This window comes from Leisingera sp. ANG49, assembly GCF_059694505.1.
The window spans coordinates 891526-1111057 of sequence record NZ_JCATZN010000001.1 but is presented as its reverse complement, the minus strand read 5'-3'; the positions used below and the strand labels follow the sequence as shown (position 1 = coordinate 1111057).

General features: G+C 63.7%; 222 protein-coding genes, 2 tRNA genes, 1 other RNA gene, 1 pseudogene and 1 riboswitch (2 of these 227 running past the window's edge). Of the genes and pseudogenes, 129 read left to right on the top strand and 97 right to left on the bottom strand.

Translation table 11 applies throughout. The features are described from left to right. The 6 genes from AC58NV_RS05535 to AC58NV_RS05510 all read right to left on the bottom strand — a co-directional run. A protein-coding gene (locus AC58NV_RS05535) for a cysteine hydrolase family protein (RefSeq protein WP_497226218.1) crosses the window boundary here: on the bottom strand, positions 1-446 show its 5' portion. Its footprint begins 184 nt before the window's first position; the window shows 446 of its 630 coding nt (coding positions 1-446); it begins with the start codon at positions 444-446; the stop codon falls past the left edge of the window. Between the two features lie 67 nt (positions 447-513). After that, complete coding sequence (locus AC58NV_RS05530; protein ID WP_497226217.1) at positions 514-696, bottom strand: hypothetical protein; 183 nt, start codon at positions 694-696, stop codon at positions 514-516. 20 nt (positions 697-716) lie between these two features. Continuing rightward, complete coding sequence (locus AC58NV_RS05525; protein ID WP_497226216.1) at positions 717-1298, bottom strand: ABC transporter permease; 582 nt, start codon at positions 1296-1298, stop codon at positions 717-719. A gap of 4 nt (positions 1299-1302) precedes the next feature. Then, on the bottom strand, positions 1303-1992 hold the full coding sequence (locus AC58NV_RS05520) for an ABC transporter permease (protein ID WP_497226215.1): 690 nt from the start codon (positions 1990-1992) through the stop codon (positions 1303-1305). An 85-nt stretch (positions 1993-2077) separates the two neighbouring features. Next, on the bottom strand, positions 2078-2848 hold the full coding sequence (locus tag AC58NV_RS05515) for a transporter substrate-binding domain-containing protein (protein ID WP_497226214.1): 771 nt from the start codon (positions 2846-2848) through the stop codon (positions 2078-2080). Between the two features lie 47 nt (positions 2849-2895). Then, positions 2896-3690 carry an ABC transporter ATP-binding protein gene (locus AC58NV_RS05510; protein WP_497226213.1) on the bottom strand — a complete coding sequence of 265 codons (795 nt, stop codon included), beginning with the start codon at positions 3688-3690 and terminating at the stop codon, positions 2896-2898. 113 nt (positions 3691-3803) lie between these two features. On the opposite strand from AC58NV_RS05510, the gene AC58NV_RS05505 reads away from it, so the two are divergent. Then, positions 3804-4703 (top strand): LysR family transcriptional regulator, encoded by a 900-nt coding sequence (locus tag AC58NV_RS05505; RefSeq protein WP_497226212.1) that lies wholly within the window; start codon positions 3804-3806, stop codon positions 4701-4703. 266 nt (positions 4704-4969) lie between these two features. Here AC58NV_RS05505 and AC58NV_RS05500 read toward each other — a convergent pair whose 3' ends face one another. Beyond that, positions 4970-5902: a LysR family transcriptional regulator gene (locus AC58NV_RS05500; protein WP_497226211.1), complete on the bottom strand. Its 933-nt coding sequence runs from the start codon at positions 5900-5902 to the stop codon at positions 4970-4972. 106 nt (positions 5903-6008) lie between these two features. Between AC58NV_RS05500 and AC58NV_RS05495 the strand changes: the two genes are divergently transcribed. The 3 genes from AC58NV_RS05495 to AC58NV_RS05485 all read left to right on the top strand — a co-directional run bounded on the left by AC58NV_RS05495 (position 6009) and on the right by AC58NV_RS05485 (position 9770). Further along, complete coding sequence (locus tag AC58NV_RS05495; protein WP_497226210.1) at positions 6009-7211, top strand: MFS transporter; 1203 nt, start codon at positions 6009-6011, stop codon at positions 7209-7211. Between the two features lie 646 nt (positions 7212-7857). Beyond that, entirely contained in the window at positions 7858-8685 is an 828-nt protein-coding gene (locus AC58NV_RS05490; RefSeq protein WP_497226209.1) for an alpha/beta hydrolase, read from the top strand. Positions 8686-9101: 416 nt separating this feature from the next. Beyond that, the gene (locus AC58NV_RS05485; protein WP_497226208.1) at positions 9102-9770 is read left to right on the top strand and encodes a methyltransferase; all 669 of its coding nucleotides are present in this window, start codon (positions 9102-9104) and stop codon (positions 9768-9770) included. Positions 9771-9795: 25 nt separating this feature from the next. On the opposite strand, the gene AC58NV_RS05480 is transcribed toward AC58NV_RS05485, so the two are convergent. Beyond that, the gene (locus AC58NV_RS05480) at positions 9796-10059 is read right to left on the bottom strand and encodes a DUF1127 domain-containing protein (protein ID WP_497226207.1); all 264 of its coding nucleotides are present in this window, start codon (positions 10057-10059) and stop codon (positions 9796-9798) included. 164 nt (positions 10060-10223) lie between these two features. On the opposite strand from AC58NV_RS05480, the gene AC58NV_RS05475 reads away from it, so the two are divergent. Beyond that, positions 10224-10955, top strand: coding sequence for a winged helix-turn-helix transcriptional regulator (locus AC58NV_RS05475; RefSeq protein WP_497226206.1), 732 nt, complete (start codon positions 10224-10226; stop codon positions 10953-10955). A gap of 334 nt (positions 10956-11289) precedes the next feature. On the opposite strand, the gene AC58NV_RS05470 is transcribed toward AC58NV_RS05475, so the two are convergent. Further along, complete coding sequence (locus AC58NV_RS05470) at positions 11290-12120, bottom strand: helix-turn-helix domain-containing protein (protein ID WP_497226205.1); 831 nt, start codon at positions 12118-12120, stop codon at positions 11290-11292. 118 nt (positions 12121-12238) lie between these two features. Between AC58NV_RS05470 and AC58NV_RS05465 the strand changes: the two genes are divergently transcribed. Both AC58NV_RS05465 and AC58NV_RS05460 read left to right on the top strand, forming a co-directional pair. Then, positions 12239-13183, top strand: a complete 945-nt coding sequence (locus AC58NV_RS05465; protein ID WP_497226204.1) for an NAD(P)/FAD-dependent oxidoreductase — start codon at positions 12239-12241, stop codon at positions 13181-13183. Beyond that, on the top strand, positions 13161-13799 hold the full coding sequence (locus AC58NV_RS05460) for a hypothetical protein (RefSeq protein ID WP_497226203.1): 639 nt from the start codon (positions 13161-13163) through the stop codon (positions 13797-13799). Before AC58NV_RS05465 ends, AC58NV_RS05460 begins: the two co-directional genes overlap by 23 nt. A 224-nt stretch (positions 13800-14023) precedes the next feature. On the opposite strand, the gene AC58NV_RS05455 is transcribed toward AC58NV_RS05460, so the two are convergent. Continuing rightward, positions 14024-14932 (bottom strand): LysR family transcriptional regulator, encoded by a 909-nt coding sequence (locus tag AC58NV_RS05455; protein ID WP_497226202.1) that lies wholly within the window; start codon positions 14930-14932, stop codon positions 14024-14026. 126 nt (positions 14933-15058) lie between these two features. Between AC58NV_RS05455 and bla the strand changes: the two genes are divergently transcribed. Beyond that, positions 15059-15940 carry a class A beta-lactamase gene (bla, locus tag AC58NV_RS05450; protein WP_497226201.1) on the top strand — a complete coding sequence of 294 codons (882 nt, stop codon included), beginning with the start codon at positions 15059-15061 and terminating at the stop codon, positions 15938-15940. A 516-nt stretch (positions 15941-16456) separates the two neighbouring features. Here the strand turns inward: bla and AC58NV_RS05445 are convergent. Genes AC58NV_RS05445 through AC58NV_RS05435 form a run of 3 tightly spaced genes read right to left on the bottom strand, consistent with a single transcriptional unit; the run spans position 16457 to position 18784 of the window. Beyond that, positions 16457-16834 (bottom strand): nuclear transport factor 2 family protein, encoded by a 378-nt coding sequence (locus tag AC58NV_RS05445; protein ID WP_497226200.1) that lies wholly within the window; start codon positions 16832-16834, stop codon positions 16457-16459. Continuing rightward, positions 16818-17813: a DMT family transporter gene (locus AC58NV_RS05440; protein ID WP_497226199.1), complete on the bottom strand. Its 996-nt coding sequence runs from the start codon at positions 17811-17813 to the stop codon at positions 16818-16820. Before AC58NV_RS05440 ends, AC58NV_RS05445 begins: the two co-directional genes overlap by 17 nt. Next, the gene (locus tag AC58NV_RS05435; RefSeq protein WP_497226198.1) at positions 17813-18784 is read right to left on the bottom strand and encodes a glutathione S-transferase family protein; all 972 of its coding nucleotides are present in this window, start codon (positions 18782-18784) and stop codon (positions 17813-17815) included. The genes AC58NV_RS05440 and AC58NV_RS05435 overlap by 1 nt, the downstream gene beginning before the upstream one ends. A gap of 90 nt (positions 18785-18874) precedes the next feature. Here AC58NV_RS05435 and AC58NV_RS05430 point away from each other — a divergent pair, with 90 nt between their 5' ends. Beyond that, the gene (locus AC58NV_RS05430; RefSeq protein WP_497226197.1) at positions 18875-19807 is read left to right on the top strand and encodes a LysR family transcriptional regulator; all 933 of its coding nucleotides are present in this window, start codon (positions 18875-18877) and stop codon (positions 19805-19807) included. 768 nt (positions 19808-20575) lie between these two features. Here the strand turns inward: AC58NV_RS05430 and AC58NV_RS05425 are convergent. The 5 genes from AC58NV_RS05425 to AC58NV_RS05405 all read right to left on the bottom strand — a co-directional run bounded on the left by AC58NV_RS05425 (position 20576) and on the right by AC58NV_RS05405 (position 24578). Further along, a complete protein-coding gene (locus tag AC58NV_RS05425; protein WP_497226196.1) occupies positions 20576-22282 on the bottom strand; it encodes an FAD-binding oxidoreductase in 1707 nt (568 codons plus the stop codon). Between the two features lie 184 nt (positions 22283-22466). Continuing rightward, positions 22467-23171: an SDR family NAD(P)-dependent oxidoreductase gene (locus AC58NV_RS05420; RefSeq protein ID WP_497226195.1), complete on the bottom strand. Its 705-nt coding sequence runs from the start codon at positions 23169-23171 to the stop codon at positions 22467-22469. A 104-nt stretch (positions 23172-23275) separates the two neighbouring features. Next, positions 23276-23686, bottom strand: a complete 411-nt coding sequence (locus AC58NV_RS05415) for a VOC family protein (protein WP_497226194.1) — start codon at positions 23684-23686, stop codon at positions 23276-23278. 61 nt (positions 23687-23747) lie between these two features. Beyond that, positions 23748-24233, bottom strand: a complete 486-nt coding sequence (locus AC58NV_RS05410) for a YHS domain-containing (seleno)protein (RefSeq protein WP_497226193.1) — start codon at positions 24231-24233, stop codon at positions 23748-23750. A gap of 87 nt (positions 24234-24320) precedes the next feature. Next, positions 24321-24578, bottom strand: coding sequence for a hypothetical protein (locus AC58NV_RS05405; RefSeq protein WP_497226192.1), 258 nt, complete (start codon positions 24576-24578; stop codon positions 24321-24323). Between the two features lie 210 nt (positions 24579-24788). Here AC58NV_RS05405 and AC58NV_RS05400 point away from each other — a divergent pair, with 210 nt between their 5' ends. Beyond that, positions 24789-25646 (top strand): helix-turn-helix domain-containing protein, encoded by an 858-nt coding sequence (locus tag AC58NV_RS05400; protein ID WP_226428755.1) that lies wholly within the window; start codon positions 24789-24791, stop codon positions 25644-25646. Between the two features lie 755 nt (positions 25647-26401). Here AC58NV_RS05400 and AC58NV_RS05395 read toward each other — a convergent pair. After that, positions 26402-27058: a GntR family transcriptional regulator gene (locus tag AC58NV_RS05395; protein WP_497226191.1), complete on the bottom strand. Its 657-nt coding sequence runs from the start codon at positions 27056-27058 to the stop codon at positions 26402-26404. A gap of 168 nt (positions 27059-27226) precedes the next feature. On the opposite strand from AC58NV_RS05395, the gene AC58NV_RS05390 reads away from it, so the two are divergent. Further along, positions 27227-28669 (top strand): NCS1 family nucleobase:cation symporter-1, encoded by a 1443-nt coding sequence (locus AC58NV_RS05390; protein WP_222475076.1) that lies wholly within the window; start codon positions 27227-27229, stop codon positions 28667-28669. 513 nt (positions 28670-29182) lie between these two features. Here the strand turns inward: AC58NV_RS05390 and AC58NV_RS05385 are convergent. From AC58NV_RS05385 to AC58NV_RS05370, 4 genes are all read right to left on the bottom strand, one after another. Then, positions 29183-29815 carry a tyrosine-type recombinase/integrase gene (locus AC58NV_RS05385; RefSeq protein ID WP_497226190.1) on the bottom strand — a complete coding sequence of 211 codons (633 nt, stop codon included), beginning with the start codon at positions 29813-29815 and terminating at the stop codon, positions 29183-29185. Positions 29816-30478: 663 nt separating this feature from the next. Continuing rightward, positions 30479-31759, bottom strand: a complete 1281-nt coding sequence (locus tag AC58NV_RS05380; protein ID WP_497226189.1) for a TRAP transporter large permease — start codon at positions 31757-31759, stop codon at positions 30479-30481. Then, the gene (locus AC58NV_RS05375; RefSeq protein ID WP_497226188.1) at positions 31756-32319 is read right to left on the bottom strand and encodes a TRAP transporter small permease; all 564 of its coding nucleotides are present in this window, start codon (positions 32317-32319) and stop codon (positions 31756-31758) included. Before AC58NV_RS05375 ends, AC58NV_RS05380 begins: the two co-directional genes overlap by 4 nt. Before the next feature lie 58 nt (positions 32320-32377). Beyond that, entirely contained in the window at positions 32378-33358 is a 981-nt protein-coding gene (locus tag AC58NV_RS05370; RefSeq protein WP_497226187.1) for a TRAP transporter substrate-binding protein, read from the bottom strand. A gap of 245 nt (positions 33359-33603) precedes the next feature. Here AC58NV_RS05370 and AC58NV_RS05365 point away from each other — a divergent pair, with 245 nt between their 5' ends. Genes AC58NV_RS05365 through AC58NV_RS05345 form a run of 5 tightly spaced genes read left to right on the top strand, consistent with a single transcriptional unit; the run spans position 33604 to position 38927 of the window. Beyond that, positions 33604-34779 (top strand): L-rhamnonate dehydratase, encoded by a 1176-nt coding sequence (locus AC58NV_RS05365; protein WP_370002177.1) that lies wholly within the window; start codon positions 33604-33606, stop codon positions 34777-34779. Beyond that, on the top strand, positions 34776-35687 hold the full coding sequence (locus AC58NV_RS05360) for a dihydrodipicolinate synthase family protein (protein WP_497226186.1): 912 nt from the start codon (positions 34776-34778) through the stop codon (positions 35685-35687). Before AC58NV_RS05365 ends, AC58NV_RS05360 begins: the two co-directional genes overlap by 4 nt. A 1-nt stretch (position 35688) precedes the next feature. After that, a complete protein-coding gene (locus AC58NV_RS05355; protein ID WP_497226185.1) occupies positions 35689-36384 on the top strand; it encodes a GntR family transcriptional regulator in 696 nt (231 codons plus the stop codon). Between the two features lie 27 nt (positions 36385-36411). Next, positions 36412-37419 carry a 4-hydroxythreonine-4-phosphate dehydrogenase PdxA gene (locus tag AC58NV_RS05350; RefSeq protein ID WP_497226184.1) on the top strand — a complete coding sequence of 336 codons (1008 nt, stop codon included), beginning with the start codon at positions 36412-36414 and terminating at the stop codon, positions 37417-37419. Next, positions 37416-38927: an aldehyde dehydrogenase (NADP(+)) gene (locus tag AC58NV_RS05345; protein ID WP_497226183.1), complete on the top strand. Its 1512-nt coding sequence runs from the start codon at positions 37416-37418 to the stop codon at positions 38925-38927. The genes AC58NV_RS05350 and AC58NV_RS05345 overlap by 4 nt, the downstream gene beginning before the upstream one ends. 1814 nt (positions 38928-40741) lie before the next feature. On the opposite strand, the gene AC58NV_RS05340 is transcribed toward AC58NV_RS05345, so the two are convergent. The 4 genes from AC58NV_RS05340 to AC58NV_RS05325 all read right to left on the bottom strand — a co-directional run bounded on the left by AC58NV_RS05340 (position 40742) and on the right by AC58NV_RS05325 (position 45332). Next, positions 40742-41695 (bottom strand): BMP family protein, encoded by a 954-nt coding sequence (locus AC58NV_RS05340; RefSeq protein ID WP_497226182.1) that lies wholly within the window; start codon positions 41693-41695, stop codon positions 40742-40744. A gap of 89 nt (positions 41696-41784) precedes the next feature. Beyond that, a complete protein-coding gene (locus AC58NV_RS05335; protein WP_366663391.1) occupies positions 41785-42717 on the bottom strand; it encodes an ABC transporter permease in 933 nt (310 codons plus the stop codon). A 3-nt stretch (positions 42718-42720) separates the two neighbouring features. Next, positions 42721-43806 (bottom strand): ABC transporter permease, encoded by a 1086-nt coding sequence (locus AC58NV_RS05330; protein ID WP_497226181.1) that lies wholly within the window; start codon positions 43804-43806, stop codon positions 42721-42723. After that, entirely contained in the window at positions 43803-45332 is a 1530-nt protein-coding gene (locus tag AC58NV_RS05325) for an ABC transporter ATP-binding protein (protein WP_497226180.1), read from the bottom strand. The genes AC58NV_RS05330 and AC58NV_RS05325 overlap by 4 nt, the downstream gene beginning before the upstream one ends. Positions 45333-45495: 163 nt before the next feature. Here AC58NV_RS05325 and gcvA point away from each other — a divergent pair, with 163 nt between their 5' ends. The 6 genes from gcvA to AC58NV_RS05295 all read left to right on the top strand — a co-directional run bounded on the left by gcvA (position 45496) and on the right by AC58NV_RS05295 (position 51630). Continuing rightward, complete coding sequence (gene gcvA, locus AC58NV_RS05320; RefSeq protein WP_497226179.1) at positions 45496-46422, top strand: transcriptional regulator GcvA; 927 nt, start codon at positions 45496-45498, stop codon at positions 46420-46422. Between the two features lie 97 nt (positions 46423-46519). Next, positions 46520-47203, top strand: coding sequence for a DUF1989 domain-containing protein (locus tag AC58NV_RS05315; protein WP_497226178.1), 684 nt, complete (start codon positions 46520-46522; stop codon positions 47201-47203). Continuing rightward, entirely contained in the window at positions 47193-48701 is a 1509-nt protein-coding gene (locus AC58NV_RS05310) for an amidohydrolase family protein (protein ID WP_497226177.1), read from the top strand. Before AC58NV_RS05315 ends, AC58NV_RS05310 begins: the two co-directional genes overlap by 11 nt. Positions 48702-48719: 18 nt before the next feature. Beyond that, a complete protein-coding gene (locus AC58NV_RS05305) occupies positions 48720-49607 on the top strand; it encodes a polysaccharide deacetylase family protein (protein ID WP_259958133.1) in 888 nt (295 codons plus the stop codon). Further along, positions 49604-50875, top strand: a complete 1272-nt coding sequence (locus AC58NV_RS05300; RefSeq protein WP_497226176.1) for an amidase family protein — start codon at positions 49604-49606, stop codon at positions 50873-50875. The genes AC58NV_RS05305 and AC58NV_RS05300 overlap by 4 nt, the downstream gene beginning before the upstream one ends. Before the next feature lie 95 nt (positions 50876-50970). Then, the gene (locus AC58NV_RS05295; protein WP_497226175.1) at positions 50971-51630 is read left to right on the top strand and encodes an FMN-dependent NADH-azoreductase; all 660 of its coding nucleotides are present in this window, start codon (positions 50971-50973) and stop codon (positions 51628-51630) included. 380 nt (positions 51631-52010) lie between these two features. On the opposite strand, the gene AC58NV_RS05290 is transcribed toward AC58NV_RS05295, so the two are convergent. Then, positions 52011-52787, bottom strand: a complete 777-nt coding sequence (locus tag AC58NV_RS05290) for a methyltransferase domain-containing protein (RefSeq protein WP_497226174.1) — start codon at positions 52785-52787, stop codon at positions 52011-52013. A 139-nt stretch (positions 52788-52926) separates the two neighbouring features. Between AC58NV_RS05290 and rpiA the strand changes: the two genes are divergently transcribed. From rpiA to AC58NV_RS05260, 6 genes are all read left to right on the top strand, one after another. Further along, positions 52927-53715, top strand: coding sequence for a ribose-5-phosphate isomerase RpiA (gene rpiA, locus AC58NV_RS05285; RefSeq protein ID WP_497226173.1), 789 nt, complete (start codon positions 52927-52929; stop codon positions 53713-53715). Between the two features lie 192 nt (positions 53716-53907). After that, positions 53908-55263, top strand: a complete 1356-nt coding sequence (gor, locus tag AC58NV_RS05280) for a glutathione-disulfide reductase (RefSeq protein WP_497226172.1) — start codon at positions 53908-53910, stop codon at positions 55261-55263. 67 nt (positions 55264-55330) lie between these two features. Beyond that, positions 55331-56470, top strand: coding sequence for an FtsH protease activity modulator HflK (gene hflK, locus AC58NV_RS05275; protein ID WP_497226171.1), 1140 nt, complete (start codon positions 55331-55333; stop codon positions 56468-56470). After that, positions 56470-57351: a protease modulator HflC gene (gene hflC / locus AC58NV_RS05270; RefSeq protein ID WP_497226170.1), complete on the top strand. Its 882-nt coding sequence runs from the start codon at positions 56470-56472 to the stop codon at positions 57349-57351. The genes hflK and hflC overlap by 1 nt, the downstream gene beginning before the upstream one ends. After that, positions 57351-57545, top strand: coding sequence for a DUF2065 domain-containing protein (locus AC58NV_RS05265; RefSeq protein WP_366663009.1), 195 nt, complete (start codon positions 57351-57353; stop codon positions 57543-57545). The genes hflC and AC58NV_RS05265 overlap by 1 nt, the downstream gene beginning before the upstream one ends. A 243-nt stretch (positions 57546-57788) precedes the next feature. After that, a complete protein-coding gene (locus AC58NV_RS05260; RefSeq protein WP_497226169.1) occupies positions 57789-59276 on the top strand; it encodes a Do family serine endopeptidase in 1488 nt (495 codons plus the stop codon). A gap of 76 nt (positions 59277-59352) precedes the next feature. Here AC58NV_RS05260 and AC58NV_RS05255 read toward each other — a convergent pair whose 3' ends face one another. The 4 genes from AC58NV_RS05255 to AC58NV_RS05240 form a co-directional block, all read right to left on the bottom strand. Then, positions 59353-59865 carry a class I SAM-dependent methyltransferase gene (locus tag AC58NV_RS05255; RefSeq protein WP_497226168.1) on the bottom strand — a complete coding sequence of 171 codons (513 nt, stop codon included), beginning with the start codon at positions 59863-59865 and terminating at the stop codon, positions 59353-59355. Between the two features lie 358 nt (positions 59866-60223). Next, positions 60224-60892, bottom strand: coding sequence for a Crp/Fnr family transcriptional regulator (locus AC58NV_RS05250; RefSeq protein ID WP_497226167.1), 669 nt, complete (start codon positions 60890-60892; stop codon positions 60224-60226). A gap of 88 nt (positions 60893-60980) precedes the next feature. Beyond that, on the bottom strand, positions 60981-61520 hold the full coding sequence (locus tag AC58NV_RS05245) for a peptidoglycan-binding domain-containing protein (RefSeq protein ID WP_497226166.1): 540 nt from the start codon (positions 61518-61520) through the stop codon (positions 60981-60983). 71 nt (positions 61521-61591) lie between these two features. Then, positions 61592-62038: an OB-fold nucleic acid binding domain-containing protein gene (locus AC58NV_RS05240; protein ID WP_497226165.1), complete on the bottom strand. Its 447-nt coding sequence runs from the start codon at positions 62036-62038 to the stop codon at positions 61592-61594. A 165-nt stretch (positions 62039-62203) separates the two neighbouring features. Between AC58NV_RS05240 and AC58NV_RS05235 the strand changes: the two genes are divergently transcribed. From AC58NV_RS05235 to AC58NV_RS05225, 3 genes are all read left to right on the top strand, one after another. After that, the gene (locus AC58NV_RS05235; RefSeq protein ID WP_039187507.1) at positions 62204-62527 is read left to right on the top strand and encodes a 2Fe-2S iron-sulfur cluster-binding protein; all 324 of its coding nucleotides are present in this window, start codon (positions 62204-62206) and stop codon (positions 62525-62527) included. A gap of 32 nt (positions 62528-62559) precedes the next feature. Further along, on the top strand, positions 62560-63333 hold the full coding sequence (locus AC58NV_RS05230; protein ID WP_497226164.1) for an FG-GAP repeat domain-containing protein: 774 nt from the start codon (positions 62560-62562) through the stop codon (positions 63331-63333). A 241-nt stretch (positions 63334-63574) separates the two neighbouring features. After that, a complete protein-coding gene (locus AC58NV_RS05225; RefSeq protein ID WP_497226163.1) occupies positions 63575-65299 on the top strand; it encodes a DUF1217 domain-containing protein in 1725 nt (574 codons plus the stop codon). A 244-nt stretch (positions 65300-65543) separates the two neighbouring features. On the opposite strand, the gene AC58NV_RS05220 is transcribed toward AC58NV_RS05225, so the two are convergent. Then, positions 65544-66029 (bottom strand): GNAT family N-acetyltransferase, encoded by a 486-nt coding sequence (locus AC58NV_RS05220; RefSeq protein ID WP_497226162.1) that lies wholly within the window; start codon positions 66027-66029, stop codon positions 65544-65546. A gap of 255 nt (positions 66030-66284) precedes the next feature. Then, positions 66285-67550 carry a phosphoribosylamine--glycine ligase gene (gene purD, locus AC58NV_RS05215; protein ID WP_497226161.1) on the bottom strand — a complete coding sequence of 422 codons (1266 nt, stop codon included), beginning with the start codon at positions 67548-67550 and terminating at the stop codon, positions 66285-66287. A 135-nt stretch (positions 67551-67685) separates the two neighbouring features. On the opposite strand from purD, the gene xseA reads away from it, so the two are divergent. Next, positions 67686-69200: an exodeoxyribonuclease VII large subunit gene (gene xseA, locus AC58NV_RS05210; RefSeq protein ID WP_497226160.1), complete on the top strand. Its 1515-nt coding sequence runs from the start codon at positions 67686-67688 to the stop codon at positions 69198-69200. A 41-nt stretch (positions 69201-69241) separates the two neighbouring features. On the opposite strand, the gene AC58NV_RS05205 is transcribed toward xseA, so the two are convergent. Further along, on the bottom strand, positions 69242-69637 hold the full coding sequence (locus AC58NV_RS05205; protein ID WP_497226159.1) for a hypothetical protein: 396 nt from the start codon (positions 69635-69637) through the stop codon (positions 69242-69244). A gap of 131 nt (positions 69638-69768) precedes the next feature. Between AC58NV_RS05205 and AC58NV_RS05200 the strand changes: the two genes are divergently transcribed. The 4 genes from AC58NV_RS05200 to AC58NV_RS05185 all read left to right on the top strand — a co-directional run bounded on the left by AC58NV_RS05200 (position 69769) and on the right by AC58NV_RS05185 (position 73340). After that, a complete protein-coding gene (locus AC58NV_RS05200) occupies positions 69769-70410 on the top strand; it encodes a lysoplasmalogenase family protein (protein WP_497226158.1) in 642 nt (213 codons plus the stop codon). Between the two features lie 77 nt (positions 70411-70487). After that, a complete protein-coding gene (gene ftsY, locus AC58NV_RS05195) occupies positions 70488-71672 on the top strand; it encodes a signal recognition particle-docking protein FtsY (protein ID WP_497226157.1) in 1185 nt (394 codons plus the stop codon). A gap of 123 nt (positions 71673-71795) precedes the next feature. Next, complete coding sequence (locus AC58NV_RS05190; protein WP_497226156.1) at positions 71796-72698, top strand: DMT family transporter; 903 nt, start codon at positions 71796-71798, stop codon at positions 72696-72698. Between the two features lie 30 nt (positions 72699-72728). Further along, complete coding sequence (locus AC58NV_RS05185) at positions 72729-73340, top strand: inner membrane-spanning protein YciB (RefSeq protein WP_497226155.1); 612 nt, start codon at positions 72729-72731, stop codon at positions 73338-73340. 146 nt (positions 73341-73486) lie between these two features. Here AC58NV_RS05185 and AC58NV_RS05180 read toward each other — a convergent pair whose 3' ends face one another. After that, a complete protein-coding gene (locus AC58NV_RS05180) occupies positions 73487-74170 on the bottom strand; it encodes a glutathione S-transferase N-terminal domain-containing protein (protein ID WP_497226154.1) in 684 nt (227 codons plus the stop codon). Positions 74171-74305: 135 nt separating this feature from the next. Continuing rightward, positions 74306-74384, top strand: a riboswitch (SAM riboswitch). Between the two features lie 61 nt (positions 74385-74445). On the opposite strand from AC58NV_RS05180, the gene metZ reads away from it, so the two are divergent. Further along, on the top strand, positions 74446-75636 hold the full coding sequence (gene metZ / locus AC58NV_RS05175; RefSeq protein ID WP_497226153.1) for an O-succinylhomoserine sulfhydrylase: 1191 nt from the start codon (positions 74446-74448) through the stop codon (positions 75634-75636). A 96-nt stretch (positions 75637-75732) separates the two neighbouring features. Here the strand turns inward: metZ and AC58NV_RS05170 are convergent, their stop codons facing one another. Further along, positions 75733-76983, bottom strand: coding sequence for a M24 family metallopeptidase (locus AC58NV_RS05170; RefSeq protein ID WP_497226152.1), 1251 nt, complete (start codon positions 76981-76983; stop codon positions 75733-75735). Continuing rightward, positions 76980-77768 (bottom strand): HalD/BesD family halogenase, encoded by a 789-nt coding sequence (locus tag AC58NV_RS05165; RefSeq protein WP_497226151.1) that lies wholly within the window; start codon positions 77766-77768, stop codon positions 76980-76982. Before AC58NV_RS05165 ends, AC58NV_RS05170 begins: the two co-directional genes overlap by 4 nt. Before the next feature lie 109 nt (positions 77769-77877). Between AC58NV_RS05165 and AC58NV_RS05160 the strand changes: the two genes are divergently transcribed. The 7 genes from AC58NV_RS05160 to AC58NV_RS05130 all read left to right on the top strand — a co-directional run bounded on the left by AC58NV_RS05160 (position 77878) and on the right by AC58NV_RS05130 (position 86906). After that, the gene (locus AC58NV_RS05160) at positions 77878-78732 is read left to right on the top strand and encodes a LysR substrate-binding domain-containing protein (protein WP_497226150.1); all 855 of its coding nucleotides are present in this window, start codon (positions 77878-77880) and stop codon (positions 78730-78732) included. Between the two features lie 110 nt (positions 78733-78842). Then, complete coding sequence (folE2, locus tag AC58NV_RS05155) at positions 78843-79946, top strand: GTP cyclohydrolase FolE2 (protein ID WP_497226149.1); 1104 nt, start codon at positions 78843-78845, stop codon at positions 79944-79946. Between the two features lie 303 nt (positions 79947-80249). Continuing rightward, a complete protein-coding gene (locus AC58NV_RS05150) occupies positions 80250-81119 on the top strand; it encodes a hypothetical protein (protein WP_497226148.1) in 870 nt (289 codons plus the stop codon). 47 nt (positions 81120-81166) lie between these two features. Beyond that, entirely contained in the window at positions 81167-82615 is a 1449-nt protein-coding gene (locus AC58NV_RS05145) for a TrkH family potassium uptake protein (protein ID WP_366663034.1), read from the top strand. 207 nt (positions 82616-82822) lie between these two features. Then, the gene (locus tag AC58NV_RS05140; RefSeq protein WP_497226147.1) at positions 82823-84061 is read left to right on the top strand and encodes an aspartate kinase; all 1239 of its coding nucleotides are present in this window, start codon (positions 82823-82825) and stop codon (positions 84059-84061) included. A gap of 271 nt (positions 84062-84332) precedes the next feature. Beyond that, entirely contained in the window at positions 84333-86573 is a 2241-nt protein-coding gene (gene ptsP, locus AC58NV_RS05135) for a phosphoenolpyruvate--protein phosphotransferase (RefSeq protein WP_497226146.1), read from the top strand. 144 nt (positions 86574-86717) lie between these two features. Then, positions 86718-86906 (top strand): hypothetical protein, encoded by a 189-nt coding sequence (locus AC58NV_RS05130; protein ID WP_497226145.1) that lies wholly within the window; start codon positions 86718-86720, stop codon positions 86904-86906. Between the two features lie 461 nt (positions 86907-87367). Here AC58NV_RS05130 and AC58NV_RS05125 read toward each other — a convergent pair. The 3 genes from AC58NV_RS05125 to AC58NV_RS05115 all read right to left on the bottom strand — a co-directional run bounded on the left by AC58NV_RS05125 (position 87368) and on the right by AC58NV_RS05115 (position 89948). Continuing rightward, a tRNA-Cys gene (locus AC58NV_RS05125) sits at positions 87368-87441 on the bottom strand. A 434-nt stretch (positions 87442-87875) separates the two neighbouring features. Then, on the bottom strand, positions 87876-89159 hold the full coding sequence (locus AC58NV_RS05120; protein ID WP_497226144.1) for a hypothetical protein: 1284 nt from the start codon (positions 89157-89159) through the stop codon (positions 87876-87878). A 75-nt stretch (positions 89160-89234) separates the two neighbouring features. After that, complete coding sequence (locus AC58NV_RS05115; RefSeq protein ID WP_497226143.1) at positions 89235-89948, bottom strand: CbiX/SirB N-terminal domain-containing protein; 714 nt, start codon at positions 89946-89948, stop codon at positions 89235-89237. Between the two features lie 174 nt (positions 89949-90122). On the opposite strand from AC58NV_RS05115, the gene AC58NV_RS05110 reads away from it, so the two are divergent. The 4 genes from AC58NV_RS05110 (at position 90123) to AC58NV_RS05095 (ending at position 95333) form a co-directional block, all read left to right on the top strand. Then, positions 90123-90196 (top strand) — tRNA-Gly (locus AC58NV_RS05110). A gap of 166 nt (positions 90197-90362) precedes the next feature. Beyond that, a complete protein-coding gene (locus AC58NV_RS05105; protein WP_497226142.1) occupies positions 90363-92162 on the top strand; it encodes an ABC transporter transmembrane domain-containing protein in 1800 nt (599 codons plus the stop codon). A gap of 234 nt (positions 92163-92396) precedes the next feature. Further along, on the top strand, positions 92397-94286 hold the full coding sequence (locus AC58NV_RS05100) for an acyl-CoA synthetase (RefSeq protein ID WP_497226141.1): 1890 nt from the start codon (positions 92397-92399) through the stop codon (positions 94284-94286). A gap of 120 nt (positions 94287-94406) precedes the next feature. After that, positions 94407-95333: an alpha/beta hydrolase gene (locus AC58NV_RS05095; RefSeq protein WP_497226140.1), complete on the top strand. Its 927-nt coding sequence runs from the start codon at positions 94407-94409 to the stop codon at positions 95331-95333. A 6-nt stretch (positions 95334-95339) separates the two neighbouring features. Here the strand turns inward: AC58NV_RS05095 and AC58NV_RS05090 are convergent, their stop codons facing one another. The 9 genes from AC58NV_RS05090 to dtd all read right to left on the bottom strand — a co-directional run bounded on the left by AC58NV_RS05090 (position 95340) and on the right by dtd (position 104495). After that, positions 95340-95897 (bottom strand): DUF4453 domain-containing protein, encoded by a 558-nt coding sequence (locus AC58NV_RS05090; protein WP_497226139.1) that lies wholly within the window; start codon positions 95895-95897, stop codon positions 95340-95342. 65 nt (positions 95898-95962) lie between these two features. Continuing rightward, positions 95963-96799, bottom strand: coding sequence for an alkaline phosphatase family protein (locus tag AC58NV_RS05085; RefSeq protein WP_366663517.1), 837 nt, complete (start codon positions 96797-96799; stop codon positions 95963-95965). Positions 96800-96943: 144 nt separating this feature from the next. Beyond that, positions 96944-97768, bottom strand: coding sequence for a DUF2182 domain-containing protein (locus tag AC58NV_RS05080; protein WP_497226138.1), 825 nt, complete (start codon positions 97766-97768; stop codon positions 96944-96946). Between the two features lie 6 nt (positions 97769-97774). Next, the gene (locus tag AC58NV_RS05075; RefSeq protein WP_497226137.1) at positions 97775-98416 is read right to left on the bottom strand and encodes a DUF1326 domain-containing protein; all 642 of its coding nucleotides are present in this window, start codon (positions 98414-98416) and stop codon (positions 97775-97777) included. A 216-nt stretch (positions 98417-98632) separates the two neighbouring features. Then, positions 98633-100270, bottom strand: coding sequence for an ABC transporter ATP-binding protein (locus tag AC58NV_RS05070; RefSeq protein WP_497226136.1), 1638 nt, complete (start codon positions 100268-100270; stop codon positions 98633-98635). Further along, a complete protein-coding gene (locus tag AC58NV_RS05065) occupies positions 100267-101082 on the bottom strand; it encodes an ABC transporter permease (protein WP_271908593.1) in 816 nt (271 codons plus the stop codon). The genes AC58NV_RS05070 and AC58NV_RS05065 overlap by 4 nt, the downstream gene beginning before the upstream one ends. Further along, complete coding sequence (locus AC58NV_RS05060; protein WP_366663521.1) at positions 101079-102035, bottom strand: ABC transporter permease; 957 nt, start codon at positions 102033-102035, stop codon at positions 101079-101081. The genes AC58NV_RS05065 and AC58NV_RS05060 overlap by 4 nt, the downstream gene beginning before the upstream one ends. Before the next feature lies 1 nt (position 102036). Further along, a complete protein-coding gene (locus AC58NV_RS05055; protein WP_497226135.1) occupies positions 102037-103620 on the bottom strand; it encodes an ABC transporter substrate-binding protein in 1584 nt (527 codons plus the stop codon). A 428-nt stretch (positions 103621-104048) separates the two neighbouring features. Then, positions 104049-104495 (bottom strand): D-aminoacyl-tRNA deacylase, encoded by a 447-nt coding sequence (gene dtd, locus AC58NV_RS05050; RefSeq protein WP_497226134.1) that lies wholly within the window; start codon positions 104493-104495, stop codon positions 104049-104051. A 197-nt stretch (positions 104496-104692) separates the two neighbouring features. On the opposite strand from dtd, the gene AC58NV_RS05045 reads away from it, so the two are divergent. Continuing rightward, the gene (locus tag AC58NV_RS05045; protein ID WP_497226133.1) at positions 104693-105112 is read left to right on the top strand and encodes an Hsp20/alpha crystallin family protein; all 420 of its coding nucleotides are present in this window, start codon (positions 104693-104695) and stop codon (positions 105110-105112) included. A gap of 106 nt (positions 105113-105218) precedes the next feature. Here the strand turns inward: AC58NV_RS05045 and AC58NV_RS05040 are convergent, their stop codons facing one another. The 6 genes from AC58NV_RS05040 to AC58NV_RS05015 all read right to left on the bottom strand — a co-directional run bounded on the left by AC58NV_RS05040 (position 105219) and on the right by AC58NV_RS05015 (position 111864). Then, positions 105219-106340 (bottom strand): TFIIB-type zinc finger domain-containing protein, encoded by a 1122-nt coding sequence (locus AC58NV_RS05040; RefSeq protein ID WP_497226397.1) that lies wholly within the window; start codon positions 106338-106340, stop codon positions 105219-105221. Positions 106341-106419: 79 nt separating this feature from the next. Next, positions 106420-107601: an SPFH domain-containing protein gene (locus tag AC58NV_RS05035; protein WP_497226132.1), complete on the bottom strand. Its 1182-nt coding sequence runs from the start codon at positions 107599-107601 to the stop codon at positions 106420-106422. A gap of 26 nt (positions 107602-107627) precedes the next feature. Continuing rightward, positions 107628-108542 (bottom strand): DUF2927 domain-containing protein, encoded by a 915-nt coding sequence (locus AC58NV_RS05030; RefSeq protein ID WP_497226396.1) that lies wholly within the window; start codon positions 108540-108542, stop codon positions 107628-107630. A 32-nt stretch (positions 108543-108574) separates the two neighbouring features. Further along, positions 108575-109765: a toxic anion resistance protein gene (locus AC58NV_RS05025; RefSeq protein WP_497226131.1), complete on the bottom strand. Its 1191-nt coding sequence runs from the start codon at positions 109763-109765 to the stop codon at positions 108575-108577. A gap of 18 nt (positions 109766-109783) precedes the next feature. Further along, the gene (locus AC58NV_RS05020; protein ID WP_497226130.1) at positions 109784-110677 is read right to left on the bottom strand and encodes a 5-bromo-4-chloroindolyl phosphate hydrolysis family protein; all 894 of its coding nucleotides are present in this window, start codon (positions 110675-110677) and stop codon (positions 109784-109786) included. A gap of 173 nt (positions 110678-110850) precedes the next feature. Then, complete coding sequence (locus AC58NV_RS05015) at positions 110851-111864, bottom strand: pseudouridine synthase (RefSeq protein ID WP_497226129.1); 1014 nt, start codon at positions 111862-111864, stop codon at positions 110851-110853. Between the two features lie 61 nt (positions 111865-111925). On the opposite strand from AC58NV_RS05015, the gene AC58NV_RS05010 reads away from it, so the two are divergent. The 4 genes from AC58NV_RS05010 (at position 111926) to AC58NV_RS04995 (ending at position 113982) form a co-directional block, all read left to right on the top strand. Then, positions 111926-112375 (top strand): nucleoside deaminase, encoded by a 450-nt coding sequence (locus AC58NV_RS05010; RefSeq protein ID WP_497226128.1) that lies wholly within the window; start codon positions 111926-111928, stop codon positions 112373-112375. 90 nt (positions 112376-112465) lie between these two features. Further along, positions 112466-113047 (top strand): TetR/AcrR family transcriptional regulator, encoded by a 582-nt coding sequence (locus tag AC58NV_RS05005; RefSeq protein ID WP_497226127.1) that lies wholly within the window; start codon positions 112466-112468, stop codon positions 113045-113047. 21 nt (positions 113048-113068) lie between these two features. After that, on the top strand, positions 113069-113362 hold the full coding sequence (locus AC58NV_RS05000; RefSeq protein ID WP_497226126.1) for a YciI family protein: 294 nt from the start codon (positions 113069-113071) through the stop codon (positions 113360-113362). Further along, positions 113359-113982 carry a DNA-3-methyladenine glycosylase I gene (locus AC58NV_RS04995; RefSeq protein ID WP_497226125.1) on the top strand — a complete coding sequence of 208 codons (624 nt, stop codon included), beginning with the start codon at positions 113359-113361 and terminating at the stop codon, positions 113980-113982. Before AC58NV_RS05000 ends, AC58NV_RS04995 begins: the two co-directional genes overlap by 4 nt. 105 nt (positions 113983-114087) lie before the next feature. On the opposite strand, the gene AC58NV_RS04990 is transcribed toward AC58NV_RS04995, so the two are convergent. Beyond that, complete coding sequence (locus AC58NV_RS04990) at positions 114088-114780, bottom strand: metal-dependent hydrolase (RefSeq protein ID WP_497226124.1); 693 nt, start codon at positions 114778-114780, stop codon at positions 114088-114090. A gap of 175 nt (positions 114781-114955) precedes the next feature. Between AC58NV_RS04990 and gatC the strand changes: the two genes are divergently transcribed. The 5 genes from gatC to rnpB all read left to right on the top strand — a co-directional run bounded on the left by gatC (position 114956) and on the right by rnpB (position 118694). Next, complete coding sequence (gene gatC / locus AC58NV_RS04985; protein WP_039149048.1) at positions 114956-115243, top strand: Asp-tRNA(Asn)/Glu-tRNA(Gln) amidotransferase subunit GatC; 288 nt, start codon at positions 114956-114958, stop codon at positions 115241-115243. Positions 115244-115248: 5 nt separating this feature from the next. After that, on the top strand, positions 115249-116736 hold the full coding sequence (gene gatA, locus AC58NV_RS04980; protein WP_497226123.1) for an Asp-tRNA(Asn)/Glu-tRNA(Gln) amidotransferase subunit GatA: 1488 nt from the start codon (positions 115249-115251) through the stop codon (positions 116734-116736). Positions 116737-116776: 40 nt separating this feature from the next. Continuing rightward, the gene (locus AC58NV_RS04975) at positions 116777-117556 is read left to right on the top strand and encodes a hypothetical protein (protein ID WP_366661947.1); all 780 of its coding nucleotides are present in this window, start codon (positions 116777-116779) and stop codon (positions 117554-117556) included. Then, the gene (locus AC58NV_RS04970) at positions 117556-118218 is read left to right on the top strand and encodes an N-acetylmuramoyl-L-alanine amidase (RefSeq protein ID WP_497226122.1); all 663 of its coding nucleotides are present in this window, start codon (positions 117556-117558) and stop codon (positions 118216-118218) included. The genes AC58NV_RS04975 and AC58NV_RS04970 overlap by 1 nt, the downstream gene beginning before the upstream one ends. A 66-nt stretch (positions 118219-118284) precedes the next feature. Beyond that, positions 118285-118694: RNase P RNA component class A (gene rnpB, locus AC58NV_RS04965), an RNA gene on the top strand. A gap of 98 nt (positions 118695-118792) precedes the next feature. Here rnpB and AC58NV_RS04960 read toward each other — a convergent pair. After that, positions 118793-119596, bottom strand: a pseudogene (locus AC58NV_RS04960) (adenylate/guanylate cyclase domain-containing protein); the annotation flags it as partial. Between the two features lie 924 nt (positions 119597-120520). Here AC58NV_RS04960 and rpmG point away from each other — a divergent pair. Further along, on the top strand, positions 120521-120688 hold the full coding sequence (gene rpmG, locus AC58NV_RS04955; RefSeq protein WP_008554190.1) for a 50S ribosomal protein L33: 168 nt from the start codon (positions 120521-120523) through the stop codon (positions 120686-120688). A 216-nt stretch (positions 120689-120904) separates the two neighbouring features. Next, complete coding sequence (locus tag AC58NV_RS04950; RefSeq protein ID WP_497226121.1) at positions 120905-121294, top strand: hypothetical protein; 390 nt, start codon at positions 120905-120907, stop codon at positions 121292-121294. 2 nt (positions 121295-121296) lie between these two features. On the opposite strand, the gene AC58NV_RS04945 is transcribed toward AC58NV_RS04950, so the two are convergent. The 3 genes from AC58NV_RS04945 to AC58NV_RS04935 form a co-directional block, all read right to left on the bottom strand. Then, on the bottom strand, positions 121297-121770 hold the full coding sequence (locus AC58NV_RS04945; protein WP_497226120.1) for a GNAT family N-acetyltransferase: 474 nt from the start codon (positions 121768-121770) through the stop codon (positions 121297-121299). Between the two features lie 85 nt (positions 121771-121855). Then, positions 121856-122632 carry a Bax inhibitor-1/YccA family protein gene (locus tag AC58NV_RS04940; protein WP_019295727.1) on the bottom strand — a complete coding sequence of 259 codons (777 nt, stop codon included), beginning with the start codon at positions 122630-122632 and terminating at the stop codon, positions 121856-121858. A 197-nt stretch (positions 122633-122829) separates the two neighbouring features. Next, positions 122830-123051, bottom strand: coding sequence for a DUF1127 domain-containing protein (locus tag AC58NV_RS04935; protein ID WP_497226119.1), 222 nt, complete (start codon positions 123049-123051; stop codon positions 122830-122832). Positions 123052-123176: 125 nt separating this feature from the next. Here AC58NV_RS04935 and AC58NV_RS04930 point away from each other — a divergent pair, with 125 nt between their 5' ends. Next, positions 123177-124058, top strand: a complete 882-nt coding sequence (locus tag AC58NV_RS04930) for a LysR family transcriptional regulator (protein ID WP_497226118.1) — start codon at positions 123177-123179, stop codon at positions 124056-124058. Between the two features lie 222 nt (positions 124059-124280). Here AC58NV_RS04930 and AC58NV_RS04925 read toward each other — a convergent pair whose 3' ends face one another. Beyond that, positions 124281-125246, bottom strand: coding sequence for an NADPH:quinone oxidoreductase family protein (locus AC58NV_RS04925; protein WP_497226117.1), 966 nt, complete (start codon positions 125244-125246; stop codon positions 124281-124283). Positions 125247-125595: 349 nt separating this feature from the next. Between AC58NV_RS04925 and AC58NV_RS04920 the strand changes: the two genes are divergently transcribed. The 3 genes from AC58NV_RS04920 to AC58NV_RS04910 all read left to right on the top strand — a co-directional run bounded on the left by AC58NV_RS04920 (position 125596) and on the right by AC58NV_RS04910 (position 128325). Beyond that, complete coding sequence (locus tag AC58NV_RS04920) at positions 125596-125967, top strand: helix-turn-helix domain-containing protein (protein ID WP_019295723.1); 372 nt, start codon at positions 125596-125598, stop codon at positions 125965-125967. A 114-nt stretch (positions 125968-126081) separates the two neighbouring features. Further along, positions 126082-126873, top strand: a complete 792-nt coding sequence (gene hisN, locus AC58NV_RS04915; RefSeq protein ID WP_497226116.1) for a histidinol-phosphatase — start codon at positions 126082-126084, stop codon at positions 126871-126873. A gap of 117 nt (positions 126874-126990) precedes the next feature. After that, positions 126991-128325, top strand: a complete 1335-nt coding sequence (locus AC58NV_RS04910) for an 8-oxoguanine deaminase (protein ID WP_497226115.1) — start codon at positions 126991-126993, stop codon at positions 128323-128325. A 64-nt stretch (positions 128326-128389) separates the two neighbouring features. Here AC58NV_RS04910 and guaD read toward each other — a convergent pair whose 3' ends face one another. Beyond that, complete coding sequence (gene guaD / locus AC58NV_RS04905) at positions 128390-129676, bottom strand: guanine deaminase (protein ID WP_497226114.1); 1287 nt, start codon at positions 129674-129676, stop codon at positions 128390-128392. 142 nt (positions 129677-129818) lie between these two features. On the opposite strand from guaD, the gene mgtE reads away from it, so the two are divergent. Both mgtE and AC58NV_RS04895 read left to right on the top strand, forming a co-directional pair. After that, entirely contained in the window at positions 129819-131207 is a 1389-nt protein-coding gene (gene mgtE, locus AC58NV_RS04900; RefSeq protein ID WP_497226113.1) for a magnesium transporter, read from the top strand. A gap of 9 nt (positions 131208-131216) precedes the next feature. Next, positions 131217-131774 carry a 5-formyltetrahydrofolate cyclo-ligase gene (locus AC58NV_RS04895; RefSeq protein WP_497226112.1) on the top strand — a complete coding sequence of 186 codons (558 nt, stop codon included), beginning with the start codon at positions 131217-131219 and terminating at the stop codon, positions 131772-131774. Here AC58NV_RS04895 and AC58NV_RS04890 read toward each other — a convergent pair. Then, complete coding sequence (locus tag AC58NV_RS04890) at positions 131771-132658, bottom strand: LysR family transcriptional regulator (protein ID WP_497226111.1); 888 nt, start codon at positions 132656-132658, stop codon at positions 131771-131773. The two genes, AC58NV_RS04895 and AC58NV_RS04890, sit on opposite strands and share 4 nt — an antisense overlap. Positions 132659-132767: 109 nt before the next feature. On the opposite strand from AC58NV_RS04890, the gene AC58NV_RS04885 reads away from it, so the two are divergent. The 4 genes from AC58NV_RS04885 to AC58NV_RS04870 all read left to right on the top strand — a co-directional run bounded on the left by AC58NV_RS04885 (position 132768) and on the right by AC58NV_RS04870 (position 136387). Then, positions 132768-133265, top strand: a complete 498-nt coding sequence (locus AC58NV_RS04885; RefSeq protein WP_497226110.1) for a lactoylglutathione lyase family protein — start codon at positions 132768-132770, stop codon at positions 133263-133265. Between the two features lie 74 nt (positions 133266-133339). Continuing rightward, entirely contained in the window at positions 133340-134152 is an 813-nt protein-coding gene (locus AC58NV_RS04880) for a TIGR00282 family metallophosphoesterase (RefSeq protein ID WP_366661962.1), read from the top strand. A gap of 213 nt (positions 134153-134365) precedes the next feature. Continuing rightward, positions 134366-136144 (top strand): SLC13 family permease, encoded by a 1779-nt coding sequence (locus AC58NV_RS04875; RefSeq protein ID WP_366661963.1) that lies wholly within the window; start codon positions 134366-134368, stop codon positions 136142-136144. A gap of 117 nt (positions 136145-136261) precedes the next feature. Continuing rightward, complete coding sequence (locus AC58NV_RS04870; protein WP_366661964.1) at positions 136262-136387, top strand: hypothetical protein; 126 nt, start codon at positions 136262-136264, stop codon at positions 136385-136387. A gap of 22 nt (positions 136388-136409) precedes the next feature. Here AC58NV_RS04870 and AC58NV_RS04865 read toward each other — a convergent pair whose 3' ends face one another. Then, entirely contained in the window at positions 136410-138185 is a 1776-nt protein-coding gene (locus AC58NV_RS04865; RefSeq protein ID WP_497226109.1) for an SLC13 family permease, read from the bottom strand. Positions 138186-138306: 121 nt separating this feature from the next. On the opposite strand from AC58NV_RS04865, the gene AC58NV_RS04860 reads away from it, so the two are divergent. Together AC58NV_RS04860 and AC58NV_RS04855 are read left to right on the top strand one after the other, a co-directional pair. Continuing rightward, complete coding sequence (locus AC58NV_RS04860; RefSeq protein WP_366661966.1) at positions 138307-139047, top strand: YebC/PmpR family DNA-binding transcriptional regulator; 741 nt, start codon at positions 138307-138309, stop codon at positions 139045-139047. Between the two features lie 67 nt (positions 139048-139114). Then, a complete protein-coding gene (locus AC58NV_RS04855) occupies positions 139115-139609 on the top strand; it encodes a GNAT family N-acetyltransferase (protein WP_497226108.1) in 495 nt (164 codons plus the stop codon). A gap of 26 nt (positions 139610-139635) precedes the next feature. Here the strand turns inward: AC58NV_RS04855 and AC58NV_RS04850 are convergent, their stop codons facing one another. From AC58NV_RS04850 to AC58NV_RS04840, 3 genes are read right to left on the bottom strand one after another with little or no spacing between them, the layout of a single operon-like run. Then, a complete protein-coding gene (locus AC58NV_RS04850; protein WP_497226107.1) occupies positions 139636-140484 on the bottom strand; it encodes a COG3904 family protein in 849 nt (282 codons plus the stop codon). 13 nt (positions 140485-140497) lie between these two features. Further along, positions 140498-141190, bottom strand: a complete 693-nt coding sequence (locus tag AC58NV_RS04845) for a nitroreductase family protein (RefSeq protein ID WP_497226106.1) — start codon at positions 141188-141190, stop codon at positions 140498-140500. Positions 141191-141206: 16 nt separating this feature from the next. Beyond that, entirely contained in the window at positions 141207-142091 is an 885-nt protein-coding gene (locus AC58NV_RS04840) for a LysR family transcriptional regulator ArgP (protein WP_497226105.1), read from the bottom strand. Positions 142092-142180: 89 nt separating this feature from the next. Here AC58NV_RS04840 and AC58NV_RS04835 point away from each other — a divergent pair, with 89 nt between their 5' ends. The 4 genes from AC58NV_RS04835 (at position 142181) to AC58NV_RS04820 (ending at position 145922) form a co-directional block, all read left to right on the top strand. Beyond that, entirely contained in the window at positions 142181-142783 is a 603-nt protein-coding gene (locus AC58NV_RS04835) for a LysE/ArgO family amino acid transporter (protein WP_497226104.1), read from the top strand. Positions 142784-142867: 84 nt separating this feature from the next. Beyond that, the gene (locus AC58NV_RS04830) at positions 142868-143800 is read left to right on the top strand and encodes a pirin family protein (protein ID WP_497226103.1); all 933 of its coding nucleotides are present in this window, start codon (positions 142868-142870) and stop codon (positions 143798-143800) included. A 94-nt stretch (positions 143801-143894) separates the two neighbouring features. Then, entirely contained in the window at positions 143895-144815 is a 921-nt protein-coding gene (locus AC58NV_RS04825) for a DMT family transporter (RefSeq protein WP_497226102.1), read from the top strand. A gap of 66 nt (positions 144816-144881) precedes the next feature. Then, positions 144882-145922, top strand: coding sequence for a DUF1036 domain-containing protein (locus AC58NV_RS04820; protein ID WP_497226101.1), 1041 nt, complete (start codon positions 144882-144884; stop codon positions 145920-145922). 15 nt (positions 145923-145937) lie between these two features. On the opposite strand, the gene betI is transcribed toward AC58NV_RS04820, so the two are convergent. Continuing rightward, positions 145938-146513, bottom strand: a complete 576-nt coding sequence (gene betI, locus AC58NV_RS04815) for a choline-binding transcriptional repressor BetI (RefSeq protein ID WP_366661975.1) — start codon at positions 146511-146513, stop codon at positions 145938-145940. A gap of 159 nt (positions 146514-146672) precedes the next feature. Here betI and AC58NV_RS04810 point away from each other — a divergent pair, with 159 nt between their 5' ends. The 5 genes from AC58NV_RS04810 (at position 146673) to AC58NV_RS04790 (ending at position 152372) form a co-directional block, all read left to right on the top strand. After that, positions 146673-147881: a BCCT family transporter gene (locus tag AC58NV_RS04810; RefSeq protein WP_497226100.1), complete on the top strand. Its 1209-nt coding sequence runs from the start codon at positions 146673-146675 to the stop codon at positions 147879-147881. Between the two features lie 294 nt (positions 147882-148175). Continuing rightward, complete coding sequence (gene betB, locus AC58NV_RS04805; RefSeq protein WP_497226099.1) at positions 148176-149633, top strand: betaine-aldehyde dehydrogenase; 1458 nt, start codon at positions 148176-148178, stop codon at positions 149631-149633. 107 nt (positions 149634-149740) lie between these two features. Then, positions 149741-151396: a choline dehydrogenase gene (gene betA / locus AC58NV_RS04800; protein ID WP_497226098.1), complete on the top strand. Its 1656-nt coding sequence runs from the start codon at positions 149741-149743 to the stop codon at positions 151394-151396. A gap of 173 nt (positions 151397-151569) precedes the next feature. Then, complete coding sequence (locus AC58NV_RS04795) at positions 151570-151809, top strand: HP1242/YdcH family protein (protein WP_366661979.1); 240 nt, start codon at positions 151570-151572, stop codon at positions 151807-151809. Positions 151810-152111: 302 nt separating this feature from the next. Beyond that, entirely contained in the window at positions 152112-152372 is a 261-nt protein-coding gene (locus AC58NV_RS04790) for a hypothetical protein (protein WP_497226097.1), read from the top strand. A gap of 31 nt (positions 152373-152403) precedes the next feature. On the opposite strand, the gene AC58NV_RS04785 is transcribed toward AC58NV_RS04790, so the two are convergent. After that, entirely contained in the window at positions 152404-153792 is a 1389-nt protein-coding gene (locus AC58NV_RS04785; protein ID WP_497226096.1) for a helix-turn-helix domain-containing protein, read from the bottom strand. Between the two features lie 75 nt (positions 153793-153867). Continuing rightward, positions 153868-155079, bottom strand: a complete 1212-nt coding sequence (locus tag AC58NV_RS04780) for a multidrug effflux MFS transporter (RefSeq protein WP_497226095.1) — start codon at positions 155077-155079, stop codon at positions 153868-153870. Between the two features lie 261 nt (positions 155080-155340). Between AC58NV_RS04780 and AC58NV_RS04775 the strand changes: the two genes are divergently transcribed. From AC58NV_RS04775 to AC58NV_RS04735, 9 genes are all read left to right on the top strand, one after another. Further along, positions 155341-156873, top strand: coding sequence for an acyl-CoA carboxylase subunit beta (locus AC58NV_RS04775; protein WP_497226094.1), 1533 nt, complete (start codon positions 155341-155343; stop codon positions 156871-156873). Beyond that, positions 156843-157577, top strand: coding sequence for a hypothetical protein (locus AC58NV_RS04770; protein ID WP_497226093.1), 735 nt, complete (start codon positions 156843-156845; stop codon positions 157575-157577). The genes AC58NV_RS04775 and AC58NV_RS04770 overlap by 31 nt, the downstream gene beginning before the upstream one ends. Further along, entirely contained in the window at positions 157574-158002 is a 429-nt protein-coding gene (locus AC58NV_RS04765; RefSeq protein ID WP_497226092.1) for a hypothetical protein, read from the top strand. Before AC58NV_RS04770 ends, AC58NV_RS04765 begins: the two co-directional genes overlap by 4 nt. Before the next feature lie 98 nt (positions 158003-158100). Next, positions 158101-158493 (top strand): DUF6497 family protein, encoded by a 393-nt coding sequence (locus tag AC58NV_RS04760; RefSeq protein WP_497226395.1) that lies wholly within the window; start codon positions 158101-158103, stop codon positions 158491-158493. A 214-nt stretch (positions 158494-158707) separates the two neighbouring features. Next, a complete protein-coding gene (locus AC58NV_RS04755; protein ID WP_302480791.1) occupies positions 158708-158842 on the top strand; it encodes a hypothetical protein in 135 nt (44 codons plus the stop codon). 69 nt (positions 158843-158911) lie between these two features. Continuing rightward, on the top strand, positions 158912-159256 hold the full coding sequence (locus tag AC58NV_RS04750; RefSeq protein ID WP_366661986.1) for a hypothetical protein: 345 nt from the start codon (positions 158912-158914) through the stop codon (positions 159254-159256). 472 nt (positions 159257-159728) lie between these two features. Next, a complete protein-coding gene (locus AC58NV_RS04745; protein WP_029204763.1) occupies positions 159729-159932 on the top strand; it encodes a hypothetical protein in 204 nt (67 codons plus the stop codon). A gap of 128 nt (positions 159933-160060) precedes the next feature. Next, the gene (locus AC58NV_RS04740) at positions 160061-162106 is read left to right on the top strand and encodes an acetyl-CoA carboxylase biotin carboxylase subunit (protein WP_497226091.1); all 2046 of its coding nucleotides are present in this window, start codon (positions 160061-160063) and stop codon (positions 162104-162106) included. Positions 162107-162253: 147 nt separating this feature from the next. After that, positions 162254-162757: a hypothetical protein gene (locus tag AC58NV_RS04735; RefSeq protein WP_497226090.1), complete on the top strand. Its 504-nt coding sequence runs from the start codon at positions 162254-162256 to the stop codon at positions 162755-162757. A gap of 157 nt (positions 162758-162914) precedes the next feature. On the opposite strand, the gene AC58NV_RS04730 is transcribed toward AC58NV_RS04735, so the two are convergent. Beyond that, positions 162915-163349, bottom strand: coding sequence for a DUF4174 domain-containing protein (locus AC58NV_RS04730; protein ID WP_039148939.1), 435 nt, complete (start codon positions 163347-163349; stop codon positions 162915-162917). 177 nt (positions 163350-163526) lie between these two features. Between AC58NV_RS04730 and AC58NV_RS04725 the strand changes: the two genes are divergently transcribed. The 3 genes from AC58NV_RS04725 to AC58NV_RS04715 all read left to right on the top strand — a co-directional run bounded on the left by AC58NV_RS04725 (position 163527) and on the right by AC58NV_RS04715 (position 167339). Beyond that, the gene (locus tag AC58NV_RS04725; protein WP_497226089.1) at positions 163527-164459 is read left to right on the top strand and encodes a hypothetical protein; all 933 of its coding nucleotides are present in this window, start codon (positions 163527-163529) and stop codon (positions 164457-164459) included. Then, entirely contained in the window at positions 164425-166554 is a 2130-nt protein-coding gene (gene scpA / locus AC58NV_RS04720; RefSeq protein WP_497226088.1) for a methylmalonyl-CoA mutase, read from the top strand. Before AC58NV_RS04725 ends, scpA begins: the two co-directional genes overlap by 35 nt. 296 nt (positions 166555-166850) lie before the next feature. Further along, a complete protein-coding gene (locus tag AC58NV_RS04715; protein ID WP_497226087.1) occupies positions 166851-167339 on the top strand; it encodes an MAPEG family protein in 489 nt (162 codons plus the stop codon). Positions 167340-167367: 28 nt separating this feature from the next. Here the strand turns inward: AC58NV_RS04715 and AC58NV_RS04710 are convergent, their stop codons facing one another. Further along, entirely contained in the window at positions 167368-168186 is an 819-nt protein-coding gene (locus AC58NV_RS04710) for an alpha/beta fold hydrolase (protein ID WP_497226086.1), read from the bottom strand. Between the two features lie 93 nt (positions 168187-168279). On the opposite strand from AC58NV_RS04710, the gene AC58NV_RS04705 reads away from it, so the two are divergent. The 10 genes from AC58NV_RS04705 (at position 168280) to AC58NV_RS04660 (ending at position 174790) form a co-directional block, all read left to right on the top strand. Next, positions 168280-168549, top strand: coding sequence for an ArsR/SmtB family transcription factor (locus AC58NV_RS04705; RefSeq protein WP_497226085.1), 270 nt, complete (start codon positions 168280-168282; stop codon positions 168547-168549). Positions 168550-168633: 84 nt separating this feature from the next. Then, positions 168634-169242, top strand: a complete 609-nt coding sequence (locus AC58NV_RS04700; protein ID WP_497226084.1) for a VOC family protein — start codon at positions 168634-168636, stop codon at positions 169240-169242. Next, positions 169239-169760, top strand: a complete 522-nt coding sequence (locus tag AC58NV_RS04695) for a GNAT family N-acetyltransferase (protein ID WP_497226083.1) — start codon at positions 169239-169241, stop codon at positions 169758-169760. Before AC58NV_RS04700 ends, AC58NV_RS04695 begins: the two co-directional genes overlap by 4 nt. Positions 169761-169769: 9 nt before the next feature. After that, a complete protein-coding gene (locus AC58NV_RS04690; RefSeq protein ID WP_366661995.1) occupies positions 169770-170468 on the top strand; it encodes a TerB family tellurite resistance protein in 699 nt (232 codons plus the stop codon). After that, positions 170449-171444 (top strand): endonuclease/exonuclease/phosphatase family protein, encoded by a 996-nt coding sequence (locus AC58NV_RS04685; protein ID WP_497226082.1) that lies wholly within the window; start codon positions 170449-170451, stop codon positions 171442-171444. The genes AC58NV_RS04690 and AC58NV_RS04685 overlap by 20 nt, the downstream gene beginning before the upstream one ends. A 288-nt stretch (positions 171445-171732) precedes the next feature. After that, on the top strand, positions 171733-171990 hold the full coding sequence (locus tag AC58NV_RS04680; protein ID WP_366661997.1) for a YjhX family toxin: 258 nt from the start codon (positions 171733-171735) through the stop codon (positions 171988-171990). Positions 171991-172125: 135 nt separating this feature from the next. Continuing rightward, the gene (locus tag AC58NV_RS04675; protein WP_497226081.1) at positions 172126-172647 is read left to right on the top strand and encodes a GNAT family N-acetyltransferase; all 522 of its coding nucleotides are present in this window, start codon (positions 172126-172128) and stop codon (positions 172645-172647) included. Between the two features lie 329 nt (positions 172648-172976). Then, positions 172977-173171: a hypothetical protein gene (locus AC58NV_RS04670; protein WP_497226080.1), complete on the top strand. Its 195-nt coding sequence runs from the start codon at positions 172977-172979 to the stop codon at positions 173169-173171. Positions 173172-173179: 8 nt separating this feature from the next. Beyond that, positions 173180-174328 (top strand): Hint domain-containing protein, encoded by a 1149-nt coding sequence (locus AC58NV_RS04665; protein WP_497226079.1) that lies wholly within the window; start codon positions 173180-173182, stop codon positions 174326-174328. Between the two features lie 81 nt (positions 174329-174409). After that, complete coding sequence (locus AC58NV_RS04660) at positions 174410-174790, top strand: hypothetical protein (RefSeq protein WP_497226078.1); 381 nt, start codon at positions 174410-174412, stop codon at positions 174788-174790. A 33-nt stretch (positions 174791-174823) separates the two neighbouring features. Here the strand turns inward: AC58NV_RS04660 and AC58NV_RS04655 are convergent, their stop codons facing one another. Genes AC58NV_RS04655 through AC58NV_RS04645 form a run of 3 tightly spaced genes read right to left on the bottom strand, consistent with a single transcriptional unit; the run spans position 174824 to position 178266 of the window. Beyond that, entirely contained in the window at positions 174824-176428 is a 1605-nt protein-coding gene (locus tag AC58NV_RS04655; protein ID WP_497226077.1) for a Ppx/GppA family phosphatase, read from the bottom strand. 52 nt (positions 176429-176480) lie between these two features. After that, positions 176481-177188, bottom strand: coding sequence for an HdaA/DnaA family protein (locus tag AC58NV_RS04650; RefSeq protein ID WP_366662003.1), 708 nt, complete (start codon positions 177186-177188; stop codon positions 176481-176483). A 4-nt stretch (positions 177189-177192) separates the two neighbouring features. Further along, entirely contained in the window at positions 177193-178266 is a 1074-nt protein-coding gene (locus tag AC58NV_RS04645) for an AI-2E family transporter (protein ID WP_497226076.1), read from the bottom strand. Positions 178267-178644: 378 nt separating this feature from the next. Here AC58NV_RS04645 and AC58NV_RS04640 point away from each other — a divergent pair, with 378 nt between their 5' ends. The 3 genes from AC58NV_RS04640 (at position 178645) to AC58NV_RS04630 (ending at position 182753) form a co-directional block, all read left to right on the top strand. Beyond that, positions 178645-180246 (top strand): BCCT family transporter, encoded by a 1602-nt coding sequence (locus AC58NV_RS04640; RefSeq protein WP_497226075.1) that lies wholly within the window; start codon positions 178645-178647, stop codon positions 180244-180246. A gap of 417 nt (positions 180247-180663) precedes the next feature. Further along, positions 180664-182019, top strand: coding sequence for a proline--tRNA ligase (gene proS, locus AC58NV_RS04635; protein ID WP_039148897.1), 1356 nt, complete (start codon positions 180664-180666; stop codon positions 182017-182019). Between the two features lie 110 nt (positions 182020-182129). Then, complete coding sequence (locus tag AC58NV_RS04630; protein WP_497226074.1) at positions 182130-182753, top strand: GDSL-type esterase/lipase family protein; 624 nt, start codon at positions 182130-182132, stop codon at positions 182751-182753. 14 nt (positions 182754-182767) lie between these two features. Here the strand turns inward: AC58NV_RS04630 and AC58NV_RS04625 are convergent, their stop codons facing one another. Beyond that, positions 182768-183256 (bottom strand): HPP family protein, encoded by a 489-nt coding sequence (locus AC58NV_RS04625; protein ID WP_497226073.1) that lies wholly within the window; start codon positions 183254-183256, stop codon positions 182768-182770. Between the two features lie 290 nt (positions 183257-183546). On the opposite strand from AC58NV_RS04625, the gene AC58NV_RS04620 reads away from it, so the two are divergent. The 6 genes from AC58NV_RS04620 (at position 183547) to AC58NV_RS04595 (ending at position 187981) form a co-directional block, all read left to right on the top strand. Continuing rightward, complete coding sequence (locus AC58NV_RS04620; protein ID WP_497226072.1) at positions 183547-184833, top strand: lipoprotein-releasing ABC transporter permease subunit; 1287 nt, start codon at positions 183547-183549, stop codon at positions 184831-184833. Next, positions 184826-185509, top strand: coding sequence for an ABC transporter ATP-binding protein (locus AC58NV_RS04615; protein WP_497226071.1), 684 nt, complete (start codon positions 184826-184828; stop codon positions 185507-185509). The genes AC58NV_RS04620 and AC58NV_RS04615 overlap by 8 nt, the downstream gene beginning before the upstream one ends. Positions 185510-185793: 284 nt before the next feature. After that, positions 185794-186438, top strand: coding sequence for a hypothetical protein (locus tag AC58NV_RS04610; protein WP_497226070.1), 645 nt, complete (start codon positions 185794-185796; stop codon positions 186436-186438). Between the two features lie 127 nt (positions 186439-186565). Continuing rightward, positions 186566-186892 (top strand): bactofilin family protein, encoded by a 327-nt coding sequence (locus tag AC58NV_RS04605; RefSeq protein ID WP_497226069.1) that lies wholly within the window; start codon positions 186566-186568, stop codon positions 186890-186892. A gap of 42 nt (positions 186893-186934) precedes the next feature. Continuing rightward, a complete protein-coding gene (locus tag AC58NV_RS04600; protein ID WP_497226068.1) occupies positions 186935-187513 on the top strand; it encodes a dihydrofolate reductase family protein in 579 nt (192 codons plus the stop codon). A gap of 126 nt (positions 187514-187639) precedes the next feature. After that, positions 187640-187981 carry a zinc ribbon domain-containing protein YjdM gene (locus tag AC58NV_RS04595; RefSeq protein WP_497226394.1) on the top strand — a complete coding sequence of 114 codons (342 nt, stop codon included), beginning with the start codon at positions 187640-187642 and terminating at the stop codon, positions 187979-187981. A gap of 16 nt (positions 187982-187997) precedes the next feature. On the opposite strand, the gene AC58NV_RS04590 is transcribed toward AC58NV_RS04595, so the two are convergent. The 6 genes from AC58NV_RS04590 to parE all read right to left on the bottom strand — a co-directional run bounded on the left by AC58NV_RS04590 (position 187998) and on the right by parE (position 194223). Then, complete coding sequence (locus AC58NV_RS04590) at positions 187998-188432, bottom strand: DMT family transporter (RefSeq protein ID WP_497226067.1); 435 nt, start codon at positions 188430-188432, stop codon at positions 187998-188000. 91 nt (positions 188433-188523) lie between these two features. Beyond that, on the bottom strand, positions 188524-189204 hold the full coding sequence (locus AC58NV_RS04585; RefSeq protein ID WP_497226066.1) for a hypothetical protein: 681 nt from the start codon (positions 189202-189204) through the stop codon (positions 188524-188526). 14 nt (positions 189205-189218) lie between these two features. After that, positions 189219-189875: a DNA-3-methyladenine glycosylase I gene (locus tag AC58NV_RS04580; protein WP_497226065.1), complete on the bottom strand. Its 657-nt coding sequence runs from the start codon at positions 189873-189875 to the stop codon at positions 189219-189221. A 29-nt stretch (positions 189876-189904) separates the two neighbouring features. Then, positions 189905-190666, bottom strand: coding sequence for a hypothetical protein (locus AC58NV_RS04575; RefSeq protein WP_497226064.1), 762 nt, complete (start codon positions 190664-190666; stop codon positions 189905-189907). A gap of 865 nt (positions 190667-191531) precedes the next feature. Further along, entirely contained in the window at positions 191532-192155 is a 624-nt protein-coding gene (locus AC58NV_RS04570) for a hypothetical protein (RefSeq protein ID WP_497226063.1), read from the bottom strand. A 109-nt stretch (positions 192156-192264) separates the two neighbouring features. Continuing rightward, entirely contained in the window at positions 192265-194223 is a 1959-nt protein-coding gene (parE, locus tag AC58NV_RS04565) for a DNA topoisomerase IV subunit B (RefSeq protein WP_497226062.1), read from the bottom strand. Between the two features lie 313 nt (positions 194224-194536). On the opposite strand from parE, the gene AC58NV_RS04560 reads away from it, so the two are divergent. The 5 genes from AC58NV_RS04560 (at position 194537) to AC58NV_RS04540 (ending at position 199490) form a co-directional block, all read left to right on the top strand. Further along, positions 194537-195952 carry a pyridoxal phosphate-dependent decarboxylase family protein gene (locus AC58NV_RS04560; RefSeq protein ID WP_497226061.1) on the top strand — a complete coding sequence of 472 codons (1416 nt, stop codon included), beginning with the start codon at positions 194537-194539 and terminating at the stop codon, positions 195950-195952. 142 nt (positions 195953-196094) lie between these two features. Continuing rightward, complete coding sequence (locus AC58NV_RS04555; protein WP_497226060.1) at positions 196095-196703, top strand: carboxymuconolactone decarboxylase family protein; 609 nt, start codon at positions 196095-196097, stop codon at positions 196701-196703. Between the two features lie 234 nt (positions 196704-196937). Beyond that, complete coding sequence (gene ppk2, locus AC58NV_RS04550; protein WP_497226393.1) at positions 196938-197834, top strand: polyphosphate kinase 2; 897 nt, start codon at positions 196938-196940, stop codon at positions 197832-197834. Positions 197835-197896: 62 nt separating this feature from the next. Continuing rightward, positions 197897-198532 carry a DUF1007 family protein gene (locus AC58NV_RS04545; RefSeq protein ID WP_497226059.1) on the top strand — a complete coding sequence of 212 codons (636 nt, stop codon included), beginning with the start codon at positions 197897-197899 and terminating at the stop codon, positions 198530-198532. 1 nt (position 198533) lies between these two features. Next, a complete protein-coding gene (locus AC58NV_RS04540; RefSeq protein ID WP_497226058.1) occupies positions 198534-199490 on the top strand; it encodes a nickel/cobalt transporter in 957 nt (318 codons plus the stop codon). A gap of 3 nt (positions 199491-199493) precedes the next feature. On the opposite strand, the gene AC58NV_RS04535 is transcribed toward AC58NV_RS04540, so the two are convergent. Next, positions 199494-200144, bottom strand: coding sequence for a TIGR02453 family protein (locus AC58NV_RS04535; RefSeq protein ID WP_497226057.1), 651 nt, complete (start codon positions 200142-200144; stop codon positions 199494-199496). A gap of 111 nt (positions 200145-200255) precedes the next feature. Here AC58NV_RS04535 and AC58NV_RS04530 point away from each other — a divergent pair, with 111 nt between their 5' ends. Then, a complete protein-coding gene (locus tag AC58NV_RS04530; RefSeq protein ID WP_497226056.1) occupies positions 200256-201635 on the top strand; it encodes an MATE family efflux transporter in 1380 nt (459 codons plus the stop codon). Positions 201636-201651: 16 nt separating this feature from the next. On the opposite strand, the gene AC58NV_RS04525 is transcribed toward AC58NV_RS04530, so the two are convergent. After that, entirely contained in the window at positions 201652-202020 is a 369-nt protein-coding gene (locus AC58NV_RS04525; protein WP_497226055.1) for a DUF1428 domain-containing protein, read from the bottom strand. 174 nt (positions 202021-202194) lie between these two features. On the opposite strand from AC58NV_RS04525, the gene AC58NV_RS04520 reads away from it, so the two are divergent. Continuing rightward, a complete protein-coding gene (locus AC58NV_RS04520) occupies positions 202195-202641 on the top strand; it encodes a nucleoside deaminase (RefSeq protein WP_497226054.1) in 447 nt (148 codons plus the stop codon). A gap of 15 nt (positions 202642-202656) precedes the next feature. On the opposite strand, the gene AC58NV_RS04515 is transcribed toward AC58NV_RS04520, so the two are convergent. Next, positions 202657-203772: an adenylate/guanylate cyclase domain-containing protein gene (locus AC58NV_RS04515; protein ID WP_497226053.1), complete on the bottom strand. Its 1116-nt coding sequence runs from the start codon at positions 203770-203772 to the stop codon at positions 202657-202659. 385 nt (positions 203773-204157) lie between these two features. Between AC58NV_RS04515 and AC58NV_RS04510 the strand changes: the two genes are divergently transcribed. The 3 genes from AC58NV_RS04510 to AC58NV_RS04500 all read left to right on the top strand — a co-directional run bounded on the left by AC58NV_RS04510 (position 204158) and on the right by AC58NV_RS04500 (position 206543). After that, complete coding sequence (locus tag AC58NV_RS04510) at positions 204158-204406, top strand: EF-hand domain-containing protein (RefSeq protein ID WP_366662033.1); 249 nt, start codon at positions 204158-204160, stop codon at positions 204404-204406. Between the two features lie 285 nt (positions 204407-204691). Further along, positions 204692-205675 (top strand): NAD(P)H-binding protein, encoded by a 984-nt coding sequence (locus tag AC58NV_RS04505; RefSeq protein ID WP_497226052.1) that lies wholly within the window; start codon positions 204692-204694, stop codon positions 205673-205675. Positions 205676-205829: 154 nt separating this feature from the next. Further along, the gene (locus AC58NV_RS04500; protein ID WP_497226051.1) at positions 205830-206543 is read left to right on the top strand and encodes a hypothetical protein; all 714 of its coding nucleotides are present in this window, start codon (positions 205830-205832) and stop codon (positions 206541-206543) included. A 14-nt stretch (positions 206544-206557) separates the two neighbouring features. On the opposite strand, the gene AC58NV_RS04495 is transcribed toward AC58NV_RS04500, so the two are convergent. Continuing rightward, positions 206558-206971, bottom strand: a complete 414-nt coding sequence (locus AC58NV_RS04495; RefSeq protein ID WP_366662037.1) for a hypothetical protein — start codon at positions 206969-206971, stop codon at positions 206558-206560. A 13-nt stretch (positions 206972-206984) separates the two neighbouring features. After that, positions 206985-208187, bottom strand: a complete 1203-nt coding sequence (locus AC58NV_RS04490; RefSeq protein ID WP_497226050.1) for a pyridoxal phosphate-dependent aminotransferase — start codon at positions 208185-208187, stop codon at positions 206985-206987. A 97-nt stretch (positions 208188-208284) separates the two neighbouring features. Here AC58NV_RS04490 and AC58NV_RS04485 point away from each other — a divergent pair, with 97 nt between their 5' ends. From AC58NV_RS04485 to AC58NV_RS04475, 3 genes are all read left to right on the top strand, one after another. Continuing rightward, positions 208285-208701 carry a helix-turn-helix domain-containing protein gene (locus AC58NV_RS04485; protein WP_366662039.1) on the top strand — a complete coding sequence of 139 codons (417 nt, stop codon included), beginning with the start codon at positions 208285-208287 and terminating at the stop codon, positions 208699-208701. 9 nt (positions 208702-208710) lie between these two features. Continuing rightward, complete coding sequence (locus AC58NV_RS04480; protein ID WP_366662040.1) at positions 208711-208968, top strand: succinate dehydrogenase assembly factor 2; 258 nt, start codon at positions 208711-208713, stop codon at positions 208966-208968. Between the two features lie 76 nt (positions 208969-209044). Further along, positions 209045-209542 carry a MarR family winged helix-turn-helix transcriptional regulator gene (locus AC58NV_RS04475; RefSeq protein ID WP_366662041.1) on the top strand — a complete coding sequence of 166 codons (498 nt, stop codon included), beginning with the start codon at positions 209045-209047 and terminating at the stop codon, positions 209540-209542. Positions 209543-209965: 423 nt separating this feature from the next. Here AC58NV_RS04475 and AC58NV_RS04470 read toward each other — a convergent pair whose 3' ends face one another. The 3 genes from AC58NV_RS04470 to AC58NV_RS04460 form a co-directional block, all read right to left on the bottom strand. Continuing rightward, the gene (locus AC58NV_RS04470) at positions 209966-210394 is read right to left on the bottom strand and encodes a VOC family protein (protein WP_497226049.1); all 429 of its coding nucleotides are present in this window, start codon (positions 210392-210394) and stop codon (positions 209966-209968) included. 67 nt (positions 210395-210461) lie between these two features. Continuing rightward, the gene (locus tag AC58NV_RS04465) at positions 210462-211808 is read right to left on the bottom strand and encodes a surface lipoprotein assembly modifier (protein ID WP_497226048.1); all 1347 of its coding nucleotides are present in this window, start codon (positions 211806-211808) and stop codon (positions 210462-210464) included. Positions 211809-211843: 35 nt separating this feature from the next. Next, positions 211844-212881 (bottom strand): hypothetical protein, encoded by a 1038-nt coding sequence (locus tag AC58NV_RS04460; protein ID WP_497226047.1) that lies wholly within the window; start codon positions 212879-212881, stop codon positions 211844-211846. A gap of 250 nt (positions 212882-213131) precedes the next feature. Here AC58NV_RS04460 and AC58NV_RS04455 point away from each other — a divergent pair, with 250 nt between their 5' ends. Continuing rightward, entirely contained in the window at positions 213132-213965 is an 834-nt protein-coding gene (locus AC58NV_RS04455; RefSeq protein WP_497226046.1) for a thymidylate synthase, read from the top strand. An 18-nt stretch (positions 213966-213983) separates the two neighbouring features. Further along, positions 213984-214463, top strand: a complete 480-nt coding sequence (locus AC58NV_RS04450) for a dihydrofolate reductase (RefSeq protein ID WP_497226045.1) — start codon at positions 213984-213986, stop codon at positions 214461-214463. A gap of 56 nt (positions 214464-214519) precedes the next feature. Here the strand turns inward: AC58NV_RS04450 and AC58NV_RS04445 are convergent, their stop codons facing one another. Further along, positions 214520-214726, bottom strand: a complete 207-nt coding sequence (locus AC58NV_RS04445; protein WP_366662047.1) for a cold-shock protein — start codon at positions 214724-214726, stop codon at positions 214520-214522. A gap of 188 nt (positions 214727-214914) precedes the next feature. Between AC58NV_RS04445 and AC58NV_RS04440 the strand changes: the two genes are divergently transcribed. Both AC58NV_RS04440 and AC58NV_RS04435 read left to right on the top strand, forming a co-directional pair. Continuing rightward, positions 214915-215232, top strand: a complete 318-nt coding sequence (locus tag AC58NV_RS04440) for an ArsC/Spx/MgsR family protein (RefSeq protein WP_497226392.1) — start codon at positions 214915-214917, stop codon at positions 215230-215232. A 42-nt stretch (positions 215233-215274) separates the two neighbouring features. Beyond that, positions 215275-215643 (top strand): hypothetical protein, encoded by a 369-nt coding sequence (locus AC58NV_RS04435; protein ID WP_497226044.1) that lies wholly within the window; start codon positions 215275-215277, stop codon positions 215641-215643. 74 nt (positions 215644-215717) lie between these two features. Here AC58NV_RS04435 and AC58NV_RS04430 read toward each other — a convergent pair whose 3' ends face one another. From AC58NV_RS04430 to thrS, 5 genes are all read right to left on the bottom strand, one after another. After that, complete coding sequence (locus AC58NV_RS04430) at positions 215718-216281, bottom strand: DoxX family protein (protein WP_366662050.1); 564 nt, start codon at positions 216279-216281, stop codon at positions 215718-215720. 4 nt (positions 216282-216285) lie between these two features. Then, positions 216286-217041 (bottom strand): HvfC/BufC N-terminal domain-containing protein, encoded by a 756-nt coding sequence (locus AC58NV_RS04425; RefSeq protein ID WP_497226043.1) that lies wholly within the window; start codon positions 217039-217041, stop codon positions 216286-216288. Beyond that, positions 217038-217892 carry an MNIO family bufferin maturase gene (bufB, locus tag AC58NV_RS04420; RefSeq protein ID WP_497226042.1) on the bottom strand — a complete coding sequence of 285 codons (855 nt, stop codon included), beginning with the start codon at positions 217890-217892 and terminating at the stop codon, positions 217038-217040. Before bufB ends, AC58NV_RS04425 begins: the two co-directional genes overlap by 4 nt. Positions 217893-217960: 68 nt before the next feature. Beyond that, complete coding sequence (locus AC58NV_RS04415; protein WP_019295611.1) at positions 217961-218266, bottom strand: BufA1 family periplasmic bufferin-type metallophore; 306 nt, start codon at positions 218264-218266, stop codon at positions 217961-217963. A gap of 221 nt (positions 218267-218487) precedes the next feature. Then, a protein-coding gene (gene thrS / locus AC58NV_RS04410; RefSeq protein ID WP_497226041.1) for a threonine--tRNA ligase crosses the window boundary here: on the bottom strand, positions 218488-219532 show its 3' portion. The gene runs 902 nt beyond the window's last position; only the last 1045 of its 1947 coding nucleotides appear in the window; its start codon lies beyond the right edge, outside the window; the stop codon is at positions 218488-218490.

Genomic DNA, 219532 nt, shown 5'->3' with positions numbered 1-219532 from the left:
CAGACGTCGGTCAGCCCGCCGGTCAGGATCAGGGTTTCGGCTTTCAGGCCGCGCAGCAGGATCTCCAGATCGGTGCCGTAGAACGCAGAGTAACGCCGCTTGGAGATACGGTAGTCGTCGGGGCGCATGCCCAGTTCCTCTTCGGCAAAATCCGTGAGCGGATTGCTGTCAAGACAGTGGATCTCCTCGTCCCCGTCCAGCTCGCGGCCGAAGTCGATCAGATTGGCGCGGTGGATCTCCTGGATGAAAACAACTGGGATGTCCTTTTCGCGGGCCTTGTCGATCACCACTTTGGTGCGCGCCATGCGTTCCGCATAGTCAGGCATATGAGCAATGGAACGCTCGTCGTCGGGGATCGGAGCAAAGGTTGATTTCTGGATATCAATGACGATCACTGCAGCACGGCCTTCGATTAGCTCGCGTTTTTTAGAATATGCATTGGTCATCGGTGTACCTTTCGACATTTGTTTTGGGATGTGCCAGCGCGGGAGGGTCCGGCACGAGAAGGGAAATTCAAGCGGTGGCTTTGGCCTGATCTGAGGGGGTGGTCTCACGCGGACGCAAGTGGCGCAGGTTGCGTTTCTCGGCCATGCGGAAGGCAATGGAGATCAGGAAGACGATGCCCATGTAGAAGACCATCGCGGTGATGAAGCCCTCGTAAGCCAGATAGTAGCGCCCGTTCAGCCATCGGCCCACACCCAGAAGATCCTGAAGGGTCACGGTGCTGGCGATGACCGATCCATGCAGGGTGAGATCACTTCGTTGGAATAGGCCGGCAGCGCTCGGCGGAAGGCGCTCGGCAGCACCACCAGCCGCATCCGTGTAAAGGGGGACATGCCACAAGCCTTGGAAGCTTCGATCTCGCCCTCGGGGGTGGTTTCAATCGCGCCTTTCAGAAACTCTGTCGTGTAGGCGGCGGTGTTCAGAGTGAAGGCTATCAGCACGCACCACCATGGGTCGCTCAGGACGGGACCCCAAAGGAAGGAGTTGCGCACTGCTTCAAACTGGCCAAGGCCGAAGTAGAAAAGATAGGCCTGTACCAGCAGCGGCGTGCCGCGGAAAGCGTAGGTATAGCCCCAGATCGCCTGGCTCCACCCCGGCTTGCGGTAGGCGCGAGCAATGGCCATGGGAATTGCCAGGAGGCTGCCCAGGAACAGCGCCAGGAATGTCAGTTGCAGGGTGAGCAGCGCGCCCTCGAAGAATTTACCGAGGTTGTCATAGATCAGCAGGAAATCCAGCGGCGAGAGGTTCTCGCTGATGTGGCGGAGGTACTCAAGGAAGGTGCGTTCGGTTTCCATATCGTCAGGCCCTTTTCACGCCAGCGCTGTAGCGGCGGTCGACCCAGCGCAGCAGCAGATCGGAGATGCCGGTGACCACCAGGTAGATGACCAGCACCGCAATCATGAATGTGAACAGCTTGTGTGTGGAACGGCCCGCAGCAAAAGCGTTCCAGACCAGATCGTGCAGCCCGATCACCGACACCAGCGCGGTGGATTTGATAAGCACCAGCCAGTTGTTGGTGAAGCTCGGCAGAGCATAGCGCACCATCTGCGGCCAGGTGACCAGCCGGAAGATCTGGCGCGGGCTCATGCCCACCGACATCGCCGCTTCGATCTGCCCGCGCGGGATAGCAAGGATCGCGCCGCGGAAGGTTTCGGCCATATAGGCGCCGAAGATGAACCCCAGTGTCAGTACGCCCGCAATGAACTGGTTGACGTCCACATAGCCCCAGAGGCCGGTGATGCGTCCGATATCGTTCAGCATCACCTGGCCGCCGTAGAAAATCAGCATCATCAGCACCAGGTCCGGCACGCTGCGCACGAAGGTGGTGTAGGTATTGCCGGCCCGGCGGATGCCGCGGGACTGGGACAGCTTGGCAAAGGCGCCTGCCAGCCCGCAGATCACCGATAGGATCAGCGACAGAATAGCAAGCGAGACGGTGACACCGGCGCCTTCCAGAAGGATCTGCCGGTATTCGTAAATCAGCTGCATGTGCCTCTGTCCCTTGCGGTGTCAGTTGGAGAATGAAAGGGCGGCGGGGACGCGGATCCCCGCCGCCAAGGCGCATCCGGCGGGATCAGTTCCCGTAGATGTCGACGGGGAAGTACTTGTCGTTGATGGTCTTGTAGGTGCCGTCTGCACGGATTTCCTTGATTGCCGCGCTCAGCTCTGCCGCCAGCGGATCATCCTTGCGCACGGCAATGCCCACACCCTCGCCGAGGCAGGCCGGATCATCCAGGTCCTCACCGTAGAAGGAAAAGCCTTCGCCATGCGGTGTGTTCAAAAACCCGTCCAGTGCGCCCAGCGTGTTGTTGAGCTGCAAGTCCAGACGCCCGGCGGTAAGGTCGGCAAAGACATCTTCCTGGGTGTTGTAGAGCTTGATATCGGCATCGGGGAAATGCTTCTCGACATAGCACTGCAGCGTGGTGCCGCGCAGCACACCGATCTTCACGCCCTTGGTGCCTTCGGCGGTGAGCTCGAAGGACGCACCGTCCTTGGCGATGAAACGCGACGGGGTGTGGTAATACTTCTCCGAGAAGCTGACCTTCTTCTTGCGGTCCTCGGTGATCGACATGGAGGCGACGATGGCGTCGTATTTGTTGGCGATCAGCGCCGGGATCATGCCGTCCCATTCCTGCTCAACCAGCACGCATTCGCGCTCCAGCTGTTCACACAGCGCATAGGCCATGTCGATGTCGAAGCCGGAGAGTGTCCCATCGGCCTCTTTCTTGGAGAACGGTGCGTAGGCGCCTTCGACGCCAACGCGCAGCGCCTCGGCCATGGCAGTGCTGCCCATCAGGGTCATGGCTGCCGCAGTAGCGGCAAGGATAGTTTTCTTGAAAGTCATGCGGATGGTTCCCTGTTGCTTGTTGTGAAACTGCATGTCCGGCGCAGTCATTGCCGGGTATTGGAGAGGAAGTCGCTGAACCGTTCCGAATTCGGGTTACTGAACATCTGAGAGGGGTGGCCCTGCTCCTCGATCAGGCCCTGGTGCAGGAAGATCACCTTGTTGGACACATCCCGGGCAAACCCCATCTCATGCGTCACCACGACCATGGTGCGCCCCTCTTCGGCCAGCGAGCGGATCACCTTCAGCACCTCTCCCACCAGCTCAGGGTCAAGGGCCGAGGTCGGCTCGTCGAAGAGCATCACCTCGGGCTCCATCGCCAGTGCGCGGGCAATTGCCGCGCGCTGCTGCTGGCCACCGGAAATATGCGAGGGGTAGCAGTCTCGCCGCTCGTACATGCCGACGCGCTGCAGCATGGCTTCGGCCTTTTCGATGGCTTCGGCACGGGGCTGTTTCAGGACGTGGATCGGGGCAGCGATGACATTTTCCAAGATGGTCATGTGCGACCACAGGTTGAAGGATTGGAACACCATGGCCAGGCGCGACCGGATGCGCTCTACCTGCTTGGCGTCCGTCGGCTTGAACACGCCGTGCCGGTCAGTGCCCATCCTGATGTCCTCGCCATGCACGGTAATCGTGCCGACATTGGGAGTTTCCAAAAGGTTGATGCAACGCAGGAAAGTGCTTTTGCCCGACCCGGACGAGCCCAGCATGGAAATCACGTCGCCCTCGCGCGCCTCCAGCGAGACGCCTTTCAGAACTTCCAGCGCACCGTAGGACTTGTGGAGGTCCGTCACCCGAAGCGATAGGCCGGTATCCGGTTTTGCTTGCTGATCGGCCATGCGGCCCTCCGTTTTCCTCTGTGTGCCTTGCGTTCCAAAACGGTAGCGGCGGGCGGCAAATTCGAAAAACGGGTAAAACTTGCTCTCAGCGTCGGTTTTTTCTACGGTGACCCATGCTTGGTTCGCTCCGCCACTTGAACGCTCTGCGTGCCTTTGAGGCCGCCGCCCGCCAAAGTAGTTTTGCCAGGGCGGCCGCGGAGCTGAACGTGAGCCACAGTGTAATCAGTCAGCATATCAAGACCTTGGAGCAGTGGCTGGGCACGGAGTTGTTCCGCCGCCTCGGCAACCGGGTGGAATTGAGCGAGGACGGTCGCGCCTTGCTGCCGCAGGTCTCCAACGGGTTTCAGGTGCTGAACGACGCCTGCGACGGGATACTGCGCATGACTCGGAGCGGCACGCTGGTGGTCAGTGCGGAACCGGCGTTGGCCTCACTCTGGCTGCGCAAGCGGATCACGGAATTCTGCGAGGAGTATCCCAAGATCGACATTGATCTGCGCCCGGCGTGGCAGCCCCCGCAACTGGGTGAAGGTCATGCCGACGTTGTGATCCATTTCGAGACGCGGCAAGCGGCTGGCGAGGGGCAACAGCAAAGGTTGTTTCCGATCATCGGCTTTCCAGCTTGCACTCCCGAACTGCACAACCGGCTGCTGGATGACGGGCCTTGTGACTGGAACAGCGTGCCGCTGGTCCACGACAATGGCAGGGAGATCTGGCACAAGTGGTTTTCCGCGCATGAGCCGTCATCCCTGTGCTGGCAGGAAGGGCGGGTCTACTCTGACTTGTCACTCGCTATCGAAGCGGCTGTAGACGGTGAGGGAGTGGTTCTCGCGGACGAGGTTCTATGCGCCAAGGCCTTGCAGTCCGGAGCGCTGGTAAAGCTCGATCCGCGGCAGATCGAATGCGTCTGGTATACGGTCGCTTCGCCAAACAGCACACGTGAGGGAACAGCAGCTGACAGCTTCGTGTCATGGCTCGGAAGCGGTGTTCCGGTGATCGAGACACAGAAAGACTAAACTTTTAGTCCCAAAGCCGCCATAGGCGGGCAGGTCAGCGAACTCGCGCTGTCCACCCTTCGCGACCGATAGATGCTCGCTTGGCGCCAAATTCTTGCACCCGCAGCGAATATATGGAAGGTCCCGAGCCCTGTCATTGGCAGGTCAAAAAATGCTGCACTGAGCACAAATGTCCGATCTGGGGACGCTGCGCTACGACCTCGAACATGTCCGCCAATGGCTGATTTGGGCCGACCACTTCAGCCATGGACCTTCAATCCTTGTTGTTATCGCAGATCGAGACCTGTGCTTTGATCGTCCTCCCAGGGAGTGGTTGTGCTGAACTTTTCTCGCAGAATGTTAGCAAAATCACCGGCTCTTCGAGAGAGCGGCCGAACGTTAGGCCTCACGAGTTCAACCATGCGCGCGTCAATGCGATGGCCGTTCAGAACCGCCTCCAGAGAACCGTCACGGATTGCATCGATGCAGGCGTACTTGGGCTCCAGACAAACACCTAACCCGGCTTTTGCCGCCTCGATCAAAATCTCTCCGTTGTTGGCAGTAAAGTGTGGGGACAAGCGCACTTCGACGGTCCGGCCGTCCGGGCAGGTCATGCGCCAACGCGCTGGATCGCTCCCGGTCTTGTAGACGATAGCAGGCAACCCCCTCAGGTCTTCCGGTTTGCCGGGCCGCCCGTATTCATCCCAAAAAGCGGGGCTTGCGGTAATGACATATTGAACAGGAAAGAGAGGTTCAGAGGTAAGGGCAGGGTCATCTGCATGCCCGATGCGGATCGCAAAATCAAAGCCTTCCTCGACGATGTTGACCGCCCGGTCCCCCATGTCGATATCAAACTGAACGCCCGGGTGAGCCGCAGCATAGGCGTTTGCCAGCGGAGCAAGATGGCGCAGCCCGAATGCGGGCGGGCAGGCGATGCGGATTGGGCCCGAGACCGACCCTTCGAGGCAGGCAACTGCATTGTCGGCCTCTGTCAAATCCGACAGGAGGCGGAGGCAGCGGTCATAATACATGCGCCCTTCCTCGGTGGCTTTGACACCGCGGGTCGAGCGCTGCGTGAGCTTGACATCAAGCCGCGCCTCCATCTCATCAACCCTGCGGCTGACGGCCGAAACCGCCACCCCTTGCCGTGTTGCAGCAGCGGAAAACGAGCCGGTTTCTATGACCGCAACGAAAGCTTCAATCTCTGCGAAACGGTTCATTTGTTTTCCAATATTTCGGCAGGGTATGCCGAATTTATACATCTTATCTAAAATTTCAGAAAGGGTATGTTAGTGAAATTCAGCACGCCAGCCAAAGGAGCCGCCTGTGGCCCACTGCATCGCGCAACGTTCCCACTCCTACCCAATCGCCATGTTTTCTGTTCTGTGGCTGGTGGGCTGGACCTTGCGTGTCCCGGTGCTGGCGGCCCCGCCTTTGGCAACACGCATCGGCGATGCCTATGGATTGGACACGGCGGGCATTGGGGCGCTGACCATGCTGCCGGTGGTTGCCATCGCCTTTGGCGCGCTCCCGGCGGCGATGATCATTGCCCGGTTCGGGCTTAAAACCGCCATCACTGGCGGGCTTCTGCTGATGGCGGCAGCCTCCAGCGCGCGCGGCTATGCGCCCTCCAGCGCGGTGCTGTTTTCCGTTTCCGTTCTCATGGGGCTGGGCGTTGCCGTGTTCCAGACAGCTTTGCCTGCTGCCACGCGGGTCTGGACGCCAAGCCACGTAGCGCTTGGGAGCGCCATTTACTTAAATGGGATGATGGTCGGCGAGATGTCTGGCGCTGGATTGACGCTGCCTGTGCTGTTGCCGCTGGCCGCAGACGATTGGCGCGCGGCGCTGCTGCTCTGGTCCGTGCCGATTGTGCTGATTGCATTGGCGGCGGCACTTGTCCGGACGCCCGAAACTGAGAGTGATCCGCTCGAGAGTGCCGCCGACCAAAGGCCCCCGGCAGCATCGCTGCCACGCTGGAACGACCGCCATGTCTGGCGGTACGGGGCGCTTCTGGCCGGTTCGGTCGTGGCATTCTATGTCATCAATTCCTACGTCGGAGCCATCCTGCAGGATCGGGGCGAGATGGAAGCCCTGGCCGGCTTGCTCTTTGCCTACAACGCCACCCCGCTTCTGGCCTCAATTGCCGTTCTGGCGGTGCCGCGGTGGATCGGCAAACAGGGACCAATTGCAGCATCAGCCGTACTGTCCGTTGCGGGGCTCGCAGGGTTTGCCTTCCTGTCCGAATGGGCGTCTTGGGCGGCCGCGCTGCTCACCGGTTTTGCCGCGTCGGTTGAGTTGATCCTGCTGGTTTCACTGCCGGCGGTGATCGCCAAAGGGCATGCAGTCACCCGGCTGAGCGCGGGGATGACCCTGGTTGGCTACGGCATTGCATTTGCACTGCCGCTGATGGGAGGCTGGCTTGCCAAACGCCTGGATTGGCTGGAATTTGCGCTCATTCCGTCCTTGATATTCATGGTTGCAGTACTGTTTGTTGCTGGAAGAGAACGCGGTTATCCGAAGTATGAGTAAAGAATATTGGCGGTGCTCATTTGCCTGCAGGCCAGCCGCATCCAAGGATCGATTGGTCCGCAAACTGTGAGTTCACACATGATCTGACTTTGCGGTCACAACTATTGTCCGCTTTGACGGGTCGCAATGCAGCGGTGAAAGGCGATGTTCAACGGCAGCTAACGGCCACCCGTGCCGGCCAGGGCGGATTAGCTTTGACTGCTAGCTGCACCGCGGAGTCCGGCGGTTCGAGCCCAAAGTACTGGATGCTGCGTTTTGTATGGACGACGGCTTCGACGTCAGCGACACAGCAGCTCCGTTACTTCATGACGCAACCCGGAAAGCCAAAATGATGAACGGATTTCGGCTGAAATCAGTAAGGGAGGAATACAACTGCCTGACAAGAACACTTTGAACCGGCGGCGGTTCGGAAAGTTGGATCTTGGTGACCTGAGCCTCAAATATCCTCCACCTCGCGGAGAGTCCTTGGGTGCGGATTGGTGGCCTTACGCAGCCAGTTTGTCCATCATTGTTTTCTTTGCGCATTCTCTCGGCATCAGGCTGCCTGAACGCACTTGCGTTGCTTTCGCCGTCCGCGTGAATCTGGCAGACTTCCCGGGCATTTCGCGGGGCGTGAGATGAAGCTGTGTTGGACAGGCGAAAATTCTTGAGCACGGTCGTATTGATCGCGGCATTGCTGGGTGCGTGCTATGGCGCGGTGCTTCTCGTTGCATTCGCCTTTCAATCGCGGCTTGTCTTTTTTCCAAATGTGCCGTCCCGCGACCTCGGCCCCGGTCCGGACAGTATCGGGCTGGCCTACCAGCAACTGGAAATACCAACCGAAGACGGGGTCAGGCTCGTCGCGTGGTATGTACCGGTTTCCGAACCACGCGGCACTGTGCTGTTCTTTCATGGCAATGCCGGCAACATCTCGCACCGGCTCGAGTCCTTGCGCGTTTTCAACGAACTCGGCCTTGCCACCTTCATCTTTGACTACCGCGGCTACGGACAAAGCGAAGGTAAGGTTTCCGAAAACGGATTCTACCGCGATGCCGACGCGGTCTGGCGCCATCTTACCGAGGAGATGGAAATTCCGCCCGGCCAAATCGTGGTGTTCGGCCGTTCGTTGGGCGCTGCCGTTGCGGCGTATGTCGCAGGCCGGCAAGAGCCCGGGGCGCTCATCTTGGAAAGCGGTTTCGTGTCCGTTGCCGACCTTGGCGCCAAGATCTATCCTTGGCTTCCGGTACGATGGCTGGCGCGCATCCGTTTCCCGGCCACCAAATTCCTGCAATCTACGGTCTGTCCGGTCCTGATCATACACAGCCGCGACGACGAAATAGTCCCCTTCGAGCAGGGCGTGAAGCTCCACTCTGCCGCCCGCCAGCCCAAGGATTTTCTCATAATTCGGGGTGGGCACAATGACGGCTTTCTGGTGAGCAAAAGGCACTATCTTGAGGGTATCGACGCATTCATTGCCGCCTCACTCGGCCGCTGAACGCACATTGAACACAGCGAATATCAACTCGGTCTGCGTCTGCTTGCAATCGCTGAGCCGTATTTCTGCGCAGTGCACTAGCGGCAGGTTCTTCGGGCCGTCACGCTGAGCGCTGGACGACCCGCAGATATCAGGCACGGGCGGCGAGCGGCCCCGTGCGATTATCGCATCCGAGCCTGGCAGAAAGGCAGCTAAGGGCTCAAACTGCCCGCCCGTGCTCGCCGCAGAGAACGGCCGGAAGGGAGACAAACTAATGAATTTCCGGCACAAACATCCGCCATCGGGTGGCGTAAATTGCGCCTTGCAGTCCTGCCGGCATAAGCATTGCGAGCCAGCTTGAACCTGTCAGCCAACGGCTTGGCCGGTTGCCTGCTCAGGTTTGAACTGCGAGACTGGAAGTCCTGCAGGGTGAAGATATGAGCTTTGAAACCAGTAAACCTGAACCTCCGAGTCTCTGGTTTGGACAAGGTTTTCATTTTGCCTGTCTCGCAGGGCTACTCGCGGCCCTGTTCTCAATCTGGGCTGTAATCGGCCGGCCCTTTCCCGCCACCTTTTGGATCGCCGCCGGAGTCCCAGTGTTTCACCAAGTCTACACCTGGGTTGCATGGCGGCTTGAGCTGCAATCTTCCGCTACGAGCAAGACAATGGGGTTCGGAGGTTACCTCATCGTGTTTTTCCTGCTGTTTGGCGGCCGCTTCATCTCCTTGGCATTCCTGGCTTATCTGGACCGGGGCAGCCTCGGCCTCGCACCAGAACCCCGGATGCTGATCTCCAGCATTCTTCTCGTTCCCGGGCTTTACGCCATTTGCAGTGTAAAGCGGTATTTCGGGATGGCGAGAGCCGCAGGCGGCGACCATTTTGAGCAACGGTTTCGTGACATGCCGCTGGTGGAGGACGGCATCTTCCGCTTCACCAGAAATGGCATGTATCTTTATGCCTTCCTGCTGTTCTGGAGCATCGCCATTTGCCTCAACTCATTGACCGCACTTACTGTTGCAGCTTTCAGCCACGCCTATATCTGGGTTCATTTTCATGTGACCGAGAAGCCCGATATGAAGTTTCTATACGCTTCCAAACAGCTCTGACCAATCCCCAGTCTTTTCTGTACGATCACCAATTCGATGCACGCTGCCGGGCAATCTTTTTGAGTTTTTCAGCTGAATCGCGCGATAGGGGATAGTCCCCGATAGAAAATATGTCTTGTTCAGTCAGCCCTATGTCGCGCAAATTGCGCGCCGACAGGCCGCCCAGTTCCTTCCTGATCTTTAAGCGGTTACGGAACTCGACCGATACGCGCCAAATATAACTTATCAGACCAGAAACGATCGGGCTGAATGTTGCACGGTCGTGCTTATAGATATGCGTTAGTGCCATTGCCAATTCTCCCGTGAGTTTTGCTAATCAGAGATGATGCGGCAAGCTTGGCAGGACTGGGCTGCGAGCAGGTAGTGCAAGGCGTGAAGCAAAGGCGATACTGAATGTGAACTGGAGCGTGCCGCGGATTGCGGTGTAGTCTTGGTCGCGAGGAGACCAAGCTGATGCGAGGAAAACCCTACGGACTGATCTGCCCGATCTCAAAAGCCTGCGAAATACTGGAGCCACGCTGGACCATCCAGATTTTGACAGAGCTTTGGAACGGATCGACACGCTTAAACGAAATTCGCCGCTGCGTTGGGCATATTTCTCCGGGTCTTTTGTCCAAGCGTTTGAGAGAAATGGAAATTAGCGGTCTGGTCGAGCGTGTCGAAGATCGGGCGACCGGCCATATCGACCATATCCGGACTCAAAAGGCGATCGATCTGGAGCCGGCGCTCAATGCACTTGCCGTTTGGGCACAGCGCCATATCGAGGCCAATGCCATGCTTCGCGACGGCGACGCCTCGATGCTTATGTGGAGCTTGCGGCGTAAAGTGATGGCTGATGAAATGCCGCGCCGCCGTGTTGTGATCCGCTTTCATTTGAAAGATGCTAAACCGCCGATGGACAAGTACTGGATGCTGGTTCAGCCCGGCGCCGAAGTTGAATTGTGCATCGACGACCCAGGCTTCGATAACGATGTTTTTGGCGAGACGTCGGTTCGATCTCTGGGCGGCGTTTTTAGCGGGCGCACGACCTATGCCCGAGAAATCGAAAGCGGGGCACTATTCCTGTCAGGTGATGCCCGGCTGGCTCGAACGATCGACCGCTGGCTCGAGCGGTGCGAGTATGCCGGGGTCGATGGAGTTCTCACTTTCCCCTTGGAAACAGAAGTGGCTGAAGCCCAATTCTGACTTCATATCAACATCAGCTCAGTCCCGCGCGGTGCGAGTTTACATGACCAGCGATTTCGCAACCGCAGCGAATGGCAGGTTCGGCGGGCTGCATCGCAGCACGTCAAAGTGCAGTCGAGCGGCGGCTTAGGGCCGGTCGAGATGATGCGTGTCCTGCTGCACTCGCGAAGTTGTTCTCCCTGGCCGTAGTCGCTTTGGGCTCAAAGGGTGAGCTCGCTGCTTTAGGATTGAACGGCCGGTCCAGGTTGAGCCCGCTTTTACTGCAGTAGCGCCAATTCACGTGGTGCGAAGCAAGATCATCCTTCGCGCAAATATTTGCGACGGATCTCCGCTGCTATTTTGCCTGTCGCATCGTCTTGCGCCAGGCGGCAGGGGTGGTTCCATAGATTTTCCGGAACTGGCGGATGAAATGCGTTGTGTCCTGCCAACCGACGCGCGGTGCAATTTGGGCGGCTGTCAAATCGGTATGCTGCAGGAGCTGAGCTGCTTTTGCGACCCGGGCGGACGTGATCCAAGTCCCAACGGTAAAACCGGTCTCAGATTTAACGGTTGCCGCAACATGGGGGGCGGTTCGGCCCACGCTTGCGGCAACGTCACTCAACGATATTGGCGACAGGCTATGCAACTGAATGTAACGCAGTGCCTTGGCAACCAATGCTGATTTCTGCATGCCCTCCTGCGGCTTTGGGATGGCGCGTGTGATCTCGGCCAAAATCAGCGTGATAAGGCTGCGCTGCACCTCAGCGCTTTCGTCGGTTTGTTCCTTTGTCTCCGCCGCAAGGGTTTTGAACCAGGTCAGCAAACGCTGTTGAGCCGGATCGTCCAGCGCAATCACGGGTGCTGCGCCAAGCCTGACCTCGGCAAACGGGCGCATGACGGCCTGGGCTTCGTCAAATCCTAACCCTCCCGCCGAAAACCCCAGCAGCCAGTATTCCAGATCCTCGCCCGCCAGTGGAACATGCGGAACGCCAGCAGGAACAACCGTAACCGTCCCTGGCAGGGACAGGGCTTCATAGCGCTGCTCCATGGTGAACCAGCCGTCGCAAACCAGGATCAGCCCGTGTTCAGCATGGACGCAAACAGCGCCGGGTGATGTTTTCACCCCCGTTTCGTGGATGACAAAGCAGGGCGGATGCAGCGCAGTAGCGGAATTGTCCGTCGCCATGTGAAAACCCTGAAAACCATAAGATCAGCCGATAATACCCAAATCTGCGCTCTCCAGCAACGCAGGGGGGTAGCCTATCTAGCCGTCAATAGTATGGCACTGAGAACTGGAGACAGAAATGGCAGGCGTGTTTTACGACCTTATCATCATTGGCGGCGGCCCGGCCGGGCAATCAGCGGCTCTGGTAGCCGGACGAAGCCGGCTCAAAACCGCCTTTATCAACGCCGAGGCGCCCCGAAATTTCGTCACTACAGCCTCGCATGGCTTTCTGACACGGGACGGAGTGCATCCCAGCACGCTTCTGGAAGTATCCAAGGAGCAGCTCCGGAAGTACCCTTCCGTACGCTACATCGCAGACAAGGCAGTGGATGTGGCACAACTGGCTGGGGGCTTTTCCGCAACGACTTGGGGTGGTGAGACCCTGACCGGCTCACGCATGGTGATTGCAACGGGCTACAGTGACGATCTGGATCAACTGGCGCTGCCGGGCATCGAAATGGTGTACGGAAAGTCGGTCTACCCCTGCCCGTTTTGTGACGGCTTTGAGCATGCCGGTGAAGCCCTGGCGATCTTTGGACACGATGAGGTCGAGCATTTCGTACCGATGATGCGGCTTTGGTCCGACGATATGATCGTTTTCACCAATGGGCGGCCGTTGGACGCCACGGTGAAGGCTGATCTGATTGCCAAGGGTGTCCCGGTTGAGGAATGCAAAATTGAAGGCTTGCGATCCGTTGAAGGAATTCTCACACATGTCACACTGGAGGATGGCCGGGAAATAGCGCGGCAAAGCGGATTTGCCGTTGAGGATTTTTCCGCACCCGCCACCGATTTTGCAGAACGTCTGGGAGTATTGGCAAAAGGTGAGAATGACTGGGGGATGCCGGAACGGGCCGACTCTGCGGGAACAACAAATGTGCCTGGCTTACACGTGGTTGGGGATGCCCGGACCGGTTTCAGCGGTGTCGCGGCAGCGGTTGCAGAAGGCGGGTTCTGCGTAGAGATGATAGCCCATCAGATTGCCATGGACCTTTGGAACAATGGACCGGAAGCTGCAAGTTGAAACGGAAAACCCAAATCCTGTGGGACAAACAGGATCGTCTAAAGGCGACCGCTGGCGGTTGTTTCAGGCCGTCAGCGCTGCCGTTCCGGTGCGCAAGGTCCTCTATCCAGGCAGCTATGTCGATATTGCTCCGTCTTTTGTCTACGGCGATGTGACCTACGCAGATATGGACACTCGGGCAGAGGCGTTCTTTGCCGATGCCGAAGGGGTGGCGCAAATTATCTGTGATCATGGCGGTAACGTGAACGGGCGGGTCAGCTTCGTTTCAGGCGACTACAGGTCGCTGGCCTTACAGGAGCAGAGCTTTGACCTGCTGATCTCGCTCTATGCGGGGTTCATCTCGGAAGCCTGCGGTCATTTGCTGCGTATTGGCGGTGTGCTTCTGGCGAATTCCAGTCATGGAGATGCAGCGCTTGCAGGGCTGGATCCGAGATTTGAACTGGCTGCGGTCGTAACCACCGCAGGGGACCACTACCGTATTTCAGATAAGGAGCTGGACGCCTACATGGTGCCGAAAAAGCCGCAGTCGATCACCGTGGGAAAGATCAAGGCCTCTGGGCGCGGTATCGCCTATACAAGATCGCCTTTTGCCTATCTGTTCAAACGAACTTCTTGAAGGCGCCTCAGCTAAAGAAAATCTGCCAAAGCGATCACTCTCTGCTTGGCAGAAGTCGGGTAATAAAGGCTTCGTGCGGGCCCTTTACCGACAATCTTATACACCCTCTATTAGGGAGGGAGGGCACACGATCATTGGCCGGCTCCGAAGTGAGGCTTCAGAAAACCAACCGTTCGTGCATCGCGCGGCCTTGCCGGTCCATGAGTGGCGGCAATACTGAGTGCTCATGCTTCTCCCGATCCAGCAAGGGGCATCAGCTTTGGCTCTCCTGTGCGCTGCCCGGAGAGCCATCGGGAAAATGTGTTCATCGCCCGTGTTGCCGGGCGGTCTGACGGCCAGGCAAGATAGTAGCGCCCGGCGGAAAAGGTGACGCAGAATGGTTGCGCCAGGCGGCCTTGGGCTATGAAACTCTCGAACATGGCGACCGGCAGCAGCGCCGCACCTGCTCCCGAGGCGGCCAGTTCCGCGAGCGCTACCGAGCTGTCAAAGATCGGGCCCGTGACCGGCGGGCATGGTGCGCCTGCCGCTTCGAACCAGCCCGGCCACTCGGCGCTGCGGTAGCTGCGCAGAAGTGTCACCTGCGCGAGGTCCGTTGGATGCTGCAGGCGCGCCGCCAGCCGCGGCGCGCAGAGCGGCGCCAACGGAGCCTCCATCAGCGGGATTGCGTCATGTCCGGTCCAGCCGCCGGTGCCGAAGCGGATCGCCATGTCCAGTCCCTCGCGCAGGATTTCCACCCGGTTGTTGTTGGTCGAAATCCGCAGATCGATCTCCGGATGCGCCTGCCGGAACGCTTCCACCCGCGGCATCAGCCAGCCGAGCGCAAAGGTCGTGTTCACCCCGACCTTCAGCACCTCCACGTCGCGCTGCCCACCAAGTCGGCCGAGCACCCGCGCCATCGCGTCGAACCCGTGTTCGAGCACCGGGAACAGCCGTTGCCCCTCGTCGGTCGGCACCAGCCCCTGAGAGGTGCGCAGGAACAGGGTGACGCCCAGCAGATCCTCCAGCCGCGCGACCTGATGGCTGACCGCGGCCTGCGTCACGCGCAGTTCGACGGCGGCCTTGGTGAAACTGCCCTGCCGCATGGCAACCTCGAACACGCGCAGGGCGTTCAACGGCAGGTCGGGGCGATCCATGGCAATACCTCAGCTAATGGCAGGCGACAAGATTTGTCGTTTGTAGCGCTGGTTCAAGCTCAAATATACCAACCGCATGACATCATCTGATGTTGTCTTTGGCTCTTATCCCGAAAGGAACATCCCATGCGGTTCACCGCTTCCGTCCTGTCGCGCGCTGCGGCAGGGCTCGCTCTTGGCCTGTCTCTGGCCACCCTGTCCGCCGCCGAAACGCGCCTCGAGGCGCTGGCCGAAACCGTGTCGCAAGTTGAGCAGAGACTTGGCGGGCGCGTCGGTTTTTCGCTCAAAGAGGTTGGAGGGCAGACGGTCTGGTCTCACCGGGAGGATGAACGTTTCCTGATGAACAGCACCGTGAAGGCGCCGATCTGCGGGGCCGTGCTCGCGCAGCGCGATGCGGGGGCACTGGCTCTTTCCGACGCGCTGCCGGTGCGCGAGGCGGATCTGCAGTCCTACGCGCCGGTCGCAAAAGCGCGGGTTGGCGAGGATATGACGATCGGCGCGCTGTGCCTTGCCGCCATCGACATGAGCGACAACACTGCAACCAATATCCTGATCGACCGGCTTGGCGGGCCGCAGGCAGTTACGCAATTCTTCCGCAGCATTGGCGATCCGATCAGCCGTCTGGACCGGCGTGAGCCCGGCCTGAACACCTTCGCCCCCGGCGATCCGCGCGACACCACAACCCCGGCCGCGATGGCCGCCACGCTGGAAAAGCTGCTGCTGGGAGGTGCGCTGTCCCCGGCTTCGCGCGATCAGCTGGCGGACTGGATGAGCCATGGCAGCGTGACGGGCAACCTGCTGCGCGCTGACACGCCCGCGGACTGGCAAGTCTTCGACAAGTCCGGCAGCGGCAGCCACACGCGAAACATCATCGCAATGGTCACGCCCGACAAGGGTGCGCCGTGGATCATCACCATCTTTCTGTCGGACGCAGATGCGGATTTCGGCACGCGCAACGCGGCCCTGCAGGAACTTGGCAGTGCAGTCATGGCAGTCATCCGAGACTGAAGGAGCTCGGGCCAGAACGCGGAAAACCGGGCGTGGAGAAGCCGCGGGGCGCGGCAGGGCACAGCAGAGAAGCGGCAGGGCACAGCAGAGAAATTGTGCCGACTGAATGCCGGTACCCAGCCTAGCCGCCGACCGGTTCGGACCGCGGAGAGCCTCTGCCTGCCGCGCTTATTCTTGGAGCACTTCGCAACTTCTGCGAAAGGGAGGCAAGCGCAGCGAATGTTCAGAAAACCCCGGTCTTGGGCATTGCCTATGGAGACAGCGCCGCACTTTACCGGCAAGTTTGTTCCGGATCATACCTGCTGATCCTGCAGGAAAAGACACAGGCGGGAATACCCCCGCCTGTGTCCGCCTTCGTGCTTCCTGAGTTCCCCGGATTGGATACCAGCAGGTGCGGTCGTGTCTCTCAGGGCTGCCAGTCCTCTTCCAGATGGAAACATGCGTGCTATCAGAAACTGTAATGTGTTCCGGGCGACGCTCCGCCTTGAATGGCGGCCACGCGCTTGCGGACAAGGGTCACAGCTTTGAGATGTCCGCATAGACATTGTATTCGGCAATCTTGCCATCGCGAAGGCCCAGGCGCGTTGCGAAAGGAACCTTGTGCTCACTTTGATTCTTGCGGGTATAGTGAACAGATCCTTCGCAGAAAACAGTATCACCGCTTGACCATATGCCGGTGATTGTGTGGTTCATCGCGCTGATCGTGGTGAAAAAGGAGGCGTTGGCGCCCTCAACGGACTTGCGTCCCGTGATCGCGTCGAAATTGCCAAGCCGGAAGGTCACATCATCGGTCAGAAAGCTGGCGACCGTTTCAGCGTTCATCGCGTCGACTGCAGAATAGAGACCGTCGATCAGGACAGTATGGGCAGTGGTTTCTTTAGCTGTGATTTGCATTGGTGGTTCTCCTGGATTGAGGTTGAGAGGCGGACGAGGAAGCCGGGCATCTCTGGCGTTCGCGATTGGTCAGCCTGCGCCGGAGGCCGGCCGACAGGGTATGGCCATTGGTGATTGCAAGGCCGAGAAACAAGACGAGCAGGGAAAGCATCAGGAAAAGATGGATAGGCTCTCCGAAGGCAAGCGCGCCGAAGGCAATGCCGAACAGCGTTGCGAAGTATCCGACCTGCGCAAACCCGATACCATCGGTGCGGCGCTGGACTTCGAAGGTCAGAGCATAGCTGAGAGCGGTGATCAGCCCCGTGCCGGCGATAGCTGAAAACGTGCCTAGGCTTAGCGTGGCGGTTTCCAAGATGCCGCCCGAAACCAGCAGCAGAAGGCCGGTCAGCACCAGCTGCAACAAAAGTGTTCCGGCCGCCAACATCACCGGGTCGCCGCCGAGAGGGTAAGAGCGGCTGCGGAACACGTTGCCCATGGCCAAGAGCAGCGGAGCTGCAGCTGACAGGACGACCCAGAAAGGAGCAACGCCGGTCAGCTCAAATCCGCTTCCGGCGGCAAGGCTGATCCCCGCCAGGCCGATCAGGATTCCCACCAGCCGATGGACTGGCAGCATCCGGCGTTCTACGAGAGCGGTGATTGCAAAGGTAAAGACCGGCGAAAGCGTAACCAGTGCCGAGTAGAACCCCGCCGAAACGTGATCCAGAACGGTATAGCCGATCAGGGCAGGCCCGCTGACGCCGAGAACCCCGGCGCCAAGGTAGTAAGTCAGATGCCCGCGGCTCAGCGGCGGGCGCCTGCCAGTGGCCGCGGCTGCAGCTGACAAGGCAAGGCTTGCCACGAAGAGTTGCCAGAACAAAGCTGGAATTGAGCCGGTGCCTGCGATGGCCACGAACTTGGACAAAGTGAAACTGACCCCGACCAGCATCCCGATCGCAATGATCAAAGCTGTGGGCGGCAGAGATTTGACGAAGCCAGGCATCACGCTGACCCTTGGTGCGAGGGCATGTCCGCAAAAGGGCTGTCCGGTCCGATCGGGATGATGCCGGCCGGATTGATATGCCGGTGGCTTTGATAATAATGAGCACGGATATGTTGCAGATCGATGGTTTCGCGGACGCCGGGCAGGCCGCCGATATCGCAAAGATAGCGGGACAGAGCGGGGTAATCCGCAATCCGCTTTCGGTCTGTCTTGAAGTGCGTGACGTAGACCGGGTCAAACCGCACAAGTGTCGTAAAAAGTTTCAGATCGATGCCGGTGATCTCCTCCCCGGCCAGATAGCGGCGGTGCTCCAGTACTGTTTCGACGTCTTCCAGCGCCGCAAAAAGCTGTGCCACCGCGTCGTCATAGGCGGCTTGCGAGGCCGCAAAGCCGGCCCGGTAAACTCCGTTGCAAATCGGCGCATGGATCATCGCGGTCAGACGGCTGATTTCATCAGACAACGCGCTGGGATAGAGGTCAGTCCCGGTTGCGCCTACCCCGGCAAAGGCGGTGTTGAGAATCTGCAGAATACTTGCGGACTCGGTGCTGACAATCCTGCCGCTTTGCTTGTCCAGCAAAAGGGGCACGGTGACCGGCCCGGTAAAGTCCGGCGCGGCCCGCTGGTAGACCTCAAAAAGATAACGGTCACGCGGCACACCCGCAGTCTGCACGAAGCCTGGCTGGTCGATGACCCAGCCGTTCTCTGACATGACCGGATCCATCCATGTGACGCTGACCGCCTCCCGGAGGCCTTTGAACGTCAGCATCAGGTCGACGCTGTGGCACCAGGGGCAGGCCTTGGACAAGTACAGATGGTACCGGCCTGATACTGCAGGAAATGCTGCGCCGAGCTTGGCTTCGATCCAGGACTGGAACGCGCTTGGCATCCTCTGAAACTGCCCGTCGGCAGATGCAGGTTTGTCGCGAAGAATTCCATTGATTAGCATTTTGGACATGGCGGCCTCCGGCAATCTGACTGTCGGAAATGAACTATTTGGTTCCAGTTCTCACTTTAATCCGCTACCTGGGAAACTTTAGGGAGAGTAAAAGTTGACAATTGAATGAGCAGCATGATTGAGATTGGCGCCATTCCGGTGTTTGTTGCGGTCGCAGAATCCGGCGGATTTGCCGCCGCGGCCCGGCAGCTGGGGATCACAAAGTCCGCCGTCAGCAAGCGGATCGGCAACCTGGAAGCGCATCTGGGCATGCAGCTGTTTCACCGTTCGACGCGCAGCATGTCACTGACTGAGGCCGGTGAGATCTACCTGTCCCATGCGGTGCAAGCTCTTGGGTCGGCGAAAGAAGCGGAGGATGCCGTCACTGCCATGCGGGGGCAGCCCGTAGGCCGGCTCAGGGTCAACGCGCCGATGTCCTTCGGGTGGTTGCATATAGCGCCGTTGATCAAGGATTTTCTGGAGCGCCACCCCGGGATCACAATGGACTTGACCATGGATGACCGGGTTGCGGATTTGGTTGAAGCCGGGTTCGACATAGCTATCCGGGCGGGCACCCTGCCGGACTCTGCCCTGATTGCACGCAGGCTGGCGCCCATTCACAGTGTCCTTGCCGCGGCACCGGAGTACCTGTCTCGGGCAGGAACACCGCAGCATCCCGAAGACCTGCTGCGGCACAGCTGCCTGCATTACAGCTATTCACGCGACACGAGGGAGTGGATCCTTTGCGGTGCAGAGGGGGAAGTACGTGTTCGCACGAAAGAAAGACTGCGTGTCAACAACAGCGAGGCGCTATGTACTGCCCTGATAGACGGGCTGGGGATCGGACGCCTGCCAACCTTTGTGGCGGGCGCACATCTGGAAGCGGGCCGCCTGGTGCGGGTGCTTCCAGCCTACTCGCTGCCTGAGCAATCCTTATACGCGGTTTTCCCCGAGCGGCGTCACATGCCTGCAAAAGTCCGGGCATTTGCTGACTACCTGGCCGACCGGATCGGCCGGGAAAGGCCGTATTGGGACATCGAGGCTGGTCTGGGCGGATGATGCTTCACATCAGGTCAGTGAGCCGCTCGTGATCCTATAAACAACCTTGCGGCACCGCGTGAGTATTGATTTCTCCAGCAAGCCGCCGTTCCTGGCCATTCGGCAACCGGCAGCTATGTCAACGTGGCCCAGTCATTGGCCATTGAACAATCGCTGCGCTTTGCCTGAATGGCCGAGTTTCTCTCTGCCATGCGGCAGAAGCTTTTGACGGTGCAGCGGTTCGGCGCGATGGGTGCGTGTGCAGCAAGATTTTAGCACATCCGGATTGGGCTCATGCCGCAATTTCACCGCGCTGGGTGTGAATGGTTGATCTCCGAGACAGATGCCGTTCACCTAGTCGGGCTTGGACTAGCAGTGAGGCGGGACAAACCAGACTTATGCCGCCGCGGCGGATGCAGTTGCAGAAAGCATCAGAACTTTTTTGCGCCCACAGCAGCGGCCTTTCAGCGGTGCCGCAGGTTCCCCCAGACCAGACCTTCAGAGGCAGGCTGTAGGGCGCATTTCAAACCGCCATTCGTTGCAGCCGGCCTCTACAATCGACAAACCGGACAATGCAGACGTCCTATCTTCGTGCTGTAAGAGGCAGGCATTCCGCTGGAACGGCGAGGCCGCCGTCGTCCCGGAAGGAGTGCTTTTTTGAAGCATGCGCCAAGCGGCATGAGGTTCTGCCCCCAGTCTGCCCGAGGCCGCGCGGCCCATTTCGGGACCGGATCCAAGCCAGCAGGGAACAGCTGGCCGTGACGCCGGAGCCCTTGACCGGACGCTTTATCAACTGAGCATCTGCGGCCCAAATGACTCGACGTGGATTTGTTCCGCTGAGACGCCTAGCTGACCCAATCCTCTCTCGAGACCAGCCATGAAAGCCGGTGGCCCGCACAGGAAGTACTGGGCGTCGGCGCGATCCACCAGCGCCCCAATCACTTCAGGAGTAAGGCGGCCCTCGCTGTCGTAGTGCGTGCCGCGCTTGTCCTGGTTCCTTGGCCTGCTGTAGGCAAAATGCGTGTGGATATTGGGGTGCGCCGTGGCGAGGTTGCGCACCTCGCCGGCAAAGGGATGGTGACGGCCGTCGCGGACTGCGTGGATGAACCAAACCGGGCGGCCTCTGTCCTCCGCGGCAATGGCGTGCAGCAGGCTGATCATTGGCGTGATGCCCACCCCGGCACCGATCAGCACAACCGGGCATGTGCTGCACCGAAGAGTGAATATTCCGGCTGGCCTGCGGCTCTCGATGATTGTTCCTGGCTCGGCATGGTCGTGCAGATAGCGCGATACGAGACCCTTTGGTTCGCGTTTCACGGATATCCGGTATCGCGCATCGGCGGGTGCGCCCGAGAGCGAGTAAGTGCGCCTGGCGGGAGCGGGCGCATCTGGCAAGGCAATCTCGATCAGCAGGTGCTGCCCTGCATCGAATTGGTCGAGCGGCCCGCCGTCGCGTGCTTCGAACACGAAGGAAGTTACGTCGGCGCTTTCCCTGATCTTTTCAGACAGGCACAGCGACCGGACCGACTCCGCGTCGGCATCCCAGCGCAGCGCAATGGCGTTGCGGGTTTCGACAGCTTCACGGACACGTACGGTGATCAGGCGCCGGGCGCCGGGATAATCGGCGAGGTCTGCCGGATCCCATTCAATTGACGCTTCGCCTGTCACCTGCAGCAGGCTGCCGGTTTCGAATTCGACGAACAACAGGCCCACACGCGGGTCCAGGACGAGATTGCCAACCGTGTTGAAATGGTTGTTGCCGGCATAGTCGGGAAACCGCAGCGATCTGCCATCCAGCGTGCGCACGAAGCCCCGGTCGCCGCCCCGGTGCGAAGCATCCATGCCGAAGGCGGGGTTGCCGCCCTCGCCACGGTAGCCGCTGGCGATGAAAAAGGTGTCCGCAGAGTCGATCCAGACACGCTGCGCCTCTGTCAGCGAGGCGCAGCGCTTGGTTTTGCCGGGCTGGTTTGCCGGGGCCCGGCGCCATCGGCGTTCGCGAATGTACTGCGGGCAATTCCCGAACGACTGCGCGACGTCAACCGTAATCGCGCCCGCAGCGCCCCGGCCGATGCAGCCGTTCACGCGGTTGCGCCGCCGTGTTTCCAATTCGATCCCGAGGATGCCGATGTCCGCGCCAGGGACAAATGCGCCTGACAGGGCATCGCCGGGGTGCGGTTCCGAGGCCAGGACCATGCGGCGCGGGTCGGGCGAAGTCACAAACCCTTCCGGGCCATCGAGCAGCGTCGCCCAGGGACGGCCGGCGCGGTCTCTGGCAGCGGTAACGAGGAATGGCTGAGCCGTATGGAACTCACGGTGCTGCTCCGGCAGATAGCCGCGCACGACCTGACGGGCCCAGTCCTCGATATCACGGACGCCCAGCCTTTCCTGGACCGCCTGCTCACCGGCATGGAACGGAGACGGGGAGCCTTCGGCTTCTGCGCGTGAAGTCTCCGGGCTGCCGTTTGTGAATTTTGCGGTTTCTTCTGTCATGTTCATAGGAACCTCCATTCTTAAGGTTTCTGGTGCCGGAGGAGACGGCAGATCCGCCTTGGCGCCAAATTCCCAGCGGCAGCGGACATGTCTTGTGCCGCCCATCGTCCGGGGCGCTCCGGTGGCCCCGCCTTTCAGGTTCCTTCCGCGCGCGACTCCCGCGGCAAGCCGCTGCGAGGCGGCATGGCAATCACCAGCGTTCGCCGAACGGGCGGATCTCCACGTCGAACGACCAGGCTGAGCGGGGTTGCTGCGCCACATGCAGCACTTCGCCGGCAATGTCGGCGGGCTCGATGAAGAAGTCATCCGGCTTATCAGGATGGAACCTGTCCCGTGTCCACGGCACGTTGATGACAGCGTCGATGTTCAAGTAGGCAACGTGAATTCCCTTCGGGCCAAGATCGCGCGCCAAAGCTTGCGCCAGGTTGCGCTGAGCCGCCTTTGTCGGCGAGAACAGCGCATAACCCGGCCCCCCCCGAAAGGCTGCGGTGTTGCCGGTGACCATGATGGCGCCCTCGCCGCGGGTCAGCATGTCCGGGACCAAGGCGCGTGCCAGGTAGAGGAGAGCAGTGGTGTTGACGCGGAAGTTGCGCTCCATCTCTTCCGGGTCCCCCTCGTCGAACCGTTCGAACGTGGCCCGCACGGCATTGTGGACAAGGACGGAGGGTGGCCCCATCGTTTGCTTGACGGCCTCGCATGCCCTGACCAGCGCATCGAGATCTGACACGTCGCATGGGAAGGCCATGGCGCCGTCAAGCTCCCGTTCCAGCGCCTCCAGCCGCGATTTGCCGCGCGCCAGCATGGCAACGCGGTAGCCGGCTTTGGAGAAGCGCCGGGCGATGGCGGCGCCGGTTCCTTCGCCGACACCGGTAATCATAGCGATCGGTTTGGTCATCTATGCCTCCTGTTCAACCGTCCCGGACCGGGCGGTTGCATCGGTAAGAAAGGGTCCGGGAGGGGCGGCAAAGCGGCGCAGGATGGCCTGCGCCGCTTTGGGCATCATGCCGCCGGGGCAATCAGCTCCATCCGGATTCCGCCCGGGATCGCGCACATCATGTGCTGGGCCGGGCCGCCTAGCAGCGGCTCAGGCGGAAACTCAACTTCCACGCCGGCGGTGGCCGCCAGTGTCTCGTGCAGCGCGGCCAGCGCGGCACTGCCGTCAACAGTCAATGCGAGGTGGTGCAGCCCGATCACGTTCTTGCGGTCGAAGGGAACTGCAGTTGCCGGATCCTGCGCTTGCCAAAGCGTGATCATCGTGGTGCCGTCGCTCAGGAATACGGCAGGATAGTCCGGCAACTCGCCAACTTGGGCGAAGCCAAGTATGCCAGTGAAAAAGTCGCGGGTTTCGCCAAGATCGCGAACTGTCAGCCCAATGTGATGGGCTCCTTTTGTCAGTGCGTCAGAAGGCATTTCCATCTCCCTTTCAAAAGTTTGGATACAGGCCGTCTAAGGACCGCGGCATCGAACCGGATCAGAGTTCAGCCGCGGCAGCATGTCGGATACGCGGCCAGTTCTCAGCGGCGCGCGCAATGGTGCCGGCACGGTCCTCCTGATAGGCGCGCAGCACCTCTTCATTCAGGAATACATAGAGTTTGCCTTCGACGATCTCTGCATATTGGGGATCGCCGTCGAATTTCTTGCCCTTGGAAACGCCAAAGGTGCAAAAGCCGCCGTTCTGCGGCAGGTACGCCTTGGGATTGGCCTCGAAGGCATCCTTGTTGCCGGAAGAGGTGAAATAATAGGCCGCACCGTCATGGACTGCGGTGTAACGGGCGGAGCCTGCTGACTGGCTGCCAAGCTCGAGAAAGGCGACAGGATCCGTGCCGTGCAGTGCGAGCGGCGCGCCAGCCGCGGTCAACCCGGCAGAGACATTGTATTCATCGGCAGCAAAGGCGCTCTCGGAAAAGGCGGCAAAGCCAGCCAGCACGGCGGTGGCAATAGCAGTTTTGGGTCTCATGTCAGTCTCCTTGGTTGAGATGAGTGAAAGCGGCCGCTGGCGGGGCGGATTTCCCGCGTAGAGAGCTGCTGCCCTGCGTTGATGCGTTCAGGGGCGAACGGCGGCCTGCAAAAGGCGCAGTTCGGCGCGCAAGACAATGTCCGGCGCATCATTGCCGATCAGATACTCCAGCCTGCTGGCGCGGGTGAGCAGCAGTTGCAGATCCGGGGGAAGAAGCACGGTGTCTGCCAGGCCACGGCGGCGCAGGAGGTTTTTCATGGCTCTCGCGCCTCTCCGGCATCCCTGGATTTTCAGTGCAGGAGAGGTAAGAGTAGAATGTTGCTCCAGTTCAGAAGTACCAGTCATCGGACGTCTCCCATCTGCGTTTGCGCCAGGCCTGAGAAAGTGGCCAGGGGATGTCAGGAAGAATGCCAGACTAGCCGGCCCATCTCTTTCAGATTTGCACGTTTCACAATTCTGCAGACCGGCGGAATGCTCCGGCAAGGGCGTTCAGGAGAAGATCCAGCGAGTTTTTGCTACACTCGGCTTGAAGGTGTTTCTGGGGGAGGAGTTGCCTTGAAACAGCTGCTCGACATAACTGCGCCACCTCTCGGAGAGCTGCCGGTCTGGGGCAAGCGCATTGCGTTCGGAGATTTTTTTGTTGAGCTGGTGCCGGCCGGCAAAAGGCACTTCAACGTCCGCTTGCGTGACAGCTTTGCAAGTATCAGCTTCTCTGGCGATGAGGGGCAGAGCTCGCTCGCCGGCGGCCGGTTGAGGCATTATGACCGCCGGCCTTACGAGTATATTGTCGCGCCTCCATGCTTTCCCCTGCGCGGCACCTCGGAGTCTGCGCCGGAAGTGCTCGCGCTCATATTCAGTTTCGAAGCCTTGAGAACAGATCTGGCCGCCGCCTTGCAAATCCCGGAGGACCTCCTTGAACCTCGCGTCGTCATTGGCGGCCCCAAGCCGTTCACAACCGAACTCGCAAACCGCATCCGCCGGCACATCCTGGCAGATGACATATCCGGCGACTATTTGCGCGCGCTCTGTTTCGCGCTGATTGTGGAAATGCTGACCTTGCCGCCGGAGCAGCAACGCACCCGCCGCACTGATCTGCTTGATCAAAACATCTTGGACAAAGTTATTGAATACATTGATGGAAATCTCGAAACGGATTTGACAGTGGAGAAGCTGGCTAGGCTTTCCGGGGTGATGGCGCACCGGTTTGCCCGCGCATTCAAACAGAAAACGGGTGAAACGCCGCACAATTACGTCTTGTCGAGAAGGATTGAGCAAGCGCGCAGGCTGCTTAGTAAAACAAATGAGCCGATAGCCAGCATTGCTTATGCCACCGGGTTTTCATCGCAGAGCCACATGACGACCACTTTCCGCAGGCGCTTGGGTATCACGCCGGCACAATTTCGCGGCGCTTGAAGCCTAGCAGATGCAATTTGAGCCAAACGTTGGCAGCATCGCGCAAGAGCACAGACAGGGCCGCAATACCCGTGTCAGCAAGAGCCGCGCGCCTGCGGCGAAAGGCTGCCAGATCCCGGCTGTTTTTGTTCATGGCCCATAACTTTCTACACGCTGCCTGAATGGCCGGGTTTCCCCCTGCTATGCGGCGGTAGTTTTTGGGCTGCGCAGCGAGGCGACACCCTGCGTGCGTGCGCAGCAAGATTTTGACAGTTCCGCTTTGGGCTCACAGCCAGGTTTCGCCGTTTTCGGCGCAATAGTCGGTTCTTGCAGCGTGAAGGACGGCACGTCCAACCAAACGGCGGATAGTCAGAGGCTTGACCGGTACTGCCGACAACTGGTTCCGTTGCGCTTGTATAATGGTGCTTGCCACATACCCTATTCCAGCGGCCATAAATGTGTCCGCTGCGTAGGCCACCTACGCCTTGTGCCCATTGCGGTTGTTGATCGCCTGGCACCCCATCGAGTGTACAGCACGCCAGGAACGGAGCACGGCAGCCGTTCGTGGGGGCGCCAACGAAAGACCGCAGCCCCAAGGTCAGCAATGTGTGCATTTGCGATTGCGGCAAAAACGAGATTTTCTGTTGGAAATACACGCCGAAGATATGGTTGCTTCAACGGACACTTTCTCTGAGAGCACCTGGTGACGAACAAGACCGCAACAATCCTGTGATTTGGGGTAAGAAATGGATCTGCCGCGGGGAGGGTGCTGGACGTCAGGCAACACCCCACCAGCGCTTCGTCTGCTCGCAGTGGTACTGGATTGCTTCTTCAGCTGCAGTGCCGTCACGGCGCTGCAAGGCATCAATGACCGCAAGGTGCTCTTCCATTGCCGAGACGATGCGGAGCTGGAGAAACGGCCGTGCGTTCTGGATAATCGCGATGCGCATCCGGTTGGCATTGTAAGCTGCAGCCAGCTGGGAGTTTTCCAGCCCAGCAGCCAGATAGTCATGCAGCGACAAATCAACCTGGATCGCTTGCGGTGGCAGGTCACTGCCAGCATTGCCGCGGGCGGCGTCCAGCATTGCCTGATGCTGTTCCCGCAGTGGCGCAAGATCGTCGCAATTTCCGCCGGCCGCCCGGCGCCGCCCCCCCTCCTGATCCAGTACCATGCGGAAATCGAGGCATTCGCGGATCGTTACCGGATGCGCCTCCATCACTTGGATACCGCGTTTGGGCAGGGTAACTACCAGCCCCTGTGAACTGGCTTGCTTAACCGCTTCACGAACCGCGGACAAAGGGAGATCAAGTAGCGTCACCAGCTGCGACATCGACAGGAATTGCCCGGCCCGCAGCTGCCCGCTCCGCAAAGCAGCCCACAGGGCATCCTGGGCTTGATCCGCAAGAAGCTGGACATCCTGTGCTTTGTTCATGACCGCTCTCCCCCTTCATTGCCCGCAGATACCTTAAAGTCCTATCTGAAGTTTTTTATAGTCCACTTCGTAAGATACCTTCTAACATGTCAGTTGCAAGCTCAATTTCTTACGCGGCCAGGCGGTTGAACACCTGCCGCCCGCACACTGGGCTCAAGGGAGGAAAACATGACCGCAACTGATGAAATGCATGTCGTGCATGGGGGCACACTGAACCCCGAAGGCAATGCGCTGAACCCCGTTGGCAGCGACGAGAAAACCTGGGGCTGGTTCGCCATCTTCAATATTTGGGCAAACGATGTGCAGTCGCTGTTCGGCTATTCGCTGGTGGCGTCGCTGTTCATCTCCTATGGCGTTGGGGGCTGGACTGCCTTTGCAGCGCTGATCACAGCCGGGCTGTTCGTCATGTGGATGGTGAACCTGTCAGGTGCGGCAGGTGAGAAATACGGCATCCCCTATCCTGTCCTTGCACGGGCCAGCATGGGTACCGAGGGCGCCAAACTGCCAGCAGTGCTGCGGGCCACAGTGGCCGTGTTCTGGTACGGCGTGCAGGTCTATTTTGCCTCAACCGCGCTGGCGCTCCTGATCCGTTCGGTCACAGGTATAAGTGGCGGGACGGAAATTCTTGGCCTCACCGGTATCGATTGGCTGTCCTTCGTCATCGTCTGGGGCTTTCACATCGTGATCTTCTGGCGCGGTATGAGCTGGGTTGAGACTTTCCTGAATATCGCGGGCCCCTTCGTCTATCTGGTGATGATCGGCCTGGTCGTCGTGCTGTGGCAGCGTTCGGATGGGCAACTGCTGGAAGCCACCGCCACAATTTTCGCCAACCCCGAGGGCACTTTCTGGACCGAAGTCACAGGCTTCATTGCCATCGTCGGCACCATGGTCGCCTACTTTGCTGCAGTGATGATCAACTTCAGTGACTTCTCACGCTATGCCAAGGACAAGCCCGCCATGATCATGGGCAACCTGGCAGGGCTTCCGTTCAACATGATCCTGTTCTCGGCGCTGGCACTGCTGACCACCGGCGGCGCGGCCGTGGTGTTTGGTGAAGAGATCATCAACCCGACCGAGATCGTCGAGCGCACCGACAGCGTGCTGCTAGGCATCGTTGCTGCGATCACCTTCTTTGCCGCTACTGTCGGCATCAATCTGGTGGCGAACTTCATTCCCGCAGTGAACGGTATCGCCAATCTGGCGCCTGAGAAAATCAGCTTCCGAAAGGCTGGCCTCATCACATCCATCTTCGCCCTGGTGATCGGCGGTTTCTGGAACAGCTTCATTAGCCAGTTTGGCATCAGCGGCTTTGTCAACACATTGGGCGCAACGCTGGCGCCGGTCTTTGGCATCATGATCGTTGACTACTACCTGCTGCGCAAAGAGCAGCTGAAAGAAGATGACCTCTACAACATGGACGGCGGCATCTATCACTACGACAATGGCTGGAACCGGGCTGCGGTGAAAGCTTTCGGGCTAGCGGCGGTCTTCTCGGTCGCAACGGTCTGGGTTCCGTGGTTCGCCTTCCTGTCGGGCTACAGCTGGGTGATCGGTGCGGTCCTGGGCGGCGTGATCTACAACGCGCTAGTCAAGGGTCAGACGAAATCCTGACAGCCTCCAGAAAAAACCAACCGGTGGCGCTCAGCCGCCACCGGTGTCTTGTTTAAAAATTGATGTTGTTTCAAACCCTTAACCATCAACTTTCGATTTTGGACCGGAAGAACTGATTGGCCCCAAATTCCTCTACCAGGCGTTTCATTGTCTTCGTCGAATTGCGGATTCCCCCCCAATAGAAAGCTCAGCATCATTGCTCTAAGAGATCTGGGACCATTACTGCTCAATGCTGTCGTCCCTGACCATCCATGCTGCTCTCGCGGCGAAAGCCTGGAAGGTCCCGCATCCTGTAGATTGCCGCCTACGGCCTCGCTGCATACCGAACGAATGGCCGCTCGTCACGCCGCACGGCGTCTCTGAAAATGATGCGGTCGCGGCGATTTTTATGCTGCGAGCGCACGCAGTGAGAAATGGCAATAGCTGCCTCGGGCTCGAACCGTACCACTGCAGCGGTGCGACCGTAGGTCTGGTCTGGATTGGCGAACGGCAAGTGCCGCCCGCCAACATGGTTCAAATGTCGATTTGCTCGGCGATGCTCAACGCATCTTCAAGTTCGACACCAAGATATCTGACAGTGCTGTCAACCTTTGTGTGTCCGAGCAACAGTTGAACTGCTCTGAGATTTCCGGTTTTGCGGTAGATCTCCGCCGCCTTGGTCCGGCGCAGCGAATGGGTGCCGTAGCCGCTGGGTTCCAACCCAATCGCAGCCACCCAATCCCGCACAAGTCGGCCATATTGGCGGGTTGAGATATGTAGGCGGTCATGAAACCGGCTAGGAAACATGAAACGGCAGCCGATCATTTCCGGCGACTTGATCCATACGGTAATGGTATCCCGTGTGTTTTCAGAGAGTTCGAACTGAACGGGTCGCCGGGTTTTGCTCTGGATCACAGACACCCTCTCGCGAACGCGGTCATCTCTGACCAAATCGCTGACAGAAAGTTTCACCAAATCGCATCCGCGAAGCTTGCTATCAATCGCCACGTTGAACAGCGTGAGATCACGCAGATTCCTGGCCAATTCGAGCCGCGCGCGGATTGCCCACACTTGTTTCGGCAACAGCGGCCTTTTCTGGCCGACGACCCGGCCCTTGTTCCAGGCTTTTCGTTTCGGGGTGACCGCGGGAAGTTGGACTCTTGGCATATTGGGCCCTCCAATCCTCCCGCCAAGCCCAGACATCAGCACCGCGCTGACACCTGAATTTTACTATTTGGTTTGAATGACCGTTGTCCGATTGCTTGTTCTTCGGGAAACGTTACGGGTGCATTGGGCTGCTCTGAGCCCGGAGCGGGCATTGTGATTTTTTGATGCGCGCGCTCGCAGCGGAAGAAATGCTGCATGCGCTCGAAATCTGGCGCGTAACGCGGCGATGAAACCGGCCATTGATGCAGCGCGCAGCGAGGCAGGAACGGGCAACTCACAAGGAGCCGGACTTTCCGGACTTTCGCCCGTGCGGACTTTGCTTTCGCAGAAAATGCGCGCCAGCGCGACGTGGTTCTCGCGGTGAAACAGCATTCGTCGGCAGAGCGGTCATTAAAGCCAGTTTGAGGAGCGAAACTCAAATCGTCCCTTCACTGCGGCCAGGATCGATAATTGCAAAGCAGACGAAGTTTCTTTCGCTGTGAGTTGCCACAAAGGCGGCGACTCGGAAATGATCAAAGCCACTGAGAAGCTATGTTGCGGGCCATCCCCAAGTCCCGCCCCTTGCACTTCTGCTGATCGAAATTGCGTGCTTCCGTGCTGGCGCCAATGTGCTTGCACGCTTCCCCTCCCGGCCGGGCAAGCATGGCCGGGAGGGGAAGCCGATTAATCCAGATATCCGGTCAATGCGAGAGAAATCTCAGGCACATAGGTGACCAGCAGCAAGATCACTGCCAGCACGCCGATGAACGGCAGGTTCGTGCGCGAAGTTTCCCAGATGCCGGCCCTGGCAATCGAACAGGAAGTGATAAGCACTGAAGCTACCGGAGGCGTTTGCTGACCGATGGCAAGGTTTAGCGTCACCATGATGCCAAAGTGGATCGGGTCGATGCCGACCGCGTTGATCAGCGGCATCACTACCGGAACCACTAGGATGATCGCCGCGGCGCCGTGCAGGAACATGCCCAGAACCAGCAGCAGGAGGTTCAGCAGCGCCAGCACGATCAGCGGGTTGGTGGTGATCTCGGTGATCTCGGCCGCCAGTGTCTGCGGCACCTGCGCCTGGGTCAGGAACAACCCCAGCGCGGCCGAGGTGGAGACCAGCAGCATCACGATACCGGTCTGGCTGACGCCCTCGAGCATAGTCTTGCGCAGGCGCGAGACGTCCAGGTCGCGGTAGACGAACAGGCCGATGACCAGCGCCGCAAGCACCGCAAGGCCGGCGCCCTCGGTGGCCGTGACGAGACCCGAGAAGATGCCGCCCAGAATGATGACCGGCATGGTCAGCGCCCAGAAGGCTTCCTTGAAGGTCTTCCAGACATAGCCGAGGTCGAAGCCTTCGGCGCGGGGCAGGTCATAGCGCACCGCCAGCACCCAGGTGACCAGCATCAGAAGGAAGGCGCCCAAGAGTCCCGGTACCACGCCGGCCACGAACAGCTTGATCACCGAGGTTTCGGCGATGGCGCCATATAGGATCATCGGGATCGACGGCGGGATGATGATCGCCAGCGAGGCGGAGGAGGAGGTGATCGCCGCCGCCAGGGTACGCGAATAGCCACGCCGCTTCATCTCGGGGATAAGCACGGTGCCGGTGGCGGCCACATCGGCCACGGCAGAGCCGGAGATTTCGGCAAACACCATGGATACGCCGATGTTCACCATGCCCAGCCCGCCGCGGATGAAGCCGATCAGCGCGGTGACAAAGTTAATGAGCCGCAGCGAGATGCCAGAGGTGTTCATCAGGTTGCCTGCAAGGATGAACAGCGGGATCGCGATCAGTGGAAAAGAAGTGGAGCCGGAGTAGAGCTTTATCACCATGTCATTCAGCGCGCCCGGCCCGGTGGTGAGCAGGAAGCCCCCCATCGACACCACGCCGATGGCCACCGCGATCGGCACGTTGATGAGGATCAGCGTAATCAGGGCAACCGTGGTCAGGAGCAGGATCATTTCATGCTCTCCTTTTGGGCAAGCGCGGCGGTTTCAGCCTCGGCCTCGGCGATGGCCTGTTCGATTTCAGCATGTTCCGGGTCGATGCCCTCGGCGGCGGTGCGCAGGGCGCGGGGCAGGGTTAGCAAGGTGCCGAGGATCATGATGACCGAGGCCACCGGGATCACCGATTGCACGATGTCCAGCGTCATCCAGCGCAGCGACAGGAGCGAATCCCATTTCGCCACCGCCAGCACCGCGTTGCCGTACCAGGTAACGACGGCGAAATAGGTGATGACCAGAAGTTCCGAGAACAGCGCCAGTGCCACCGCCAGATGCCGCGGCAGTGCGGTGACGATGCCGGAGAACCCCATGTGCTGGCGCAGAAATACCGCATAGGCGGCGCCGAAATAGGTCAGCCAGGCCAGCAGCACGCTAGCGATTTCGTCGTACCAGGCGGGGGAGGCGCCCAGGTACCGCATGGTGGTCGCGTATACAACCGACACCGCCAGGATCACCAGCAGCAAAAGGCAAATCGTCTCGATGGCCCGTAGTAAAATGCGCTCGATCAGTGCGATCATGCCCACCTCCAGTCTTGTGAGTGCCCCGGCCGGGCGTGCCGGGCCGGGGCGGTTCATGTTACTTGGCCAGGTCCTGGGCGCGCTGCACCAGCGCGTCGCCGCCGGGAACCTGCGCTGCAAAGGCGTCGTAGATCGGCGCGGAGGCGGCGATGAAGGCGGATTTGTCGGCCTGGTTCACCTCGACGCCCGCGGCGCGGACTTTTTCGACCAGCTCGTTGTCGGCGGTCTCACCCTGTGCCAGCGACCAGTCCTGCACCGCGGCGGAGACCTCGGTGACGGCAGCCTGGACGTCTGCGGGCAGCTTGGACCAGGTGCCGGCGCCGGAGGTCAGATAGGTCGGCGAGTAGACGTGGCCGGTCAGGCTGAGGTAGCCCTGCACCTCCTGGAAGTTGGCGCCGACGATGTTGGTCAGCGGGTTTTCCTGGCCGTCCATGGTGCCAGTCTGCAGGGCGACGAAGACCTCGGAAAAGGACATCGGCGTGGGGTTGGCGCCCCATTCCTTGAACATCGATACCCGCCATTCAGACGAGGGCGTGCGGATCTTCAGCCCGTCCAGGTCGGCAGGGGTGTTGATAGGGCGCGCGCTGTTGGTGATCTGACGGAAGCCATTCTCCCAGGTCGACAGCACCTTGAGGCCCACCTTTTCGGCCAGCGGCGCCAGGTCGGACTGCACGATCTCGGCGTCGATCGCCTTGAGGTGGGCGCGGTCCTGCACCAGGAACGGCATGTCGAACAGGGCAAATTCCGGCGCCACGTTGGTCATGATCGAGGAAATCAGGGTGAAATCGACGGTGCCGAGACGCAGTTTCTGCATCAGCTCCTTTTCGTTGCCAAGCTGCGCATCGGCATAGAATTCGACCGTGTGCGCGTCACCCAGCCGGGTCTGCAGCTCCTCGGCAAAGCGGGCTGCGCTTTTGCCCTGAAGGCTGTTCGAGGCGGCACCGACGGCCACAACATAGGTGTCGGCCGCGGCGGGTACGGCAATGGTCAGGGTCGCGGCAGCGAGGCTCGCGCTCAGGGTCTTGCTCAGGGTTTTCATGATGTCTCCTCCGGTGTGTTTGGAACGTCCTGCCGCATCCGCGACGCCGTCTTGGGGTGTTTGTACAGGGCAGACGCATCTGGCGGAAAGCCGGGTTATGCGCTGCGCCGCCTCCTCCTCGTTTTTCGGCACTTTAGCATTTTGGCATTCCAAAACACCATTGCCATGTTAAAACAGAAGTCAACATGATTCGTGTCCCGGCCGGTGCCGGACACACCGCCAAGTGAGAGAAATGGGAGCCCTGAATGACCAAGATTAAATCCGTTCGAACCCGTGTCTGGAGCTGGAAGGGGCCGACCGTTCCGCCCGCCGGGAACTTCTGCACCAACGCCTCGGACGCCCTGTGGATCAAGGGCGATGCTATGGAGTCTTTCCGTTTTCACCAGTGGCTGACCTGCGAGGTGGAGACCGAAGACGGCACCATCGGCATCGGCAACGCGGCCCTGGCGCCAACGGTTGTGAAACAGGCGATTGATGACTGGTATGCGCCCCTGGTGATCGGCGAGGACCCGTTCGACTACGCCTATCTGTGGGAGAAGATGTACCGCCGCAGCCATGCCTGGGGCCGCAAGGGCATTGGCATGACCGCGATTTCCGCCATCGACATCGCGATCTGGGACCTGATGGGCAAGCTGACCGGCAAGCCGGTGTTCAAGCTTTTGGGTGGGCGCACCAAGGAAAAGATCCCGGTCTATTACTCCAAGCTCTACTCCGGCTCGGTTGAATCGATGCAGGCCGAGGCCGAAGAGGCGATGAAGAACGGCTACACCGGCTACAAGACCCGGTTCGGCTTTGGCCCCAAGGACGGCATGGCGGGCATGCGTGAGAACCTGAAACGGGTCGAGGCGCTGCGCGAGGTCATTGGCTATGACAAGGACCTGATGCTGGAATGCTACATGGGCTGGAACCTGGATTACGCCAAGCGGATGCTGCCCAAGCTGGCCAAGTATGAGCCGCGCTGGCTGGAGGAGCCGGTGATCGCCGATGATGTGGCGGGCTATGCCGAGCTGAACGCGATGAACATCGTGCCGATCTCGGGCGGCGAGCATGAATTCTCGGTCATCGGCTGCGCCGAGCTAGTCAATCGCAAGGCCGTAAGCGTGCTGCAGTATGACACCAACCGCGTCGGCGGCATCACCGCGGCGCAGAAGATCAACGCCATCGCCGAGGCCGCCCAGATCCCGGTGATCCCGCACGCCGGGCAGATGCACAACTATCACCTGACCATGGCCAATGTGAATTGCCCGATCGCCGAATACTTCCCGGTGTTCGACGTCGAGGTGGGCAATGAGCTGTTCTACTACATCTTCGAGGGCGACCCGGAGGCGGTGGACGGTTTCTTGCAGTTGGACGACGACAAGCCCGGCCTTGGCATCGAAATCACCGACAAACACCTGCACAACTTCGAGATCACAGAATGACCAAATATTCCGGCATCTGGCCCGTCGCTCCGACCCCGTTCAGCCCGGACGGCACGGTGGATTACGAGGGCATGAAACGCGTCATCGACTGCATGGTCGATCAGGGCAGCGATGGCATCTGCATCCTGGCCAACTTCTCCGAGCAGTTCCTGATCACTGACGAGGAGCGCCGCAAGCTGACCGAAGTGTCGCTAGCGCATATGGCAGGCCGGCTGCCTGTGATCGTCACCATCAGCCATTACGCCACCCAGATCGCGGTGGAGCGCGCGCAGCATGCCAAGGACCGCGGCGCGGCCATGGTGATGATGATGCCACCCTATCACGGCGCGCTGCTGAAGGGCTCGGCCGAGCAGACGTTCGAGCAGTTCGCCCGCGTGGGCGAGGTGGGCCTGCCGATCATGGTGCAGGATGCGCCTTTGTCGGGTGTTGATCTGCCGGTGCCGTTCTTGGTGCGGATGGCGCGCGAGATCGAGATGGTCAAGCTGTTCAAGATCGAATGCCCCCAGGCCGCGGCCAAGCTACGCGACCTGGCAGCCGCAGGCGGCGACGCGATCGAAGGCCCGTTCGACGGCGAAGAGGCGATCACCCTCTTGGCGGATCTGGAGGCGGGCGCGACCGGTGCCATGACCAGCGCGATGATCCCCGATCAGATCAAACCGGTGCTGGATCATTTCGCGGCCGGAGATCTGGATGCGGCCACCGCGGCCTATGCCAGGGTGCTGCCCGCGGTGAACCATGAAAACCGCCAATGCGGCTTCCGCTCGGCCAAGGCGGCGATGGTCGAGGGGGGCGTGATCGCTTCGGATTTCTGCCGCCACCCCATCGCGCCATTGCATTCGCAGACAAAGGAGGCTCTTTTCCGGTTGATCCGGCCGCTGGATCCGGTGGTGCTGAAATGGGGCAAATGACATGAGCAAGAAGGCTGAAATCTCGGACCTGGACACCAGTGAACTGGCCCTGGCGCGCCCGCGAGCCACGTTGGTCGAGATTGCGGCCGACAAGCTGCGCGAGCTGATCCTGCTGGAGAAGCTGCCCGCCGGGGCACATATCTCGGAGCGCGATCTGGCGGCGGCACTGGGCATCAGCCGCACGCCGCTGACCAAGGCGCTGACCATTCTGGAGCAGGACGGGCTGGTGGAGTATTCCGTCACCCGCCGCCCGCAGGTGGCCAACCCGCCGATCCGCGAGATCGAGGAGAACCTGGTCGTCATGGGGGCGCTGGAGGCGCTGGCGGGCGAGCTGGCCTGTGCCACCATCACTGAGGAGGAGATCGCCAAGGTGATCGACTGTCAGCAGCGGATGGAGGCCGAGGACGGCAGCCTGACACCGCTGGAATCCTTCCGGCTGGACATGGAGCTGCATGAAACCATCGTGCAGGCCAGCCGCAATGCGCCGCTCATCGATACCCATCAGAAATACAACGCGCGCCTGTGGCGGGCGCGTTTCCAGTCTTCGCAGCGCCAGTCGGGCCGTGAGCAGACCTTTGCCGAACACCGGGCAATCGTCGAGGCGCTGAGCCGGCGCGATGCGAAGACCACCTCCACAGCCCTGCGCCGCCATCTGGCTTCGGCTGTGACCAACATCAGAAATGCCCCGCGCGACTAGCGCCAGGGCCGACGAAACGGAGTAGACATGTCCCCAAGGATTGGACTCATTCCCGGTGACCCCAGCGGCATCGGGCCGGAACTGGTTGCCCGGCTGCTGGCCGACGACTGCATCGCGGAGGCCGATGTGCTGCTGATCGGCGACCGCCATGTGTTTGAACTGGGCCAGGCGCAGGCCGGGCTGCGTCATGAGATGACGGCAGTGGATGCCGCCGCTGCGGACTGGACCGCCTTCGACGGGCTCACGCTGCACGAGATGCAGACCATCAGCCCGGACGAGGTGGTGCTGGCCGAAAGCACCGAGGCCTCTGGCCGGTCCACCCTGCGGGTGCTGGATCAGGCGCTGGAGTTCGTGCAGCAGGGGGTAATCGATGCGATCGTCTTTGCACCCTTCAACAAGGCCTCGATGCATATGGCCGGGATCGGCCATTCGGACGAACTGCACTACATGGCCGAAAAGCTGGGCGTCAGCGGCTATATCTCCGAGCTGAACACGCTGGACGGCATGTGGACCAGCCGGGTGACCAGCCATATCGCGCTGAAGGACGTGGCCGATGCCATCGACGCGAAACGGATCGAGGAGGCCACCCATCTGATCGACCGCACCCTGCGCCGGGCCGGTTACGCGCGGCCGCGCATCGCGGTGGCGGCGCTGAACCCGCATGCGGGTGACGGCGGCAATTTCGGCCGCGAGGAGATCGACGTGATCGAACCGGCGGTGGCCCGCATGGCGGGTGGCCAGATGGCGGTGACCGGGCCGCTGCCTTCGGACACAGTGTTTCTGAAGGTGACCCGCGGCGAGATCGACGCCGTGGTGACCATGTACCACGACCAGGGCCAGATCGCGCTGAAGCTTCTGGGCTTTGACCGCGGCGTGACGGTACAGGGCGGGCTGCCGGTGCCGGTGACCACCCCGGCGCATGGCACCGCCTTTGACATCGCGGGCCGCGGCGAGGCGGATGTGGGCGCCACTCGCGCCGCCTTCGAGATCGCCTGCAGGATGGTCAGCAACTGGGAAAAGGAGAACGCGGCATGAGCTTTCAACCGCATGGTAAACATCTGATTGCGGGCGAGTGGGTCGCCAACAGCGAGACCCTCCAGTCGGAGCCAGCCAGCGGCCCGGCGCATGCCTTCAGCCGCGGCACCCCGGCGCTGGTGGAGCAGGCCTGCGAGGCGGCGGAGGAGGCGTTCTGGAGCTATGGCTACACAAGACGCGCCGACCGCGCCGCCTTTCTGAACGCCATCGCAGACGAAATCGAGGCCCGCGGCGAGGCGATCACCCAGATCGGTTGCCAGGAGACCGGTCTGCCGGAGGCGCGGCTGGAGGGCGAGCGTGGTCGCACCACCGGCCAGCTGCGGCTGTTTGCCCAGCATATCCTTGACGGTGCCTATCAGGACCGCCGCCATGATGAGGCGCTGCCCGACCGCCAGCCGCTGCCGCGCCCGGATCTGCGCATGGTGCAGCGCCCCATCGGCCCGGTTGCGGTGTTCGGCGCATCGAACTTCCCGCTGGCGTTTTCGACCGCGGGCGGCGACACCGCGGCGGCGCTGGCTGCGGGCTGCCCGGTGGTGGTCAAAGGGCACTCCGCCCATCCCGGCACCGGCGAGATCGTGGCCGAGGCCGTCCATGCGGCAGTGCAGACGTGCGGCATGCCTGCCGGGGTGTTCTCGCTGATCCAGGGCGGGCGGCGCGATGTTGGCCAGGCGCTAGTGCAGCATCCCTTCATCAAGGCGGTGGGGTTCACCGGCTCCTTGGCGGGCGGGCGGGCGCTGTTCGACCTCTGCGCGCAGCGCCCCGAGCCGATCCCGTTCTTTGGTGAACTGGGCAGCGTCAACCCGATGTTCGTGCTTCCCGAAGCCGCTGCCGTCCGCGGGGCCGAGATCGGCGCAGGCTGGGTGGCCTCGCTGACCATGGGGGCGGGGCAGTTCTGCACCAACCCCGGTGTTGCGGTGGTGGCGGAAGGACCTGCGGGCGATGCGCTGGTGCAGGCCGCCGCCGCGGCGCTGGAGCAGGCGCCGGAGCAGGTGATGCTGACCGACGGCATCGCGCAGGCCTACCGCGACGGCAAGGCGCGCTTTGACTCTGCGGGCGCGGTGCGTCCGGTGCTGGTTACTGACAGCGCGGGGCGCAGCGCGCGGCCCAACCTGTATGAAACCACCGCCGAGGCCTATCTGCGGGATCACACCCTGGGTGAAGAGGTCTTTGGCCCGCTGGGGCTGGTGGTCCGGGTGGCGGACACGGCGCAGATGGAAATTCTGGCGCGCGGGCTGGAGGGCCAGCTGACCGTGACCCTGCATATGGACGCGGGCGACACGGATGCGGCCCGTGCGCTGTTGCCGATCGCCGAACGCAAGGCCGGGCGGGTGCTGGTCAACGGTTTTCCCACCGGGGTCGAGGTGGCGGACAGCATGGTGCATGGCGGGCCTTACCCGGCCTCAACAAATTTCGGTGCAACCTCTGTCGGCACGCTTTCGATCCGGCGGTTTTTGCGCCCTGTCTGTTATCAGAACATGCCCGAGGCGCTGCTGCCAGAAGATCTCTGAACGCAATAATAGCCCGTGCGAGGCGGCACGGGCTATTCCATCCATAGGACGGATCTTTAAAAAGCCGTTGCTGAAACCCTGGCCGATGCGGCGGTCGGCATGGCTACCTGCCTGATCGGCGGCGATCACGTCCTGGCACCATCACTTTGTTGCCCCGAGCCCGATAGTCGTTGATACTTTGTTGGTGGCTACCGGTCGTGCAATGCGGAGCACGAAACTTCCGCCCATTAAATGTCAGCTTCCAAGTTTGCCACCCGGTTGGCTCGCGATTGCGGAGAATGCCGGCTGTCCGCCCGATCTTCTGGTGCCTTCGCAATTGCAGCTAGGATCGCGCGCCGGCGGGGAAAGGCAGGTTTGTCCGCCGACCTGTGAATTCACGGTTTTAGATTTACTGCGACCTACATGAACGGCTGCAATCTCCGCCGCGTTGCAAAAAAGATTCTCGCGGAGGTGCGGCATTTTTCGTGCTGCGTGCGCTCGCAGCACAAATTTGAGAGGTCCGGGTAGGGCTCGAAGCTGCCCAATGCCTGTGCAGCAGAGCCCTGGGTGCAGATCGAACGGAACCGACCATCTATTGATCGGGCCAAACCTTTGATTTTGCGTAGTCTCGATCAATGCGCGGTCGTTCGCAATTCAGAAGCCGAGGTTCGCTCCGCAGGCGGCGAAATCGTGGTCTGAGCCCACACCGGACCTGTCAAAATTGTGCTGCACAAGCAAAGTGGAGGGATTTTTCTGCGCTGGCATGAATAACCGGTCTGCGGTGCAGCGGAGAACTCGGCCATTCATGCAGGGTGCAGCGAAATTGGAGCCGGGAAAATACGCAGCGCAGACAAAGCGGACTTCTCAGATTTTGTTGAAACTGCAATTTCCTTGAAACGACTTTATTGTAGGGACAACTTTGTCATCAGCTTGTTGCACCGTCAGAGTTGCTGGAGGATTGTCCGGGTCAAATCCGATGGGATGAGGTCGAAAAAAATTCCGATGTATGGCTAGAGTATAAATGCCTCTAGCATCCATGTTACCGGCAACAGCAATGGCCGGTGAATGACTGTGGCCACGGAGTGGAACTAACCCTCTAATATTCAACTCATTGACTTTTTAGGCTATGTTGTCTCCGGTTTCCGTAAGAACGGCTTCCACCACATCACCTTCTGCGCTCTTCAGAGAGCAATTTATAACGGTTTTGGTTTGAGTACTTTGCTCCCCGGATGCAGGTGAAAAAGCAAGGCCAGCTAGTAAAAGCAGCAACGTCATTGGCAGATTTTGAAGAAGTCGAACTACCATCTACCCGCTCGTTTCATCACAGCTTTCCAAGCTAGCGTATGACCATATTCTGAAAATGCCCATCTTGGGCTCACTGCCGCCGAATGCCGGTGCCGCAATCACCTTGGCGCGCGCGCTCTGGACCCAGCCGTCGGTGAAGTGGGGTAAACTCTTGAGCTTCCAGGGTCTTGGCCGATGTGCTGCCGTTCGTCGCCCAGGAACAGACCTCCGCGTCGAAAGCGGCGAAAACTGTCTTCGAGCCCCAGTTTGACCGATGCTGCAATGTGCATGGATGCCTGGTCACAAATTTTGCAAGGATCGTGTTCATTGGCGTTTGCATGGTTGGATCTTAGGCAGTCCTGGATTTTTTCTTGGCGGGTATTGTCCAACTGAAAACCAGCAATAGAAAGCCTAGCGACTCCGGCGAAACCGGGGGTCACGCAGTCCCACGCGGTACAAGCGAAAGGCTTCAATCATTGATTTCTCCAACTAAGAAAAAGCCCCCAGACCTGGGGGCGAGAGTTAGAAGAGGAGCGATTATTAGGGGTGCATTATTGTGGATTTATAACCAAAGTGCCGGACTTCATGGCGTCGATCAGTTTGTTGACTTCATCCACAACGTCCACCGGGATATCTGGGTGGAACGACCCGATCCGCATGGCCAATTCATTGCCCATATCCGCCCGGTAGAGCGCACCTTCCAGTTTGCCAGCAGCTGCCAGTTCCAGGTAGGACCGCATGTTGCCTCGGACATCCAGAATAGCGGATTGCAGGATTTCCGGCCATTCGTTGATCGCATCACGATAGATGCCGATGCCATAGACGCCTTTTTCCTGAACGGCCTGCATGGAGCCCAGCGTCGCACTGTCCATTGTCGGCCAGACAACATCGGCGCCTTGGGAAATTTGGTTCAAGGCAGCTTCTTTGCCCTTGGCGATGTCATCCCAGTCGCCAGTCCAGGTAACCAGAACTCTGACCTCCGGATTGGCCGCTTTGGCACCCGCTTCGTAGCCGGCGACCGTGTCGTTCGTGAACTTGAACTGCTGCGCGGCAATGATGCCGATGGTGCCTGTGTCTGACATGGAGCCTGCAACGTAGCCCATCAGATAAGCGATTTGGCTGAAATAGAAATCCGCGTTGGCAATGTTGTCTTTGGTGCCCAGTCCGTTGTTCACCATAAACATGGTTTCCGGGAAGCGGGCTGCGACACGTTCCACTGCGTCCTGGAATTCTCCGCCGTGACCGATCACAAGGTCATATCCCCGGCGGGCGTAGTCGCTCAGGACTTCGATTTGTTCCGGCTGATGCACGCTTTCGGAAAAGGCGGCTTCAAAACCGAGCGCTTCACCTGCCTTGGTGAGACCTTCGAAACCGGCCTGGTTCCAGCCATTGTCAGAAATCGATCCGGGCATAACGATCGCAGCGCGCTCGATCCCGTCAGCGGCCGCAGGCCCGGCCAGCATCAGTGCCGCAAGCCCCGCCAATAGTTTGGATTTCAATTGCATTGTTGTTCTCCCATATTGGATATGTGTTGTCAGGGTGACGGGAGGGTCGCGACGTGAAAAACGATGGTTTCTCACGTCACGGCTGAGATTTATCGATGCTCCCGGTCGTAGGGCAGTCCGACGCTTGCAGGTGCGCTGGCCTTGGCGCCGAGGACCACGAGTGCGATGAGCGATGCGAGGTAAGGCAAGATCAGGAAGAGCTGATAGGGAATCTCTGGCGAGGTGAATTGCAGTTTGAACTGCACCGCATCACAGAAGCCGAAGAAAAGCGCCGCGCAGATCGCGCCGATGGGCGACCAACGTCCCAAGATGATTGCCGCAAGCGCAATGAAGCCTTTGCCCGCGCTCATGCCTTCCGCAAACACATAGACTTGCGACAAGACCAGATGCACCCCGGCCAGCGCCGCGAGGGCTCCGCTGACTGCAATCGCGAGATATTGCATGCGAAAGACAGGCACCCCGGCCAAGTCCGCGGCCTTCGGGTTTTCGCCAACGGCGCGCAGGTCCAGACCCTTGTGGGATTTCATCAGCCAGAACCAGGCTGCTATTGCCAATCCGATCAATAGGTAGAACAGCGGATCCTGGGAAAACAGGGACGGGCCAACGACGGGAAGATCTGACAAGAAGGGAATATCGATCTGCGAGAACCCGTTTACCCGCGCGCCTCCGGCCTGAGCCCCAAATATCTGACGGGACAGAAAAGCTGTGAGTCCGGCCAGCAGCAGGTTGAGCGCGATACCGCCAACCAGCTGGTTGATGCGCAGCCGGATCGACATATACCCAAGCAGCAGGCCAGAGATCAGGCCGCAAATGATCCCGCATCCGAGCCCGATCACGGCGGAGCCCGTTGCGAAAGAACCAGCAGCAGCGCCAAGCGCTCCGGCAAGGATCTGACCTTCGAGGCCGATGTTGTACAGCCCGCCACGTTCCGCGATCACCCCGCCAAGGGCAGCAAAAGCAATTGGCGTACCCAATCGGGCGGTTCCGGCAAGGACGTCGCCCAGCAAAACAAGATCAATCATAGCCTATGCCTCTTTCTTTTGGCGTTGTGTTTGGCGGCGCAGCCGCAGGTTTTTTGCCAGGAGTGTCAGAATGGATTTTGACCTGGTTCGCGGTGTCACGAGGGCGGCGGCGACAAGAACCACGACGAGCCCCTCGACCACTTCGATGACGGAACTGTCGACCCCGACGGCACGTTGCATCGTTCCCGCGCCGGCAGAGAGCCCGGCAAGGAACAGCGCGGTTAAAGGCGCGACAATTGGGTTAAGAGCCGCAAGGAAGGCGACGACAATTCCGTCATAGCCGTAGCCATCGCTAAACAGGTGGAACAGGCGGTACTTCAACCCGATCACCTCGATTGCGCCGGCCATGCCTGCAAGGCTGCCGCCAATCAACATGGCGCGGATGACGGTCTTTTTCTGGTCCACACCGGCATAGGCCGCAGCGCGCGCATTGCGCCCCACAAGGTCCAGCTGGAAACCCGATGGCGTGAAGCGCAGCCAGAAATACAAGATGACCGTCATGGCCAGCCCGAATACAAAGCCCACATGGGTATCAGATCGCGGCATCAGAATAGGCAGGCGATAGGCTTCTGAGACTTCCTCCGAATAAGGATATGGCGCGCCTTCGGCCAATAGCGGCCCGGCCACGGCGTAGCTGACGATGTGGATCGCAATGAAGTTCATCAGCAGCGTGACAATGACCTCATTCGTGCCCCGATAGGCTTTGAGATACGCAGGAATTGCCGCCCAGAACGCCCCGCCGGCGGCGGCGGCGAAAAATATCAGCGGCACGCCCAATAGACCGGGCAGATCGGGGATCGCCAAAGCAAAGACGGCGCCGAACAACCCGCCAATATAGATCTGTCCCTCGCCACCGATGTTGAACACACCGGCGCGCATCGGAATGATCACGGCCAGCCCCGCCAGAAGCATCGGCGAGGCTTTGACCAAAGTATTGGAGAAACCCCAGTAATTCAGGAAGGATTCCAGAAACAGAACCTTATAGGCCTCAAACGGGTTGTGCCCGTCCAGCAGGATCAGCACGCCGCCAACGCTCAGCGCTAAAAGCAAAGCAATCGCAATCCGGCGTTGCATGGTGAATCTGTTCATTGTACCCCCTCCGGCGCTGCAGTCATCAAGAGCCCGATGTCTTGAAGAGTTGTGTTTTCTGGATCGACAACACCCGTGATCCGGCCAAAGGCCATCACGGCGACGCGGTCAGAGATGTCGAGCACATGTTCAAGTTCAGTGGAGATATAGAGAACCCCCACGCCGCTTTGGGCGACGGCACGGATCTGGTTCTGAACAAATTCCGTTGCGCCGACATCAAGCCCTTTAGTCGGCTGTACGACGACCAAGAGATTGCGCGCCCGGGCCACTTCACGGGCCAGAACGATTTTTTGTTGATTGCCACCGGATAAAGCCGAGGCGTTCAATTTCGGGTCAGGGGGCCTAATGTCAAAAGCCGCGACCACGTCGCTTGCGATCTCGTGCATCGCGCGCCGGGAAATCAGACCGCCAGACATGAACCTGTCTTCGCCAATGGATCGAAAGGCCATATTTTCTTCGACACTGAGCGACAGAACCAAGCCCTCGGCATGGCGGTCCTCGGGCACGAAGCCTATGCCATCTGCAATGCGCGAAGCGATGGAGGCGCTTGATATCTCCGTGCCATTAAGGTGGATGGCGCCGCTGGTTTGCCTTTTGAGGCCGGTGATTACCTCGCTCAACTCCGTCTGGCCATTGCCGTCGATCCCGGCGATTCCAAGGATTTCGCCAGCCTTCACGGAGAGGGTCACATCTTGCAGGATTTCCGCGCCGCCTGGATCGGTCAGGCAGACATCAGAGACAACCAGAGCGTCCGGTGCTGAGCTGGTGTCGTTGCGCGCCTTTTTGGCCTTGGGCGTCTCGACCGCTTCGCCGGTCGGCTTTTCTCCCATCATAAGCGCTGACATATTGGCCATGGGCGTGGTCGCAACCGGAAGAACTCCCTCGACACGCCCATGGCGCATTATCATGACGCGATTGGCAATTTCGCGGATTTCATCGAGCTTGTGGCTGATGAAAAAGACAAGGCAGCCGTTGGCGACCAGCTTGCGCACCCCTTTGAGAAACGGCGCGACTTCGGTCGGGGCAAGAACGCTGGTGGGTTCATCCAGGATCAGGATCGATACATCGCGAAACAGCGCCTTAAGGATTTCCACCCTTTGCTTCATGCCCACAGGCATTTCCGTGACGCGGATGTCGAAATCGACGTTAAAGTCAAAGTCGCTGCAAAGCTGCCGAATGCGCGCCCGCGCTTCGGCACCCCTCTTTGTGCTGGGCAAGCCGATCAGAATGTTCTCTTCGGCGGTCATTGCGCCGACCAGGCTGAAATGCTGGTGGATCATGCCGATCCCATGCTCAATTGCTCTTGCTGGGCTGGTCACCGAAACAGGTGTTCCGCCCAGTTTGATTTCGCCGTTATCGGGCTGATACAGACCGATCAGAACGCTTGCGAACGTGGTTTTCCCCGCTCCGTTCTCGCCCAAAATCGCAATGCACTCGCCCTTCGAGGCCAGCAGATTGACGTTGTGCAATGCACGAACGGAGCCAAACGACTTGCCGATGCCGGTGACTTTCAAAAATGGATCCAAGACAACCTCCCAACTTTCACGCAAATTCAAGAGAGAATGCCCTATCTTCTCAAATTAGATGTTTTCACCTCACAGCTGAGAATTTCGCCCACATGTGAACTGGCAATCGGGTTAGAGTAGAGCGACGAAATAGCATCGCATCAGGAGAGCAAAGCCGCGCGTCATGGCGAAGATTCCGTCGTTGAAAAGCATTCAGGCCTTCGAAGCGGCCTGCCGGCATCTGAGTTTCAAGGATGCCGCCGATGAATTATGCGTCACTCCGACTGCCATTTCCCATCAGATCAAGTCGCTGGAGGATCAACTTGGGGTGCCCCTGTTCCACCGGCTGACCCGCGCCTTGAAACTGACGGAGGATGGGGCCAATTACGCGCCCCACATCATTGAGGCCTTCAAGAACATCGAAGCCGCCTCTCTCGCGCTGGAGGAAGACGACCTTGCGGGCACATTGACAATCTCAACAACCGGGTCTTTTGCCGCCAATTGGCTTAGCCCGCGGCTGCGAGGCTTTTACGAGAAATACCCGGAGATTTCGGTAAGGGTTCTGTCAAGCGATCAGCTGGTGGATTTCAAATCCAGCGATGTGGATGTGGCCATTCGGTATGGCTTTGGCGATTATGCTGACAGCAATGTGGCTTGGGTCTTGAATGACTGGGTGGCCCCTGTCTGCAGCGTGGAAAAGGCGAAGTCACTGAGTTCCCCCGAAGATCTTCTGAAGTCTCGTCTGATCGAATACCAATGGAGCGGGTTTTCCGATGCGGATCCGAGTTGGGAGCGCTGGATGGACGCGGCTGGCTTGCAGACTGGTGATGTCGAGCCCTATGTCACCTATTCCGAGGAACACATCTGCTTGCTGACGGCAAGCGATGGTCATGGTGTGGCCCTGGTCAGCCTTTTGGCCGCCGCGCGTTTTCTGGAACGCAATATGCTGGTCGCTCCCTTTGACACGGCATTGAAGAACAAGAGCTATTTTCTCGTCTGCCCGGAAACTTACGCCAATCGTGCACGCGTTCGTGTGTTCCGGGAATGGCTATTGGATCAAGCAGATGAGTTTCGCGACAGCGCCGTAGGTCAAAGGTTTTTTGAAGATTAGCGCGTCCGCAACGATCTAATCCGTCGCTTGAGTTTTTGTCATTTCTAAATTGCCGGGAAGCATGCGTTTCTGAACCCCTAATCAGGAGTTCTTGCGCATGCAAAGTTTTGACCCTTCCCAACCCGATGGTTTCAATCAAACACTGGACAGCACGGTCTCTGCCGACGGCGTCCCGGTCATTGCAGAACGGTATACAGTGCCAGCACGTTGCGGTGTCGCGGTGCGTTTGACAGCCGGGCAGACTTTGACCATCACCAATCCGACCGGCTGGCAAGTCTGCGATTTCTGGGCGTTCAATGCGGCAGAGCTGCATGAATATATGTCAATGCCGCATGTGCACACTGATCTTCTGTCTGTTTTCCCAAAGGTCGGCGACAGGTTGGTCAGCAATCTGCGCAATCCTCTTTTGACGCTGACCCAAGACACATCGCCGGGTGTTCATGACACAACGATCGCCGCTTGCGATGCCAACCGGTACAAGCAATTGGGCGTCACTGATTACCACGACAATTGCGCCGACAACTTGAGGCAGGCCTTGCTTGCTATCGGGAAAAAAGCACCGCATGTGCCAGCGCCCTTCAATCTGTGGATGAACGTCCCAGTTCACCCTGATGGCAGGCTTGCCTGGGCTGCGCCAGTGTCAAAGCCGGGGGACAGCATGACCTTCAAAGCTGAGATGCCAGTCTACGCCGTGATGTCGGCCTGCCCGCAGGATATCACTCCAGTCAACGGGGACGAAGGCAAGCCGAGCGCGCTGGAATTTGTTGTTCATGACGGCTGATGGCGGCGACATATTTTCCGCCCGCTGGATCATCGAAGATGCCTTTCACAGTCACAACGACTACGCGCTTTTTGTTCTAGACGGCAGAATAGCTGGCTTGGCGCCTCTGGCCGAATTAAAGTCACGTTATCCCGGCGCAAGGGTGCACTCGGACACAAACACTGCGATCCTGCCCGGGTTTGTGAATGCGCATCACCATTGCTATGGAGTGAACCTGATCAACCAAGGGATACGGGATGACCTGTTAGAGCCTTGGATTTTCGCCTCCGCTGGCGCAGCTGACGTTGCGCCGCGCCTCGCCACCGAATACGCGGCAATGCGCTTGCTGAAGAATGGGGTAACGGCTGTTGTGGATGCCTGCACCGCGGGTCAGACAGCGGCCATTTCCAAAGCGAAGATAAGGGACAAAATCGCCGTATATAATGGGCTTGGCCTGTCCTGTGCCATCGCGCCGGGCGAGAGGTGGCACAACCAGCTTGTGCATCCATACGGGCAAAGCCAGTCGTTTCTGACCACCTTGCCCGAGGTTCTGCGATGCAAACTGCAGCGCCAGCACGTTGCGCGCACACGTATTGAACCGGAAAGCTTTGTGCGGCTTCTGTCCCGGATGCATGGCGAATACAGGGCTTCTGAATGCGCTGACGTGTGGTTTGGCCCCACGGCACCGCATTGGACGGGCCAAGAGACCCTGCGCGACATCGCCAGGGAGGTTCGCGAAAGCGGCCAGCGCATTCACACCCATGCCGAGGAGTCTCGACTGCAACACCTGTCGGCTACAGCCTGGAGTTTTCAGGGTGCCATCGCAGAACTGGGCAAAGCTGGCCTGCTCTCTGACGGCTTATCCTTGGCGCATATGGTCTGGGCGGACGAAAAAGATCTGGCGCGAGTGGCCGAGTCACGCGCGCATATCGTGTGCAATCCCAGCTCCAACTTGCGGCTGCGGTCCGGCATTGCACTTGCGCCATTGATGAAGCGGATGGGCATTAACCTCGCACTGGGGATGGATGGGACCAGCCTGGCAGGCGATGACGATATGTTCGCCGAAATGCGTTTGGCGCAAAGCCTTTATTGGTCAAGTGATCGGGCGAACCCTAGCCTGACCGCGAAGGATGTTTTCGACATGGCCACTATGGGTGGCGCGCGTTTGATGGGTATGGATCACAGCATCGGAAGCCTGTCAGTCGGCAAACGCGCTGACTTTGTGGTCCTGCGCCTGGACCGTCTTGAAGGGCCCTGGTTGGACCCCGGCATCGATCCGGTTGAGCTGTTGGTCAGCTCGGCAAAATCCACGGATATCCAGAGCGTCTTCACCGGCGGACAACTGTCCGTTTCGCACGGCGAAGCTAAAAAGTGCGACGAAAGGAAAATTCTTCAAAACATCACCGACGGCATGCAGCGCGCCGCGGATCAAAGGCTGAGCGCAAGTGAATATGCCGCCGTCAAATCCGCATTGCAGCGCTGGTATGACGATTGGCTGACGAAAAACGCCCCGCAATAGTGACAGAGGAGCAAGACCATGCAGAAGAAAATTATCTGGCCGAACGGCGCGCGATGCGCCTGTGCGATCACCTTTGATATCGATGCGGACAGCCTGATCCATATCGCAAAGCCGGTCGACGGGCATGATCGCCTCTATCCGATCTCCATGGGGCGCTACGGGCCGACGGTTGCTATCCCTCGGATTCTGGAAACCTACAAACGTCTCGGGCTGAAACAGTCCTTCTTCGCCCCCGGATGGGTCGTGGAGCAATATCCAGATGCTATGCAAGCCATCCTGAAAGATGGTCATGAAATCGGCCATCATGGCTATTTGCACGAAGATCCAACAAACCATAGCGCGTCTGAACAAGCCTATTGGTTTGAACGCGCGCTGGAGTCGCATAAGCGGGTTCTGGGCAATGTGCCAAAAGGCTATCGCGCGCCGGTTTACAATGTGACGCAAGCCGTCATCGACCTGCTGAATAAGCATGAATTCGACTATGACAGTTCGCTGATGGCGGATGATGTGCCATATCTCATGCGATCCGGCGGGCGGACATTGGTCGAACTTCCATCGCATTGGGGGACCGACGACTGGCCGCAATTTGCCCATTTTGAGGAGATTGGCTACATGATGCCCGTCGCCGGGCCACGCGCCGGGCTGACCCCATTTTGGGAGGAATTCGAAGCCCAATACGAAGAAGGCGGCTTCTGGATTGGCATCTGGCATCCCTTCCTGACCGGGCGTTTGGCGCGGTGGCGGCAGGTGGAAGACTGGATGGAAACTATCTTGAACAGGGGTGACGTCTGGTTCGCCACTCTCGGAGAGATCGCGCAACACGTGCGCACGCAATATGAGGCAGACCGGCAAAGCGTACGGGTTGAAGAGCTGCCCTATTATCAGGCTCCGGTCCTGACGGCATGAATATCCTTCAACGGGCGCGCGACTTCCTGGCTTCGCTCGACGCGCAGCGCGAGGTATTCCTTGGCGTTGCGCCAGAAAGACTGTTGCAGGATGCCCGATCCGCCGCCGCGCGGCAGGCCGCAGGGAGGCTGCTTGGCCCGTTGGACGGCCAGTTTCTTGCGGTGAAGGCCAATATCGACGTGCAAGCGCTCCGAAGCCATGCGGGGTCTTTGGCCATCTGTCCTCAGCCAGCAGACAATGACGCCCCGATCGTGGCAAGGCTCCGTTCTGCGGGCGCGATCATTCTGGGCCATGTGAACATGTCGGAGTTCGCCTTCTCCGGGCTCGGAGTCAATCCGCATTTCGGCACCCCTCTGAATGCGTTGGATAGCACAATGGTGCCTGGAGGGTCCTCGAGCGGATCGGCGTCAGCCGTTGCCTTGGGCTTGGCCGACATCGCCTTGGGCACAGATACCTCCGGCTCCGTGCGCATTCCGGCCGCCTGTCAGGGCCTGGTTGGGTTTCGCCCAACTATGGACCGCTATGAAAGCGCCGGGATTTTACCTCTGGCGCCTTCTCTGGATACGCCAGGCTCACTCGCTTTGAACGTCAGTCAGATTTGCGCTGTGGATCGCGTTTTGTCGGATTGCAAAGAAACCGGGCACGCCTGTCGTCAAATTCTGTGCCTGAGGGAAGATGCCCTAGCGGGATTTACCCCGGAAATCAAAGCAATGTACGAACAGGCCCTGCAGCATTTGTCCGATCATGGCCTCGAATTGGAAAGGGTTGATATCCGAAGTTTCACTTGTGTCACGGAGATCTTCCAAACCTATGGAACGCTGGTGAGTGCCGAAGCCTTTCGTCTTCTGCCAAACCTGGTCGGAGACCAGCAGGCCAGACTGGACCCAAATGTGCAGGATCGCCTTGCTCAGGCGGCTTCAATCCTTGGCACTGATCTGCAGGCATTGCTGGAAATCCGGCGGGCCCTCATCCCGGACTTTGGCAGGGAACTGGCAGGGAAGATGCTGCTTTACCCGACATTGCCGTCGTACCCGCCGTCTGTTCAGGCCGTGACCCGCGATAAAGGGGTCTTTGCTCGGGAAAACGCTCTTATCCTGTCGGTATCGATGAAAGCCGCTTTCCTCAATGCCCCAACAATTTCCATTCCATTTGGAGAACGGAGACCGGGGAGCAGCCTATCCTTGAGCGGCGGCGCAAACAGGGACGCGGATGTACTTGCGACGGCGTCTCATCTGGAGAAGATTTTTTCAGCGATTAGAGATGGGTGAGGTCAGTTCACTCCATTCAGAATTCTCTTCATTTGTACCTGCGCGTCCCTGGCTTCACCTTTGAATGGATCATTGCAAACTGACTAGGTGACAAGATGACCACAATCCTGAGAATTGACGCCAGCGTACGCCGCACCGACAACCCTGTTGCAGCCTATAACTCCATTTCCCGCGCTTTGGCGGACAGTTTCGTGGAAGAATGGAAAACGGTTGATCCGGACGTCGAAATCATTCTGCGTGACGTCGGAATGACCCCGCCGGATTTCATTTCCAACGATTGGATCGCGTCCGTCTTCACAGCAGAAGAGGAACGCACTCCTGAACAGAGCGCTTTGGTCGGCTTGTCTGATACGCTGATTGACGAACTCGACCGCTCCGACATCCTGCTGATTTCGACGCCCATGTACAACTACGGCATGCCCGCAGCGCTGAAGGCTTGGTTTGATCAGATCATCCGGATCAACAAGACGTTTACGTTTGATTTGGCACGCGGCGACTTCCCTCTGGAACCGATCATGTCAGGCAAAACCCTGGTGCTGCTGACATCGGCTGGCGAATTCGGCTTTGAGGATGGTGGGATTCGCAATGACTCGGGTCACCTTTCTGCGCATATCAGCACATTGCGCAAGTACCTGGGCGCAGACCGCATGTTCGAAGCTGCGGCCGAGTATCAGGAATTCGCCGATGAGCGTCACAAAGCTTCGGTCGCCTCAGCTCAGGCCCAGGCACGTCACATTGCGCGTGAGCTTGCCTAACCGCTAGCCAGTTTATGGAAAGTAGAACCTGATGAAATGAACAGGTTCTACATTTCCAACTGGTCACAGCTCAAAGTGTGTGAGGCAGGTGGTTGTGTCCTGCGCCCTTACTTGAGTGATTCAAGTCGCTAAAGATACGAAACGGCAGCGAATGTAGTTGTAAACCTTCATTTCGGATTGGCAGACAGTTTAAACCAATTTCTTGAATCAACATCCCCGTATTCGAACTCCAGGTTCGAAAGCGGACTTTGCTATGCTGCGTTTTAACGGCAGGTTTGTCCGCCACAGCGGGCGTTCAGAAAAGCCGCAGCCAGCGGCCGGTTCGAGACAGGTTTGCTTGACTCGCTGGGCCGGCCGTTGCCCGGAGAGCAATAACCGGCTCAGAGGCGACGGGCGGTGCAGACGAAATGGGTGAGGGAGAAGAAGAAGCGGCCCTCCTGCGCCAGTTCCTCCTGCTCCTGTGCCCAGGCGGCGGCGTCGTCTGCGTCGGTGGCGCCGATCTCCACCGCATAGGCGCGGATCAGCCGGATCATCATCATCGCCAGCCCGTCCGGGCGCAGGCTGGTGTCGCAGATGGTCAGCGGATGCAGCGCCTCGCGCGCGAAGCCGCAATCGCGCAGTTCCTCCGGCAGCCGGGCGGGCATGGCGCGTTCGGCCATATGGGCGTCCCAGATCTCCAGGAACCGCTGCATCCGCGCGGCGTTGTCGCTGTGCCAGGCCAGCGTGTCCCAGTGGATGTCGCCGATCACCAGGCGGCCGCCCGGTTTCAGCACCTGATGCAGGGCCCGCAGCACCGGGCGGCGGCTGGTGATGTATTCGAACACCTGCACCGACACCGCCTTGTCGAAGCTTTCCGGCTCGAACGGCAGGCGGGCGGCATCGCTTTCGGTCAGGGTGGTGTTTGCGCGCCCCTGCAGCCGCTGGCTGGCAGCGGCCAGCATGTCGGGGCTAGCGTCCAGCCCAGTCACATGGCCGGCGGGGCCGACGGTGCGGGCCAGCTCCAGCGTCAAGAGCCCGTTGCCGCAGCCGAGATCCAGAATGCGGTCGCCGGGCTGCGGCTGCAGCGCATCGAAATTGGCCCGCCGCCGCCGGGAGATGTCGGCGCCCTGATAGGCGTCCTCCAGCACGCGGGTGGTCTCCTGGTCGAATTGCAGCATTATGTCCCTCCGTCAGGTTTAGAGGACTAGGGCGGAATGCCGGGATTTCCAGCCGGGCGGCGACGGGGGGCAAATGCCCCTCGCGCGTGAGCGGCTAACCGCCTATAACGGCCCGGCAAGCCATTCTTGGAGACCTGTGATGACCGGAGAGCTGTCCCCCATCGACAAGGCGAAATTCGTCGCGGCCAGGCGGGCGGCGGAGATGGTCGAGGATGGCATGCGGGTGGGGCTGGGCACCGGGTCCACCGCCGCCTGGCTGGTGCGCTGCCTGGGCGATCTGGTGAGCAAGGAGGGGCTGCGGATCACCGCGGTGCCGACCTCCAGCCGCACCGCGGCGCTGGCGCGGGACGTGGGCATCAACGTGGTGTCGCTGGACGAGGCCAAGTGGCTGGACATGACCATCGACGGCGCCGATGAGTTCGACCCGGACCTGAACCTGATCAAGGGCGGCGGCGGCGCCCATCTGCAGGAGAAGATCGTCGCCACCGCATCGGACCAGATGGTGGTGATTGCGGACGCCAGCAAGTCGGTGGAGACGCTGGGCGCCTTCCCGCTGCCGGTGGAGGTGCTGCCGTTCGGCTGGCAGAGCAGCCAGGCGCTGATCGAGGAGACGCTGGTGTCGTTGGATGTGATGGGGCGCAACTCCACCCTGCGGATGAACGGCGAGGCGCCGTTTGTGACGGATGAGGGGAACTACATCCTCGACCTGCATCTGAAGCGGATCGGCAACGCGCGGCAGCTGGCGCTGGTGCTGAACCAGATTCCGGGGGTGATCGAGAACGGGCTGTTCATCGACATCTGCGACACGGTGGTGATCGGCTATGGCGACGGTCGGGTCGAGGTGCGCGACATCAACGAGGGCACGGTCGAGAAGGACAAGCTGGACTTTGCCGAGGCCGACAACCTGTTCACCGATCTGATGGATTGAGTTCCGCCTGGCCGAAGGCGGGGCAGCGCCCGTCCTGCCCTCGGCGTGCTGAGTGGGACCTTTCGCCTCACAACCCTGTGCAAATCCAATGCAAAAGGTTGAATGCGGTGCAGGAACGCCCACTTGGGCATATGGCGTTTGGTGGTCCGTTATGGGATACACCTTCTCAAGAAATGCAAAGGGCGGAACTTCATGAGCTTTGATTACGATCTGTTTGTCATCGGCGGCGGCTCCGGCGGGGTGCGGGCGGCGCGCGTGGCGGCGCAGGAAGGCGCCAAGGTGGCGCTGGCCGAAGAGGACCGCTATGGCGGCACCTGCGTGATCCGCGGCTGCGTGCCGAAGAAGCTGATGGTGTTCGCGTCTGAATACTCCAGCATGGTCGAGGACGCGCAGGCCTATGGCTGGGACATCAAGGCCGGTGCCTTTAACTGGGATGCCTTCAAGGGCAAGCTGCATGGCGAGCTGGACCGGCTGGAAGGTATCTATCGCAACATCCTGAAGAACAACGGCGTCGAGAGCTTTGACAGCCGTGCCAAACTGGCCGATGCCCATACGGTGGAGCTGGCCGACGGCACCCGCAAGACCGCCAAGCACATCCTGATCGCGACCGGCGGCTGGCCGACGGTGCCGGAGTTTCCTGGCTCGGAGCTGGCGATCACTTCGAACGAGATGTTCCACCTGGACAAGCTGCCGGAAAGCCTGCTGATCGTCGGCGGCGGCTATATCGCCAGCGAGTTTGCGGGTATCATGAACGGGCTGGGCGTCAACACCACGCAGTTCTACCGCGGCGCGCAGATCCTGCGCGGTTTCGACGACGAGGCGCGCGGGCTGATCAGCGAGGAGATGTGCCAGGCGGGCATCGACGTGCATCTGGGCACCAACGTTCTGGAGATGCGCAAGGAAGGCGACAAGATCTGGGTCAAGTCGACCAACGGCCAGGAGCGGTTGTTCGACAAGGTGATGTATGCCACCGGCCGCCACCCCAATGCCGACAACCTCGGGCTGGAGGAGATCGGCGTGGAGCGCGGCCGCAAGGGCGAGATCATCGTGGATGAATACAGCCAGACCTCGGTGCCGTCGGTCTACGCGATTGGCGATGTGACCGACCGGGTGGCGCTGACGCCGGTGGCGATCCGCGAGGCGATGGCCTTTGTCGAGACAGTGTTCAAGGGCAACCCGACCAGCCCCGACCATGAGCTGATCCCGACCGCGATCTTCACCCAGCCGGAAATGGGCACCATCGGCCTGAGCGAGGAAGAGGCAAGCGAGCAGGAGCCGATCGAGGTTTATGCCACCTCCTTCAAACCGATGCAGCAGGCCTTTGCGGGCCGGGCGCAGCGGGTGCTTATGAAGCTGATCGTCTCGAAGGCCACCCGCAAGGTGCTGGGCTGCCATATCGTCGCACCTGGCGCGGGCGAGATGATCCAGATGGCGGGAATCGCCGTAAAAATGGGTGCAACCAAGGAAGATTTCGACCGCACGGTTGCGGTGCACCCGACAATGTCGGAAGAGTTGGTAACCCTGAAGACTCCGGTGCGCTCGACCTGAGCGGGCAAACCGGCAAGAATAGAACTCACATGCCCCCTTCGGGCGGCAGCAAACGGATAGGAGACATATGGCGGGCAATAGCGGTGGCCCATGGGGGGGCGGTGGCTCCTCCGGCGGCGGTGGCGGCAACCGGGGCAACAACGGCGGCGGGCGCAAGCCCGAGGATCCGCAGATCCCCGAAATCGATGAGCTGGTGAAGAAAGGCCAGGAACAGCTGCGCGTGCTGATGGGCGGGCGCGGCGGCTCCGGCGGCGGCCGCGGCGGGCGCGGCGGCCCGGGCGGCGGCGCGCCGCTGTTCACCAAGGGCACGGTGGGGCTGGCGGTCATCGCCGGCGCGGTGCTGTGGGGTTTTGCCAGCATCTATACCGTCAAGCCGGAAGAGCAGTCGGTGGAACTGTTCCTGGGCGAGTATTCCTCGACCGGGCAGCCGGGCCTGAACTTTGCGCCCTGGCCGCTGGTCACCAAGGAGGTGATCCCGGTGCGGGTGGAGCAGACCGAGAACATCGGTTCCGGCGCCCGCGGATCGGATGCCGGACTGATGCTGACCGGCGATGAGAACATCATCGACGTGGATTTCCAGGTGGTGTGGAACATCTCCGACCCGGCGCGGTTCCTGTTCAACCTGCGCGACCCGCGCTCGACCATCAACGCGGTGTCGGAATCGGCGATGCGCGAGATCATCGCCCAGTCCGAGCTGGCGCCGATCCTGAACCGAGACCGCGGCGCCATCACCGCCCGTCTGGAAGAGCTGATTCAATCGACGCTGGACAGCTACGACAGCGGCGTGAACATCGTCCGGGTGAACTTTGACGGCGCCGACCCGCCGGAGCCGGTGAAGGACGCCTTCCGCGAAGTGCAGTCCGCGGGCCAGGAGCGCGACCGGCTGGAGAAGCAGGCCGACGCCTATGCCAACCGCAAGCTGGCAGGCGCCCGCGGCCAGGCGGCGCAGACGCTGGAAGAGGCTGAGGCCTACCGCGCCCGCGTGGTGAACGAGGCCCAGGGTGAGGCGAGCCGCTTCAGCGCGGTTCTGGCGGAATACCAGAAAGCGCCGGAAGTGACCCGCAAGCGCCTGTACCTGGAAACCATGGAAGAGGTTTTGAGCCGGGTCGACAAGATCATCCTGGATGAGAACGCAGGCGGCGAAGGCCAGGGCGTCGTGCCCTATCTGCCGCTCAATGAGCTGCGCAAGCCGCAGGGGGGCAACTGATGCGGAAATCTACTCTTCTTCTGCCCATCCTGGTGGTTGCGGCGATTGCGGTGCTGTCGGCGATCTTCATCGTCGACGAGCGTGAAAAGGCGCTGGTGCTGCGCTTTGGCCGGGTGGTCGATGTCAAGGAAACCCCGGGCCTGGCGTTCAAGCTGCCGGTGATCGACAATGTGGTGCGCTATGACGACCGCATCCTGAGCCTGGAAGTCGGCCCGCTGGAGGTCACCCCGCTGGATGACCGTCGCCTGATCGTGGACGCCTTCGCCCGTTACCGGATCGCCAATGTGGAAACCTTCCGCCAGGCGGTCGGCGGCGGCGGCATCGGCGGTGCTGAGCTGCGGCTGGACAAGATCATGCGGGCGCAGACCCGCGAGGTGCTGGGCTCCGTCAGCTCAAACGACATCCTGTCCTCGGACCGTTTCGCGCTGATGCTGAGGATCCGCAACGGCGCCATCACCCAGGCGCGCCAGCTGGGCCTTGAGGTGATCGACGTGCGGCTGAAGCGCACCGACCTGCCGCAGGCCAACCTGGAAGCCACCTTTGCCCGGATGCGCGCCGAGCGCGAACGGGAAGCGGCGGACGAGATCGCCCGCGGTGAAGAGGCGGCGCAGCGTGTCCGCGCCCAGGCCGACCGGACCGAGGTCGAGCTGGTGTCGGAAGCCGAACGCGAGGCCGAGGTGATCCGCGGTGAGGCGGATGCCGAGCGCAACGCGATCTTTGCTTCGGCCTATGGCCGCGACGCCGAGTTCTTCGAGTTCTACCGCTCGCTGAACGCCTATGCGAATTCGCTGCTGGCGGGCAATTCCTCGATGGTGCTGTCGCCGGACAACGAGTTCTTCAACTACCTGAAGTCCTCGGACGGCAAGACAGCGACGCAGTAATGGGGTTCATCCTCCTGGCCCTCGGGCTGGTATTGATTGCAGAGGGGCTGGTGTACGCACTGGCCCCTTCGCTTGTGGAGCGGCTGCTGGAGATGCTGCGCGCCCTGACCGAGGAGCAGCGCCGCAATGCCGGGCTGGCGGCGCTGGCGCTGGGGCTGATCCTGGTCTGGCTGGCCTTCCATTTTGGGTTTTGAGCCGCGCTTTTCCCCTCAGATTTTCAGCGAATCCGTAAGCTTTCCCTGATAGGGTGGTCTCAGCAGGGCCTCCCCCGCCTTTGCCGGGTGAAAACCGGATCACAGCGGCTTTATTCCGTGCAACATTTGTTGCGGGACCGGGGAGAGTTCCTACATTGGGTCCATAAGACTCTGCCTGGCATCTGCGGTATTTGCGCCGACCCGGGCGGGGCAGAAGAATTGAATAAGACAAGGAGTAGATCCGTGCAGCCACAGGCAATTGCAATTTCCGGCCGGGCAAGCGGCAGCAGCGCGATGATACGGCTGGCCTGGCTTGCGGTGCTGGCCATGGCGGTCCTGCTGATGCAGGCGGCGGCCGCAATGGCCCGGCCCGAAAGCCTGGCCCCGCTGGCCGAACGGGTGAGCCCGGCGGTCGTCAACATCACCACCAGCACCGTTGTCGAAGGGCGCACCGGCCCGCAGGGAATCGTGCCGGAAGGCTCGCCGTTCGAGGATTTCTTCCGCGAGTTCCAGGACCGCAACGGCAATGGCACCCGGCCGCGCCGCTCCTCTGCGCTGGGCTCCGGGTTCGTGATCTCCGAGGACGGCTATATCGTCACCAACAACCACGTGATCGACGGCGCCGACGAGATCGAGATCGAGTTCTTCCCCGGCGAAGGCCAGCCCAAGGAGCTGCTGCCGGCCAAGGTGATCGGCACCGATCCCAACACCGACATTGCGCTCTTGAAGGTCGAGGCGCCGTCGCCGCTGAAATACGTCAAGTTCGGCGACAGCGACACCGCCCGGGTCGGCGACTGGGTGGTGGCGATGGGCAACCCGCTGGGGCAGGGGTTCTCGCTGTCCGCAGGCATCGTGTCGGCCCGCAACCGCGAGCTTTCGGGCTCTTATGACGACTACATCCAGACCGATGCGGCGATCAACCGGGGCAACTCCGGCGGGCCGCTGTTCAACATGGACGGCGATGTGGTCGGCGTGAACACCGCGATCCTGTCGCCCAACGGCGGCTCCATCGGCATCGGCTTCTCGATGGCCTCCAACGTGGTGGTCAAGGTGGTCGCGCAGCTGAAGGAATTCGGCGAGACCCGCCGCGGCTGGCTGGGTGTGAAGATCCAGGATGTGGACAGCGACCTGGCGGAGGCGATGGGCCTGGACAAGGCCCGCGGCGCGCTGGTCACTGACGTGCCGAACGGCCCGGCCAAGGATGCCGGTGTGCTGGCCGGCGACGTGATCGTCAGCTTTGACGGCGTCGACGTGAAGGACACCCGCGGCCTGGTGCGCCAGGTCGGCAATGCCGAGGTCGGCAAGACCGTGCGCGTGGTGGTCTACCGCGAAGGCAAGACCGAGACCCTGCGGGTGACCCTGGGCCGCCGTGAGGATGCTGAGCGCGGCCCCGCCAGCCAGGGCGGCGATGGCGATGCGCCGGGCAGCACCGAGAAAGAGCTGCTGGGCCTGTCGGTGGGCGTGCTGACCGACCAGCTGCGCAGCGAGCTGAACGTGGCGGAGGATGTCCAGGGGCTGGCGGTGCTGGCGGTGGATGAGACCTCCGAGGCCTGGGAAAAGGGCCTGCGCGCCGGTGACGTGATCACCGAGGCGGGCCAGCAGAAGGTGGCCTCGATCAGCGATCTGGAGGCGCGCGTCAGCGAGGCCAAGGAGGCCGGGCGCAAGTCGCTGCTGCTGCTGGTGCGCCGCGGCGGCGAGCCGCGCTTCGTGGCGCTGAACCTGTCCGAGTGATCCGGGGCGGGAGCTGCTGAAACACAAGCAAAGGCCGGGCCAGCGCCCGGCCTTTTGCATTGCTGCGGAGGGGGATTCAAACCCGCTGCATGAACAGCAGGCCGCGGCTGTCCTTTGCCGTGCGCCAGGCGGCATTCCGGGCGGCAAAGATCTGGCGGAAGTCCTCCAGATTGCGCGGCTCATCCGCAATCAGCACCCGGCCGCCGGGCCGCACATGCGGCAGGCAGCGGTCCAGCAGCGCCCGCCGCTGGGGCGCGGCCAGCATGTGCAGGGTGCGGTCGAACAGCAGGATGTCGAAGTCCTTGTCCGGCGTCCATGTGGTGAGATCGGCGGCGATGCCGGTGACATCAAGGTCTTCCCGCTGCGCGGCGGCCAGCATGTCCCGGATGCCGTGCGGGGAAATATCCAACCCTGTCACCCGGTGGCCCAGGCGGGCGATGAACAGCGCATCCCGGCCCTGGCCGCAGCCCGCATCCAGAACGTCCAGTCCTTGTGCGGTCAGCCGCTGGAAAAAGGCGGTGAAGGCGGGGGACGGCGCCCCCAGCGCGTCCGGGGTTTCGCGGTAGAGTCTGTCGTAGTCATAAGCCATGCGCGGCACCGTAGCGGCGGGGTCCGGGAATGGCTAAGTGAATATTCTTTGAACAAGAGGGGGGGCGGCGGAGGGAGCCAAGACTTTTTAAAAGTCTTGGCAAAGGTCTTCGGAGAGCTATTGCGCTTGCGCATGAGGGGCGGGCAGCTGTTTTCCGGGATTGTGCGGGACAGCTGATGCGCAAAAGGGGAAGAGCCATGCGCTGGCGGGTACATGGCTCTTGTTGGACAGGCGGCCATTGGGATGGAACGGATAATGGCCGTCTATGCAGGCGTTATGGCGCGGGGCGGCGCCGGGTTCTGTGACCGGGATTACAGAGAGCGGATTTTGTTGCGGAAAATTGCGCCGGGAGACGGGATCAGATCGAATCCGGCTCCGCCAGCACCGCCAGCTCGCCGCGGTCGAGGATCTGCACGCCGCCGCGGCTGATGCCCACGAGGCCGCTGCGCTTCCAGGCGGAGAGTGTCTTGGACACCGCCTCGCGGGTGGCGCCGACAAATTCCGCCAGCTCCGCCTGCGACAGCGCGATACGGCCGTCGCTGGTTTCAGGCGCGAGGTACAAGAGCTTGCGCGCCAGCCGCACCGGCATCGGCAGGAACACCTGCTCATTGAGCTGGGTGTTCATCCAGCGCATCCGCTGGCCGGCCAGCCGCAGCAGGTCGGCGGCCAGGTCGGGGTGCTGGCGGATCTGCGCCAGCACGTCGCCGCTGCGCAGCCGCAAGACCCGGCTGGGCTCTGCGGCGATGGCGGTGGCGGTGCGCTCGCCCGGGTCAAACAGGGTGATCTCGCCGAACACCGCGCCGGGGCGCATCATGTCGAGCGACAGCTTGCGGCCCGAGGCGGAGAGCACCGAGAACTCCAGCGCGCCTTCGGCAATCGCATAGAGCGCATCGCCTGCATCGCCCTGCTCGAACAGCACCTCGCCCTGGCGCAGGCGCACCTCGGTGGCCTGGCTCTCCAGCATCCGGCGCAGCGGGCCGGAGGCACCGGAGAGAAAGCCGGTGTCCGGCAGGCGGGTGGTCAGCATGGTGTGTGTCTCTTTGCGTCTGTTGCCCGGTGCGCGGACCTTAGCAGAGGGTTCGCCGGCTGGGAACCGGGCAGCTGAACCGCGCGGTTCAGCCCGCGACGGCAACCAGCCCCAGCCTGCGGGCGGAGGCCAGCGTCAGGGTGCCGCTGTCCAGCCCCAGCGGCGCCTGGTAGCGCTGCACGGCCTTGCGGGTGGCGGCGTCCATCTGGCCATGCACCGGGCCGCGGTAGAGGCCGCGCGCCGCCAGCGCCCGCTGGATGGTGCGGATGAAATCCGGGGTCATCATTTCGGGGCAGGGGATTTCGATCCACTGCTCCTGCCGCGGCGTGACGATCTCTTGCCGGGTTTCGGTGCGGAAGGTTGCGGGGCGGATCACCCGGCCGCTGGCGTCCTGCTGCGCCGGTTCGGCCAGCACCTGGCTGGTGACGGTTTCAATGACCGCAGGGGAGGTGTGCTTGCTCCAGCAGGTGCCGGGCGGCGCGCCGGGCGGGGCATAGCGGCCCTCGCGCGAAACTTGGCTGCCGGGGCTGCCGGGCTGCGGCTGGACGCAGGCGGGCAGCGCTGCCAGGGCTGCCAGCAGCAGGGCGGGTGCCAGGCGCCGGCGGGGGATCAGATTGGATGGCGTCATGCCCGGTTGCCTCTTGCCGGCACCTCAGTCTGTCCCCGTGGCGGGGCTGGGGCCGTTGCTTTGGCTGCAGCCTAGCCGAGTTCGGAGCCGTCCGCAAAGGCGGGATCGCCTGTCCGGCCTTGCTCCGCCAGCAGAAGGTCCAGCATCGGCGAAATATCCTCCACCTCTTCGGCGATCACATGGGTGACCGAATGCGCCCGCTGCAGCCGCCCGGTGACCCGCAGCATCCGTCCGGAGATCACCGCGCGGCGGAAGGCCTCGTAGATCTTGCGCCAGACGATCACGTTGACGATGCCGGTCTCGTCCTCGAGCGTGACGAAGATCACCCCCTTGGCGGTGCCGGGGCGCTGGCGCAGGATCACCAGGCCCGCGACGGTGATGCGGGCGTTCTCCGGCGGCTCCTGCAGCCGGTTGGCGGGCAGGCAATGGGGCGGGCGCGGCCAGGGCTGCGGGTTGGTTTGCGGGCTGAGCGCGGCCGCGGCGGCAACGGCGGCGCCGGCTGGAGCGGGGGCTGGCATGAGGAAAACGGCCCTGCGGTTGAGAAAATTTGAACGTGAACAAATATAGAACATTGAGGCGGAAAGTCCAGCAGCGGCAGGGCGGCGTCGCAATTGGGGGTGGCACCGGCGCGGGCGCTTGGCTACACAGTCGCGCAAGTACCGGAAAAGGGAAGAGAGCTGACAATGGCAAAGATCACTTACATCGAGCACAACGGCACCGAACATGTTGTGGATGTGGCCAGCGGGCTGACCGTGATGGAAGGCGCGCGCGACAACAACATTCCGGGCATCGAGGCCGATTGCGGCGGCGCCTGCGCCTGTTCGACCTGCCACGTCTACATCGCGCCGGACTGGGTCGAGAAGCTGCCGGCCAAGGACGACATGGAAGAGGACATGCTGGACTTCGCCTATGAGCCCGATCCGGCCCGCTCGCGCCTGACCTGCCAGATCAAGGTGAGCGACGCGCTGGACGGCCTGGTGGTGCATATGCCCGAAAAGCAGATCTGATGGCTGCGGGGGCGGCAGCGCGGCGTCTGCGGATGCGCGTCCGGCCCCGTTCCGTCCGCCGCGCCTGGATGGCGCTGTGCCTGGGGCTGGCCATGGCCGGCCCGGTTGCGCAGATGGCGCAGGCCGGGGTGATCTCGGCGGAATACGGCGATCCCACCACCCGCTACGGCCACGCCGTGCTGGGCGATGGGGTGGAATACGGCTCGCTGACGCTCACGGTTGCAAGCACCGCGGCGAGCGGGGCGTCTCTCAAGGCCGACTACCTGACATCTGATATTCAGATCCGCCTGCCGCTGGATCATGTGTTCGAGGACATTGCGCCGCGGCTGGCGGATGTGGACGGCGATGGCAGCCAGGAAGTGCTGGTGGTCGAAACCGATGTGGCGCAGGGCGCCCAGCTGGCCATATATGGCGCGCGCGGCGAGAAGATCGCCGAAACCCCGCATATCGGCACCCGCAACCGCTGGCTGGCACCTGTCGGCGCCGCGGATCTGGATGGCGACGGGTATGTGGAGATCGCCTATGTCGACCGGCCGCATCTGGCGAAAACCCTGCGCATCTGGCGGTTCCGGAAAGGCGCGCTGACAGAGGTGGCCAGCAAGGCCGGGCTGACCAACCACCGGATCGGTGAAGACTTCATCACCTCCGGCATCCGCGATTGCGGCCGGGGGGCGGAGCTGGTGATGGTGAGCGGCGACTGGCGCCGGATCATCGCGGTGCGGCTGCGCGGGGATGAAATCACCACGCGGGAGATTGGCGTCTTCGACCCCAATACAGGTCTGGAAGCGGCGCTGGCCTGCCGCTGAGTGCGGGCGGTTCAGCCTGCCTGTGCCGCGCGCCGCGCGGCGCCACGCCCAACTGCGGCGCCCAACGCCGGAAAGGCTCAAATCTGTGCTGCCCGGCGCCGCTGCTGCTTCTGTGTGCGGGCAGCCCTGAGCCCTGCCGCGCGGGCGTTTCCGAAATATTCACCACCCTTCGGTTAGCCTGCGGCAAACGGGAAATGCCCGGCGGCGCCGGCTGGGGCATGTTTTCACAGGAGACACGCGCGTGAGTTTTACACCCTATGTGTTCGGCACCGGGATCGCCGGCTGGACCTTCTTGCAGCGGACCCAGGCCCAGCAGCAGGAAGTGTTTGAAAAATCGCCTGTTCTGGACCGCCAGGTGCAGGATTTCACGCAGCGCATCACCAGCGTCCAGAGCTCGGAGGAGCTGCTGGACGACTACAATCTGCTGCAAGTGACCCTGGGCGCCTTTGGCCTGGACGAGGACATCAACAACCGCGCCTTCATCCAGAAGGTGCTGGATTCCGACCTGAGTGATTCCAAGTCCTTTGTGAACCGTCTCAATGACAGCCGCTATCTGGCGCTGGCCAAGACCTTTGGCTTCAACAGCCCGGACGGCCCGCAGCTGCCCAGTGCCAAGGGTGGCAGCGAATTTGCCGGCATCACCACCGCGGACGACCTGCTGTCCAACTCAGCACTGCTGAGCAAGGCATTGAGCAATGCCGGTCTGGAGGGCATGGAGAACAATCAGTTCTTTCTGCAGAAGGTGCTGGAATCGGACCTCAGCGACCCGGAGTCCTTTGCCAACAAGCTGACCGATACCCGGTTTGCCGATTTCGCCCGGCAGTTCGAATTCGGCAAGCCGCCGGAGTATGAAAACAGCATCCAGGCGCTGGTCTCGGAATTCAACCAGCATACCGAGGGGCTGGCCAGTGCTGACGACCTCCTGGAGGATGAGGAACTGCTGCAGGCGGTGATCGAGACCTTCGATCTGGAGCGCACCAGCACGGACTTCCTGCGGCGGGTGCTGAATTCGGACACTACCGATCCGGATTCCTTTGTGAACCAGCTGGAGGATACGCGGTACCTGAATGTCTCCCGCGCGTTCGGCTTCGGCTACCCGGACATCAACGCGATGACCGACCCGGATGAGCTGCTGCTGAACTCGGAGCTGCTGGCCGATGCGCTGGATACCTTCAACGTCAGCGACCGGGGTGAGGACTTTCTGCGCCAGATTCTGGAATCCGACCTGAGCGATCCGAGTTCCTTTGTAAACCAGCCGGAGAACCTAGCCTACTACGACTTTGCCGATGCGTTCCAGAACACCTGGCCGGATCATGTCAGCAAGATGCAGGTGTTCTCCGATGAGATCACCGACAAGCTGGACAGCATGACCGAGGCAAGGGACGTGGTCTTTGACCTCAACCTGTTCGAAGCCTCGCTGGACATTTTCGGGCTGAGCCACCGGGACAGCGATTTCAATGTCATGATCAAAACGCTGGATTCCGATCTGTCCTCGGAAATCTCCTATGCCAATCTGCACCATGACAACAACATGAAAGCAATGGCTTACGCCTTCTCTTTCAACAAGGGAGCGGAGGCGCAGGTTTATCCGGACGGCTTTGCCGAAGAGATCGCCGATCTCTACACCACCCGGCAGTTCGAGGTTGCCATCGGCGAGTCCGACCCCAACATGCGGCTGGCGCTGGCGTTCGAGCGCGAGCTGCAGGCGGTGGTGGACGAAGGCGGCAGCGAAAACGCCCATTGGTACAACATCATGGGATCGCCGCCGCTGCGCACCGTGTTCGAGACCGCGCTGGTGCTGCCCTCCAGCTTTGGCCAGCTGGATATCGAGCGCCAGCTGGTGGAGATGAAGGACCGGACCTTTGCCGCCTTCGGCACGACCCATCCGGCGGAATTGCTGGAGCCGGACATGCTGGATCAGTTCCGCAGGCGGTTCCTGCTGATGACGGATATCGGCGGTTTCTAAGGGGACGGCTGCAGGGGCTTGATCTGCGGTCTCGCGGTGCCGCCCTGATGGCCTGGCGCGGCTTTCCGGGGGGACCTGTTTCCGCTTCGTCCTGCTATTGAGGCTGCGTGGCAGGCAGGCTGTCCGGCCGGTTCAGCAGGGTTCGTCATGGGAGAGTGCGGGCTACCTGGATCGGCCCGAAGCCGGGCGGGAACTGTTCAGCAGCGGCCGGGCTGCCTTGCCTCCGGCAGCGCCAGCCCGCTGCTCAGCTGCGGGCCGGGCTGCCGGGCACAGGCTTTTCCATTGTCACCGAGGTTGGCCTGTCAAACCCCGGATGCGCGGTTTCCCCGGTCTTGCGGAATCCCATCCGGGCAAAGGCGGCGTGGTTTTCTGTCAGCTCGACCCGGGTCTGCAACCGCAGCAGCGGCAGGCCAATTGCCTCAGCACGGGTTGCGGCCAGTTCCACCAGCGCGCGGGCGAGCCCGGTGCCGCGATGGGTTTCGTCCACCGCCAGCTTGCCCAGATAGAGGCAATCGGGTCTGGGCGTCAGGAAGATGCAGGCCGCGGGCGGGGTGCCGATCCCCCAGATCTCGCCGTTGCGGCATTGGTCCTGCAGGGCGGCCAGCGTCAGAAGGTGCATGGAGGAGGGCGGATCGATGCGCCCCTCCATGCTGGCAAAGCTGCGCCGGATCAGGTCGAGCACGTCAACGAGGCTGGGGTCATCGGGCGCAAGCCGGCGGGGGGCGGTCATTGGCTATCCCCGTCAGCAGGCGGACCGGGCAATCGCGGCCGGCAGATGGCAGTTTTGCGCGTCATGGGGGTGTCCTTCCTGTCCGGCAGGATATCCCGCCGCTGCGGTGCGGGCAAATCCGGAGGAGGAGAAGATGCCTGCGCCTGCCAGAGCGCGGGCCGCCGGGCGCGGCAGCGCCCGGCCACGCCCAACTGTGAAGGGCAATCTGTGATTGGCCGGGAGCAGGCGGGAGCCGTCCCGGCAACAAGCCCGGGGTTACTTCAGCGCCCGCCAGCCGATGTCGCGGCGGAAGAAGCCCTGCGGCCAGTCGATCCCGTCCACCATCGCATAGGCGCGGTCGCGGGCTTCCTGCAGGGATTCGCCGCGGGCGGTCACGTTCAGCACCCGGCCGCCAACCGCCAGCACCTTGCCGTCCTGCGCCTTGGTGCCTGCATGGAACACCATGTTGCTGCTGTCCTCGGGCAGGGCGTCCAGGCCCTTGATCCCGGAGCCTTTTTCATACGAGCCAGGATACCCTTCAGCCGCCATCACCACGGTGATCGCGTGATCGTCCGCCCAGTTCACCTGCGCTTCGCCCAAGCGGCCCTCAGCCGCCGCGTGCATCAGGTCCAGTGCCTGCGCGCCGAGGCGCATCATCAGCACCTGGCATTCCGGGTCGCCGAAACGGACGTTGTATTCCACCAGGCGCGGCTGGCCGTCCTTGATCATCAGGCCCGCATACAGAACCCCCTGATAGGGCATGCCGCGTTCCGCCATCACCCGCATGGTGGGCTTCACGATCTCTTCCATCGCCTTCGCCTCGACCTCAGGTGACAGAACCGGGGCCGGGGAATACGCCCCCATGCCGCCGGTGTTGAGGCCGGTGTCGCCCTCGCCGACGCGTTTGTGGTCCTGGGCGGAGCCGATCGCCAGCACGTCCTCGCCATCCACCAGCACGAACAGGGAGGCCTCTTCGCCTTCCATGAATTCCTCGATCACCACCTCGGCGCCGGCACCGCCGAAGGCGCCGCCGAACATGTCGTCGACGGCGGCGAGGGCTTCCTCCTCCGTCATGGCGATGATCACGCCCTTGCCTGCCGCCAGCCCGTCAGCCTTGACCACGGTGGGCACGCCGTGCTGGCGCACATGCGCCTTTGCGGCCTCGGCATCGGTGAAATGGCCGTAGCCTGCGGTGGGGGCGTTTGCCGCGTCGCAGATTTCCTTGGTGAAGCTCTTGGAGGCTTCCAGCCGGGCGGCGGCCTCGGACGGGCCGAACACCAGGAGGCCGGCCTCGCGCAGACGGTCGGCCACGCCCGCGGCCAGCGGCGCCTCGGGGCCGACGATCACGAAGTCGATGGCGTTTTCCTCGGCGAACGCCGCCACTGTGCCGCCGTCCTCGATGTCAAACGACGCGCAATCGGCGATCTGGGCGATGCCGGCATTGCCCGGTGCCACGATCAGCTTGTCGCATTTAGGGTTCTGCATCACGGCCCAGGCCAGTGCATGTTCACGCCCGCCGCTGCCGAGGATAAGGATGTTCATTGGCGCATTCTCCGATCTGCCTGAGCCCTGTGGCCCGCGGGCCGCGACCCGGGGCTTGCCTTGCTTGCCGCGCGTTCTATGCTGCGCGCGACTTCAAAACAAGACCGGCCAAAGGCCGCAGGAGAGCAGCCCCCGATGTCCGACCTGTTTGACGACCCAGTCCCCTCTGACCGGCCCGGGCAGAACGCCCCGGAATTCACCGTTTCCGAGATTTCCGGCGAGGTGAAACGCACGCTGGAGGGCACCTTCGGGCGCATCCGGGTGCGCGGCGAAGTCGGGCGGGTGTTCAAGGCGCGCTCCGGGCATCTCTACTACGACATCAAGGATGACCGCTCGGTGCTGGCCTGCACGACGTGGAAGGGGCAGATCAGCGGCCTGTCGGTGGTGCCGGAGGAAGGGCTGGAGGTTGTTGTCACCGGCCGCCTGACCGCGTTCGGGGCGCAGTCCAAGTACAACATGAACGTCGATGAGGTCGCGGTTGCCGGCCAGGGCGCGCTGATGGCGCTCTTGGAAAAGCGCAAGAAGCAGCTGGAAGCGGAAGGCCTGTTTGCGCCAGAGCGCAAGAAGGCGCTGCCCTATCTGCCGCAGATCATCGGGGTGGTGACCTCGCCCTCGGGCGCGGTGATCCGCGATATCCTGCACCGCCTGCGCGACCGCTTCCCGCGCAAGGTGCTGGTCTGGCCAGTGGCGGTGCAGGGGAAAACTTGCGCGCCCGAGGTCGCCCGCGCCATCGAGGGCTTCAACCGGCTGACGCCGGGCGGCGCGCTGCCGCGGCCCGATCTGATCATCGTGGCCCGCGGCGGCGGCTCGATCGAGGATCTGTGGGGCTTCAACGAGGAGATCGTGGCCCGTGCCGCCGCCGCCTCGCAGATCCCGCTGATCTCTGCCGTCGGGCATGAGACGGATACAACGCTGATTGACTTCGTGTCCGACCGTCGCGCGCCGACCCCGACCGCGGCGGCGGAGCTTGCGGTGCCGGTGCGGCTGGAACTGATGGCGTGGAGTGAAAACCAGGGCGCGCGGCTGACCCGTGCTGCGGGCCAGGCGGTGCAGCTGCGGCGCCAGCGGCTGAACGATCTGGCCCGCGCGCTGCCTAAACCCGACACATTGCTGGAAACCCCGCGCCAGCGGCTGGACCGGATATCCGACCGGCTGCCCGGGGCGCTGATCAGCGGCGTGCAGCGGCGCCGGGTGCATCTGAGCGAAACCGCGGCGTCCTTGCGCCCGGCCACCCTGCGCCAGCTGGTGCAGGGGCGGCGCGACCGGCTGCAGAATCTGGCCTCGCGCCTGAGCCTGCGCCCGATCCAGCGGGAGATGGCAGCGCAGAAGGATGCGCTGACGCGGCTGTCGCAGCGGCTGGATACGGCGCAGGCCGCGCGCATCGACCGCCAGCGCCAGGCGCTGACGGCCACGGGGCGCCAGCTGGAGATCCTCAGCTACAAGGCGACGCTGGAGCGCGGCTATGCGGTGGTGCGCTCGGGAGAAGAGATCCTGACGACCAGAGCCGCCGCCGCCAAGGCAGACGCCCTGCAGATCGAATTTGCCGACGGCACGCTGGATCTGGAGGGCGGTGCGGCCGCGCAGGCGCCGAAGAAAGCTGCGCCGAAACCGCCGGCAGAGGGCGGTGGCAGCCAGGGCTCGCTGTTCTAGCTGCTGTATCGTCCTGAATTGGTGATGCGCTGGGGACTGTCTCAGGCGCCGACGTCGGGGCCGTAGCACATCATCTCTTCGCCGATGTCCTCGGCCTCGTAGAGCTCTGTCGAGGCCGGGTCGTCCTCGAACCGGGCGGTCAGGCCGCGGGGCGTCAGCTCGAAGGTCCAGCACTGCGGATCATCGCGGTTTTCGTAGATGAAACAGATCCGGCCTGCCTCCTCGTACCAGCGGCCTTCCTGGCATTTGCCATCGAGGAAGGACCAGATCACCCGGCGGTTGGGCAGGTAGCGTTCGACCCCGTACATGGCGCCGCCGAAGCCGTAGAACAGCGTGCGGCCCTGGGTGTAGCGGTCGAACTCGCTCGCGCTCAGCCTTTCGCCTGCCGCCAGCGGGGCGGGCAGGGCTGCCAACAGGAGAATCATCAATGTGCGCATGAAGCCATTGTGCCTCAGGACTGCCGTTTGCACCAAGCGTTGCATGCATCTGCCCGGCTCCCGCGGGGTCACCTTTGACCGCGCGCGGCCTGCGGGGACAGAGTGCGGGAAAGTAACAGGGGAGGCAGGCGATGACGGCGGAACTGATGCTTTGGGCGGGGGCCGGGGCCTGTGCGCTGATCTATCTGCTGATGGCTGCACAGCCGCCGGGCCTGCTGCGCAGCGTGCTGAAAACGGCATCGGTCGCTTTGCTGGCGCTGGCAGCGCTGCTGATGGGCGCGCCGGGGCTGCTGGCCGTGGCGCTGGGGCTTTGCGCGCTGGGCGATCTGTTCCTGTCGCGCGACGGCGAGGGGGCGTTCATGGCGGGCGTCGGTGCCTTTGCCGCCGGGCATCTGGCCTATGCGGTGCTGTTCCTGACGCGGGAGGCGAGCGACCCGGCGCGGCTGCTGCAGATGCCGGGGGCGGCCATTGCGGCGGCTCTGCTGCTGCTGGGACTGGGGATGGCGCGCTTTCTGGCGCCGCGGGCCAGGGTGCTGAAAGGGGCGGTGCTGGGGTACATCCCGATCATTCTTGGCATGGGGGCGGCAGCGCTGACGCTGCCGTTTGGCTCTTGGGTCTTCGCCGCCGCCGCAGCCTTCATGCTGTCGGACATGGTGCTGGCGGCGGAAACTTTTGTGCTGCCGGAAGATCACGCGCTGCGCCGGATCACGCCTTATGCGGTCTGGCCGCTGTATTGGGGGGCGCAAGCCGGGTTTCTGGCGGCATTTTCCTGATTTCCAAGGCGCGTTGCGCTTTGCACTCCGGCTTAATCCGCATTAGGTGGGGTGCAGACCCTTTTGCGGAGACCAAGATGGCGTTTTTCTCAAAGCTCAAGGAGCGGCTGTTCAAATCCTCCTCCAAGCTCGAGCAGGGGCTCGATGCGATTGTCGAGGAGGGCGCGGACAGCAGCGCGGCTGAGGCTGTAGAGGCCCTGGCAGAGTCCCCTGCGGTGACCCCGGAGCAGCCCGCCCCGGCACCGGTGCCGCAGCCGGACCCCGTTGCCGAGCCGGAGCCTGCGCCCGAACCGGAGCCCGCGCCTGCACCGCAGCCGGTGGCCGCACCCAAGCCCGCACCGGCACCGCAGCCCGCCCTTGAGCCGGAGAAGAAGTCGCCGGGTCTGCTGGGCCGCCTGATGGGCCGCACCACGGCGGCTGAGCCGCGCCGGGCGCTGGATGACGATATGCTGGAGCAGCTGGAAGAGCTGCTGATCGCTGCCGACATGGGGGTGGACACTGCCCTGCGCGTCACTGCCAACCTGGCCGAGGGGCGGATGGGCAAGAAGGTCTCCAGCCGCGAGCTCAAGGAGTTGCTGGCACAGGAAGTTGCGCGCATCATGGAGCCGGTGGCGAAGCCCCTGCCGATCTATGCCAAGCGCCCGCAGGTGGTGCTGGTTGTGGGGGTCAACGGCTCCGGCAAGACCACCACCATCGGCAAGCTGGCCAGCCAGTTCAAGGGCGCAGGCAAGAAAGTGGTGATTGCCGCGGGCGATACCTTCCGCGCCGCCGCAGTCGAACAGCTGCAGGTCTGGGGCGACCGGGCCGGGGTGCCGGTGCTGACCGCGCCCGAGGGCTCCGACCCGGCCTCGCTGGCGTTTGACGCCATGACCAAGGCCCAGGAAGAGGGCGCTGACCTTCTGATGATCGACACCGCGGGACGGCTGCAGAACCGCGCCGACCTGATGGAGGAGCTGGCCAAGATCGTCCGCGTCATCCGCAAGAAGGACGAGACCGCGCCGCACAATACCCTCTTGGTGCTGGACGCCACCACCGGCCAGAACGCGCTGAGCCAGGTCGGCACTTTCCAGCAGCTGGCGGATGTTTCCGGGCTGGTGATGACCAAGCTCGACGGCACCGCCAAGGGCGGCGTGCTGGTGGCGCTGGCGGACAAGTTCGGCCTGCCGATCCACGCCATCGGTGTGGGCGAGCAGATTGACGATCTGGCGCCCTTTGACCCGGAAGAATTTGCGGCAGCCCTGACCGGTCTGGAGAAATCCTGATCCGTCCTTCATCTGGCTAGAAATATCCCCGGGGGGCAGCCATTGTAGGTGCCATTGGTTCAAGCCCAATGGCCGCGGGGCAGGCGGCCCCCGGCGCTCCCATCCCGCGCAAAGGCATTTGATTTGAGCGATTGGCTGATCTCCCTGGAAGGCACCGAGGCCGGGCATCAGGCAGCGCTGTTTCTGGCCATCTGGGCGGCCTTCCTGCACGCGGTGTTCGGGGCACTGCAGAAAGGGCGGCATGATCCCTGGCTGTCGCGCGGGGCGATCGACTTTTCCTACTGCGTGATGGCGGCGCCGTTTGCGCTGTTCGTGGTGCCCTGGCCGGAGCCGCATATGTGGCTGATCTTCTTCGTCGCCTGGGTGATCCACGTCTTCTACAAGCTGTTCCAGGCGCTGGCCTATACCAAGGGCAGCTACACGGTGGTTTACCCGGTGGTACGCGGCACCGGGCCGCTGTTCACGGTCATTGGCTCCTTCTTTCTGTTCGGCGAGGTGTTCACTCCGGTGCAATGGCTGGGGGTGGCAGTGCTGCTGGCGGGGATCTTCGGCCTTGCAGGGTACAACTACCGCTACCTGACGGTGAACCGCGATACGCTGGGGATTGCGCTGGGGCTGGCGGTGGTGACCGGGTTGTTTGTGGCCGCTTACACCACATATGACGCTTATGGCATCCGGGCGACGGCGGATCCGTTCACCTTCCTGGCGTGGTTCTTCATGATCGACGGGCTGGTGTTTCCGGTGATTGCCTTCGCCCGCTGGCGGACAATGCCCGCGCCGCCCGCGCCGGGGCCGTTGATGGTGCGGGGCTTCTTTGGCGGTCTGGTCGCTTTTGCGTCCTTTGGCGCCATCATGCTGGCGACGCGGCTGGACAAGGTGGGGGAGGCAGCGGTGCTGCGCGAGACCTCCACCGTGTTTGCCGCCCTCATCGGCTGGCTGGTGCTGAAGGAAACGGTGGGGCCGCGGCGGATTGCCTTGATGGCTTTGATCGCCCTGGGCGCCGTGATAGTGGAAGTGGGCGGCTAAAGCCCGCGTGCAGAACTGACAGGAGGCCCCATGGCCGCAAAGAAGATCAACCCGACCCTGAAGATGGTGCTGGAACTGGGCCCCGTTGTCCTGTTCTTCATCGGCTATCTGAAGCTGAAGGATGAGGTGTTTCTGATCGGCGGCAGCGAATACAAGGGTTTCATCGTCATCACCGCGGCGTTCATCCCGCTGATGGTGGCCTCTACCCTGGCGTTGTGGAAGCTGACCGGCCATCTGTCGCGGATGCAGTTTGCGACGCTCATCCTGGTGGTGCTGTTCGGCGGCATGTCGGTGTGGTTCAACGATGACCGCTTCATCAAGATGAAGCCGACGATGCTGTATCTGCTGTTCGGCGGTTTGCTGGGTATCGGCCTCCTGCGCGGGCAAAGCTGGCTGAAGGTAGTGATGGAGGAACTGATGCCCTTGAAACAGGAGGGCTGGATGATCCTGACGCGTCGCCTGTGTGCGTTCTTCTTTGGCCTGGCGGTGGTGAATGAGCTGATTTGGCGCACGCAAAGCACCGAGACCTGGGTTTATTTCAAGACCTTCGGGCTGCCTGTGGCGATGTTTGCCTTCTTCATGTTCCAGGGTCGGCTGCTGCAGACATACGGAATCGAGGAAGAGGCCGGCCCGGCGGGGTAACCGTGGGCTGGCAGCGGCGGGCTCCCGCGCCTTTGCCCCTCAGTGAGATGAGGCGCAAAGCCTTGGGCCGGGCAGCCCGCCTGCGGCGTGCTGCGGTCCCGCTTCTTTCCGGTACCTTACACCCGCGCCGCAGGCGCCCTTTTCCATTACTTGCCAAATAATACCTGCTGCGCCCTGGTATCGGACCGGTCGGCGCGCAGGTCCGCGTGCAGCGCCCGGCCCGCCACAACGCCGGGGCGGGACCACATCAGATCGAGCCAGCGGGCCAGATGCGGCTTGTCGTCCAAAGTCTGCTGCTGGCCCTCCCACAGCGAGGCCCAGGGCCAAATCGCCATATCGGCAATCGTACAGTCCGCGCCCGCCGCATACTCATTCTCCGCCAGCTGCCGGTCCAGCACGCCGTAGAGACGGGCGGCCTCGCTGCGGTAGCGGTCCTTGGCATAGGGCAGATCCTCGGGCGCGTATTTCAGGAAGTGATGCGCCTGGCCCGCCATCGGGCCGACCCCGCCCATCTGCCACATCAGCCATTGATCCGCCTTGAGCCGGGCGCGCTCATCCTTGCCGTAGAACTGCCCGGTCTTGCGGGCGAGATACTGCAGGATGGCGCCGCTTTCGAACAGCGAGACCGGCGCGCCGCCCGGCCCGTCCGGGTCGATGATCGCGGGCATCTTGTTGCCGGGAGAGATCTTCAGGAAATCCGGCGCGAACTGATCGCCCTTGCCAATGTCGATCAGGGTGACCTCGTAAGGAAGCCCCATCTCTTCCAGGGCGATGGAGATTTTCCAGCCGTTCGGCGTGGGCCAGTAGAAGAGCCGGATAGGGTCTTGCATCTTGCGCCTCCGTCTATCAACCCGGCCACAGGAGCATGGGGGGCGCGGGCAGGCAAGGGGCAGCGGTGCTCACATCCGTGTGACGCGGAGGGACGCGGCGGCTTGACCGAATCCCGCAAGATGCGTAAAGCCCCTGCATCACATCGTGGCGATTTGTTACCGGATTGCGGGCCACGTTAAACAATCCCGCTAAAGAGGTCAGGACGTGAAGGACCCCCTTTCGCTTGGCCGAATGGGGGTTTTTTGTGCGCTATGGGCACGAGGAGACAGAAGAGATGAGCGACAACTGGAACAAGCGTACCACGCTGGTGCATGGCGGCACCCGCCGCAGCCAGTACAACGAAGTCAGCGAAGCCATTTTCCTGACCCAGGGCTTTGTCTACGACAGCGCTGAGCAGGCTGAGGCGCGGTTCATCGAGACCGGCCCGGATGAGTTCATCTATGCCCGCTACGGCAACCCGACCGTCGACATGTTCGAAAAGCGCATCGCGGCGCTGGAAGGGGCGGAGGATGCTTTTGCCACCGCCTCCGGCATGGCGGCTGTCAACGGCGCGCTGACCTCGCTGGTGAAGGCGGGCGATCACATCGTGTCGGCGAAGGCGCTGTTCGGTTCCTGCAATTATATCCTGGCGGATGTGCTGGGCCGCTTCGGGGTTGAGGTGACGTTCATCGACGGCACCGACCTGGAGGCCTGGAAGGCGGCGGTGCGCCCGGACACCAGGGCAGTGTTTTTCGAGAGCATGTCGAACCCGACGCTGGAGGTGATCGACATCAAGGCGGTTGCAGAGATTGCGCATTCCGTTGGTGCGACCGTGGTGGTGGATAACGTGTTCTCGACCCCGGTGTTCTCGGACGCCATCGCGCAGGGCGCCGATGTGGTGATCTACTCCGCGACCAAGCATATCGACGGCCAGGGCCGGGCGCTGGGCGGGGTGGTGCTTGGCACCAAGGAGTATATCCGCGGCACGCTGGAGCCCTATATGAAGCACACCGGCGGATCGCTTAGCCCGTTCAATGCCTGGGTGATGCTGAAGGGGCTGGAAACCATTTCGCTGCGGGTGAACGCGCAGGCCGAGACCGCGCTGAAGATCGCCGAAGCCCTGACCGGCCATCCGGTGCTGGAGCGCACCATTTACCCGGGGCTGAAGGACCACGCGCAGAACGCGCTGGTGCAGACTCAGCTGGGCGGCAAGGGCGGCACCGTCTTGTCGCTGGACCTGAAGGGCGGCAAGGAGGCGGCATTCAAGTTCCTGAACGCGATGACAATCCCGGTGATCTCCAACAACCTGGGCGATGCGAAATCCATCGCCACCCACCCGGCGACGACCACGCACCAGCGGCTGACAGACGAACTGAAGGACGAGCTGGGCATCACGCCGGGCCTGGTGCGCTTCTCGGTCGGGCTGGAGGATGCAGACGACCTGATCGCCGACCTCAAGGCGGCGCTGGAGGCCTCGCAGGCCTGATTCCGGGCGAGGTTTCATCTTTCCCGAAATACTCTCGGGGGTGAATTGAGCCGCAGGCTCAAGAGGGGGCAGACAGCCCCCTCTCTTTTTGCCGGGTCACATCTCCCAGGGAAAGCTGTCGAGCCGCACCGGGCCGTCGGCGGTGATAAGCACCTGGGTTTCCAGCTTGACCGACTCGGATCCCTTCTCGCCGATCAGGCTTTCGATGCAGATCACCATGTTCTCCTCGAACTGGCCGCCATGGGCGCTGTCGAAGTCCACATGCAGCGGCACCACCGGCCATTCATCGGCCATGCCCACGCCGTGCGCGGCAAGCGAGTAGCGGTAAGGCTGATAGGGGGTGGGGATCTGCCAGCTCTTGGCATTGAACTCCGCGAAACTCAGGCCGGGCTGCAAAAGCGCCGTGTTGTGCTCGATCTGCTCCCGCGCTGCCGCATACAGCCGCCTTTGCGTGCCGTTCATCGGCGCATAGCCGCAGGTCCAGCTGCGCGAGAGGTCGGCGCAATAGCCGTAGGGGCCGATCATGTCGGTATCAAAGGAGATCATCTCACCTGCGCGGCATTCTCGGGCGGAGCATTCCTTGTACCAGGGGTTGGTGTTGGGGCCGCAGGTGAGGAGCTTGGTTTCCAGCCATTCGCCGCCGGAGCGGGCATTTTCAAAGTGCAGATGCGCCCAGAGCTCCTGTTCGGTGACGCCCGGCACCGAGTGTTCGTAGATCCGGGCCATGCCGGCCTCGCAGACGCGGATGGTCCAGCGCATCAGTTCGATCTCGTCCGCCGATTTGATGGCACGGGCGGTCTCGGTGATCCGGCCGCCGTCGAGGATCTGGAGGCCGTGTTCCGACAGGGCATGGACGCCCTCGGGCTCCATCCGGTCGACCCCCAGCCGCATGTTGCCGCCGCCATATTGCTTGACCAGACCGGCGATTTCGGCAGCCCAGGGGACAAGGCGGTCCGTCGCTTTGTCGCCCGCGCACATGAACATCCAGCCGATGGCATTGCGGATCTCGTCGATGCCGGGCAGGCCGTCGTTCAGATGCTCGCAGCCCTTGAATTCGAACATGATGCCGGGGCCGCCGTTCAGGATCAGCGCGTAGCGGATCGGGTTGTGGGCGGTCCAGACCGACATGTTGGAGCAGTCAAACGCATAGCGGATGTTGACCGGATCATAGAGCAGGAGCCCCGCCACGTCCTGCCGCGCCATTTCATCGCGCAAGCGTTGCAGGCGGTAGGCGCGAGCGCGGTCCAGAACGTCCTGGCCCAGCGGCGATTTCAGCGGCTTGTCGGCCCCTTCTGCATTCAGGAAGGTGCGTTTTCTCTCGTCCTTGAAAACGGCCAGTTCGGTCATGACGCGCGGCCGTAGAAGCCGATGTTTTCCTCGTCCGAGAACCGCACGCCCGGGTTTTCGTAGAAAGTGAAAACGGCGATCACCCGCGTCTTGTCCCCTTTGACTGTGCCGACCCGGTGGGGGGAGTTTTTGCCGCGGAAAATGTTGAGGGTGCCGGGATCAAGGGTGATCGTGCGCATATTGGGGTCTTGGCCCGCCAGCAGCCGCTCGACGCCTTCGTAGTTCGGGTCGTCATCCGTGCGCAGTTCGGGGCTGTAGATGAACTCGCCGCCTTCCTCGGGCGCTTGCAGCAGCATGGTGGTGGTGAATTCGGAGCGGTCGAAATGCCAGTTCAGCGCCTGGCTTGCGCCGTAAGACATGATGTTCAGCCGCGCCAGCGGGTCGTCCATGGTGTAGAGCGCGGGCTTGTCCATGGTGGCGGCGAGGAATTCCGCAAAGGGCGGCCAATCATAGAGCCGCAGCACCGGCGAGCCCGGGAATTGGTCGGCACAGAGGGTGAAGTTCGAGGTCTCGACCTTTTGCAGCGCCGGGTGGTCCGGTGCCAGGCCGTCGACCGCGTCCTTGAAGTAGATGTTGTGCCAGCGCTTGTGGTGGAAGCTTTCGGTCTCGAACTTGCCCTTCAGCGCATCGGCGGCGCCCTGGGCGACCTCCGGTCTCATCAGCCCCTCAAGGCTGAACATGCCGTCTGCGGCCAGCTCAGCACGGCAGCGGTCCACCAGCGCCTGCCATTCCGGGGTGCCAGGGCGGTCGAGCGGGTAACGGTCGAGATCGAGAATATCGCGCATGGGGTGTTCCTTGGGGGCTTTCGTGTTTTCCCAAGCCTGCGCGCGGGGCGGGGATCTGACCACTATAAAATATCTTGGCGAGCATAAGATTTTCTTGCACTGTGCCGCCATGAAGCTGCCGCCCTTGAATGCCCTGCGCGCCTTTGAATGCGCTGCCCGCACCGGGAGCTTTTCGGCTGCCGGGGCAGAGTTGGGGGTCAGTTCTGCCGCGGTGTCGATGCAGGTGAAGAACCTGGAGGAGTGGCTGGGGCTGAAGCTGTTCACCCGCCGCGCCAATCAGGTGCGGCTCACCGATGCCGGTCGCGACTATTACCAGAAGGCGGCGATGTCATTGGCGGAGATTGCCAGTTTCACCGAGGCGCTGACCGAAAGCGGCACCCGGCGGCCGCTGGTGATCTCAGCCACGCCCGCGCTGGCACAGCTGTGGCTGCCGGAGCGGCTGAAGGCCTTTGCAGGCTTGCGGCCCGATGTGCCGGTGCGGCTGCGGATCGAGGACGACCGGATCGACCTGGAAGCGGAGGGCATTGATGCGCGGCTGACCTATGGCGGCGAGCATCCCGAGCACCGGACGCAGGCCCTGTTCACGGATCAGCTGGTGCCGGTTGGCATGGACCCGCAAACGGACCTCCGGACGGCGCCGCTGGTGGAAGTCAGCTGGGGCGAGACGATTTCCTCGGTGCCGGGCTGGCGGCAGTACTTTGTTCAGCACGGGATAGCGCGCGAGGATACGGCGGCGGCGTTGATCGGGCAATCGGTGCCCTCGGTGGTGGCGCTGGTGCAGGCGGGGCTGGGCATTGCGCTTTTGCCTGAGACGGTGGTGGGCGGGGAAATCCGTGCGGGCAGGCTGCACGGGCTGAAGGGACCGGCACTGGAAATGCCGCGGCCCTATGTGCTGGTCACCGCCCATTACAAGTCGCGCTCGCGCCGCTTGCGGACCCTTGCGGAGGTGCTGGGGGTCCGATAAGGCGCCGGTTCTGCCGCAAATGGCGGATCCGTTTTGAAAATTGCCGCGTAACAGTATATGAGGGTGGCCTGCCGCACCCTATATGGGCCGTATCACTGGGGGAAACGCCGATGAACATTCATAACCGCGACGCTGCTGAAGCGCCGGACCGCGAGGCCGCTGCCGCCGCGCTGGATGTGCTGCGGGCCTGGGCCGGCACCGTGTCTGAGACCGAGATTGCCGAGCTGGACCCGGCTGTGGCGCGGCTGCTGCCGGGCCGTGAGGTGGGCAACTACCCGGAGCTGTCGCGGCAGTACCCGGAGGATTTCAAATCCGACGAAACCTACCGCGCGACGCTGCCTGACCTGCAGAACGGGCCGACCAGCCTGATCCGCGGCGCGCAGGAGCAGATCCAGCATGTGGGGATTTCCAACTTCCGCCTGCCGATCCGCTTTCACACCCGCGACGATGGCGACCTGACGCTGGAGACCAGCGTGACCGGCACCGTGTCCCTGGATGCGGGCAAGAAGGGCATCAACATGTCCCGGATCATGCGCACCTTTTACAAGCACGCGGAGCGCACCTTCAGTTTCGAAGTGATGGCGAATGCGCTGGATGATTACCTGAGCGATCTGGACAGCCCGGATGCGCGCATCCAGATGCGGTTTTCCTTCCCGGCGCGGGTAAACAGCCTGCGCTCCGGCCTCAGCGGCTACCAGTACTACGACTTTGCGCTGGAGCTGGTGGACCACGACGGGGTGCGTGAGAAGATCATGCATCTGGACTATGTCTATTCCTCGACCTGCCCGTGCTCGCTGGAACTGTCCGAGCACGCTCGCCAGGCGCGCGGCCAGCTGGCGACGCCGCATTCGCAGCGCTCGGTGGCGCGGATTTCGGTGCAGTCGGTGCCGGGCAGCGAGTGCCTGTGGTTCGAGGACCTGATCGAGCTGTGCCGCAAGGCGGTGCCGACCGAAACCCAGGTGATGGTCAAGCGCGAGGACGAACAGGCCTTTGCCGAGCTCAATGCCGCCAACCCGATCTTTGTCGAGGATGCGGCACGGCTGTTCTGCGAGGCGCTGCAGGCGGATGCACGGATCGGCGACTTCCGGGTGGTCGCGAGCCACCAGGAAAGCCTGCACAGCCATGATGCAGTCAGCGTGCTGACCCAGGGGCCGCTGTTCAAGGCGATGAGCCTGGACCCGAAATTGTTCTCGACCCTGATCCACCAGGGCTAAGGCGCCTGGGCCTGCCCGAATTTCGGGCAGGTTTCCGCCGGGTCAGTCTTGAGGTGTGCGGCAATTTCTGCATTGCCGCATTTTTTATGCCGCAGTGCAGAGGTTCATGCTAGCGTCAATTCGAATCCCCCCGGCCGTCCTGCCGGGGGCGAGGGGAGCTTGCGCGCAGGTGTCTGCAATTGACGGCCCGTTTTCCGCTGCATCAGGCCCGGAGCACATCCGGCGCCCGCTCCCTGTTTTCTTTGCCCGGATGCTGCAGTGCTGTCCCGGGGCAAGTGCAGTGCAGGACTTTAGGAGTAACAAATGACGAGCTTTCACAAGATCCCCGGCCTGACGGTCAAGACGCATGAATGGGCGGCCTATGCAGCCGGGCTGCAGCTGAAGCTGTGGCGCCAGGCGGCAGAGGCCGCGCTGCAGGCGCCGCTGGAGCAGATGCGGCTGGCGCATTCGATGATGGAAGCCCAGCGGCGGCTGCTGCAGGCGGGTGTGCCTGCGGCGGCGGGGGATGCCGCTGCCGCACCGGAGCCAGCCCCGGCCGCGAAAGCCGCACCGGCGGCTGCGGACGCGGCCCTGGAAGCAGAAGCCGCAGCGGCGGCCCCGGCGGAGAAACCGGCGGCGGAAAAAGCCAAAGCCAAGAAGCCCGCAGCGCGCAAGACTGCGGCCCGCAAACCCGCTGCACGCAAGACAACTGCCCGCAAGGCGCCTGCGCGGAAACAAGCGGCGCCCAAAGCGGTGAAGCCCGTGGCCGACCCTGCCGGAACCAAGGCGGAGGCTGTCAAACCGGCAGTCTCCAAGGTGGAGCCGGTCAAGGAAACCGCCAAGGCGGCGCCGGTTAAACCGGAAGCAGCCAAGACCGAAGCTGCCAAGGAAACCGCGAAGGCTGCGCAGGCGCCGGCCGCTGCCAAGCCGGCAAACCGGAACGGAACAACTGCCAGGGAGAAGGCGGAGACGAAGCCAGCGGAGTTCCGCAGCGTCTCCGCCGCCCGCCGCGGTGAGGGGGCGCAGGCACCTGCAGCGAAGCCGGACACGGCCAGCACCCCGGCACCGGCGCCCGCAACCGCGTCCAAGGGGCAGGACGGGCAGGACGCAGCCGCCAAGCGCCCGCGCCAGCCCGCGGCGCCGCCGCAGATGCCGCAGCGCAACGCTTCGGGCCCCCGCGGCAGCGGCGAATAAAGCCGCCCACTTGACACCTGCCGCGCGGGGGGCCAACGCTGCGCCGCATGTTGGATCTCCGCCCGGTTGGGTATGTCATCGGCCTGCTGGTCGTCATTCTGGGAGCCATGATGGTGTTCCCGCTGCTGGTCGACCTCCTGGACGGCCGCGGCGAATGGCATGTGTTCCTGGAAAGCGCCGTCTTCACCATCCTGGTCGGCGGGCTGCTGTCCCTGAGCTGCGCCAACGGGGTGAAGGAGGGGCTGAGCATCCGCCAGACCTTCCTTCTGACCACGCTGGTCTGGGTGGCGCTGCCGCTGTTCGGGGCGGTGCCGCTGATGCTGGGAGAGACCGAACTGCGGTTTGTCGACGCCTTCTTCGAGGCGATGTCGGGGCTGACCACCACCGGCTCCACGGTGATTTCCGGTCTCGACAATCTGCCGCGCGGGCTGCTGTTGTGGCGCGGCATTCTGCAATGGGTCGGCGGCATCGGCATCATTGTTGTGGCGATGGTGTTCCTGCCCGAGCTGCGGGTCGGGGGGATGCAGATCTTTAAGTCGGAAAGCTTTGACACATTCGGGAAAATCCTGCCGCGGGCGCAGGCGATCGCCAAGCAGATCTCGCTGATCTACGTGTCTCTGACGATGGCCTGCATGCTGGTCTACATGATGATGGGGATGGGGCCGTTTGATGCGCTGGTGCATTCGATGACCACCATCGCCACCGGCGGCTTTGCCAATTACGATGCGTCGTTCGGGGCCTTTGCCGGGCCGGTGGAATATGCGGCCTCCGTCTTTATGATTTTGGCTGCGCTGCCGTTTGTCCGCTATGTGCAGCTGATCAACGGCCATGGCACGCCGCTGCTGCGCGACAGCCAGATCCGCGGCTTCATGATGACGCTGGGGCTGCTGGTCGCGGTGGCGGCGGCGGTGCTGTATTACGCGCGTCCGCATGGCGGCGAGGAGGCGCTGCGCTCGGCCCTGTTCAACATCACGTCGATCATGTCCGGCACCGGCTATGCCAGCGCGGACTACATGCAGTGGGGCAGCTTCCTGGTGATGATCTTCTTCTTCACCGGGCTGATCGGCGGCTGCGCGGGCTCCACCGCCTGTTCGGTGAAGATCTTCCGCTATCAGCTGCTGTTTGCCTCGATCAAGGTGCAGATCCAGCGCATCCGCTCGCCGCACGGGGTGTTCATCACCCGTTACGAAGGGCGGCCTGTGGATACCGAGGTGCTGAGCTCGGTGATCTCCTTTTTCATGTTCTTCGTGGTGACGCTGGGCTTTGTGGCCTGGGCGCTGGCGCTTACCGGGCTGGACTTCATAACCGCGGTATCCGGCGCGGCGACGGCAGTGGCCAATATCGGGCCGGGCCTGGGCGAGATTATCGGGCCTGCGGGCAATTTTTCGACCCTGAATGATCCGGCCAAATGGATCCTGAGCGCGGCGATGCTGATCGGGCGGCTGGAGCTGATGGCGGTGTATGCGATCCTGACCGTGCGGTTCTGGCGCTCCTGACCGGTGGCGGGCAAACTGCCCGCCTTGACCTTGGGCCGGTTTGGCAGAAGTTGCGCCTGCAGCGCCTTGTGGCGCTTTGCCGCGCTGGAAACCGCGCCGGGGCCGCAGCTTCCTTGCCCGGAAGGCCTGCGCGCACTTGCCCTTGGGGGGCGGCTCGCATATGAGGCACGGGACCGAAACCCGCAAGCGCAGGGAGACCCGTTCCATATGCCCGTACTTGTGATGAAATTCGGCGGCACGTCTGTCGCCAACCTGGACCGCATCCGCCGCGCCGCCAAACGCGTCGGCGTCGAAGTGGCCAAGGGCTATGACGTGATCGTCATCGTGTCGGCGATGTCCGGCAAGACCAACGAGCTGGTCGGCTGGGTCGGTGAGACCTCGCCGCTGTATGACGCGCGCGAGTATGATGCGGTGGTGTCATCGGGCGAGAACGTGACCGCGGGCCTGATGGCGCTGACGCTGCAGGAGATGGATATCCCGGCGCGCAGCTGGCAGGGCTGGCAGGTGCCGCTGATGACCACCTCTGCGCACAGCCAGGCCCGGATCGAGGAGATCCCGCCGGAAAACATCAACGCCAAGTTTGCCGAGGGCATGAAAGTGGCGGTTGTGGCGGGCTTCCAGGGCATCAGCCCCGAGGGCCGCATCACCACGCTGGGCCGCGGCGGTTCCGACACCACGGCGGTGGCTTTTGCCGCGGCGTTTGAGGCGGAGCGCTGCGATATCTACACCGACGTGGATGGCGTCTATACTACCGACCCGCGGATTTGCGGCAAGGCGCGCAAGCTGGACAAGATTGCGTTTGAGGAAATGCTGGAGCTGGCCTCGCTGGGGGCCAAGGTGCTGCAAACCCGCTCGGTTGAACTGGCAATGCGCTACAAGGTGAAGCTGCGCGTGTTGTCGAGTTTTGAGGAACAGTCCGACGAGGCCGGAACCCTGGTCTGCGACGAGGAGGAAATCATGGAATCCAATGTTGTAAACGGCGTTGCCTACTCCCGCGATGAGGCCAAGCTGACCGTGCAGTCTGTGGCCGACCGGCCCGGCATCGCGGCGACGATCTTCACCACGCTGTCCGATGCGGGCGTGAACGTCGATATGATCGTGCAGGACGTCTCCGAGGACGGCCGCACCGACATGACTTTCTCCTGCCCGACCGACCAGGTGGCCCGCGCCGAGAAAGCGCTGATGGCGATCAAAGAGCAGGGCGAGCTGAACTATGCCGAGCTGCTGGCCGACAAGGATGTGGCCAAGGTGTCGGTGGTGGGCATCGGCATGCGCTCGCAGTCCGGTGTGGCCGCCAAGATGTTCAAGGTGCTGTCGGATGAGGGCATCAACATCAAGGTGATCACCACCTCGGAGATCAAAATCTCGGTGCTGATCGACCGCAAGTACATGGAGCTGGCCGTACAGGCGCTGCATGACGCGTTCGAGCTGGAAAAAGCCCGCTAACCGCTTATCCAGCCGGAATTTTCTGGAACTTGCAAAGGCGCCGTTCAGGCGCCTTTGTCATGTGCGCCCTGCGGCGGGCGGTGTTCTGCCCAAGGCTGCGGCGGGATGCTTTGATTGCGGGCAATGCTGCAAAAACACTTGGACTTTTTCCGCCGGGGTGGGACAAGTGGGTGGAGGAGAGAGCACTGGCGTACTACTCTGGGCGGTGTCCGTTCCGGCAGAGCAATCAGGGCGGCAGTGTACAGGGAAGAAACCTCGGGAGAGGGTGAGAATGGCCGATACCACGGAATCCGAAAGCAGGAAGCTTCTGGGCCGCTTGCGCGAGGCGATGGCGAGTGATGATGCCGGCCAGGCGCGGCTCGACAAGATCACCCATCTGATCGCCGACAGCATGGGGACCGAGGTGTGCTCGGTCTATCTGTTCCGCGACGAGGAGACCCTGGAACTGTGCGCGACTCAGGGTTTGAACATCGAATCGGTGCACCAGACCCGGATGCGGATCGGCGAAGGCCTGGTCGGCCGGGTGGCGCGCTATGGCAAGGTTGTGAACACCCCGGATGCGCCCAACGCCAAGGGGTTCCGCTACATGCCGGAAACCGGCGAGGAGCGGTTTTCCTCCTTCCTGGGCGTGCCGGTGCAGCGGCTGGGCGAGATGCTGGGCGTTCTGGTGGTGCAGTCCAAGGAGGCGCGCGAGTTTTCCGCCGACGCGGTCTATGCGCTGGAAGTGGTGGCGATGGTGATCGCCGAGATGACCGAGCTGGGCGCCTTTGTCGGCGAGGGCGCGGCGCTGTCGCCGCTGCACCAGCAGGCGGTCCTGATCCACGGCACCTCAGCCCAGGAGGGCGCGGCAGAGGGCCTGGTCTGGCTGCATGAGCCGCGGGTGATCGTGACCAACCCGATTGCCGATGATCCGCAGCGCGAGCTGGAGCGGCTGAACGATGCGGTGGAGGAGCTGCGGGTCGGTGTCGACAAAATGCTAGAAGTGTCCCGCAACGGCGACAAGGAGCAGCTGCAAGTCCTTGAGGCCTATAGGATGTTTGCCAACTCCAAAGGCTGGATGCGGCGCATGGAAGAAGATATCGCCCGCGGCCTGAGCGCCGAGGCGGCGGTGGAAAAGGAGCAGTCCCAGGCCCGCACCCGGATGAGCCAGGTGCAGGATGCGTATCTGCGCGAACGGCTAAGCGATCTGGACGATCTGTCGAACCGGCTGCTGCGGATCCTGACCGGGCAGGGGGCGGATACCGGCGCGGAGCTGCCGGAAAACCCGATCCTGATTGCCCGCAACATCGGCCCCGGCGACCTGCTGGAATACGGCCGCAACCTGCGCGGTATCGTGCTGGAGGAGGGCTCTGTCGGCTCTCACGCGGCGATCGTGGCGCGGGCGCTGGCGATTCCGCTGGTGGTCAATGCCAAGCGGGTCACCACCGAGGCGCTGAACGGCGACCACATCATGGTGGATGGCGATCAGGGGGTGGTGCACCTGCGCCCGGATGACACGGTTGTCGGCGCTTTCCGCGACAAGATCGCGATGCATACCAAGGCGCAGGAGCGCTATGCCTCGATCCGCGACAAGCCGGCTGTCACCATCGACGGGCAGCGCATCAACATGGTGATGAACGCGGGACTGATGGCCGATCTGCCGTCGCTGGACGGCTCCGGCGCCGAGGGGGTCGGGCTGTTCCGGACCGAGCTGCAGTTCCTGGTGCGCAACCAGATGCCGAAGCGGTCGGAGCTGGTGGCGCTGTATAAGCGGGTGCTGGATGCCGCCCACGGCAAGCCGGTGGTGTTCCGCACGCTGGATATCGGCTCCGACAAGGTGCTGCCCTACATGAAGCCCACCGATGAGCCGAACCCGGCGCTGGGCTGGCGGGCGATCCGGGTGGGGCTGGACAAGCCCGGCGTGATGCGGATGCAGCTGCAGGCGCTGCTGCGCGCGGCCGAAGGGCGGCCGCTGTCGATCATGTTCCCCTTTGTCGCCCAGTTCGAGGAGTACCGTTCCGCCAGGGCGGAGGTAGAAAAGACCATCGAACGCGAGCGCATCCTGGGCCATGTGCTGCCGGCGGATCTGAAGATCGGCGCGATGCTGGAGACACCCTCGCTGGCCTACGCGCCGCAGAAGTTCTTTGACGAGGTGGCCTTCGTCTCGATTGGCGGCAATGACCTGAAGCAGTTCTTTTTTGCCGCCGACCGCGAGAATGAGCGGGTGCGCCGCCGCTATGACACGCTGAACGTGAGCTTCCTGAGCTTCATCGAGCGGATCGTGGAACGCTGCGCGATCTCCGGCACGCCGCTGAGCTTCTGCGGCGAGGACGCGGGCCGCCCGGTCGAGGCCGTCTGCCTGGCGGCGATGGGCATCCGCACGCTGTCGATGCGCCCGGCCTCAATCGGGCCGGTGAAATCGCTGCTGATGCGTGTGGACTTGGGCGAGCTGCGCAAGATCATCTCGGATGCCCGCCACCGCGGCGACCAGGCGGTGCGCCCGGCGGTGATGGAATACCTGCGCGGGCTGTAATCCCCGTCTGCCGGGGCGGGAATGCCTGGTATTCCCCAAGGCAGTCTTTGTCATGGGCAGCTAAGGTGCAGGTGATTTGCGTTCCGGCGGCGGATTCGGAACGCGCTTGGCATGCTTTTGTGAACCGGGAGATGCCACGGGCCGATGGCGATTGAGATGCAGCCCGAAGGTTGGACCGAGCTGCCGGCGCAAGAGACATTGGCCGAAGGCGCGGTGCCTGGCGCGCCGGACGCGTTGCCGCACGCCGAGGGAGGCAAGGTATTGAGAACCTCGCGGCGGAGTGTTCAATTGGAACGTTCTTTGTATCCGTTCTCCCAGAGTGATCGCGAATAGATCCAGATTGGGGGCAAGCCGACCTTTTCGAGCCAGACCTGGGCGCCTGGGACGCAAACACATGGCCGTTGTTGCTGCGGGCGAACTCGGGCATTCTGTGATGCAGGGGCAGACGGAAGAGCGCCTCCAGAATCTCTTCGGCCCCTTCCGGGTGCGGACCGCCGCCGCGAGCGCCTGACGCGTGTATTCATCCCCATATTTCAGCATCTTGTAGCTTCGGCCATTGCTGAACTTGTCGTGAACGAAGTCCATGCTCCAAAGGAGAGTTCGGTGCCTGGGCGTGAGCCGGATGACCGGGCAAAGTCCTGCGTTGGTGACGCACTATACTAAGAAAGTTCGACAGCATGTGAGGGCGCTGCAAGCGCAGCAACGGCGAACAGAACAAAAACAGAATGTTTAGACAAATGTTCAGACGCAGCATGTGCTGCACACTCTACATTGCCTAAGTCATTGATTTTGTTTGGAGGCGAGTACCGGAATCGAACCGGTGTACACGGATTTGCAATCCGCTGCGTCACCACTCCGCCAACTCGCCATCCGTGGTGTAAGGCGTGATTAATCACATGCCCGGCGCTGGCGCAAGAGGCCAAATGCCTTTGCCCCGGCCAAATTTGCTTTTCTTTCCGCAAGGCCAGCCATTGGCGGCAACCCGTGATCTTTCCGGGCATGGGCCGGAAGCAATGTACTGTTTGGCGGCAACGCTGTGGTGAAACGGCTGCGCGAAAAATACCTTCCAACGCACTCGCCCGCGGGAGAAGTTCCCAAAAACCGGTAGTGGCCGTGTCTTAGATGACTACTTGCCCGTTCAATTGAACGCGGTTGATGCTTAAGGCGTATCGGGGCGCCGCCGGCTTTTTTGCGGGAATTTCGCCCAACAAATGCCGGCGGCACCCCTCGGGTTCGCAGGGAATTCGGTTAAAGTCGCGCTGCGCAGCGGTGTGATCATACCGCATCTCATCCGGGAAAAGCCTAACCCAGGACGTCCCGCGCATTGGTGACGCGAATGTCATGATGCTGAAGGGCTTCCACCAGGTTGGGAATGCTCCGCCAGTCTTCGCGGAAAGCGGTGCGGCTGGGGCCGGGGTTTGCAACCGGATATTTCACCTCCCGGCCGAGCAGCAGGCGCCCGAGGTCCGGGCGCAGGTCGTGATCGGACAGGCTGGGCAGGTGCATGGAGCGCAGCGCGCGGGTGACGTTTGCGCCATGGTATGCGGACACGAAGAGGCTGTCGCAGATGCTGCGCAGGAAGCCCATGTGGGAGCCTTGCAGCACAGCGCCCCGGGCGACGACACCGTGGGCAGTGCTGCGGATGGCGTGTTTGGCGAAAAGCGCGTCTGCAATGGGGGCACAAGCCGGCAGTTTCTGGCACCCCATCCGGTAGGCGGACCGGAGCTTCTTGTAGAAGGTGCTGCGCGATGTCGAATAGAAGCGCCAGTTCGGGGCTAGATAGATGTCCCCGAGCTGGCCTTTCCAGAAAACCGCGTTTTGGTCGCAGGCTTTCGCGATGTCCCGAAGCGCAGCCGCCCATTTCCAGCTGCCGTGATGAACCTGACCCGCAGCCTCTGCAATCTCCCGCTGCTTCAGGTCCGGGTCTTCTGTATCCTCAAGCCGTCTCACCTCGATCCCGAGGCCGTTTTCCTCGGAGAATTGTCTGACCAGCTCGAAATTCGGCTCGGCGCTGTAGGCAACAACCGGGTTCGACCACTTCAGAAGCAGCAGATTCAGACTGTCTTTGCCGCCGCAGAGGATGATGTTCGTCTTGCCGGGGTTTGCTGCTTCGACCTGATCGGCATCTTCCTGCATCGCGGCGGCCAGGCGTTCCAGGAACCGCGTCTTGTCCCGTTCCAGGCCGGTGAAATGCACTGTCCCGGTGAGCCGCTCGACGCCCTTGATCGCAACGGGGTTGGGCCTGCAGACATCATTGAACCCGGAGGAAATGGCCCGGCAGAAAGCCGGATCAAGCTCAACTTCACCCATCAGCCTGGCGAGCCGGTAGACGGAAAATGAGTAATAGTTCCCGTATCTGTACAGAGGGTAGAAGGCGGATTCGATTTTCGGAGCCGCCTCTGAAAAAAATACCGATGCATCATGCTTCAGCCACAGATCGTGATCCGAAGTGTTGCCCAAGAAAAAATTCTTTATAGGTTGATCAAGCAAAGCAAAACAACTCTCTGGGTTGTATTTTCGCCTCCTTGGGTAGCCTATTGAAGCCGCTAAGTCGAAGACTTTCTTGATCGCCGCAGGTCCTGCCAATTCGGTGTTGCTCTGCCGAATTATGTGCCTGTGGCAGGTCCTGGCGCATCCAAAGGCCGCTGCACACCCGAAGCGTCACCCGCCGGCGCCTTGGTCCAGGCTTGCTGCGCGGATGGCTGCGGCAATGAGCGCCGGTGCGCCGGGCAGGGCGCCGGCCACGGGCAGCACAGTGCCGCCGTATACAGCGGCCTCCAGTGCTTCCGGAAGGTCCTGTTTCACATGGTCGCCGGCCTGGGCGAAGAAGGGCAGGCAGATGGACTGCGCAGGCAGGGGGGCTGCGGCGGTTTCAATCCGCGGGTCTTGTTCGACATAGCCCAGCGACAACGTGCAGCCCGGCAGAAGGGGGCTGAGCCTGGCGGTGAAATCCTCTGCCGCCTCAGCGGCGCGCGCGCCGCGGGCAGAACCATGGGCGGCCAGCAGCAGGTTCAGGGTTTCCAACGGCCAGCCCCGGTCTGCTGCCGTCTGCCGCACGGCGTTTGCGGCAAGGTCCGGCAGGCCGCTGTCCAGGCCGAACGGCGCGGCCATGCGGCAGGCGCGGCCCTCAAGGCGGGCGGGCAGCACCTTGCTGGTGAAATAGCCGCGCGACATGAAAAACGGATAGACCACGGCGCCCTCTTGTATCACCTCCTCCAGCCGGCCGGGTGCGGCGAGGGTGGCGGAACGGACGTCCCAGCCCGGCAGATGCGCCGCCACCGCCGCCGCAGTTGCAGCCAGATCCGCTTCTGCCGGGGCGGGGGCGGAGGGCTGGCCGTGGGCGGTGATGACTGCGGTTTGCGGATTTTGGGTCACGGCGGTCTTCCGGTGGTCTGAACAGGCGGCGGGGCGGGTGGATTGTGCTGTTATTTGGGGGGCTTGGCAGGGCTTTCGCAAGGGGTGCGTTGAATTTTCCGCCGCCGCAAAGGCAAACGAAAACAAGGTGGTTGACCTTCCCCGGCGCTTCACCTAAATCAGCAAATGTCCTGAGCGGGTATGGTGAAATGGTATCATAAGAGCCTTCCAAGCTTAAGGTGCGGGTTCGATTCCCGCTACCCGCTCCAGACTTTCCCAGCATGCCGGATTGATACCCTGTGACGCAGTGCGCGGCTGTTTTCATGTGCTTTTTGAAACTGCTCAGCGCTTGACGCGCCCGGCCTGCGGGGCCATGAACCTTGGCAATTATGCGGGCTTCGAGACCCGTGAGAGCAAAGTGCAGAAGGATCCGGAATGGCGCGGAGACAAGCGGCCCCGAATGCGGAGCAAGAGAGGGAGAAATCCCGGAAGATTGGCGTGCTGTCGGCTCTGTGGCCGTTCATGCGCCCCTACCGCCTGCTGATGCTGGCCGCCACTTGCGCGCTGGTGCTGACGGCGGCGCTGTCGTTGACGCTGCCCTTGGCGGTGCGCCGGGTGGTGGACAATTTCCGGGTCTCCGATTCCGACCTCTTGAACCTCTATTTCAGTGGCGCGCTGGTGATTGCCGCATTGCTGGCCGTGGGCACCGGCGTGCGCTATGCGCTGGTGACGCGGCTGGGCGAACGGGTGGTGGCCGATATCCGCAAGGCGGTGTTCGACCGGGTGATCGGCATGAGCCCGGAGTTCTATGAGCGCATCATGACCGGCGAGGTGCTGAGCCGGATCACCACCGACACCACGCTGATCCAGTCGGTGCTGGGATCGTCGGTGTCGATCGCGCTGCGCAACCTGCTGATCTTCCTGGGCGGCATGGTGCTGATGCTGCTGACTTCAGCGAAACTCACGATGATGGTGCTGCTGATCGTGCCGGCGGTGATCGTGCCGATCCTGGTGCTGGGCCGCCGCCTGCGCGCCATCAGCAAGGAGAACCAGGACTGGATCGCGGCCTCCTCCGGCAACGCGGGCGAGGCGCTGGGGGCGGTGCAGACGGTGCAGGCCTTCACTCATGAGACTGCCAGCCGCTCGAAGTTTGCCGAGCTGACGGAAACCTCCTATGACGTTTCCCGCCGCCGCATTCAGACCCGCGCCTATCTGACGGTGATCGTGATCTTCCTGGTGTTTTCCGGCATCGTGGGCGTCTTGTGGATGGGCGCCAATGACGTGCGCGCAGGCGTGATGTCCGAGGGCACGCTGATCCAGTTCGTGATCTATGCGGTGCTGGTGGCGGGCTCGGTTGCGGCGCTGTCTGAAATCTGGAGCGAGCTGCAGCGCGCTGCCGGTGCAACCGAACGGCTGGTGGAGCTGCTGAACGCCGAGGACACCGTGCTGGACCCGGTTGCGGCGCAGGTGCTGCCCGCGCCGGTCAAGGGCGAGATCGACTTTGATAATGTCTCCTTCCGCTACCCCGCGCGCCCGGATGTCTCGGCGCTGGAGGAGGTGTCGCTGATAGTGAAGCCGGGTGAAACGGTGGCCTTTGTCGGGCCGTCCGGCGCAGGCAAGACCACCATCATCCAGATGCTGCAGCGGTTCTATGATCCCAACCAGGGCGCGGTGAAGCTGGACGGCGTGGCGCTGACCCAGCTGCAGCGGGATGAGTTCCGCCGCCATATCGCACTGGTGCCGCAGGATCCGGTGATCTTTGCCGCTTCGGCCCGCGAGAACATCCGGTTCGGCCGCCCCGAGGCCACGGATGCCGAGGTGGAGGCTGCCGCTGCGGCCGCCGCCGCGCATGACTTCATCTCGAAACTGCCGGAAGGCTATGACAGCTTTGTCGGCGAACGCGGCGTGATGCTGTCGGGCGGCCAGAAACAGCGGATCGCGATTGCCCGCGCCATCCTGCGCGACGCGCCGGTGCTGCTGCTGGACGAGGCGACCTCGGCGCTGGATGCCGAAAGCGAACGCCTGGTGCAGGCCGCTGTGGACGAGCTGAGCCAGGGCCGCACCACGCTGATCGTGGCGCACCGGCTGGCCACCGTGAAAAAGGCCGACCGCATCGTGGTGATGGACCAGGGGCGGATCGTCGCCACCGGCACCCATGATGAGCTGGTGGCGCAGGGCGGGCTGTATGCGCGGCTGGCCAAGCTGCAGTTCACCGAAGGTTTGGCGGCGGAATAAGCGCATGCAAGCATGAAACATCAGGCGCCCCGGATCCTGTCCGGGGCGCTTTTTTGATGAAATTGTCCAAAAGCCGCGAATTGGCGCCACGTCACGCCCCAAGCTGCCTTGGCGTGACCCTGCCGCGGCGCTTGCGCAATCAGGCGATTGCAATAATCTGGGCAAAAAACAGAGACACACTCCGTGCACCGCCCGTACACCGGCTGTGCACCGGGTGGAACGGGGAGGAGAATTATGGGTTTTTCCGGAATCGCGGACCGCGATGCGCTGCAGAATGAAATGCCGTATGAGGCGCGGGACCTGCCGGCCACCTTGTACGGGCTGCTGTCGCGCACCGCGGACAAATACCCGAACAGCAAGGCGGTCAGCTATCAGATTTTCTCCGGGCCGCAGGACAAGGCGGAGACGCTGACCTGGAGCACGCTGAAAGAGCAGGTGAGCCAGGCGGCCAACATGTTCCGCGCCCTGGGGATCGGCGAGACGGACGTGGTGGCCTATGTGCTGCCCAACTGCAATGAGACGCTGGTGACCATGCTGGGCGGCGCGGTGGCGGGGATCGTGAACCCGATCAACCCGCTGCTGGAACCCGAACAGATCGCCTCCATCCTGCGGGAGACCAAGGCCAAGGTGGTGGTGACCCTGCGGCCCTTCCCGAAAACGGACGTGGCGCAGAAGGTGGCTGAGGCGGTGCGCCATGCACCGGGCGTGAACACGGTGCTGGAGGTGGATCTGAACCGCTATCTGACGCCGCCGAAATCCTGGATCGTGCCGCTGATCCGCCCCAAGATGGACACCCGCCCCAGCCATGCGGATTACCTGAGCTTCTCCAAGGAGATGGCGAAACAGCCCAAGACGCTGAATTTTGCCGACAGTGCGGGCGACCGGGTGGCGTGCTATTTCCACACCGGCGGCACCACCGGCATGCCCAAGGTGGCGCAGCACAAGTATTCGGGGCTGGTCTACAACGGCTGGCTGGGCAGCACGCTCTTGTTCACCGAAGAAGACAACATCATGTGCCCGCTGCCGCTGTTCCACGTCTTTGCGGTGCATGTGATCATGATGGCCGCCATCGCCTCCGGCGCGCATGTGGTGTTCCCGACGCCGCAGGGCTATCGGGGCGAAGGGGTTTTCGACAACTTCTGGAAGCTGATTGAGCGCTGGAAGATCACCTTTATCATCACCGTGCCCACCGCCGTGTCGGCGCTGATGCAGCGGGAGGTGAATGCCGATATCTCCACCGTGAAAACGGCCTTCTCCGGTTCTGCCCCAATGCCGATGGAGCTGTTCAAACGGTTCGAAAGCGCCTGCGGCGTCGCCATCGTCGAGGGCTACGGCCTGACCGAGGCCACCTGCCTGGTCTCCTGCAACCCGCCGGGCGGAGAGAAGAAGGTGGGGTCGGTCGGCATCCCGTTCCCCTATACGGACGTGCGGATCGTCAAGCAGACCAACAACGGGGCGCTGGAATGCGCGCGCGACGAAGTGGGGGAGATCTGCGTGTCGAACCCCGGGGTATTTGCGGGCAATACCTATACCGAAGCCGAAAAGAACGTGGACCTCTACTATCAGGAGAAGTACCTGCGCACCGGCGATCTGGGCCGGATCGACGAGGACGGCTATTTGTGGATCACCGGCCGCGCCAAGGATCTGATTATCCGCGGCGGCCACAACATCGACCCGGCAGAGATCGAGGAGGCGCTTCTGGGCCATGACGCGGTGGCCTTTGCCGGCGCGATCGGCCAGCCGGATGCGCATTCGGGCGAGCTGCCCTGCGCTTTTGTCGAACTGGTCGACGGTGCCAGCGTCAGCGACGCGGAGCTGCTGGAATACTGCAAGGTCCATGTGCATGAGCGGGCGGCAATCCCCAAGCATCTGACCGTGCTGGACGAGCTGCCGAAAACCGCGGTGGGCAAGGTGTTCAAGCCCGATCTGCGCAAGCTGGCCATCACCCGCGTCTACAATGGCGCGCTGGAACAGGCCGGGGTGGCGGCGCGCGTTGTCAGCGTGATCGACGACAAGAAGCGCGGGCTGGTGGCGCAGGTCGCGGCCAACGGCAGCACGGACGCGGACATCGACGGCGTGCTCAACAACTTCACTAGGCCGTGGGAGCCTGCCGCGGCAGCCTGACCCTGACGGGGCAGCGTGGGATAAAGGGCGCCCTTCGGGGCGCTTTTTCTTTCAGGCATTCCATTTGCGGGAAACTGTGCCTAGGCTCTCAGGACAACCGGCGTGCAGGGAGGCTCGCAGATGGATTACGAACGGCTGATCGACGAGGAGACCTGGGACTTCATCCAGAAGACCGGGGAGCTATATCCCGATGACGCCGTTGAGATGAGCATCGAAGAGCAGCGCCGGATCTACAACGCGATGGCGCGGGAGTTCCGGGTGCCGCGGCCGGATGTGGTGTCGGTTGAGGAGCTGTCGGCAAACGGGGTGCCGGTGCGGGTCTATACCGCGGGCGACCCGACCCGGACGGTGCTGTTCTGCCATGGCGGCGGTTTTGTCGTCGGGGGCCTGGACAGCCACGACGATGTCTGCGCCGAGATCTGCGCCCAGACCGGCTACCGGGTGGTGGCGGTGGATTACCGGCTGGCGCCGGAACACAAGCATCCGGCGGCCTTTGAGGATGCCTGGGTGGTGCTGGGCTGGGTCGAGGCCGGTTACGGCAAGGGCATTGTCCTGATGGGCGATAGCGCCGGTGCCAACCTCTGTGCTGCGGTGGCCCATCATGCGCGCGGCCGCAGCGAGTCCATTCTGGGACAGATGCTGATTTACGGCGCCTTCGGCGGCGATATGAACCAGGGCTCTTACATCGAACACGCCCAGGCACCCATGCTGACCCGCGAAGACGTGGTTTACTACATGGATATCCGCACCGATGGCGAGGCGCCGAAGGATGATCCGCTGTTTGCGCCCTTGGCAGACAGCGACTTTTCCGGCTTGCCGCCGACCGTGCTGGTGACCGCGGATTGCGATCCGGTCCGCGATGACTCGCACGAATACCGGGACCGGATTGTCGAGGCTGGTGGCAAGGCGCATTGGATCAATGAGCCCGGGCTGATCCACGGATACCTGCGCGCGCGTCATACTGTGGGCCGGGCGCGGGACAGTTTCGAGCGGATTTCGGTTGCGGTCGAGGCGCTGGGGCAGGGGGTCTGGCCCTATGACGACTAGGACCCGCTACCCGGCGTAATCCTGGCATTGTTCCTGAAATTGCGAGGTGTCCAGCCAGCCGCCGCTGGTGATCTGCCAGTCCGGGCCGGAAGTGGTGACATAGGTCCAGCTGCCCACCGGGAGGTGTGAGTAGCTCACATTGTCGCCAGGGTCGATCTGCCCGACCAGGGGCGCCTCTGGTCGGTGACCAGCGCGCAGGCCCGTGATAAGCCCAAGCCAGCCCAGGCAGGTGCTTTCGAACTCATCCCGCACTGGAAAATCCCACAGCTGATAGCGCAGGGACAGATCGTCGAGGTCCAGATGGGTCTGCTTGTTGTTCACCCGGCAGCCAAAGCGGCCCTCCATCTGCTTCACTTCAGCGACCAGGGTTTCCTCCTGCGGCGTCAGTGACACGGATTTGCCGGTGCAGTCCCCGTTGTCGAACACCGATTGCCCCAAGGGAGAGCCGAAGCAGTACCCGGCCCGGTCGATCACCGCGTTGCGGGTGAACCACAGGTCATGGCAGGCGTCGCTGGCCAGCGCCGGGGCAGCCAGCAGCGAAAATACGGCAACAAGGGATTTCATGGCAAATTCCTGACATCTGAAAACGGCGGCTGAGGGCCATCCTAGCACACAGCCGCCGCGTCAGGTCACTTCAGGAACGGCTCTGCCTTCATGGTTCCGGCAATCGGCGCGCCCAGCCGCTTGAGGATGGTGGGGGCCAGCTGGCGCTGGTCGATCACCTCGCCATGATCGGGGCCATCCGCCTCGCCGAAGTAGTAGAGCGCGGTTTCCTGCTGCAGCGGGCTGCGGCCGCCGTGGTGGCCGCGCTCGTCCTGGCCGTGGTCGGCGGTGACGATCACCTCGTAGCCCAGGTCGCGCCAGCGGGTGATGAAGGGGGCCAGCATCTCGTCCATCACGAAGCAGGCGTGGTCCATCTCCTGGCAGTCGTGGAAATAGCGGTGGCCCATGCTGTCCAGGGTGCAGGTGTGCAGCATGCCGTAGTCGAGGCCGAAGCGCAGGCAGAGGTTGGTCAGGGTGCCGAACAAGTCGACATCCGACGGGGTCATCTGGTTGTCCTTGCCGTAGCCGGTCATGGTGTGGAAGCGGCCGTGGTTGATGGTCTTGCTTTCCGGTTCGTCATATTCGATGTCGCGCACGTAATCGAACGGGTGGCGGTTGAAGAAAGAGGACCAGTAGCTGTGCGCCACCGCGCCGGTGACGCCGCCTGCCTCGCGGACCTGGCTGAACACGTCCTTTTCCTTGAGCCGGAACACGTTTGCGTTGCCGGTGCAGCCATGGATGGCGGGCGCGACGCCGGTGTGGATCGAGGCATAACAGCTGGCAGAAATCGACGGCAGCACCGCCCGCAGCTTCCAGACGCGGGCATCGCCGCTGTCGACCCAGCCTTCGAGGTTTCCGAACAGGCGGCGGAAGTTGCGCCAGGGTACACCGTCCAGAATGATGAGCAGGAGTTTGTTGTCCATTTGCCGAATCCTTTTGCCTTGCGGGGGCTTCGGTGCCTCATCTTCGTGGCAGATTCTTGAATTGCCATTCAAAAAACGGCGGATCGGCCGCAAACCGGCATTTTCGGACGGGCGTTGCAGATTTGCCGGGCAACGGCGGCGGTATCAGAACGCTGTGAGGAGCACATAGGCGCCTGCCAGGCAGAGCAGCGCACCGGCGGCAGAGGTGAAGAGCTTTGGATGAGGAAAGGTTTTTTCAGCCAGCACGAACAGTGCCAGCCCGGCAATCCAGTAGAGGTTCATGATACCGCCGGCGAACAGCAGCAGCATCAGGGCCCAGCAGCAGCCCAGGCAATAGGTACCGTGGTGGGCGCCCATCAGTACAGCACCAGCCAAGCCTGTGCGGTTATGCGCGGTCAAAAAATGAACCGGCATACGGCAATGGGAGAGGCAGGCGTGCTTGTAGGGGGTAAACTGATAGGCGCCCGCCGCCAGCAGCAACGCACCACCTAAGGCACGGCTGCTGAGCGACATCATGGGGCCGTTTGACAGGCCCATGGTTTCCAGCCACCACTGCAGAGCGGTGGCGATTGCAGAAAAGAAAGCCCAGGCCAGAAGGTAGCCGCTGAGGAACAGCAGGCTTAGCAGCGGCGCTTTGCCCGGTTGGGATCCAGCCTTCCTGATGGCGCTGAACAGCAGCAGCACCGGCGCGGCGCTGGGGGTCATCATGGCGATCATCATCACCCACCACATCAGGAAAATCAGCACGGCATAGCCCGCGGTCCAGGGCACGCCTGCGCCCATCGCCATCGGCTCGCCGATCGGGCCGGCCATCCGGGTCATCTCGACTGCGGTCATGTTCATGCCGGCCCCGAAGACGGTGTACAGCCCGCTCAGCAGCACGATGAAGGCCACAGCGCCCAGCACCACCGCCTGATCGTGGCGAGCCAGGCGCTCGGCTGTTCCGGTTATGTGCAGGGTGCGGGCCATAGCGGATCAGGCCGCGCGCTCAACGCCCTTGCCGGTCAGGTGCAGCTCGGCAACATGGGCGTGGGTTCCGCTGTTCTTTTCCAGGCTGATCGCAGATCCGGGGGTTTGGGTCGTGCCCCGGCAGACGGAGGCCTCGGAATATTCAAACCCGTTTGGCAGCTTGATTTGGACCGAATGCGGTGCGCCGGACACGATGTGCGCAATCGGTTCGACCCTGGTTTCGCCAATGCCGTCGGCCTTGCCATGGCCAATGCCGGTTTCCGCATCAAAACTCAGCGACACCGGTGCACTGAGCGTTTCGTGCCTAGTGGTGCACATGGCGTTGAAGACAAAGAACATTGTGGCAAATTCATCGGTGTCCTGGCCGGTCATGATCGCTTCGAGGGCGGACTTTTGCTCTGCCGTGGCGCGCTCGTCGATGATGATCTGCATCTCGCCATTGCCCTCGTGGATCGGGCCGGGCCATTTGTAGATTGCCGCGGCGCGCAGCCCGTCCAGTTTGGTGTCGCCGTAATGCCCGGTATCGATGCGGAACGTCAGCATCGCTTCGCAGGTGCCGTCATTGGGAAGCTGCGAGAATTGGCACGGGCATCCGGGAACGCAGTTGCAATTGGCTATCTCGAATCCGTGAATTGCCCAATCTGTCATGGCAGTTCCTCCCCGTTGCTGCAGTCAAACGAAACTGCCCGGTAATTTCGGGTTGGCTTGCCTCAAAGATCAGCCGCGCTCAGTGTTTTTTCTATTGTTTGCAGCTGGAGCCGCTGCATTCTCCCTGATCCTAATAAAATATCACAAAATCGTGTAAATATAAAAAGAAAAAGCCCCCGCTGGCAATCCGCGGGGGCTTTGCACCCTTTGGTGGAATCAGTTTCCGGCGCTTTCCATCTTGCGGTGGGCAATCACCTCTTCCAGCCAGCCGAGCTTCATCTCCGGCACCGAACTGAGCAGCAGATCGGTGTAATCGTCGAACGGCGGGCTCAGCACCTTGGACTTGCCGCCGTAGCGCTGCACCTTGCCCTGATACATCACTGCGATGTTGTCGGAGATGGCGCGCACAGTCGCCAGATCGTGGGTGATGAAGAGATAGGCCACATCCTCGATCTTCTGCAGATCCAAGAGCAGCTTCAGGATGCCGTCCGCCACCAGCGGATCGAGCGCCGAGGTGACCTCGTCGCAGATGATCATCTTGGGCTTGGCCGCCAGCGAGCGGGCGATGCAGACACGCTGCTTCTGGCCGCCGGACAGTTCCGCCGGATAGCGGTCCATGAACTTTTCGCCCAGCTCGATCTCGTCCAGCAGTTCGATGATCCGCTTCTTCTTCTCCGCGCCGCGCATGCCGAAGTAGAACTCCAGCGGGCGGCCGATTATGGTGCCGACGGTCTGGCGCGGGTTCATCGCCACGTCTGCCATCTGGTAGATCATCTGCAGCTCGCGAAGGTCCTCGCGGGTGCGGCCCTTGAGGTCAGGGGAGAGCTTGCGGCCGGCAAATTCGATCTCGCCCTCGCGCGGCGGCAGAAGGCCGGTGATCACGCGGGCGAGGGTGGATTTGCCGGAGCCGGATTCACCCACCACCGCAAGCGTCTGGCCGGGGTACAGATCGACGTTCACGTTGTGCAGCACGTCGAACTGGGTGCCCTTGTAGCGCGCGGTGATGTTGCGCACGCTCAGCACCGGCTCCTCGGTGGGGGCCTTTTCCTCATGCTCGATGGAGCGGACCGAGACCAGCGCCTTGGTGTACTCCTCCTGCGGGTTGTTGATGATCTGGTCGACATGGCCGTATTCGACGGTGTTGCCCATCCGCAGAACCATGATGTCGTCGCTCACCTGCGCCACCACCGCCAGGTCGTGGGTGATGTAGAGCGCGGCAACGCCGGTGTCGCGGATCGCCTCCTTGATCGCCATCAGCACGTCGATCTGGGTGGTCACGTCGAGCGCGGTTGTCGGCTCGTCGAACACCACCAGATCCGGTTCCGGGCACAGCGCCAGCGCGGTCATGCAGCGCTGCAGCTGGCCGCCCGACACCTGGTGCGGATAGCGTTCGCCGATATTGTCCGGATCCGGCAGGCCCAGTTTGGCAAACAGGGTGCGGGCGCGGTCCTCGGCTTCCTTGCGGGAGAACTTCTTCTGCTCCACCGCCGCCTCGACCACCTGATCCATGATCTTCTTGGCCGGGTTGAAGGAGGCCGCCGCCGATTGCGACACATAGGTCACCTCGGCGCCGCGCAGCTTGCGGATGCCCTTGTGGTTGCCCTTCAGGATGTCTCGGCCGTTGACCCAGACCTCGCCGCCGGTGATCTTCACGCCGCCGCGGCCATAGGCCATGGACGCGAGCCCGATGGTCGATTTGCCGGCACCGGATTCGCCGATCAGGCCCAGGACCTTGCCGGGCGCGAGGTCAAAGCTGACCCCGTGCACGATCTCGATGTCGCGGGGGCGTTCACCCGGCGGGTAGATGGTCGCGCCGATTTTCAGGTCGCGGACTTTCAACAGGGTATCGCTCATCCGCGGCCTCCTTTCAGCGATGTGGTCCGGTTCAGCACCCAGTCAGCCACCAGGTTGACCGAGATCGCCAGGGTGGCGATGGCAAAGGCCGGGATCAGGGCCGCCGGAATGCCGTAGACGATGCCTTCCTTGTTTTCCTTCACGATGCCGCCCCAGTCGGCCTCAGGAGGCTGTACGCCCAGGCCCAGGAAGGACAGGGTGGAGACGAACAGAACCGCAAAGATGAAGCGCAGGCCCATCTCCGCGATCAGCGGGGACAGTGCGTTGGGCAGGATCTCGCGGAAGATGATCCAGGCGGTTTTCTCGCCGCGCAGGCGGGCTGCCTCGACATAGTCCATGACCTCGATATCCACCGCAACGGCACGGGCCAGGCGGTAGACGCGGGTGGCATCCAGAAGGCCCATCACGATGATCAGCATCGGAATGGTCACCGGCGCAACCGACAGCACCACCAGCGCGAAGATCAGGGTCGGGATCGACATCACCAGGTCGACGAAACGCGACAGCGCCTGGTCGATCCAGCCGCCCATCACCGCGGCAAAGAAGCCGAGGACGGAACCCAGGGTGAAGGACAGCACGGTTGCAGCCGTTGCGATGAAGATGGTGGTGCGCCCGCCATAGATCATCCGGCTGAGGAGGTCGCGGCCGATGTTGTCGGTGCCCAGCAGATAGTCTGCGCTGGAGGGCTCCCACACATCGCCGACCACTTCACCGACGCCGTAGGGGGCCAGCAGCGGCGCAAAGATGGCGCCAAGGAAGTACAGGGCGGTGAAGAACAGCCCGATGAGTGCGGAAATGGGGATATTCTTCATTTCGGGTGCCTCAGGCGCGGGTTGCTCAGGATGGCGACGATATCGGCGATCATGTTGAGGCCGATATAGACGGCGGCAAAGATCAGGCCGCAGGCCTGCACCACAGGCACGTCACGCTTGGACACGTGGTCCACCAGATACTGGCCCATGCCGGGGTAGACGAAGACCACCTCGATCACCACGACGCCGACCACCAGATAGGCGAGGTTCAGCATCACCACGTTGACGATCGGTGCAATCGCATTGGGGAAGGCATGGCGGTAGATCACCTGAAAAGCGTTGAGGCCCTTCAGCTCGGCTGTTTCGATATAGGCCGACTGCATCACGTTGAGGATCGCGGCGCGGGTCATCCGCATCATGTGCGCCAGAACAACCAGCGTCAGCACGGCGATCGGCAGCGCGATGGCGTTCAGCTTCTCAAACAGGCTCATGTTGTCGTTGACCATGGCCACCGAGGGGAACCAGCGCAGCTGCACGGCGATGAAGTACATCAGCACGTAGCCGATCAGGAACTCGGGGATCGAGATCGAGGCCAGGGTAACGGCCGAGATCGTCTTGTCGGGCCAGCGGTCCTTGAACCGGACGGCCAGCAGGCCCAGGAAAATTGCCAGCGGAACCGCAACCACGGCAGCCCAGAAGGCGAGGAACAGGGTATTCCAGAAACGGCTGCTCAGAGCCTGGGCAATGTCCTGGCCGCTGGTCAGCGCGGTGCCAAGATCGCCCTGCATGGCGCCGAAGAGCCAGGCAAAATAGCGTTGTACAGGAGGATCGTTCACGCCCAGCTCAGCCCGCAGGTTGGCCAGTGCCTCCGGCGTTGCCGATTGCCCCAGAATCGATTGGGCAACATCGCCGGGCAGAACGATGGTGCCGGCGAAGATCACGATTGAGATGAGCAACAAAAGAAGGAGGCTCAGCGCAATGCGCTGAGCCAGGAGTTTTACGATCGGAGACATATTAGGCTTTGACCCACAGCTTGCTGGCCGCATAGCCGTTCATCAGAACCTGGCCCGGGATGCCTTCGACAAAGCCGTCGACCTTGTCGGTGGTCGCTTCGACGAAGTCGTTGAACATCGGGCAGATCAGGCCGCCCTCGTCACGCAGGATGGTCGACATGTCGGCATACATCTGCGTCCGCTTGGCAACGTCCAGCTCGCCGCGGGCGGCCACCAGCATCTGGTCGAACTGCTCGTTGTTGAAGCGGGTGTCGTTCCAGTCCGCGGTGGACAGGTAGGCGGTGGTGAACATCTGGTCCTGGGTCGGACGGCCGCCCCAGTAGCTGGTGCAGAACGGCTTGGCGTTCCAGACTTCCGACCAGTAGCCGTCGTTCGGCTCGCGCTTGACGTCCAGCTGGATGCCGGCGCTGGACAGCGACTGCTGGAACAGGGCGGAAGCATCCGGCGCGCCCGGGAAGGAGTTGTCCGAGGTGCGCAGCAGGATCGAGCCCTCGTGGCCTGCCTTCTTCAGGTGGTGCATCGCCTTGTCCGGGTCGAACTGGCGCTGTTCCAGTTCGGTGTACATCGGGTAGGAGGCGTTGATCGGGGTGTCATTACCCACGGTGCCGTAACCGTTCAGGATCTTGTCGACCATTTCCTGGCGGTTGATGCCGTATTTCAGCGCCATGCGCACGTCGTTGTTGTCGAACGGTGCGGTGTTGCAGTGCATGATGAACACATAGTGGCCGGCCGCGGAGGTCGAGTGCACGGTGATGTTCGGCGCGCGGTCCACCAGTTTCGCGGTGCGCGGCGGCACCCGGTCGATCACGTCCACCTGGCCGGACTGCAGCGCCGCGACGCGGGCGGTGTCGTCGTTGATGACGATGATTTCCACGGTGTCCGCGTTGCCCAGATCGCCCCAGTAGTTCGGGTTTTTCTCGGCCACGAAGCGCACGCCCATGTCGGCGGACTTGATGATGTAGGGGCCGGTGCCGATGGGCGCCGCCGGATCGTCATTGCCGCCGTTCGGCTGGATGATCAGGTGGTAGTCGGCCAGCAGGTAGGGCAGGTCGGCGTTCGGGCTGTCCAGTTCGAAGACAACGCTGTCGCCGTCCGCGCGCACGTCCTTGATGCCGCGCATGATGCCCAGGGCGCCGGACTTGGTGTCCTCGCCGCTGTGGCGCACCATGGTCTTGACCACGTCATCCGCGGTGACGTTCTGGCCGTTCGAGTAGGTCACGCCGGAGCGCAGCTTGAAGGTCCAGGTCTTGGCGTCGGCAGAGGCTTCATAGCTTTCGGCCAGTTTGCCCTCGATGCCGCCGTCGTCAGCCAGCTCAACCAGCGTTTCACCCCACAGGCGGGTGACCATCAGGCCAACGGTGTTGGTGACCAGCGCCGGGTCCAGGCTGTCGGTGGTGGAGCCGCCCTGCAGGCCGAGGCGGATGGTGCCGCCCTTCTGCGGGCCGGCCGCCTTGGCAGCGGTGGACAGCAGCAGGTTGGCGGACACTGCGGTAAAGCCCAGTGCGGCGGCCTTGCCCAGGAAGTCACGGCGCGACAGTTTTCCTGCCGCGGCCTGGGTGGCCAGATACTGCATATGTCGGTTCATTGAGTTCTCCCGATTGGTTGCGGTGCTGAGGCACCTGTTTTTTTGATTGGCGATTTAAGATTTGCGTATTTACCGCTAACTCGCAAGCGTTATTAGCGAAACGCGGGGGAAGCCTCCTGTGCGGGCCTGTGCCGTTCAAACTGAGGGTGTCGCCTTTTTCAAGTGAGGTGCCGTTTTTGCGGTTGGGGACCCCTGTAAAGCAAAAAAACTTTTGAAATGCGACAGGAAATATTGATGCGGAGGGCTGACGGTTTTTTTATGAATCTGGCCGGTCCGCCAGGCTGACCGGCCCGCCGTAGGGCAGAATCGGTGCTTTTTTGTCTAAAAACGCCCTCTGTGCCGCAAAGGGAATTGCCCGGCACGGCCGGCAGGCGCAGGGGGCGCAGTTCATTTGCGGCAGCGGCTCCGGCACACCTTCAATGGGCGGTTCAGGCCTGCTCCGTGTCCATCCAGATGGTCACGGGACCGTCGTTCAGCAGCCGCACTTTCATGTCGGCGCCAAAGCGTCCCTTTGCAGTTTTCAAACCCAGCGCGGCCAGCTGCTCTGCAAAATACTCGTAGAGCCGCTCGCCCTCGGCAGGGGCTGCAGCAGTAGAGAAGCCGGGCCGGTTGCCGCGCCTTGTGTCGGCCGCCAAGGTGAACTGGCTGACCACCAGCACGCTGCCGCCGGTATCCTGGACGGAGCGGTTCATCTTGCCTCTCTCGTCCTTGAAGATCCGGATCTTGGAGATCTTGGCGGCCAGCTGCTCTGCCTGAGCCTCGCTGTCGCCTGCCATGGCGCAGACCAGCACCAGCAGGCCCGGGCCGATTGCGCCGATCACCGCGCCGTCAACCGCGACCGAGGCCTCGCTGACCCGTTGAATAAGTGCCCGCATGTCTGCTCCCGTTCGTTGAAATGTCCCGGCTGTCCGGCCATCCGCCGGCCGGGTCGTGACAGCTCTAGCCCGTTTGCCGCACGGGGGCGAGACAGTCGGCAGAAATTTCCCGCCGCTGGCCCGGCTCTTGCGCCGGATCAAGGCAGTGCCGGCAGCCGGGAGGTACAATGGGACGCAACAAGAAAGGAGGCTGAATTATGGTAGAAAAAACCGAACATGGCGGCTTTTGGCCGTCGCTTTATGATCCTTTCCGCAGTTTCGGCGCGCGTCTTGCCGACTGGCTTACTCCGGCAACCGAGGCCTCCTCGGGCAAAGAGGCTTACGACATCGCCATGGAGCTTCCGGGCGTTTCGCTGGAGGACGTGGAGCTGACCGTGGACAACGGCGTGCTGACGATCCGCGGCGAGAAGAAGACGCAGTCCGAGAAGACGGGCGACACTTGGTACTTCAGCGAGCGCCAGTACGGTGCCTTCCGCCGTTCCTTCCGCCTGCCGGAGGATGCGGACGGGCAGGCGGCCTCGGCCCGGATGGAAGACGGCGTGCTGCACATTTCGGTGCCGAAACGGGCGCTGGAGCAGCCGGAGACCGCCCGCAGGATCGAAATCAGCAAGGGCTGACAGGGAGGCCGGCCAATAGGTTCCGGCTCAGAATCCGGGGAAAGGAACCGGCCGGTTCAGGAAGGGGGCGGCTGCGCCCCCTTCCGCTTTGTCACAGGCGCTACTGCTACTGCTGGCTGGCCAGCAGGGCGATGCCGACGCCGATCAGCAGTGCCAGCAGCACGGCAAAAGCGATTTTCCAGGCAGAATAGGGCCGTTCGCCCTGGACCCGTCCGGACTGGCCGTTGACCACAAAACGATAGGTCTTGCCGCGGTATTTGTAGGCGGCGAGCCACACCGGCAGCAGGATGTGCTTGAAGGTCACCTCTGACACTTTGGTGTCGATACGGGCGATCCGCTGGCGGTCGCCGCCGATGTCGAACCGCACGTCGCGCTCGATCACCCGGTCCATCTTCTGCCCGGCCTCGGCGAAACCTTCTTCGAGGCCGACCGTATAGGCCTCGGCCCGGAAGCCGGCCAGGTACTGCGGCTGGTAGGGCTCCAGCTGCGCCAGGTCCCAGGGTTCCAGCGCCTCTGTGTATTTCTTGGGCAGGCTTTTGGAGGCCAGCACCAGCACATCGTCAAAGAACCGCTGCACCCGGCCCGACACGGGCCTCCAGCGCACCTTGGCCACCTGCCGGGTCCGGGTCTTGCCGTCCTGCTGGAAGGTTTCGGTCACGTAATAGACGGTGCCGCGCTGGCCGGTGTAGCTGCTGCGGGTCTGGGCGTCATAGGTCCAGTAAGGCACATAGATACCCTGCATCCGCCGCCCCTTGCGGGCGTATTGCTTGAGGCCGTTGGGGGCAAACCAAAGGCCGCCCAGCCAGTCCGTCATCGCCTTGTGCGCGGCGCGTTCCTCCACTGCGAAGGGCAGCACGCCCTTGGGTTTGATATGCCGGTTCTCGCCAGTGCCGGTCACCACCGGTGTGGCGCAGAACGGGCATTCCTTGGCGTGGGTTTCCGGGTCGAATTCTACCTGCGCGGCGCAGTTCGGGCAGGTGGAGACGCGGGTGACTTCGATCTCCGCTTCCGGCAGCTGCTCAGCGACTGCCGCGCGGAAATCCAGCTCCTGCAGGGCGGTGCCTTTCCAGGGGCCGCTGCGGATGCTTTCGGTGTGGCCGCAATGGCCGCAGGTCAGCGTGCCGGAGGCGGGGTCATAGGTGTAATCGGCACCGCATTGCTCGCAGGGGAAGCGGTGGGTTTCTTCTTCGGCGGCGGGCACGGTTTCAGCGGGCGGCGGCGGGGGCATCGTCACGGGGAGGGGAACCTGTCGGGCAATGTCAGTCAGGGTGTGGCGGGGGCGGCAGTCTGCCGCCCTCTCGAAGGTGCTACCCGGCTCGCGGTGCCGGCGGCGGCGGAGGCGGCGGCAGGATGGTGAACAGCTGCGCCAGCTCCATCACTTCGCCCGCGCGTTTCCAGCCGTCCTGGCCGGGGGTCCAGACGTGGGTCTCGCGTGTCAGGGTTCCGTCCTGCGCCATCCGTCCCATCCGCGCCTTGGAGAACGGGCCAGAGGTCTGCCCGTCCACCGCGATGTGCCAGACGTGCTCCACCGGCGGCGGGGGCGGGGCCGCGGGCGCTGCCGGTTGCGGCGCAGCGGGTTCGGGCCGCGCGCCCCATGGCCCGGCCGGATGACCCGCTGCCTGAGAGGGTGCGCCTCCCTGCAGGGCCTGGCCCATCTGCTGCGCCATCGCCATTCCCATGCCCATACCCATGCCGGCGCCCATGCTGCTGTTCGGGGTCTGCGCGGAAGCGGTCATCGCCTCGGCTGCGGAGAACTGGGTGTAGCGGCCGAGATCGCCCAGCACGCCCATCTGGGTGCGCTTGTCCATCGCTTCCTCCACCGCGGGCGGCAGCGAGATGTTTTCGATGTACAGCTCCGGCATCATCAGGCCGTAGTCCGCCAGGGTGCCGGAAATCTCTGCCGCTACCAGCTTGCCCAGGTCCGCCGTGTTGGCGGCCATGTCCAGCACCGGAATGCCGGAGCCTGCAATCACGCGGGAGAATTCCTGCACGATGATGTTGCGGATCTGGTAGGAGATCTCGTCCATGGTGAACTCGCCGTCGGTGCCGACGATCTCGGACAGGAACCGCGCCGGGTCGGCGACCTTGATCGTATAGGTGCCATAAGCGCGCAACCTGACGGGCCCGAACTCCGGGTCGCGGCAGATGATCGGGTTCTTGGTGCCCCACTTCAGGTCGCTGAAGCGGGTGGTGTCGACAAAGTAGACCTCCGACTTGAACGGCGACTGGAAGGCGTGGTCCCAGTGCTGCAGCGTGGTCATGATCGGCATGTTGTTGGTCTCAAGCATATAGAGACCGGGGGTGAAGACATCGGCCAGCTGGCCCTCGTGCACGAACACCGCCGCCTGGCCCTCGCGCACCGTCAGCTTGGCACCGTATTTGATCTCGTGCCCCTCGCGCTCAAACCGCCAGACCATGGTGTCATGGGTGTCGTCCACCCAGTGAATGACATCAATGAATTCGCCTTTGAGAAAATCGAAAATACCCATGTTTCAGGTCCTCTTCCTGTGGCGGCCTAAAGTTCCTGGCCCATCGCCTCGCGGGCGAGAATGCGGATGACGGGGCGGGCCTCCTCGATGCTCATCCCCGTTGTCAGTCTTGGATCATACAGCATCTGCAGCAGTTTTTCGTCAAAGCTGGTCAGCAGCGCAAACTCGTCATCGTCGTTGAAGATCGAAGGCCGCGCCCGGGGGCTGTCGTTCCGCAGCCCCAGGCCTTGCGCCACTTCCTCATGCACGCAGCTCTTGCGCACCAGGTCGGGGTGCTCGGCCCGGATCAGCGCCACGCCGCGGGTATAGGACAGCGGGTCACCCTGCGGCCCGCCCGCCACCACCAGGCAGTAGTAGCTGCGCGGCGGCGCGGCCAGCAGCGACAGGTCGCGGGCGCTGATCGAGGGCAGCAGCTCGCGCACCCGTTCGGCCACAAAGGCGCTGTCGTCGAGGCTGGCAAAGATCACGTGAAAATTGGCCCGCCCGCTGACGGTGCTGATGGAGTGGCTGGTGATCCGCGCCAGCCGGGCGGCATATTCGGCGAGCGTTTCCCGGTCCTGCGCCCGCTGCTCCGCCTGCACCGACGGGCCGAATTCTGCCGCGATCCGCACCGGGCCGGACCAGCGGCCCATGCCCCCTGAAATCCCTGCGCCACCGTATTCATCGTAAAATGCCAGCGCTTCAAAGCTGCTGGCCAGATCCTCGGCGTCGTAAGGCGTGTCCGGCCCGCCGCCGTCGGTGCGCAGCAGCCCGCGGGTCAGCAGGTCACGCTCCAGCGCGTTGTAGTAATAAGTCAGCTGAGCGCTGTCTGCGGAGGGTTTGTAGACCGCCGGCTGCGGCGCCGCGGGGCGGGCCTGCGGCACCAGCGATTCCGCCTGGTCAAAGGGCAGGCAGGCCGTGAGCGCGGCCAGCCCGGCAAGGGCCGCTGCGCTCCTCCACATGGTTTGGACAGCCTGCACCCTTGCCGCCCTTCTCAGTTCGGCACCGCGGTGCCGGCAGTGTCGCCAACCCCGTCGCGGCGCGCCTTGGCGGCGGCCAGCGTATCGCGCAGCTCCGCCTCCATCTTCTGCAGCTCTTCCTCGGCAGCAGCGCGTTTGGCTTTGCCCTCGTCAGCGATCTTGAGGCTGTCCTGAATGGTGCCGATCAGGTCCGCATTGGCCTGTTTCACCGCTTCGATGTCAAAGACGCCGCGCTCCATCTCCTGGCGGATCATCTCGTTCGACTGGCGCAGGTTGGCGGCGTTCGAGGTCAACAGCTCATTGGTCAGGTCATTGGCGTCGCGCACCGCAGCAGCGGCCTGGGCCGAGCGCTGGATGGTCAGCGCCTGCGCCAGCTGGGTTTCCCACAGCGGCACGGTGTTCACCAGGGTCGAGTTGATCTTGGTCACCAGCGACTTGTCGTTCTCCTGCACCAGCCGGATCGAGGGCAGCGATTGCATGGTGACCTGGCGGGTCAGCTTCAGGTCGTGCACCCGCCGCTCCAGATCGTCGCGGGCGGCGCGCAGGTCGCGCAGCTCCTGCGCCTTCATCACCTGGTCGCCTTCTGGAGCGGCCTGCACCTCGGCCTCTTTCGCCGGGATTGCGGTGCTGTCCAGCTCCGCCAGCTTGGCCTCGCCCGCGGCGATATAGAGCGCCAGCTCATCATAGAACTGCAGCGTTTTTTCATAGAGAAGGTCGAGCGACTTGATGTCCTTCAGCAGGGTGTGCTCGTGGCCCAGGAGGTCGTCGGTAATCCGGTCGATCTGCCCCTGCACGGTCTCATACCGCGCGGTGAATTTCACGAAAGGCGTGGCCTTGCCCAACAGCCGCTCCCAAAAGGTCGCCTTGCGGCGCACGTCCAGTTCGGAGACCGAAAAGCCGCGGATCGTGGCCACGATATTGCGCAGGCTGTCGCCCGCAGGACCCACATCCTTGTTACGCACATCGGACAGCATCGCCTGGCTGATGGTCTGCAGCTCTTCCTGCGCGGCTGAGCCGAAATGGATGATCGAATTGGTATCGCCCATGTCGATCTGATCCATCCGCTGCCGGATCGCCTCGCTGGTCGGTTCATCGGCCTGCTCCAGCGGCTGCACCTCAGCCACGGGTTCAGGCAGTTCGATGGCGGTGACTTCCGTGACCAGGGCTTCGGCCTCGGCGGCTTTCTGTTGAACGGCTTCGGACATGAACGGCTTCCTCGCTAATCAATTCCGGTCCAGATGGACCCCTTCACGCTGCAAACGGTCGCGCAGCACATCAATTTCAATGGTCAGGTCGGCGCGGTCCTCCACCAGCATCTTGCGGGTGCGCGCGGCAAAATTCTGTTCCAGGTCGTCCAGCAGCGCCAGGTAATCGGCGCGGGCCTGGGCGTCCTGGCTGCGGGCATAGATGTCGGCGAACTTCACCGTCGCATCGCGGGCGCCCTGCAGATAGACGGTCAGGTACTTGCGGGCGGCGGTCAGGTCGCGCGGGTCTTCCTCCACTGTGCGGAACAGCTCGCGGGCCACCTCCTGGAATTGCTCCACCCGCGCCTCGACTCCCCGGTCGCGGGCGCGCAGGGCGGCGTCCTTCATGGCGGCAAGGCTCTGTTCCGCCTCATCCACCGCGCGGGCCACCCGGGACTGCTGGAAATCGTCGACCCCTTCCACGCCCTTGTCGCGCAGCGGGTCGATGCCGAAGGCGGTGATGTGCAGCCCCGCTGCCGCGGCGCCATAGATGGCGGCAATCAGGATGCCGGGCTCTGCCTTCCACGCCGCCAGCGCCGCGCCGCCGCCCGCCAGCAGCGCTGCCAGGATCTTGTGGGGCAGGGCGGGTTTGCGTGCCACCTTGCGGGCGGCATAGGCGGCTTCGGCCTTCAGCCCCTCGCGTAGCAGGAAGGCGCCGCCGGTCCACAGGCCCGCGCCGATCAGCCCCAGCGCCAGGCCAGTGGCGCCGTCGTTCAATGACAGCAATGCCAGGATGGCAGGAGGCACAAACATCACGTTGGCGCGCACCCCGACCGGATCCACCTGGGCATTGCGGTAAGACTGCCTGGGAGCGGAGTTTTGCGACCCGGGGTCGCTGCCGGGGCTGTGTTTGCCGCCGTAACGCTGTGCCATGCGTTCAGCCCCCCACAATCCAGCCGGTGCTGAGGCCGAACATCAGGATCAATAGGGCGGCATAGGCAATTTTCTGCACGCAAGCTCCCCCAAAACCGCCAGCGAAGATTAACTGATTGGAAATCTAGGGGATAGCGGACGGTGTTGCTAGGGGGAAGTCTGCGGGATTTGGCTCAGCGCCGGGGATTCTTGCCGATCGGGCGCTTGCCGCCGCCGCGCTGGGCCGGGCGGTCGCTGCGCGGTGTAGCGGCCTTGCCGGCCGGTTTGCCGGGTTTTGCCGGTGCCTTGGCTGCGGGCTTGCCGCCCGGTTTGCCCATCGGCCTGCCAGCAGGCTTGCCGCCGCGGGAGCGGGTGGGGCGGCCTGCCGGTTTTTCCTCTTCCGGCTCCAGGCCGAGCTGGTCGCGCACCACGCGCGGGCGCAGTTCCTCGACCTCGCCCGGTTTCAGGTCACCCAGCTGGAACGGCCCGTAGGACACCCGCAAGAGCCGGTTCACGGTGAAGCCGATATCCTCCATCGCGCGGCGGATCTCGCGATTCTTGCCCTCGCGCAAGCCCACCGTCAGCCAGGCGTTGGCGCCCTGCTGGCGGTCTAGCGACACGGTCATCGGCTGGAACTTCTCGCCCTCGATCACCAGGCCCTTGCGCAGGGGGGCGAAATCCTCGTCCTTGGGGCGGCCGTTGATCCGCACCCGGTAGCGGCGCAGCCAGCCGGTGGCGGGAAGCTCCAGCTTGCGCTTGATGCCGCCGTCGTTGGTGAGCAGCAGCAAACCTTCGGAGTTGAGGTCGAGGCGGCCGACTGTCATCACCCGCGGCATGTCCTCGGGCAGCTCGTCAAAGATGGTCTTGCGGCCCTTTTCGTCGCTGTTCGAGGTCACCAGGCCGGTGGGCTTGTAATACAGCCACATCCGCGGCGCCTCGGCCTCCGGCAGCGGCTGGCCGTCGACGCTGATCCGGTCTGCGGTGGTCACGTTCAGCGCCGGGCTGTCGATCTTCTTGCCGTTCACCGACACGCGGCCCTCGGCGATCATGCGCTCAGCCTCACGGCGCGAGGCAACACCCGCGCGCGACAGGACCTTGGCGACGCGGTCGCCCTCAGGCGAGGCGCTAGCCTCTGGTTTGGCGGCAGCCTTGCGGGGCTGGGATTTCGGGCCTGGTTTGCCCTTGGGGGATGCGGGTGTTTTGCTCATGCCTGTGCCATAGAGCATTCCGCTGCCTTGCGAAAGCGGGCAATCGCGGGCAGGAAGGGGCATGGCATTCAAATCGCATATGGACAAAGCGCTGGACCAGGCGCGTGAGGCCGCGGAGCGCGGCGAGGTTCCCGTGGGCGCTGCGCTGATCGCGCCGGACGGGCAGGTGGCGGCGTTGGCAGGCAACCGCACCCGCGAGCTGAACGACCCCACCGCTCACGCCGAGATTCTGACCATCCGTGCGGCCTGTGCCGCCTTGGGCAGCGAGCGGCTGACAGGCTATGACCTCTATGTGACGCTGGAACCCTGCGCCATGTGCGCCGCTGCAATCGCTGCCGCCCGCATCCGCCGGGTGTACTACGGTGCCGCTGACCCCAAGTCCGGCGGTGTGGCGCATGGTGCCTGCGTGTTCTCCCATCCGCAGGCGCATCACGCGCCGGAAGTCTATGACGGGATTGCGGAAGAGGAGGCCAGAGCGCTGCTCAAGGAGTTCTTCGCTGGGAAACGCTGAACCCTGCCGGCCGGGGCGGGACTTTGACTGTTGCCGGATTAGGTCGAGTGTCCTATAAGTGCGGTTAGGTCAAATGTCCTAGAGGCCGGAATGACGCAGGAAAGTACCAAAGACCGGATTGCAGAGGCCGCGGACCAGCTGTTCTATGAACGCGGGTTCGAGGCTACGTCCTTTGCGGATATTGCTGGGGCTGTCGGCATCTCACGCGGCAATTTCTACTATCATTTCAAGACCAAGGACGAGATCCTTGAAGCGGTGATCGCGCGCCGCATGGCCAATACACGCGCCATGCTGAACGGCTGGCAGGCAGAGGGCGGCAGTCCGCAACAGCGGATCATCTGCTTTATCCGGATCCTGATCGCCAACCAGGCCAAGATCACTCTCTACGGCTGCCCGGTCGGCACGCTGGTGGCGGAACTGGGCAAACTGGACCATGCGGCGCAGGATCAGGCCAATGCAATTTTCACCCTGTTCCGGACCTGGCTCTGCCGCCAGTTCGGGGAGCTGGGCTGCGGCGCGGAATCGGATGCCCTGGCGATGCACCTGCTGGCGCGCAGCCAAGGGGCGGCAACGCTGGCGCAGGCGTTCCGTGATGCGGAATTCATCAACCGGGAAGTAGAGCTGATGCTGAATTGGCTTCAGGAACAGCTGCCAAAGGATCACCCTGCCTGACACACACCACAGGAGATACTCATGTATTTTATTTTGCTTTCATTCGCGGCGCAGAAGGACCGCCTGGCCGAGTTTCTGGAGGGTCACAAGGCCTGGCTGCAGCAAGGATTTGAGGACGGGGTGTTCCTTGCCGCCGGGTCCATGACGGATGGCGAGGGCGGGGCGATCCTCGCCGTAGGTGAAGGCGAAGAGGACCTGGCCGCCCGCGTCGCGCAGGATCCCTTTGTGACCGGCGGTGTGGTGGAGCCGGAAATCATCGGCGTGGCGCCCACCATGATGGATCCCCGGCTTGATTTCCTGCGGGGCGGGGAATGAACCGCACCGTCACCGCCGCCGATGGCCATCCCCGTTGCGCCTGGAGCGCCTCGGCCCCCGATTTCCTGCGGTACCACGACGAGGAATGGGGCTACCCGGTTGGAGACGACATCCGCCTGTTCGAGAAGGTCTGCCTCGAAAGCTTCCAGTCCGGCCTCAGCTGGCGGACCATTCTGGACAAGCGCGAGAACTTCCGCGTCGCCTTTGCCGGGTTCGATTTCAACGAGATGGCGAAATTCGGCACGAGGGACGTGGAGCGGCTGCTGCAGGACAAGGGCATCATCCGCCACCGCGGCAAGATCGAGGCGGTGATCAACAATGCTGCCCGCGCGCAGGAACTGGTGGCAGAGGCGGGGTCGCTGGCGGCGTTCTTCTGGAGCTATGAGCCGAAGCCGGAGGATTTGCCGGAGCCGCAGACCGCCTCCACCAGTTCCGAATCCGTGGCGCTGTCCAAGGCGCTCAAGAAACGCGGCTGGAAATTTGTCGGCCCGACCACGGTTTTTGCCTTCATGCAGGCGATGGGGCTGATCAATGACCATGCCCGCGGCTGTATCTGCCGGGAGAAGGCCGCCGCGGCCCGGCAGGCCTTTACTGTGCCGCAGGTGAAGCCGGCGGCCTGATCTCCGCCCGCGCCGGGCCGGCAGGCCCGGCGCCACGCCCAACGGGAGCGGATCTGCCCGCCAGATCCGGCGACGGGCGGGAGGCCCCCCGTCTGGTCGCGCGGTTCAGATTTCGATCGCCTTCATCACTTCCGGCTCGATCACCTCCACCCCGGGCAGCCCCTCGATCAGGTCCTTGGCGTCCTGCTCCAGCACCGGGAAGCTCTTGTAGTGGCAGGGAATCACCGTCTTGAAATTGAAGTACCGCTTCGCCGCATAAGCCGTCTGTTTCATGTCCATAGTGAAATGGCCGCCTGCCGACAGGATGCCTACGTCCGGCTTGTAGTAATCGCCCATCCACTCCATGTCGGCCATGATCGCGGTGTCGCCGGACAGGTAGACGGTCTTGCCCTCCGCCATCAGCATGTAGCCGACTTCCGAGCCGCCGGTGCGCAGTCCGTCCTGGGTGTTGAAGGTGGAGCTGTGCGAGGCAGGCACCATCGCAACCTTCACCCCGCCCAGGTCCACGGTGCCGCCTTTGTTGAAGCCGGTGGTCTGCACCCCTTCGGTTTCGCCCCAGAGGCCCATCAGGTCGTATTGCCCGATCACCGGCACCTCCAGCCGCTTCGCCAAGGGCAGCACGTCCACCACATGGTCGAAATGCACATGGGTCAGCAGGATGTGGGTGGCACCGGCAACGGCGGCCTGGTGGCTCTCTTCCGGCAGCACCGGATTGCCGCTCAGCCAGGGGTCCACCAGCAGCACCTGGCCGCTTGTTTCGATGCGGAATGAGCCGTGGCCCAGCCAAATGATCTTCATCGGTTTTCTCCTCCCGTTGTCCTTGGCGGAAGCCTAACAGGCTGCGGGCGAAAAGGAATGCGGACGTGCCGGAAAATATGCTTGCCGGCCCGATTGCAGGCTGCCCGCCCGTTGCAGGCTTGCAGCGCAGGCGGCACGGCGGTAAATGCCTACTCAACACCAGATGAGGGTTTCCATGTCGATTGACCAAAGCACCGCCGCCAAGGTGGCCAAACTGGCCCGGATCAAGGTCGAGGACGACGCGCTGCCGGCGCTGGCAGACGAGTTCAACAACATCCTGGGCTTCATCGAGCAGCTGAACGAGGTGGATGTCGAGGGCGTCGAGCCGATGACCTCCGTCACCCCGCAGCGCCTGAAGCGCCGGGTGGATGAAGTCACCGACGGCAGCCAGCAGGACAAGGTGCTGGCCAACGCGCCGGACGCCCGCGAAGGTTTCTTCGCAGTGCCCAAAGTCGTGGAGTAAGAGACATGAGCGATCTGAACAAACTGGGCCTGGCAGAGGCCCGCGACGCACTGCGCAAGGGCGACACCACCTCCGTTGAGCTGACCGAGGCCTGCCTCAAGGCAATCGATGCGGCTGACGCGCTCAATGCCTTCGTGCACAAGACGCCCGAGATTGCGATGGAACGGGCCAAGGCAGCGGACGACCGCATCAAGGCGGGGGATGCGCCCTCAATGTGCGGCCTGCCGATCGGCATCAAGGACCTGTTCTGCACCAAGGGCGTGCCGTCGCAGGCGGCGTCGAAAATCCTCGAAGGCTTCAAGCCGGAGTATGAATCCACTGTCAGCCAGAAGCTGGCCGATGCCGGTTCCGTCATGCTGGGCAAGCTGAACATGGATGAGTTCGCCATGGGCTCCTCCAACGAAACCTCCGTCTACGGCAACGCCGTCAGCCCCTGGCGCCGCGGCAATGACGACGCCGAGCTGACCCCGGGCGGCTCCTCCGGCGGCTCCGCCTCTGCGGTGGCAGCCGACCTCTGCCTGGCGGCAACCGGCACCGATACCGGCGGCTCGATCCGCCAGCCCGCCGCCTTCACCGGCACCGTCGGCATCAAGCCGACCTACGGCCGCTGCTCGCGCTGGGGCATTGTCGCCTTTGCCTCCTCGCTGGACCAGGCCGGGCCGATGACCAAATCGGTGCGCGATGCTGCCATCATGCTGGAAGCCATGTGCGGCCACGACCCCAAGGATTCGACCTCTGCCGAACTGGCGGTGCCGGATTTCGAGGCGATGCTGACCGGCGACATCCGCGGCAAGAAGATCGGTATCCCCAAGGAGTACCGCATGGACGGCATGCCGTCCGAGATCGGGAAGCTTTGGGCCGATGGCGCCGAGATGCTGAAGGCCGCAGGCGCCGAGATCGTCGATATCTCGCTGCCCCACACCAAATACGCGCTGCCCGCCTATTACGTGATTGCCCCGGCTGAGGCGTCTTCGAACCTGGCGCGCTACGACGGTGTCCGCTACGGCCGCCGCGCCACGCTGGAGGCGGGTGACGGCATCACCGAGATGTACGAGAAGACCCGCGCCGAAGGCTTCGGCCACGAGGTGCAGCGCCGCGTCATGGTCGGCACCTACGTGCTGTCGGCTGGCTTCTACGACGCCTATTACAACCGCGCCCGCCGCGTCCGCACCCTGATCAAGAAGGACTTCGAGGACGCCTTTGCTGCCGGCGTCGATGCGATTCTGACCCCGGCCACCCCGTCCGCGGCCTTTGGCCTGGGCGAGATGACCGAGGCGGATCCGGTGCAGATGTATCTGAATGACGTCTTCACCGTCACCGTGAACCTGGCAGGCCTGCCGGGTGTCGCGGTGCCTGCAGGCTTGGATTCCCAAGGCCTGCCGCTAGGTCTGCAGCTGATCGGCAAGCCCTGGGAAGAGGGCGATCTGCTGAACACTGCCTATGCGCTGGAGAATGCGGCCGGCTTTGTAGCCAAGCCGCAGCAATGGTGGTAAACATCTGCGCAAGCAATTGAGCAGAGCTGACAGGTACCCCATGCGCGCATTCGCATCTTACGCCGCCGCAGGCAGCCTTCTGGTTATGGCTGCCTGTTCCCCCCAGGTCCCGGACAGCGCCGCGGGCGTTGGCATCGACGGCGACCCGTTTGCGCCGCCGCCGGCCGCAGGCACCACCATCAATGGCGATCCGCTGGTGCCGCCTGCGCGGGTGTCCACTGAAACCGCGCCTTATCAGCCTGGCACCGCACCGCGCAGCAGCGGCTCCACCACCACGGCCGGCACGTTCAGCACCGCTGCGGCGTCTTCCAGCGACGCCGATATCGCCCGCCAGACCGAGGCCGCCCTAGCCGCGTCCCGCAGCACTTCCGGCACGGCGCCGCTGGATGCCAGCCCCGCCAACCCGGCACCGCAGCTGATCGGCAACGCGGGTATCTCGGACGAGAATGATTTTGAGGCAGTGGCCTCGCGCCAGTCCATCGAAAGCGATGCTGAGCGGCTGCAGCGCCAGCGGTCGCAGTACCAGCAGGTGCAGCCGACCGCGGTGCCGGAACGCTCCGGCGATACCGGGCCGAACATCGTCAAATACGCGCTCAGCACCTCCAACCCCAAGGGCGTGCGCCTCTACACCCGCGCAGGCATTAACCTGAAGGCCCGCAGCGCGCGCAACTGCGCCGAATTCGCATCGCCGGATCAGGCCCAGGTTGCCTTCCTCAAGAGCGGCGGCCCGGAGCGCGACCGCAAGGCGCTGGACCCGGATGGCGACGGTTTTGCCTGCGGCTGGGATCCGGCCCCCTACCGGCTGGCCGTCCAGAATTGATGACGCCTGATCAGTCAGGCGCCGTCTGGCATCCCAGCCCGAACTTCGGGCCCCGCAGGGACGGCCTGACGCCGTCCCTGATTGTTTTGCACTACACCGCCATGGAGACCGCTGAGGACGCACTGGAGCGGCTCTGCGATCCGGTTGCGGAGGTTTCCGCCCACTACCTGATTGGTGCAGACGGCACCCTTTGGCAAATGGTGGCAGAAGACTGCCGCGCCTGGCATGCAGGCGCAGGCGAGTGGGCAGGGCAGGAAGACATCAATTCCCGCTCTATCGGCATCGAACTCGACAACCTCGGCAGCCACCCCTTCAGCGAACCGCAGATGGCGGCGCTTGAGGCGCTGATGCGCGGCATCATGCAGCGCCGGGACATTCCGCCTGCGGGGGTGATCGGCCATTCCTGCATGGCGCCGGGGAGAAAATGCGACCCCGGCCCGCGTTTCGACTGGGCGCGCCTGGCCCGCCAGGGGCTGGCTGCGGATGGCGCGGGTTCGCCCCCGCCGCAGCCCGTAACCTTCCCGGGCTTCCGGGAAGCTGCCGCCGCGGCCGGTTTCACGGCGCCGGCAGACGACGAAACGCTGCTGGCGGCGGTGCGGCTGCGGTTCCGGCCCTGGGCCTCCGGCCCGCTCTCTGCTGAGGACTTCCTGCCGCTGGCCTGAAGGAACGGCCTGCTTCTGTACAATCCGCTTGACGCCGCGTGCGGTTGTTCCTACGCCTCCCCTCGCGCAGAAGGCTGGATGGCCGCCGGCGCGGGGAGACCCGCGCGGGAGGAAAGTCCGGACTCCATGAAGCAGCGGTGCCGGGTAACGCCCGGGCGGGGAAACCCGACGGAAAGCGCCACAGAAAACAGACCGCCAGCCCCCGGGCTGGTAAGGGTGAAACGGTGGGGTAAGAGCCCACCGCGCCTCTGGCAACAGGGGCGGCACGGCAAGCCCCACCGGGAGCAATGCCAAATAGGGTCCCCGCGCGGGCAGGTTCCGGTCCGCCGGAAAACCGCCGCTAGGTTCGCTTCAGCCGAGAGGGACCGGGTTGGCAGCTTGAGCGGCGCAGCAATGCGCCGCCTAGATGAATGGCCGTCGATCCCTGCCTTACGGGGCAGGGGGGACAGGATCCGGCTTACAGGCCTTCTGCGCGTTCCAATGGCTCATAGGCGGTGGCCGGTCCGGGAATGCCCTTCAGGTCGAACACACCGGCCTTTTGCAAGCCCGCGCCAACCGCCCGGGCTGTGGTTTCGCAAACCAGGATCTGCCCGCTGCCGGCCTTGTCGCAAAGCCTGGCTGCCAGGTTCGGCGCGGCACCGATGGCCGCATAATCCAGCCGTCCCTCAAAGCCGATCTGGCCCAGCGTCGCCTTGCCGGTGGCAATCCCGATCCCCAGGCCGATCCGGCTGCCGCCGGTTTGAAACGGCCGCACCGCATCCGGAAACGCACCCTGCATCTGCTCTGCCAGATCCAGCGCCCGCCTGGCCGGGTCCTCGCAGGGCAGCGGCGCGTTGAACAGCACCAGGAGCCCGTCGCCCAGAAACCGCTCCAGCGTGCCGCCGGCCTGTTCGATCAGCGGCCCTGCGGCCTGGTGGAAGGCGTTGAGCGCGGCGATCACCTGGTCCGGAGAGACGGCGCTGGCAAAGGCGGTAAAGCCGCGCAGGTCGGCAAACAGAACTGTCACGGTGCGGCGCTGGCTGTTCAAGGCCGTGCTGCCGCTGCCAGCATTCACGATCATCGCCGCCACCGGTTCCGGCAGGAAACGGCGCAGACGGTTGGTCCGCTCCAGCTCCGCCACCTGCTGCGCCACCTTGCGCTCCAGCTGGCTGTTCCAGGATTGCAGCTCCTCCTTCTGCGCATTGACCTCCTCATAAAGCGCGCCCAGTTCGCGGCTCATGCTGTTCACATTCCGTGCCAGCCCGTCGAATTCATCCCGGTTGGAAACCCTGGCCCGGGCCGTGAATTTCCCGGAGGCGACGGAACTCAGGGTGCGGCCGATCTGCTCCACCGGCCACAGCACGGAGGAGGAAATTGCATAGCCCGCGAGCAGCGACATAAGAACGGCTGCCAGACTGACGCCCAGCACCAGATTGCGCGAGCGGCTGTAGGCCAGGCTGGTTTCCCTTGCCCGCTGGTCCATCTCTCCCCTGATACGGGTGGCAACCGTATAGGCGTCGCGCTGTATCCGCCTGGTTCGGGGGGCAAAGTCGCGTCCGACCAATTCGGCGATGGCCTCGAAATCTCTTGCGTGCCGTCTGCGGGAGATTTCGAAGGCGATGGGGCGCAGTGCCCGCGCCGCTTCTTGAATTCCTATCAGATGGGTATCCTTTTTTGTGCCTTCACGTTCCTGTTTCCGGATGGCCCTGGCAACGAACAGAGTCAGATTATTGACTTCGTTCATCAACTGTTCGCTCGGCGGTGTTGCCGGATCGTGGAGTTCCAGCGCATTGGAATAGGCGAAGGCCATGGCGTTGTTGGCGCTTTGGTAGATCAGGCTGTAGGTCTGGATCCGCTGCTGGTCGCGGATCAATTGCCGGGTCCGTTCATTTGCCTGCTGCAGTGTTTGCAGCCCAAGCAATGCGAGGGCAATCACCAGTCCGGTTCCGGTCAGAAAGGCCGCCAGCAGCTTGTAGCGCAACGAAACCCTCAGGCGGGCCACCGCGCGCACCAGAGGATTCGGCTGCGGATCTGTCTGGCTGGTCTTCCTGTGCTCAGGCATCGGCAGGGCCCTTGGGCTGTGGCACGGCTGGTTAAGCCACTGAAATGGGGCAAACGGCGGGTAAAGCTACGTTTCACCGCGTCCCAACAGGGGGAAAGCAGGTGAAAACCCCGATTCCGCCGCTTGGCTGGCAGAATTGGCCCTCAGCGGCGGCTTCCGGGCGTTTTGGCTGTTGACTTGGGGCGCAGGGCGGGTAAAAGCCGGGCTTCAGATAGGAATTTACCGAGAGGCCCCTGCCTTTTCGGACGCAGGAGAAGCACCATGGCGAAGCCGACCACCATCAAGATCCGCCTGAACTCGAGCGCGGGCACCGGCCACTTCTATGTGACCAAGAAAAACGCACGCACCATGACCGAGAAAATGGTTGTGCGCAAATACGACCCGGTCGTGCGCAAGCACGTCGAGTACAAAGAAGGCAAAATCAAGTAAGCCTTCCTTACTGACGATTTCCGGAAACGGGTCGCGCGATGCGCGGCCCGTTTTCTTTTTTGGGGCCGCGCGGTCGATTCCGCCCGCCGTCTGCAATTGTCCAAAAATGCCGCAGGGATTACCCGGCAGCCCGGCATTTTGTTGCCCCATTTGCCATCTAGACTGACAACCGTGGGTATAAAGCTAAGGGGTGGATGTGCTGTGAGGGTTTTCTTGTTGGCAGCGGTACTGTCAGTGGCCGGGGCACCGGTCTCCGGTTTCTTTGAGGCCAAGGTGGCGGTGCCGCCGCCGCCGCCTGTCACTGCTGGGCCTTTGCCGGTTGCGGCAGGAGGCCCTGGGCAGGAGGAAGTGGTAGAAGCAAGCTTTGTGCGCCTGAACGGTCGAAGGCTGGCGTTGAACCTGGTGCGTTTAGGCAGTGCCGGTGTGGCGGTGCTGAGCGTCCCTGAAACCAGCCCGGTGCCGGTTCTGCCCGAAATTGCAGAGGCTGACCTGAGTGACCTGCTCCGCAGCGCCTCGGGCTGCCGCGTGGACGGAAGCCTCCGCAAGGTTGCAGGCCGGCAGGGGGCATTTGCCATCTCCGCCGGCTTGGATTGTTCCGGTTTCTGACCTCAGGCGCGCCACTCTGCCACGGTCAGCACGGGCGTCATCCCCATGCCCTGCATCAGCGCCGCGGAGGCGCTGTTGAAGGGCGCATAGGTGGCCGCAATCACCGTGGCGCCCTCTGCCAGCGCCCGCGTCTTCATCGCTTCCACCAGCGCCTTGCCGACGCCCATCCGGCGCCAGGCTTCGGTCACCGAGATATGGTGCAGCATGGCGCGTTTCTCGGCGGCGCGGACGGGCAGGGCGGGGTGGTCCTGCAGCTCATAGATCAGGTAGCCCAGCAGCGCCCCCTGCGGGCTTTCCGCGGCCAGGGCAAAGACGTTGTCCTGCTGCAGCCAATCCTGCAGCCAGGCAGCCAGATCGCCGCTGCCCGGCGCCGGAATATGGCGCTCCGGCTGATGCTCGGCGTGCAGCGCGTGCAGGTCCTGCAGCAGCGGCAGCAGACGGTCTGCCTCTGCCGCCGGGATCTCAATGATTTTCATGGGTGTGTCCCCTGTTATTGTTGTTGAAATGAAAAGGGGCGGATCCTTGTGATCCGCCCCTTGCTGTTTGGTATGTGGCTTGCGGTTATTCGCGGTTGCCAAGCAGCTGGAGCAGCATCATGAACATGTTGATGAAGTCCAGGTACAGGCTCAGCGCGCCCATGATCGCGGACTTTGCCAGCCACTCCTGGTCGCCCGCGTGGGCCATCTGCAGGTAGTCGTTCTTGATGCGCTGGGTGTCATATGCGGTCAGGCCCGCAAAGATCAGCACGCCGATCACCGAGATCGCAAACGCCATGGCGGAGGACGCCAGGAAGATGTTGACGATCGAGGCCACGATCAGGCCGATCAGGCCCATGATCAGGAAGGAGCCCATGCCGCTGAGGTCCTTCTTGGTGGTGTAGCCCACCAGCGACAGGCCCGCAAAGGCGATGGAGGTGATCAGGAACACCTGCACGATGCTCTCGCCGGTGAAGACCAGGAAAATCGAGCTGATCGACAGGCCCATCACGGTCGCGAAGACATAGAACAGCAGCTGCACGCCGGCCGCAGACATGCGGTTGGCGGCGGCGCCGATGCCAAAGATGAAGGCCAGCGGGGCAAACATGATGACCCACTTCAGCGGCGACGCATACAGCGCATAGCCGATGTTGGTCAGGTACTTGTCAGCGCTCAGCTGGGCCACGGCGTTGGCCGGGTCAGAGGTGACAGCCAGCCCGGCAATCGCCCAGGCGGCCAGGAAGGTGATGAACGTGCCTGCCGACATGGTGGCATAGACTTTGTTCATATGGGCGCGGAGGCCCTCATCAATCTGCTGGGCGCGGGCGCCTGCGGCAGAGCGGATGGTATCGAATTGTGCCATATTGAATGGTCTCCGTAATCTACTCCCTCGCTGCCGGCACGCGAATGGGACCGCGGGCCGCAGCTTTCCTGCTAAATATCGGGTGAAGCGGAGTTCGGTTCAAGTATTTCGAGCAAAGAAATACATGAAAAACAACCAAACGGGCCGCACGGCGGCAGCCCGTCTGAAAAGTGGCTGTTGTCTGAGGCGGAGCCTGCTCAGCGGCTCCAGTGATCCGGCGCCTTCCAGAACCCGCCGCGCGCCTCTGCGTCCGCTTGGGCGCGGGTCACGCCGATGTCCTCCAGGGCGCGCGCATCCAGCCGCGCCAAATGGCGGCGCTGGCGCCAGGCGGCCAGGTGCAGGCCCAGGCGCGCGGTCAGGGACAGCTGCGGCTTGGCGGCGGTGCAGGGGGTGGAGCAGGAGGAGGTTGCGAGGGTCATGGCTTTGGTCCTTCAGTTGTGTTTGTGATGCTTCCCTTTTAGGCGATCAATTGTGTTGATGAATATGGGGTGGTATGGCATATTTTTAAAACGAATGTTTTTGATCCAATGAATCAGGTTCTGTGATGGTAAGAAATCTTGATATCACCACGCTCCGCTCCTTTGTGGCGGTGGCCGAATACGGCGGGGTGACCCGTGCCGCCGGTTTCCTGCATCTCACCCAGTCGGCGGTCTCGATGCAGATGAAACGGCTGGAGGAGCTTCTGGGGCTGGAACTGCTGGACCGGTCAGGCCGCACCATTGCGCTCACGGCCGAGGGCGAGCAGATGCTGGGCTATGCCCGCAAAATGGTGGCGCTGAATGACGAGGTGATCAGCCGGCTGACCGACCAGGCGTTTGAGGGCGAGGTGCTGCTGGGGGTGCCGCATGATGTGGTGCATCCGGTCATCCCGCAGGTGCTGAAGCGGTTCAGCCTCAGCTATCCGCGGGTCAACGTGAACCTCTGCACCTCCAACACCCGCGATCTCAAGGCCGAGTTTGCGCGCGGCGCCTTCGACCTGATCCTGACCACCGAAACCGGCGCGGGCGAAGGCGGCGAGACGATCCACAGCATGCCGCTGCGCTGGGTCGGCGCGCCCGACGGCGCAGTCTGGCGGCAGCGCCCGCTGCGGCTCGGTTTCTGCCGCAACTGCAGCTTCCGCCCGGTGGCGACGGCGGCGCTGGATGAGGCCGGCATCGAATGGGAAATGGCGCTGGACAGCGATTCCGACCGCACGGTCGAGGCGACTGTCAGTGCCGATCTGGCCGTCGGCGTGCTGCTGGAGGGCACTCAGCCGTCATACCAGGAGCTGATCACCCAGAGCTGCGGCCTGCCGGAGCTGCCGATGCAGCACATCAACCTTTATGGCGCAGAGCGGGTGCGCGCGCCCTACGTCGAGGATCTGGCGGAATTCATCCGGCAGGGCTTCCAGGGGCTGTGGGCCACTCCGCTGAGGGCCGCCAGCTGACCCTTTGGCGAAGTGCATTGCTGCGGTTCAGGTCCGGGCCTCCGCAAGGGATATGCCGGTGCCGCCGGGCAGGGCGGAGCTCCCGCGCCCGCAGTCTGCCCTGGCTTCGCCAGCGCATCCATGGCGGCGCTGAGCCTGGCCCAACCGCTGCGGTGCGTTTTGCGGAAATGCGCAGTAAGCGGGCGGGAGAAACCCTGCCGCCGGCGCGGCGCATGCTGCCGGTCAGCTGCCGCCCATGGTGATCACCACCTTGCCGGTGGATTTGCGGCTGCGCAGCAGTTCTAGCCCCTCCGCGGCCTGCGCCAGCGGCAGCGTGTGGCTGATATGCGGCTTGATGCGGCCTTCGCCGTGCCAGGCAAACAGCGTCTCGAAGGACTGGCGCACCGCCTCGGGTCGGAATTTCATGTAGCCGCCCAAATAGAAGCCGATCACGGTCAGGTTCTTCACCAGCAGATGGTTGGCCGGGATCTGCGGCACCTCGCCGCCGGCAAAGCCCACCGGCAGCAGCCGCGCACCGGGATTGGAAGAGCGGAAGGCGGCCTTCCACACATCGCCGCCAATGGCGTCATAGACCACATCAGCCCCGCCAAGCGCCTTGACCGCGCCGCGCAGGTCCTCCCCTGCATCGATCAGGTGATCGGCGCCGGCAGCAGCGGCCACCTCCAGCTTGTCCCGGCCGCGGGCCTGGGCAACCACCGTCGCGCCCATCAGCTTGCCGATCTCCACCGCGGTCAGCCCGACACCGCCCGCGGCGCCGGTGACCAGCAGGGTCTCTCCCGGTTGCAGACGGGCGCAATGGTCCAGCGCCATATGGCTGGTGCCATAGGCGATCTGCATCGCCGCGGCATGTTCGAAGCCCATCGCATCCGGGATCCAGATCAGCCGCGCCGCATCAAAAACGCCGGCCTCGGCCAGGCCGCCGGAGCCGCCGAACACGGCCACCCGGTCGCCGATGTCAAAACCTTCCGTGCCGTCGCCAAGCGCCGTCACCACCCCGGCCGCTTCCAGCCCCAGGGTAAAGGGCGGCTCGGGGGTGTCCTGGTAAGTGCCCTTCATCATCAGAAGATCGGCAAAGTTCAGACCGCAGGCGCGCAGGGCGACGACCGCTTGGCCCGGGCCGGGCGGCGGGCATTGGGTTTCCGTCAGGGCTGCCGGGCTGCCAAAAGCGGAGACTTGGAAGGCCTGCATGTGTTTTCCTCACCTTCTGCGGGAATCAACGTGATTCGCGGGGCTACACTGCCGGGGTGCGCCCGCGGCTTACACCTCGCTATTTCTGGGGAGGTACGCGATCCGCAGCTGGTTGGCAATAAAACGTTTGGGAAAATGCTTCGCGAAATCATGCGCTTGGGTTACAAGACCACGTCAGGGGCGACGGCAGTCTTGCAATCAACCGCAAGGGTTGTACACTTTTGCTCAGAGGTTGAAGACCGGTCGCGCTGATGGGGAAACGTGTTTCCGGCAGGCATCCGAAGCTGCCAGAACGCATTATTGGTAGAGCGGTCCGGGTTTTGGCCACAATGACAGTTAGGAGAAACGCATGGCTCATCCCGTAGACGTGCATGTGGGAAAGCGCATCCGCCACCGCCGGTGGCTGATTGGCATGACGCAGCAGCAGCTCGCCGAGCAGGTCGGCATCAAGTTCCAGCAGATTCAGAAGTATGAAACCGGCGCCAACCGGGTCAGCGCGTCCCGCCTGTGGGACATCTCCGATGCACTCGAGGTGCCGGTGAGCTTCTTCTTCGAAGGCTTGCAGGAAGAAGGCAAGGCGCCGGCAGAGAAGGCCTCTGTGCCAGAGGACCTGATGGGCGACAAGGAAGCGCTGGACCTGGTGCGGTCCTATTACTCGATCCCGGAAAATCAGCGCCGCCGCCTGTTTGAACTGGCGCGGGTGCTGAGCGACGTCGCCTGAGACGGAACAGGGCCCGGTTCAATACCCGGGCCTGACAGGAAATTGCAGCGCAAAACCTATGAGTGGCGGGGTTTGCGCTTGCAATAAAAGCGCCTGGGTGGCACCCGTTCGGGTATGACACAGGCATTACTCACGGATCTCGACGTAGCGAACAGGATGGCAGACGCGGCCCGCGCTGCCATCCTGCCGCATTTCAGAACCTCCTCATTGAATGCCGAGAACAAGCTCGAAGGCGGGTTTGATCCGGTGACAGTGGCCGACCGCGCCGCCGAGCAGGCGATGCGCACGGTATTGGCAGAGCTTCGCCCGCAGGACGGTATTCTGGGCGAAGAGTTCGGCAGCGAAGCAGGCAGTTCCGGCCGCACCTGGGTGCTGGATCCGATCGACGGCACCCGCGGCTTCATCAGCGGCACGCCGACCTGGGGGGTGCTGATTGCGCTGGCGGATCAAAACGGCCCGTTCCTCGGCGTGATCGACCAGCCCTATACCGGCGAGCGTTTCTGCGGCGGAGCGGAGATTGCAGCAATGACCGGCCCGCTGGGCGAAAGGCCGTTGCAGACCCGCAGCACTGCTGCGCTGTCAGACGCGATCCTTTTCACCACCTTCCCTGAAGTCGGAAGCGCCGAGGAGCGCGCAGGCTTCGAACGTGTCGCGGCAATAGCCAAGCTGACGCGCTATGGCATGGATTGCTACGCCTATGCGCTGGTGGCGGCAGGGCAGGCGGATCTGGTGATCGAGGCCGGCCTCAACGCTTACGACATCCAGGCACCGATTGCGGTGATCCAGGCGGCGGGTGGTATTGTGACTGATTGGGACGGCAACCCGGCGCACAATGGCGGCCGCGCCCTGGCCGCGGCCAATGCGCAAATCCACGCCGCCGCGCTGGAACTGCTGCGCAAGACGTAAACGGGTTGAAACCGGCGGTCCCGGCCTGTAGTTTCCAGACAGGCCGGTTCTTCGCCCGTTTTCCATCGGCCGATCACACATTCCCATGAAGCGGGCTGTCTATTGGAGTGTGTGGATATGACAGAGATCCTGATTCAAAATGCCGATACCGTCCTGACCATGGACGACACCCGCCGTGTGCTGCATGGCGCCGATGTGCTGATCCGCGGCGGTGTGATTGCCGCTGTGGGGCAAGGGCTGCAAACCAGCGGAGAGGTGGTTTCGGGCCGCGGCTGCGTCGTGACCCCCGGGCTGGTGAATACTCATCACCATCTCTACCAGAACCTGACCCGCGCGGTGCCGGGGGCGCAGGATGCGCTGCTGTTCGGCTGGCTGCAGCGGCTTTACCCGATCTGGGCGCGGTTCACCCCGGACGAGATGTTCGTCTCCGCCCAGCTGGGGCTTGCCGAACTGGCGCTATCGGGCTGCACACTCAGCTCCGACCACCTGTACCTCTATCCCAACGGTTCCCGGCTGGAGGACACCATCCACGCCGCCCACGATGTGGGCCTGCGGTTCCACCCGACCCGCGGCGCCATGAGCATCGGCGAAAGCGATGGCGGCCTGCCGCCCGACAGCCTGGTCGAGGAAGAGCGCGCCATTCTTGACGACATGATCCGGGTGGTGGACGCCTTCCACGATCCTGAAGAAGGCTCCATGTGCCGCGTCGGCCTGGCGCCGTGCTCGCCGTTCTCCGTCAGCCGCGAACTGATGCGCGACGCCGCACTGCTGGCCCGCGACAAGGGCGTGATGCTGCACACCCACCTGGCCGAAAACGACGAGGATATCGCCTATTCCGAGGAGAAATTCGGCTGCCGCCCCGGCCAGTATGCCGAGGAGCTGGGCTGGACCGGCGATGATGTCTGGCACGCGCACTGCGTCAAGCTTGACGTGCAAGAGATTGACCTCTTTGCCAGAACCCGCACCGGCGTGGCCCATTGCCCCTGTTCCAACTGCCGCCTCGGCAGCGGCATCGCGCCTGTCCGCGCAATGCGTGACGCGGGCGTGCCGGTGGGCCTCGGGGTCGATGGCTCTGCCAGCAACGATATGGCCAGCCTCAGCGCCGAGGCGCGCCAGGCCATGCTGCTGCAGCGGGTTGCTAACGGGGTTGACGCGATGAGCGCCTATGAAGCGCTGGAGATCGCCACCCGCGGCGGCGCCGATGTGCTGGGCCGTCCCGACTGCGGCCGGCTGGAGCCGGGCAAGCGCGCCGACATCGCCATATGGGACACCCGGGGCGTGGCCTCCAGCGGCAGCTGGGATCCGGCGGCATTTCTGCTGGCGGGCCCGACCCGGGTCAAGCATCTGTTTGTCGAGGGCAAGCAGATCATCCGCGGCGGCGAGCTGACCACCCTGGACCTGCCGCGGCTGATTGAACGCCATGGCCAGCTGGCGCGGCAGCTGATGACCTGAGGGCACAGCCCTTCTTCTTTGCCCAAATACTCAAGCCGGAGGCAGAGGCGCACCAGCGCCTCACCTAAACCCGCCGTCCGCCGATCCAGACCTCGGTTATGGCCCGGTCGTCGCCCATCATGATCGTCGGGAACACCGCTTCCCAGATATCCTCCGCCCGCGCGGACCGCTGGGCGATGGCCGGGGTGGAGGCCAGGTCCAGCACCACCAGATCCGCCTCCATGCCTGCCGCGGCATTGCCGATCTTCGCCTCCATCCGCAGCGCCGTGGCAGATCCCTGTGTCGCCAGCCACAGCAACTGCGCCGCGTGCAGCGGCGTGCCGCGCAGCTGGCCGATCTCATAGGCTGCCGCCATGGTGCGCAGCATCGAGAAGCTGGAGCCGCCGCCGGTGTCGGTGGCAAGCCCGATGCGCTGCCCCTCTGCCATCAGCCCGGCCATGTCGAACAGGCCGGAGCCGATGAAAGTGTTCGACGTCGGGCAATGGATCAGCGCCGCGCCGTAGTCCCGCAGCCGGTGCCGCTCGCGCTCTTCCAGGTGGATCGCATGGCCGTAAAGCCCCTTGGCACCCAACAGGCCGAACTCCTCATAGGTGTCCAGATAATCACGGGCCTGCGGGAACAGCGATTTCACCCACTCGATTTCATCCGTCTGCTCGCTCAGATGCGTCTGCATCAGGCATTCCGGGTGCTTGCCCCACAGCGCCCCCATCGCCTCCAGCTGCTCCGGGGTGGAGGTGGGGGAGAACCGCGGCGTGATGGCATATTCCAGCCGGTCCACCCCGTGCCAGCGCGCAATCAGCGCCTCGCTGTCGTCATAGGCCGACTGCGCGGTGTCCCGCAGCCCCTCCGGCGCGTTGCGGTCCATGCAGGTCTTGCCTGCCACCACCCGCTGCCCGCGCGCCTGCGCCGCGGCAAAGAACGCATCCGCGCTTTCGGGGTGGATTGTGCAGTAGCTGCAAACCGTGGTGGTGCCGTGCGCTGCGGTCAGATCCAGGTAGCGTTTTGCGATTTCATCCGCATAGGCGCGGTCGCCGAACCGCATTTCCTCCGGGAAGGTATAGCTGTTCAGCCAGTCGATCAGCCGCTTGCCCCAGCTGGCGATGATCGCGGTCTGCGCGTAGTGCACATGGGCATCGACAAAGCCGGCCATGATCAGCTTGCTGCCGTGATCCACGGTCTCCGCCTCCGGCAGCAGCGCCTGCATCTCCGCCAGTGTGCCGGTGCCCGCAATCCGCCCGTCCTCCACTGCAACGGCGTCCAGCAGCCGGGCCGCGTCCTCCGGGCGCTCCACGGCAAAGGGAGAGGCGGAAAAGGCAAGAACCTGCCCTTTCAGGATGTAACCGGTGCCCATGCGCTGAACCCTTTCCTTGCAAAATGGCTCCACGCAGGATACCCGCCGAAGGGGCGCGGGTAAATTGCGGCATCGCCATTGTTTTCCGGCGGCGGCGTCTTCTATTTTGCGGGCAAAGACCAAGAAAATCCGGGGGCATCAGATGAGCAGCGGCGACAACATCACCGGCGACCAGTCTCAGGAAGATGCCTATGACCTCGACCGCAAGATGGTCGCGCAGGTTCTGGAGGCGGTGGAGCAGGGCGATCAACAGGCTCTGACGGAGCTGCTGGAAGATCTGCACGCAGCCGACATCGCCGACCTTCTGGAACAGATCGATTCCGATGACCGGATCAGCCTGATCCGGCTGTATGACCGGGAATTCGACGGTGAGATCCTGTCGGAACTGGACGAGAGCATCCGTGAAGAGGTGATCTCGATCCTGAATCCGATGGTTCTGGCCGACGCGGTGCGGGAACTGGAAAGCGACGATGTCGTCGACCTTCTTGAAGACCTGGAGGTGCCGCAGCAGGAAGCCATCCTCGACGCGCTGGAAGACGCCGACCGGGTCGCAGTCGAACAGTCGCTGAGCTACCCGGAAAATTCCGCCGGCCGCCTGATGCAGCGCGAGGTGGTGATGGCGCCCGAGCACTGGAATGTCGGTCAGGCCATTGATTTCATGCGGAATTCCGACGATCTTCCGGACCAGTTCTACCACGTGGTGCTGGTCGATCCGCGCCTGCATCCGGTCGGGAATGTCACCTTGGGCCGGATCATGGGTGCTAAGCGCCATGTGACGCTGACCGATCTGGTTGAGGACACTTTTCAGGTCATTCCCGCCGATCAGGACGAGGAAGACGTGGCCTATGCCTTCAACCAGTACCACCTGATCTCGGCCCCGGTGGTCGATGACGAGGGGCGGCTGGTCGGGGTCATAACCATCGACGACGCGATGATCGTGCTGGACGAGGAGCACGAGGAGGACATCCTCCGCCTTGCCGGCGTGGGCGAGGAAAGCTCGCTGGCCGACCGGGTGATCGAGACCACCAAACGCCGCTTCCCCTGGCTGGCGGTGAACCTGGTGACGGCGGTGCTGGCCTCGCTGGTGATCGCCCAGTTCGAGGACACCATCGCCCGGTTCGTGGCGCTGGCGGTTTTGATGCCGATTGTCGCCTCCATGGGCGGCAACGCAGGCACCCAGTCGCTGACGGTGGCGGTGCGCGCCATCGCCACCCGCGACCTCACCGGCTCCAACGTCTGGCGGGTGATCCGCCGTGAAGTGCTGGTAGGGCTGGTCAACGGGGTGATTTTTGCCATTGTCATGGGGCTGGTGGGCCTGGCCTGGTTCGGCTCGCCGATGCTGGGCGTGGTGATTGCCGTCGCTATGGTGGTCAATCTGGTCGTGGCGGGGCTGGCGGGCACAGTGATCCCGGTTCTATTGGAGAAAATAGGAATTGACCCGGCGCTGGCCTCCGGCGCCTTTGTGACCACTGTGACCGATGTGGTGGGCTTTTTCGCCTTCCTGGGCCTTGCGGCCGTTCTACTGCTTTAGGAGACCGCCATGACGGATCTGACCGAAATCAAGGCCGCCGCCCGCAAGGCTGCCTTCGCCCGCCGCAAGGAGGCGCACGCCCGCAACATCGCGGGTGCCGCGGGCCACCTGTCGGAGGTGCTGGCCGGCTACCGCGGCGTGCCGCTGTCGGGCTACATGCCGATCCGCACCGAGATCGACCCGCTGCCCGCGATGGCCGAAGCCGCGGCGCACGGCCCCGTCGGCGTGCCGGTGATCCTGGGCGCCGGGCAGCCGCTGAAATTCAGCCGCTGGCAGCCCGAAGGTGCGCTGCGCGAAGGCCCGTTTGGCGCCATGGTGCCCGAGGTTGATGACTTCTTTGAGCCGGAAATCCTGGTGGTGCCGCTGGTGGCCTTTGACACCAAGGGCGGGCGGCTCGGCTATGGCGGCGGTTTCTACGACCGCACCCTGGAGCTGCTGCGCGGCAAGCGGGGCACCCTGGCCATCGGCTTTGCCTTCGACGCGCAGGAGGCCGAGGATCTGCCGCTGGAACCCACCGACCAGCCGCTCGACCTGATCGTCACCGAAAGCCGCGTTCTGCAGTTCTAATCTGCCAGCCGGGCGCAAATGCCCCGGATTGCCGCCTCAAAAAACGCAAGCCGGGCAGGGGGCGCCTTTTGCCGCTGCCGGATCAGCCAAAGATCATCCTCCAGCGGCGCCGCCAGGGCCGCGGTGCGGAATTGCCCCTGGCCCTGCTGCGCCAGAACTGCGCTTTGCGGCAGGATGGTGTAACCGGCCCCGGCTGACACCGGTCTCAGGATCTGCCCGATCTGGTTGAGAAAGGCCCGCCGCCGCAGCCCGGCCGACCCGCGGTAGTCCGGGTAATTCGCCGCCAGCAGCCGGTCTGCCAGGGCCGCTGCGTCGGGGTGGTCCACCAGCCCCAAGCCCTGCAACTCTTCAAGGCCGGGCCTGTCCGCCGCATCCAAAGGCAGTATCAGGTTCAGCGGATCACGGCCCAGGCGCTCCGCCTCCAGCCGCGGCGCGTCCAGCTTGCGGTGCAGGATCCCCAGATCCAGTTCGCCGGACAAAAGCTGCGCCTCGATCGAGGCTTGCGGGGCGGCCTGCAGCGACAGCGTCAGCTCCGGCCAGCGCGTCAGATGCGGCTCAGCCTCGGCGTAGATCAGAACCGCCAGACCGCCGGGACAGGCGATGCGCACATGGCCGCGGCCCGGGTCGTCCTGTCCCAGCTCCTGGCGCAGCGCTTCCTCTTCAGCCTGGCGCCTGCGGCCGAGGGCGGCCACCGCGGTGCCTGCATCCGTCAGGCTGAAGCTTTTGCCGTGCCGGACCAGCAGCGGCCGGCCCACCTGCTGCTCCAGCTTCTTGACGTGTTGCGTGACCCCCGGCTGGGTCATGTTCAGCCGTGCCGCGGTACGGGTGAAGCTGCCCAGCCTGCTGAGCAGAGTAAAGGTTTCCTGCCAGGTGGCATTCAGCATAGATGGCTCATTTTGTTATGATTGGTATAAGAAATGATAATTTTCCATTCTGCCGGCGCAACCCTATCTCCTGCTTGAAACAAGCGAAACATCAGCCAAGGAGACTAACATGCTGACCGCCCCGCGCAGCTTTTCCCACATCGGCCTGTCTGTTCCGGACCTGGACGCCGCGGTGAAATTCTACTCTGAAGTCATGGGCTTCTACGTCATTATGAAACCCACCGAAGTGGTTGAGGACGACAGTGACATCGGCCGCATGTGCACGGATGTGTTCGGCGCAGGCTGGTCGCGGCTGCGCATCGCCCATCTGTCCACCGCTGACCGCGTCGGCATTGAACTGTTCGAATTCGACGGTAACTACGCGCCTTCGGACAATCTCGACTACCGCCGCCACGGTGTGTTCCACTTCTGCGTGCAGGATCCCGATGTCGAGGGCCTGGCGCAAAAGATCGTTGCGGCCGGCGGCAAGCAGCGGATGCCCGTGCGGGAATATTTCCCGGGCGAGAAACCCTATCGCATGGTCTATGTCGAAGACCCCTTCGGCAACGTCTTCGAGATCTACTCGCACGGCTATGAGCTGACCTACTCGGCTGGCGCCTACAGCTGAACCCGGCGCCACACAGCGGTGAAATCGCAACGCGGGGCCTTGCTCTTTGGCGCCGCGTTGCCTACCAGCCGGGCATGCGTATTCTTTTCCTTGGCGATGTGATGGGCCGCGCCGGGCGCCGTGCCATCACCGAAACCCTGCCGCGGCTGCGGCAGGAATGGCGGCTCGATTTTGTTGTTGTGAACGGCGAAAACGCCTCCAACGGCATGGGGCTGAGCGGCGAGCACGCCAAGCTTTTGCTGGACGCCGGTGTCGACTGCCTGACGCTGGGCGACCATGCCTTCGACCAGAAGGACATGCTGCAGTTCATTGAAAAGGAACAGCGCATCATCCGGCCGCTGAACTTTGCCAAGGGCGCGCCGGGCCGCGGTTACCGCCTGTTCCAGGCGCCGGGCGGGCGCAAGGTGCTGGTGGTGCAGGTGCTGGGGCAGGTGTTCATGAAACGCGCCTTTGACGACCCTTTCGGCGCGGTGGAGGCGGTGCTGAAATCGCACCCGCGCGGCGGGCTTGCTCAGGCCATCATCGTCGATATGCATTGCGAGGCGACATCGGAGAAGATGGCGATGGGCCATTTCTGCAATGGCCGCGCATCGCTGGTGGTGGGCACCCATACCCATGTGCCGACCGCGGATGCGCAGATCCTGTCCGAGGGGACCGGTTATCTGACCGATGCCGGCATGTGCGGCGATTACAACTCGGTCATCGGCATGGACAAGGCCGAACCGATGCGCCGATTCCTGACCGGAATGCCCAAGACCCGCTTCACGCCTGCCAACGGCGAGGCGACGCTGTCCGGCGTGTTTGTCGAAACCGACGACCGCACCGGCGCCGCCAAGCAGATTCGCATGGTGCGCAACGGCGGGCTGCTGCAGGAAGCGGCTCTCTGAACCGGAGCTGCTGTCCTTGCCCGCAACCGCAGGGCGGGAGGAATATCCGGCGAAACCGCAGTTTCCCGGGCAAAACGCCCTTTCCGCACCGCGGACAGCCTGTGTTTTCAGAAATCCTTGCTCAGCCAAAGGGTTTCGGGGAAACTGCGCGATGGCGGGGCGCTGGCTGGCGCGCTAACCCCGCCTTAAACAAAATGGGCAAAGTCACGGCATATGCAGTACTTTCAATTTGCTGACACCGGCAGCGCGTTTGTGGCGCTTGCAATTGTCCTGGCCATGTTCGTGGCGTTCCTGCGGGAAACCTATCCGACCGAAGTGGTGGCGCTTACCGGTGTTGCGGCGATGCTGGCCACCGGCGTTCTGCCCTACCAGGAAGCGCTGCCGGTGCTGTCCAACCCGGCGCCCTGGACCATTGCGGCGATGTTCATCATCATGGGGGCGCTGGTGCGCACCGGCGCACTGGATGCCTTTACCCAGATCGCCAGGAAACAGGCAGAGGTGAACCCCAAGCTGGCGATTGCCCTGCTGATGGCATTTGTTGTCACGGCCTCCGCGGTGGTCTCCAACACGCCGGTGGTGGTGGTGATGATCCCGGTCTTCATCCAGATCGCCCGCACCATGAAAGTCTCCGCCTCCAAGATGCTGATCCCGCTCAGCTATGCGGCGATCCTGGGCGGCACGCTGACACTGATCGGCACCTCGACCAACCTGCTGGTGGACGGTGTCGCCCGCGCGCAGGGGCTGAAACCCTTCACTATTTTCGAGGTCACGCCGCTGGGCCTGATCCTGGTGGTCTACGGCATGGTCTACCTGCGTTTCATCGCGCCGCGGCTGCTGCCGGCCCGCGACAGCATGGCAGAGCTGCTCAGCGACAAGTCGCGGATGAAATTCTTCACCGAGGCGGTGATCCCGCCGGAAAGCAACCTGATCGGCCGCGAAGTGACCGGCGTGCAGCTGTTCAAGCGTCCCGGCGTGCGGCTCATCGACGTGATCCGCGGCGATGAATCGCTGCGCCGCAACCTTGAGGGGGTGGAGCTGCAGGTCGGCGACCGGGTGGTGCTGCGGACCCGGATGACAGAGCTCTTGAGCCTGCAATCGAACAAGGAACTGAAGCGGGTCGATCAGGTCTCCGCGGTGGAAACCCAGACCGTCGAAGTGCTGATCACCCCCGGCTGCCGGATGGTGGGCCGCAGCCTGGGCGCCATGCGTCTGCGCCGCCGCTACGGCGTCTATACGCTGGCGGTGCACCGGCGGAACCAGAACATCGGCGTGCAGCTCGATGACCTGGTGGTGCGGGTCGGCGATACCCTGCTGCTGGAGGGCGCGCCGGCCGACATCCAGCGTCTGGCCGCCGATATGGACCTGGCCGACGTCTCGCAGCCGACCCAGCGCGCCTACCGCCGCAGCCACGCGCCGATTGCGGTTGCCGCCCTGCTGGGCATCGTGCTGCTGGCCGCCTTCGGGGTGGCGCCGATCCTGATGCTGTCGGTGCTGATGGTCTCGCTGGTCTTCATCACCCGCTGCATCGACGCGGATGAGGCGTTCTCCTTTGTCGACGGGCGGCTGCTGGCGCTTATTTTCTCGATGCTGGCCATCGGCGCGGCGCTGGAAAGCTCCGGCGCGGTGGCCCTGATCGTCAACGCCATCGCCCCCGGCCTGTCGATGCTGCCGCCGTTCCTGCTGGTCTGGGCGGTTTACCTGCTGACTTCGGTGCTGACGGAGCTGGTGTCCAACAATGCCGTCGCGGTGGTGGTAACGCCGATTGCCATCGGTCTGGCCCAGGCGATGGGCGTGGATCCGCGCCCCTTGGTGGTGGCGGTGATGGTGGCGGCCTCGGCGTCCTTTGCGACGCCGATCGGCTATCAGACCAATACGCTGGTTTACGGCCCGGGCGGCTATAAATTCACCGACTTCCTGCGTGTCGGCATCCCGCTGAACCTGACCGTCGGCATGGTTGCCTCGCTGATCATCCCCTTCTTTTGGCCGCTCTAAGCCTTCCGAAAGCTGAAAATGGCGGCGAAAAGCTGCCTTCTGTGACCCCGGTTACATGAAACTGTAATTTTTTTTGCCCATATGGAGAGGAGCAGTGTCTTCATAAGGGCCAAGGCCATGAGTTTCAGAAAAGTGTTCTTGTTTGTCGTTCTCGCCGGCTCAACCGCGATTGCGCTGGTGTCGCAAGCCCAGACCGGCGGCGCCGCCCGCGCGCTCCCGGTTCAGCAGGAGCAGGCGCAGTAGCCCGGCCGCCTGTTTGCACCGATCACAAAGGCCAGAACACCAGAATGGCCGGAATGGACACCGCGATGACCAGCGCCTCCAACGGCAGCCCCATCCGCCAGTAATCGCCGAAATGATACCCCCCGGGCCCTAGCACCAGCGTGTTGTTCTTATGCCCGATCGGGGTCAGGAAGGCGGCGGAGGCCGCCACCGCCACCGCCATCAGGAACGGATCCGGGGAGACGCCCAGCGTCTCTGCCATCTGGATGCCGACAGGCGCCGCAACAATCGCCGTCGCCGTGTTGTTCAGAACATCCGACAGGGTCATGGTGACCACCATCAGCACCGTCAGCACCGCCCAGGCGGGCAGGCCCGCGGTCAGCCCCGTCAGCGCGTTGGCAATTAGCGCCGTGCCGCCGGAGCTGTCCAGTGCCGCCCCCAGCGGGATCATCGAGCCCAGCAGCACCACCACCGGCCATTCCACATGGTCATAGATCTCCGCCACCGGCAGGATCTTCAGCAGCACATAGCCGATGGCCACCAGCCCCAGCGCCACCGGCAGGTACAACAGCCCGACGGAGGCCGCGAGCACCGCAGCGGTAAACAATCCGATGGCGGCCCAGGTCTTGTCGTTGGCCGTTACTGCCAGGCCGCGCGCGGCCAGCGGCAGGCAGCCCAGCCAGTCCGCCACATCGGCGCTGCGGCCGCGCGGGGACAGCAGCAGCAGGATATCGCCGGCCTGAACCTCGGTCTGGCGGATATGGCGGGTGATCCGCGTGCCCTGGCGGGAAATCCCCAGCAGCACCGCGCTCTGCCGCCAGGCCAGTCCGATGGACTGCGCGGTCCGGCCGCGGATGCGGGCGGTTTCGGGCACCACCAGCTCGGTCAGCTCCAGCCCTTCGCCCGCCGCCGTCAGCTTCTCCTGCCGGGCGGCATCGGCAAACTCCAGCTTCAGCGCGCTGCGGAACTCGTCCAGCGCCTCGGGTTCCGCCTCGATCACCAGCGTGTCGCCCTCGCGCAGCAGTGCCGCCGTGGCGCGGCCATACCGCCGCTTGCCGTCCCGGATCAGGCCCAGGATCGCCACATCCGCCTTCTCGGCCTCCTCGTCCAGCGTGCCCAGCCGCTTGCCGATCAGCTCAGACCCGTCGCCCACCGTCAGCTCGGCGATGTAGGGCGCTAGCTGCGCTTCTGACGCGCCGGCCGCATTTTCCCGCGCCGGGATCAGCCGCCAGCCGATCAGCGCGACAAGGGCGAGGCCCGCCAGCGCCGCAATCCCGCCCACCGGGGCAAAATCGAACATCCGGAACGGCTCGCCCAGCGTTTCGCCGCGGATCGCGGCAATGATGATGTTGGGCGGCGTGCCGATCAGCGTGACCATGCCGCCGAGGATAGTGGCAAAGGACAGCGGCATCAGGCTGAGCCCCGGCGCGCGGCCCGCCTTGCGCGCGGTCTGGATGTCCACCGGCATCAGCAAGGCCAGCGCCGCCACATTGTTCATGAAGGCCGATAGCACCGCGCCAACCCCGCCCATCAGCGCGATATGGCCGCCCAGGCCCCGGGCGCTGTCCACCAGCGTCCGGGTGATCAGGAACACCGCGCCGGAGCGTACCAGCCCGGCCGAGACGACCAGCACCAGCGCCACAACCAGCGTCGCAGGATGGCCGAACCCGGCAAAGGCGTCCTTGGCTGGCACCACCCCCAGCACCACGCCCGCCATCAGCGCGGCAAAGGCCACCAGATCATAGCGGAAACGCCCCCACAGCAGCAGGGCAAAGACAGCAGCAAATAACGCAAACAAAACGGCTTGTTCATATGTCATGGCGCCAGCTTATCCCCGAAACCCCGCGGAACAAGGGCAAAGCGGGGCAGGGCGCTTGAAAGCCCCCGCCTTGCAGGGCTATATGGGCGCCAATTCAGATATACAGCAGCAAGGATGCACCATGGCAGGCCATTCAAAATGGGCTAACATTCAGCACCGCAAGGGCCGTCAGGACGCGGCGCGGTCAAAACTGTTTTCCAAGCTGGCCAAGGAGATCACCGTGGCCGCCAAGATGGGCGACCCCGATCCCGACAAGAACCCGCGCCTGCGCCTGGCCGTGAAAGAGGCCAAGTCGCAGTCCGTCCCCAAGGACGTGATCGAGCGCGCCATCAAGAAGGCCGTCGGCGGCGACGCCGAGAACTACGATGAAATCCGCTATGAGGGCTATGGCCCGAACGGCGTTGCGGTGATCGTCGAGGCGATGACCGACAACAAGAACCGCACCGCCTCCAACGTGCGCTCCACCTTCTCCAAGAACGGCGGCAACCTGGGCGAGACCGGCTCGGTCGGCTTCATGTTCGACCGCAAGGGCGAAGTGACCTACCCGGCCTCCGTCGGCGACGCCGACACCGTGATGATGGCGGCGATCGAAGCCGGTGCTGAGGATGTCGAAAGCTCCGAGGACGGCCACATCATCTATTGCGCCGACAGCGACCTCAACGATGTGTCCAACGCGCTGGAAGCAGAGCTGGGCGAATCCGAGTCGACCAAGCTGGTCTGGAGGCCGACCACCACCACCGAGCTGGACCTGGAAGGCATGCAGAAGCTGATGAAGCTGGTCGATGCGCTGGAAGACGATGACGACGTGCAGCGCGTCACCACCAATTTTGAGGCCACCGACGAGGTCATGGCGCAGCTCTGATCCGCCGCATGATGAATTTTCCAAGGCCCGCCAGCCCGGCGGGCCTTTTGCTTTCCGGCCTTCAAGAATGACCCTGAAAGGTCCCCCGATGCAGATCAGAGAGTTCCGCCCCTCGGACGCCGCAGCGCTCGCGCAGATCTTCCATGCCGCCGTTCATGGCATCGGCGCCCGCGACTACAGCTCCGAACAGCTGCGCGCCTGGAGCCCGGAACCCGCCCCGGCGGCAGCGTGGGCCAGCCGCGCCGCCGATGGCCGACGCGTTTTTGTCGCCGCGGACACGCGGAACCAGCCCCAGGCCTTCATCGAACTGGAGCTTGATGGCCATATCGACTGCTTTTACTGCCACCCGCAGGTTGCGGGCACCGGCACGGGGTCCGCGCTTTATGAACGGCTGGAAGCAGAGGCCCGCAGCCTCGGCCTCAAGTCCCTTTTTGTGGAGGCCAGCGAGGCCGCCCGGCGGTTCTTCCTGCGCCAGGGGTTCACCGTAGAGACCCGGCGCGAAGTCGAACGCCGCGGGGTGGCGCTGCATAACTACCGTATGACCAAGGCGCTTGCCGTCTGACATGCTTCGCCGCAGCGCCGGCGCGCTCAGCGCGGGTCCGGTCTTATCAGCCCGGCACGGTGCAATTCGCCGCTGCCCGGCAGCCACAGCTCCGCGCTGGGCACCGCAAAAATCCGCTCAGCGAACTCCGCGCTGACCCCTTGTCCCAGCAGGAAGGCGCGGTCTTTCTCCTGTTCCCGCTGCAGGTCGATCTGCGGCAGGCCGCTCTCGAACTGCAGCGCATAGCTGTGAAAGCCGAGTTGCCCGTCCGGCCCCAGGCTGCGTTCCATGCCGGCCGCAAACATCAGCGTGCAGGCTGAGGCGCACAAACCGTCTGCGCGGGTGTCCCAGCCGTTCTGCCGGACCAGCCGGGCAACGCCGCGCGCCTCGGCGATCAGCCCGCCGGGACCGGCCAGCGCCACCAGAGCCACGCCCGGGTTTTCCTCTGCCAGCAGCCGCATCCGATTAGTCAGGCCAAAGGTGATCTCACCGTCAAAGATCAGCGTCCGGCCATCGCCGGACACGGACAGGCTGTAAAGCGCCTCCCGCTCCAGCCGCCTCTGCTCAGCATAGGCGGGCTCCTCCACCGCCCGGGCAATCAGCAATGCGTCCCACCATTGCGTCAGCGCCGCAAAGCCCGCAAACAGCAGCAGCAGGTAGCCGCCCCAGACCGGCGCCATCGCGCCGGTGCTCTGCACATGCGCGTCCGCACTGCGCAGAAAGGCCCGGGCCTGCCACAAAAGGAACAACCCGTCCGCAGCCATCAGCACGAAGGCCAGCGGCACCGGCAGCCGGATCCAGTGATTGAGCGCCAGCCACCCCAGCAGTACCGCCCCCCGCGGCAGTGCCACCTGCAGCATCAGGCTGCGGGGCAGGGACAAGGCGCCGGCGCTCATCCGGCGGCCTGCATCATTCAAACACCTGGCAGATCTGCTCGAGCGGCTTCTTCAGCTTGGCAACGGAGGGAACAGTCGCGTCTTCTGCCGGGTGGCCGACTGCGATGATCATCGTCGGTTTCTCCGAGGCCGGGCGGCCCAGGGCCCCGTTCAGGAATTTCATCGGGTTCGGCGTATGCGTCAGGCTGCACAGACCCGCGGTGTGCAGCGCCGTCAGCAGCACGCCGGTGGCGATGTTCACGCTCTCCGGCACGTAGTAATTCTTGTAGCGCGTGCCGTCCTCGAACTCGCCCCAGCGCTGGGCAAAGACCACGATCAGCCAGGGCGCGGTGGTCAGATGCGGCTTGTCGGCATCGGTGCCGATCGGCTCCAGCGCCTTGATCCACTCATCCCCCGCACCGCCGGCATAGAACCGGCGCTCTTCCTCTTCGGCCACTTCGCGGATCCGCGCCTTCAGCGCCGGGTCGGAGATCGCGGCAAAGAACCAGGGCTGGTGATTGGCGCCCGACGGCGCGGTGCCGGCCGCTCGGATGCAATCCTCGATCACCGCGCGCGGCACCGGCTGGCCGGTGAAATCCCGCACCGTGTGACGCCGCCGCATATGCGCCAGGAACGCCCCCGCCTTTTCCTGCATTTCCGCATCGGAATACTCCGCCCGGTCGGGCAGGGGCAGCGGTTCGTAGCTCAGGGCGTCTTTCGAGAACATGGGCGGGCATTCCGGTTTAGCGTTGCGTCAGATACTGTCTCGCCGATTTCTGCACGGCGCGGGTCACCTCGGCAAGGGCCGGGGCCATCACCCGCGCCACCTGCCAGGTGAGCGGCACCGGCAGCGTGGTCTCCGGAATCAGCGGCACCAGGCGGCCCGATCGGATGTCCGCTTCCACCATCGCCAGCGGGTTCATCCCCCAGCCCAGCCCCGCGGCCGCAGCATCGATGAAGGCCTGGGTTGAGGGCAGGTAATGCGCAGGCGGCGCCAACCCGGGCGCCACATTGCGCTCCAGCCACAGCCGCTGCAGGTTGTCCTTGGCATTGAAGATCAGGCAGGACGCTTTTGCAGCGGCCTCCGGCGTGACGCCGTCCGGAAACCAGCGCGCCATGAAGCCCGGGCTGGCGGTTGCCGCATAGTCCAGCGTGCCCAGCGGATGGGCGTCAAACCCGGTCACCGGCTTGGAGCTGGCGGTGACGGCTGCCGAGACCTCGCCGCGCTTCAACCATTCCGCACTGTGGTCCTGGTCGTCCACCAGGAGGTCGAACAGCACGCCGTCCACGGCTGCCATCTCCTCAATGAACCAGCTCGCCAGGCTGTCGGCATTGACCGCAATCCGCAGCCGCACCGGGCCGTGATCCGCTTCCAGTGCCAGCTCCCGCGCCAGCTGCGCCTCCAAGAGGCCGATGTCCTCGGCGTGTTTGGCAATCCGCAGCCCCGCCGCGGTGCCGGTACAGGGCGCCCCGCGCAGCACCAGCGCGGCGCCGATGCGGTCCTCCAGCGCCTTGATCCGCTGCGAGACGGCTGACGGCGTCACTGCCAGCGCATGCGCCGCCGCCTCGAACGAGCCAAGACGCAGCACCGCGCTCAATGCTGCCAGCTGGCTGGGGTCCATCTGCATTAGAAACTCTAATCTGGCCTGAAACTCTTTAACTGGATTAAAGGTGCGGCGGCCGCTAGTCAAATCCCAGCACAACGATGGAGACAGCAATGCCCCCCAGCCTGATTGCCGGTTTTGCCCTGGGCCTCAGCCTGATCATGGCGATCGGCGCCCAGAACGCCTTTGTCCTGCGCCAGGGGCTGCGGCGCCAGCATGTGTTCTGGATCTGCCTGACCTGCGCCGGCTCCGACGCGGTGCTGATCACCGCGGGCGTCTTCGGCTTCGGAACCCTGGCCGTGGCGCTGCCCTGGTTCGAACAGGCGATGCGCTGGGGCGGTGCGGCCTTCCTGGTCTGGTACGGCGCCCGCGCCCTGCGCGCCGCCTGGCAGGGCGGCGAAACGCTGGAGGCCGCGCAGGAGGGCGCAGGCGCGGCGCTGTTGCCGGTGCTGGCCACCGTGCTGGCGCTCACCTGGCTCAATCCGCATGTCTACCTGGACACGGTGGTGCTCTTGGGCTCGATCTCCGCCCAGTATCCCGAACCGCTGGTCTTTGCCGCCGGCGCGGCCATCGCCAGCTTCACTTTCTTCTTCACCCTCGGCTATGGCGCCAGCCTGCTGGCTCCGGTCTTTGCCCGCCCGCGCGCCTGGCAGGTGCTCGATGCCATCGTCGGCCTCACCATGTGGGCGATTGCCGCAAAGCTGCTGCTGATGTGACGAACAGCGCTTGTGCGCAGGCAGGCCTATCGCCTGCGCAGAAATGCCCTACCTTTCCCCCATGACAGCAGACAGGAGGGAAAGATGAGCTGGAATCCGGCACTGGAACCGCAATGCCCCGATGCGGGCGATCTCGACTCGATCGAGACGGTGATCATCCCGCGCGCCCGCGACCTCGGCGGCTTTGAGGTCCGCCGTGCGCTGCCCGCGCCGCGCCGCCAGATGGTCGGGCCGTTCATCTTCTTCGACCAGGCCGGGCCTGCCGAATTCCTGACCGGCCAGGGCATCGACGTGCGCCCGCACCCGCATATCGGCCTCGGCACCGTCACCTACCTGTACCAGGGCGAATTCGAGCACCGCGACTCCCTCGGAACCCACCAGATGATCTACCCGGGCGAGGTGAACTGGATGGTGGCCGGGCGGGGCGTCACCCATTCCGAGCGCACCTCCGCCGCCACCCGCCAGGGCAAAAGCAGCCTGTTCGGCATCCAGACCTGGATCGCGCTCCCCGACAGCCACGAGGATGTTCCCGCGGCTTTTGAGCACCACGGCAGGGAGGCGCTGCCGGTGCTGGAGGGCGAGGGCAAGACCGTGCGCCTGATCCTCGGCTCCGCCTGGGGTGAGAAAGCCCCCGCAACCCTCTATTCCGAAACCTTTTATGCCGATGTGGTGCTGCACCCGGGCGCCAAGCTGCCGCTGCCCTCCGACCACGAGGACCGCGGGCTTTATGTGACCCAGGGCTCGGTGGAGATCGCCGGCGAAACCTTTGACGCGGGCCGCATGATGGTGTTCCGCCCCGGTGATGAGATCACCGTGACCGCCGGGCCTGAGGGCGCCCGGCTGATGGCGCTGGGCGGCGAGACGCTGAACGGGCCGCGCTACATCTGGTGGAATTTCGTCGCCTCCTCCCGCGACCGGATCGAGGATGCCAAGGCCTCCTGGGCCGCGGGCGACTGGCAGTACGGCCGCTTCCAGCTGCCGCCGGGCGATGATCAGGAGTTCATCCCGCTGCCGTGACGCCGCAGCGTTTCCGGGCAGAAAGCTGCCCGCTTGGAAATAATTCACATGTGAACTCTTGTGCCGCCGCCCGAACGGGTGTTCTGTGACCGTCATGAGCCAGACCGCCGCCCCCGTCCAGCAAACGCAGAACCCGCTCAAGGGCGTGTTCTGGATGGTGGTGACCGGCCTCTGCTTCGTGGCGGTGACGGCGCTGGTCAAATCGCTCGGCACCCGCATCCCGCCCGCTGAAAGCGCCTTTCTGCGCTATCTGCTGGGGCTGGTGTTCCTGATCCCGATGGCCGGCGCGCTGCGCAAGGCGCATCTGACCCCGCGGCTCTGGGCGCTGTTCGCTGGCCGCGGCGTGGTGCACACCGCCGGGGTGATCCTATGGTTCTTCGCCATGACCCAGATCCCGCTGGCGGAGGTCACGGCGATGAATTACCTGTCGCCGGTCTATGTCACCCTCGGTGCGGCGCTGTTCCTGGGCGAGAAGCTGGCCTTCCGCCGCATCACCGCCATCGCCGTGGCGCTGGTGGGCGCGATGATCATCCTGCGCCCCGGCTTCCGCGAGGTCTCGCCCGGCCATGTCGCCATGCTGTTCACCGCGGTCTCCTTCGGCGCCTCCTACCTGATCGCCAAGTTCACCGTCGGCAGCAACAGCCCCGCTGTGGTGGTGGGGATGCTGTCGATCTTCGTCACCATCGGCCTCGCGCCCTTCGCCCTGGCGGCCTGGGTCACGCCGACCCTGGCAGAGACCGCGATCCTGTTCGGCGTTGCCTGCTTTGCCACCGCGGGCCACTACACCATGACGCTGGCCTTCGCCGCAGCGCCCGTGGCGGTCACCCAGCCGGTCACCTTCCTGCAGCTGGTCTGGGCCACCCTCCTGGGCGCGCTGGCCTTTGGCGAGCCCGCCGACATCTGGGTGATCTCCGGCGGCGGCCTGATCCTGGCGGCGGTCAGCTTCATCTCCTGGCGTGAAGCCAGGATAAAAAGGAAATCCCTTTCATCTTCCGGTAATGTCCCTGGTATTTGATCGTCTTATGGGTGTTACAATAGTGGCGTAACCTCCCGATCTTACGGAGACTCCCAGGGGCCGTGAATGATGAAATGCCTTTGGCTGCCGGTCCTGCTGCTGGCGGCGTTTTACGATACTGCAGCGGTGCAGGCCGGGACCCGTATCTGCAACGATACGGAAGCCCTGCATCAGCTGGCCGTGACCCTGCACACCGGCGGCCGCTGGGTGTCCCAGGGATGGCAGCCGCTGCCGCCCGGCGGCTGCGTGGAGCCGGCGCCGCAGGGCTACAGCAGAAAATTCTTCTATTTCCGCGCCGAAGGCCCCGGCTACAGTTTCCGGGACGACAGCGTCCGGTTCTGCACCGCCCCGGGGCAGTTCCGGATCGCGGATGATGCCGCTTGCGGGCTGCCGGGCCAATCCCGGCAAGGGTTTGCCAAGGCGCTGGCAGGAGCGGAGGACCGGACGGTTCCGCTCAGCCGCCGTTCTCAAACCGCAAGCGGCAGCGCTTCTGCGGCAGCGGCGCTGCAGGAGATCCGCCACGACGCAGCGCACAGCGCGCGCAATGCGGACGGTTCGCACTATGCGGTGGATGTGGTCTTTCAGGGCTGCACACAGCAGTCATCAGCGGCAATGGTGACCTGCAAGTTCGTCGGCAACGGCATGGAAATCGGCGCCGCGGGCAGGGTGCAGATCTCCGATCCTGTTTTTACCTACCTGCTGGGCCTGCTGCGCGGCGCCCCGCTGGCCATCGACGGGGAGATGATCGCCACCTTCGGGTCTTTCGGGGAGCTGGAGCTGCACAGCGTCACGCCGCGGGTTCCGAACCGGTTCGACAGGATGCTGCAGCAGATGCAGGGAGAGTGGGTGTCGGAAAGCAACCGTTACGACAGCTTTTCCATTTCCGGCGCGGAGCGCCGGGTCCGCTACGAAGGGGTCGAGATGACGCCGGAATTCATTGCGGTCCAGGGCAGCTGCAAGGGGGCCGGGAGCGGGGACTTCCTGCTGGCCTGGGACAGTCTGCGCGGCTCCAGCCTGTGCTACCGGATCAAATCCCTGACGGAGGACAGAATGACATTGATCTATCTGCCGCGCGGCATCCGGCTGGACTACAGGCGGCTGCAATAGCGCCTGCCCTGGGGGTCAGGGGATCACCAGGTCCACCACCCTGTGCGCTGCGGCGCGGGCATCCTCCGGGTCCAGCGCCTCTTCCGATTGCGCCGCCTGCAGCCAGACCCCGTCCATGTAGCACTGCAGCGCCTGGCGGGCGGTTTCCACCCGCTGGGCCGGCAAAAGCGCCCGCAGCTCGGCCAGGAAATGGCTGCGCACCCGGGCCCGGTTGATTCGGTGCAGGCGGCTGAGGCGGGGCGAATAGGGGGCATTTGCCCAGAATTGCATCCAGATGCTGCACTGGGGAACAGTGAACAGGTCGTCGGCAAAGTTCGCATCCATCACCGCATACAGCCGTTCGCGCGGGGTGCGCGCAGTGGCGTAACCCTCGCTCATCGCGCGGCGCAGCTTGCCCAGAAGATGCAGCATCGTGGCTTCCATCAGCCCTTCCTTGGAGCCGAAATAATAGTTGATCGAGGCCGCCGACGCCCCGGCCTCCCGTGCGATTTCCGCCATGGTTACAACGCCGTAACCACGCTTGTGCACGGCAACGATGGTGGCTTCGATCAGCTCCTCGTTGCGGATGTCCCGGATGCGTTTCCTGCTCATGATTAAGTTGTGCGGCAATTGGGCCGGCGTTTCAACTGTTGTTCTCGCGAATCCGAAACTTGAATGGCCGTTTAAAAAACTGTTTGGCGCCTCAGCCTGCTGTGATATGTACTCCTCCCATGTCTTAGGGCGGTAACCGCCCGGAAATGGGAGGGACATATGACTTCAATCATCTCGTTCGGGATCCTGCTGGCCTTTGCGCTGGTGGCGTTCTGCGTGATCAAGTGGTGGAACGTCCGCAACGTCGGCGTGACCCCCGTTCACCTTTTCACCTTCATCGCAATCCTGTTCACCTCCGGTCTGGACGTGGGCCTGATCATGTTCCCGCTGGCCTGGGACTTCCCGCTCTATGCGGACACCGCGGCGGAACCGGCCTATGCCTTCACCAACCCGCTGGCGCTGGAATTCGGCTTCTGGGGCTTCCTGATCTGGGGCTTCTACTTCCTGACGACCTTCTATTTCTGCGTCATCGAACCGCGGGTGAAGTTCTTCGAGATCCCGCTGGTGAAGTGGATCAACAACATCGTGATCATCGGCACCTGCGCCTTCACAGGCGCGCTGTTCCTGATCTACCTGCCGTATTACGCCACCTTCATGGGCGACGGCGAGACGGTGATCCCGGCGTTCTACGTCATCACCTTCCTGGTGATTCTGTTTGCCGCCTTCTCCTCCACCGACATCAAATACGTCCGGATCCTGTCGGTCGGCTCCACGGTGCTGTTCATGGCGCTGATCCTGGGCATGTGGGCCTATGCCGGCATGGGCCTGGGCGCCTTCGCGGACACCGCCTCCAACATCGGCGGCTACTTCGCGAACATCCACAAATTCATCCTGCCGCTGACCGACTATCATGAGTTCTACCTGTTCTGGTGGTTCGCATGGTCGATCATGATCGGCCAGTTCACTTCCCGCTTTGTCGGCGGCCTGCGCACCTGGCAGGTTCTGGCAGCGCTGCTGATCTTCCCGTCGATCCCGCTGGGTGTGTGGTTCTCGGTGCTGTACTACTACCACCTGAACAGCATCGAAACGACGCTGCTGATCAACGTCTCCATGGTCGCGGTGGGCATCATCTTCGTGGTCAACTCCTTTGACTCGCTGATCCGCCTCTACACCGACAACCTGAACCTGACGGCCAAGCGCTTCGGCACCATCCCTTACGTGCTCGGCAACGCGGTTGTGCTCTTCGGCCTGACCCTGGCCTTCCAGAGCCAGTGGCTGCAGATCCAGTGGATCGGCACCATCGTGATCGCCATCTATGTGGCCTGCCTGGCCTACATCCTGGCCTTCAAGCGCAGCGAAGTGATGAGCATCGACGCCTCGCCCGAGGAAAACACGCTCGACTTCGAAAAGATCAAGGCGGCCCACTAAGGGCGGTCTCCCGGCTGGACCTCTGTTTCCCCGAATAGTCAGTTCAGCCTCTAACTGCCTGGCGGTGCCTTCGGGCCTGCCAGGCGCCTTTGCACACCGCCGTCTCCGCGGAGGTCTGCGACAAGCGGCTCCAGCCCCAGGCTCCAGAAAGCCGCTTCTCCCGGACGCTCCTGCCAACCGGCAGACCGGCCCGCAACTGAACCCGCTGGCAGCACCCTCTGCCAGCCATACGAAGACCCCGCAATTGCTGCCCCGGCAGCACTGAAACCCTTGAACAGATCGGACAAGAGTATCATGACCCACCCCGCCCAGCCCAAGGCCAGCCACTTCATCAACGGCGAATACGTCGAAGACACCGCGGGCACCCCGATCCCGGTGATCTATGCCGCGACGGGTGAGCAGATCGCCACCGTCTACGCCGCCACCCCGGCAATCGTGGAGCAGGCGCTGTCCACCGCCAAGGAAGCCCAGAAAGCCTGGGCCAAGATGACCGGCACCGAGCGCGGCCGCATCCTGCGCCGCGCCGCCGACATCATGCGCGAGCGCAACCATGAACTGTCGGTTCTGGAAACCTACGACACCGGCAAGCCGCTGCAGGAAACCCTGGTCGCCGACGCCACCTCCGGCGCCGACGCGCTGGAATACTTCGGCGGCCTCGCGGGCTCCCTGACCGGCGAGCACATCCCGATGGGCGAGGACTGGGTCTACACCGTGCGCGAGGCACTGGGCCTGTGTGTCGGCATCGGCGCCTGGAACTACCCGACCCAGATCGCCTGCTGGAAAGGCGCGCCCGCACTGGCCTGCGGCAACTCGATGGTGTTCAAACCCTCCGAGACCACGCCGCTCTGCGCCCTGAAAGTGGCTGAGATCCTGCATGAGGCCGGCGCGCCCGCTGGCATCTACAACGTCATCCAGGGCATGGGCGAGGTCGGCGGCGCGCTGGTCACCGACCCGCGCGTCGACAAGGTCTCGCTGACCGGCTCGGTGCCGACCGGCAAGAAGGTCTATGCCGCCGCCGCCGCAGGCATGAAGCACGTCACCATGGAACTGGGCGGCAAGTCGCCGCTGATCATCTTTGATGATGCCGACATCGACAATGCCGTGGGCGGCGCCATCAACGGCAACTTCTACTCCTCTGGCCAGGTGTGTTCGAACGGCACCCGCGTGTTTGTGCAGAAAGGTATCAAGGAGAAATTCCTCGCCCGCCTGGCCGAGCGTACCGGCAACGCCATCCTGGGCGACCCGATGGATGAGGCCACCAGCTTCGGCCCGATGGTCACTGAAAACCAGATGAACATCGTGCTGGGCTACATTGAAAAGGGCAAAGCCGAAGGCGCCCGCGTTGTTTGCGGCGGCAACCGTGCAGACATGCCCGGCTACTACATCCAGCCCACCGTCTTTGCCGATGTGACCGACGACATGACCATCGCGCGCGAGGAAATCTTCGGCCCGGTGATGTCCGTCCTCGACTTCGACACCGAGGAAGAGGTGATCGCCCGCGCCAATGACACCGAGTTCGGCCTGTCCGCCGGCGTCTTCACCAACGACTTCAGCCGCGCCCACCGGGTGATCGGCCAGCTGGAGGCGGGCAGCTGCTTCATCAACTCCTACAACGACGCGCCGGTCGAGGCGCCGTTTGGCGGCGTGAAGGCCTCCGGCGTGGGCCGCGAGAACTCGAAGGAGGCGATTAAGCACTTCAGCCAGGTGAAATCCGTCTACGTCCGCATGGGCGACGTCGAAGCGGCGTTCTGATCGGCATCCGCCTGCAAGCAACGGCCGGGCAGGGCGCCCCGCGCGCCCGCCCAATCTGAAGAAACGGCAGCACCCCAGATCTTCCGGCTGCCGGATGGAGAATGGAAATGAACGCGGATTATGTGATTGTCGGGGCCGGGTCAGCCGGCTGTGCCATGGCCTACCGGCTCAGCGAGGCCGGCAAGAAGGTTCTGGTGATCGAACACGGCGGCACCGATGCCGGGCCGTTTATCCAGATGCCGGGCGCGCTCAGCTACCCGATGAACATGCCGCTCTACGACTGGGGCTACAAATCCCAGCCCGAACCGCACCTGGGCGGCCGCGAACTGGTCTGCCCGCGCGGCAAGGTGATCGGCGGCTCCTCCTCGATCAACGGCATGGTCTATGTGCGCGGCCACGCGGGCGACTACAACCACTGGGCCGAGTCGGGCGCCGCGGGCTGGTCCTATGCCGATGTGCTCCCGTACTTCAAACGCATGGAAACCTGGAATGACCGCGGCCACGGCGGCGACCCGGACTGGCGCGGCAAGGACGGCCCGCTGCATGTGACCCGCGGCCCCCGCGACAACCCGCTGCATGACGCCTTCGTCAAGGCGGGCGAGCAGGCGGGCTACCCGGTCACCTCCGACTACAACGGCGAGCAGCAGGAAGGCTTCGGCCCGATGGAGATGACGGTCTACAAGGGCCGCCGCTGGTCCGCCGCCAACGCCTACCTGAAGCCCGCGCTCAAGCGTGAAAACTGCGACCTGATCCGCGCCTTCGCCCGCAAAGTGGTGATCGAGGACGGCCGCGCCGTCGGCGTCGAGATCGAACGCGGCGGCAAGGGCGAGGTGATCCGCGCCAATGCCGAGGTGATCCTGGCGGCTTCCTCGCTGAACTCCCCCAAGATGCTGATGCTGTCCGGCATCGGCCCGGCCAAGCACCTGGCCGAGCACGGCATCGACGTGGTCGCCGACCGCCCCGGCGTCGGCCAGAACCTGCAGGACCACCTGGAATTCTACTTCCAGTTCGCCTGCAAACAGCCGATCACCCTGTTCAAATACTGGAACCTGCTGGGCAAGGGCCTTGTCGGTGCCCAGTGGATGTTCACCAAAACCGGCCTGGGGGCCTCGAACCAGTTCGAAAGCGCCGCCTTCATCCGCTCCGACAAGGGCGTGGATTACCCCGACATCCAGTACCACTTCCTGCCGATCGCGGTCCGCTACGACGGCCAGGCGGCGGCAGAAGGCCACGGCTTCCAGGCCCACGTCGGCCCGATGCGCTCGCCCTCGCGCGGCGAGGTCACGCTGGCCTCCGCCGACCCCAAGGACGCGCCGAACATCCTGTTCAACTACATGTCGACCGAGCAGGACTGGATCGACTTCCGCAAATGCGTGCGCCTGACGCGGGAGATCTTTGCCCAGGACGCGATGAAGCCGTTCCTGAAGCACGAGATCCAGCCCGGCACCGATCTGCAGACCGACGACGAGATCGACGGCTTCCTGCGCGAGCATGTGGAAAGCGCCTATCACCCCTGCGGCACCTGCAAGATGGGCGCGGCGGAGGATCCGATTTCGGTGGTCGACCCGGAATGCCGCGTCATCGGCGTCGACGGCCTTCGGGTCGCCGACAGCTCGATCTTCCCGCGCATCACCAACGGCAACCTCAACGGCCCCTCGATCATGACCGGCGAGAAAGCCTCCGACCACATCCTGGGCCGCCGCCTGCCGTCCTCCAACGCAGAGCCGTGGTTCAACCCGAACTGGCGCGAAGCGCAACGCTGATCCTGTTGCGCTGCCAGCAAGCCGCCCGCCACCTCCCCTTTGTGCGGGCGGCTTTTTGCTGCCGGAATTTCCCCGAAAATCCGCCCGCTGCGGTCATCTTTTGATCCGCGTCAAAGTGGCCGGGCAGGGCAGGCAATAATCTGCAACCGACCCTAGGAAGAAGGAGCGAGCAGGTGTCCAACACTCCCCATGAACTGGCCGAGGAATTCCCGGAAAAAGCGGCGCTGATGAGCCAGCTGAAACAGTCCGACGCGCATTTCGCCAAGCTGTCGGAAGACTACCACGCGGTGAACCGCGCCGTGCACCGGGCGGAGACCAATGTGGAGCCGGTCAGCGCACAGGCAGAAACCGAAATGCGCAAACAGCGCGCCGCCCTGAAGGATGAGATCTGGGGGATCCTGTCCAAGGCGTGATGCCGCCGGATGGCGCAACGGTGAAGGGGTGCCGGCGGCGCCCCTTTTTTGCATCCGGCACGCGGGCCTTCCCCTGTGCGAACCGGCAGCCCGGGGATTCGCGGCCGCTGCATTGATCCTGAACCGGCAACAGTGCCGGACCGCCCGGTCAACTGTTGAGGATTTGCTTCCCGGAACGGGGTAATTCGGATGAATTTAAGGCAAATTCGTCAAAATTGTGACCGGGTGCACTATTTAAAGATAACAGCCTGAATTTGTCCTCAGGCCAAAGGGTGCAGCGTAGTGTGCGAAGGAGTAACCCAATGGGACAGATCTATCAGCCAGGGTGCTGGCAGGAGATCGAAGGGGTGCCGTCAGAGGCCACCGATGCCGAAATCCTGGCAGCGGTGCGGAATGTGATCCGGGCGGAAACAGCGGTCCCGGCGCGGCAGGAGCAGCCTGCGCCCGGCCGCGCGCGCCAGTGGCAGCCGGCCCCGGCGGACCAGCCCAAACAGCCGCCCCAAGCAGCCGCCAAGGCGGAACGCGCGCTGATGGCCCGCCTGCTGGACCGTCTGCGCGGCTGATTTCAGCGCTCCGCTCTGCGGCACGGCAGCCTCAGCTTACCTCATAAGGCAGCACGCCGCGCTGGTCGGTGTCGATGGTCAGCCGCCTCTCCAGCGGTGGAACGGACCGCTGGTGGCAGTCCTTTCTCTCACAGATCCGGCAGGAGATGCCGATCGGCTCATAGGCGCTGTCCTGGCTCACATCCAGCCCGTCGGCATAGACCAGCGCGTCCGCGTGGCGCACCTCGCACCCCAGCGCAATCGCATAGCGCCGCACCGGCGCGCCGAAGGAACCGCCGGGTTTGGACACATCCCGCGCCAGCGAGATATAGCGCACCCCGTCCGGCGTCTCCGCCAGCTGGCGCAGGAACCGGCCCGGGGTTTCAAACGCCCGGTGCACGTTCCACAGCGGGCAGGCGCCGCCGAAGCGGGCAAACTGCAGCCGCGTGGCCGAGTGCCGCTTGGTGATGGTGCCCGCCTGATCCACCCGCACAAAGAAGAACGGCACCCCCTTGGCGCCGGGCCGCTGCATGGTCGACAGCCGGTGCGCGATCTGCTCGATCGAGGCGCCGAAGCGGATCGCCAGCAGCTCCAGGTCGTGGCGGCAGGCCTGCGCCGCCTCCAGGAACCGTGTATAGGGCATCAAGGCGGCGCCCGCGAAATAATTGGCCAGGCCGATCTTGGCGATGGCGCGGGCTTCCTCGCTCTGGAACTTTGCAAAATCGAGGGTCGCTTCCAGCAGCGTGTTCTGCCGCAAAAGCGCCACCTGCAGCAGCATCTGGAACAGCTGCGTCTGCGGCGCGGAGCGGTTCGACAGATGCAGCACCTGCGCCTCCGCATCGTAGTGGCGCAAACCTTCCATCTCGGTCTGCCGCACGGTGATGCCGCCGCGCTCCAGCTCGGCTATGGCCGCGGCGCGGATGTCATTGGTGGCGGCGAAGCGTTCGGCCGCATGGTCCACCGCGTCGATGTAGTTGTCGCAGTAATGGAAGAAATCGCGCACCTCTTCCCAGGGGCTCGCCTGAATGCGCGCATCCTCCCGCCCCAGCGCCTCATCCAGCGAGGCAAGGCGCTCATGGGTCTGCCGGTAGGCCCGGTGCAGCGCCAGAAACGCCCGCGCCAGCGCCGGGGCGTTTGATGCCGTCAGCCGCAGGTCCGCCAGCGGCGGCGCATCATCGGCAAACACCGGGTCCGCCATCGCCTCGCGCATGTCGCTGACCAGCCGCTCGCTGTCGCCCGCGCTCAGCTCGGTCACATCCATGCCGAATTCCTGCGCCAGTGCCAGAACCACCGTGGTCGACACCGGGCGGTTGTTGTTCTCCATCTGGTTCAGATAGGGCAGGGACACCCCCAGCTTGGCGGCAAAATCCTTCTGCGTCAGCTCCAGCCGCTGCCGCATCTCGCGCAGCTTGGCGCCGGCGTAAAGTTTCTGAGTGGCCATAAGGCATGCCTTTGCAAATTCAACTCCTGCGAAGCGTATAATTGCAAAGGCTGCCCCGCAAGCTTGCGGCGGCGCTTATGCGCGGATCTGCCGCTCCCGCCAGACCACCAGCAGGATCGCCACCAGCCCGCACATCGCGGTGCCGAACATGATCGCCAGCAGTGGCACCGCGGTGGACCCCGGCACCAGCAGCATGCCTGCAAAGGCGCTGAGCGCGGCGCCCGCGCCGATCATGATCGCGCCGCTGAGGCCCGAGGCGGTGCCCGCCAGGTGCGGCCGCACCGAAATCGCGCCTGCGGTGGCATTGGGGATCGCCATGCCGTTGCCCAGCCCGACAAAGCACATCAGCCCGAAGAAGGTGATCACGCTGTCCGCGCCCGCCATTGCGATCAGCAGCGACAGCAGCACTCCGCCGCCATTGATGATGCAGCCCCACAGCACCATCCGGTTGACGCCCAGCCGGGTGGAATAGCGGCCGGAGACGAAGTTGCCGGCAAAATACCCCACCGCAGGCGCGGAGAACCAGACGCCCAGCTCTGCGGTGCTGAGGCCGTAAACTTCGGTGCCGACAAAAGGCGCGCCGCCCAGATAGGCAAAGAAGGCGCCGGAGGCCAGGCCGGACGACAGCGAGTAGCCCCAGAAGCGCGGCGAACTCAACAGCTCCGGGTATTCGCGGAACTGCGCCACCAGCGTCTTGCCGCTCTTGTGCGCGGTCTCGCCGAAATCGGTGAAGGTGATCAGCAGTGTCGCAGCACCAACCAGGAACAGCAGCCAGAAGTTGGCGGTCCAGCCCATCCACTGGTCCAGGAAGCCGCCGATTGCCGGGCCGATCATCGGCACCACCGCCATGCCCATGGTGACATAGCCGATCATGCTGGCGGCCTCGTTGGTGTCATACATGTCGCGCACCGCGGCGCGGCTCAGCACCATGGTTGCGGCCACCGCCGTCTGCGCCACCCGGAACATCAGGAACAGTTCCGCCGTCGGCGCATAGATGCAGCCCAGCGTGGCCAGCAGGAACAGCACGATGCTGCCCAGGATCACCGGCCGCCGCCCCATCTGGTCGGAAATCGGCCCGACAAAGATCTGCACCACCGCATTGCCCGCCAGATACAGCGCCACCGACAGCTGCATCACCCGGTAGTCGACCGCGTAATACTCTGCCATCCCCGCCAGCGACGGCAGATGCAGGTTCATGCCAAGCGCCGACAGGCCTGCCAGCAGGATCAGGGTGAAAATGCGCGGAGGCGTCCGCTGGCCGGCGGCCCTTGTATCATATGTGGACATACCATCCGGTTAGAGCAGTCGGCTGGCGTTGTCCATCGCTCCGCTGTGCGGCAGCGCACAGGGCTGCCGGCAGTCCCGGGGCCGGGGTTCCCTGCGGACCTGCAGGCACTGCCCTCCCGGCCGGAAGGGCGCTCCCGGACTTTGCTGATTTTCAACTTTGCCAACTCCGTATGCAAACGGTTTGCAAATTTGCGATTATGTCCTTTGGCTTCGCTGCTGCGCAATATATGGTCGCGCTGAAACTGACAGGGGACATGTGCCATGAAAGACATCCTTTCCGAGCTGGAAGACCGCCGCGAGGACGCGCGGCTGGGCGGCGGCCAGCGCCGCATCGACGCACAGCACGGCCGCGGCAAGCTGACGGCCCGCGAACGGATCGAGCTGCTGCTGGACGAGGGCAGCTTCGAAGAGTTCGACATGTTCATCGCCCACCGCTGCACCGATTTCGGCATGGAAGACAACAAGCCGGCCGGCGACGGCGTGGTCACCGGCTGGGGCACCATCAACGGCCGCCAGGTCTATGTCTTCTCCCAGGACTTCACCGTGCTCGGCGGTTCGGTCTCCGCCACCCATGCCCAGAAGATCTGCAAGATCATGGACATGGCGGTGCAGAACGGCGCGCCGGTGATCGGCATCAACGATTCCGGCGGCGCCCGCATCCAGGAAGGTGTCGACGCGCTGGCCGGCTACGCCGAGATCTTCCAGCGCAACATCATGGCCTCCGGCGTGATCCCGCAGATCTCCGTCATCATGGGCCCCTGCGCCGGCGGCGCGGTCTATTCGCCTGCGATGACCGACTTCATCTTCATGGTCAAGGACACCTCCTACATGTTCGTGACCGGCCCCGACGTGGTGAAAACCGTGACCAACGAGGTGGTGACCGCTGAGGAACTGGGCGGCGCCTCCACCCACACCCGCAAATCCTCGGTTGCCGACGGCGCCTTTGAAAACGATGTCGAGGCGCTGGCCGAGGTCCGCCGCCTGGTCGACTTCCTGCCGCTGAACAACCGCGAAAAGCCCCCGGTGCGCCCCTTCTTCGACCAGCCCGGCCGGATCGAGGAAAGCCTGGACACCCTGATCCCGGAAAACCCCAACAGTCCCTACGACATGAAGGAGCTGATCACCAAGGTCGCGGATGAGGGCGATTTCTACGAGATCCAGGAGGATTTCGCCAAGAACATCATCACCGGCTTCATCCGCCTCGAAGGCCAGACCGTGGGCGTCGTCGCCAACCAGCCGATGGTGCTAGCGGGCTGCCTCGATATCGACAGCTCTCGCAAGGCCGCGCGTTTCGTGCGCTTCTGCGACTGTTTCGAAATCCCGATCCTGACCTTCGTCGACGTGCCGGGCTTCCTGCCGGGCACCTCCCAGGAATACGGCGGCGTCATCAAGCACGGCGCCAAGCTGCTGTTCGCCTATGGCGAAGCCACCGTGCCCAAGGTCACCGTGATCACCCGCAAGGCCTATGGCGGCGCCTATGACGTGATGGCCTCCAAGCACCTGCGCGGCGACTTCAACTATGCCTGGCCGACCGCCGAGATCGCGGTGATGGGCGCCAAGGGCGCCACCGAGATCATCCACCGCGCCGACCTTGGCGATGCGGAGAAGATCGCGGCACACACGGCGGACTATGAAGACCGCTTCGCCAACCCGTTCGTGGCGGCGGAACGCGGCTTCATCGACGAGGTGATCATGCCCCAGTCCACCCGCAAACGGGTCAGCCGCGCCTTTGCCTCGCTGCGGGGCAAGCAGCTGAAGAACCCGTGGAAAAAGCACGACAACATTCCGCTGTGACTATGCTTAGATCGGAACTTCTTTACTCCAAACTCAAAGAGATCCAGGCGCTTGCTCGTGCAGTAAATGCCGGTGAAGCGTTTCGAAAAGCGTTTGATGCCGAAACAGTTGAGGACGGTTTTGAGGCGCTTCTATCCACTTTGGATGAGGCGCGCACGGAAGTAGAAAACTGTGTATTTTCCAAGCCTGAGAAGCAAACACGTTTCTTAGGTGAAATGACTGCCTTTCGCAGCAAGCTTCTAAGTATCTTGTTCACTCGTGACAGGAACGCCAAAGGGGCGTTGTTTAACGAAGGTGCTTTGGAGAGAATTGGGGCAATTGCAGACTCAGTTGGTGAGAGGATCGAACACCCAGTAGGCGACTTAGACCGCGCGTCTTTTGCTGGCAAAACCTTGGAGTTGATTGAGCAAGTAAGGCAGTGGGAGTTGGAATCCTATTCTTCGCGCTCTTTGCTACTGAGTCTCGGAATGATCGTGCAAATTTCTCAGTCAGAGGGGGTTTCGACCTCTGATACAGAAATTAGAAGGAGAGTGAAGAATATCGTTGCCTCATTTGCAGTCGAATATGCGATCATGGACCGTGAGTTCGAGACCAAATGGGAAACTCTAAAGAGATGGGCAAAGTCGGCGTACTCAGGGTCCTCCACTCCTTTGGGCCTGACTGCTGACGTTGCTACGGTTGCGGGACTTCTACCCAAGCCATGACCGGCACCCCCTGGCATATCACCCGCACGGACAACGCTTTGACGCTGTCGCGCCGCCTGCCTGCGCGTTTCGACGTATCGGCGGAAACGGTGCTGCCGTCAGGCGATCCCCTGCGGCTGGCGCATCAGATCCGCCAGGACATGTGGCGCAAGCTGCAGCGCTTGCGCGGCTTCTCCCCGGTGGTGGAAATCACCGCCGAAGGGCAGGGGCTGCGGGTGCGGGCAGGCGGCCAGGTGACGGGCCGGGTGCCCGCCAATGCGGCCGCACAAATCACCGAAGTTCTGGAAAATCCGGCCCGCCGCGCCCGCTGGACCCGGCATGCCAGCCGGGGGCGGGGCGCCGCTCTGCCCGATTCCCGCGCAGATGCGAAGGATTCGCATAGAATCGCGGCAAAATTTGACATGAAGAGCGAATCAGCGTCATGATCCGCGCCAGCCGATATCAGACAGCGCGCGCCACTTGCGCAGCGCCTGCAGCTCCGGCCGGAGGAGCCCGGGCGACCGGGGGCCGGAGCTGCGGATATCTGGCTGCCATCCCCTTTGCGCTCCATGCCCTGACTGCCACCGCGGCGGAGGCGATTTCCGTGCCCTCGGGCCAGACCGTGACGCTGGCAGAGGTGCTCCTGGACGATGCCCCCGGCCAGCTGGGGGAAACCTGGGCGCGGTTCCGCTTCCTGGCGCCGCAGATCGCCCGCGCAACCGGCACCGTCAGCTATGAAACGGCGGCCCCCGACATGGACCACCTCTGCGGCGCCCTGGCGCTGCCCTATCTGGCCGAACACGGGGTCAGCGCGGCGCGGGTGGTGATCTCGCTCTCTGACCGGATGGTGCCCTTCGGCGCCCAGGACCCGGAGGCGACCCAGTTTTTCGAGGCTTACCGCCCCGAGGGCGGCGCCTGCATGTGGGAGGCTTTCTGATGTTTCCACAATATCTTGCGGGCCATGGGCCGGACCGGCGGATTCTTGCGGCATTGCAGCCACAGCACAGCCGCTTGCAGCGATTTGCATGTGACTCGGCCGCAAACCCCGCTATCCTTGGCACGGGCAGCCATCAGGCTGCCTTCGCATTGAGGTTGAGGCATGCGGGCGGCGCAGCCGCCGCAGGTTTCACTATTTTTATCAGGAGACAGAAATGTCCAAAAGCATCAAACTCATCGCCCTGGCCGGCCTGCTGGCCGCCGTCACCGCCTGCGCCCAGCAGGAAGAAGAATTCGTCGTTGTCGAGCCGGTCACCGAAGAGCCGACCTTCACCGGCAAGTACAACTAAACACTACAGGGGTCCGGCCCTGCGGCCGGCCCCCGCCGCCCCGTGGGGTGCCGGACCGGAGGCACCCAAATGCTGAAACACCGCGGGTTCCCGGGCCGCATGCCCGGCACTGATTTCCAATTCACCATCCGCCGCCCCAACCCCAAAGGGGTCACGCCGCTGATCCGGCGCGAGCGCTTCCGCGACCGCAAGAACGTCGACAAGCGTGTCGACCTCACCTTCATGCAGGCGCTGTGGGAGCATTTCGGCGACCAGCCGTTCGAGCGCGGCAACCTCGATGCCGGCCGTCTCAGCTGGCTGTTCGGCCGCGAGGTGATTCCGGCCGAGGATCCGTTTGACCCCGAAAGCTACGAGGCGCTGCTGGTCATCGACGAGGCGGTGGCGCGGGCCTCCTTCCCGGAGGCGTTCGAGTAATGGCGCGGCCCCGGACGCATATCACCGGCCAGGCGGCGCGGCTCCCCGCGCGCAGCCGCTCCCGGCGTCCGGGGCACGGGCGCGCCTTGCGGCTTTCCCCGGGCCGGGTTTTCGGCGTGAATTTGCACAAGCCCTGCGCGATTCAGCAGGAATTTGCCCAAACCGGCAGCCTTGTATCTCAGGGGCTTACAGCCGCCGCCGCGGCGTGCATCGTGGCCCAAGCAGCGCAGCCACGCTGCTGTGCCGAGCATCTGTTCCGGCCCCTTCGCCTGAACGGGCAGGTACGCGCCCCCATCCGCGGCCTGCCCGTCTTTTATCCCCTTCAGGCATTGGCGGAAGCTTGCCGTATCTGCCCCCCGGTGCGGCAAGCCTCCGCGCATCACCGGCTTCTTGCTGATGCAGCGTTGCGCCGCGCCTGCCAGCCTGCGAATTCCGCAGGAACACTCACGTCCCCGGAAGAAGGAACATGGACATGCGGGCAAAATCTCTCATTGCGGCGCTCTCGCTCTGCGGCCTCGTGGCGGCCTGCGGCGACACCACCGGCGAGCGCATCATCTACGGCGGCGGCGCAGGCGCGCTTGGCGCCGCGGTGCTGGACGCCAACCTGGTCACCGGCGCAGCCGTCGGCGTGGCCGCAAACCTGGTCTATTGCGAGCAAAACCCCCGCAAGTGCTGAGGCGCCTGCCGCCGCTCTGAACAGCCGCCCCTCGCGGGCTGCTTCTGACATCGCGCAAACGCCGCGTCCGGGTCTTCCCCGGGCGCGGCGTTTTGCATTCCGGAATACCAAGGAACAAGGGACTGCCTATGTTTGATAAGATCCTGATCGCCAACCGGGGCGAGATCGCCTGCCGCGTGATCAAAACCGCGCGGAAAATGGGCATCAAGACCGTTGCCATCTACTCCGACGCCGACAAGCAGGCCCTGCATGTGCAAATGGCCGACGAGGCCGTCCACATCGGCCCGCCGCCCGCCAACCAGTCCTATATCGTCATCGACAAGGTGATGGAGGCGATCCGCCAGACCGGCGCCCAGGCGGTGCACCCGGGCTACGGCTTCCTCTCAGAGAACTCCAAGTTCGCCGAGGCGCTCGAGGCCGAAGGCGTCGCCTTTGTCGGCCCCCCGAAAGGCGCGATCGAGGCGATGGGCGACAAGATCACCTCCAAGAAGATCGCCCAGGAGGCCGGGGTTTCCACCGTCCCCGGCTACATGGGCCTGATTGCCGATGCTGACGAGGCGGTGAAGATCTCCAACGAGATCGGCTACCCGGTGATGATCAAGGCCTCCGCCGGCGGCGGCGGCAAGGGCATGCGGATCGCCTGGAACGACGAGGAGGCCCGCGAAGGCTTCCAGTCCTCTAAGAACGAGGCCGCGAACTCCTTCGGCGACGACCGGATCTTCATCGAGAAATTCGTCACCCAGCCGCGCCACATCGAAATCCAGGTCCTGTGCGATAAGCACGGCAACGGCATCTACCTGGGCGAGCGCGAATGCTCGATCCAGCGCCGCAACCAGAAAGTCGTGGAAGAAGCCCCGTCGCCGTTCCTCGACGAAGACACCCGCCGCGCCATGGGCGAGCAGGCCGTGGCGCTGGCCAAGGCGGTGGGCTATTCCTCAGCCGGCACCGTGGAATTCATCGTCGACGGCGACAAGAATTTCTACTTCCTGGAAATGAACACCCGCCTGCAGGTGGAGCACCCGGTCACCGAGCTGATCACCGGCGTCGACCTGGTGGAGCAGATGATCCGCGTCGCCGACGGGGCGGAGCTGCCGATGCGCCAGGAAGACGTCAAGCTCACCGGCTGGGCGATTGAAAACCGCCTCTATGCCGAAGATCCCTACCGCGGCTTCCTGCCCTCCATCGGCCGCCTGACCCGCTACCGCCCGCCGGCGGAAACCGCCGCGGGCCCGATGCTGGTCAATGGCAAATGGCAGGGCGATGCCCCCGCGGGCGAGACCGCGGTGCGCAACGACACCGGCGTCTACGAGGGCGGCGAGATCTCGATGTACTACGACCCGATGATCGCTAAGCTCTGCACCTGGGCGCCGACCCGCGAGGACGCCATCGGCGCCATGCGCACCGCGCTCGACAGCTTCGAGGTTGAGGGCATCGGCCACAACTTGCCGTTCCTGTCGGCGGTGATGGACCACCCGAAATTCATCTCCGGCGACATGACCACCGCCTTCATTGCCGAGGAATACCCGGACGGCTTCGAAGGCGTCGAACTGCACAGCGACGACCTGCGCAAGATCGCCGCCGCCTGCGCCGCGATGCACCGGGTTGCCGAAATCCGCCGCACCCGCGTGTCGGGCCGGATGGACAACCACGAGCGCAAGGTCGGCACCGATTGGGTGGTCACCCTGCAGGGCCAGTCCTTCGGCGTGGTGATCGACGCCGACCGCGAGGGCGCCACCGTCAACTTCGACGGCGGCGGCAGCTACCGTGTGACTTCCGACTGGACCCCGGGCGACCAGCTGGCCACCCTGAACGTGGACGGCGAAACCCTGGTGCTGAAGGTGGGCAAGGTGACCCAGGGCTTCCGCGTCCGCTCCCGCGGCGCCGATCTGGCCGTCAAGGTGCGCACCCCGCGCCAGGCCGCATTGGCCGAGCTGATGCCGGAAAAGGTCGCTCCCGACACCTCCAAGATGCTTCTGTGCCCGATGCCCGGCCTCATTGTGAAGGTCGACGTCGAAGTGGGGCAGGAGGTCCAGGAGGGCCAGGCGCTCTGCACCGTCGAGGCGATGAAGATGGAAAACATCCTGCGCGCCGAGAAGAAGGGCGTGGTGTCCAAGATCAACGCGAACGCCGGCGACAGCCTGGCGGTCGACGATGTGATCATGGAATTCGAATAATGCACCTCGGGGCAGGCGCATATGCAGCCGGGCAGGCGGGTTTTCCCGCCCCGGCGGGCGTGCCTGTCCCGCACCGCAGGGTGCCATGCACCGAATCTTCAGTTTTTTCTGCGACACTCACGGCGTTTGACGACCTCAAGGTGCCGCATGTCCCGTCTTCTGACCTGCCTGCTGTCCGCTCTGGCGCTGCTGTCCGCCTGCGCGCTGGACAAGGAAGAGGCGCTGCGCGCCCAGCTCTCCGCCTGGGTGGAGCTGGGGGAGACGTTTTTCTTCGAAAGCTCGATGAGCTGCACCGCGGCGGTGTTCCACACCGCGGAAAACCCGCGCATCGCGTCCTTGGTGGTCCGCGCCCGCTCGCTCAACACCGGCATGAAGATGCTGGAGGCCGGCAAGCCGGTGATGTTCGCGGTGTCCGGCAAATCCCCCAACGCGGTGACGGAGGACATCATGTCCCGCGACTTGCCGCAGGGGCTGGGGGTGCTGAACTCCGGGCTGGCGGGCGTCAGCTGCATGACCGATCTGGTCAAATCCGTCTATTACCAGGCGATCCGCAATCCCGCGTCCAATCTGGTGTTCGTGCCGGAAACCGGCGCGATGGTGGTCTTGGACAAACAGGCGATGGCGCTGATCTACGTCCGCGGCAACGGCTGAGTATCGGTGAAACTGATCTAACCTATGCAAGCAATCGGGAAGGGCTGCGCCCGGCCCGGCGGGGGGGAAGCGAAGCGCCCGCCCCGTGGGGGGCGGGACGGGCGCTGCCCGGCGTGCCGCCGGGCGGAACAGTAACTTCGAAGGAAGTGCCTGATTGTCACCCGCCGCGCCGCTCTTCCACTTCGCGCAGCCGTTCCGGGAACTTGTCGATGGTGCGGGACAGCTCGCGCACCGTCCAGGGGTGCGGCTTGCGCAGCTTGACGCCGCCGTCCTTGCCCACCAGCACCAGCATGAAGCCGCGCGGCCGCAGCTTCTTGCGCAGGGCCGATTTGGCCGCCGGGTCGGTGTCGGTCAGCACCACCACATCGCGCGTCTTCAGCGCCTCGATGCCTTCCATCAGCCGCTCCATCTGCTCATGGAACCGCGGGTCTTCGGGACTGTCGGCAAACACCACCACCGGGCGGTGCGTCCACTGGAATTCCTCCAGCTCGACATCATACCCGGGCTGGATCAGCTCCGGCGCACTGCCATCCGCAGCCGCAGCCGCCAGCGGCAGGAACCCTGCCAAAACAACGCTTAGGATTGCTCTCATGATCTCTCCTGTTGTGTTGAATATATGCGCGCCGGCGGCAAATGCGACTGTGAAATCCGCAGCTTGGCGAAAAAACATCATCGTTAACGGGATAATGAGGGGTTGCCGGCCATGATCGTGCCATTCCCCTTGACCGGGCTGCGGCCTGCGGCCCTCCACCAGAGGTCCCGTAACGCTATGAAAGTCATCCTGCACACCGGCGCGCACCGCTGCGCAACCACCTCGTTCCAGGAATACATGCGCCACAATGCGCAAGCCCTGGAAAAACAGGGCATCGGCTTCTGGGGCCCGTACCGCACCCGCAACGGGCTGTTCCACGGCATCCAGCCGGGGCCGGCGCCGGTTTCGGGCCGCAACCTGGTGCAGCGCGCCCAGGGGCGCCTGCAGATCCAGATGGCGGCCAGCCGCGATCAGGGTGTCCAGCAGCTGCTGGTGAGCGAGGAGAACATGATCGGCTCGGTGCGCCAGAACCTGCGCCTCGGCGATCTTTATGGCGGCGTGGGGGAGCGGATGGCGCGTTTCTCCCAGGCCTTCGGCGGCGCGGTTACCGACGTGGCGCTCTCAGTCCGCAGTCTCGACAGCTACTGGGCCTCGGCGCTGGCCTATGCGGCGGCGCGCGGCCGCAAGCCGCTCTCGGAGACCAGCCTCGACCGGCTGGCACAGTCGCCGCGCAGCTGGCGCGACGTGATCACCGACATTGCCTGCGCAATGCCCGGCGTGCGCCTGCACGTGCTGCCGTTTGAAACCTTCGGCGCCCGGCCGGAGGCGGCGCTGGAAGCCCTCACCGGCACTGAGGCGCCGCGTGCCCACGCGCGGGTGCGTCTTAACGCTTCGCTCTGCCTGCAGGACCTGCGCGCCAGCCTGCCGCCCGCAGCGGCGGCTGAGCTGCCCGAAGGCTCCGGCCGCTGGCGCCCCTTCAACGACGCGCAAACCGCATCCCTGCGCGAGGCTTATGCCGACGACATCATGTGGCTGGCAGGCGGGGCCGATGGTCTCGCCGCGCTGGTCCGCGATCCGGATAAACAGGCGGCGGGACTGAACCCGCCCCGTACCCGACTGACAAGAGGAAGACCTGATGACAAACAAAGACGAATGGCGGGCTCTGGCTGAGAAAGAGCTGCGCGGACGGGCTGTTGACGACCTCAACTGGCAGACGCTGGAAGGCATCGAGGTCAAGCCGCTCTATACCGAAGATGACACCAGGGATCTGCCCCACATGGGCACGCTCCCCGGGTTCGGCCCCTTCACCCGCGGGGTGAAGGCCACCATGTACGCAGGCCGCCCCTGGACCATCCGCCAGTATGCGGGCTTCTCCACTGCCGAAGAATCCAACGCCTTCTACCGCCGCAACCTGGCCGCGGGCCAGCAGGGGGTCTCGGTCGCCTTCGACCTCGCCACCCACCGCGGCTATGACAGCGACCACCCGCGCGTGGTCGGCGATGTCGGCAAGGCGGGCGTGGCCATTGACAGCGTCGAGGACATGAAGATCCTGTTCGACGGCATCCCGCTTGACAAGGTCTCGGTCTCGATGACCATGAACGGCGCGGTGATCCCTGTCTTGGCGTCTTTTATCGTCGCCGGTGAGGAGCAGGGCCACGACAAGTCCCTGCTGGCGGGCACCATCCAGAACGACATCCTCAAGGAGTTCATGGTCCGCAACACCTATATCTATCCGCCGAATCCCTCGATGCGGATCATCTCGGACATTATTGAGTACACCTCGAACGAGATGCCCAAGTTCAACTCGATCTCGATCTCCGGCTACCACATGCAGGAGGCCGGTGCGAACCTGGTGCAGGAGCTTGCCTATACCATCGCCGACGGCCGCGAATACGTGCGCGCGGCGCTGGATGCCGGCATGGACGTGGACAAATTCGCAGGCCGCCTGAGCTTCTTCTTCGCGATCGGCATGAACTTCTTCATGGAAATCGCCAAGCTGCGCGCCGCCCGCACCCTGTGGCACCGGGTGATGACCGAATTCGGCGCCAAGTCCGAACGCTCCAAGATGCTGCGCACCCACTGCCAGACCTCCGGCGTTTCGCTGCAGGAGCAGGACCCCTACAACAACGTGATCCGCACCGCCTATGAGGCGATGTCGGCGGTGCTCGGCGGCACCCAGTCGCTGCACACCAACGCGCTGGACGAAGCCATCGCGCTGCCCACCGACTTCTCCGCCCGCATCGCCCGCAATACCCAGCTGGTGCTGCAGGAGGAAACCGGCGTCACCAATGTGGTCGACCCGCTGGCCGGCTCCTACTACATCGAAAGCCTGACGGCTGAGCTGGTCGACAAGGCTTGGGCGCTGATGGAAGAGGTCGAGGAGATGGGCGGCATGACCAAGGCGGTCGAGAGCGGCATGCCCAAGCTGCGCATCGAGGAATCGGCGGCCCGCCGCCAGGCGATGATCGACCGCGGCGACGAGGTTGTGGTTGGCGTCAACAAGTACCGCAAGGACAAGGAAGACCCGATCGACATCCTGGATGTCGACAACCACGCGGTGCGCGAGGCGCAGATCGCCCGTCTGCAGAAGATGCGCGAGACCCGTGACGAGGCCGCCTGCCAGGCCGCCCTCGATGAACTGACCCGCCGCGCCGCATCGGGCGAGGGCAACCTTCTGGAAGCCGCAGTCGAAGCCGCCCGCGCGCGGGCCTCAGTCGGAGAGATCTCCATGGCAATGGAAAAGGAATTCGGCCGCCACCGCGCCGAGGTGAAAACCCTGGCCGGCGTCTATGGCGCCGCCTACGAGGGCGACGAGGGCTTTGCCGCGATCCAGAAATCGATCGAGGACTTCGCCGAGGAAGAAGGCCGCCGCCCGCGCCTGCTGGTGGTGAAGATGGGCCAGGACGGCCACGACCGCGGCGCCAAGGTGATCGCCACCGCCTTTGCCGACATCGGCTTTGACGTCGACGTGGGCCCGCTGTTCCAGACCCCGGCAGAGGCCGCCCAGGACGCCATCGACAACGACGTGCACGTGATCGGCATCTCGTCCCAGGCCGCGGGCCATAAGACGCTGGCGCCGCAGCTGGTCGAGGCGCTGAAGGCGGAAGGCGCCGGCGACATCATCGTGATCTGCGGCGGGGTGATCCCGCAGCAGGACTACGAGTTCCTGTACTCGAAAGGCGTCAAGGCGATCTTCGGCCCCGGCACCAACATCCCGGAGGCAGCCCAGGACATCCTGCGCCTGATCCGCGAAGCGCGCGCCTGACTTGGAAAACCGTATCTGCGGGGGCAGGGGAGGCTCTCCCGCCCCCGCAGGTGCCTGCCCTTCGGGCCGCCCCCTTGGCGGCTTTGGGCCCGGCAGCCCGCCCCGATGGGGCGGGCTGCCTGCATCGCGCGGAGGCGCGATGCCGCGCCCAACTGGCGCGGATGTGCCCCTGGCACAGGCCGGCACCGGGCGGGAGCGCTTGTTTTTCAAAAACTTGATGCCGCGTGCCGCAGCTTTCCGCCGGGTCTGATACGCCATGCCTTGGCAAACCCGCGGCGCGGTGGTTGAGTGGCTGCATGCAGCGCTCCAAACGCCCCCAGATCCTCACCGGCATGGCCCTCGGCGCCCTCTGGGGCGTACTGGTCACCGGCCTGCCGCAATGGCTGGGCCTGCCATACATCCCGGCCCCCATCGCCTTGCCCGGCGCCTTCCTCGCGCCGGGGCTGGTGCTGGCGCTGATCATCGGCCGATTGGCGCAGCGGCGGTTCTTCGATGATGCCATTATTGACGGAGAACCTTTTGTTCCCGGCTCCCCGGCCGAGATCGACCAGCGGGTGCTGACCAACACGGTGGAGCAGCTGGTGCTGGCGCTGGCCATCTGGCCCTTCGTGGCCGTCACCCTGGGCGGCGCTGTGGCGATTGCCCTCGGCCTCTCATTTGCTTTGATGCGTGTGCTGTTCTGGGCCGGCTACCACCTGTCGCCGCCCTTGCGGGGGCTGGGCTTTGCCGGGACGTTTTATCCGACGGTGATTGCCGGGGTCTGGGCACTGGCGGTTTGGCTTTGAAACCAGCGCCAGGCCAGCCGGGCAGAGGCTACCCGGTTCCAGCCAGCTGAAGCATCGCCGCCACAATGGCTTCCGGGCAGTCTTCCTGAAGAAGATGCCCCGCGCCGGGAACCGGCCGGCACAACGTGCCGGCAATCAGGCCGGCCAGCTCATGCCCCTTGGCAATCGGGATCCATTGATCCTCCTCCCCCCACAGCACCTGGACCGGGCAGTCCAGCAACCGGTACTGCGGCTGTATTTCATCAGTGAACACTTGGTCCATTTGGGCGATCTGCCGGTAAAATGCCGCCTGACCGGTCTCTCCCGTCCAGGGCCACGCATAGATGTCCAGCGCCTCTGCGCTGAGCGTCTGATGGGCCGCTGTTTGCAGGTAGGCGCGCAGAAGGGCCTGATGCATATAGTCCGGCATCCCGGCAAAGGCAGCCTCGTGTTTCTTCACATGCTGCACAAAGGGAGAGCCCCAGGGCCGCAGCGCCACCGCGTCGAAAATCGTCAGCGAGGCATAGCGCAGCCCGTTCAGGAAATACCCCCGCAGCGCGGTTGCGCCGCCGAAGTCGTGGGCCAGCACATGCGGCCGCTGCAGCCCCCACTCTCCGCATAGGGCCGCGAGTATGCGGTTCTGCACACCCAGAGAGACATCCTGCCCCTCGCGCATTTCTGACTGGCCATAGCCTGCCATGTCAAAGAAATAGACCGTCCAGCGGTGTTTCAGATGCGGCACGATCCTGCGCCAGACCTGTGACGAAAACGGGGTTCCATGCAGGGCAACAAGCGCCGGTCCGGTGCCTTCCTTGCCCCAGCGGATAGTGTTTCCCTCGATCAGGCTTGTGTAATTCAGCTGCAGCATGACGATTCTCATATTGTAAATTTGCTAAGTGACGATATGAATGGATGCATGGACAGGTCAACACAAATCAGGGCGCTGGCAAGCAGCACCAGAATGGAGGTTCTGCGCCTGCTTGCGGAGCCGGGCAAACATTTCGGTGGCCAATGGTCCGCTGACCCGGTGGAGTTTGGGGTCTGCATGACGCTGATTGCTGAGGCCTTGGGGGTGTCGCAGCCCACGGCAAGCCGGCATTTGGATATTCTGAGGCAGGCGGGGTTCATCACCGTTCGCAAACACCAGAAATGGTCATACTGCCAGCGGGAGGCGGCGGTGATCCGCGATTATCTTCAATGGCTGGGGCAGGAACTGGCAGTGGCCGGATAGCTTGCCAAACCGCGGCAGCACCAGATCCCGCCTTGCACCCTGCCGCAGCCCCGCTAGTCTCACGCGCAAAAGGGGAGGGCAGACATGATACTCGATCACCTGGCAGTGGCCGGCGCAACGCTGGAGGACGCCGTTGCCCATACCGAAGACGCGCTCGGCATCGCCCTCGGCCCCGGCGGCTCTCATGCCCGCTACGGCACCCATAACCGGCTGATCGGGCTGGAGGACGGGCTCTATCTGGAGGCCATCGCCATCGACCCGGACGCCCAGCCGCAGGAGCAGCCGCGCTGGTTCAACCTGGACCGATTCACCGGCCCTGCACGGCACAATAACTGGATACTGCGCAGCGAGAACCTTGAGACAGAGAAACTCTTGCTGCCGTCCCATGCGCGGCGCCAAGTGCAGATGCAGCGCGGCGATTTGCGCTGGCTGATGACGGTGCCTGCGGACGGGCTGCTGCCTTATGACAACTTGTTCCCGGCGGTCCTGCAATGGCAAGCAGAGCCTCCCGCAGCCAAACTGCCGCAGTCCGGCTGCCGCCTGACCCGGCTGGTCCTCAGCCACCCCGAGGCCGCGAGCCTGCAGGCAGCGCTCGACCGGATCATCCGCGACCCGCGGATCAAGGTGGAAGCCGGAGAACCTGCAATGATGGCCGAATTCGACACGCCGCATGGGACAAGGCAGCTCAGATGATCATCCGCCCCGCAACTGAGGCTGATGCCGAAGCCGTCTGCGCCATCGCCAACTGGGTGATCCGCGACACGCTGGCGACCTTCAACACCATTGAAAAGACCGTGGAACAGGTGCGCCAGCAGATCACGGCGAGCAACGGCGCCTATCTGGTGGCGGAACAGGACGGCAAAATCCTCGGCCACGCGCATTTCTTCCCGTTCCGCTCCGGCCCCGGCTACCGCTTTACTGCCGAACACACCATCCACCTGCTGCCCGCGGCGCAAGGCCAGGGCGCAGGGCGGCAATTGATGCAGGCATTGGAGAATAAGGCCAAGGAGGCGGGCATCCACGTCCTGATCGCCAGCGTCAGCAGCGCCAACCCTGCTGCCATCGCCTTTCACGCCGCCCTCGGCTATGTCGAAACCGCCCGGATGCCGGAGCTTGGCTGCAAGAACGGCCTCTGGCTCGACACTGTTTTCATGCAGAAAATCCTGACACCGGGTATTCCCGCCCCTGACAGTGCCGCCAAACCCGGATAGGCTCGCCCCATGTCACTCTGGACCCGCATATCCGACGCGCTGGCCGCGCTTGCCGCAGGCGAAAGCCTCACCGATGTCTTTGACAAATTGCGCGCGCCGCCCGAACGCACAGTCGCCTTTGCCATTGCCGTTATCGCGCTTGGCGCCAAGATGGCCAAGGCCGACGGCCAGGTCACCCGCGACGAGGTCACCGCCTTCCGCGAGGTGTTCCAGATCGCGCGGGATGACGAGGCCGGGGCGGCCCGCGTCTTCAACATGGCGCGCACCGATGTCGCGGGCTACCAGGAATACGCCCGCCGCATCCAGCGGATGTTCGGAAACGACCCCACCACGCTGTGCGACCTGATGGAGGGGCTGTTCCATATCGCCATGGCCGACGGCTTCTACCACCCGGGCGAGAACGAGTTCCTGGAGGAGGTGAGCCGCATCTTCGGCCAGACGCCGCAGCAGTTCCAGGCGCTGCGCGCGCGGTTTGTGCCGGATGCGCCCAAGGATCCCTATACGGTGCTCGGCGTCTCGCCTGAGATGACCCGCGAGGAGATCCGCAAGCACTGGCGCAAGCTGGTGCGCGACACCCACCCGGATGCGATGATCGCCCGCGGGGTGCCGGAGGAGGCAGTGCGGCTGGCAGAGAAGCGGATGATCGACATCAACCGCGCCTGGGATGAGATCAGCGGGTGCGGCGGCAATGCGGCTGGCCACGTATAATATCGAGTGGTTCGCCTACCTGTTCGACAAGGACGACAGGCTGATGCTGGACGGCAAGCCCTCGGGCGTGCACGGGGTGGACCGCTACACGCAGGGCCGCGCCATCGCCCATGTGCTGCGCCGTATCGACGCCGATGCGGTGATGGTGATCGAGGCGCCCAATACCGGTCGCACCCAGCGCACCACCCGGGCGCTGGAAGCCTTCGCCGCCGAGGCCGGGCTGCGCGCGCGCGAGGCGGTCAGCGGCTTTCCGAACGACACCCACCAGGAAATCGCGCTGCTTTACGACCCGGACGTGCTGGACGCGGAGCATGACGCCCGCTCCACCGCCGCCGCGCCGCGCTTCGACGGGGTGTTCGAGATCGACCTCGACGTGGATGAGCGGCTGGATCAGGTGGAATTCTCGAAACCGCCGCTGGAGCTGGCGGTGACAACCAAGGGCGGCACGGCGCTGCGGATGATCGGCGCGCATCTGAAATCCAAGGCACCGCACGGCGCCCGCACCGCCACAGAAATCACCGCCACGGCCATCGCCAATCGCCGCAAGCAGCTGGCGCAGGCAATCTGGCTGCACCGCCGGGTTGCGGAGCATACGGGCGCGGGCGAGCATGTCGTGGTTCTGGGCGACCTCAACGATGGCCCCGGCCTGGATCAGTATGAACGGCTGTTCGGCCAGTCCTCGGTCGAGATTGTGATGGGCGAGCTGCTGCACGATCCCCACGCCCGAAGCCTGCTGCAGCCGCGCCCGGACATCCCGCCCAGCACCTCGCGGTTTTACAACGCAGAGACCAAGCGCTTCACCCGGGCGCTGCTCGACTATGTGATGATCTCGCAAAGCCTGATGGCGTTCCGCCCCCAGTGGCGCATCTGGCACCCGTTCGAGGACGGCGAATGCTACGCCGACGCAGAGATGCGCCAGGCGCTGCTGGACGCCTCGGACCATTTCCCGGTGACGCTGGATATCGAGGTGGCATGAGAGCGGAGGCGCAGCTTCAGCGCAAGCACTCCCGGCCGTCTGACCCTTGATGACGCTTTCCAGGGGCCGGGCGGTTCCTGCGGCCTCAGCTTGACAATGCCCGAACTGCCAACTATCTGAGCTGCGAACTTGAGGCATGACGCCTCTCGTGATGGAGATTTTATGAAAGAGACCCGGGCCTAACGCCCGTTCCCGGCGATACATTCGGGAACACTCGCAACAACAGGACCACTCACGCGTGACGCTGAGTGACCCTATTCTTGCACTTTCATAAATCGAGACACTCCCTTGAATATCTCAAAGCACGAGCAGCGTGTTTTGCATGAACTCGCCCTTGGCGGATCCATCCGCCATGAGCGGCTTGCAAACGGCAAGATCCACGGCGTCACCTGCTACACGCGCGAAGGCCATGTGCTGTCCGACTGCACCCTGGCCGTGTTCCAGCGCCTTCTGAAACGGCGCTTCATCCGTTCGCGCAACGGCGGCCCCTACCGCGCATCGCCGCTGGGGATCAGATCCGTGCGCGCGCAAATGAACCAGCGGTAGGAACGGCCATGCCAATGGCAGGCTCTTTCCGCCCGGACCGCCCCTCAGCAAGGGGGCGGGCACCCGATGCCGCGCCGGCCAGGGCAAGCCCCTTGCCCGGTGCGGCCAAAGCAATTCATCACGAGGAGACCTGAAATGGACCCTAAGGAAATAGAAACCATTAAAAACATTCACCGCCTGGCATTCGGCGCCGAGGAAGGACCTGAAATCGCAGAACTTGCGGAAGGTCTGCTCGCCCTGCCGGACACCATCTCAATCAGCGCCAGCCGGGACGGCCGCGTGGCGGGCAATGTGCTGTTCACGCCGTTTCGTTTCCACGATCACCCGGACGCCAAATGCTATCTGCTGGCCCCTCTGGGCGTGCTGCCGGAGTATCAGCGCCATGGTGTCGGTACGGAGCTGATGGAGACCGGCATCAGCCGCCTCAGGGCCATCGGGACGGATGCGGTCTTTGTGCTGGGCGTGCCGGCCTATTATCCGCAGCACGGTTTTGTCCCGACCGGCAAGCAAACGCCATATCCGGATCTGCTGACAGTTCCGGAAGCCTGGATGGTGCTGGAGCTGACCCCGGGCTCCGTGGAGCCGCTGAGCGGCAAGACAACAGCTGTGGACCCGATCATGCCCGCCGCCTATTGGGATACCTCAGGGCGGGGCTGAGTGCAGAACACCTGCGCAAAATCTCTGAAAGGCGCCGCCTGTCCCGAAGGGGGCGGCGTCGCCGCGAAGGAGTTGCCGCAGAGGGCCGGTGCGAAATGCGCGTCGGCCCAGAGAAGCGCCAGGCGCTGCTGGATAGCTCCGGTCATTTCCCGGCACCGCCAGGCATTGAGGCAGCGTGACTCTGTGCTGAGTATCGGGATCAGCCTGGTTTTCCTTAAATCTTAGGCACTTGGTGGCGGTCTTGCCCTTGCGGGAGCCTGCGGCGCTCTCCACATTCCATGTTTGCGGGCGGCGTTCGCGCGGTGGTCCGTAAGCGCAGGTGCTGGTGTATGAGCGACCAAGACAGAAACAAGGCCTTTGCGGCAGAGCTGGAAGCCCGGTTCGGCGCGGAGCTTGACAGCCGAGACCGCGCGGCCGCGTCGCAGGCGCTGGGCCGGGATGCGGCCCGCTGCAAGCTGCGGCCGGGAGGGCTGCGTGCGGTGTTCAAGGCACTGGACGATGCTGCCGCCGCCAGCCGGGACTGAACGCGGCCATGGCCGATTACACCGCAGAAGTGTTCAGATGGTCCGGCACCGGTTACAACGCGCAATACAACACATCTTACACGGCTGTTTTCAGGGACGACGACGCCGCCTATGAGGGCCGCAACGACGGCGATGAGCGCATCAGCATCGACGGCGGCTCCTTCCAAACAACGGCCGGCAGCCCTTATGCGATCGACCTCTCCTTCACCGACACCGGCGGGGCGTCGCATACCGAGACCTTCTACTTTTTCAATACCGGCGGCAGCTGGTATTTCGTGCCGGGGCCGGGCTCTGCCTTCAGCACCGGCGCGACGCTGGGCAGCTATCAAGGCCACACCACCGGCTGGAACTATGCGGATGTGGTTTGCTTTGCCCGCGGCACCCGTATCAGCACCACCGAGGGCCCCTGTCCGGTTGAGATGCTGCGCCCGGGGCAGGACGTGCTGACCGCCGATGGCGGCTGTGCCGTTCTGCAGATGGTGACCTTCCGCGCTGTCAGCGCGGAGCGGATCCGCCGCAACCCGAGGCTTTGCCCGGTGCTGATCCGTGCCGGCGCCCTGGGCGGCGGCCTGCCGCAGCGCGACCTGCGGGTGTCGCGCCAGCACCGGCTGCTGGTCTGCTCCCGCATTGCTGAGCGCATGTTCGGCCAGGCGCAGGTGCTGGCGGCTGCCCACCAGCTGACCGCGCTGCCCGGCATCCGCATCGACGACGCCGCGGCGGCGGTGGAATATTTCCACCTGATCTTTGCGCAGCACGAGGTTGTCTTGGCCGAAGGCGCCCCTGCCGAAAGCCTGCTGATGGGGCCGGAGGCGCTGAAAACCCTGCCGCCTGCGGAACACGGCCGGCTCAAGCGCCTGTTCCCGGCGCTGGCCGGCGAAGACGCGCCGCCGGAGCCTGCGCGCCAAGTGCCGGCGGGCAAGCAGCAGCGCAAACTGATCGCCCGCCACAAGAAGAACAGCCAGCCGCTGCTGCAAACCTATGCGCCGCCGCCGGAGCCTCCCGCGCGCCAGGCGCCAGGCGCAGAGGGTTGCAGCCGTGCCCCCTGCGGCACCGGCCCCGGCAGGCCGCCGCTGGTCCTGTCGGACCCGCTGCTCTGCCCGGAACCGGCCGGCAGGCCGGCGCAGGCCGCGGCGGTGCAGATCCCGCGGCTCTCCTGATCGCGGCTGTCGGGGCGGCAAGGATTTGCCGTGCCGCACTGCCCCCTGTTCCCCCTGCCAAACGCCCCCTATATTGACCTCATGAAACAGATCCTTCTGCCCGCCGCCCTGATTGCCCTGATGTCCGCTCCGCTCGCCGCCCAGGAGGCGGGGGAGGAGGACAGCGGCTCCTCGCTGATGGAGCGCGGGGCGGAACTGTTTTGGGAAGGGTTGCGCCAGGAGATGGCGCCGGCGCTTGAGGACCTGCAGGGCATGGTGCAGGAGATCGGCCCGTCAATGGCCGCCTTCCTGGCCGAGATGGGGCCGGCGCTGGCGGATATTGCCGAACAGGTGGAGGACTGGAGCGCCTATGAGCTGCCGGAAATCCTGCCCAACGGCGATATCATCATCCGCAAGAAGCCCAAGGACAATGCGCCTGCCAAGGAAGATAAGGGCGAAGACGAGGGTGTCACCGAAATCTGATGCCCCGCCGGGGCTGTTCGTGACCGGCGCCGGTTACTCCGGCGCCTGTTCTGTTACGGCCTCCGCCTCCGGCAGGGGTTTGCTGAACTTCAGGTCGATTTCCGCATCCAGCGCCTTGGCCAGCGACTTCAGCCGCGATTCCGCCACTTCGCCGTAAAGCGGCCGCGCCGTATCGGGCAGCCTCACATGCAGCACCCGCTTGCGCGGCTGCCATTGCAACGACCCGATCTCGCCGTTGCTGGTCACCATCAGCATGGCGCCGAAGCGCATCGCCTTGCCCAGCACCTCGGCCTCGTGCTGGCCCTTTTCGTCCAGCAGATCATAAAGATACTCGAAGGAGCTGCCCTGCCGCTTGTTGCTGTAGCGGTGCAGCAGCGCCAGGCCCAGGAACACCCGCTCCGAATGCTTGAGCCCGCCCAGATTGGCGCGGGTGGCATTGTCGAAGCAGACCTCGGCGCGGTAGTCGGGATGCGCGCGCCAGCTGACGTCATGCAGCAGGCAGGCCGCCTTGACCAGCCGCCGCTTGCTGTGCCGGGCATTGGCGAACAGCGGGTTCACGAAATCATAGAGCGTCTTGCCGAAACCGGGGACGCGGGCGTCCTTCATCTCGGCAAAGCGGGAGGCCTCGACCAGCGGGTCGCGGGCGCGCAGCCGCTGCGGCATCTGCTCGTACAATAGCCCCTCGCGGATGCCATAGCTGGAGACCGCGATATCCTTCGGCTTGAAGGTATGAATGAGCCGGGTCAGCACGTCGATCGCATAAGGCACCAGCGACATCCGGCTGGAGGAGATGCCGCAGGCCTCGCGCAGCTTGTTCAGGTCGCGTTTTTCGATGTATTTCGCGGTTTCGCGCACGTCGCTGGCGCTCATCCGGTATTCGTGCAGCACCTTCAGCGGATAGCCGCGCCGGTGCATGTCGATGCGGGCAATGGCGCGCCAGCTGCCGCCGACCAGGAACAGGCGGTCGCGCTGCGCGCCCATTTCGCCGCGCAGCTGCTCCATCACTTCCTTGATATAGGCCTTGCGGCCCTTGCGCCCGCCCTTGATGTCGCGCAGCTTCAGCGGCCCCAAGGGCGAGGTCACCCGGCGCCCGACGGAGTTCTCCTGGATCTCCGCCAGCTCCATCGAGGAGCCGCCGATGTCGCAGACCAGCCCGTAAGCGCCGGGCCAGCCCAGCAGCACCCCCTGCGCCGACAGCCGCGCCTCTTCGCGCCCGTCGATGACATGGATCTTGAGGCCGGTCTTGCGCAGCACCTCTTCGCAGAACTCCGGCCCGTCTTCGGCGTCGCGCACTGCGGCGGTGGCCACCGCGGACAGCGGCGGCAGCCCCATGCCCTGGGCCAGATGCTGGAACCGGTGCAAGGCAGACAGGGCGCGGGCGCGGCCCTCCGGGTTCAGGCGGCCCGATTCAGACAGGCCGGCACCCAGGGCGCACATGATCTTTTCGTTGTAGAAATAGGCCGGGCTGCGGGCGGCGCCGTCGAACACCACCAGCCGGACCGAGTTGGAGCCGACATCGACCACCCCCACCCGCGACAGCGCCCGGGCCTTGGGGTCATCAAAGATCGGACGCCCGAAGGGGCCCCAATCAGTTGCGGCGGCGGTGGCAGCGGCGGCGGGGTCCTGGGACAGGTTCATGAGGGCTCCGTCTTGCGATCCGCGGTCAGGATGGTGCATGGGCGGGCAGGGGTCAACCGCTTGCGGATGCGTCATTTTCCGCCGCCTCCTCGCGCACCTCAGAGAGCACCCGCACCGCCAGGGGACGGGTCAGGCTGCGTTTTTCCGCCAGGGACAGCTGGTCCAGCCGCCGCACGATCTGCGCCGCGGCGGCAAAGGAGCGGTCCATATGCGCCACCAGATAGGGAATCACGTCCGGCTTCGGGGTGATCTGGCGGTCGTTGAACAGCTTGGCCAGCACCACTGCCAGCAGCTGGTCGTCGGGCGGCTGCAATTCGGCGTGGGTGGCGGCCTGCACCCGGCTTTGCAGGTCGGGCAGCGTCAGCCCCCAGAGATTCGGCGCACCGCGGCCGGTCATCACCAGCGAATGCCCGTTGGCCAGCACCAGATTGTGCAGGTGGAACAGGGCGTTCTGCTGGACGGTGTCATCGGCGATCTGCGGCACATCCTCGACCACCACCGGGCCTTGCGCCAGCTCCGGCACCATCTGTTCCGTCAGGCGTTCGGCGGGCAGGATCCGCGCCCCGGTCTGGCTGGCCCAGACATGCGCCAGATGGGTCTTGCCCGCGCCCTTGGGGCCGGTCAGCACCAGCTTGCCGCTGGGCCAGGCGAACTGCGGGTCCAGCAGCGCCACCGCCATCGCATTGGACGGCGCGACAAAGAAATCCTCCCGCCCCAGCGCCGGTTTCGCCGGGAGATCAAAGCTCAGCTGCTGCGCCATGGGTTTATTCCGCCCCCGCGTCCCGGTGGCTCTGGCCCTGATACAGGCGGCTGTCCAGGTACTGCTCGGTCAGGAACCGCGCGATCACGCCGAGCGCTGCCGCGACAGGCACCGCCACCAGCATCCCGACAAAGCCGAACAAGGCGCCGAACACCGACAGCGCCAGCAAGAGCCACACCGGGTGCAGGCCCACGGAGCTGCCCACCAGCTTGGGGGTCAGGAAGTTGCCCTCAGCCACCTGGCCGACGGCAAAGATGATGGCGACCAGCCCGATCGACACCCAGTCGCCCCAGAACTGGAACAGCGCCAGGCCGATGGCCAGCGCGCCGCCGATCAGGGCGCCAAGGTAGGGGATGAAGGTGACAAGGCCCGCAATGAAGCCGACCGCGAGGCCGAAGTTCAGCCCCACCAGCATCAAGGCCACCGCGTAATAGGTGCCGAGGATCAGGCAGACGGTGCCCATGCCGCGGATGAAGGAGGCGAGCACGGCGTCGATCTCGCCGGCCAGGCGGCGGATCACCGGCTGGTGGTCGCGCGGCAGCAGCTCGTCGATGCGGGCGACCATCCGGTCCCAGTCCAGCAGCAGATAGACCGCCACCACCGGCACGATCACCAGCAGGATCACGATGTTGAGGAAAGAGGCCGCCCCGCCCAGCACCGATTGCAGCAGCTCGACCGCACGCGACTGCAGCGTCTGCGCAAAGGAGGTGACCGCCTGGTGAATGCGGCTGTTTTCCTCGAAGACCGAGGGGAAATGCTCGGAGGCAAAGGCGCGGGCGTCGCGCACCAGCTGCGGCAGCACCTGGGCCAGATCGATCATCTGCGCAACCAGCGTCGGCACCACCACCACCAGCAGCAGCAGGAAGATCAAGAGCGTGCCCACGGTAATGGTGGCGGTGGCGCCGGTGCGGCTCATGCCCCAGGCCTCCAACCGGTCGGCGACTGGATCGATCAGATAGGCGATGGCGGCGCCGAGGATGAAGGGCATCAGCACATTGCCAAGCGCCCACATCACCACCGCAAAGACAATGGCGGCGATGCCCCAGTATTTCAGCTGTTTCTTCGCTGGTAGCGCCATGGTCCGCGTGCCCGCCTTTGGTCCGTTTGCATCAGGATCTTGGCGCCAGTCTTTCCCGATGGGGCAGGGGCTTGCAAGGGGGCAGGGCGATTCCCCTGTGGGCAAGGCGGGGATAAGGCGGAAAAGGCGGGGGGCAAGTCAAGGAAATGCTGCGCTCCTTGCGGGGCGGGGCGTGCTCTCAGGGCCTGTGCGCGTGCCCGATACCTGGCCGGCCGCGGCGCAGGCATGGCCGTTTGCCCGGGGGCGGCATCAGCGGTCCGGTCACGCCCGGGGACGGCGGCGCGGCCCGCCGCAACACCCTGCCCGGCGGCACGGATTAGGAGATTTCCGAATTTAGTGCGACACTTGGGCGGTAAATAACAAGTAAGGGGAGGCGTCATGCCGGAAAACAAGAAAATGCTCGATCCCGATCCGAGGGTCTGGGACTTCGAGACAGAGTATGAGCTGGGACAGGACAACATCCGGCCGTTCGGCCTGGACATCCATAATCCTGTCTTCCTGATTTCCAGTATCCTGATTGCCGGTTTCGTGCTGATCGCGCTTGCCAACCAGGAGGCGGCAGCGGCCTTCTTCGGCTGGCTCCGGCCCTGGCTGACCAGCACCTTCGACTGGTTCCTGGTCCTGTCGGTGGACGCCATCACCCTGTTCTGCCTGGCGCTGATCATCCTGCCGGTCGGCTCCGTCCGCATCGGCGGCAAGGATGCCAAGCCGGACTATTCCTATGCCGGGTGGATTGCGATGATGTTCGCGGCCGGCATCGGCATCGGCCTGTTGTTCTTCGGCGTGCTGGAGCCTGTCTACTACAACTTCTCCGAAGGCGGCGCAGCGCGGCCGCTGGGGATCGACATCAATGAGCCGGGCAATGAATACATCGGCATCGTCGGCACCATCCACCACTGGGGGCTGGAGGGCTGGGCGGTCTATGCCGCGGTCGGCCTGTCGCTGGCGATCTTCTGCTACAATCTCGACCTGCCGCTGACCCTGCGCTCAGCCTTCTACCCGATCCTGGGCGAACGGGTCTGGGGCTGGTGGGGCCATGCCATCGACACGCTGGCGGTGTTTGCCACCCTGTTCGGGCTGACCACCTCGCTGGGCCTGGGCGCGCAGCAAGTTGCGGCCGGCCTTTACGAGGTGTTCGGGATCGAGCCGACCCCGACGGTGGTTGTGCTGCTGATCATCGGCATCACCGCGATTGCGCTGGGGTCGGTGCTGCTGGGCATGGACGCGGGTGTCAAGCGGCTGTCTGAGATCAACATGGTGATGGCGGTGGGCCTGTTTATCTTTGTGATCCTGGTCACCGGCATCGGCACCGCAATTGCCCGCTATTTCAGCGTGATGGTGGACTATGTTCAGCTGCTGCCAGCGCTCTCGAACCCGTTCGGGCGGGAGGACACCAGCTACTTCCACGGCTGGACCACCTTCTACTGGGCCTGGTGGATCGCCTGGTCGCCCTTTGTCGGCATGTTCATTGCCCGCATCTCCAAGGGCCGCACGGTGCGCGAGTTCGTGCTGTGCGCGCTGATCGCCCCCACCGCGGTCTGCGCGCTGTGGATGTCGACCTTTGGCGGCGGCGCCATCGACATGCTGAACGCCGGCGGCGCCGAAGGCGTCAAGGCGACGGTGATCGACAGCTACAAGCCCGAGGGCGCCCTGTTCGGCTTCCTGAAGGAACTGCCGCTTTACTCGATCGTGGCGCCGATCTCCTTGGTGCTGATCGTGATCTTCTTCGTCACCTCGTCCGACTCCGGTTCGCTGGTGATCGACACGATTACTGCGGGCGGCAAGATGGACGCCCCGGTGATCCAGCGGGTGTTCTGGTGCACGCTGGAGGGACTGGTCGCGATTGCGCTGCTGCTGGGTGGCGGATTGTCGGCGCTGCAGGGCGCGGCGGTCTCGACCGGTATCCCGTTCACCCTGGTGGTGCTGATGATGTGCTACTGCTTGTGGCTGGCGCTGCGGGCTGAGCGGGCGAAGATGTAAGTCTTTGCAGACCGCTTATTGAAATGGCTACGGGCGTTACGGTGCCCGCAGTTTTCTTTTGGGACGTGGCGCGCAGCGGCACGGCCCGCACCTGACATTCCCCCGGGAGTTCACGCTGGTTCCCGCAGGGGCAAACAGTCCGGGGGACTGTTTGAGGCGTGGACGGGCGGAGCCCTTCGCAACCAACCGGGCAAGTCGGAGAGCGGCGTTTGCAGTATTCCACCTGGGACGTGGCGCATAGCGGCACGGCCCGCGCCTGACCTTCCCCCCGGGAAGGCGCCTTCGCGCCCTCCCAAGGTCAGGCACGGGCCTTGTGTTGCGCACCAGGAACAGCGGGGCCACCTCCGCCCTTGCCCGCACCCCCATCACCCACTAAACCGGGCGGGAACTCGAACCCACATCACCGATGGAGCCAAGATGCGCCTGTCCCGCTATTTTCTGCCGGTTCTGAAAGAGAACCCCTCGGAAGCCCAGATCGTCAGCCACCGGCTGATGCTGCGCGCCGGGATGATCAAGCAATCCGCCGCCGGGATCTATTCCTGGCTGCCCTTGGGCTTCAAGGTGCTGAAGAAGATCGAAAGCATCGTCCATGACGAGCAGATCCGCGCGGGCCACATCCCGATGCAGATGCCGACCATGCAGTCCGCCGACCTGTGGCGCGAGTCGGGCCGCTATGAGGCCTATGGCCAGGAGATGCTGCGGGTGAAAGACCGGCATGACCGCGACATGCTGTTCACACCCACCGCCGAAGAGCTGATCACCGACATCTTCCGCGCCCATGTCAGCAGCTACAAGGACCTGCCGCTGACCATGTACCAGATCCAGTGGAAGTTCCGCGACGAGATCCGCCCGCGGTTCGGCGTGATGCGCGGCCGCGAATTCTACATGAAGGACGGCTACAACTTCGACCTGACCAAGGAAGACGCGCTGCACGCCTACAACCGCCACCTGGTGAGCTACCTGCGCACCTATGAGCGCATGGGCCTGCAGGCGATCCCGATGCGTGCCGACTCCGGCCCGATCGGCGGCGACGACACCCATGAATTCCTGGTGCTGGCCGACACCGGCGAGTCCGAGGTGTTCTATGACAGCGCCGTCACCGATCTGACTTTCGGCGACCGCGAGATCGACTATGACAGTGTTGAGCAGTGCCAGAGCGTGCTGGAGGAGTTCACCTCCAAATACGCCCGCACCGACGAGACCCACGACGAGGCGCTGTTCAACCAGATCCCCGAGGAGCGCCGCCGGGTGGCGCGCGGCATCGAGGTCGGCCAGATCTTCTATTTCGGCACCAAGTATTCGGACGCAATGGGCGCCACCGTGCAGGGCCCGGACGGCAAGAACGTGCCGGTCCACATGGGCTCCCACGGCATCGGCGTCTCCCGCCTGCTGGGCGCGATCATCGAGGCCAGCCACGACGACAAGGGCATCATCTGGCCCGAGGGCGTGACCCCGTTCCACTGCGGTATCGTCAACCTCAAGCAGGGCGACGATGAGGCGGATGCCGCCTGCAACCAGCTCTATGCGGCGCTGACCGCCGCCGGTCTGGACCCGCTCTATGACGACCGCAACGAGCGTGCGGGCGGCAAGTTCGCCACCATGGACCTGATCGGTTTGCCCTGGCGCATCACTGTCGGCCCGCGGGGCCTGAAGAACGGCGTGGTCGAGCTGACCTCGCGCCGCACCGGCGAGAGCGAAGAGCTGTCCCCGGAAGAGGCGGTGAAGAAGGTGGTCGAGGTCTACAAGGCCCACCCCACCGGCCGCGGCTTCTGAGCTTCGCTGCGCAACTGTCTGAAAAACAAGAGAAGGGGGCCGGGCGGCTCCCTTTTTTCTTGCCCGAACCCGCCGTCCGCCGCAGGGTGCCGGAAACGGGAGGATACGGAATGAAACAGATCCTGGCTTTTGGCGACAGCCTGACCTGGGGCAGCGACCCGCACACCAGCGGACGGCATCCCTATGGCGACCGCTGGCCGGCGGCGCTGGGCGAAGGCCTGGCGGATGCGGTGGTCTTTGCGGAAGGGCTGCGCGGGCGCACCACGATACATGCCCGCCACTCCGCCTGCGTGGAAATGCGCGGCGATGCGGTGCTGCCCGTGCTGCTGCACAGCCATGCGCCGCTGGACCTGGCGGTGATCATGCTGGGCACCAATGACATCTACGAGGGCCATCCCCGCTATCTGATCCGCGACGGGCTGGAACGGCTGGTGGAGATCATCCGCCACCACCCCTGGCGGCTGCCGGAGGCGGTGGAGCCGCAGGTGCTGCTGGTTTCGCCGCCGCCGATGAGCCTGTGCGATGACCCCGACATCACGCCGGAGATAGTGGCCCGGTCCGAGGCGCTGGCGGAAGTGATCGAGCCGCTGGCGGACCGCCTCGGCTGCGGCTTCTTCGATGCGGCACAGGTGGCGCGGGCCTCCGCCACCGACGGCTACCACCTGGAGGCGACGGATTCGCGGGCCCTGGGCGAGGCGCTGCAGGCGCCGGTGACGGCGATGCTGGCGCTCTGACCGCGCGGCCGCGCTCAGCTGTGTTTCAGCGGGTATTCGTGGCCTGACACACGGTGGAACAGCGCGGCAATCGCCACCAGCGCGACGGCGCCGGTCAGCACCGGGAACAGCAGGAAGGAGATGCCGGGATCGGTGGCAAAGACCACCAGCGGATCGGCGCCTGCGGGCGGATGGGTCAGCCGCAGCGCCGCCATCAGGGCAATCGACAGCCCCACCGCCAATGCCAGCACCCACCAGGTATCGGGCAGCAGCGCGTTCAGCGCCAGCGCGACGGCGGTGGCCAGCACATGGCCGCCAACCACATTGGCAGGCTGCGACAACGGGCTGGCGGGCACCGAGAACAAGAGCACGCAGCTGGCGCCGAAGGGGGCCATCAGCAAGAGCAGGTTGGCATGGGTCGTGAGCAGCGACAGCGCCGCAATTGCCAGAAAGGCGCCGAGGCCTGCGGTGATCACCATCCGCAGCGGCGGATGCGGCAGCGCGCGTTTGAAGTACTTGTCCATGTCGTCCTTACCCGAGTTTGAAGCCGGAACCGGCCTGATAAAGCCTTGCCGGCGGGCAGATGCAAGGCAACGGGCATATGCGGCAGATCACATTGCGGTGACGCCGGGCGCGGCCTTGCCCAAGAGTTTTCAAAAACTCTTGGCAAATCTTTTCGCAAAAGATTTGCCCGCCGCACGGCGGGCATTCGGGTCCCGGCAGGCGGATTATCGGCCAGTTATGCAACCGCACCTTGACCCCGGGCGCCCGGCAGCACAGGTTGCAGGCAAAATTTCCGGGCAGGACCCCTTATATGGCCACCACACCACCGCCGTTTTCCCGTTTCGAATGGATCATCGCCTGGCGCTACTTGCGCGCCCGCAAGGCCGAGGGCGGGGTCAGCGTGATGACCTGGATCAGCCTGATCGGCATCACCCTGGCCGTTTTTGCGCTGATTGCCACGCTGGCGGTGCGTTCCGGTTTCCGGTCGGAATTCGTGGGCACCATCCTGGGCGCCAATGCCCATGTCACGCTCTATTCCTATGGCGAGGTGAATGAGGCCGGGGTGCTGGACCGCTCGCTGAAGGATTACGAGGCGCTGGCGGAGACGGTCGCCGCGGTGCCGGGTGTCACCCGCGCGGCGCCGCTGGTCAAAGGGCAGGTGATGGCCAACCTGCGCGACCGCAATGCCGGCGTTGAGGTGTTCGGCATCTCTGCCAAGGACATTCAGGGCATTCCCGGAGTGGCGCAGAGCGAGGAAGCCATTGGCGACCTTGCGCGGTTCGAGGAGGGGATCGCCATCGGCTCCGGCGTGGCGCGGGAGCTGGGGGTGACTGTTGGCGACAAGATCAAGCTGATCTCCCCCAATGGCGTCAAGACCGCCTTTGGCACCAGCCCGCGGGTCAATGCCTACGAGGTGGTCTATGTCTTCACCGCCGGGCGCTGGGACATCGACCGCACCCGGGTCTATCTGCCCTTTGGTGAGGCGCAGAGCTTCTTCAATCGCGAAGGCGTGGCGGATGAGATCGAGGTGATGGTCGAGGACCCGGAAAACGTTGACGAAATCGCCCTGCCGATCCTGACCGCGGCAGGCGGCGTCGCGGGGGTCTGGACCTGGCGCGATGCTTCCGGCGGGTTCCTGCGGGCGCTGGAGGTCGAGGACAACGTGATGTTCATCATCCTGTCGATCCTGGTGCTGATCGCGGCGATGAACATCGTCTCGGGCCTCATCATGCTGGTCAAGAACAAGGGCCGCGACATCGGCATCCTGCGCACCATCGGCCTCAGCGAAGGGTCGGTGATGCGGGTGTTCTTCATCTGCGGCGCCTTCACCGGCGTCATCGGCACCCTCTGCGGCGTGGTGCTGGGCTGCCTGTTTGCGCTTTATATCGATCCGATTTTCTCCTTCGTGAACTACGTCATGGGCGGCGGCGTCTGGGACCCGTCGATCCGCGGCATCTATGCGCTTCCGGCGGAGCTGCGGCTGGCGGATGTGGTTTCTGCCACCGCGCTGTCGCTGGGGCTGTCGTTCTTCGTGACCATTTTCCCGGCCCGCCGCGCGGCGCGCCTCAACCCGGTGGAGGCGCTGCGCTATGAGTGAGATCACGCTGGAGCTGAAGGGGATCACCAAATCCTACCTGACCGGCACACCGGGGCAGGTCGATGTGCTGCGCGGTGCGGATCTGAGCCTGCAGGCGGGCGAAGTGGTGGCGCTGGTGGCGCCCTCGGGTGCGGGCAAGTCGACGCTCTTGCACATCGCTGGCCTGCTGGACACGCCGGACGCGGGCGAGGTGCGGGTGGCCGGTGAGGACGTGACCCGCAAGGGCGACCGCCGCCGCACCCGGGTGCGCCGTCAGGAAGTGGGCTTTGTCTACCAGTTCCACCACCTGCTGCCGGAGTTCACGGCGCTGGAAAACATCGTGCTGCCGCAGCTGGCCAATGGCGCTTCGCAAAAATCCGCGGTGTCGCGGGCGGCGCAGCTGTTGGGCACCGTGGGGCTGGCAGGCCGCGCCGATCACCGGCCTGCGGCGCTGTCGGGCGGCGAGCAGCAGCGGGTGGCCTTCTGCCGGGCGCTGGCCAATGCGCCGCGGGTGCTCTTGGCGGATGAGCCCACCGGGAACCTGGATCCCGGCACCTCGGACCAGGTGTTTGCGGCGCTGATGGAACTGGTGCGCGGCACCGGCCTGTCGGCGCTGATTGCCACCCACAACCTGGAGCTGGCGGCGCGGATGGACCGGCAGGTGAAGCTGGAAAACGGGCTGCTGGTGCCGGTGTAGGCCGGTGGTTTTAGGAGTTTTTCGGAGGCCTGCACTATTGCGCCCGGAACAAGGCGCGCAGCGCCGCCGGGCGAGCGCCTGCCCGCCCGCACGGGCTGGCGCTCTGGAGAGGGCGATACTCCTTGGATAGCTCATACGGACTTGGCCGGGATAAACTGCCTTGCATCAGCGTCACGGCGCCACCCCGCGGGCAGGCGCTCGCCCGGCTGAACTGCATCCATTTGACCTGATGCTCGGCACTGGTCCACTGTTGTCCGGTATGGTTCCAGTGACGGCGGGTTCAGATGCAGAAGACGGTCTCACTCCTGAAAGACCTCGTGGTCCTGTTGCGCGATGCTTCGGTGATTGCGCTGTTTGCGGTCTTCCTGCTGTTTCCGCAGAAGCTGAACGGCATTCTGGTCAGCGCCGGGTTCGAGGAGGGCAGCTTTGCCGGCTTCAAGTGGAAATCCAAGCTGGTGGAATATGACGCTACCGTCGCGGAGCTGCAGACCGCGCTGGCGGAGGCGCAGAAGGTAAATGCCCGGCTGACCGAGGCGCTGCAGGCGGCGGAGGGCGGCACGGGCGAGTTGCAGCGCGCCGCAGAACTGGTGCAGCAGGACGCAGCCTCGGCGTTGGAGGCAGCCAGCAAGACGGTGGCCGGAAACCAGCAGCTGGTCGAACAGGCCCGCGCTCAGCTTCAGGAAGAGGCAATCCGCTACTGCTACCAGGAGGACAGCGGACAGAAGGGAGCACAGGCCTTTCTGACGGCCTGCCACACCACGCCCGAACGCTGCGAGCGGGCCAAGGTTAATCCGGCCACGCGGTCCTCGCCCTGCGCAGCGCTGGATATGAACACGGCGCCCTGGCAGCCCAGTCCGGGCGGTTTCTGGGGCTCGCTGTTTCAATACAGTGCCGCACCGCTGCCAGCACCGTTCCCGCAAGTGGAATAGGCGGGCAGGCGGAACCTTGCCGGCGGAGCAGGCGCGGCTTTGGCGGTTGGGCGGCGGTTTGCTAACAACTGTTCAAATTTGCCCGGGCGGGCTAGGCTGTCCGGGGATGCGCAGAAAGGGCTGAGACGTGGTGAATTCGGTAATCGAGAAAGATGTGACGGTTGAAGGCAATATCACCTCAAGCAAAGGCAGCGTCGAGGTCCGCGGCCGGGTTGTCGGCGATGTGTCGGCGCAGGCGGTGACGGTGCTGGAAGGCGGCACCGTGGACGGCGCGCTGAGCGCGAAATCGGTCACGGTGGAAGGCGACTACAGCGGCAGGATCCAATGCGAGGACCTGCGGCTGGCGGCCAGTTCCAAGGTGCAGGCGGATGTCTCGGCGCAGACCATGTCGACAGAGAACGGCGCCCAGCTGCAGGGCAATATCAAGGTCAGCGGCAAGGCCAACGGATCCTAGGGGCGGGACCCCGCGGCACCCGATGAGAAGGAGGAAAAGACCATGCGTGAGATTGCGGTTCTGTCCTTCCTGACCCTGGATGGCGTTGTGCAGGGGCCGATGCACGCGGAGGAAGACAGGTCCGGCGGCTTTGCGCAGGGCGGCTGGGCCGCGCCCTATCTGGGCGGTGTCATGCCGCGGGTCTTTGATGAGTGGATGCAGGGGCCGGTGTCCTTCTTGTTCGGCCGCAAGACCTATGAGGCCTTTGCCGCGCATTGGCCGGCCATCTCCGGTGATCCGATGGCGGACTTGCTGAACGGCGCGGAGAAATACGTGGCCAGCCGCACCTTGAACGACGCCGGCTGGCAGAATTCCCACCTGCTCAAGGGCGATGCGGTGGCTGAAGTTCAGCGGCTGAAGGAACAGGAGGGGCCGAGGCTGCAGGTGCACGGAAGCGGCGAGCTGATCGCGGCCCTGCTGGCGCAGGGGCTGGTGGATGAATTGCGCCTGGCCATCTTTCCCCGGGTTCTGGGAACGGGCCGGCGGCTGTTCGGCGCGGGCACGCCGCCATCCGGCTGGGCGCTGAAACAGGCGTCGGCAACCGGCAACGGTGTCCAGATGAACCTGTACCGGCGGGCGTGAGGTCCGAAGCCTTCAGCAATGGCTGCCCGGTCCTTCGGCGGTCCGGTCCGCCAGTTCCTGCTGTGCGGCTTTGCGCAGCCGGATCTGTCTCTGGCCTTGGCTGGGATTAAGGGCTATTGGCGGGGCATGACTGATGCTCTGCCGCCGTGCCCCGAATGCGCCTCTGCCTATACCTATCAGGTGGATGCCCTGCTGATCTGCCCCGAATGCGCCCATGAGTGGGTGGCGGGTGATGCCGCAGGCGATGCCAGGGAAGTGCGCGACAGCGTCGGCAATGTGCTGGCTGACGGCGACACGGTGACGGTGATCAAGGACCTGAAGCTGAAGGGCACGTCCTCGGTCATCAAGGTCGGCACCAAGGTGCGCGGCATCCGGCTGGTGGACGGCGACCATGATATCGACTGCAAGGTGCCGGGCGTCGGGCCGATCGGGCTGAAGTCGCAATTCGTGAAGAAGGTGGCCGGTTAGGGCGCAGCCTTGCGCCTCAGGCCATCTGGGTGATCCAGACCCCCAGCGCCATCACCGAAATGCCGGCCGCGCGGGTCAGGGTCAGCGGGCTGACCTGGGCGCCGAACAGGCCGAAATGGTCGATGGCAGCGGCAGAGATCAGCTGGCCGATCAGCACGAAGAACACCGCGTTGCCGACGCCGAAATGGGGCGCCACATAGGTGATCGACAAGACATAGAAGGCGACCAGAACGCCTGCCAGGAACAGGTGCTTGGGCGCGGCGGGGATCTTGGCCAGGGCCTGCGGGCCCGCCGCCAGCGCATAGAGCACGGTGGCAATCAGCGCGATCAGGAACAGCACCACCGCGGCAGAGGCGGGGGAGCCGATCAGCTTGCCCAGGGCGGCGTTCAGCGCCGCCAGAACCGGAATGCCAAGGCCTGCGGCCAGCATGATGAGGGCGTATTGGGTCATGGCGCGGCTCCTGCGGGTGTCTTTAGCGGATTTGTGGACGGGAATCCCCTGGCAGCACAAGTGCAACGTTGCGGCGCCGAGAAACGGCGGGTCAGTCGCAGATGCCGTTCAGGTCCGCATCCTTCCAGGGCAGGTAGACAGCGCTCGCGCGGCTTTGCGGCAGAGGGCTGACCGGCATGGCGGCGGAGAGCATCCGGTGCAGCCGCTGGGTGCGGGCGGCCTGCGGGGCGAGGGCGCGGCAGCAGACGTATTCCTCGATGATGGCGCCCTGCTGTTCGAACCCGTAGCTGAGGAAGCCGGGATCGCCCTCCAGGTCGAACAGATAGGGGTCGCGGTCCTGGCCGTGCTCTGCCGCCGCCCGCAGCGGCGAATAGCCGGTCTGCCTGCGGTTCTGCCATTGCCAGACGTGGGTCGCCTCATGCGCCAGCAGCATCGCCTCCACCAGGTGCAGCCGGTCCGGGTACTCCGGCAGGTAATTGTCCAGATACCAGTCGCGGGTGAAGAAGATGCGGTTGAACAGGGCGACGGCGGCGGGTTTGGAGGTGACGATCTCCTCCTTCACCGGCGGCAGGATGCGCTCGCGGCAGGTGACGCGCGGGCGCGGCATCCGGCGGAAGGTGACAGCCCCCAGCGGCGCGCCGTTCACGATGCGGACCTTGTCCGGGTTCAGGCTGGTGCCGTGCAGGGTGCCGAGATAGCTGCGCTCGGTTTCCGTCAGCGGGCGGCCGCAGGCGGCGAGGAGAAACAGGGCGAGGAGCAGGCAGCGGATCATGCGCAGGCCCCGCTTCAGCAGCTCATCGCCAGCACGCGGCTGATTTCGGTGAGCGAGCGGCCGGATTGCTCCATCCATTCGTTGAACGCGGCCTGCACCGCCCTCAGCGCGGTCTTGGAGGCGGCGGGTTTGTCGATCACACCTTCTGCGATCAGTCGGGCGGTGACGTCCTGTGACAGAATGAAACTGTCGCGGCCGGCAAAGCGCATGGCGTATTGGCCGGTCATGCCGCCAAGGCGGCTGCCGCGTTTCTTGAGCATCTCCAAGAGCCTGATGTAGTCAGTGGAGGGCCAGCCGCCCAGCACTTGTCCGGCGCCGCCCTCGTCGCGCAGCTCCATCAGGAAGGCGGCGTTGGCGCGGACGGTGGCGAGTTTGGCACCGTTCCTGACCACGCGGGTATCGCCGAGGATCCGGTCGAATTCGTCCTCCGGCATAAAGGCGCAGGGGCCCGGGTCAAAGCCGTGGAAGACCTCCTCGAACCCGTCCCATTTGGCCTCGATCACTTTCCAGTTGAAGCCCGCCTGGAAGATGCATTTGGTCATAGTGGCGAGCCAGCGGTCCTCCGGCAGCTCTGTCACCTTGGGGTCTGGTTTGGAGAGTTTTTCCTCCAGCGCGACGGGGCCGCCATGGCGGTCTGCGGAAAGGACGTAGATCTCGTCAAAGCTGCGCATGGGCGGGGTCCTGTTGGCGTCTCCTCAGGTTAGCGGCGCGCGCGCAGCTCGACAATGGATTTGCCGAGGCGGAAGGGGGCGGCGAAGCTCACGAGGCACAGCGCGATGATCTGCAGCACCAGAATATGGGCGTTGTCCTGCAGGTATTCCCATTCGTCCTTGAGCTTCGCCACATGGGCGATGAGGTCGTCATAGGCGCGGGCGATGATCAGGAAATCGCCGGCAATCGCGGGCACCTTGCGGCGCAGGGTATCGACGGCGTCCTGGGCGGGGGCGTCGAGCGCGGTGAAGACCAGGAAGGCCTCCGGGTCGAAGGCGCTGGCCTGGGCCTCCATGTCCTTCTTTTTCCCCCTGCCGCCGCGGCTGCCGAACAGGAAGCTGAGGCCCTGCAAAGGGGCGACCTCATCCGTCACCGCGATGAACAGCGGCAGTTCGGCGTTGCCCGCGGTTGAGGCGGAGAGGAATTCGACCTTTTCGCACAGGACCGCGATGTCGGTGTCGTAGGCCGGGTCGCAGAAGCGCAGGCGGAAGCGGGCGGCGTCGCGGTCGAAGGCGGCGGTGGCGGCATAGGCGATGTCGATCTGGCGTTCGAGTTTGGAGGAGTCGGCGGCGTAGATGCCGGAAATGACCGCGACCAGCGCGCCGAAGCCGCCGAGGACCACCCAGACGAGGTCCGCCAGTTTCCAGGCGCGGTGGCCCGCCGGTTTGCGGAACAGGAAGGCGGTGCCGATCAGTCCTGCAAAGAAGAACATCAGGAGCAGGGGCAGCTGGTTGTCCGCGATGAAGGCCATGGCTGTTTCCCTGCTGTGATCGGCTGGCCTAACCATAGGAAGGGACAGCGGTTTCAGGCAACAGCCCTCACGAAGCTGTCACCGGATGCGCGGGTTTGGCCGGGCGGGATTGTGTTCCCGTCCGGTGGGTTGTGTGGGGCCGGTCGGCCGTTTTGCTTGTGTGGCCGTAATGTGCTGGCCGGTTAAGAGGTGGCGGCGCCGCCAAGGGCCCGGAGGGGCCGGAGGCGGAGGGCCGGGCAGGGGATCGCAAGCCCCCATGTCCGCTCGAAAGCTCTCGTGTTGCGGAGAACCCCTGCACCCGATGAAGAGGTGGTCTTGGGGGTTCCCGTATCTCCTGGTGGTGCGGGGTGTCAGTCCGCACCGGTGTGTCGCGACGGATTGGAGTATGGCAGGGCCGGGTTAAGGGGGCGCAAGCGGGGCGTGCGGTGGATTGGGGTTTGGCGCAACGGGTTCCCATGACCGGGGCGCTTGCGGCCCGGTCTGCGCCTGCCTGCCCGCGGCAGGCGCAGACCTCGCGGTGGGATGCCTCCGGCAGGAGTATTTGGGGAAGGTGAAATGGGAGCGGTGTGCCCCCTCGGGACGTGGCGCGCAGCGGCACGGCCCGCGCCTGACCTTCCCTTCGGGAGTTCGAACCGGTCCGCGCAGCGGCAAACGCTCCGGGGAAGCGTTTGAGGTTCGGACGGGCGGAGCCCCTCGCTGATGCCGGTGTTTTGGATGGTGACGGTGGCGGTGTGCCCCTTGGGACGTGAGGCGTCAGCCGCACGGCCCGCGCCTGACCTTCCCCCCGGGAAGGCGCTTCACGCCTCCCCAAGGTCAGCCGCGGGCCTTGTGTTAGAGGAGGGAGGAGGAGCTTGGCAATGAAGGACTACTCGGTAACCTCAGTAACGGAGTAAACAACAAGATTTCCCTCTGTCCTGCCTTCAATCAGGAAGTGTTTCTCGAGTTTGTCTTGTTCTGCGTCAGTATAGGTGGCAACGGCTGTTATTTTACCTTTTGGGGGCTTTTGTTCCTTGGGTTTTTCAGCGCCGCAGGAATCGCCATTTTTTAGGTGTCGCGATTTAGTAGAAAGGAACAATTCGTCGTTAACAAAAACGTCTAGGCAAAAGTGCGTTGCATCGTGGCCTGTATTGGTAACAGCGACATGGAATTTTCCCTTTCCAGTTCCGAACCAGACTTTCGCACCAAAAACAATATCAAAGACAGGCTGAAGGCTTCGTTTATGCTGCGCGCGCTCGAGGCCGAGAACAGCATTTTCGTGTTCTAGAGTGTCGTAGGTCGCTTGAACCATTCGCTCCTGCTGTTCGACAGAGTTCTTTAGTTCCCTTGCCTGCAGGTTAAGGGCGTCCACGCTATTTTGCAGCTCTTTGCCTTGCTGAAAAAAGCCCAACACTACCCAAAATATGGCTAGTGGACCGAATAAGCCAGCCAGCAGATCTCCAAGTTCATTCAGATTCAAAGGCCTTATTTCTAAGGCGCCGATTGTCGCCAAAGCTGGAATTCCACCGAAAACAGCTATCAATTAGAGCTTGGTGAACCTTAATCCGACGTGCTCAAGCTTCGTTCCACTCCCTTCTTTGCTTGAGAACGCCCACTTCCCCTCAAACATCCAGCTCCTCCACGAACTTCGCGTTTTCCTGGATATACTGGAAGCGGAGCTCGGGTTTCTTGCCCATCAGGCGCTCGACCAGGTCGCCGGTCTCGCCGGGTTCGTCCTCGTCGATGGTGACGCGGATCAGCTTGCGGGTCGCCGGGTCCATTGTGGTCTCCTTCAGGTCCTTGGCGTCCATTTCGCCAAGACCCTTGAAGCGGGAGACGTCGATCTTGCCCTTGCCGCCCAGGCCCTTCTCCAGCCATTTGTCGCGCTCGGCCTCGTCCAGGCAGTAGACGCGTTTTGCGCCCTGGGTCAGGCGGAACAGCGGCGGGCAGGCGAGGTAGAGGTGGCCGCCGTCAATGAGCGGGCGCATCTGGGTGAAGAAGAAGGTCATCAGGAGCGAGGCGATATGGGCGCCGTCGACGTCCGCGTCGGTCATGATGATGATCTTGTCATAGCGCAGGTCGTCGAGGTTGAACTTGGTGCCGAGGCCGACGCCAAGCGCCTCGCAGAGGTCGTTGATCTCGGCGTTGGAGCCGAGCTTGTTGGAGGCGGCACCCAGGACGTTGAGGATCTTGCCTTTGAGCGGCAGCAGCGCCTGGTTCACCCGGTTACGCGCGCCCTTGCCGGAGCCGCCCGCCGAGTCGCCCTCGACGATGAACAGCTCGGTGCCGGAGCGGTCCTTGGAGGTGCAGTCGGTGAGCTTGCCGGGCAGGCGCAGCTTCTTGGTGGCGGACTTGCGCTGGGTTTCCTTCTCCTGCTTGCGGCGCAGGCGTTCCTCGGCGCGCAGGATCAGGAAGTCGAGGATGGCGCCTGCGGATTTGGTGTCGGCGGCCAGCCAGTTGTCGAAATGATCGCGGACCGAGTTTTCCACCATCTTGTTGGCGGCCTCGGTCGACAGGCGGTCCTTGGTCTGGCCGACAAAGGCCGGGTCGGCGATGAAGCAGGAGACCAGCGCGCAGCCGCCCGCCATCAGGTCGTCGCGGGTGATCTGGGCGGCCTTCTTGTTGCCGACCAGTTCGCCATAGGCCTTGATGCCCTTGAGGATGGCGGACCAGAAGCCGGTCACATGGGTGCCGCCCTCGGGCGTGGGGACGGTGTTACAGTAGGACTGGGTGAAGCCGTCGCGCGAAGGGGTCCAGTTGATCGCCCATTCCACGTAACCGGCCTCGCCGAATTTCTCGCGGAACTCGACCTTGCCGGCAAAGGGCACGTCTGCGTAGACGGAGGACTTGCCAAGGACTTCGGTCAGGTAGTCCTTGAGGCCGCCGGGGAAGTGGAAGGTGGCCTCGGTCGGGGTTTCGCCGTCGTCGATTTCGGACTTCCAGCGGATTTCGACGCCGGAGAACAAATAGGCCTTGGAGCGCACCAGGGTGAACAGGCGCTTGGGCTTGAAGCGGTGGTGGCCGAAGATTTCCTCGTCGGCGTGGAAGGTGACGAAGGTGCCGCGCTTGTTGGGGGCGGCGCCGATTTTCTCAACCGGGCCCAGGGGCAGACCGCGGGAGAAGCGCTGTTCGAACAGTTCCTTGTTCTTGGCGACCTGGACCACCATGGAATCCGACAGCGCGTTCACGACGGAGGAGCCGACGCCGTGCAGGCCGCCGGAGGTCTGGTAGGCCTTGCCGGAGAACTTGCCGCCTGCGTGCAGGGTGCAGAGGATCACCTCCAGCGCGGATTTGTCCGGGAACTTGGGGTGCGGGTCGATCGGGATGCCGCGGCCGTTGTCGGAGATGGTGACGGCGTAGTCGGAGTGCAGCGTCACCTCGATCCGGTTGGCGTGGCCGGCGACGGCCTCGTCCATGGAGTTGTCGAGGATTTCCGCCACCATATGGTGCAGCGCGCGCTCATCGGTGCCGCCGATATACATGCCGGGGCGCTGGCGGACCGGTTCGAGGCCTTCCAGGACCTCGATGGAGGACGCGTCATAGGTTTCCGATGCAGGCGTGCTGAGGAGGTCGTCGGCCATGTGCGGGAGCTGCTCTTCCTTGGTGTTGATTGGCGCCCATTATGGCAGGTGTTGGGGCCGGGTGGAAGAGGGACGCAAGGGGCTGTGGATAAGCACAGCAGGCCTTTGCAATGCTTAAGGATTTGAGCGGAGCGGGCTGAGCCGGCCCGCGGGGCGGAGCGGTGCAACTGGCCTCCGGGGTGCTCAGCGCCGGGCAAGTTTTCAATCCGCCGAAGGTAAGTTCCGGTTATCCGGGTGCGTCGATATTCTCCGTGCGGTTCCGGGGCTTGCGGGCTAAACCTCGGCCAGCGGCAGGCAGGAGGAGGGCGCGCGGGTGGCTGAGAAGGGGATCAAGACGCAGGACTGGGCGGCGTTCCGGGCCGAGGCGCAGCGGATGCTGGAGGCGGCGCTGGACCAGATGCAAAAGGCGGCGGAGCGCCCGTGGCAGCCAGTGCCGGAAGACATTGATGCGCGCTATGCGGTGACGGCGGAGGCGCGCGGGCCGCGGGAGACCGTGGACCGGATCATCGGGGACGTGCTGCCCTATCATGGCGGCAATATTCATCCGCGGTTCTGGGGCTGGGTTCAGGGCTCGGGGCTGGCCTCGGACCTGATCAGCTCTTTGGCGGTTGCTGCCGTCAACGCCAATATGGGCGGGCGCGATCACGGCGCGAACTATATGGAACGCGCGGTGGTGGATTGGACGCGGGCCAAGATGGGGATGCCGGAGAGCGCCAGCGGGATTCTGGTGACCGGCACCTCGCAAGCCACGGTGATTGCCTTTCAGGCGGCGCGGCTGCGGGTGATGAAGAACCTGCGCAAATCCGGGCAGGGCGCGGTGCGGCTGACCGCCTATGCGGGTGAGGGCGTGCATAATGCGACGCTGAAGGCGGTGGAGCTGCTGGGCATCGGATCGGACAACCTGCGCAAGGTGCCGCTGGCGGAGGGTCAGCTGGACTGCGCAGCCTTGGCGGAGATGGTTGCAAGCGACAAAGCCGCGGGCGCGGTGCCCTTTCTGGTGGTCGGCAATGCGGGCACCGTGGATCTGGGGCTGTTTGACGATCTGAATGCGCTGGCGGATGCGGCGGCGGACCTGGGGCTGTGGCTGCATGTGGACGGGGCGTTCGGCGCCTGGACGCGGATTGCAGATGAACCCTACCGGTCGCTGTCCGACGGGATCGGGCGGGCCGACAGTATTGCGCTGGATTTCCACAAGTGGATGTATGTGGGCTATGACTGCGGCATGGCGCTGCTCCGCAATGAAGACGAGCACCGGGCGGCCTTTGCGGCACGGCCTGCCTATCTGGAAGGGGCTGAGCGCGGGCTGGCGGGCGGCGAGCCGTGGTTCTGCGATTACGGCATCGACCTGAGCCGCGGCAACCGGGCGCTGAAGGTCTGGACGGCGCTGGAGACTTATGGCGAGGCGGCGTTCTCGGAAGCGATCACCGGCAATTGTGAGCTGGCGGCGTTCATGGCGGCGGAAGTGGAGGCGCAGCCGTTGATGGTGCTGGGGGCGCCGGTGGTGTCGAACGTCTGCGTGTTCACCGCACGAAGCGATCTGGAACCGGACGCGCAGTCGGCGCTGAATGCGCATATCGCCCAGACCCTGCAGGAGAGCGGCGAGGCGGTGTTCTCGACCACCCGCGCGGGCGGCCGGGTGATGCTGCGCGCCGCCATCACCAACCACCGCAGCCGCGAGGCGGATGTGCGGGCGGCGATTGCCGCGGTGGCGCGGGTGGCGGCGCAATAAAACTATCTGCCCCGCGCCTGCCGGGGGGCAGGCAGGCGCGGGGCGGCGGTGCCGCCTGGCAGAACATCTGTGACGTTCGGTTCTGTCTTTCCGTATGATCTGAACCCGCTACTCTCCGGCCCAGACAGTCAGGGAGAGAGACATGGCCTGGATCAGGACCGTTCCGTTTGAAGAGGCAACCGGCAAGCTGAAGAAGCTTTATGAGCGGGTGACCGGGCCGGGCGGCAATGTCGACAACATCATGATGGTGCATTCCCTTCGGCCGCATTCGATGGAAGGCCATATGGCGCTCTACAAGAACGTGCTGCACCACACCGGCAACAAGGTGCCGAAATGGTTCCTGGAGGTGCTCGGGGTCTGGGTTTCCAGCCTCAATGACTGCGCCTATTGCGTCGAGCACCACTTTGCAGGCCTTCAGCGGCTTTTGGGGGATGAGGCGCGCGGGCGGGCGATCCGCGCGGCGATTGAGGCGCGCGATCCGGAGGGCGCGCCGCTGGAGGCCGCGCAGGTGCTGGCGATGGGCTATGCCCGGATGCTGACGGAGGAGCCGTCCAGCGTTACAGAGGCGGATATCGAAGCCTTGCGGGAAGCCGGGTTCGACGATGGCCAGATTCTGGAGATCAACCAGGTCACCGCCTATTTCGGCTATGCCAACCGGACAGTGCTGGGGCTGGGGTGCTCCACCAAGGGGGATGTGCTGGGGCTGAGCCCGAACAATTCGGAGAACCCGGATGACTGGGGGCACAAGTAGGGGCGCAGCGCTTCGGCCCTGGGGGCCTGACCCTGGCGTATTTGAGACCGGAACGGAGCAGACGGCCCTCAGCGGCCGTCTTTTGTTGTGCGATTGGCATATCTTTTGATGCAGGTCAGCGCGGGGCAGCCACGGCGGCGGTAAGGTTGCGGCGCAGATTGAAAGAGGGAGTTTTTGATGGACGCCGCAGCAGACAAGATCGTGAACAACGCCGCAGGGGCAGCGCCTGAACCAATGTCTGAACCTGCGCCTGCCGCAGCCGCATCCGAGGCCCGCGCTCCCAGTGCCGAGGATATCCGCCGCGCGTTCGAGAGCGGCAAGTATCCGTACCCCAGGAAGATGGCGCGCAAGGCCTATGAGGCGGAGAAGGCGCGGCTGCAGGCGGAGCTTCTGAAGGTGCAGCTGTGGGCGCAGGAAACCGGCGAGAAGTTCGTGATGCTGTTTGAAGGCCGCGATGCGGCGGGCAAGGGCGGCACCATCAAGCGGTTCACCGAGCACTTGAACCCGCGCTCTGCCCGGGTGGTTGCCTTGAACAAACCCTCGGACGAGGAGCGCGGGCAGTGGTACTTCCAGCGCTATGTGCAGCACCTGCCGACCAGCGGCGAGATCGTTTTCTATGACCGGTCCTGGTACAACCGGGCAGGCGTCGAGCGGGTGATGAGTTTCTGCGAGCCGTACGAATACCTGGAATTCATGCGCCAGGCGCCGGAGTTCGAGCGGATGCTGGTGCGCTCCGGCATCCGGCTGTACAAATACTGGTTCTCGGTCACCCGTAAAGAGCAGAAGCGGCGGTTCGTCTCGCGCGAGACCGATCCGCTGAAGCAGTGGAAGCTGTCGCCGATCGACAAGGCGTCGCTTGGTAAATGGGATGACTACACCGAGGCCAAGGAGGCGATGTTCTTTTACACCGACACCGCGGATGCGCCCTGGACGGTGATCAAGTCGAACTGCAAGAAGCGGGCGCGGATCAATTGCATGCGGCATTTCCTGGCCTCGCTGGAGTATCCCGGCAAGGACCCCGGGATCGCCCGGGAGCCGGACCCGCTGATCGTCGGCCAGGCGCATCATGTGATCCATCAGTCCGATCACATCCTGGGCAAGGCGCTGCATCCGGAGAACAGGGCGCGCTGATCCCCGCCGGCGGTGCGGCCCGGCGCTTGCGGGGCCGTCCAACTGGGCTTAGATCTTTGGGCATGAAACGTTTTGTTCCTTTGCTGACGCTTGCGTTGCTGGCCCCGCAGGGCGCCGGGGCGCATCCGCATATCTTTGTCGATACCGGGATGAAGGTTGTGGTCTCGGACGACGGGCAACTGCAGGCGGTGGAGATCACCTGGGCCTATGATGAGTTCTATTCGCTGCTGATCTTCGAGGATAAGGGGCTGGACAGCGATTTCGACGGGGTGCTGACGGCGGAGGAACTGGCGCAGCTGCAGGGATTTGACCTGGCCTGGAGCGAGGGGTTTCAGGGCGACACCTATCTGACGCAGGAGGGCGATGTGCTGGCGCTGGGCGCGCCGGAGCATCTGTCGACCGAGGTGCAGGACGGGCGGATCACCACCCGGCACCGGCGGGTTCTGGCCCGGCCGCAGGCGGCGGACGGGGTGGTGATCAAAGCCTATGACCCGACCTATTACACCGCCTATACGGTGAACCAGGGGCTGGATGTCACCGGCGGCTGCCAGGGCAGCATTACCCCGCCCAACCTGGATCAGGCCTATACCCTGGTGGAGGAGCTGCTTTATGCAATGCCTGCGGAACAGGCGGAGGAGGCCTACCCGGAGGTGGGCGAAGCCTTTGCCGATACCGTGCGGTTGAGCTGCGGCGCGTAATGTGAGGATTTTACTGACCATAGCGGCGCTGGGCGTGGCTGCGCTGGCGCTCTGGCTCTGGGGCTTTGGCGGTGCCGGGGCGGTGACCGCCTGGGCGGCGGAGGGCCAGCGCGAGGCGCAGAACGCGATGGCGCGGGGGCTGCGGGCCCTGCGCGCCGGGGAGCCGGGGGCGCTGATGGCGCTGCTGTCCCTGTGTTTCGCCTACGGGTTCTTTCACGCCGCCGGGCCGGGGCATGGCAAGCTGGTCATCGGCGGCTATGGCATGGGCAAGCCGGTGCCGCTCTTGCGGCTGGCCGGGCTTGCGCTGGCGTCCTCATTGGCGCAGGCGGCCACGGCGGTGCTGCTGGTGGCGGGCGGGCTGCTGCTGCTGGACTGGGGCCGCGAGCAGCTGACCAGCGCGGCGGAGGATGTTCTGGCGCCGCTCTCTTACGGGCTGATTGCGCTGGTGGGCGTCTGGCTGCTGGCGCGGGGCCTGCGGCGGCTGCTGGCGAGCCGCAGGGTTCAGGCGGCAGGCCATCCCGGGCACCATCATGATGGAAACGGCCATGATCACGGCCACCGCCACGGGCACGATCATGATCACGGCGGCGGCGCCTGCGCCTCCTGCGGCCACCGGCACGGGCCGACGGCGGAGGAGGCGGCCAATGTGCATTCGCTGCGCGATGCGCTGGCGATTGTGGGCGCGGTGGCGCTCAGGCCCTGCACCGGGGCTGTGTTCCTGCTGCTCTTGACCTGGCGGATGGGGGTGCTGTGGGCCGGGATTGCCGGCGCCTTTGCCATGGGGATTGGCACCGCCACGGTAACTGTGGCCGTGGCCGTTGCCGCGGTGACGATGCGCAAGGGCGCGCTGGCGCAGATGGAAGGCACCGGCGCACTGCGGGCGGCGGCGGTGCTGGAGATCCTGGCGGGCGCAGTGGTTGCCGTGCTGGCCAGCCAGATCATGCTGCGGGCGCTGTAGGACTCACTCTGCCAAAGCGCTGTCCAGCAGGGCGAACATCGGTTCCTGCGTCAGGTAAGCGGACATCAGCGCGCCCATCGGGGCGGCCTGCTCGCGTTCTGACATATCGTGCCAGAAGGTCAGCGACTTGCGCTGCAGCAGCGCCGCGTGGGGATGGGTCTTGCCATAGGGGGCGGGGACGCGTTTCAACTCCGGGTCCTTGGCGGCGAAGCCCTTGAGCGCGAGGATGTCCACCAGCGCAGCGGTCTCGTCGCCGAAGGCGCCGTCGACGGCCTGCCGCCAGCGCGGCAATTGCGCCTTGCTGAAACCCATGATGCCGCCGCCCGCGGTGCAGTAGTCCGGCGCGATGCCGAAGAACAGCGCGCAGCCTGCGCCGTTCAGGGTCCACATCATGTGCAGATGGGTGGTGTAGGGCGTCTTGTCCTTGGAAAACCGCACGTCGCGCTGGGGGCGGAACAGCTTGGCGGTGACCGGCGTTCCGCTGCGGCGGGAGATCGCCTGCGCCACCTCGTCCATCAACAGGAGCGCGGGGGATTTCAGCTGCGCCTCGTACCGGTCCTTATGCGCGGTGAACCAGTCACTGCTGTTGTTCTGCGCAAGCTCGGCCAGAAAGGCGCGGGCGTCGGGGATCAGCTGGGCAAAGGCGTCGGTCATTCAATGGGCTCCTGCAAAGGGTTGCCTGTGCAGAATACCACCATGGGCCTGTGCGCAGGCAAGGAAACTCTTCCCTTGCCGGGGCGTGCGGGGGCGCCTAAGGCTGGCAGGATGAGCACGTTAGCGACCAAACATACCGAGATGCCCGTACGCGGACACGCGCGGGCGATTGCCGTACTTGGCCTGCCGCTGATCGGCGGCCATGTGGCGCAGTTTGCCATCGGCCTGACCGATACCGTGATGCTGGGCTGGTACGGGGTGGCGGAGCTGGCGGCGGTGACGCTGGGCTCGTCCTATTTCTTTTCGATCTTCCTTCTGGGCTCGGGCTTTGCCTTTGCGGTGATGCCGATGGTTGCGGCGGCGGCCGGTGCGGGCGAGGAGCGGCAGATCCGCCGCTCGACCCGGATGGGGCTGTGGCTGTCGCTGGCATACGGCGCGGCGGCGATGCCGCTCTTGTGGTGGTCGGAGCCGATCCTGCTGATGCTGGGGCAGGAGGCGCAGGTGGCGCATGACGCAGCCGAGTACCTGCGGATTGCCGGATGGGCGCTGTTTCCCGCGCTTTTGTACATGGTGGCGAAGTCCTATCTGGCGGCGCTGGAACGCACCCAGATCGTGCTGTGGCTGTCGGTGTTTGCGGCGGTGATCAATGCGCTGGTGAACTATGCGCTGATTTTCGGCAACTGGGGCGCGCCGGAGCTGGGCATCACCGGGGCGGCAATTGCCTCGCTGGTGACCAACGGCGTGTCGTTTGCGCTGGTGCTGGCCTATGCGCTGCGGGCGCTGCCGCAGCATGAGCTGCTGAAGAACTTTCACCGTCCGGACTGGGAGATGCTGGGCAAGGTGTTCCGCATGGGAACCCCGATCGGCCTGACGACGCTGGCGGAGGCCAGCCTGTTCGCGGCCTCGGCGATGATGATGGGCTGGCTGGGCACGGTGACGCTGGCGGCGCACGGGATTGCCATCTCGCTGGCGGGGCTGACGTTCATGGTGCACCTCGGGCTGTCCAACGCCGCCACGATCCGGGCAGGCAATGCCTTTGGCCGCGGCGACCGGGAGCATATGGCGCGCGGCGGCAAGGTGGTGACGGTGATGTCGCTGCTGGTGTCGGCGGTGGCGATTGCGCTGTTCCTGACGATCCCGGATCCGCTGATGTCGCTGTTCCTGGATGCGGATGACCCGCAGAAGGACGGGATCCTGCTGATCGGCGGTGCGCTGCTGGCGGCGGCTGCGCTGTTCCAGCTGATGGACGGCATGCAGGCGGTTGCGCTGGGGCTGCTGCGCGGGGTGCAGGACACCGGGGTGCCGATGGTGATTGCCGCGCTCAGCTATTGGGCGGTGGGCATTCCGGCCTCCTATGCCTTCGGCTTTGTGCTGGGCTGGGGCGGCGTCGGCGTCTGGATGGGGCTGGTTGCGGGCCTGACCACCGCCGGCCTGTTCCTGATGCTGCGGTTCTGGCGCCGCTCGATCAAGTCGGTGGGGGCGCCGGCCTAGGCCCGGCGCACGCGTGTCAGCCTGCGCTGTCCTCGCGTCCCAGCGTGTGGATCGGGGTAAAGGCGCCGAGGATCAGGCGCCTGTGGTCGAACGGGATCTCAACCGGGATGTCAAAGCGGGTGTCCTTGGCGATCCGGGCCTCGGCCTCTTCCATCTCTGCCTTGCTGGGCCAGACCTGCCAGCTGAGCACGATCTTCTCGTCCGGGCGGGCGGCAACGGCGCGGCGGAAGTCGGTCTGCTGGCCGTCGGGCACGTTGTCTTCCCAGGCGTCGACGATTTCCAGGCAGCCGTATTCCCGGAACAGGGCGGCGCTGGCCTTGGCCCAGGCCTTGTAGGCCTCGAGGTTCGTCTCGGGGACGGGGATCACAAAACCGGCGACATACATGGCGGCCCTCCCTGGCAGCAGCGCGGGCAGCGCCCGGCCTGTGGAAGTGTGGCACGGCAGAGCGTTCCGCTCCAGCCCCGGGGCAGGCGGGTGCCTGGCAGGGTTGACCGCCCCGGGCCCTGCAGGCAGGGTTTCCAAAGAGCATTGTATTCATTCAGAAAGAGGCCGTTTCCCATGATGACCGACGATGACAGGCGCCTGCTGCGCATTGCCTATGAGGAAGCCAAGGCGGGTTTTGACGAGGGCGGCTGCCCGATCGGATCAGTGCTGGCGCGGGATGGCCAGGTGGTGGCGCAGGGGCGCAATCAGCGGGTGCAGAAGGGCGACCCGATTGCCCATGGCGAAATGGACGCGCTGCGCAAGGCGGGGCGGCAGAAAACCTACCGGGACACGGTTCTTTATACCTCGCTGTCGCCCTGCATGATGTGCAGCGGCACCATCGTGCAGTTCGGCATCCCGCGGGTGGTGATCGGCGACACGCAGAATTTTGGCGGCAACGAGGAGTTTTTGCGCTCCAAGGGCGTCGAAGTGGTGATTGCCGAGGATCCGGACTGCATCGCGCTGATGGAGCGGTTTATCCGCGAGAAACCGGAACTGTGGGCCGAGGACATCGCCGAGTAGCACCGCCCCCGCCTGTCAGCCGGTGAAAAACTCCAGCGCACCGATGTTCTTGGCGCGGACGGTGATCTTGTTGCCAAAGCGCTTCTGGTCGATCCCGCCAAGCTCATCGCGCAGTTCCGGGCTGATGCGGATCGGCCCGATCCGGCCGCTGCCGCCTGTCACATCCTCCTGATGCGCCTGCTCCAGCCGGGCTGCCTTGTTCACTTCCGGGCCGATCAGGGTGAACTGGTGGCGGGTGGCGGAGCCGAAGTCGCCGCTGAGCACATAGCCCGCGTGCAGGCCGATACGCAGGCCGAGCGCCTGCTTGCCGATGGTGATGCCCGCCACCGCGGCCACTGCTTCCTCGGCGGCGCGCAGGGCGGCGGTGCAGATGCTGCGGGCGGAGTCGGCGGCGGAGCCGAGCACCCAGAACGCCATCAGCCCGTCACCTATGAACTTGTCGATATGGCCGCCATGCTGCTGGATCGGCTGGGTCTGGGCGTTGAAGAACCGCTGCACGATGTCGGCAATCCGCTCCGGCGGCGTTCTGGTGGTGTAGCCGCTGAAATTGATAACATCCGAGAACCAGATCACCGCCCGGTCCACGGCATAGCCGGTCTGCTGCCCTGCGCCGGCCTGCATCCGGCGGCTGAGCGCGTATTCGTTGGTGTAGGCGTGCAGGATGCGGGTGTCATCCGCCAGCTGTCGGCTGAGCGAGGCGGTGCGACGGCTGGCGCCGCGCAGCTTGATCGAGATGATCTTGGCGATGTTGCGCCAGATCTTCCCGGCTTCCGGATGCTGTTCAATCTTAGCCTTGTCGACCACCAGAACCTCGACGCTGGTCTCATTGGCCACCAGGTCATAGATCCGCTGATAGCCGTTGCCGACCAGATGCTGCTCTCCGACCACCTCGTTGCGGCGCCGGACAAACAGCGTGTGGCCGTCTTCCCGGATCGCAACGGAGCCCTCAACCACGATCCAGAGGCAGGTCGCCGGATCGCCGCGGGAGCAGAGATGCTCGCCTTCGGCAAAGCGGAAGGGGCGGGCGTCCAGCAGGTCGGGATCGAGCAGATCATCGGCCAGGCCGCACATCGCCATGGCCTCCGCATAGCGGGACCCAAGCGCGTTCAGTTTCTCGATCTTCGGTTTCATGGCTGCGTTGCTCCGGCGGGCCTCGGGGCCCGGTACCGCAAATACTGAGTCTAGCATATTTTCTGCGGCGGAGCCTTGATCCCGGTTGCCCTCTGCAAATCGTGAATCGCAACACGCGGATTGGTTCCCGCCGCAGGTGCATTTTCCTTCAGCCGGGCGGAAAGCCGCAGGATCGGGCGCGGGGCGTGCGCGGACAAAGGCCGGTCCAGGCGCTGTAGCGGTAACCTGCTTATTTGAAACGGGAAAAACGGCGCCCTTACGCCGGGGTTCCGGCTGCTTGCGGTTGGGGGATGGCGGAGTGCCGGGGCAGGTCTTAGCTGTTTGTCACGGTTCGCGGGACACGCCGCGCACCGCAACAAACCAAAGGATGACTGGAGTGTCTCACATGAAAAAGTTTGCCCTGACCGCCGCTGCTGTTGCTGCCCTGACCGCCTCGCCGCTGGCTGCAAAGGACCTGGCCGCAGAGCTGGATGCTGATGGCAACGGTACTTTCTCGCTGGAAGAGCTTCAGCTGGCGTTCCCGGACCTGACCGCGGAAACCTTTGCCACCGTTGATGCCAATGCCGACGGTGAAGCCGACGCGGCAGAGGTCAGCGCGGCGATCGAAGCCGGCGTTCTGACCCAGGCGGGCTGATTCCGCCCGCCGCCGCCGGCGCGCCGTCACGCGGCTCCCCCGCCTTTCGGGGGCGGCCGACCGTCCCTTCCAGCCGCGCAGCGTGACGGCAAAGCGGCAGAAAGGCCCCGCAGCATTGCGGGGCCTTTTCCGTTTCCGGCAGGCCGCGCCGTGGGAGTGACGAATGCGCAGCCTTTTGAGTCGGGTTTCAGGGATTGCCGCGGGTGGCTTGGCTGTAGGGTCCGCGCAGATTTGAAACTCGTGCGCCGGGCGGCAGCCCCGCCCGCGGCATCAGGAGGCTGTCCCATGTCCAAACCCATCGTTCTCATCACCTCGGCCACCGGCCGTATCGGCCGCGAGCTGGTGGCGCGCCTGGCGCAGGGCGGCCGGTTCACCGTGCGCGCCTGCTATTTCAGCGAGACCAAGGCGGAGCAGCTGAAGGCGCTGGGGGCCGATGAGGCGGTGAAGTTCGACCTGTCGGACCCGGCCACCTGGGACGCGGCGCTGGAGGGCGTATCGGCCATCTATTCCGCCTCGCTCGACCCGATGCTAGAGGGCCACCTGAACTTCTGTAAGGCGCTGGGGGCGCGCAAGGACCAGATCAGGCATGTGGTGCGCGTCAGCTGCATGGGCGCGGACACCAATACCGCTGATTATGATGCGGATACCCATGCCTCGCGCCCGAGCGCGGGCATTCCGCTGATGCTGCAGCACTACTGGTGGGGCGAGAAGGCGCTGATCGATGCAGGCCTGACCGTGACCGCGCTGCGCAACAACTTCTTCATGAACCACCTGTTGAAGACCGACTGCGAAACCATTGAAAACGAAGGCTGGTTCTCCAACCCCTTGGGGGATATGCGCAACTCCTTCGTGGCGACCCGCGACATTGCCGAGGCGGCGGCGGTGGTGCTGGCCGAGGGGCCGGAGCGGCATGGCAACAAGTTCTATGACATCACCGGCCCGGCGCCGCAGTCGATGGCGGAAATCGCGGCTGACCTGGGCCGCGCGATGGGCAAGGATATCGAGTACCGTGCCCAGTCGATGGAGCAGTTCGAGGCGGATTTCGGCGCCACCCGCGCCGAGTTCTTCGAGTATCTGACCAACGGTTTCTACACCCGCTGCAGCCCGGATTTCTACAATATCACCGGGCACAAACCGACGTCTTATTACGACTACCTGACCACCAAGGGGGCCAGCGGCGAGACCGGCCTTGAGGAGCTGTGGCAGGGCAACCTGTGGAAGAAGGGTGTTGATGCGATGAAGGAGGCCGCGGGCGCCAAGGCGTCCTGAGGCGCCGGGCGGGCTTTGTCCCGCGGACCTGTGCAGGTGTGCTAAGCTTGTGCCTGCCGCAGGAAGGCGGCAGGAAGGTGCGGCCGGCATAACACTGGGATCAGTCATAACGGGATGCTGCAGCCAGGCGGTAAGACTGCTTGGCCTGCTGGCCATGCTTATCTGCGGAGCGGCGGCGGTCGCTGCGGAGAGTTCCGCAGAGTATCCCCGCACCGGGCTGATGTGGAACCGCACCGGGCTGCCCGCCGTGTTCCCGCTGCAGGTCAAAACGCCGGAGGGCGCAGATTATTACCTGGTGCTGTCGGGCCGCGGCGGCGACGCGCTGGCGGCCTATATCCAGGGCGGCGCGTTCTTCAAGGTGCTGGTGCCGCCAGGGCGCTATGCGCTGCGCTTTGCCAGCGGCAGCAGCTGGCAGGGCGAAGACAGGCTGTTCGGGCCGGACACCGTGATGTTCGAGCTGCCGGAGGTGCTGGAGTTTGCGGTCCGCGGCGGAGGGATCAAGGCGGGGCACCTGGTGTCGCTGACGCGGGAGCCGCTCAGCGGCGGCCTGCGGGCAGAGGTCAAAGGCCAGTACCTCTGCCAGATTGCCAGCCTGGAGGGGCCTGAACCGGTTCAGCTGCTGCCGGGGCCGCCGCACTGGTTTGCCCTGGGCGGTGATCCGCAGGCGAGGGCCGTTTTGCATCTGAGATGGCGGCTGGGATTGGCCGGGGTGGAGCCGGGCACGCCGGATGCGCTGTGGCAGCGCAGCCTGTTCGTGCTGGGAAACCCTAATTTGCCACGGCACTCGCCGCAACTGATCAGCCCGCCCCTGCCGCGGGTGCAAAGCGGGTTCCGGTCCTACTCAGTGCGGTCGCTGTATTGCGGCTGACGGGGCGGGGGGGGTTATTCGCCGCCGCGTTCCTTCATCAGCCGGTCGGCCTTCTTGCGCACCAGCACGCTGCGCAGGTCGTGCATCGCCAGCAAGAGCGCATCGGTGACGTCCTCCAGCTGTTCATCGGTGGCGCGGCTGTTGGCCCAATGGGCGGTCAGGTTGAGGTGGTCGATGGCGCGGTGGATGTCGTCGGTATCGCGGGCCGCCAGGGTGGCGGCGCGGGCCTCCATCCAGGATTTGATCTCGGCGACATCTTGATCGGTCAGCCGGCGCTGGCCGTGCGGTTTGATCTCGCCGTTGCGGATGTTCACAACGGCGATCTGGTCCATCTCGATCCGCCGGTTGCGGTTCTCGGTATCGACACGGAAGACAAAAGCGCCGTTCTCACGGACGCGGAAGTAATAATCCGGCAGATCGGCGCTCATGTCGTGTCTCCTGTCAGGTCAGCGCGGCGCAGAACGCCTGGATGCGGCGGCAGGCCTCTTCCAGCGCTGCGTCGGAGGTTGCGTAGCTGACGCGGAAATTGGGCGACAGTCCGAAGGCGGCGCCGAACACCACGGCAACGTCCGCTTCCTCCAGCAGGGCGGTGGCGAAATCCTCATCGGTTTCAATCACCTTGCCCGCGGGCGTGGTCTTGCCGATCAGCCCGGCGATGGAGGGGTAGACATAGAACGCGCCCTCGGGCGTGGGGCAGGTGATGCCCTCGATTTCCGACAGCATCGAGACCACCAGGTCGCGGCGGCGTTTGAAGGTCTCGTTGTTGGGCGCCAGGAAGGCCTGGGTGCCGTTCAATGCCTCAACCGCGGCCCATTGGCTGACAGAGCAGGGGTTGGAGGTCGACTGCGACTGCACCTTGCGCATGGCGGCGATCAGTTTTTCCGGGCCCGCGGCATAGCCGATGCGCCAGCCGGTCATCGCATAGGCCTTGGAGACGCCGTTGCAGGTGAGGGTGCGCTCATAAAGCCCCGGTTCCACCTGCGCAGGCGTGCAGAATTCGAACCCGTCATAGGCCAGGTGCTCGTACATGTCGTCGGTCATCACCCAGACATGCGGATGGCGCATCAGCACCTCGGTCAGCGCCTTCAGCTCCTGCCAGCTGTAGCCGGCGCCGGTGGGGTTGGAGGGCGAATTGAAGATGAACCATTTGGTCCTGGGGGTGATCGCTGCCTCCAGCTGATCGGCGGTCAGTTTGAAATTGGCTTCCAGTGCGGTTTCCGCCACAACCGGCGTGCCGCCGGCCAGCAGCACCATGTCAGGGTAGCTGACCCAGTAGGGGGCGGGAATCACCACCTCGTCGCCCGGGTTCAGCGTCGCCATCAGCGCGTTGTAGAGCGTCTGCTTGCCGCCGGTGCCGACCGAGACCTGCGCCGGCGTGTAGTCGAGCCCGTGGTCGCGCTTCATCTTGGCGCAGACCGCCTGCTTCAGTTCGGGGATGCCGTCGGGGGCGGTGTATTTGGTCTTGCCCGCGGCAATGGCGGCAACCGCGGCATCCTTGATGTTTTGCGGCGTGTCAAAGTCCGGCTCACCGGCACTGAGGCCGATGACGTTGCGTCCCGCGGCCTTCAGCTCTGCCGCTTTTGCGGTCATCGCTATGGTCGGTGACGGTTTGACGCGGGATAAGGTCTCGGACAGGAAAGACATTGGCGGTGCCCCGGTTTGTATGTTGTGCGGAACTGTCATAGGTTGCCGCCAAACAGCGATCAAGCTGCATTGGCACTTTGAGTTAGGAGAACGGACAATGACTGAGCAGAACACAGACTGGTATGGCCCGGATGCAGCAACTTTCGGCGACCGCGTTGCAGCGGCGCGCGAAGCGGCCGGGATGACTCAGGGCCAGCTGGCGCGGCGGATCGGTGTCAAGAAATCGACCCTGAGCGCCTGGGAGCGGGACCTGTCGGAACCGCGCGCCAACAAGCTGACCATGCTGGCGGGGCTTTTGAACGTGTCGATGTCCTGGCTGCTGACCGGCGAGGGCGAAGGCATGACGGAGCCGGCGCCGCTGGAGCTGGAAGCCGGTGATTTCACCAGCGTTCTGAATGAATTGCGCTCGCTGCGCAGCGAGATGCGCCAGAACGCGGAGCGCGCAGCGCGGCTGGAAAAGAAACTGCGGGCCCTGCTGCAGGTCACTGACGCGCCGGCATCGGAACCGGCCTGAGGCCGCAGGATGCAGGAAGACCGTGCCACCCGCCTGAAGCGGCTGCAGATGCGCTCCATGCGCCGGGGTATCAAGGAAATGGATATCCTGCTGTCGGCCTATGCAGCCGCCAGCCTGGAGCAGATGGACGAGGCGCAGCTGGATCTTTACGACCAGCTGCTGCACGAGAACGACCAGGATCTGTACCAGTGGGTGACCGGCCAGGCGGAACCGCAGGAGCGGTTCCGCGCCTTGGTTGCGGAGATCGCCCAAACCCATCAAAAATAATAAAATTCCGGCTTAACGGATTTTTCGGGAATTGTTGGCATCTTGTCTCAGGAGCAAATTCGAGTCGGAGATGCGAATGAGTATGGAATTGCCAATTGGCCAGACGGACCGCAAAGGATTCATGACTGGCTACCTGGAGGCGCTGGGTCTGCTTGAGCGCCTTCACCGCCTGCTGCTGGACGTCATCAAGGATGAGTTTGAACGCGTCGGAGTGCTGGAGATCAATGCGGTCCAGGCGCTCTTGCTGTTCAACATCGGCGACAATGAGGTCACCGCCGGGGAACTGAAAACCCGCGGTTACTATCAGGGCAGCAACGTCAGCTACAACCTCAAGAAACTGGTCGAGATGGGCTATATGCACCATCAGCGCTGCGAGATCGACCGCCGTTCCGTGCGGGTGCGCCTGACCCAGCGCGGCCGCGAGATCCGCGACATCGTGTCGGCGCTGTTCTCCCGCCACGCCGAAGGGCTGGAAGGCAAGAACGTGATCACTTCGGAAGGCATCGAGGACATCACCTCGTCGCTGAAGCGGATGGAGCGCTACTGGTCGGACCAGATCCGCTACATCTACTGAGGCGCCGGCTGGGGCAAGCCGGTCCAGAAGGCGATGGCCGGACACGCCGGGGAAACACCGGCTGGCCGCAGACGGGGCATGAGGGGAAACCATGCTCTGACCGTATCAAAGGGTAATGCGCCGGGCTCAGGCCAGGGTCACGGCAGACGGCAGCAGAAGCGCCGCCCTTTTTTTGCGGGTTTTTATTTGCACAAGACTGGCAGAAATCACCGGCAGCTCCCCTGGGGGCTGCGCCGGTTTTTTGTGCGGGCCCAGGCCTGCGCGCACCGGGCGGCAAACCTGCCGCTTTGGCGCGCAACCCGAAGCCTGTGCCAGCGCCCGGTATTGTGTGCCGGCACTGTGCGCCCGCAGCTGCGCCCGCAAAGCGGTGCCGCGCCGCGGTTTGCCCGCGTTGCCAATGCCCCGAGTGACGGCGGAGCGGGCTTACCAGTGGCCGGTGTTTTCCATGCTGGCCCAGGGTTCTGCCGGGGCTAGGGCGTCGCCGTTCTGCAGCAGTTCGATGGAGATGTTGTCGGGCGAGCGCACAAAGGCCATGCGGCCGTCGCGCGGCGGGCGGTTGATGGTGACGCCATTGTCCATCAGATGCCGGCAGGCGGCATAGATGTCATCCACCCCATAGGCGAGATGGCCGAAGTGGCGGCTGTCGCTGGGCAGCGCGTCGTCGCCGTCCCAGTTGTAGGTGAGCTCAACCGGTGCCTCCTCCTGGCCGGGCGGGGCCATGAAGACCAGGGTGAAGCGGCCCTGCTCATTCTCGTAGCGGCGGGTCTCCTGCAGGCCGAGAAGCTGGTAGAAGGCGATGGATTTCTCCAGGTTCTTCACCCGGACCATGGTGTGCAGATAGGTGAGGGGCATGGCGGTCTCCTGTTTGGGGTTGCGGCCCAGCCTATTGCAGCTGGTCGCAGAGTCGAGAGGCTGGAGGTCAGAAAGCCGATTGGATCCCGAAATTCACCCCCAGCCTGTTCGACTTATATAGATCGACGTTGCTGTCCGTTGTCGATCCGGACACCCGCAAGGTTGGATTGAATCCATAGTAATCGACCTGCCTGAAAGTCAGGGAGAAGTCCGCGGTGAATTTGTCGTCCTGCCGCCCGGACAGGCTGTAAGGCGATAGCGCATAGTCACGGCTGCGGGCCGAGAACCCGAAGCGCGCAACAGCACCGAATACGGGTTTGGGCAGGGTGATCTGCGCTTGCAGGCCAAGTTCGGAGAAATCTTCGACAGCGGAGCTGGAGTCGGCCTCGGCAATGGACAGATTGCTCCAGACAGAAAGCCCGGATTTGGTCCGGAAGCTGTAAGACAGGTCGCCGCGCAGGGTGTCCAGGTCATTTGCGCGCAGGCCGTTGTGGCTTTCGGCAAGCACATTAGCACCGAGAACCCGCCCGGGAGCCAGCTTGTAGCTTTGTCCAGCCCTAAGGCGCAGAAACCGGGTGTACTCCTCACCGCCGTACCAGCTTTGCCCGGCATCGAGGCCGGCACGGTACTCTCCGCGGCGGTCGAAGTTCAGACCCTTGTGCGCGTATCCGGCGGTCAGCGATCCGAAGGCAAAATCGCTGCCCTTGACGCCGGGCGCCTGTGCTTTGGCCTCTGACGACAGCGTGTAGGTGCGGTATTCCGCGGACAGAAGCAGGTCATGTGCGCGGGTCTCGGATGCCTTGAAGCGGTAGCGGGAGTTCAGTTCCACCGCGTGTTCAATCCCGGACAGGGCTTGGGCGCTGCCGGAAAGCCCGAAGCGGCGGCCGTAAAGCGGCACGTAAATCGAGGATTCGCTGGAGCCATTGTTGACGTTCGAGTCCGGTGTAATGGAGAAGGAAAGACGGTGGTGCCAGGGGGTTGTGGCGCGCAGGTATTGGAAATCGCGGATTGCCCGGCGCTCATGCAGCCTGCTGGGCGCATGGTGAGCAGCACGCCGCAGCCAGAACTGCGCCAGGTTGCGCTGGCCGCCTGAGGACAGCGCCTGTGCCATGATCAAAGAAGCATTGAACTTGTCTTCGCCAGTGTCCGCCAGCTTCCATGCCTGACGGGCGGATTGGCGGGCAGTCTTGAAATCGCCGAGCGACCGGGCCGCCTGCGCCTTGAGGAGCAGGGCGGTACGGTCATTAGGGTCTCGCTTCAGCAGAGCGCTGGAGAAGGCATAGGCAGCTCTGGAATCGCCTGCCCCCAAAGCGTCGGCCGCTGCTGCGCGAACCTGTTTGGGGGTCGCGGCCTGTTGCCCTTGCGGTGCGGCCGCAACAGCTAGCGGCACAGCCGCTAGCAGCAGCGCCTGCACGGCGCTGCACCAGCTCCTGAAGCGGCCCGGAACCATCAGTTGTCAGGATTGTACACGATGAAGCCGCCGGTTTCCCGCACGGTTGTTGCGGCAGGATCAAGCCCGGTGGTCACCACCATAACGCCGACTATTTCATCCGGATTGTCGCCGGACATGACGGCGTAGTAGTTGCCTTCCTCGAAGGTTGTGATTGTGCCGTTGTTGTCGGTGTAAAAGCTTTGCAGCGTTCCGACCATTTCGCCATTGTCGTCCAGAACTCCCGGCCCGACGTCGAAAACCAGCGTCGGCAGTTCACCGTTCAGGTTAATGGTGTTTTCAGTTTCGACCCGGGTGATGACGTCGTTTGTGATGTCATTGCCGTTGATGTCAAAGATCCGCCTGTTGTTGAATACGCCGCGTACGGCATCGCCGCGGGTGCCGGTGGAATCATTGAAGTCGTCAAAGTCGATTGCAATCTGGGCGTCTGCGGTCGAGTATTCTAGGCCGCCTGCGCCATCGAAGTCCCGGATACCGGCCATCGTGCCGGTGTATACAGCCTGGCCGCTGGAAGGGAGGGTCACGCCATTGTGGCGCTGGTAGATGAAGCCGCCAAAGCCGTAGTCCACGTAGTCGCCGGTTCTGACAATGGCAAACTCCGTGTTGCCAGAGGTGCTTACGCCGTAAATCGCGCGGTGTGCGAGCTGATTGATGAGTTGGCCGTCAATGATGTCCGGGAAAGTCGAGTCGGCCTCGTAGACCGAATACGGCCCAAGCGAGGCAATTGCCGTGCCGCGGCTGTAGGTGTTGTCCCCGTCAAAACCCAGGTTATCGACCGTAAATGTATCGCTATCTGCGTCATAGCTGATGCCCGTGGCATAGCCGTCGCCCCGAGAGCCCCCATCTGCTTCAGTTGGTTCAGAGCGGAAAATGGCTGCATTTGCCGACGGGTTGTCGGTACCCGGCGGCAGGCCTTCCCGGCTGGTGGACCCGGTGTCAGTACCGGTATCGTCATCGGTCGTTGTGTTGAAGGGATTCCCCCCGCCGCATGCGGACACCACGGACGCTGCCGCGAGTCCTAGCCAAAAGCGCCTCATCTGCCTCTACCTCAATAAGTTTTTTTCGTTTTGCGCCACCTTCGGCTGCGGCGTTGCAGTTGTCAATTGAACAGCGCGGTTTTGAGCGCAACCGTGGCGGATGCGCTACCTGCATGTAGTTTCCTGTATCGCGTTGAGTGGCAGATATGGTATGATACCGGGGTGCGGTGGGTGGTATTTTTCTGCCTTGGCGCGCGGCGTGCCATTGGGTATGCCGGTGTAACATTCCGGGCAGCGGCAGGGGGCGGCGGTGCAGCAGTATCACGAACAGCTACAATATATTCTGGATCACGGGGAACCGTCGGACGACCGGACCGGCACCGGAACGCTGTCGTGTTTCGGGATGCAGGCACGGTATCCGCTGGCGGACGGGTTCCCGCTGGTGACCACCAAGAAGCTGCATCTGCGCTCGATCATTCATGAGCTTTTGTGGTTCCTGTCCGGGGACACGAACATCCGCTACCTGAAGGAAAACGGGGTCTCGATCTGGGACGAATGGGCCGATGAGAACGGCGATCTGGGCCCGGTCTACGGCCATCAGTGGCGCCGGTTCCCCAAGCTGGAGACGGCCGAGGGCACCATCGGCGATGAGCCGCTGTACCGTGCGGGCAGCGTCGACCAGATCGCCGGTCTGGTGGAGATGATCCGCAGCAGCCCCGACAGCCGCCGCCTGATCGTGTCGGCCTGGAACCCTGCGGATGTTCCGGACATGGCGCTGCCGCCCTGCCATACGCTGTGGCAGGTGCGGGTTGCGGGCAGCAAAATGCATATGCAGCTGTATCAGCGCTCGGCAGACATGTTCCTGGGCGTTCCGTTCAATATCGCCTCCTACTCGCTGCTGCTGGCGATGCTGGCGCATGTGACCGGGTATGAGGCCGGGGATTTCGTGCATACGATGGGCGACGCGCATATCTATTCAAACCATGTGGAGCAGGTGCAGCTGCAGCTGTCGCGCACCCCCAAGCCGCTGCCGCAGCTGCGGATCAAGCGGCAGGTGAATTCGATTTTCGACTTCAGGTTCGAGGATTTCGAGATCCTGAACTATGACCCGGACCCGGTGATCAAGGCGCCGGTTGCGGTCTAAGAAACAAGGACAACAGGCATGATTACCCTGATCGCTGCGCGGGCGCGCAACGGCGCCATCGGCAAGGGCAATGACATTCCGTGGTTCGCGCCGGAGGATCTGAAGGCGTTCCAGCGCGAAACCCTGGGCGGCGCCCTCATCATGGGCCGCAACACCTGGGACAGCCTGCCGGTGAAGCCGCTGAAGAACCGGCTCAATCTGGTGGTGTCCTCCGACCCGCAGGCGGCGGAAACCGTGCTGCCGTCGATCGAGGCGGCGGTGGAGACGGCCTATGCGCAGGGATACCGGCGCGTCTATGGCATCGGCGGAGAGCGGATCTATGGCGGGATGCTGGGGATGGCGGACCGGCTTCTGGTGACCGAGGTCGACCTGACCATCGAGGATGCGGACGCCTATTTTCCGGAGTTTCAGGCAGACGACTGGACCAAGGCCGGAGAAACGGTGCTTCGCGACAGCGATCCGGCCTGCGTGATGATGGAGTATCTGCGGCGGGGCTGAAGCCTGCGCCTTTGCCTGCGCCCAGCTGGACCTGGGCGCAGTGCATATTTGAAATGTCAGATCGCCTTGAGCTCTGCCGCCATTTTCCGGCCGTCGCGGCCCTCGGTCAGCTCGTAGCCGATTTTCATATTGTCGGCGAGACCGGTCATGCCCGACCGCTCCACCGCTGAAATGTGCACAAACACATCCTTGCCGCCTTCATCGGGTTCAATAAACCCGTACCCTTTGGTGGTGTTGAACCACTTCACGGTGCCGCTTGGCATTTCCCGTGTCTCCTTCTACTTTGCACGTCGCCCAGGGGCCTCCCGGGGCATCCGGCCTGTTCCCTGTCCACGAGGGGCAGGTGAAGCCGAACAACCTGGAGTTTTGCACGGGCTGGCTGAAAATCAAGAGAAACCGGAAAATTCCACCATAAATTGTGTGAATTCCGTGTGGGGAGCATGAAGGCATGATGAAAATCTACGGACTCAAGAACTGCGATACCTGCCGCAAGGCGTTGAAGCAGCTTACGGATTCGGAGCTGGTCGATATCCGCGCGGATGGCATGCCGGACGGGCTGCTGGAGGCCGCCCATGCGCAATTCGGCGCCAAGCTGGTCAATACGCGCTCCACCACCTGGCGAGGCTTAAGCGAGGAGGAACGCGCCGGCGAGCCGCTGGCGCTGCTGCGCGCGCATCCGGCGCTGATGAAGCGGCCGCTGATCGAGCGTGACGGGGAATTATTCCTGGGGTGGGATCAGAACACGAAAGCGGCCCTTGGCGCCGGCTGAGGCGGCGCCTATGTCGTTACCGCAGATTTTGGGAGACGGATAATGCGCAATGCAGCCCTTGTTCTGGGGATCATCGCCGGGATTTTCGGCATGGTGGTGGGCTTTTTCGGCTATGGCTACACCGCCGCAGTAGAGCATTTCGGCGAGGTCGAGGGGCTGGCCGAGCAGGTCGATAACGTCGAGCAGCTGCGGCTTCTGGCGGTTCTGTCGCCGCTTCTGGCCATTGCCGGCGGCGCAATGGCGCGGGCGCGGGCCTTGTGGGGCGGGATCCTGCTCTTGGGTTCGGCGGCCGGGATGTATGCGGGCTTCGGCCTCAACGTCTTTACCATCTTCCCGCTGAGCTTTGCCGCGGTGGGCGGGCTGATGGCGCTGGCAGCCGGCAAGCCGGATGAGCCCAAGGCGCATTTCTGACGCAATCCCGGTCCGAATGGAAAAGGCGCCGCTGCCGGAGCAGGGCGCCTTTTTTTGTTGGGCGGTGTGCAGGGTCAGGCCGTGACGGGCTCCATCCGGTGGCGCAGCAGAGCGTCGACCGACAGGGCGCCTGCGCCTTTGATCACCAGAACCGCCAGCAGGAAGATCCAGAACAGCCGCTGGTCCAGGATCACCGCATCGGGGAAGCGGTCGAACAGCGCACCGAGGGTTTTGTCATCGGTGGCGCCGTGGCCGTAGATGTCGGTCAGCGACTGCACGATGACAAAGCCGATCATGCCAAGCGAGGCCAGGCGGGTCAGCAGTCCAACCACGATCATCAGCGGCAGGATGAATTCGGCGTAGGTGCCGGCCAGCACCACAAGTTTCTGGAACAGGCCGAATTGCGAGACGTCATAGCCTGCGGCCTCCAGCTGTTTCGGGAAGATCTGGCTGTAGGCGCCGATCGACGGGCTGAACAGGCCAAGGATGCCGTCACCCAGCTTGGTCAGGCCGGAATTCCAGAAATACAGCAGCAGCGTGGAGGCAAAGACAAAGCGCGCCGCCAGCGGCAGCAGCCAGTTGCCGGCCCTTTCCACCTGGCGGAAAACGGCGTCGTGAATGGAGACAAGTGCGTGCATGGATTTACCCTTTGCTGTCCAATCCGGTGATCGCGCCGCCCTGCAACAGCAGGGCCAGCGTGGCACCCAGGTCGAAGGTTTCGTCTGCGGCGGCGGCCTGTTCCAGCGCTTCGCCGATGGTGGCGCCCCCCATCAGGGCGCGGATCCAGTGCGCGCCCGCGGGCGGCAGAACCTGGGGAATGGGGTCGAATTCGGGGCGGGTGATCAGCACGTCCTGGGCCTGTGCCTCAGGCTTGGGCGCGCCGTCTTCGGTGTTGTAGCGCCAGATGGCGTGTATGGGCCAGGACGAGCACAGCACGTCCACCGCGGGCGCCAGCGTCAGCCGGGTGTTCATCAGCTGGTCCGGCGGCAGGGCGCCAAGCGCCTCCGGCGCGATCGGGCCGGCATCGGCGGCGTGGTAGGTGCGGCGCAGGGCCAGTTCCAGCCGCGCCACATCGCCGAGGTAGCCGAGGTGCCTGAGCTGCTCCATGCCTTCCAGGAAAGCCGGGAAATGCGCGCCGTAGAACATCATCAGGGGCGTGGATGGCGGGTGCTGGCGCAGGTAGATGCCTGCCAGCCCGTCCATGTTCTGCTTGCCCAGAAGCTTGGCAATCACCGGAAACGCGCTGTGCATCGCCTCGGTCAGGGAGACGGCGACATTGTTGCGGTAGACGCTGAAGCGGCGGCCCGCGGGCTGGCCGAGGTGATCGGTGAGCCCGTCCGGCACCGGCTGGCCCGCATCCATCATGGCGCGGGTGAATTCTGTCTGGGTCACACTCATGCCGGAACGCGCTCCAGCGCGGCTGCGGCGCGGGCGGCCTCGGCTTCCAGCACACGCCAGTCCGGCACGTCGTTGTCCCATTCGATCAGCACCGGCCTGGGGCCGGATTTGGCGAGGGTATAGTCCAAGAGCGCCCAGACCGGGTCCACCACCGCGCGTCCGTGGCTGTCGATCAGCAGGGGGCGGCCGTGGCCGTCCTCATCCTCGTCATGGCCGCCGAGGTGGATCTCCCCCACCTCGTCCAGCGGGAAGGCGTCGATGTAGCCCTGCGGCGAGAAATCGAGGTTGGTGGCCGAGACAAAGACGTTGTTCACGTCCAAGAGCAGGCCGCAGCCGGTGCGGCGGGAGATTTCCGCAAGGAACTGCGGCTCGGACCAGGTGCTCTCGGCAAAGGCGAGGTAGCTGGAGGGGTTTTCCAGCAGCATCCGGCGGCCGATGGTGTCCTGCAATTCGTCAATATGATCGCAGATCCGCTGCAGGCTGGCATCCGTGTAAGGCAGCGGCAGCAGGTCGTTGTAGAAATGGCTGTCATGGGTGGACCAGGCCAGATGCTCGGAAAAGCTTGCCGGATTCAGCCATCCCACCAGATGCTTGAGCCGGGCGAGGTGGTCTGCATCCAGCGGGCCCTCGCCGCCAATCGACAGGCCGACGCCATGCACCGACATGGCAAAGCGTTCGGACAGGTGGCGCAGCTGCGCAAGCGGGCGGCCGCCGTCGCCCATGTAGTTTTCCGCATGGATTTCCAGCCATTTGACAGCGCCAGGGTCCGCGGTGATCTGGGCGAAATGCTGCGGCTTGTAGCCAACGCCGGGAGCGGCAGGCAGTTTGTCATGTGCAGCGGCGTCAAGCATGGCGGGTCCTGTGTCCGGGTGCAAAAGGGGCGGGAACTCACACTCCCGCCCCGGAAATCAGGCCGATCTTATGCCGGCAGGTCGCGCTCCAGCGGCTCCAGCGAGCCCTTGCGTTCAGTGCCGTCTGCCATCGCGGGCAGTTCCATGCCTTCGCAGGTGCCTGCGTCAACCAGAGTCCAGGCGTTGCCCTGGTAGTCGGTGGTCGAGGTGCCTGCGCAGGTTGTGCCGGGGCCGGCGGCGCAGTCGTTCTGGCCTGCCAGCGAAACGCCGTAGCATTTTTCCTTGGTGGCAGCAGCAGCGGGGATAGTCGATGCTGCGGTCAGGGCGGCGGCAACGGCGCTGGCAACGGCCAGGGATTTTGCGGTGGTCGACATCTCGTGAATTCCTTTCGGTTAAACGTGCGGTGTCGTGTTGACAGGAAAACACTAACCCGAGGTTTTCGGGAAATTAAGTCACGAGGCCGTGTCTCACGCCCGCGTCAGTGTATGTGAGAGCGGAAAGCCGCACAAATCCCTGAAATAATGGGATTTAACCTGTTCATGAAACAAAGCGGCCCCCAAATGGGGGCCGCTGAAGCTGTTTTCGGGGCGGAATGTTACAGAAGGTCCGGCGGGGTGGCTTCCACCGCCAGGGCCTTTGTAACATTTTCGAGGCTTTCCACCTTGGTCTGCTTTTCGCCAAGACGGCGGACGGAGACGGTGCGCTCCTCGACCTCGCGGTGGCCGACGGCGAGAATGACCGGAACCTTGCCCACCGAGTGCTCGCGGACCTTGTAGTTGATCTTCTCGTTGCGGATGTCGGCCTCGGCGCGCACGCCTGCCATCTTCAGCGCGGCGACAACCTCCTGCACGTAGGCATCCGCATCAGAGGTGATCGAGGCGACCACCACCTGGCGCGGTGCCAGCCAGAACGGCAGCTTGCCCGCGTGTTCTTCGATCAGGATGCCGATGAAGCGCTCGAAGGAGCCGAGGGTGGCACGGTGCAGCATGACCGGGCGGTGCTTGGCGCCGTCGGCGCCGATATAAGTGGCGTCCAGGCGTTCCGGCAGCACGAAGTCGACCTGGTGGGTGCCGCACTGCCAGTCCCGGCCGATGGCATCGGTCAGCACGAACTCCAGCTTGGGGCCGTAGAAGGCGCCTTCGCCCGGGTTCAGTTCCGGCTCGATCCCGGCGGCGCGGGTGGCGGACAGAAGCGCGGCCTCTGCCTTGTCCCAGACCTCATCGGAACCGGCGCGGGTGTCCGGACGGTCGGAGAATTTCACCGAGAACTTCTCAAAGCCCAGATCCTTGTAGATCTTGGACAGGAAGTCGATGAACTCCGCGGTCTCGGACTCGATCTGATCCTCGGCGCAGAAGATGTGGCCGTCGTCCTGGGTGAAGCCGCGCACCCGCATGATGCCGTGCAGCGCGCCGGAGGGCTCGTAGCGGTTGCAGGAGCCGAACTCGGCCATGCGCAGCGGCAGGTCGCGGTAGGACTTGAGGCCCTGATTGAAGATCTGCACGTGGCAGGGGCAGTTCATCGGCTTCAGAGCATTCACCGCCTTCTCGCGGGCGTGCTCCTCGTCGACTTCGACGATGAACATGTTCTCCTGGTACTTGTCCCAGTGGCCCGAGGCCTCCCACAGCTTGCGGTCCACGACC

What these genes read in the sequence shown, in the direction of transcription:
- AC58NV_RS05130 (WP_497226145.1), top strand. Translation starts at nt 86,718, where the DNA reads ATGGCGATTGAGATGCAGCCCGAAGGTTGGACCGAGCTGCCGGCGCAA.
- AC58NV_RS04885 (WP_497226110.1), top strand. Translation starts at nt 132,768, where the DNA reads ATGCTGACCGCCCCGCGCAGCTTTTCCCACATCGGCCTGTCTGTTCCG.
- AC58NV_RS05185 (WP_497226155.1), top strand. Translation starts at nt 72,729, where the DNA reads ATGGCCGCAAAGAAGATCAACCCGACCCTGAAGATGGTGCTGGAACTG.
- betI (WP_366661975.1), bottom strand. Translation starts at nt 146,513, where the DNA reads ATGAGCAGGAAACGCATCCGGGACATCCGCAACGAGGAGCTGATCGAA.
- AC58NV_RS04755 (WP_302480791.1), top strand. Translation starts at nt 158,708, where the DNA reads ATGTCCAAAAGCATCAAACTCATCGCCCTGGCCGGCCTGCTGGCCGCC.
- AC58NV_RS04970 (WP_497226122.1), top strand. Translation starts at nt 117,556, where the DNA reads ATGACGCCTGATCAGTCAGGCGCCGTCTGGCATCCCAGCCCGAACTTC.
- AC58NV_RS05220 (WP_497226162.1), bottom strand. Translation starts at nt 66,029, where the DNA reads ATGACCGCCCCCCGCCGGCTTGCGCCCGATGACCCCAGCCTCGTTGAC.
- AC58NV_RS05525 (WP_497226216.1), bottom strand. Translation starts at nt 1,298, where the DNA reads ATGGAAACCGAACGCACCTTCCTTGAGTACCTCCGCCACATCAGCGAG.
- AC58NV_RS05255 (WP_497226168.1), bottom strand. Translation starts at nt 59,865, where the DNA reads ATGGCTTATGACTACGACAGACTCTACCGCGAAACCCCGGACGCGCTG.
- AC58NV_RS05095 (WP_497226140.1), top strand. Translation starts at nt 94,407, where the DNA reads ATGGATTACGAACGGCTGATCGACGAGGAGACCTGGGACTTCATCCAG.
- ptsP (WP_497226146.1), top strand. Translation starts at nt 84,333, where the DNA reads ATGGCCGATACCACGGAATCCGAAAGCAGGAAGCTTCTGGGCCGCTTG.
- guaD (WP_497226114.1), bottom strand. Translation starts at nt 129,676, where the DNA reads ATGGGCACCGGTTACATCCTGAAAGGGCAGGTTCTTGCCTTTTCCGCC.
- AC58NV_RS04435 (WP_497226044.1), top strand. Translation starts at nt 215,275, where the DNA reads ATGCGCAATGCAGCCCTTGTTCTGGGGATCATCGCCGGGATTTTCGGC.
- proS (WP_039148897.1), top strand. Translation starts at nt 180,664, where the DNA reads ATGCGCCTGTCCCGCTATTTTCTGCCGGTTCTGAAAGAGAACCCCTCG.
- AC58NV_RS04655 (WP_497226077.1), bottom strand. Translation starts at nt 176,428, where the DNA reads ATGAACCTGTCCCAGGACCCCGCCGCCGCTGCCACCGCCGCCGCAACT.
- AC58NV_RS05460 (WP_497226203.1), top strand. Translation starts at nt 13,161, where the DNA reads ATGGACCGGAAGCTGCAAGTTGAAACGGAAAACCCAAATCCTGTGGGA.
- AC58NV_RS04840 (WP_497226105.1), bottom strand. Translation starts at nt 142,091, where the DNA reads ATGCAGATGGACCCCAGCCAGCTGGCAGCATTGAGCGCGGTGCTGCGT.
- AC58NV_RS05370 (WP_497226187.1), bottom strand. Translation starts at nt 33,358, where the DNA reads ATGAAAACCCTGAGCAAGACCCTGAGCGCGAGCCTCGCTGCCGCGACC.
- AC58NV_RS05330 (WP_497226181.1), bottom strand. Translation starts at nt 43,806, where the DNA reads ATGAACAGATTCACCATGCAACGCCGGATTGCGATTGCTTTGCTTTTA.
- AC58NV_RS04910 (WP_497226115.1), top strand. Translation starts at nt 126,991, where the DNA reads ATGACAGAGATCCTGATTCAAAATGCCGATACCGTCCTGACCATGGAC.
- AC58NV_RS04690 (WP_366661995.1), top strand. Translation starts at nt 169,770, where the DNA reads ATGTCACTCTGGACCCGCATATCCGACGCGCTGGCCGCGCTTGCCGCA.
- AC58NV_RS04505 (WP_497226052.1), top strand. Translation starts at nt 204,692, where the DNA reads ATGTCCAAACCCATCGTTCTCATCACCTCGGCCACCGGCCGTATCGGC.
- AC58NV_RS05505 (WP_497226212.1), top strand. Translation starts at nt 3,804, where the DNA reads ATGCTTGGTTCGCTCCGCCACTTGAACGCTCTGCGTGCCTTTGAGGCC.
- AC58NV_RS05305 (WP_259958133.1), top strand. Translation starts at nt 48,720, where the DNA reads ATGCAGAAGAAAATTATCTGGCCGAACGGCGCGCGATGCGCCTGTGCG.
- AC58NV_RS05085 (WP_366663517.1), bottom strand. Translation starts at nt 96,799, where the DNA reads ATGGACAACAAACTCCTGCTCATCATTCTGGACGGTGTACCCTGGCGC.
- AC58NV_RS05070 (WP_497226136.1), bottom strand. Translation starts at nt 100,270, where the DNA reads ATGAGCGATACCCTGTTGAAAGTCCGCGACCTGAAAATCGGCGCGACC.
- AC58NV_RS05060 (WP_366663521.1), bottom strand. Translation starts at nt 102,035, where the DNA reads ATGTCTCCGATCGTAAAACTCCTGGCTCAGCGCATTGCGCTGAGCCTC.
- AC58NV_RS05200 (WP_497226158.1), top strand. Translation starts at nt 69,769, where the DNA reads ATGACGGCGGAACTGATGCTTTGGGCGGGGGCCGGGGCCTGTGCGCTG.
- hisN (WP_497226116.1), top strand. Translation starts at nt 126,082, where the DNA reads ATGACACAGGCATTACTCACGGATCTCGACGTAGCGAACAGGATGGCA.
- AC58NV_RS05205 (WP_497226159.1), bottom strand. Translation starts at nt 69,637, where the DNA reads ATGCGCACATTGATGATTCTCCTGTTGGCAGCCCTGCCCGCCCCGCTG.
- AC58NV_RS04920 (WP_019295723.1), top strand. Translation starts at nt 125,596, where the DNA reads ATGGCTCATCCCGTAGACGTGCATGTGGGAAAGCGCATCCGCCACCGC.
- AC58NV_RS05355 (WP_497226185.1), top strand. Translation starts at nt 35,689, where the DNA reads ATGAGCAAGAAGGCTGAAATCTCGGACCTGGACACCAGTGAACTGGCC.
- AC58NV_RS04520 (WP_497226054.1), top strand. Translation starts at nt 202,195, where the DNA reads ATGATGACCGACGATGACAGGCGCCTGCTGCGCATTGCCTATGAGGAA.
- AC58NV_RS04860 (WP_366661966.1), top strand. Translation starts at nt 138,307, where the DNA reads ATGGCAGGCCATTCAAAATGGGCTAACATTCAGCACCGCAAGGGCCGT.
- gor (WP_497226172.1), top strand. Translation starts at nt 53,908, where the DNA reads ATGAGCTTTGATTACGATCTGTTTGTCATCGGCGGCGGCTCCGGCGGG.
- AC58NV_RS05240 (WP_497226165.1), bottom strand. Translation starts at nt 62,038, where the DNA reads ATGCCAGCCCCCGCTCCAGCCGGCGCCGCCGTTGCCGCCGCGGCCGCG.
- dtd (WP_497226134.1), bottom strand. Translation starts at nt 104,495, where the DNA reads ATGCGGGCACTTATTCAACGGGTCAGCGAGGCCTCGGTCGCGGTTGAC.
- AC58NV_RS04870 (WP_366661964.1), top strand. Translation starts at nt 136,262, where the DNA reads ATGAGTTTCAGAAAAGTGTTCTTGTTTGTCGTTCTCGCCGGCTCAACC.
- AC58NV_RS05410 (WP_497226193.1), bottom strand. Translation starts at nt 24,233, where the DNA reads ATGAGACCCAAAACTGCTATTGCCACCGCCGTGCTGGCTGGCTTTGCC.
- AC58NV_RS04495 (WP_366662037.1), bottom strand. Translation starts at nt 206,971, where the DNA reads ATGAGCGCCGATCTGCCGGATTATTACTTCCGCGTCCGTGAGAACGGC.
- AC58NV_RS05165 (WP_497226151.1), bottom strand. Translation starts at nt 77,768, where the DNA reads ATGCGCGATATTCTCGATCTCGACCGTTACCCGCTCGACCGCCCTGGC.
- AC58NV_RS04590 (WP_497226067.1), bottom strand. Translation starts at nt 188,432, where the DNA reads ATGACCCAATACGCCCTCATCATGCTGGCCGCAGGCCTTGGCATTCCG.
- AC58NV_RS04780 (WP_497226095.1), bottom strand. Translation starts at nt 155,079, where the DNA reads ATGTCCACATATGATACAAGGGCCGCCGGCCAGCGGACGCCTCCGCGC.
- AC58NV_RS04685 (WP_497226082.1), top strand. Translation starts at nt 170,449, where the DNA reads ATGCGGCTGGCCACGTATAATATCGAGTGGTTCGCCTACCTGTTCGAC.
- hflC (WP_497226170.1), top strand. Translation starts at nt 56,470, where the DNA reads ATGCGGAAATCTACTCTTCTTCTGCCCATCCTGGTGGTTGCGGCGATT.
- AC58NV_RS04765 (WP_497226092.1), top strand. Translation starts at nt 157,574, where the DNA reads ATGACCGGCACCCCCTGGCATATCACCCGCACGGACAACGCTTTGACG.
- AC58NV_RS04470 (WP_497226049.1), bottom strand. Translation starts at nt 210,394, where the DNA reads ATGCCCCTCACCTATCTGCACACCATGGTCCGGGTGAAGAACCTGGAG.
- AC58NV_RS05405 (WP_497226192.1), bottom strand. Translation starts at nt 24,578, where the DNA reads ATGACTGGTACTTCTGAACTGGAGCAACATTCTACTCTTACCTCTCCT.
- AC58NV_RS04750 (WP_366661986.1), top strand. Translation starts at nt 158,912, where the DNA reads ATGCTGAAACACCGCGGGTTCCCGGGCCGCATGCCCGGCACTGATTTC.
- AC58NV_RS04595 (WP_497226394.1), top strand. Translation starts at nt 187,640, where the DNA reads ATGACTGATGCTCTGCCGCCGTGCCCCGAATGCGCCTCTGCCTATACC.
- AC58NV_RS05425 (WP_497226196.1), bottom strand. Translation starts at nt 22,282, where the DNA reads ATGAACATGACAGAAGAAACCGCAAAATTCACAAACGGCAGCCCGGAG.
- AC58NV_RS04930 (WP_497226118.1), top strand. Translation starts at nt 123,177, where the DNA reads ATGGTAAGAAATCTTGATATCACCACGCTCCGCTCCTTTGTGGCGGTG.
- AC58NV_RS05420 (WP_497226195.1), bottom strand. Translation starts at nt 23,171, where the DNA reads ATGACCAAACCGATCGCTATGATTACCGGTGTCGGCGAAGGAACCGGC.
- AC58NV_RS04990 (WP_497226124.1), bottom strand. Translation starts at nt 114,780, where the DNA reads ATGAAGATCATTTGGCTGGGCCACGGCTCATTCCGCATCGAAACAAGC.
- gatC (WP_039149048.1), top strand. Translation starts at nt 114,956, where the DNA reads ATGTCGATTGACCAAAGCACCGCCGCCAAGGTGGCCAAACTGGCCCGG.
- AC58NV_RS04875 (WP_366661963.1), top strand. Translation starts at nt 134,366, where the DNA reads ATGCAGTACTTTCAATTTGCTGACACCGGCAGCGCGTTTGTGGCGCTT.
- AC58NV_RS04665 (WP_497226079.1), top strand. Translation starts at nt 173,180, where the DNA reads ATGGCCGATTACACCGCAGAAGTGTTCAGATGGTCCGGCACCGGTTAC.
- AC58NV_RS05180 (WP_497226154.1), bottom strand. Translation starts at nt 74,170, where the DNA reads ATGCAAGACCCTATCCGGCTCTTCTACTGGCCCACGCCGAACGGCTGG.
- scpA (WP_497226088.1), top strand. Translation starts at nt 164,425, where the DNA reads ATGACAAACAAAGACGAATGGCGGGCTCTGGCTGAGAAAGAGCTGCGC.
- AC58NV_RS05140 (WP_497226147.1), top strand. Translation starts at nt 82,823, where the DNA reads ATGCCCGTACTTGTGATGAAATTCGGCGGCACGTCTGTCGCCAACCTG.
- AC58NV_RS05045 (WP_497226133.1), top strand. Translation starts at nt 104,693, where the DNA reads ATGGTAGAAAAAACCGAACATGGCGGCTTTTGGCCGTCGCTTTATGAT.
- AC58NV_RS04890 (WP_497226111.1), bottom strand. Translation starts at nt 132,658, where the DNA reads ATGCTGAATGCCACCTGGCAGGAAACCTTTACTCTGCTCAGCAGGCTG.
- AC58NV_RS05520 (WP_497226215.1), bottom strand. Translation starts at nt 1,992, where the DNA reads ATGCAGCTGATTTACGAATACCGGCAGATCCTTCTGGAAGGCGCCGGT.
- AC58NV_RS05015 (WP_497226129.1), bottom strand. Translation starts at nt 111,864, where the DNA reads ATGAGCAAAACACCCGCATCCCCCAAGGGCAAACCAGGCCCGAAATCC.
- AC58NV_RS05160 (WP_497226150.1), top strand. Translation starts at nt 77,878, where the DNA reads ATGAAGCTGCCGCCCTTGAATGCCCTGCGCGCCTTTGAATGCGCTGCC.
- AC58NV_RS04575 (WP_497226064.1), bottom strand. Translation starts at nt 190,666, where the DNA reads ATGGCCTTCATCGCGGACAACCAGCTGCCCCTGCTCCTGATGTTCTTC.
- ppk2 (WP_497226393.1), top strand. Translation starts at nt 196,938, where the DNA reads ATGTCTGAACCTGCGCCTGCCGCAGCCGCATCCGAGGCCCGCGCTCCC.
- AC58NV_RS05065 (WP_271908593.1), bottom strand. Translation starts at nt 101,082, where the DNA reads ATGAAGAATATCCCCATTTCCGCACTCATCGGGCTGTTCTTCACCGCC.
- gcvA (WP_497226179.1), top strand. Translation starts at nt 45,496, where the DNA reads ATGGCGAAGATTCCGTCGTTGAAAAGCATTCAGGCCTTCGAAGCGGCC.
- AC58NV_RS04740 (WP_497226091.1), top strand. Translation starts at nt 160,061, where the DNA reads ATGTTTGATAAGATCCTGATCGCCAACCGGGGCGAGATCGCCTGCCGC.
- AC58NV_RS05100 (WP_497226141.1), top strand. Translation starts at nt 92,397, where the DNA reads ATGGGTTTTTCCGGAATCGCGGACCGCGATGCGCTGCAGAATGAAATG.
- AC58NV_RS05500 (WP_497226211.1), bottom strand. Translation starts at nt 5,902, where the DNA reads ATGAACCGTTTCGCAGAGATTGAAGCTTTCGTTGCGGTCATAGAAACC.
- AC58NV_RS04460 (WP_497226047.1), bottom strand. Translation starts at nt 212,881, where the DNA reads ATGAGGCGCTTTTGGCTAGGACTCGCGGCAGCGTCCGTGGTGTCCGCA.
- AC58NV_RS05150 (WP_497226148.1), top strand. Translation starts at nt 80,250, where the DNA reads ATGACGAGCTTTCACAAGATCCCCGGCCTGACGGTCAAGACGCATGAA.
- AC58NV_RS05465 (WP_497226204.1), top strand. Translation starts at nt 12,239, where the DNA reads ATGGCAGGCGTGTTTTACGACCTTATCATCATTGGCGGCGGCCCGGCC.
- AC58NV_RS04705 (WP_497226085.1), top strand. Translation starts at nt 168,280, where the DNA reads ATGGAGGTTCTGCGCCTGCTTGCGGAGCCGGGCAAACATTTCGGTGGC.
- AC58NV_RS04730 (WP_039148939.1), bottom strand. Translation starts at nt 163,349, where the DNA reads ATGAGAGCAATCCTAAGCGTTGTTTTGGCAGGGTTCCTGCCGCTGGCG.
- bufB (WP_497226042.1), bottom strand. Translation starts at nt 217,892, where the DNA reads ATGCTTGACGCCGCTGCACATGACAAACTGCCTGCCGCTCCCGGCGTT.
- AC58NV_RS04725 (WP_497226089.1), top strand. Translation starts at nt 163,527, where the DNA reads ATGAAAGTCATCCTGCACACCGGCGCGCACCGCTGCGCAACCACCTCG.
- AC58NV_RS04775 (WP_497226094.1), top strand. Translation starts at nt 155,341, where the DNA reads ATGAAAGACATCCTTTCCGAGCTGGAAGACCGCCGCGAGGACGCGCGG.
- AC58NV_RS04585 (WP_497226066.1), bottom strand. Translation starts at nt 189,204, where the DNA reads ATGATCCGCTGCCTGCTCCTCGCCCTGTTTCTCCTCGCCGCCTGCGGC.
- AC58NV_RS05385 (WP_497226190.1), bottom strand. Translation starts at nt 29,815, where the DNA reads ATGCCAAGAGTCCAACTTCCCGCGGTCACCCCGAAACGAAAAGCCTGG.
- AC58NV_RS04515 (WP_497226053.1), bottom strand. Translation starts at nt 203,772, where the DNA reads ATGAAACCGAAGATCGAGAAACTGAACGCGCTTGGGTCCCGCTATGCG.
- mgtE (WP_497226113.1), top strand. Translation starts at nt 129,819, where the DNA reads ATGAGCAGCGGCGACAACATCACCGGCGACCAGTCTCAGGAAGATGCC.
- AC58NV_RS05055 (WP_497226135.1), bottom strand. Translation starts at nt 103,620, where the DNA reads ATGAACCGACATATGCAGTATCTGGCCACCCAGGCCGCGGCAGGAAAA.
- AC58NV_RS04855 (WP_497226108.1), top strand. Translation starts at nt 139,115, where the DNA reads ATGACCCTGAAAGGTCCCCCGATGCAGATCAGAGAGTTCCGCCCCTCG.
- AC58NV_RS05035 (WP_497226132.1), bottom strand. Translation starts at nt 107,601, where the DNA reads ATGGGTATTTTCGATTTTCTCAAAGGCGAATTCATTGATGTCATTCAC.
- AC58NV_RS04700 (WP_497226084.1), top strand. Translation starts at nt 168,634, where the DNA reads ATGATACTCGATCACCTGGCAGTGGCCGGCGCAACGCTGGAGGACGCC.
- AC58NV_RS04825 (WP_497226102.1), top strand. Translation starts at nt 143,895, where the DNA reads ATGAGCCAGACCGCCGCCCCCGTCCAGCAAACGCAGAACCCGCTCAAG.
- AC58NV_RS05075 (WP_497226137.1), bottom strand. Translation starts at nt 98,416, where the DNA reads ATGACAGATTGGGCAATTCACGGATTCGAGATAGCCAATTGCAACTGC.
- AC58NV_RS05105 (WP_497226142.1), top strand. Translation starts at nt 90,363, where the DNA reads ATGGCGCGGAGACAAGCGGCCCCGAATGCGGAGCAAGAGAGGGAGAAA.
- AC58NV_RS04610 (WP_497226070.1), top strand. Translation starts at nt 185,794, where the DNA reads ATGCAGAAGACGGTCTCACTCCTGAAAGACCTCGTGGTCCTGTTGCGC.
- AC58NV_RS04995 (WP_497226125.1), top strand. Translation starts at nt 113,359, where the DNA reads ATGAACCGCACCGTCACCGCCGCCGATGGCCATCCCCGTTGCGCCTGG.
- AC58NV_RS04625 (WP_497226073.1), bottom strand. Translation starts at nt 183,256, where the DNA reads ATGGACAAGTACTTCAAACGCGCGCTGCCGCATCCGCCGCTGCGGATG.
- AC58NV_RS05395 (WP_497226191.1), bottom strand. Translation starts at nt 27,058, where the DNA reads ATGAACAAAGCACAGGATGTCCAGCTTCTTGCGGATCAAGCCCAGGAT.
- AC58NV_RS04600 (WP_497226068.1), top strand. Translation starts at nt 186,935, where the DNA reads ATGCGTGAGATTGCGGTTCTGTCCTTCCTGACCCTGGATGGCGTTGTG.
- AC58NV_RS04925 (WP_497226117.1), bottom strand. Translation starts at nt 125,246, where the DNA reads ATGCAGGCCTTCCAAGTCTCCGCTTTTGGCAGCCCGGCAGCCCTGACG.
- AC58NV_RS04940 (WP_019295727.1), bottom strand. Translation starts at nt 122,632, where the DNA reads ATGGCACAATTCGATACCATCCGCTCTGCCGCAGGCGCCCGCGCCCAG.
- AC58NV_RS04645 (WP_497226076.1), bottom strand. Translation starts at nt 178,266, where the DNA reads ATGGCGCTACCAGCGAAGAAACAGCTGAAATACTGGGGCATCGCCGCC.
- AC58NV_RS05295 (WP_497226175.1), top strand. Translation starts at nt 50,971, where the DNA reads ATGACCACAATCCTGAGAATTGACGCCAGCGTACGCCGCACCGACAAC.
- AC58NV_RS04510 (WP_366662033.1), top strand. Translation starts at nt 204,158, where the DNA reads ATGAAAAAGTTTGCCCTGACCGCCGCTGCTGTTGCTGCCCTGACCGCC.
- AC58NV_RS05145 (WP_366663034.1), top strand. Translation starts at nt 81,167, where the DNA reads ATGTTGGATCTCCGCCCGGTTGGGTATGTCATCGGCCTGCTGGTCGTC.
- AC58NV_RS04430 (WP_366662050.1), bottom strand. Translation starts at nt 216,281, where the DNA reads ATGCACGCACTTGTCTCCATTCACGACGCCGTTTTCCGCCAGGTGGAA.
- AC58NV_RS05250 (WP_497226167.1), bottom strand. Translation starts at nt 60,892, where the DNA reads ATGCTGACCACCCGCCTGCCGGACACCGGCTTTCTCTCCGGTGCCTCC.
- AC58NV_RS04675 (WP_497226081.1), top strand. Translation starts at nt 172,126, where the DNA reads ATGGACCCTAAGGAAATAGAAACCATTAAAAACATTCACCGCCTGGCA.
- AC58NV_RS04640 (WP_497226075.1), top strand. Translation starts at nt 178,645, where the DNA reads ATGCCGGAAAACAAGAAAATGCTCGATCCCGATCCGAGGGTCTGGGAC.
- AC58NV_RS04480 (WP_366662040.1), top strand. Translation starts at nt 208,711, where the DNA reads ATGCAGGAAGACCGTGCCACCCGCCTGAAGCGGCTGCAGATGCGCTCC.
- AC58NV_RS04670 (WP_497226080.1), top strand. Translation starts at nt 172,977, where the DNA reads ATGAGCGACCAAGACAGAAACAAGGCCTTTGCGGCAGAGCTGGAAGCC.
- parE (WP_497226062.1), bottom strand. Translation starts at nt 194,223, where the DNA reads ATGGCCGACGACCTCCTCAGCACGCCTGCATCGGAAACCTATGACGCG.
- AC58NV_RS05345 (WP_497226183.1), top strand. Translation starts at nt 37,416, where the DNA reads ATGAGCTTTCAACCGCATGGTAAACATCTGATTGCGGGCGAGTGGGTC.
- AC58NV_RS04415 (WP_019295611.1), bottom strand. Translation starts at nt 218,266, where the DNA reads ATGTCGACCACCGCAAAATCCCTGGCCGTTGCCAGCGCCGTTGCCGCC.
- AC58NV_RS04850 (WP_497226107.1), bottom strand. Translation starts at nt 140,484, where the DNA reads ATGAGCGCCGGCGCCTTGTCCCTGCCCCGCAGCCTGATGCTGCAGGTG.
- ftsY (WP_497226157.1), top strand. Translation starts at nt 70,488, where the DNA reads ATGGCGTTTTTCTCAAAGCTCAAGGAGCGGCTGTTCAAATCCTCCTCC.
- AC58NV_RS05390 (WP_222475076.1), top strand. Translation starts at nt 27,227, where the DNA reads ATGACCGCAACTGATGAAATGCATGTCGTGCATGGGGGCACACTGAAC.
- rpmG (WP_008554190.1), top strand. Translation starts at nt 120,521, where the DNA reads ATGGCGAAGCCGACCACCATCAAGATCCGCCTGAACTCGAGCGCGGGC.
- AC58NV_RS05455 (WP_497226202.1), bottom strand. Translation starts at nt 14,932, where the DNA reads ATGGATCGCCCCGACCTGCCGTTGAACGCCCTGCGCGTGTTCGAGGTT.
- AC58NV_RS05480 (WP_497226207.1), bottom strand. Translation starts at nt 10,059, where the DNA reads ATGGCACTAACGCATATCTATAAGCACGACCGTGCAACATTCAGCCCG.
- AC58NV_RS05415 (WP_497226194.1), bottom strand. Translation starts at nt 23,686, where the DNA reads ATGCCTTCTGACGCACTGACAAAAGGAGCCCATCACATTGGGCTGACA.
- AC58NV_RS05020 (WP_497226130.1), bottom strand. Translation starts at nt 110,677, where the DNA reads ATGGCACAGCGTTACGGCGGCAAACACAGCCCCGGCAGCGACCCCGGG.
- AC58NV_RS05380 (WP_497226189.1), bottom strand. Translation starts at nt 31,759, where the DNA reads ATGATCCTGCTCCTGACCACGGTTGCCCTGATTACGCTGATCCTCATC.
- AC58NV_RS05430 (WP_497226197.1), top strand. Translation starts at nt 18,875, where the DNA reads ATGAGCAGCATGATTGAGATTGGCGCCATTCCGGTGTTTGTTGCGGTC.
- AC58NV_RS04830 (WP_497226103.1), top strand. Translation starts at nt 142,868, where the DNA reads ATGAGCTGGAATCCGGCACTGGAACCGCAATGCCCCGATGCGGGCGAT.
- AC58NV_RS04630 (WP_497226074.1), top strand. Translation starts at nt 182,130, where the DNA reads ATGAAACAGATCCTGGCTTTTGGCGACAGCCTGACCTGGGGCAGCGAC.
- AC58NV_RS04580 (WP_497226065.1), bottom strand. Translation starts at nt 189,875, where the DNA reads ATGCGCAGCTTTGACGAGATCTACGTCCTTTCCGCAGACCGCCATGGC.
- AC58NV_RS05365 (WP_370002177.1), top strand. Translation starts at nt 33,604, where the DNA reads ATGACCAAGATTAAATCCGTTCGAACCCGTGTCTGGAGCTGGAAGGGG.
- AC58NV_RS04535 (WP_497226057.1), bottom strand. Translation starts at nt 200,144, where the DNA reads ATGACCGACGCCTTTGCCCAGCTGATCCCCGACGCCCGCGCCTTTCTG.
- AC58NV_RS05515 (WP_497226214.1), bottom strand. Translation starts at nt 2,848, where the DNA reads ATGACTTTCAAGAAAACTATCCTTGCCGCTACTGCGGCAGCCATGACC.
- AC58NV_RS04820 (WP_497226101.1), top strand. Translation starts at nt 144,882, where the DNA reads ATGATGAAATGCCTTTGGCTGCCGGTCCTGCTGCTGGCGGCGTTTTAC.
- AC58NV_RS04440 (WP_497226392.1), top strand. Translation starts at nt 214,915, where the DNA reads ATGAAAATCTACGGACTCAAGAACTGCGATACCTGCCGCAAGGCGTTG.
- AC58NV_RS04745 (WP_029204763.1), top strand. Translation starts at nt 159,729, where the DNA reads ATGCGGGCAAAATCTCTCATTGCGGCGCTCTCGCTCTGCGGCCTCGTG.
- AC58NV_RS04425 (WP_497226043.1), bottom strand. Translation starts at nt 217,041, where the DNA reads ATGAGTGTGACCCAGACAGAATTCACCCGCGCCATGATGGATGCGGGC.
- xseA (WP_497226160.1), top strand. Translation starts at nt 67,686, where the DNA reads ATGTCCGACCTGTTTGACGACCCAGTCCCCTCTGACCGGCCCGGGCAG.
- AC58NV_RS05315 (WP_497226178.1), top strand. Translation starts at nt 46,520, where the DNA reads ATGCAAAGTTTTGACCCTTCCCAACCCGATGGTTTCAATCAAACACTG.
- AC58NV_RS04695 (WP_497226083.1), top strand. Translation starts at nt 169,239, where the DNA reads ATGATCATCCGCCCCGCAACTGAGGCTGATGCCGAAGCCGTCTGCGCC.
- AC58NV_RS05040 (WP_497226397.1), bottom strand. Translation starts at nt 106,340, where the DNA reads ATGCCCCCGCCGCCGCCCGCTGAAACCGTGCCCGCCGCCGAAGAAGAA.
- AC58NV_RS05310 (WP_497226177.1), top strand. Translation starts at nt 47,193, where the DNA reads ATGACGGCTGATGGCGGCGACATATTTTCCGCCCGCTGGATCATCGAA.
- AC58NV_RS05290 (WP_497226174.1), bottom strand. Translation starts at nt 52,787, where the DNA reads ATGCTGCAATTCGACCAGGAGACCACCCGCGTGCTGGAGGACGCCTAT.
- AC58NV_RS05030 (WP_497226396.1), bottom strand. Translation starts at nt 108,542, where the DNA reads ATGTGGAGGAGCGCAGCGGCCCTTGCCGGGCTGGCCGCGCTCACGGCC.
- rpiA (WP_497226173.1), top strand. Translation starts at nt 52,927, where the DNA reads ATGACCGGAGAGCTGTCCCCCATCGACAAGGCGAAATTCGTCGCGGCC.
- AC58NV_RS05470 (WP_497226205.1), bottom strand. Translation starts at nt 12,120, where the DNA reads ATGGCGACGGACAATTCCGCTACTGCGCTGCATCCGCCCTGCTTTGTC.
- metZ (WP_497226153.1), top strand. Translation starts at nt 74,446, where the DNA reads ATGAGCGACAACTGGAACAAGCGTACCACGCTGGTGCATGGCGGCACC.
- AC58NV_RS05510 (WP_497226213.1), bottom strand. Translation starts at nt 3,690, where the DNA reads ATGGCCGATCAGCAAGCAAAACCGGATACCGGCCTATCGCTTCGGGTG.
- AC58NV_RS04615 (WP_497226071.1), top strand. Translation starts at nt 184,826, where the DNA reads ATGAGTGAGATCACGCTGGAGCTGAAGGGGATCACCAAATCCTACCTG.
- folE2 (WP_497226149.1), top strand. Translation starts at nt 78,843, where the DNA reads ATGAACATTCATAACCGCGACGCTGCTGAAGCGCCGGACCGCGAGGCC.
- AC58NV_RS04525 (WP_497226055.1), bottom strand. Translation starts at nt 202,020, where the DNA reads ATGTATGTCGCCGGTTTTGTGATCCCCGTCCCCGAGACGAACCTCGAG.
- gatA (WP_497226123.1), top strand. Translation starts at nt 115,249, where the DNA reads ATGAGCGATCTGAACAAACTGGGCCTGGCAGAGGCCCGCGACGCACTG.
- AC58NV_RS04845 (WP_497226106.1), bottom strand. Translation starts at nt 141,190, where the DNA reads ATGTTCTCGAAAGACGCCCTGAGCTACGAACCGCTGCCCCTGCCCGAC.
- bla (WP_497226201.1), top strand. Translation starts at nt 15,059, where the DNA reads ATGCGGTTCACCGCTTCCGTCCTGTCGCGCGCTGCGGCAGGGCTCGCT.
- AC58NV_RS05230 (WP_497226164.1), top strand. Translation starts at nt 62,560, where the DNA reads ATGCGCGTCCGGCCCCGTTCCGTCCGCCGCGCCTGGATGGCGCTGTGC.
- AC58NV_RS05080 (WP_497226138.1), bottom strand. Translation starts at nt 97,768, where the DNA reads ATGGCCCGCACCCTGCACATAACCGGAACAGCCGAGCGCCTGGCTCGC.
- AC58NV_RS04475 (WP_366662041.1), top strand. Translation starts at nt 209,045, where the DNA reads ATGAGTATGGAATTGCCAATTGGCCAGACGGACCGCAAAGGATTCATG.
- AC58NV_RS04935 (WP_497226119.1), bottom strand. Translation starts at nt 123,051, where the DNA reads ATGACCCTCGCAACCTCCTCCTGCTCCACCCCCTGCACCGCCGCCAAG.
- AC58NV_RS05235 (WP_039187507.1), top strand. Translation starts at nt 62,204, where the DNA reads ATGGCAAAGATCACTTACATCGAGCACAACGGCACCGAACATGTTGTG.
- AC58NV_RS05000 (WP_497226126.1), top strand. Translation starts at nt 113,069, where the DNA reads ATGTATTTTATTTTGCTTTCATTCGCGGCGCAGAAGGACCGCCTGGCC.
- AC58NV_RS04785 (WP_497226096.1), bottom strand. Translation starts at nt 153,792, where the DNA reads ATGGCCACTCAGAAACTTTACGCCGGCGCCAAGCTGCGCGAGATGCGG.
- AC58NV_RS05170 (WP_497226152.1), bottom strand. Translation starts at nt 76,983, where the DNA reads ATGACCGAACTGGCCGTTTTCAAGGACGAGAGAAAACGCACCTTCCTG.
- AC58NV_RS04865 (WP_497226109.1), bottom strand. Translation starts at nt 138,185, where the DNA reads ATGACATATGAACAAGCCGTTTTGTTTGCGTTATTTGCTGCTGTCTTT.
- AC58NV_RS05440 (WP_497226199.1), bottom strand. Translation starts at nt 17,813, where the DNA reads ATGCCTGGCTTCGTCAAATCTCTGCCGCCCACAGCTTTGATCATTGCG.
- AC58NV_RS05005 (WP_497226127.1), top strand. Translation starts at nt 112,466, where the DNA reads ATGACGCAGGAAAGTACCAAAGACCGGATTGCAGAGGCCGCGGACCAG.
- AC58NV_RS05360 (WP_497226186.1), top strand. Translation starts at nt 34,776, where the DNA reads ATGACCAAATATTCCGGCATCTGGCCCGTCGCTCCGACCCCGTTCAGC.
- AC58NV_RS04500 (WP_497226051.1), top strand. Translation starts at nt 205,830, where the DNA reads ATGCTTATCTGCGGAGCGGCGGCGGTCGCTGCGGAGAGTTCCGCAGAG.
- AC58NV_RS05485 (WP_497226208.1), top strand. Translation starts at nt 9,102, where the DNA reads ATGAGCTTTGAAACCAGTAAACCTGAACCTCCGAGTCTCTGGTTTGGA.
- AC58NV_RS04835 (WP_497226104.1), top strand. Translation starts at nt 142,181, where the DNA reads ATGCCCCCCAGCCTGATTGCCGGTTTTGCCCTGGGCCTCAGCCTGATC.
- purD (WP_497226161.1), bottom strand. Translation starts at nt 67,550, where the DNA reads ATGAACATCCTTATCCTCGGCAGCGGCGGGCGTGAACATGCACTGGCC.
- AC58NV_RS05340 (WP_497226182.1), bottom strand. Translation starts at nt 41,695, where the DNA reads ATGCAATTGAAATCCAAACTATTGGCGGGGCTTGCGGCACTGATGCTG.
- AC58NV_RS04650 (WP_366662003.1), bottom strand. Translation starts at nt 177,188, where the DNA reads ATGGCGCAGCAGCTGAGCTTTGATCTCCCGGCGAAACCGGCGCTGGGG.
- AC58NV_RS05265 (WP_366663009.1), top strand. Translation starts at nt 57,351, where the DNA reads ATGGGGTTCATCCTCCTGGCCCTCGGGCTGGTATTGATTGCAGAGGGG.
- AC58NV_RS04490 (WP_497226050.1), bottom strand. Translation starts at nt 208,187, where the DNA reads ATGTCTTTCCTGTCCGAGACCTTATCCCGCGTCAAACCGTCACCGACC.
- AC58NV_RS05300 (WP_497226176.1), top strand. Translation starts at nt 49,604, where the DNA reads ATGAATATCCTTCAACGGGCGCGCGACTTCCTGGCTTCGCTCGACGCG.
- AC58NV_RS04945 (WP_497226120.1), bottom strand. Translation starts at nt 121,770, where the DNA reads ATGAAAATCATTGAGATCCCGGCGGCAGAGGCAGACCGTCTGCTGCCG.
- AC58NV_RS04555 (WP_497226060.1), top strand. Translation starts at nt 196,095, where the DNA reads ATGGCCTGGATCAGGACCGTTCCGTTTGAAGAGGCAACCGGCAAGCTG.
- AC58NV_RS04485 (WP_366662039.1), top strand. Translation starts at nt 208,285, where the DNA reads ATGACTGAGCAGAACACAGACTGGTATGGCCCGGATGCAGCAACTTTC.
- AC58NV_RS04790 (WP_497226097.1), top strand. Translation starts at nt 152,112, where the DNA reads ATGGGACAGATCTATCAGCCAGGGTGCTGGCAGGAGATCGAAGGGGTG.
- betB (WP_497226099.1), top strand. Translation starts at nt 148,176, where the DNA reads ATGACCCACCCCGCCCAGCCCAAGGCCAGCCACTTCATCAACGGCGAA.
- AC58NV_RS05010 (WP_497226128.1), top strand. Translation starts at nt 111,926, where the DNA reads ATGGCATTCAAATCGCATATGGACAAAGCGCTGGACCAGGCGCGTGAG.
- AC58NV_RS05245 (WP_497226166.1), bottom strand. Translation starts at nt 61,520, where the DNA reads ATGACGCCATCCAATCTGATCCCCCGCCGGCGCCTGGCACCCGCCCTG.
- AC58NV_RS04715 (WP_497226087.1), top strand. Translation starts at nt 166,851, where the DNA reads ATGCAGCGCTCCAAACGCCCCCAGATCCTCACCGGCATGGCCCTCGGC.
- AC58NV_RS05025 (WP_497226131.1), bottom strand. Translation starts at nt 109,765, where the DNA reads ATGTCCGAAGCCGTTCAACAGAAAGCCGCCGAGGCCGAAGCCCTGGTC.
- AC58NV_RS04810 (WP_497226100.1), top strand. Translation starts at nt 146,673, where the DNA reads ATGACTTCAATCATCTCGTTCGGGATCCTGCTGGCCTTTGCGCTGGTG.
- AC58NV_RS05375 (WP_497226188.1), bottom strand. Translation starts at nt 32,319, where the DNA reads ATGATCGCACTGATCGAGCGCATTTTACTACGGGCCATCGAGACGATT.
- AC58NV_RS04895 (WP_497226112.1), top strand. Translation starts at nt 131,217, where the DNA reads ATGACGGATCTGACCGAAATCAAGGCCGCCGCCCGCAAGGCTGCCTTC.
- AC58NV_RS04530 (WP_497226056.1), top strand. Translation starts at nt 200,256, where the DNA reads ATGAGCACGTTAGCGACCAAACATACCGAGATGCCCGTACGCGGACAC.
- betA (WP_497226098.1), top strand. Translation starts at nt 149,741, where the DNA reads ATGAACGCGGATTATGTGATTGTCGGGGCCGGGTCAGCCGGCTGTGCC.
- AC58NV_RS04735 (WP_497226090.1), top strand. Translation starts at nt 162,254, where the DNA reads ATGTCCCGTCTTCTGACCTGCCTGCTGTCCGCTCTGGCGCTGCTGTCC.
- AC58NV_RS04880 (WP_366661962.1), top strand. Translation starts at nt 133,340, where the DNA reads ATGCGTATTCTTTTCCTTGGCGATGTGATGGGCCGCGCCGGGCGCCGT.
- AC58NV_RS05475 (WP_497226206.1), top strand. Translation starts at nt 10,224, where the DNA reads ATGCGAGGAAAACCCTACGGACTGATCTGCCCGATCTCAAAAGCCTGC.
- AC58NV_RS05090 (WP_497226139.1), bottom strand. Translation starts at nt 95,897, where the DNA reads ATGAAATCCCTTGTTGCCGTATTTTCGCTGCTGGCTGCCCCGGCGCTG.
- AC58NV_RS05335 (WP_366663391.1), bottom strand. Translation starts at nt 42,717, where the DNA reads ATGATTGATCTTGTTTTGCTGGGCGACGTCCTTGCCGGAACCGCCCGA.
- AC58NV_RS04450 (WP_497226045.1), top strand. Translation starts at nt 213,984, where the DNA reads ATGATTACCCTGATCGCTGCGCGGGCGCGCAACGGCGCCATCGGCAAG.
- AC58NV_RS04620 (WP_497226072.1), top strand. Translation starts at nt 183,547, where the DNA reads ATGGCCACCACACCACCGCCGTTTTCCCGTTTCGAATGGATCATCGCC.
- AC58NV_RS05445 (WP_497226200.1), bottom strand. Translation starts at nt 16,834, where the DNA reads ATGCAAATCACAGCTAAAGAAACCACTGCCCATACTGTCCTGATCGAC.
- AC58NV_RS04710 (WP_497226086.1), bottom strand. Translation starts at nt 168,186, where the DNA reads ATGCTGCAGCTGAATTACACAAGCCTGATCGAGGGAAACACTATCCGC.
- AC58NV_RS04975 (WP_366661947.1), top strand. Translation starts at nt 116,777, where the DNA reads ATGCGCGCATTCGCATCTTACGCCGCCGCAGGCAGCCTTCTGGTTATG.
- AC58NV_RS04445 (WP_366662047.1), bottom strand. Translation starts at nt 214,726, where the DNA reads ATGCCAAGCGGCACCGTGAAGTGGTTCAACACCACCAAAGGGTACGGG.
- AC58NV_RS05350 (WP_497226184.1), top strand. Translation starts at nt 36,412, where the DNA reads ATGTCCCCAAGGATTGGACTCATTCCCGGTGACCCCAGCGGCATCGGG.
- AC58NV_RS04545 (WP_497226059.1), top strand. Translation starts at nt 197,897, where the DNA reads ATGAAACGTTTTGTTCCTTTGCTGACGCTTGCGTTGCTGGCCCCGCAG.
- AC58NV_RS04660 (WP_497226078.1), top strand. Translation starts at nt 174,410, where the DNA reads ATGAAACAGATCCTTCTGCCCGCCGCCCTGATTGCCCTGATGTCCGCT.
- hflK (WP_497226171.1), top strand. Translation starts at nt 55,331, where the DNA reads ATGGCGGGCAATAGCGGTGGCCCATGGGGGGGCGGTGGCTCCTCCGGC.